Below are 224424 nucleotides of genomic sequence, written 5' to 3'. Positions count from 1 at the left end.
CCGCAACGCATTCTGTCCAGAAAAATCAATCATCCGTCGCCGTGCATGACCCAAGGCCACATGCCCCAGTTCATGTGCGATGACGCTCGCCATCTCTTCGGCGGAAACCTCGCCATTGAGGAACTTGCGATAAAACCCGCGTGTGATGAATATTCGTCCATCCGGCGCCGCAAGCCCGTTCACCGGGTCGATCTCATATATATAGACCGGAACCCTCTCGATCCCCAGCGCCGCCGCCAGCCGGTCAGTCATACGCTTGAGGGCGGGATCGGCCAGTTCGGTCGATTTCAGGTCAAGCTCGCGATGGGTGCGCCAGACCGAGATCCGGTACATCACCACGGCATACAGAACCGCCAGAAGAATCGGAGTAATTCGGAGCATGGTTCTGATATGGGGATAAGCAGACACAAGGGCAAGGCATCAGCGTTTCCGTGGGCCTGAAAGGTCTCCAAGCTGCCATGACGCAGTGGAAACTGGGTTCATTAGGATTCTAACTGTTGAAAAACGCCGCCTGCCGCCTTATCCGCACGGGAACTCGTCGGAGAACACACAATGTCCAACAATGACCACGAAGCCCGTCACCTGGAAACGCTTGACCGCGACCTTAGACGCTTTTCTCGGCTAGAAGTGGCAACCTCCCAAGTGGGTCGCCCATTTGTCGGGTCTGGCATCGCGCTTTCTTTTATCGTTGTCGCAGGTCTTGTGGCAGCCTTCCTGTTCGGACAAGGCAACAACACGCTGATCGTAGTGCTTGCGGCAATGTTTGGGGCTTATATGGCGCTGAATATCGGGGCCAATGATGTTGCCAACAATATGGGACCGGCGGTCGGGGCCAATGCGCTGACCATGGGAGGCGCCATCGCGATTGCTGCCATATTCGAAAGTGCCGGCGCGCTGATCGCTGGAGGCGACGTTGTTTCCACGATCGCGAAGGGCATTATCGCTCCTGAAAGCATGGGAACGCAGACTGTATTCATCTGGGCAATGATGGCGGCTTTGTTGTCTTCGGCGCTTTGGGTCAACCTGGCGACCTGGGTCGGAGCGCCTGTGTCCACGACCCACTCGGTTGTCGGAGGCGTCATGGGGGCGGGGATCGCCGCAGCCGGTTTTGGCGCAGTAAGCTGGGGGACGATGAGCAAGATCGCGGCCAGCTGGGTTATCTCGCCGATGCTTGGCGGTCTGGTCGCCGCAGGATTTCTCTGGTTCATCAAGTCGCGGATTATCTATCAGGACGACAAGATCGCCGCGGCCCGGAAATGGGTGCCGATGCTGGTTGGTATCATGGCAGCGGCTTTTGCCAGCTATCTGGCGCTGAAGGGGCTCAAGAAGATCGTCAAGATCGACCTCGGCACGGCTTTGTTGATCGGAGCCGCCTGTGGTGGGCTGGTCTGGGCCGTGATGATTCCGGTTATTCGGCGTCAATCCGAAGGTCTGGAGAACCGCAATAAATCCCTCAAAGTATTGTTCGGCATCCCTCTGATCGTATCCGCCGCATTGCTGAGCTTTGCACATGGGGCCAATGATGTGGCCAATGCCGTTGGGCCTTTGGCAGCCATCGTGCAAGCCTCTGCCTCGGGTGATTTCACCCAGGCGATTAGTATTCCCTATTGGGTCATGATCATCGGCGCCTTTGGCATTTCGTTTGGCCTGTTCCTGTTTGGGCCAAAACTGATCCGAATGGTTGGCAGCCAAATAACCAAACTTAACCCGATGCGTGCCTATTGCGTTGCGCTGTCCGCAGCCATCACCGTTATCGTGGCCAGTTGGCTGGGTCTTCCCGTAAGCTCGACCCATATTGCAGTGGGTGCCGTCTTTGGTGTCGGCTTCTTCCGTGAATGGGATGCTGAAAGACGGCTGCGTAAAGCCCGCATTACAGTGCCTGAGCGGACGGTTCTGGCACCGGAAGAACGCCGCCGGCGCAAGCTGGTGCGCCGCTCGCACTTTATGACGATCATAGCAGCCTGGATTATTACCGTGCCCGCGGCGGCTGTGTTGTCGGGTGTTCTGTTTCTGGGCATTCAGGCCATCGCCGGGTAATCCCGGCCTTGGCAGAACCTGATCCGCGGGCTGGCGTTATCGCGTCAGCTCGCGCATTCCTTTTTCCAGCCCGGCCAGAGTCATCGGCACCATCCGATCCTGAAAAATCTCGCGGATCATTCCGATTGAGTGGGTATATTCCCAATACTTCTCAGGCACTGGGTTAATCCACAGGTTCGATGCCCATTGGTCGCGTGCCCGCTGCAGCCAGATCTGGCCAGCCTCCTGGTTCCAATGTTCATTGGCACCGCCGGGATAGGCGACCTCATAAGGGCTCATCGAGGCGTCACCGACGAAGATGCATTTGTAATCGGGACCATAGGTGCGCAACACCTCATGGGTCGGCGTCTGCTGGTCCCAGCGGCGGATGTTGTCACGCCAGACACCTTCGTACAGGCAGTTGTGGAAGTAGTAGTATTCCAGATGCTTGAATTCGGTTCTTGCGGCCGAGAACAGCTCTTCCACCACTTTGATATGTGGGTCCATTGAGCCTCCGACGTCCAGAAACAACAGAACCTTGACGGCATTGTGCCGTTCGGGCCGGGTTTTGACGTCTAGATATCCATGCTCGGCTGTTGCGCGGATGGTGCCGTCCAGATCAAGCTCTTCCGCCGCACCCTCGCGGGCCCAGCGGCGCAGGCGTTTCAGCGCGACCTTGATGTTGCGCGTGCCCAGTTCGACCGTGTCGTCGAGGTTCTTGAACTCACGTTTGTCCCAGACCTTGACCGCGCGCTGATGGCGGCTTTCCTTCTGACCGATCCGCACGCCTTCGGGATTGTACCCATAGGCCCCGAAGGGCGACGTTCCAGCCGTACCGATCCACTTGTTGCCACCTTGATGGCGGCCTTGTTGATCTTTGAGCCGCTCTTTCAGCGTCTCCATCAGCTTGTCGAACCCGCCAAGGGCCTCGATCTCGGCTTTTTCCTCTTCGCTGAGGTGCTTTTCCGCCATCTTCGCCAGCCATTCGGCAGGGATGTCGACGGCTTCGAGGACCTGTTCGAACCCGATCTGTTCCAGCCCTTCAAAGCTGGCGGCAAAAGCGCGGTCGAACTTGTCGATATTGCGTTCGTCCTTCACCATCGACACGCGGGCGAGGTAATAAAACGCCTCGACATCATAGGTTGCCAGCCCCTTTTTCATACCCTCCAGAAAGGTCAGATATTCCCGCAGGGATACGGGGATACCGGCTTTGCGAAGGTTTTCGAAAAAGGGAACAAACATGGGCTACACCACAAAGCGAACCAGAACCAAGGACAGGATAAGCCCGACCAGCGCAAAGGCGATTCCATATCCGGCTGCATATTGCGCGATATCAGCGCCGCTGCCGTTGCGTTTGCGCGCGGTCAGCGCCCCAAGGAGCGCACCCAGCACCGCCAGTCCCAGAACCACTATCATGCGTTAATCGCCCCCGTTAATTGACTGGTCCTTCTGCGACGTCCTGCATAAGCGACCGGGCCACTACATCCGAGCCAAAGCCGTATCGTGCCCATCTCAGACTGTCCAGTCTGATGGAACGTGCCTCTGTGGAACGGCCGACTTCATTCAGGACCTCGGCTTTCAGCAACAACAACGTTGCAAGCTGCGAGGCGTTCTCGGCCCGTGTCATCACGTTGATAGCATCGTCGATTTCGGGCAGGAACTCTGGCCCATTGCCCTGCGAAAGCGCAAAGGCGCCCAGTTGGGTCGTGATGTAGGATTGATGCAATTCCGTGCCCGGTGTAGCGCGCAGAAACTGCAGGGCAATATCATATTGGCGCAACGCCTCTTGCGGATCATCGAACTGTTCCATGCGGCCCATCAGGTAATGAGGGTAAGCGCGCCGGTGATCGGTCCAACCTTGTTCCTTGCCAATTCGGGCTGCCTTGCGGGCCTGTCTCATGCGCGATTGCTGGCTGCGATTGGATTGCAAGGATTTCTGAATTGCTGAAATCCAGGCTCGTGGAGTTTCCGACATGGGCTGTACCGGCACCGCATCACCGCGCGGATTCAGACGCGAGAGAATTTCGGGTATGGCCGTTTCGACCTGTTCACGTGTCATACCGCTGTGCAGTTGGGATGAATATGCGGCCTTCAGGATCAACATGTCGAACCCGGTCAGGACCGTGTGGATATTGTCATCGTTGAATACCGAGTCAGGAAGGCGATACAGGTCATTCAGCGGGCCAAGCGCCTGTGCGATCTCTTCGTGCAGGCAGTCACGTTTTTCCTGCGGACTTGCATCGGCGGGAATGAAGATGCCCAGTCGCTGACGGCTGCTCAGTTTGGTCCAGCTGCTTTTCTGTTTGAACCGATCCCGGCGGTACTCCGCAAGGCTTGAGGCATTGGGTACCACGAAACATGCAGCCTGAGGCAGGATGGCCTGAATCTCTTTTTGACTGACCGCCGCGATCGTGATGTTGGCCTGACCGTCCTTGATCTGTTTGATGTCTATCCCGGCCTCGGTGCGCAGACGGGTCAGCAGGCGGCCCAGATCCTTTTGAAGCGAGGGCGTCGCAGCCCCGGTCAACCGCACCGTGATCGGGGTTTCGAACCGCGTAAAAACAGGCAGTTCCGTACCCCCTTCCAGTGCGAAATGCAGAGAGATGAAATCCGCTGCCATGTTTTCATTCGACCGCGCCGGAGGCGAGGGATATGCACGCGTAAAGGACTTGGCAGGGGGCAGGGGTGGTTCGATGTCCACAATCTCGGGTGGGCTTTCGGCAGGCTCAATCGTGGCACATGCGGTCAGGACAAAGCTGATCAAGATTGCGACCCATCGCGTCATGGGCGCTGATACTTGATGAAAGGTGTCTGTTTGCCAATCCTGTCATAGAGCTTTCGCGCGGTATGGTTGAAATCCTGCGTCAGCCAATAGACAGACGGTGCACCTTGCCGGTCCGCTTCTTCGTAAACGGCCTGAATCAAAGCGCGACCGACCCCCATGCCGCGCGCCTCGGGGCGGGCGAAAAGGTCCTGCAAGTAGCACACACTTTCTTCCTTCCAGGCATGGCGGTGGAACAGAAAGTGGGTCAAACCCACAAGCCCCCCGTCGGCCTGCGCGACGAAACAAGAAAAATCGTTCGGATCATCCCCCAGCAGTCGCGAGAATGTGCTGTCATAGACGGAATCCGGAACCGTCGTTTCATAATACGCCAGATAATCCCGCCACATATCCGCCCAGTCCTCGCGATCAGTCGGATGCAAGGCTCGAATTGTTACTGTTTCTGGCATTGCTGAGTCCCGTTGGGTCTGATGGTAAATTGCCCGGACAAGCCGGGCAACCTGAGACCAATGCTTGCATCCGAGACTTGCTAAGGCAAGCGGCGATCACCGAGGGTTTACCGGCTCAGCGTTTGTTGCGGGCCATGAATGCCAGGCGTTCGAACAGGTGCACGTCTTGTTCATTCTTAAGCAGCGCACCGTGCAGTTTGGGCAGGGCATTGGCGCCATCGCGCTTGAGGTCTTCGGCGGTCAGGTCCTCGGCCAGCAGCAGCTTGAGCCAGTCCAGCACCTCTGAGGTTGATGGCTTTTTCTTCAGGCCCTGAGTTTCGCGAATCTCATAGAACTGGGTCAGAGCCGTTGTCAAAAGTGCATCTTTGATGCCCGGATGATGGACCTCGACGATGCGGCGCATCGTGGCCTCATCAGGGAACCTGATATAGTGAAAGAAACACCGGCGCAGGAAGGCGTCGGGCAGTTCCTTTTCATTGTTCGATGTGATGATGACGATCGGACGGTTCTTGGCGCGGATCGTTTCGCTGGTCTCGTAGACGTGGAACTCCATCTTATCGAGCTCTTGCAGCAGATCGTTCGGAAACTCGATATCGGCCTTGTCGATCTCGTCGATCAACAACACAACCTTTTCATTGGTTTCAAAGGCCTGCCACAATTTACCCTTGCGGATATAGTTCGACACGTCGTGCACGCGCTCTTCACCCAACTGGCTGTCGCGCAGACGACTGACGGCATCGTATTCATACAGTCCCTGCTGCGCGCGGGTGGTGGATTTCACGTTCCACTCTATCATCCGCAGCCCCAACGCTCCGGCCACCTGCTTGGCCAACTCGGTCTTGCCAGTTCCCGGCTCACCTTTGACCAGCAAGGGACGTTCCAGCGTCACCGCGGCATTTACCGCAATGGTCAGATCGTCTGTGGCGACGTATTCGGCTGTTCCTTGGAAACGTGCGGTCATTGGCCCCTCATCAAGTGTCGCGCGAAATGCGCCCTTGGGGTTACCGCGCAGCAGAAATTTTGACAAGCCAGGTCGCTGCGTCGCATGAAGGGAAATTGCCGAGTAACTACAATGCTTTTGGTTGATTCGTGCGCTAACATCCGGTGCCGTCTTTTTGGCGTTGCCCTGAAATGGCCAGTTAATTTTCACAGAAAAACAAGGTTTTGTTGTTTGGTTGGACGTATTTAGATCACGCGCAATGGCGCGGCGCCGGGGCGACGTTTGCATAGTGACAATTACTGCGCTGTCAGATAAACGCTCCGCAGAAGGGGATTGCCGCATGTCAGGTAATGAGAGAGTGACCGGCGTTGCAGGCCACACCGAGGGAGCAAAAATGAAGCAGGAAGTTTTTCTGCCTGAAGATTACCGTCCAGCTGAAGACGAACCATTTATGAATGACAGGCAGCTAGAGTATTTTCGTCGCAAGCTGCTGGATTGGAAAAACGAACTAATGGCTGGCAGCCGCGATACGATCGAAGGGCTGCAGGACAATACCCGTAACATTCCGGATGTCGCTGACCGCGCAAGCGAAGAAACCGATCGCGCGCTGGAACTGCGCACCCGCGATCGTCAGCGCAAGCTGGTTGCCAAGATCGATTCTGCCATGCGCCGGATTGATGAAGGCGAGTACGGCTATTGCGAGATGACCGGTGATCCGATTTCGCTGAAACGTTTGGATGCGCGCCCAATCGCGACCATGACGCTTGAGGCGCAGGAACGGCATGAGCGTCGCGAAAAGGTCCACCGCGACGATTGATCGCTGGGAAAATCTGATAACATAGACGCCGGGGCCTTTTGCTCCGGCGTTTTTGCGTTAAGCCGGTGACATGAACATCAGCGGATCGAAATTCGGCATAGTCGGAGGTGGCATTGGCGGCCTCGCGGCTGCTTTGACCCTGCGACAGCGCGGCGCCGTGGTGACCGTGTTTGAGCAGGCACCAGAATTGACCGAGGTTGGCGCGGGCCTTCAGATCAGCGCCAACGGGATGGCTGTGCTGCGTGCGCTGAAGGTTGTTGCGGACACGCCCGAGGCTGGGCTTTTGTCCCATGGAACGGTCCTTCGTGATTACCGGGCAGGGCGGCTGGTCTGCAAAATCGTGCCACCCTCTGCCGGGCCTACCTATTATTACCATCGCGCTGACCTGCTTGATCTTCTCTACAAAGCGGCGGTTCAAAAAGGGGTAGAGTTTCACCTTGGTGCGCGTGTGGAACGGGTGCGAAAGCACCCGTCCGAGGCCGAAATTATCCTCGATACGGGGGCGAGATTTCGGGTTGATTGTGCAGTCGCCGCGGACGGCGGCCAAAGTGCAATTCGTGCTGACCTGACTAGCAGGGAAACACCGAAATTCACACATCAGGTTGCCTGGCGCGCGACGATTCCATGGGACCGACGCAACAAGAACCCTTGCGCTGTGCTAACCATGGGGCCGGGACGGCATGTAGTGACGTATCCTTTGCGCGATCAGACCCTGATGAACATCGTGGCAATCGAAGAGAGGTCTGACTGGCAGGAAGAAGGCTGGCGTCTGCGCGGTGACCCCGAAGAGCTGAAGGCGCGATTTGCAGGTTTTGGCGGCTTGGTCAAAGAGATTTTGCAAGAGGTTCAGGACCCGAATATCTGGGCATTGTTCCTGCGCCCTGTTGCTGAATGCTGGCAGAATGGGCGTGTGGCGCTTTTGGGCGACGCAGCTCATCCGACGCTGCCTTTCATGGCCCAAGGTGCTTGCCTTGCACTAGAAGATGCCTGGGCTCTGGGGCGGTCTTTCGAAGAACAATCCGGCGTTTCGCAAGCACTGGCCTCCTATGAAGCGACCCGTCGCCAGCGGGCAACTCGGGTGGTCGCTGCCGCTGGAGCCAACGCGCGCAACTTCCATCTACGTGGCCCTATGCGTGTCGGGGCGCAACTGGCGTTGATGGCAGTTGGATCGCGGTTGGGCCGAAAATATGATTGGATCTATGAGTTCGATGCCACGGCTTAGCCGATTACAGATCTAGATCTATCCAAACCGGAACATGATCTGACGGTTTTTCGTGCCCCCGAATTTCGGAATCGATTTTGCAATCGCGCAACAGGTCAGCGGCCTGAGGGGTCAGAAGGAAATGATCAATACGAATCCCGTCATTTCGGTTCCACGCACCCGCTTGATAATCCCAGAATGAATAATGTTCCGGACCTTGCGTGCCAGCGCGAAAGGCCTCGGTGAAGCCGAGATTCAAAATTTTCCGAAATGCGGCCCGGCTTTCAGGGCGAAACAATGCATCCTCGCGCCAGGCATCGGGACGCGCTGCGTCTTCGGCCTGGGGAATGATGTTGTAATCACCTGCCATCAGCGCGGGCTCTTCACCGTTCATCAGATCGCGGGCGCGATGATAGAGCCGTTCCATCCAGGCGAGTTTATACTCATATTTCGGCCCTGGGGCGGGGTTGCCGTTCGGCAGATAAAGCCCGCAGATACGCAGCGCCTGTTTGCCGACGACCGTGGCCTCGATCCAGCGGGCCTGTTCATCCTCATCATCACCGGGCAAACCCCGCGAGACGTCCTCGAGCGGTAGCTTCGACAGAATGGCAACGCCGTTAAAGCTTTTCTGACCGTGCGTTTCCACGTTGTACCCGCGCGCCTCAAAGATCTCTCTGGGGAAGTTATCGTCGACAGACTTGATCTCTTGCAGCAGCACAACATCGGGCTGGGCATCATCCAGCCAACGCGGCAATGCTTCGGCCCGCGCCTTGATTCCGTTGATGTTGAATGTGGCGATTTTCATGCGCGACCCTCCGACAGTCCTTGGCAACCTATCGCCCAGAACGGGCCCAACGGCAAGGCGGAGAACAGGTTTGCGAGGCGCTGCCTCGCGCTCCGAGGTATTTTTGGCCAGATGAAGAAACGGACCGTTAACCAGAATCTCCGAAAATCAGCTGGCGGTACAGGCGGAGGCGCCGATGACCGCGCCAGGTGAAGCTCTCCGGTCTAGAAATCGGAGAGCGGATCCCTGCTTCATCCGGCTAGAAATACCTTGGGGGTGTGGGGGTGAAGCCCCCACGGGGGGGTGTGGGGGTGAAGCCCCCACGGGTGATCACATTGAAAACGAAGTGCCGCAGCCGCAGGAGGAGGTGGCGTTTGGGTTTTCGATCACAAAGCGTGCGCCGATCAGTTCTTGCGTGAAATCAATCACCGCATTTTCAAGAAACGGCAGTGAGATTGCGTCGACAATGACCTTCTGCCCCTTACCCTCAAGAACCAAATCGTCCTCTTTGGGTTTGTCCAATGCAATTTCGTACTGAAAGCCCGAACACCCGCCACCTTCGACAGCGACACGCAGGGCTTGACCCTGATCGGCCGCGCCGATCTCGGCAAGGCGGTCAAAGGCGCGTTCTGTAACTATCGGGGGCAGATTCATGCCAAACTCCAAAGGTTTATTTCTTAACCACTCTACCATATAGAAAGCCCAAGGACAGGCGACAAGGACAGGCCGTTGGACAGAGCAGGTTTTGCCTCGAATCCCGACCGCGCAAGAGGGCGGTTGGTGCCAGAGGAAGAAAGCAGTTTCCGGTCATGCTTTCAGCGCGACCGGGACCGGATCATTCATGCCAGCGCCTTTCGGCGGCTCAAGCACAAGACCCAAGTTTTTGTTGAGCACGAAGGGGATAGCTATCGGACCCGGTTGACCCATTCGATTGAGGTCGCGCAGGTGGCGCGGACGATTGCCGGGGCCTTGGGTTTGAATCCAGAACTGACTGAAGCGGTTGCCCTGGCCCATGATCTTGGCCACACGCCGTTCGGACATACTGGCGAGGATGCTTTGCATGAGATCATGCAGCCGTATGGTGGGTTCGATCATAACGCGCAGGCCATTCGGATCGTGACCCGGCTTGAGCGTCATTATGCCGAGTTCGATGGGTGCAACCTTACGTGGGAAACCCTTGAAGGTATTGCGAAACACAACGGCCCGGTGGAAGGGGCACTGCCCTGGGCGTTGGCGGAGTGCAATGCGGCCTTTGATCTGGAGCTGCACACGCACGCAAGCGCTGAGGCGCAGGTGGCGGCATTGTCAGACGACATCGCTTATAACAATCATGACCTGCTGGACGGGCTGAGGGCGGAGTTGTTCAGCGACGAGGACATTCAGCGACTGCCGATCGTGGGCGACTGTTATGCGGAGGTGGATCGCAAGTACCCGGGCCTCGACCCCTATCGCCGTCGGCATGAGGCGTTGCGGCGGGTGTTTGGGGTTATGGTGTCGGACGTGATCGACACGTCTCGGGCTCTGATCGCAGGGTCCGGTGCCCAGAGCGTCGAAGAGATCCGGCATCTTGGCTATCCGGTCATTCAGTTCTCAACAGGCCTTTGGGCGCAACTGAAGGAAATTCGCGCTTTCCTGTTTTCGCGGATGTACAGGGCGCCGTCGGTGATGACGGTGCGCGCCGAGGTCAGCAAAGTGGTCGAGGATTTGTTTCCAATCTACCTTGGCGATCCGAAGCAGATGCCCGCGCGCTGGCACGCGGACATTGAAGAGGCTGTGGATGAGACTGCCTTAGCCCGGATCGTATCGGACTATATCGCCGGGATGACCGACAGGTTTGCGCTACAGGATCATGAAAGATTGACAGGGCGCCCGATATCAGCAGATCATTCGACTCCGATATAGGCCAAGGCCCATACCTGTTGACCTGCCTGATCCTGTGCTGCCTCAGCTTCGTCGGTTGGCGGGAAAACGATCATCGTTGGGCCATATCCTCCGATCCCCATGGGGGCGCCGTCGGCGTGGGTCGCAAGGATGGGCTGATAGGTCGAAATGCTTTGCCAGGGAATTTCTGCCTGGTACCCGTCCATTGCCATTGGTTTGGCCGTTTTACCTTCGGCACCGGCCATGACCATCACATCAGACAGAAGCGGGCCGCTAAAGGTAATGTCGCGTTGGTTGGCCTCTGTGCCGTAGGGAATTGTGATCTCGACCTGATCCAAACTATCCAGCAATGCCGCGTCAAAGCCAGCTGCCCCGTCATGGGTGACCTCCAGATATCCCAGCAAGCCGCCGTCATTCTCGCCGCGCGCGGGCAGGTTGGTTTCCCCAACCGCGCCGCCAAGGGTGACCAGCACATGGCCTTGCGGGGCAGGCATTTCAGCAAAAGCCGGAAGGGCGGTCGACAAAATCAGACCAACGGGCAGGGCAAAACGCATGGGATTCTCCGTTTAGGTGTATCTGACAGACCTTAGCGGGGAGAGGTCTTTATCCAAGCGCAAATTGAATGCCTCCATTGACCTTGCGGTGTTGCGTGGTAAACCGCCGGGCAAGCAAAAGGACATTCGAAATGAACCTGTTTTCCGAGATCCGCAGCCTTGTGCTGGACGCGTTGGCACAGATGCAGTCCGAAGGCGTGCTGCCCGAAGGGTTGAGCTTTGACAACGTGGCGGTCGAGCCTCCACGTGATGCGGCGCATGGCGATATGGCAACGAATGCGGCGATGGTGCTGGCAAAGCCCGCCAAGATGAAGCCGCGCGACATTGCCGATGCGCTGGCTGGAAAGCTGGCAGAGGATGATCGGATCACAAGTGCAGAGGTTGCCGGGCCGGGGTTCTTGAACCTGCGGTTGGCGCCATCAGTCTGGCAGGGTGTTCTGGCTGCGGTGCTGCAACAGGGCACGGATTATGGCCGCTCGACCATGGGGCATGGGCAGAAGGTGAACGTGGAATACGTCTCGGCCAACCCGACCGGCCCCTTGCATGTGGGTCATACGCGGGGCGCGGTGTTTGGCGATGCGCTGGCAAGCTTGCTGGCCTATTCCGGCCATATCGTGACCCGTGAATACTATATCAACGATGGCGGTGCGCAGGTCGATGTGCTGGCGCGCTCGGCCTATGAACGATACCGCGAGGCCAACGGGCTGAGCCCCGAGATTGCCGAGGGCCTGTATCCTGGCGACTATCTGATCCCGATTGGCGAGGCGTTGAAAGAGAAATACGGTGACAGCCTGATCGACAAGCCGGAAAGCGACTGGCTGGAGGATCTGCGCGAGTTTTCGACAGAAGCGATGATGGACCTGATCCGTGCCGACCTGAAGGCGCTGGGCGTTGAGATGGATGTGTTCTTCTCGGAAAAGTCGCTCTATGGCACGGGTCGGATTGAAGCTGCGTTGCAATCCCTGACCGACAAGGGCCTGATCTATGAGGGCGTGCTGGAACCGCCCAAAGGCAAAAAGCCCGAAGATTGGGAACCACGTGAGCAGACCCTGTTCAAATCGACCGAGCATGGCGACGACGTGGATCGCCCGGTCAAGAAATCGGACGGGAGCTGGACCTATTTTGCCCCGGATATCGCCTATCACTATGACAAAGTGACCCGTGGGTTTGACGCGTTGATCGATGTGTTCGGCGCTGACCACGGTGGCTATGTCAAACGGATGAAGGCGGCCGTGTCGGCTCTGTCCGATGGCAAGGTACCGCTGGATATAAAGCTGACCCAGCTGGTGAAACTGTGGAAGAACGGCGAGCCGTTCAAGATGTCCAAGCGGGCAGGGAACTTCGTCACATTGCGTGATGTGGTCGATCAGGTTGGCCCGGATGTGACCCGTTTCGTGATGCTGACCCGCAAGAATGACGCTGCCCTGGATTTTGACTTTGACAAGGTGTTGGAACAAAGCCGCGAGAACCCCGTTTTCTACGTCCAATATGCCCATGCCCGCGTGATGAGTGTTCTGCGCCGTGCAGCTGAGGCCGGGATCGACGCGCAGGACCCAGCGCTTAAAAGCGCCGATCTGGGTAAGATCGACCATGCCTCTGAGCTGACTGTTGCCAAGAAGCTGGCCGAATGGCCGCGTCTGGTTGAGATCGCCGCGCGTACCAATGAACCCCACCGCGTTGCCTTCTATCTGTATGAACTTGCAGGGGATTTCCACGCGCTTTGGAACAAGGGCAACGATGAAACCCAGCTGCGGTTTATTCAGGATGGCGATGTTGCCACAAGCCAGTCAAAAATCGCACTGGCCCGGTCCGTTTCTGTTGTGATTTCAGCAGGCTTGGGTATTCTTGGCGTTACTCCGGCGCAGGAGATGCGGTGAACAACACCGTCCGAACCGCCGGTACGAGGTAGGCAAGAAATGACCCGCGCGCCTTATTTTCGGCGCTAAACGGGCGGTGAGGCGGACATGGCAAGTTACGATTACCCGGGGCAAATGCGCCCCGAGCAGATGCATTATACGAATCAAGCTCATCCTCAGGATGGGTATGACCTCCCTAATGACTTGCACGGATATGACGAAACGCCCCATCCTGCAGGTTTGGGTCGTATTGTTAGTGCTCTGGGTGCCGTTGCATCATTGGCGCTGGTCGCTGGCATCGGTGTTTGGGGTTACAATTTGGTAATGCGCGATGTGAGTGGCGTGCCGGTTGTTCGGGCCTTAGATGGACCAATGCGTATTCAGCCGGATAGCCCGGGTGGCACCCCTGCGGATCATCAGGGTTTGGCTGTGAACACGGTTGCGGCAGTGGGCACAGCAGCGCCGCCTGCTGATCGGCTGATCCTTGCACCGCGCCCGGTTTCCCTGACAGATGAAGATACTCCGGTGGCACCGTTGCAACCGACACCTGCCGTACATGTGGTCGATGAAAACGTCTCTGACCGGACGGCCACACAGATGCGCCAGGGCGCGGTTGATACACTGGTTGCTGAACTGGCGGGAGAGGCGGAAAATTCCGATCAGGTTGGCGAGCAAAGTTTTCAGTTGGCCTCTTTGACCATCCCCGAGGAAGAGCCTGCTATTGATCCGGCTGATCTGGCTGCATCGCAACCGGACCCAGAACTGGCGGCTTTGCCTGGTGTGCGCCGGTCGCTGCGCCCGGTCCTGCGCCCCGCTGGCGGTGTGCGCAGCGCAATTACGTCAAACAGCACTACCGAAGACGCGATCAACGCGGCGGTCAAAGCTGCGGTCGGCTTGGATGTGGATCCTGAAACTCTGACCAAGGGCACCCGTATGGCCCAGCTTGGCGCCTATGAAAATTCGGACGTCGCGCGCTCGGAATGGGATCGCATGAATGGACGATTCGGGGATTATATGATTGGAAAACAGCGTGTTATACAGAAAACCTCAAGCGGTGGGCGAACCTTCTATCGTCTTCGGGTTCTGGGGTTTGACGATCTGAGCGACTCGCGCCAATTCTGTGCCGCTTTGCAGGCCGAAGGCGCTGATTGCATTCCGGTTGCCGCGCGGTGAGTTTCGGCGCAGTCATTACCGACGCTGAAGGTCTGCGCCTGACGTCTGACGAGAAAAAACTGTTCCGAGAGATGAACCCATTCGGGTTCATTCTGTTCGCCCGTAATATCGAGTCTGCGGATCAGGTGCGCGCCCTATGCGACGATTTCCGCGAGGCTGTGGGGCGTAACTGCCCGATCACTGTTGATCAAGAGGGTGGACGTGTGCAACGTCTGCGCACACCGCTGGCACGGGAATGGATGCCGCCGTTGGATCACGTGGCCCAGAGCGGAGAGCAGGCCGAACGTGCTATGTATCTGCGCTATCGCCTGATTGCGAATGAACTGTTCGAGCTTGGGATCGACAGCAACTGCGCCCCCATGGTGGATCTGGCCCGGAACGAGACGCATCCGTTCCTTAAAAACCGCTGCTATGGATCTGATCCCAAAATGGTTTCTCGGATCGGTCGTGCGGCTGCCGAGGGGCATTTGGATGGCGGTGTATTGCCGGTGCTCAAACACATGCCGGGTCATGGTTTGTCCACGCTGGACAGCCATCATGACCTGCCCCATGTCGATCTGACGCAAGAGGAGCTGACCGAAGCAGATTTCGGCCCGTTTCGGGATTTGAACGATCTGCCCATGGGGATGACGGCGCATCTGGTCTATGACCGGATTGACCCTCAACCTGCTACGATTTCTCGGACCATGATCAGCCTGATCCGCAAAACGATCGGGTTTGGCGGGCTGATCATGACGGACGATATCTCGATGAAGGCCCTGAGCGGAAATCCAGAAGAGATTGCCAATCAGGCGCTAACTGCAGGGTGCGATGTGGTTTTGTACTGCAATGGCTCTTTTGATGCCCGTGCTAAGGTGCTGAGCACCGCCGGAAAGATGTCCGAACAGGCACAGAAACGCGCTGAACGGGCGTTGGCGATGCGCAAAGCCCCGCAGGAACTTGACATCCAAGCCGCCGAAGCCGAACTTTCTCGCCTAATGGGCGGGCAGGTGTATGTCGGATAATCTTTTTAGCGAAGACCCCGTCTCGGTCGCGGATCGCCTTGCGGCAGAGGCATTGATCGTAGACGTCGACGGGTTCGAAGGCCCGCTCGATGTGCTGCTGATGCTGTCCCGCACACAAAAGGTTGATCTGCGCAAAATATCGGTTCTGGCGCTGGCGCAGCAATACTTGTCCTTTGTTGAAAAGGCACGGGCGCTGCGGATCGAACTGGCCGCCGACTATCTGGTGATGGCGGCATGGCTGGCCTTTCTGAAATCGCGCTTGCTGCTGCCTCCGGATCCGAATGACGAAGGCCCCTCGGGCGAAGAACTGGCTGCGCATCTGGCATTTCAGCTCGAGCGGCTTCAGGCCATGCGCGATGCTGCCGCCCGATTGATGGGGCGCGATCAGCTGGGGCGCGATTTCTTCAAACGCGGGCAGGGCGAGGATGTCACGCGCATCCGCACCGTGACCTATTCCGCCACGCTGCTGGACCTGATGCAGGGCTATGCCCGCATTCGCACCCGTGATGAATTCCGCCCCTTTGTCATGGACCGTGACGCCGTATTCACGATGGAACAGGCGCTGGAACGTATGCGCCCGCTGATCGGCTTTGCCGGGGCCTGGACGGATATGGAGACCTATCTACCCGAGGGCTGGGATGCCGACCCGGTGCGCAGGCGGTCCGCGACGGCGGCTACTTTTGCGGCCTCACTTGAGTTGGTGAAAGAAGGACATATGGAAATACAGCAGAGCGAAACTTTTGCTCCAATACAACTACGCAAGAGGACCCAATCCCGTGACTGACGCGCCTCAGGAAGAAGGTACCGGCACCCTGTTCGAAGCTCCGCCTATGGCCGAGCAAGAACGCATGGTCGAGGCCGTGTTATTCGCCAGCGCCGAGCCGGTGACGATCGCCGATCTTGAAGTGCGGATGCCCCATGGCAGCGACGCGTCACAGGCGGTGGAAATGCTTAAGAAACGTTATGAAGGGCGTGGTGTTCGTGTGGTTCAGCTTGGTGAATCCTGGGCCATTCGCACTGCCCCAGACTTAGGTTTTCTGATGCAAAAAGAAACGGTTGAAACCCGCAAGCTCAGCCGGGCCGCGATCGAAACGCTGGCGATCGTGGCATATCACCAACCCTGTACACGTGCCGAGATCGAAGAAATTCGCGGCGTATCGGTCTCGCGCGGGACCATCGACCAACTGTTGGAGATGGAGTGGATCAGACTGGGTCGTCGTCGCATGACGCCGGGCCGTCCGGTGACTTTCGTGGTGACTCCGCAGTTTCTGGATCACTTTGGGCTGGAGAACGCCCGGGATTTGCCGGGGTTGAAAGAATTGCGCGCTGCCGGTTTGCTGGAGAACAGACCGCCTCCGGGAACGATCCCACTGGGAGAGGGGCAGGAAGACGAAGATCAAACCGAACTGTTCGAGGAAGAGTGATCACGTGGCCCTTTTGTTGCCGCACAAATCGACTATTTAGAAGCCTGGAAATCGGAGTTGAGCAATGAATGCCAATCGGATCATTGACATGATTGTGCGACAGGTCATGCGGCGGCTTGTCACCAAAGGGGTGGACAAGGGGTTCGACATGGCCAGCCGCGTGGGCCAGAAGTCGGGGCAAGGGCAGCCGCCGCACGAGAGCTCAGGTGCCTCTGATCAGTTGCAGGCGGACGGAAACCGCCAACGTCAGAACATGCGTCAAGTCCAACGCGTGGCCAATCAGATGCGCCGGTTCATCCGGTTCTGATCAGGTTACAGCCTTGAAATGCTTGGACAGTTTCAGCCCCTGTCCCTGGTAATTCGAGGCGATGCCCGCCCCGTAAAGCTGCGTGGGCATCTCTGACATCCGCTCATACACCAACCGTCCCACGACTTGTCCGTGTTCCAGCACAAATGGGGCCTCGTGACAGCGGACTTCCAACACGCCGCGTGATCCTTCGCCACCTGCGGCCGCATGGCCAAAGCCGGGGTCGAAGAATCCGGCATAATGCACCCGGAATTCCCCGACCATCGCCAGATAGGGGGCCATTTCAGCCGCATACATCGGCGGGATATGCACTGCCTCGCGGCTGACCAGAATGTAGAACGCACCTGGGTCGAGGATGATGCGCCCATCAGTGGTACGCACTTCTTCCCAATATTCTTGCGGGTCGTATTCGCCGATCCGGTCCAGATCAATGACACCGGTATGAGGTTTGGCGCGGTAGCCGACCAAATCAGTGTCGGGCAGCCGCAGGTCCACCGAGAACCCAAGCCCGTCCTGAATGACAGCGGGGCCATCGACCAGCGGGGATTCGGCGTGCAGGGCGCTTAGATCGGTATCGCTCAGCACGGCCTGTCCCTCCCGGAACCTGATCTGGTTCAGCCGCATTCCCGGACGCACCAGAACCGAGAATGAGCGGGGGCAGATCTCGGCATACAAAGGGCCGGTATAGCCTGCAGGCACCCGGTCAAACTCGGTCCCGCCATCGGTGATCGTGCGCGTCAGAAGATCCAGCCGCCCGGTCGAGCTTTTTGCATTGGCGGCCGCGCTCAGCCCCTGGGGCAGGGCCAGCGATTCCATCAACGGCACTAGATAGACACAGCCCTTTTCCAGCACAGCACCTTCAGAGATATCGATGCGGTGCATCTCAAATTCCGACAAACGTTCGGCTACGGTGCGACCTTCGCCTGCCAGAAACGAGGCACGTACCCGGTAAGCAACTGTACCTAAACGCAAATCAAGGCTGGCGGGTTGAATCTGGGCGGGGATGACCTCTGGGCTTGCGGTAATCTCACCGCGAGCGATCATCGCCTCTATCTGCTGGTTCGGGCATACGCCGGTCATTCCGATCCCCCCTGATGCCAGAGCGGGATCTGGCCTGTGTGCCATAAACGTCGGTGTGATTTGGTCGGGCTAGCAGGACTCGAACCTGCGACCTTCCGTCCCCCAGACGGACGCGCTACCAGGCTGCGCCATAGCCCGACGTTGAGGTGTTCATAAAGACTTTCCCGGCGGGGGCAAGAGGAAATCATCGCCTTTTTTCTTATCCCGCCGATCGGTTTTCTATTCGGTTCAACACGCTGCGCAGCTCTTGCGCGATGGGCGCTATCTGGCTGAGCAACTGGTCATCGAATGCGTCTCGGGTCCAGGCCAATGTCGCGATTCCGCCCAACAATGGCGAGGCGTCGGGATAAGACGGCTGGGCTTGGGCCGCAGGCTCAGCTTTTGGCGGAGCGGGGGCAGGGGTCGGTTCGGGTTTTTGCGCGTCGCCAAGATCCAGATGTATCTGCTCTTGCGGGGGGGCTGGCTTGGCCGTGAATGGCACAACGACATTTGCATCGGGTGTGGGTTCAAGATTCGCAATTTCATCCAGGCCCTGGGACACCGAAGAAACATGCGCCACGCCCTGTTCACGCAAGATGCGCTGTACGCCTTTGATGGTGATCCCATCCTCATGCAAAAGCTTCTTGATGCCGCCCAGCAGGCGCATGTCGTTGGGGCGATAATATCGGCGCCCACCGGCCCGTTTTACTGGTTTCACCTGATTGAAGCGGCTTTCCCAGAATCGCAGAACATGCGGCTGCACACCCAACCAGTCCGCAACTTCACTGATGGTGCGAAAGGCGTCTGGGGACTTGCTCATATTCGTGCCGTCCTGATCTTATTTGCGGTTCCCTGCGGCGACGCGATCTTTCATCAGATGCGACGGGCGGAAGGTGAGAACACGGCGAGGCTGAATTGGAACCTCTTCGCCTGTCTTGGGATTGCGGCCGATACGAGCTGTCTTGTCCCGAACACTGAACGTTCCAAAAGACGAGATCTTTACCTGTTCACCGCGCACCAATGCGTCGGACATATGGTTCAGAACGCTCTCGACCAGTTGCGCGCTTTCATTGCGTGAAAGGCCAACTTCACGAAATACGGCCTCGCTCAGATCCATTCGGGTCAGTGTTTTGTCGCTCATGCCAATTCCCCTGTTGCTATCAGAGCATAGGGTCAGGGCAAATTCGCTGTCAATATCAATGAATTGCGGGCGAGTGTGTAAGCTGAATTGCGCTTGTTACCACCGCAAGAGGACTGAGCCCCAGGCCAATCCACCTCCGATTGCCTCTGTGACCAGCAGATCACCCTGTTTGAACTGCCCACGCTGTTTCGCAACAGACATTGCCAGGGGAATCGATGCGGCCGAGGTATTTCCGTGGTCCTGCAGGGTAACGACAACGTGTTCCATAGGAACGCCCAATTTCTTGGCTGTGCCCTGGATGATTCTAATGTTTGCCTGATGCGGTACGATCCAATCCACATCTTTATGACTTAGCCCAGCCTTCTCTAGGCAGGTTTCTGCGGTAGAGGTCAGTCGTTCAACTGCCTGCCGAAACAGCTGGTTTCCTTTCATCCGCAGATAGCCTGTGGACTGGGTCGAGACGCCTCCATCCACATAGAGCAGGTCCTTATAGCGCCCGTCCGAGTTCAGGTCGGTTGCCAGAATGCCCCGATCGTCCGAGGTTCCTGCGCCCTCATGCTGTTCAAGGATTATTGCCCCGGCGCCGTCGCCGAAAAGCACGCAGGTCGACCGGTCGGTCCAGTCCATGATACGAGAGAACGTCTCGGCGCCGATGACCAGTACGCGTTTGGCCTGGCCTGATACGATCAGCGCATTGGCATTGGTCATGGCATAGACAAATCCGGCGCAAACCGCCTGTACGTCAAAGGCGAAGCCTTTGGTCATGCCAAGCTGCGATTGAACCATTGTTGCGGCAGAGGGAAACGTCAGGTCAGCGGTCGATGTTGCAAGAATAATCGCATCAATATCATCTGCCTCCAGACCCGCATCGGCCAATGCGGCACTGGCAGCCTTTGTGGCCATAATCGAAGTGGTTTCGTCTTCCGCTGCAAAATGCCGGCGTTCGATTCCGGAACGGGTCCGTATCCACTCATCAGACGTATCGAGCGTTTCTTCGAACTCGGAATTCGGGACGATGCGCTCTGGCAAATAGTGCCCGACACCAACTATAATTGAACGGCCTGCCATGCTGGGGTACTGCCTTTTTTGTTATTCACCGGCCTTCGACGGCGTGTCTGCGGCATCTTGTGCAAGCTCGACTGTCGATGCAACCCGTGCTGCCAATTTTTCGGCGAAGCCGGACTCGGCCAGGGTAAAGGCCAGCTTTACAGCGGCTGACACGCCGGTCGAGTCTGCACCACCATGTGATTTGACGACGGTTCCGTTCAGGCCAAGGAAAACCCCACCATTCACGCGCCGAGGATCAATTCGTTTCTTCAACCGCTGCAAAGATGTGATTGCAAGGATCGAGGCCAGTCGTGAGAGCGGAGAATATTTGAACGCCTCGCGCAGAAGATCTCCGATCAGGCTGGCTGTGCCTTCTCCGGTCTTGATGGCGACGTTGCCTGTAAACCCGTCTGTTATAATGACATCGGCTTTGTCTCCCGGGATGTCGCTGCCTTCGACAAAACCCACAAAGTCAAAGCTGGCCTGATCCGCAAAATCCGAGATCATGCCATGCGCTTCTTTTAGCTCGGCGCGCCCTTTATGTTCCTCGGTGCCCACATTCAAAAGGCCGATCCGGGGACGTTCCAACGCCATGCCGTTTCGGGCATAAGAGGCACCCATCAAAGCATATTGCAGCAGGTCCTTGGCGTCCGCGCGCACATCGGCGCCCACGTCCAACATTACATTGAAACCCTGCGGATTGCGCGAGGGCCACAAAATAGCGATTGCCGGGCGGTTTACCCCCGGCAGCTTACGTAGACGCATCATCGACAGGGCCATCAATGCGCCGGTATTGCCACAAGAGACCGCGCCATGGGCTTCACCCTGACGTACCGACTCCAGTGTGGACCACATCGAGGTTTGCTTGCCGTGTCGGACGACCTGGCTGGGCTTGTCCTCCATCGTGACCACATCGGGACAATCACGAAAAACGACGCGCCCGTTCAGGACACGCCGTTTTGCGACAAGTTTGCGCAACATAGCCTCAGGCCCGTGCAAGATGAACGCGATATCGGGGTTCTTATCCGCCGATTTGGCGATCCCCGCCACAACAGCAGCGGGCCCCGAATCTCCGCCCATTGCGTCAACCGAGATGGTAATCCGTCCGGCGTGCGTGGGCTGTTCTGTCATGCTTGGCCTGCGCTTTTAGGGCTTAGGCCGCGTCTTCGTCCAGGTCGATTTCGTCGGCCTGAGCGACGACTTCGCGGTCATCATAGTGGCCGCAGGACGCGCAGACGTGGTGCGGGCGCTTCAGCTCACCACAGTTGGCGCATTCGTTCGGGTTTGCAGCAACCAGAGCGTCGTGCGCGCGGCGGTTGTTGCGACGCGACTTGGAAACTTTGTTCTGTTGGACAGCCATGGTCTCAACCTTTGTCTACTAAGGGCCGGCAGATTCGCTGCGGGCCAGGTTTCATTCTTCGTTTTTCTCGTGGTTTGACGCGCGTTTAGGGGACGGGCCCCGCGATGTCCAACCCAAATTCCGATGAGCGCGCGAAAATACTGCGATTCTCAGCATGTTCAAGCGATTTTTCTGAGCGCCTGCTATGACAGGATTTCAGGCCCGTGTCACTCGTCTTTTTTCAGTGCATCGCGCAGCCCGGCCAAGCCCGCAAAGGGTTTGACATCTTCATCCGTTATTGCCTGTTTGCCGGGTTCGGTAAAGCCCGCCTGTTCCAATTCGGCACCTTCTTTCCGGGGATACTGGGGCAGGGCAAGCGCCAGCGCTTCGGACATGACCTCGGTCAGAGCGATTTCGGTCCCTAGCGGTTCAGATTCGTCACCCTCCGGGATTTCGAACTCTTCCTCGTCAGGGTTTGTCCAATCTGACAGAAACATCCGGGTCACCGGAATGTCGATCCGCGTGGTAACCGGTGTCAGCGTCACGACACAGGGTTGAATCACGGTTGCCCCCAGTTTTCCTGAAAGCGCCCAATCACGCTTTCCATGCGCACTCACCTCGCCGACAAAACTCAGCTTACGCAGCCCAAGCAGGCTCAACTCGTTCTTTAAGAGATCCAACTCCTGCGCGTCAGGGCGAATTTCAAAGGGCGTCGGTGCGTTCTGAGGCAGGTCGGCGACCCGTAAAGATGTCTGGTTGCTCATACGTGGCCCTTTCGTGTGTTGAACCGGGGTGGCGGTTTGATGTAATCGGATAGGGGCCGCACGGTCCCAAGGCAAGAGGGTGTGAATGTTGAAAGTTATGAGCAGGTTGAAACCAGCGTCCAGAACGCTCGTATTTGCGGCCTGTCTGACCGCTGCTGGTGCGTGTGCTCCGGTCTTCAAGAAACACGGATATGTCCCCACAGCCGAGGACCTGGCCGAAATTCAGGTGGGTGTCGATACACGTGAAAGCGTACTCGAATCCGTTGGCGCGCCCAGTACTTCAGGCGTTGTTCGCGATTCCGGCTTTTATTATGTGACATCACGCGTTCGTCATTATGGTCCGAAACGACCGAAAATCGTCTCGCGCGAGCTTGTGGCGATCAGCTTCGATGACCGGGGTGTTGTGCGCAATATTGAACGCTTTGGCCTTGAGGATGGAAACGTTGTGACGCTGGATCGTCGTATTACCGAATCCTCAGTTCAGAACCGTGGGTTCTTGCGGCAGCTGCTTGGCAATATCGGCAACTTCAACCCGGCAAACATTCCTGGCGCGACCAACTAATTCATAGTCACGTCTTGTCAACTTCACAGGGCGGTCACAAATCCTGTGTTATTGACCCTGCAAGACGAAACAGGTCAGCAACCCAGGAGGATGCGACCATGGCACTATTGCTCGGCAAGGGCCGGTACCGTGCGCGTCAGGCGCAAACACCGCAGGATGTTGCGGCGGCACAGTGTCTTCGAACACTGGCTTTCAGGACTGATCAGCCTGATCAGGATGAGTTCGATAGCCGTTGTACACATATTCTGGTCGAGGATATGCGTGCCAACGGTAAACTCGTGTGCTGCTTTCGCATGTTGATGATGGAGCGCGGGGCCGAGATTGGCCAAAGCTATTCCGCCCAGTTCTATGACCTCTCGGCACTTGAAGGGTTTAAGGGGCGCATGGTCGAGATGGGGCGCTTTTGCGTGCATCCTGGTCGAAACGACCCAGACATTCTGCGTGTTGCCTGGGGGTCGATGACTGCATTTGTCGATCAGAATAATGTTGAGATGCTGTTTGGCTGCTCATCGTTTGCGGGTACAGAAACGGCGGAATATCTTGATGCTTTTGCGATGTTGAAACATCGCCATCTGGCCCCGAAACGCTGGTTGCCACGGGTCAAGGCCCCAGATGTTTTCCGGTTCGCCGCGAGATTGCGTCGGCGCCCGGATGCCAAAAAAGCCATGATGCGCATGCCCCCTTTGCTGCGTACTTACCTGATGATGGGCGGCTGGGTCAGTGACCACGCAGTCGTTGACCGTCACATGAACACTTTGCATGTCTTTACCGGCCTCGAAATCTGCGCGATTCCGCCCGCACGTAAACGTTTGCTGCGGGCCGTTGCCGGGTAATCGCCGTTGACGGCTCGACGCTGCGGGGGTAGCTGGCGGGCATGGCAAGAATTCCTTTATTGCAGATGTCCGGCATTTCCCTGACTTTCGGGGGCGATCCGGTTTTTTCAGACCTTGATCTGGTGGTTCAACCAGGCGACCGCGTCGCTCTGGTTGGGCGGAACGGATCCGGCAAGTCAACCTTGATGAAGGTGATGGCCGGTTTGGTAGAACCGGACAAGGGCGAGATTGTAATCCCCCCGGGTAAGTCAGTCGGTTACATGGAGCAAGACCCCGGAATGGAAGGGTTTGCTACGCTGGGCGACTATGCCTCCAGCGGGTTAGAGCCGGGTGAGCTTTACAAAGTCGAACGCGCAGGCGAAGGGCTGAAATTCGACCCGGCGCGCGCTGTTGAGACGGCCTCGGGCGGTGAACGCCGCCGTGCCGCGCTGGCCAAGCTGATGGCCGAAGCCCCGGATTTGATGCTGCTGGACGAGCCGACCAACCATCTTGATATCGAAGCCATCGCCTGGCTCGAGCGTGAGCTAGGATCGACACGGACGGCCTATGTGCTGATCTCACACGACCGTGCCTTTCTGCGCGCCTTGACCTGCGCGACGCTATGGATCGATCGTGGGGCGGTCCGACGGCAGGAGCAGGGGTTTACGGCATTCGAGGCTTGGCGCGACAAGATCTGGGAGGAAGAGGACCAGCAACGTCATAAGCTGAACCGTCTGATCAAGTCCGAGGCGCGATGGGCCGTCGAGGGCATCAGCGCCCGTCGCAAGCGCAACCAGGGTCGGGTCCGCGCCTTGCAGGACCTTCGATCTGAAAAAGCCGCACAGATAAAACGTCAGGGTTCGGCCGCGATGACCCTTGAGGCTGGACCAAAATCAGGGCGAAAAGTGTTTGAAGCCAAAGGCCTATCCAAGTCTTTTGGTGATCATCAGATCGTGCGCAACTTTGACCTGTTGGTACAGCGGGGCGACCGCGTGGCCTTTGTTGGCCCAAACGGCGTCGGCAAGACAACATTGCTGAAAATGCTGTTGGGACAAGAGAACCCGGATGAGGGTTCGGTCACGCTGGGCACCAATCTTGAGATTGCAGTATTCGACCAGGCCCGCGCACAGCTGGACCCCGAAATGAGCCTTTGGGACAGCCTGACCGGCGACCCCGAGATGCGTGTTTCCGGCAAGGCGGATCAGGTGATGGTGGGTGGCCAACCCAAGCATGTGGTCGGCTACCTCAAGGAGTTTCTTTTTGACGAGGGGCAGGCCAGAGCAGCCGTTAAATCACTGTCCGGTGGGGAAAAGGCCCGTTTGCTGCTGGCAAAGCTGATGGCCAAACAGTCGAACCTGCTGGTATTGGACGAACCAACCAACGATCTGGATGTGGAAACACTGGATCTGTTGCAGGAACTGCTGGACGATTATGACGGTACCGTTTTGCTGGTCAGCCACGACCGCGATTTCTTGGACCGTGTGGCCGCAACGACCATCGCGATGGAGGGTAACGGCCGTGCAACCGTCTATGCCGGGGGCTGGTCGGACTACCTCGCTCAGCGCGGCGAGGTGTCTGATAAGAAAGAAGTAAAAACAAAAGCTTCCAAGTCAAAGGTAAAGCAAGAGGCGCAGCCGAAACTGGGGCTATCATTTTCAGAGAAACACCGTCTTGAGAAATTGCCTGCCGAGATTGAGCGGCTTGAGGCGGAAATCGGAAAGCTTGAAGAGCTGATGTCCGATCCTGAGCTTTTCAGCCGTGAACCTGTTAAATTTCAGAAAGCGACCGAGGCTTTGGTCGAGCGGCAGGAAAAGCTGGCCGCAGCCGAGGAAGAGTGGCTGATCCTCGAGGAAAAGGCCGAGGGCGCCTAGATCAGCTTTCGCGCTGTGGCCGGCTATCCGACCACAGTTCATTTGAGTGAGCCGTATTCTTCGGTAGGTGATCAGCCACGCTCAGCGCATTCGCAGCGCGCCGTCGATACGGATGACCTCGCCGTTCAGATAACCCATTTCGACGATGAACCCGGCCAGTCTTCCGTATTCGCGGGGGGCGCCAAGGCGCACAGGGTTGGGAACGTCAGAGGCCAGTTGTTGCTGCACCTCTTCGGGCAGACCGGCCAGCATCGGAGTCATAAAGATTCCGGGTGCGATGGTCATCACGCGGATTCCGGACGAGGCCAGATCCCGTGCCATGGGCAGGGTCATACCTACCACACCACCTTTCGAAGCCGCATAGGCAGCCTGACCCTTTTGCCCATCAAAGGCCGCGATTGAGGCTGTATTGATGATGACACCGCGCGCGCCATCCGGTTCTGGGTCGTTCTTTGCCATTTCCGCGGCTGCAAGGCGTGAAACGTTGAATGTACCCACAAGGTTGATGTCGATCGTGCGCTGAAATGCATCAAGCGGGTGCGGGCCATCCCTGCCTACGGTTTTCATGCCAACCGCGATCCCGGCGCAATTCACTGCCGCGTTGATTGCTCCCATCTTCTTGCGGGCATGGGCGATGGCCGCGGCCACGGATGTTTCATCGGTTACATCCGTCTGGGCGAAATGCCCGCCAATTTCTGTTGCGACCTGGCTGCCTCGGTCTGCATCCCGGTCCAGAATGGTTACCTGTGCATTGTTTTCTGCAAAAAAGCGGGCCGTTGCCTCACCCAGCCCCGAGGCGCCTCCGGTGACAATGGCTGCGGTGGTCGACAGGTGCATCTGGATTTCCTTCCAAAAGATATGAACATACGTTCATTTAATATCAGCAAAGGGACAGTGTCCATAGGGGGGCGTCGGGCAGGCGGCCCTTCCTCAAGGCTTTCTCAGGTCAGCTTCAGGCGTTCTTAATGTTGAAATCTCAAATCGACACTGAACGCAATTGAGCGTCTGGGTGGCGCATTTGAGGAGGACAAACTATGCGAATTGGAACCAAATCAGGGCTTTCCGCTTTGGTTGCCGCTCCGTTTCTGGGGATTATGGCGGCTGGAAGTGCGGCCGCTGCACCAGAGGTCTGCAACTGGAAAACGGCGCGGGATGCTGCAAACAGCGGCGATTATGCGACCATGTGTGAGTGCACGCAGGTAACCCCCAGCTTTCTGGAGCGCTTGCAGAAACGAGCGGATTTCGAAACCACATTGCGAAACACATCCGCGCAATGCCCGGGGTTGGCCGCCTTGTTGACCGACTTTCCGACAGCATCAATCGTAAGCGCGGCAAATGCGGGCGAAGACCGCAGTTCGGACCCAAGCAGTCCGGTCACGCCGGTTGGCGGCGATGGAACAGGGTCCGGCGGGTCGGGCGGTAACGGTCCCGGCAACGGCGGCGGCGATGATCCGGGTGGCGATAACCCGGGCGATGATCCGGGTAACGGTGGTGGGGATGATCCCGGTGACGACAACCCAGGTGATGATCCCGGCAATGGTGGTGGCGATGGCCCCGGCAAACCCGGAAATGGCAATGGTCCCGGCAAAGGGGGTAATGGTCCGGGTAAAGGCGGTAACGGCCCCGGAAATGGCAATGGAAACGCTGGGAACCCCGGCAATGGCGGGGGCAATAATGGCGGCTCTGGCCCCGGCACCGGAAACGGTGGAGGTAACAACGGCCACGGCGGAGGCCACGGCAATGGCGGCGGCGGCCATGGAAACGGCGGAGGCAAAGGGGGCAAGCGATAAGCCTGCAAGTGACGGATTTGCTCATGCCGAAACAGAAACGGCCACCCAATTAGGTGGCCGTTTTTCTTTGAGAGGTCTTAGTTATCCCAACTGAACCAGCGCGTGCCTCTTCTTGCCCGCACTCAGTTTGATGGGCGAGGACAAGGCGCCTGCGTCGATCATCAGACCCGCGTCTGTTAATGAAGCGTCGTCCAGTTTGGCGCCGTTTTCTGCAATCAGGCGCTTGGCCTCTTTGCCAGATTTCGCCAGGCCAGACTGTACGATCAGTTGCACGATGGATATCGGCAAGTCTGCTTCGCCGACCGTTAGGGTCGGCAGATCGTCCCCGACGCCACCTTTTTCGAACACTTCGCGAGCGGTGGCCTCGGCATTTGCCGCAGCCTCGGTCCCGTGCAGCAAGGAGGTGACCTCGTTTGCCAGGCGGATCTTGGCCTCGTTGATCTCGGACCCCTGCAATGCGCCAAGGCGGTCACACTCATCCACAGGCAGTTCGGTGTACAGCTTAAGGAACCGCCCAACATCCGCGTCGGTGGTGTTGCGCCAGAACTGCCAGAACTCATAGGGTGAGCGCATCTCGGCATTCAGCCAGACTGCACCGTCTTGCGATTTGCCCATCTTCTTGCCATCGCTGGTGGTCAGCAAGGGTGAGGTCAGGCCATAAATCTCGTTATCCAACACGCGACGGGTCAGGTCGATACCGTTGACGATATTGCCCCACTGATCGCTACCGCCAAGCTGTAGGACACAGCCATAGCGACGGTTCAGTTCAAGGAAGTCATAGGCCTGCAGGATCATGTAATTGAATTCGAGGAAGGACAGCGATTGCTCGCGGTCCAGCCGGGATTTCACCGATTCAAAGGCCAACATCCGGTTGACCGAGAAATGCCGGCCGATGTCGCGCAGGAAGTCGAGGTAATTTAGGTCGTCCAGCCACTCTTCGTTGTTCAGCATCAGTGCTGCGTTTTCTGCGCCGCTATCATAGTCGATATAGGCGGCAAACACCTTTCTGATGCCTGCGATATTGGCGTTGATCTGGTCCGGGCCCAGCAGGGGGCGCTCATCTGACCGGAAGGACGGATCGCCCACCTTCGTGGTGCCGCCGCCCATCAGGGTGATCGGCTTATGACCTGTTTTCTGGAACCAGCGAAGCATCATGATCTGGATCAGGCTGCCCACATGTAGGGACTTTGCCGTTGCATCAAACCCGATATACGCCGACTGACACCCGCTGATCAGCGCCTCGTCAAGGCCCTGATAATCGGTGCAGTCAGCCAGAAAGCCGCGCTCGATCATCGTGGCGATGAAATCCGATTTGGGGTGGTAGGTCATATCGTGCCCTTTGGGTTAATGTTGCGGGGCAGTGTATAGGCGGTGGGGATGACAAGGAAAAGGCACCTTGTCCAAGAAAAACACGCGGCTTATGTGATCTGGCTTGCCTTGGGTTTGCGTTAACGTGCAGGTTGTGGGCAACGCGACGACATAACGGGCGCGAACAGGCGAAAGAGGGCTGGCGTGGGTCGGGCAATTAGCAAATCAGGCGTATTGACTGCATTGGGTGCAATGTCGGGGACCTCGCTGGATGGCGTGGACGCGGCGGTGATCAAAACGGACGGTTACAGAATTCTTGGCTTTGGGCCCACCGGATACCGCGCCTATTCAGATGCAGAGCGGAAAACGCTTCGTGCTGCATTGGGGCAGTGGCATGGCCATGATGTGGATACCGCGGCGGAATTGGTCACGCTTGCCCATGCCGAAATACTGGCCGACTTCGATGAGATTGACCTGATCGGATTTCACGGTCAGACCCTAGCGCATGAACCAAGCGGGCGCGGTACGTTGCAGGTGGGTGACGGCGATGGCCTGACGCAGGCCTTGGGTGTCCCCGTCGTTTGGGATTTCCGCAGCGATGATGTGGCGATGGGGGGCGAGGGCGCTCCGCTTGCGCCCTTTTACCACTTTGCCTGTGCCAAGTGGATTGAGGCCAACCAACCGCTTTGTTTTCTGAACCTGGGCGGGGTCGGGAACCTGACCTATGTAGATCCCAGGTTTGATGGCCCTGAAATACCAGGTGCGCTCTTGGCTTTTGACACCGGTCCGGCCAACGCACCGGTTGATGATCTGATGCAGGAACGTCTGGGTCTGCCCATGGATCGCGACGGCGCGGTCGCACGTGGTGGCAGGGTCGAGACCGGGGCGCTTGAGTTATTTCTGGCAGAGCCCTTCTTTAACAGGATGCCGCCAAAATCACTGGACCGGAACGACTTTGCCGAGATGATCCGCCTGGTGCAGGAACTCTCTGACGCTGATGCGGTTGCCACGCTTACCGGCATGTGCGCCGCCGGAGTTGCGCAAGGGATCGAGCATTGCCCGGAACCGCCGTCGCGTGTGTTGGTGACAGGAGGGGGACGGCATAACCCGGTCCTGATGGAGATGCTGCGCGTTTCGCTGGATTGTCCGGTGGAGCCGGTCGAAGCGGTTGGTCTGGATGGGGATATGCTGGAAGCACAAGCCTTTGCCTATCTTGCTGTCCGTGTCGCGCGCGGGCTGCCGACCTCTTGCCCCGGCACCACAGGGGTCAAGGCGCTGGTCGGGGGCGGGATGGTCAGCGTTCCATCGAGCGAACGTAGTCTGACGTAAATTCTGAATACCCCTCAGAAGTCGATTTCAGATGTGCTTTGGTCCAGTCATGCAGCGTTGGCAGCTGGTGAAACGGCACGTTTGGAAAGGCGTGGTGTTCTGCGTGATAGGGCATGTTCCAGGCCAGAAATCGGACCAATCGGTTGGTGAACGTAGTGCGCGAGTTTTCAAGCATATTCGCCACCGGCGGGCAGAGGCCGTGTTCCGCAAGCAGGTACAGCCGAAGAACGGGCTGTGCCACCAAGACCGGCAACAGCCATAAGCTGACCACCAAAGGAGACACCAGCAGGCTTGCCCCTGCAAGCGCGTAAATGGCCAGCAGGACACGGGCCTCAATCCGCATGGCCTTATGTTGGCGATGCGGCAAATAGGGCGCCTCGATCCGGCCCATTGCGTTACTGATCAGAACGCGCGCCATTCCAGACCAATAGGGCCAACCGCTCAGATAGATCATCAGGCTCGGCCAGCTGTCGGGCCGCGGTTTGCCACCCAGCTCGGGGTCTTTGTCCGGGTGGTTGGTCCATTTGTGATGCGCAAGGTGGAAGTACCGAAACCATGTAAAGGGCAGGACGATCGGGAGCGAGACCAGATGCCCGACCGCATCATTCATCCAGCCGGTCCGAAACGGCGTTTTATGCGTGCATTCGTGGCTGAGGGTGAACAGAAACACCAGTAGAACGCCCTGTGGCAGGATCAGCAGAGGCCACAGCGGGATTTGCAAGGCGATGCCTGTGCTGGTGGCGCTCAGCACCAATAGATACAACACCAGATGCCTCACACCCGCCACGTCTGACCGCATCTGCAGCCGGTCTTTGGCCTCGGCCGATATTGACGCAATAAGGGCGCGGTGATCCATCGGTTAGCCTCGGGGGATGTCGAACCCTGGGGGGGCGAGTTCGAACCCGTCGAATTCAAACCCCGGGGACACGGTGCAAGAGACCAGCGTGTAGGCCCCGCTGCTGCGCGCGGCCTGCCAGTGATCCTTGGGCACGATCAGTTGCGGCGCACCCTGTGACAGATCCGGGGTCAGCAAGTGATCAACCGCCGGACCAGTGTCGGTTGCGCTGAGCGACAGCACCAAGGGTGCCCCTGCGTGATACAGCCAGATCTCGGTCGCATCGACGCGGTGCCAATGGCTGGCCTCGCCCTCGGGCAGCAGGAAATAGATGCAGGTTCCGGTCGCACGGCTCTGGTTCTTGGCGCGCCAGGTTTCGCGGAACCAGCCCCCCTCGGGGTGGCGTTGCAGGTTCAGGTGTTGGATGATCTCTTGTGCGGTCATGGGGCCTCGGTCGTTTCAGAGAGATTATGCACGGGATTGGACGATCCGCTATGGTATTCGTCCCGATCAGGAATATGTTTGGAACATGACTCTGATGATCCCCTTCGACAACAGTTACGCCCGTTTGCCAAACAGCTTTTATGCGCGGCAAGCGCCGGTGCCGGTTCGTGCGCCTCGCTTGATTGCTTTCAACTCCGATCTTGCGCAGATTCTGAGAATCACGCCCGGCGAGGTGCATGAAATGGCCGAGGCCTTTTCCGGCAACGCCCTGCCAGAGGGAGCAGAACCGATTGCACAGCTCTATTCAGGGCATCAGTTCGGAAATTATAACCCCCAGCTTGGGGACGGGCGCGCGGTTTTGCTGGGCGAGACAGTTGGGACGGATGGCGTTCGACGAGATATCCAGTTGAAGGGATCAGGCCCGACGCCGTTTTCCCGACAGGGTGACGGACGTGCATGGCTGGGTCCGGTGCTGCGCGAGTATGTGGTGTCCGAGGCGATGCACGCGCTGGGCATCCCGACTACAAGGGCGCTGGCCGCCGTTGAGACTGGCGAGGCCATTTTTCGAGAAGGTCCAATGCCTGGTGCGATCCTGACCCGTGTAGCACAAAGCCACCTGCGCGTAGGTAGCTTTCAGATCTTCGCCGCGCGTGGACAGTTGGACAGTCTGCGTCGACTGACAGATTATGCCATCCAGCGCCATTACCCGCAGGCCGACGGCCCGATGGGTCTTTTGCGCGCTGTTGTCGACGCACAATCGCAGTTGATTGCCGCATGGATGAGTGTGGGATTCATCCATGGGGTGATGAACACTGACAACTGCTCGATCTCAGGCGAAACCATTGATTACGGCCCTTGCGCCTTCATGGATAACTATCATCCCAATACCGTCTACAGCTCGATCGACCGCATGGGTCGCTATGCCTATTCCAACCAGCCCGAAATCGCCGTTTGGAATGCAGCGCAGCTGGCGACCGCGCTGATCCAGCAGTTCGAGGATAAAGAGGCCGCCGTTGCTGAGGCTACCGAGATCGTCCATGCGATGCCCGACCTGATACAGCAGCACTGGCTTACAAAGTTCCGGGCCAAGATCGGTCTTGTGGCGCAGGAAGACGGCGATCTTGAGATGATCTCGGACTTGCTGAATTGCATGGCGCAGAACCAGGCGGATTTCACCAATACCTTCCGGGCGCTGGGCGGCGATCAGGCGCGGGATCAATTCACCGATCCGCAGGCCTTTGATCAATGGGCAGACGGTTGGCGGTCGCGGCTGTCTCGTGAAAAAAAACCTGCTGAGGTGATTTACAAGGCCAATCCGGCCTTTATCCCGCGCAACCACCGGGTCGAACAGATGATCCAGGCGGCGGTGCAGGGGGATTTTGACCCATTCCACCGGCTGAACAATGTGATGTCCCGGCCCTATGAGGATCAACCCGGCGCTTTGGATCTGACACGGCCACCGGCACAGGATGAGGTTGTTCAGGCGACCTTCTGCGGGACATGAGTTCCTCACACCTGTTTTCGCAGTCAGCTACGTCGGTGTTTCGCCATGCGCTTGCTTTGGTGAAGCCGGCTTGCAATCAACGATGAGCAGCGCAATCCTGCGATCTCAAACGAACTTTCAGGAACCCATGTCTCAGACCGCAATCCTGCGCATCGCCAGCTATAATATTCAGAAATGTGTCGGACTGGATCTACGCCGACAGCCCCAGAGGATTCTTCAGGTCATCGAAAGCCTGCAGGCCGATATTGTCGTCTTGCAAGAGGCCGACAAACGATTGCCTCCGCGCCCTGCGGCCCTGCCGCATTTCATGCTGGACGAAGCGGGATGGCAGATCGTTGATTTGGGTGGGGCTGGCAGCTTGGGGTGGCATGGGAATGCGGTAATCTGGCGGGGTGATGCGATCCGTGTCCGGCAGACCGGGCATCACGAATTACCGGGGCTGGAACCGCGTGGAGCTGTCAGGGTCGAGTTTGACACACCAATCGGTCCGCTTCGGGTGATGGGCATGCATCTGGGGCTCTTGCCCGCCTCACGCCGTCAGCAAATCACCCACCTCAGACGGTGCGATGCGAATCTTGAGGATTTGCCAACTGTCTGGGCTGGGGATTTCAATGAATGGTCCCGACAGCCGGTTCTGGATCACCTGGCCCCGGATATGCACTTTCTTCCACCATTCCCCAGCTTTCCAGCGGCACAGCCGCTGGGCGCGCTGGATCGGATCGCGCTCGGCGCGGGGCTTGAGGCTGTTTTGCATGGCGTGCATTCGGTGCGACCCGCGCACATCGCCTCGGATCACTTGCCAATCTGGGCCGATCTACGGCTTGTAGCTTAGCCGGTAAATCCCCTGTAGCGCCGATCACGCATACGGTTTAATACAGAGAACCGAATATATGCCGAGGGTTCCTATGTCCGACACGATCATCGCCCGTTGCGAAGCCAAAGGCCTGCGTATGACAGGACAGCGCCGCACGATTGCACAGGTGCTGCAACAAAGCGATGATCATCCCGATGTCGAAGAGCTCTATTCGCGCGCCTCGCAAGTTGATTCTGGTATTTCCATCGCCACCGTCTATCGGACCGTCAAACTGTTCGAAGAGGCCGGGATTTTGGAGCGTCTGGAATTCGGTGATGGTCGCGCGCGGTACGAGGATGCCGAGCGGGACCATCATGATCACTTGATCGACATGCAGTCAGGTGAAGTTATCGAATTTGTAGACCCTGAGATCGAAGCGCTACAAGAAAAGATTGCAGCTAAGCTGGGCTACAAGCTGAAAGGGCACCGGCTGGAACTGTACGGCGTTCCGCTGGACCACGACTGATCCATCACAAAAAACGAACGGCCTGCGCACGGGAATTCATGATTCCCAGGCGGATATTGCTTGCCTGACCGCCCGGCATCGGCTTTTGCTTGGATATGACCGGCTGAACGCGCCGCAATATTCTACGGACAAAACTATGAACAACGTGAACGGCATTTTGCTGGTCGTCGGCGCAATGGCGGCCTTTGCACTTGAAGATATGTTCATCAAACACCTGTCGGTCACAGTGCCAACAGGACAGATCATGGTCATTCTGGGCCTTGCCTGTGGTTTGGTTTTCGCAGCGATGGCCCTGTTCACCCGCAAGCACATCTTTGATGTCGCCGCGTGGCAGACCTTGCCCCTGATCCGCGCGCTCTGCGAAGGGCTGGGAGCCGTGGCGTTTGTGACCGCGCTGTCTCTGGTCGATTTGTCGACGGTTGCGGCGGTGTTTCAGGCCATGCCCTTGGTCGTGACCATGGGGGCCGCGCTGTTTCTAGGTGAGCAGGTAGGTTGGCGACGGTGGAGCGCGATTGGCGTCGGGTTCATCGGTGTCCTTATGATCATCCGTCCCGGTCTGGACGGTTTCCAGCCGGAAACCTTGTTTGTGGTGGCCAGCGTTGTGGCCATTGCCGCCCGCGATCTGATCACGCGCAGACTGGACGCACGTGTGGCCTCAGCCGTGGTGGCGATGCAGGCTTACGGCGCGGTGACGCTTGCCGGTCTGGTGCTGATCTCAATGGCTGGCCAGCCGGTCGTAGCCATGAGCCAGTCGGAAATCGGGCCGTTTCTGGGCGCGATTGGATTTGGAGTGCTGGGGTATTACGGCATCGTAAGCGCGATGCGGATTGGCGATGCCTCGGCCCTGACCCCGTTCCGTTACACCCGACTGGTGTTCTCCATCGCAGCCGGAATGCTGATGTTCGGGGAGCGCCCGGATATGATGACGGTTGCCGGTGCCTCGCTGATCCTGGGGTCGGGGCTCTATACCTTCCTGCGCGAACGGCGTCTGGCGCGGTCACTGGCTGTCGCGGCCTGACGGATCGTCGCAGGTTTGCGCAAACAGGCTCTCAGACCTGTGTTAGCGATAACATGAGTGGTTTACTTTTTGCCCTGTACTGATATGAGGCTGGCAACTGATTGCAGCCACAGGGACGGGCCTCATGAGCACCATCATCGACATCCATGCACGCGAAATTCTGGACAGCCGGGGCAACCCAACAGTCGAAGTGGACGTGATCCTGGAAGACGGCACCATGGGCCGGGCAGCTGTCCCATCGGGCGCCTCGACCGGTGCCTATGAGGCGGTCGAAAAGCGCGATGGCGACACATCGCGATATATGGGCAAGGGCGTGCTTGAAGCGGTGGCGGCCGTGAATGGCGAAATCGCCGAAGAACTGGTTGGGTTCGACGCGACCGAGCAGGTGGCCATCGACCAGACCATGATCGAACTGGATGGCACCGAGAACAAAGGCCGTCTGGGCGCAAATGCTATCCTGGGCGTCTCGCTGGCAACGGCCAAAGCCGCAGCCGATTTCACCACACAGCCGCTGTTCCGCTATGTCGGCGGCACCTCAGCCCGTATCCTGCCGGTGCCAATGATGAACATCATCAACGGCGGCGAACATGCCGACAACCCGATCGACATTCAGGAATTCATGATCATGCCAACCTCGGCCGCGAATATCCGCGACGCGGTGCGCATGGGGTCCGAGGTGTTCCATACTCTGAAGAAAGAGCTGTCGTCGGCAGGTCTTGCCACAGGTGTCGGCGACGAGGGCGGCTTTGCCCCCAACATCGCCAGCACGCGCGAGGCACTGGATTTCATTCTGAAATCCATCGAAAAGGCGGGCTACAAGCCGGGTGAGGAAATCCATCTGGCTTTGGATTGCGCCGCGACCGAGTATTACAAAGACGGCAAATACATCCTGTCCGGTGAGGGCAAGAGCCTGACCTCGGAAGAAAATGCCGACTATCTGGCGGCGCTGGTCAACGACTATCCGATCATCTCAATCGAAGACGGTATGTCCGAGGATGATTGGAATGGCTGGAAGGCCCTGACCGACGCCATCGGCGACAAGGTGCAACTGGTGGGCGACGATCTGTTCGTCACCAACCCCACGCGACTGGCGGAAGGGATTGAACGCGGTTGTGCCAACTCGATGCTGGTCAAGGTGAACCAGATCGGAACGCTGACCGAGACGCTGCGCGCCGTCGATATGGCCCATCGCGCACGCTATACGAATGTGATGTCGCACCGCTCGGGCGAGACCGAAGATGCCACGATTGCCGATCTGGCAGTGGCCACGAATTGCGGTCAGATCAAAACCGGATCACTGGCACGGTCAGATCGGTTAGCCAAGTATAATCAACTGATCCGTATCGAAGAATCTCTGGGTGAGATTGCCGAATACGCAGGGGCCTCAATCCTCAAGCGCTGAAACCTGTAAGCCTGAATTTTGATTGCCTGGCCTGTGGAAATGGGCCGGGTTTTTTTGTGTTGGATTGTAGGTTTTGCCCATCTCTAAATCTCAAATCGGCACTTTGGTATGATTGGATCAGAAGAAACTTGGGGGGTTATGAATAGTATTATCTATATATATTAATGGCTTATAGAAGACTCCTGCGCTGGCGGCCCTGATGTGTGAACTTTTTCCTTTTTGTTCTGTAGTGCGCATTCGTATCATATTGAAATAACAGATAAGGGGAACACTATGAATGGTTCGAAACTTCTTCTGGTAGCGTCTGCACTCAGCACTGTATTTCTGGTTGCTTGCTCAGAGCCTGGAACATATCCGATCACCGGTACGGCAGTGTCCCCTGACGATCCGGTGGCAAACCTTGAAGCTCCGGTTTACATCCGTCGCGGTGAGGCCCGGTAGGGTCTGTCAATCTTTCGTGGGTGGCCTTGTTGTTCAGCCACACAGAAATGGATCAAAGGGTTTTGCTCATCAGCATATAGCGGTCACGAGGCTTGAAACCTGTACGTAGATACAGTTTCTGCGCAGTCTCGTTTGTACGATCGACTTCAAGATGCAAAGCTGTGAGCCCCGCGTTTGCCAACGCCTTGGGCAAATCCAGCAAGACTTCAGAGGCAATTCCGCGCCCTCGCACGGCGGGACGAATATAGATCTCATCCACGAATCCATCCATGCCGCCGAATTCAACCGACCACCCAAAGGTCAGGATGACATAGCCCAAGGGTGCGCGACCGGGGCCAATCAGGTAGATGCACCCAAAAGGTATTCCCTCGAGAAGAGGCGCAAGCGCATTGCGCGTCTGATCAGCATCCTGGGTAATGCCTTCTTCGGCGTGAAAGGCGGCGACCAGACCAACCAGACGTTCCAGATCCTCGGGGCGAGCAAGGCGAAGTGCGGCGCTCATAGTCGGGCCAGCCGATCCGTGAGCAGATCAAAAAACCCGCCAGCGTCAATTTCTCCGATGAACAGGGCGTTGGGTTTTCTGTCGGTAACACCCCACCAATCGGCAACTGTCATGCCCAAGGTCAGCTTTGATTGGGTCTCGACCTCGACATTCACCAGCCGCCCGGTAAACAGTTCGGGCTTGATAAGATAGGCTGTCACGCAAGGGTCGTGTAGCGGAGCACCTTCCGAGCCGTATTTGTTCTTGTCGAACCTTTCAAAGAAATCGGTCATCTCGGCCACCGCGACACCGGCCTTGTTTCCAATTCTACGGAAGGCATCGTTGCGCGTCTTGGTCACCAGAGCTTTATGCGTGACATCAAGCGACATCACCACAATGGGACGTCCAGATTTGAACACAATATCAGCGGCTTCTGGATCGACGTAAATGTTAAATTCGGCGGTTGGGGTGATGTTTCCAACTTCGAAATATGCCCCTCCCATCAAAACGATCTCTTGAACTCGGTCCACGATGTCAGGCGCTTTGCGGAACGCTGTGGCGATGTTGGTCAATGGCCCAAGGGGGCAGAGCGTAACGGAGCCTGGTTCATGCGCGCGCAACGTGTCGATGATGAAATCGACGGCATGTCCTTCGGACAGCGGCATCTGCGGATCCGGCAGAACCGGCCCATCCAAGCCAGTTTTGCCATGCACATGCTCTGCTGTGATCAGGGGGCGCTCTAACGGGCGGTCGCATCCGGCATAGACGGGGGTCTGGGTATGGCCAGCCAGTTCACAGACAATACGCGCGTTTTTTGCGGTTAGCTCTAAGGGTACGTTGCCAGCGACTGCGGTAATGCCCAAAACCTCAATTTCGTCGGGGCTGGCAAGCGCCAGCAGAATGGCGACGGCATCGTCCTGTCCCGGATCGGTGTCTATAATGATTTTGCGAGCGGGCATGATCGTCTCCGGAGGTCGTGAAGGTGGGACACTCGCAAGTGTCCGAGAGCTTGTCTAGCGGTTTTACGTTCCGGCCTCGGCCTTTGCCGGCGGGAGTTTGCCATTGGCCCGATGTTCTTCGATCTTCACCTCGTCCCAAAGCGCGTCCATCTCTTCCAGCGTGCTTTCCGTTGGGGTTTTCCCCCGTGCAGCCAGGCGCGACTCGACCTGTTCGAACCGGCGGGTGAACTTGGCGTTGGTCCGACGCAGGGCGGTCTCGGGTTCGACCCCAAGATGGCGGCCCAGATTGACCATAACGAATAGCAGATCGCCGAACTCATCCTCTAACGCATCCGCATCCATGCGGTCGCGTGCCTCTTCCAGCTCGGCAGCCTCTTCGGTTATCTTGGCCAGCACATGGCTGGCATCGGGCCAGTCGAATCCAACACGGGCGGCACGTTTCTGCAATTTGAGAGCACGCAGCAGGGCGGGCAGGTTGGCGGCGACACCGTCCAACGCGCCTTGTTGTTCTTTACCAGCACGCTCGGCTGCTTTGATGGCTTCCCAGTCCAGTGTTTGCTGCTCTGCCGATTTGTCGCGGGATTCGTCGCCAAAGACATGCGGGTGCCGGGCGACCATCTTGTCCGACATGGTGCGCACCACGTCCTGAAAGGTGAAATGCCCGGCTTCTTCGGCCATTTGTGCATGAAAGACAGACTGGAACAGCAGATCCCCAAGTTCGCCCTTCAGCTCATCATAAGCCTCACGTTCGATGGCATCAGCGACCTCATAAGCCTCTTCGATTGTGTAAGGAGCGACCGTGCCGAAATCCTGCTCGATATCCCATGGGCAGCCGGTTTGAGGGTCGCGCAGTCGGCGCATGATCTCTAACAAGCGTTCGATGCCAGCATCGCTGTCATGGATCAGAGGATTTTCGGCCATTGCGAACCCTTTCGTTCCGGTGTCAGATGCATCCATTCCGCAGTCACGATCAGGAGTCCACCCCAGATGCCCGTCGTCAACCGAATTGCCGATTTCTCTGCCGATATGGCCGCATGGCGCCAGCATCTGCATACGATCCCCGAGCTTGCCTTCGAATGCCACGAAACCGCGGCCTTTGTCGCTGATCGACTCCGTGAGTTCGATGTGGATGAGGTGCACCAAGGGATCGCCACCACTGGGATCGTTGCGATCATCAACGGGCAGGGCGAAGGACCGACGATCGGTCTGCGCGCTGATATGGACGCTCTGCCTATCCCCGAGGAAACAGGGGTCGCGTACCAATCAACCAAGCCCGGAAACATGCATGCCTGCGGTCATGACGGGCACACCACGATGTTGTTGGGCGCAGCGCGCTATCTGGCGGAAACCCGAAATTTCCGTGGACGCGTGGCGCTGATCTTTCAACCGGCCGAAGAAGAGGGTGGTGGCGCGGGCGTCATGGTCGAAGAGGGGATTATGGACCGGTTCGACATTTCCCAAATCTATGCATTGCACAATGCGCCTGGAATTCCCGAAGGATCCTTTCAGACAACCCCCGGGCCGATCATGGCAGCTGTTGATACGTTCGAAGTTCACATTCAGGGCCTTGGTGGCCATGGTGCCATGCCGCATGAAACCCGGGATCCGGTGATGGCGGTCTGCGGTATCGCCCAGGCGATTCAGACCATCGTCAGTCGTAACAACTATGCTTTGGACAGTCTGGTGATCTCGGTCACGCAAATCCATACCGGCACCGTGAACAACGTGATCCCCGATACCGCCTTTATCAACGGCACTGTGCGCACTTTTGATCCGACTGTGCAGAAAATGGTGATGGAGCGGATGGAACAGATCGTACAAGGACAAGCCCAATCCTATGGTGTCGAAGCGCGGCTGGACTATGAGGTCAACTATCCTGCAACAATCAATGACGCCGACAAGACTGGTTTTGCCGCAGAAATCGCGCGTGATGTTGCCGGTGCAGATCGCGTGATGACCAATGTCGACGCGATGATGGGGGCCGAGGATTTTTCATACATGCTGCAGTCGCGCCCCGGCGCTTACCTGTTTCTGGGGCAAGGCGAGGGGGCCGGACTGCATCATCCGAAATACAACTTCAACGACGACATCGCGCCGGTTGGGGCGTCTTTCTTTGCGCGGATCGTCGAAAAGGCCCAGCCTTTGGGCTGACAGGAGAAAGACATGGCACTGGAAGATTCAAAGAATTTCGTCGACGAGGCTTTTACCAATCCTGAACTGAAAGGCGTCTCGTACGAGAATACTTTCGGGGGGGCGATGTCATTTTTGCGCCGCTTGTATACCAAGGATCTGACCGGGATTGATATCGCCGTAACCGGCGTGCCATTTGATCAGGCGGTGACGAACCGCCCCGGTACGCGTCTTGGGCCACGCGCCATCCGCGAGGCCAGCACGTTGCAATCCCCGGATGAGCCTTATGGCTGGCCGTTTGATGCGCTAAGCGAATTGGCAATCGTGGATTACGGGGACATGGCTTATGACTACGCCAATATACCTGCCTTTCCGGACACATTGACGGACCACATTCGCACAATTCTCAACGCTGACGTGGCCTCGGTGACGCTTGGTGGGGACCACTATATCAGCTTTCCGATCCTGAAGGCCTATGCCGAGAAATACGGGCCGATGTCCTTGCTGCAATTTGATGCGCATACGGATACATGGGCTGACGACGACATGTCCCGCGTGGATCATGGGACCATGTTCTACAAGGCGGTCAAATCAGGGATAGTGGACCCCAAGCGCTCGGTTCAGGTGGGTATTCGTACGACGAACGAAGATACTTTGGGGGTCAACATCATTGACGCTCGGGAGGTGTACGAGTCCGGTCCCGCCGCCGTGGCGCAAAAGATCAAAGGCATTCTTGGTGACAACCCGGTTTACCTGAGCTTCGATATCGACGGTCTGGACCCGGCCTTTGCGCCTGGCACGGGAACGCCGGTCTGGGGTGGACTGAGTTCGATTCAGGCCCAGATCATCCTGCGCGACATTGCTGGGATCAACATCAAAGGCGGGGACGTGGTCGAGGTTTCGCCTCCCTATGACACCTCAGGTGCGACAGCGATTGCAGGCGCACATGTGGCGACGCAAATCATTTGCCTGCTGGGATGGAACAAGCTGAAGCCTTAACCTTTGGTTAGCCATCTTTCCGGTATCAGGTTAGCAGCAGGGCAGGACGGAAGACATAACGGCATGACACAATTCAACCAACCAATCAGCGGTAACGATCTGGCGCGTTTTTCCGGCCCAAACACGTTTATGCGCCTGCCGCAGGCGGATACGTTGGCCGGATTGGATGTGGCCGTAATAGGCATACCGATGGACATTGGCACCTCTTGGCGGTCGGGGACACGGTTCGGACCGAAACAGATCCGCAGCGAAAGTGCGATGCTGCGGCCTTACAATATGGCCACCTTTGCGGCCCCCTTCGACAGCCTGCAAATCGCCGACATCGGCGATCTGGCAATCAACACCTTTTCGCTGTCCGACAGTCTGAGGATCATCAAGGAAAGCTATGACGCGATTCTGGCGCAGGGTGTGACACCTGCGGCGATGGGGGGCGATCACTCGATCACCTTGCCGATCCTTCGGGCGATAGCCGCGAAACACGGGCCTGTGGCGCTGGTCCATGTGGATGCCCATGCGGATGTAAATGATGAGATGTTTGGCGAAAAGGAAACCCATGGCACCGTTTTCCGGCGTGCCTATGAAGAAGGGCTGATCGTGCCGGAAAAAACCTTTCAGATCGGCATCCGAGGCTCTGGCTATGCGGCATCGGACTTTACCGAGGCCAAAGGGTGGGGCTTTCGCCAATACCCCGCATGGGAGCTTTGGCAGCAGAACCTGACGGTCATGGGCGCGCAGATACGCAATGAGATCGGGGATCATCCGGTCTATATCACCTATGACATTGACAGTCTGGACCCGTCTTTCGCCCCCGGAACCGGCACGCCCGAGATCGCCGGGTTAACCACACCGCAGGCGCTGCAACTGATCCATGCCCTGGGCGGGACAAATGTGGTTGGGTGTGATCTGGTCGAGGTTTCTCCGCCGTATGATCCCTCTGGCAATACGGCGCTGACCGCTGCCAATCTGCTGTTTGAACTGCTGTGCATATTGCCAGGCGTGACGTCACGGTAGGGATCACGGCAGTCTCTTGTTTGCTATGCGGAACTGCATATGGTTCCGCAATCTAACAGAGTGGAAAAGATGAAAATGACGCTGTGGCTGATTGCGGGTCTGATTGTCCTTGTGGGGGCGTATATACGGCTTGCGCCGTCTGATCCCGCCATCTGGCACAATGCCCCCGTCGGCGACGCGAAAAGGGACCTCCGTGGTGGCGTCGTGCGAGTACTTGAAACGGGGCCGGACGGGTTGGCGCAGTTGAACGAAATCGCAATGGCCTCACCACGTACAAAGGTTCTGGTCGGGTCAGTTGATGACGGGATGGTCACCTATATCACCCGTACCAAAGTGATAGGTTTTCCAGATTACACAACCGCCCAGCAGAACGGCGATACACTGCGCATCTATGGCAGGTTGCGCTTTGGACGCTCAGATTTTGGGGTAAACCGAAACCGCGTTGATGGCTGGCTCGCGCGTATGCAGCCCTGAGGACAGGCATCCTTCCTGTACCTCGCGCCACATCGGAACGTTCAGTGACATCTGACATTGTGCAGTGAAAATGCGACCGTCGACCTGCAGGCAGATCATCTCGCCCAATTCAACGCGTGACCCGGATTTGTCAGTGCAATAGCAGTCCTGTACCTTGCCGCCGGGACCGACGACATCGGCCATCACGGGCGTCGCAAAAAGCGAAAGAACCAGAACCAACCGTCTCATGCGGGGCAGCTTAGCATACGGACAGCCCTTGACCATAGCCCCGGATTAAGAGACACCGCCCGGATGATCCCCGAAGAACGCCTTGAACAGATAACTCAGCGATTCCAATACCTCGAAGCGGCCATGGCGGATGGTGCTTTGGGCGGCGATATTGCTGTGCTGGCCAAGGAATATTCGGACCTCAAGCCGGTGGTCGATCAGATCATGGCATGGCGCCAGCTGGTCACTGACCTTGCCGAGGCCGAGGCGATGCTGGCCGATCCCGATATGAGGGAGCTGGCCGAAGAGGAAATCCCCAACCTGCAGGCCCAAATCCCCGGTGCCGAAAACGCCCTGCAACTGGCCTTGTTGCCTAGGGATGCCGCTGATGCGCGTCCGGCCATGTTGGAAATCCGCCCTGGAACCGGCGGTGATGAGGCCGCGCTTTTTGCGGGCGATCTGCTGCGCATGTATCAGCGGTATTCCGAAGCGCGCGGTTGGAAATTCGAGATTATCGAGGAGCAGGCGTCGGATCTAGGCGGCATCAAAGAGGTGGTTGCCCATATTAAGGGCGACAACGTCTTTGCCCGTTTGAAATACGAATCTGGCGTTCACCGGGTGCAGCGGGTGCCGGAGACCGAAAGTGGCGGGCGCATTCATACCTCGGCGGCGACCGTGGCGGTTCTGCCCGAGGCCGAAGATGTCGATATTCAGATCGACGCCAATGATATCCGTATCGACACGATGCGCAGCTCGGGTGCGGGTGGGCAGCACGTGAACACCACCGATTCGGCCGTGCGGATTACACACTTGCCCACCGGGCTTGTGGTGACCAGCTCCGAGAAATCTCAACACCGCAATCGCGAGATCGCGATGCAGGTTCTGAAGACTCGACTCTATGATCAGGAGCGTCAGCGGATTGACAGCGAACGCTCGGCAGATCGGGCGAACCAGGTCGGGTCTGGCGACCGGTCGGAACGGATTAGGACCTATAATTTTCCGCAAGGCCGCATGACGGACCACAGGATCAATCTGACGCTGTACAAGTTGGATCAGGTGATGCAGGGCGATCTGGATGAGGTAATCGACGCATTGACCGCGGATGATCAGGCGCGTCTCCTGGCCGAGATGGCGCAATGACCGGCGGCCAGACAGCGGCTCAGGCCATGGTGGCCGCTACGGCAAGATTGCGTGCGGCTGGTGTGGCTGATCCGGCGCGGGATGCGCGGGTTCTACTCGCCCACGCCGCCCGGATCGAAGCAAGTCGCGTGACACTGATTACACCCGAAGAGCTTTTACCGGATATTGCTGAACGATACGAGCAACTGATCTCGCTTCGGGCCATTCGTGTGCCCGTTTCTCACCTGTTGGGGGAACGTGAGTTTTACGGCCGTCGGTTCAAAGTTAGCCGGGACGTGCTGGATCCACGCCCGGAAACAGAGGTTCTGATCGAGGCCGCGCTGAGCGAACCCTTTGACTATGTCCTCGATCTGGGGGTTGGATCGGGGTGCATCCTGATCACATTGCTGGCCGAACGCACCAGTGCATCGGGTATTGGTGTGGATCTGAGCGAGGCGGCCTGCCTACAGGCCAGTGCAAATGCCGTGCAACACGATGTTCAGAACCGGATCGAAATTAAGCAATCCGATTGGTTTGGAGACATTGAAGCTAAATTTGACCTGATTGTTTCAAACCCGCCCTATATTTCCCTTCCGGAAATGGACACCCTGGCACCTGAAGTGCGGGACCATGAGCCGCGGATGGCATTGACAGACGAAGGTGACGGCTTGGGGGCCTACCGCAGGATTGCTGCCGCCGCCCCGGATTTTCTATTGCCCCATGGTCGGTTACTTGTCGAAATCGGACCCGAGCAAGGGCAAAGCGTCGCATCTTTGTTCGACGCAGCAGGATTGACAGACGTACGGATCATTCCCGATCTGGATGGTCGCGACCGCGTCGTTTTCGCCAGAATGCCTTCATGACGGAACGTTCTGAGGCCGAAATGCGCCGATTGATATAAAAAAGGTACAAAAATTGGGACAAACCTCTTGTCTGCACGCTCTGGACGTGTTTACTCAGGTGTAGTCAGAGAGGTTGACGCTGTTACAGCGGGCCCCTGACGCCAAGCCCAAAAAAGCCGACATCGTGTCATAGCTAAGCCCTTGAGCAGTGCAAGACGCGAACTGATCGGCAGCGAACGACAAGGCTGACTAAAGTAGATGAGATCTTCCAAATCCCGCTCTCGGGCAAAGAATAACCGCAATCGTCCTTCTGGCGGCAACGTCGTAAACCGAGTTTTCGACAGTTCGGGCCCAGAGGGCAAAGTGCGTGGCACGCCGCAACAGATTATTGATAAATATAATCAGCTTGCACGCGATGCTCAGTTGTCTAACGACCGTGTAGCTGCCGAAAACTTTCAGCAGCACGCCGAACATTACCTGCGTTTGCTTAGCGAAGCTCAGCGTGAAATGGATGCACGCCGTGAGGAGCAAGAGCGTCAGAATCGCGAACGCCAGGCTGAACGAGATCGTGAGCGTGCCGAGCGTCAGGAACGCGAAACCGTCCGCCAGTCGGATCCCGCTGAGGCACCTCAACCTGATGTGATGGGGTTTGCCGCTGACGCAGCTGCTCCGGAATCCGGGCTTGTAGAAACGCCTGAAAGCAAAAGCCCTGAAGAGGCCGAGAAAAAAGAAAAACCGGCCCGTCGGCCTCGGGCGCGCAAGCCCAAAGCCGCACCTGCTGCGACTGAGGACGCGCCCTCTGGCAACGGTGATACGCCTGAAGCGGCAGAGTAAATCAGCCAGTATAGAAAAGAAAAACCCTGCGGTCTGTTAGGCCGCAGGGTTTTTTTGTTTCAGGATCTTTTGACTTCGCGGGCCAATGCGCAGAACGCTTCTAAAGGCACTTGTTCCGCACGTTCAGTGGGTTTGATCCCGGCGGTTATCAGGCGGTCTTCGATATCGGGTGCGACGCCTTTCAGTGAAGCCCGCAGCATCTTGCGGCGCTGATTAAATGCGGCGGCAACCACGCGGGACAGGGTGGCAGGGTCAGCCGGATATCGTGGTTGCGGCAGGGCGGTTAGGTGGACCACAGCGCTTGATACCTTGGGGGGCGGGGTGAACGCGCCGGGTGGCAGTGACATGGCGATGCGCGCGTCGGCCCGCCATTGGGCAAGGATGGCCAAGCGGCCATAGGCTTTTCCGCCGGGCTGGGCGACGATCCGTTCCGCCACTTCGCGCTGAAACATCAGGGTCAGGCTTTGCCAGAACGGAGGCCATTGCGGCGGGGTCAGCCAGCGGACCAGCAACTCGGTGCCGACATTGTAGGGCAGGTTCGCCGCCACACGGATCGGAGGGGTCAGATGCGTAAGCGGATCAATCTCAAGCGCGTCACCGTTGATGACCTCAAGCCTACCGGGATAGGCGGCGGCGATGTCATTCAGGGCAGCGATACAGCGTGTGTCTTTTTCAACCGCGACAACCTTGCGCGCACCTTCTGAAAGTAGCCCACGGGTCAGCCCGCCGGGGCCGGGGCCGATTTCCAGAACATCGCATTCCGCAAGATCTCCGGCCTGCCGCGCGATCTTGGCGGTCAGGTTCAGGTCCAGCAAAAAGTTCTGGCCCAGCGACTTGCGAGCCGAGAGTTGATGCGAAGCGATAACCTCGCGCAGAGGGGGAAGGTTGTCGATAGTGCTCATGATCCGATCACCGTGGCGCGGTTTGATAGGAGAGCGCCAGAGAATTTTTACCTCTGGTCGGGATATTTTCAGCCTGCTGAAGGATCAAGAGCTTTGTGCCATCTTCTGGGCAAGTTTCAACGCTTCGATCAGGCTGGTGGGGTTTGCAAGGCCTTGCCCCGCAATGTCCAGTGCAGTCCCGTGATCGGGTGAGGTTCGGATAAATGGTAGGCCTAGGGTAACGTTCACACCGCGATCGAAATCCAGCGTCTTGATCGGAATCAGAGCCTGATCGTGATACATGGCGATGGCGGCGTCATAGCGCGCGCGCGCTGCGGCGTGGAACAATGTATCCGCGGGGTGCGGGCCGGTTACGGTATACTCTTTGCGGGGCAGCTCCGCGATCAGCGGTGCAATCCAGTCCAGTTCTTCTTGTCCCATCTTGCCGCCTTCACCGGCATGCGGGTTGAGGCCCGCGACGGCTATCCGCGGGGTGGCAATACCGAACTGTGATTGTAATCCCTGAGCTGTGATTTCGATGGTTTCCCGCAAAAGCTCGGGCGTAAGCTCGCAAGGAACGCGTGAGAGCGGGATGTGGATGGTTGCTGGTACAACGCGCAGTTGGTCACTGGCCAGCATCATCACAACACGTTGGGACCCAGCCAAGGCGCCCAGAAATTCCGTATGGCCGGGGAATGAGAAACCTGCTCCGTCGATAAGTGCTTTCTTGTGGATCGGCGCGGTACATAGCGCCGATGCAGAACCGGACTGAACCAGCGCTACGCCGGTTTCAATGGCAGTGACAACTGATCTGGCGTTGGCTGGATTAGGGTGCCCAGGCCGGTTGGGGGCTGGAAAGTCCATTTGCAGTACGGGCAGGGCAGAGCCACAGATCTCGACCGCCTGAGAGGCGTCGCTGATCTGTACCGACGGTGTCTCGGGCGGCAAATGCGCGGCATCGCCAATATAGAAGAAAGGGCAGGTGGTTCTAAGGCTGGTCCAGGCTTTTGCGGCGATCTCGGGCCCAATTCCGGCCGGATCGCCGCAGCTGAGCGCGATTGGCTTCATTGTTCAACAATAGTTGCGTCGGCACGCATTTGCCCCAACAGGCTTTCTGCAAGTGTTTGCAGCCTTTGCTGGGTCAGAGCATTGGCGACATCTGCACGCGTTGTCTCTTCGCCAAGGTTGCGGGTACGTGTGCACAACATCACAAAAGCCAGTGTTTGGCCGTTGTTGCGGGTCAGCGTGGTTGAAACTTCGTTCAGGTCCAGTTTGGCCAGTTCCAACGCGATATCGCGCGGGATTTCCGACGGTTTGCTGACATTCCGCTCTAAGACTTCGGCTGGCTTGTTTTGCACGATACCGTACAGATCATCGCAAGTGTCTATTTCTTCTTTCAGCTTTTCGGCTGCGGCCAGTGTTTCCGCACTACGACCACCGGGCATGTAATAGACAGCATAGTCGATCTCGGAATAGGTGGGCGTACTCGCAGCGGTCTCACGCAAACCGCGCATCTGAAACAGTGCCACGGCATTGGGCAGCGGAATGGGCTGGGTGACGTCACCATTTTTGAGCCCGATGATGACCGGCTGCAGCGCCGGGGGCAGATCGGTCAAGTTCAACCAGTCAAGGCGCCCCCCATTGGTGCGAGTTCCGGCCGCCGAGTACTGTGTTGCGGCGGTTGAAAAGGAATCATAGCCCTCGATCAAGGCGATCTCTTCGGCCAGCAGTTGAACCTGTGGCAGGTTTTGTTGGTTCACAGGAATAATGATTTCCGAAAGAAGGACTTGCAGGCCGCCACTTCCAGATTGTCCAAGTGCGCGATTGATCTCGTCTTCCGATGGTCTCGCCTGCGACAGAAAACGCGCGCTGACGAATTCACGCCAGGAAATCTGATCCTTGATGAAATCCCGAACCGTCTCACGGTCAACACCGGCATCCGCCAGAAGCTGCAGGAATTCGTCGCTCGAAAGCTGACCGCGGGCTGCAAATTGGTCTATTCCAACCTGAACGTCTTCGGGGGCGACCACGATTCCAGCGTCGCGCATCGCCTGTTTGCGCAGGCGGTCGTCTATCAGAGCTTTGCGCACGTCTTCCTCGGTTGCGCCGGGAACACCCAGAATCGAGAGGAATTGCAGGCGCTGTTCCAGCTCATACCAGGTCACGATGTCTTGATTGACCTTTATGGCAGGCGAGAACAGGTTCTGTGCCACTGCCTTTACAGGTGCTATGGCAATCGAAACTGCAACCAGTGCCGGAGCAACCAGCCCGATATGGCTGGAACGAAAGAAACGTGAAAAACCTGTTATCAACTGCATCTTCTCTTGTACTGTTTGCCGCCACCTTCGACAGAATATCCTGTCAGAGCTACGGTAAAGCCGAATTCGGTCGAAGGCTCAATACTTGATGACGAGGTATAGCGCCTGCTGACCGACATGTTAACCTGAACACACTCGTTCCGGTACGTGATACCCAACCCATATCTGATCGGTTCAGATTCGCTCAGGTCATACCGCGCCTGAGCACGGGTTTGCCAGTTCTGATCGATGTCGTACCGCCCGCGCAACCAGATCTCGGAAATCTCATCGTCGACATTTTCTGCGGGATCGGGTTCTTGCCAGACATAGCTTCCGCTGAGGGCCGTTGTTTCCTTTTGCCATGCAGCACGCAGCTCGGCCTTGGCAAAGCTGAAATCTCCGTTCACCAAACCTCGCCCGGCCAGAGACCACCCGTTGGGCGTTTCAAGTTGTCCGGCGATCAACACATCGGACGAAGTGCCCTGAAGGCCCGATGTAAGGTTAAAGTCGGGATCAGCATCCGCACGAAAGACCTGACCGATCGTGGCACGCGCTTGCCAGCCCCTGGAGCCATAACGCGCCCAATTCACCCCAACGACGCCGCTGACCCCATCTTCGCGCCTGTCCTCGGCAGGGAATCGGGACAGCGATAACAGGTTACCCTGGTCAAACTCCTGAAACGTACTTTCGTCGATAGGAACATCATTGTCGGAGACATGCGTCCACCCGATCTGCGCGATGGGTTCCAGCAACTGGGTTGCGCCCGACGCCTCGCGGCGAGTCATTGGAAGGCGCAGCGTCAGTGCGGCGCGCGGGGTCGTGCGGGTCACCTGATCGGGATAGGCGCTGTCGTGGCGGATATTGAACGTATCGATTGACGCGCCTACTTGGGCATCTGCACGCAGCCCCCAGCCCAGTATCCAGCTGCGCAGCCATTCGGTATCGAAGGTCGCTCGGGCAACATCGCGCCCGATAACGTCCTCATTGCTCGTTCTTTCATGGGCATGGCCGATGAAAGCCATCCGCACCTCTCCTCCGACAGCTGCCGGGAAGAAGCGTTTGCGATAGTTCAGGTCGAAGATGCGAGAAGGAATCTGATCCTGATCCTCGCTATCTCGCAAGGTTTTATAGTGGTTTAGGCTGGTCCGGAAAGCGGTATCGCGCTTGATCCTTTCCAGGGCAATTTCGCTGCGCAGACGGTCAAAGTCGGGCAGGCCGTAATCAGCCAGATAGGAATCGTCGGACGTGGTTCGGATGTTGAAGGTCAGGCGATAGTCGTCCGGCAGATCAAACCAGCCGTTGGTAAAGAAATATCCGCGCGCCTCGTCCCGTTGAAGGTCATCGCGAGTATGCGCGCCTTCGATTTTGATCCGTCCGTTCTTAAAGGCCTGACGATAGCGATAGCCCAGAGTTCTGGTCTTACCGGAAAGGTAAGGTGTCAACGTGAGGTCCTTGTGATCTCCAAGCTTGAAGAAATAGGGAACCTTTATGCCTGTGCCCAACTGCGAGGTGGTGCGGACCGATGGGACCAGAAAACCAGTCGCCCGGTCCAGCGTTGGATCGGGGAGACGCAGGTAAGGGAAATAGAAGACCGGCACATCCAGCACCCGGAATTGCGCACCTTCGAAATAGAGCTGTCGTTCCAACTGATCATGGGTCACCTTGCGGGCACGGATTTGCCAGAGCGGTGGCCGCCCATCCGTGCAGACATGGCAAGACGTCGCCGAGACTTTGCTGAACTGGGTGTATCTGCCGCCAGCACGTGTCGCCTGCACCGAGGCAATTTGCACCTGTTGGTCGAACACCATTCGGGCGCCGATCAAAAGGCCGTTGAGCAAACCCCGGTCGAGTTCTGCGGAATCCGCCAAAACTGTAGTTCGATTGCCCTGATCAATCCGGATCGGTCCTTCCAGTGTAAGCTCACCGCTTTCGCGGTCGTACAAAATCCGGCTGGCCGTCATTTTGACGTCACCCTGAAACGCTTCGACATTGCCCTCTGCGATCAGCACACGCTCTGGGGTAATGAAAATCTTGTCGGCGACAAGTAAGGCTGGTGGCTCTTGCTGGGACGCGTTCGTCGTTTGATCCTGTTCCGGCAAAGTCTGGGCCAGGACATCCAAAGGCAAAGACAATGCAACCGCACCCGAGAGCAATAGCAGAGCGAATTTGCGCATTAGCCATCCTCCGCATGCAACAGCAGGCCAAGAGAAAGAAGGATGGCCGCAAATGGCGGGGCCCAGGCTGCAACGAAGATAGGCAACTGACCGTTTTCTCCCAATATTTGCGCGAAATTACGGACGAAATAGATGGCGAAGCCCAGCAACACGGCCGTCAGCACCGCTATTCCGGTGCCGCCGAACCGGACATGCCGCATGGTAAAGGCCGCGCCAATCAAGACCATTGCGACCAGAAACAGAGGTCTTGCCAGTTGGACCTGAAACCAGACCTCGTATTGCTTGGTCGAAAAGCCCGCCTCGCGCAGGTCTCGGATCAACTGGGGCAAATCGTAGACAGACATCGAATCCTGGTTGGCCAGCCTGTCCAGAATGCGCTGACGTGTCAGGGTGGTCGGAATCTCCAGACGATCATGCTCTTTCGAGCCAGCTTCGGGATTGATGCCGTTCATAAGTGGCCAGATCTTGGCATCCTGTAAAACCCAAAAACCGTCTTCCAACTTGGCCTGTTTGGCAGAGATTTGGCGTGTCGGCTGACCAATCGCGTCGAATGTTATTATGGTGACGTCCTTCAACAGCAGGGTGTTACCGTTTGACGTTCGGCGCGCGTGGACAACCGATTGGCCCTCTTCTGTAGCTTGCCGTAACCACAAACCCTCACTGCTGATCGAAAGAGCTGAGCTGGTGCGGTTACGGTAGGAATCGGAAAGCCGTTGGAATTCTTCGGAAGTTGCGGCAGCAAACGGGTTAAGCACCGCAACTGCCAAGGCTCCGATCAACAGGGCCAAAGTTACAGGTGCAAGCAGGACGCGAATTCCAGATCGCCCGATCGAGCGCGTCACCACCAATTCCGAGCTGCGCGCCAATCCGATGAACAACGCAATCGTGGACAGGATGATCAGCAGGGGCAGCATCTCACCGATGGCGGCGGGCGTATTCAATAGGGTCAGATACAAAAGCCGGCCAAATGACAGATCGACCTCATCAAAGCGCCGTACCTGTTCAATCAGATCGATCAGAATCATCAGCGTCAAAAAGATACAGCCAATGACCAGAAAGCTCTGGGTGAACCGGCGGGCAAAATATCGATCCAGGATCACAAACGCGCCCCCGGCATCACTGCGTTGCCTGCAGCGGGGGGCTTGAAGTTAAGAGAATCAGCGGTACATGCGCCAGCGCGCAACGGCCTATGCCTGCCCCGATTTGCCAATTCGCCCTCCCGCTCTCCGACCCTGCCGGAACTTTTTCCGCGACTGTAATGCAAATGCCCGGCGGGGAAAACTGCTATCTGGTCAATGCGGTCGCCGCGGGCTAGGTCTTGGGAAACAGATTTTCAGGAGTTCCCAATGAGCAGTCTTGTTCCAATTCAGTTTAAGGCTTTTGACGTGGACGTGATGGCGCAGACCAAAGGGCGCGTCGTGATTATTGTCTCGGATGAAGGCAAGATGAACCCAGCCGCACGCCGCGCCAACCGTCTGACCCGGGGCGCAGTCGCGCGACTTGTCGAAAGCGACCGGTTCGAAAAGGTGAAATCCGGCGATGTAGTCTCTCTTGCCTGGCCAGGCGGAATGGCCGCTGAAGCGCTTGATATTCTCGTGCTGTCGCGCCGTGCCGATGCTGCAGAGGCACGCAAGGCCGGGGCGAAGCTGGCCAAATTGTCTGATCACCAGCCCTTGTTGGTCATGGCCGGAAATCAGGCCCGGACCGAAGAGCTGGCATTGGGGATCGTTTTGCGCAGCTATGATTTCGATGCCCATAAAACCCGAGATTCGGATGAAGCCGGATCAGTAACAATCAGTCATCAGAAACATGATGAGGTCGAAGCCGCATTCGCACCGCTGTATGCGATTGCCGATGGCGTTCGGATGACACGGGACCTGACCAATGAACCCGCCAATGTGCTGACAACGACCGAATTCGCGGATCGTTTGTCCGAAATGAAGGCGCTTGGCCTGGACGTCGAAGTGCTCGACGAAGACAAACTGGCCGAATTGGGTATGCGCACCTTGTTAAGCGTCGGGCAGGGCTCGGTCAGCCCGTCGAAGGTTGTGGTGATGCAGTGGAATGGGGGCGACAAGGATGATGCGCCGCTGGCACTGGTGGGTAAGGGCGTCGTGTTTGACACTGGCGGCATTTCCTTGAAACCCGCCGCAGGTATGGAAGACATGACCATGGACATGGGCGGTGCAGGTGTGGTCGCAGGCACCATGCGGGCGCTTGCCAAGCGCAAGGCCAAAGCCAATGTCGTGGGTCTTGTCGGGCTGGTAGAGAATATGCCATCGGGCAATGCCACGCGCCCCGGCGATGTCGTCAAGTCGATGAAGGGCGACACGGTCGAGGTCATCAATACCGACGCCGAGGGCCGTTTGGTCCTGTGTGATGTGATGTGGTACGCGCAAGAGCGGTTTGCCCCCGTGGGCATGATCGACCTGGCAACATTGACCGGCGCGATCATCATTGGGCTTGGGCATGAGAATGCCGGTGTCTTTTCGAACAATGACACGTTCTGCAACGCCTTCCTAAAGGCTGCCGGGGCCGAGGATGAGGGCGCATGGCGGATGCCGCTGGGCAAAGCCTATGACGAGCAGCTGAAATCGCGCATCGCCGATATGAAGAATGTCGGTGGACGACCTGCCGGGTCCATCACTGCCGCGCAGTTCCTGCAGCGGTTTGTGAAGGACGAAACCCCCTGGATCCATCTGGACATTGCTGGGGTGGCTTCGATTGCAACCGAGACATCCTATGCGCCCAAAGGGGCCACCGGTTGGGGTGTCCGCGCACTGAGCCGGTTCGTGCAGGACAATTTCGAATAATCCAATGGGCGCCGTTTATTTCTATCACCTGACCCGCCAACCGCTGGAAAACACCTTGCCCGTGTTGCTGGACAAGGCGCGGCAGGCCGGGTGGAAGATAGCCGTGCGGGGAACTGATCCCGCACGGATGGATTGGTTGGACGAAAAGCTGTGGCAGGGCCCCGAGGAAGGGTTCCTGCCACATGGCCGCACCGGGGGGCCGCATGACAGGGACCAGCCCATATTGCTGACGACAGGGGCCGAGGCCGCAAATGATCCGGCTTGCGTGATGGCCGTCGATGGCGCGACGGTTGAACCCGAGGAAGTGAACGCGCTGGAACGCGTGTGCATCCTGTTCGATGGGAATGATGATCAGGCTCTCCAACATGCCCGCGGGCAATGGAAAACACTGACCGGGGCGGGCTGTTCGGCGCAATATTGGTCCGAGGAATCGGGCCGGTGGGAAAAAAAGGCCGAGGCATAGGGCCTCCGCAGATTTCAGGAGAATGAGCGATGGAAATGAAGCCCCTGGGCCGTACTGGAATCATGGTGACAGACCTGTGTCTGGGTACGATGACATTTGGTACGCAAACATCCGAGGCCGACGCGCATACTCAGATGGACATGGCACTTGATGGGGGCATTAATTTCGTCGATGCCGCCGAGATGTATCCGGTGAATCCCATCTCGAAAGAGACGGTGGGCCGGACCGAAGAAATCCTGGGCCTCTGGAACGCCACAAATCCGTCACGGCGTGGTGACTATGTTCTGGCAACCAAGCATTCTGGGGCAGGGTTCGCACATGCGCGCGATGGCGCACCGATTTCACCGCAGACAATCCCCGAGGCGGTCGAAGGTTCCTTACGCCGACTGCAAACGGATTGCATCGACCTTTATCAGTTTCACTGGCCGAACCGCGGAAGCTATATGTTCCGGCAAAACTGGACCTATGCGCCTTCGGGGCACAATACCGATGAGGTTCTGGACAATATGCACGAGTGCCTTGTTGCCCTGAAAGAACAGGTCAACAAAGGAAATATCCGAGCGTTTGGCCTTTCGAACGAAAGCGCCTGGGGCACCGCTCAGTGGTTGCGGATCGCCGAAGCCACCGGCACGCCCCGCGTGGCATCGGTTCAGAATGAGTATTCTTTGATGTGCCGGCATTTCGACACCGATATGGCCGAGCTGAGCGCGCATGAGGATGTGGGGCTGATGGCCTTTTCACCGCTTGCCGCCGGATTTTTGACCGGGAAATACCAAAACGGCATGGTGCCCGAGGGTTCGCGGATGTCATTGGTGCCTGAGGTGGGAGGACGCCATCGCAGCCGGGCATTTGAGGCGGTTGCGGCCTATCTAGAGATCGCTGACCGCCACGATCTGGACCCGGTCCATATGGCGCTGGCCTGGTGCCGGACGCGGCCCTTCATGATGTCGGCCATTTTCGGCGCGACAACGGTGGCGCAGCTTGGGCATATTCTCGACGGTAAGGAACTTCGCCTTTCCGGGGAAATTCTGACTGAAATCACCGACGCGCATCGCGCGCATCCGATGCCGTTCTAGGGGGCGCTGCCCTCGTCTCCGCAGGCGGAGCCTCCCCCGCGGTATTTTCAATCAGATAAAGCGGATCCGCTTAGTGATGTGTGGGTTGTGTCCTGTCTTGCCTCAGGTCCCGGGCCGAAAGGCCGTGCGCTGTGCGAAAGGCGCGGGCAAAGCTGGATTGCGAGGCGAAACCCGTCGCCAGGGCCACATCCATCAGTGACATATCGGTGTCCGTCACCAATCTGCGTGCCTCGGCCAGTCGGAGCTGCAGGTAATGGTCCTGTGGCGTGGTGTTCAGGCGCAGTCGGAACTGCTGTTGCAGGGTGCGTGAACTGGTGCCCAGGGTTTCGGCGATATCTGCCAATGGCATAGGGTCGTCCAGTGCGGATTGCATCAGCGTATTGGCTTTGGAGGTCAAAGCTGTGTGGCGGTGCGGCGCCCCGGTGCGGCTTTGTGGTTTTGTGGGGTCGGGCGCGCCCTCATACAGGAACAGGCCCGAGACGCGGGCGGCGAATCCGGCGCCGTGGCGGGCGGCGATGATATGCAGCATCATCTCGACCGCTGGGATTGCCCCGCCCGAGGTCAGGCGGCCTTCAGAAACGGTAAACCGGTCAGGGCGCACGTCCACTTCGGGGAAGCGGGCAGAGAAGTTCTCCAAATCTTCCCAATGGGTGGTGGCGGCGTGGCCATTCAGCAGGCCTGCCTCGGCCAGCAGCCAGGGACCGCCATCAATACCTGCCATTGTGGCGCCGGTCTTGGCGATGCGGCGTAGGCCGGCCAGCAAGCTGGGTGTGGCATGGCGGGCCAGTTGGAACCCGGCAACGACAATCATCAGATCGCAGGATTGCAGCCGGGCCAAAGGTACACCCGGAACCGAAAGCGCACTGGTCAGCATGGCCGGTTCAGCGGTGGCTGTCACATAATCCCAGTCAAAGGCCGGACGATCCGCCAACCGATTGGCGGCACGCATTGGATCAACGGCCGACGCAAAGCTGAGCGTGTTGCATTCGTCCAGCACCAGCACAGCCGTTTTCAGAGCACGATGTTCGGGCTGCAATATGTTTTTTGCGGATTTCATCAAGTTCGATTCGCATTCTGACAAGTGTTTGACCAAAGCTGCGCCAAACTCGGGGGCGAAAGCAAATCGGAATCCGTGGAGAAGCCTGGGGAAAACTCAGGGTTAACCGGGTATAAGCTGGGGAGAACGCCATGCCTTTGGAAATGAACCGCGAAGTCTTCATTACGTGCGCCGTCACAGGCTCGGGTGGGACGCAGGATCGCAGCCCGCATGTGCCGCGTTCGCCAAAGCAGATCGCCGACAGCGCGATAGCTGCAGCCAAGGCAGGGGCGGCGGTGGTGCATTGCCATGTGCGCGACCCTGAGACCGGAGCGCCTTCGCGTGATCTGGCACTGTATCGTGAGGTCACAGATCGCATTCGCGATGCCGAGGTCGACGCCGTGCTGAACCTGACTGCTGGCATGGGCGGCGACATGGTGTTTGGCGGTATCGAAAACCCGCTGCCGCTGGCCGAGGCGGGAACTGATTTGGTTGGCGCGACCGAGCGTGTGGCCCATGTGGCCGAATGTCTGCCGGAAATCTGCACCCTCGACTGCGGCACCATGAATTTTGCCGAGGCCGATTATGTGATGACCAACACGCCGGGTGCGTTGCGCGCGATGGGCCAGATGATGACCGATCTGGGGGTAAAGCCCGAGATTGAGGCCTTTGATACCGGTCATCTGTGGTTCGCCAAGCAGTTGGTGAAAGAGGGCGTTCTGGAACCGAACGCTCTGGTTCAGCTGTGCATGGGCGTTCCATGGGGTGCGCCGGATGATCTGAACACCTTCATGGCGATGGTGAACAACGTGCCGGATGACTGGACCTTCAGCGCGTTCTCATTGGGCCGGAATGAGATGGCCTATGTGGCCGCTGCGGTTCTGGCGGGCGGCAACGTGCGCGTCGGGCTGGAGGACAACCTGTGGCTGGACAAAGGCGTGCTGGCCGAGAATTGGCAACTGGTAGAACGCGCGGGTAGCATCATCGAGAATATGGGTGCACGGGTGATCGGGCCGCAGGAGGTCCGCGAGAAGCTTGGGTTGGTGAAGCGGGCGCCGAAAAGCTAGGCGGGCCATGTTCCGCCGAGTTATTTCATGGGTAGTCGGATGTTTGCTCGTTGGATTGGTTCCAGCGTGTGGCTTGGTCGGAAATGAAGGCTTTCGAGCGCGTCAATTTGCTATTCAACCTGTCGAAGCGGTGAATTGGTCGATCTTTGACGAGCCGTATTTCGAAGTGGCTGCGTTCAGACGCAAAAGCAAGAACACGCAACGGCTTTTTGTGAGGCTTGAGGGACAGCCATACCCTAGCTATCAATTGCGTGACCCGGACCGGACTGAATGTTTTGGGTACATCGCAGGAGCAAGTGATTGCTTTGAAAACCACCTGAGCGTGCCTACCCGGCGATCCGTGTCTGCACTTGAATATGACATCACTGCCGCAAGCCCCACAAAGTTTCACATCATCTACGTGGGTGACGGGGAGCAGATGGTTGTATTGGCCCGCCCAGATAGGTCGTTTGCAGTTGTACTGAGCAGAGATTTAACGATCACACAAAATCAACTGACGATTGCGCGTGACGTACTGAGCGAAAATGGGTTTGACCCTCAAGAGTTGAAAGTAGTGAAGTGATGACAAAAACAGCAGCAATCATTGGCGGTGGGGTAATCGGTGGTGGATGGGCCGCGCGATTCCTGCTGAACGGTTGGAACGTTCGGGTATTCGACCCGGATCCGGAAGCCGAGCGTAAAATCGGAGAAGTTCTGGACAATGCGCGCCGCTCGCTACCGGGGCTGAGCGACGTCCCGTTGCCGCCTGAAGGTGCGTTGTCATTCCATGATGATATAGTCGATGTGGTACAGGGTGCCGAGTGGATTCAGGAAAGTGTGCCGGAACGGCTGGACCTGAAGCTGAAAGTTTACAAGGGCTTGCAAGAGGCTTGTGATCCGGGTGCGATCATCGGCTCCTCGACTAGTGGGTTCAAGCCGTCTGAATTGCAGGACGGCGCGCTGCACCCCGAACAGATCGTGGTGACGCATCCGTTCAACCCGGTATACCTTCTGCCGCTGATCGAATTGGTGCCAACTGGCGCGAACCCGCCCGAGATGATCGAACGGGCGCAAGAGGTCCTGAAATCGGTCGGGTTCTTCCCGCTGCACGTCAAGAAAGAGATCGACGCACATATCGCTGATCGGTTCCTTGAGGCCGTCTGGCGCGAGGCGCTGTGGCTGGTCAAGGACGGCGTCGCCACGACCGAGGAAATCGACGAGGCGATCCGTATGGGGTTTGGCATCCGCTGGGGGCAGATGGGTCTGTTCGAAACCTATCGTGTCGCCGGCGGCGAGGCCGGGATGCGGCACTTCATGGCGCAGTTCGGCCCGGCACTGAAATGGCCCTGGACCAAGCTGATGGATGTGCCCGAATTCACTGACGAGCTTGTCGATCTGATTGCGGATCAGTCAGATGCGCAATCCGGCATGCATTCGATCCGCGAGCTGGAGCGTATCCGCGACAACAACCTTGTGGGCATGATGCGGGCGCTCAAGGCACAGAACTGGGGCGCGGGGGCGGTGCTGAACCAGCATGATGCTCTGCTGAAACCGGGTGCGCTGCCATCATTGGAGCAAGCGGATCTGAGCCAACCGATCCTGACTCTGTCCCGTGCCGTGCCTTTGGATTGGACCGATTACAACGGTCATATGAACGAAGCCAAATACCTTGAGGCCTTCGCCGCCGCCACCGACCGGTTCATGGAAATCATAGGCTGCGATATGGAATATATCTCGTCCGGGGGCAGCTATTTCACTGCGGAAAACCACATTCGATACATGAATGAGGTCCATGCGGGCGCAAAGATTGAGGTGCGCACCCAGATGCTGTTGGGGCAGGGCAAGAAACTGCACGTGTTCCACAGCATGTATAGCGGTGAGACGCTGCTGGCGACCGGGGAGAGCTTTTTGCTGCATGTCAGCCTGGAAACACGCCGCCCCAGCCCACCATCGCCCAGCATTGAGGCCGCTATGGCCCGCATCGCCGAAGCGCAGGCCGGATTGCCTTATCCCGAAGGGGCCGGGGTTGCGATCCGGAAACCCTCATGACCTGCCGGGTGTTGGTGACGGCTGGCGCTTCGGGTGTTGGTCGGGCTATGGCAGAGGCGTTTGATGCGGCCGGGTATGATGTCTGGATCACAGATATTGATCGGGCGGCGCTTGATGGCGTGCCGGATCATTGGACCGCCCACCATGCTGACGTGTCGGATGAGGGTGATATGCATGCCGTGTTCGCCGCGATTTCTGATGCGGGTGGTCTGGATTCGCTCTGCGCCAATGCGGGAATTGCCGGGCCGACCAGCGCAATCGAGGATATCGACCTGAAGGATTGGCGTAGCTGCGTAGCGGTCAATCTGGAGGGGGCGTTTCTGGCGGCCAAATACGCCGCGCCGCTGATGAAATCCGCCCGGGCGGGCAGCATCATCCTGACCTCATCCACTGCGGGGCAATATGGCTATCCCTTTCGTGCGCCCTATGCCGCGGCCAAATGGGCGGTGATCGGATTGATGAAAACACTGGCGATGGAGCTTGGCCCTCACGGCGTCCGCGCCAATGCGATTTGTCCCGGCGCGGTGGAGGGCCCAAGGATGGAAGGCGTTCTGGCACGCGAGGCGGCGACCAAGGGCATGAGCCGGGACGAGGTCTATCAGGGCTATGCCTCGGGCACGTCCATGGGTCGTTTCGTCGAAGCGCAGGACATCGCCAATATGGCTGTTTTTCTGGCCTCTGGCGCGGCGCGGTTGGTGTCGGGTCAGGTGATCGCGGTGGATGGTCACACGGTCAATCCCGACCCGAAACTGTAACCTAGCCCTGGTTGGGGCCTCGGATCTGGCGGATGGTCTGACGAACGGCTTGCCAATCGCGGGCTTGCTGAGCGTTTCCGGCAGCCTCGCATTCGCGCATTTTCATTGCGGCTTCTGCCTCGGCCTGGTCACCGTGCGCCGTGTATAAAGCCCGTGCATATTGGGCTGTTTTCAGTGCGTCCATTCCTGTGGTCCTCCGTCTGTGGTCGGAATGCCCGAAAGTTCGCGCCCGGCGACGATACCACAGGTTGTACGGGGATGCATCATATGTCGCGGGAAATCGCTGCTCTGAGCTGTTGCAGGTGCTCTGGAAAGTCCCGCGCGGTCACGACCGCCTCGCGAACCAGAGTGTCGAAATGGCGGCTGAAAATTTCAATCCGGTCGCGATCGCGAAAGGCCATGTAATGGCTTCCTGCGTAAAACACGCAAAGAAGGGGACCGAAAATCGTTACGGGAGCCGAATACAGCCGTTTGGCATCGAACAGGTAGATACGCAGCCGTGGGTAGAGCTGTTCACACAACTCCAAAAGGTGGTCAATCTGATCCAGCCGCTTGCGAAGGCTAAGGCCTTGATAATAGCCGGTTGCATGCGCAAAGCTGTCGATTTCGTACATCGGCATTGCGATCTCGTAATCGGACTGGGCGCTGCGCATCCAGGTCAGTCGATCTTCGGACGCACCTATGGCCTGATCTGCCGTGCGCCCCAGATGCGGTGCGTATTCCCATTCCAGAACGGTGCGGGTCTTGAGCATGTCGGGCAAGGTCGCAGGAACATATCTGATTTTGTAACCCGCTGCCTCTTGGTGCCACTCGAATATGCGCTCATCTACCAAGGCGCGGGGGGCCTCAGTCATGCTCAGCGACAAAGCCAGCAACTCGGCCGCGCTTTCCGGCCGGTCAGACAGGCTCAGCAACCAGTCCGCCGAAACACCCAATGCCGTCGCGCAGCTTCCGACAACATGGGCATTCGGCAACCGTGCCCCGTGATCAGTCAACAGTTGCGATACGGTTGAGCGGTCAACACCGATCTGGCGCGCGAGGGCGCTTCGGCTGATTTGGCGTTCTTCCATTGCGCGGGCAAGGCGCAAACGGAATTGAGCCGCACGGTCGCGTTTGTCGATTTTATCCTGCATGTGGTGATAAATATCACGTTTGATGAGTTTTGTTAATCATATTCGGAATTTTCAACCTAAGCGGCAAGCCGTAATTCTAAAGCCATAACAATATTATGGGTGACGGAATGGAAACACGACGCAGATCGGTCGTGAAGGCGGTTTTGTGGAACGTGATGGGTCTGATCATCATGTCGGTGGTTGGGCTGGTTGCGACGGGGTCCGCCGCGATCGGCGGAACTCTGGCCGTAGTAAATACGGCGATTGGGCTGACGCTCTATGTGGTTTATGAGAGGGTCTGGGCGGGCATTTCGTGGGGGCGCAATGTCTGAGCGCCCGGGTCCGGAATGGGGCACTTTTACGCTGATGCTCGCCTGTTATGCTGCCTGGTTGGCCGTGATCTTCTTCCTGCCCATCTGGTTGGCGGTTCCAGTGATGGGCGCGGTGGCCGCGTTACATTCATCATTGACGCATGAAGCACTGCACGGGCATCCTTTTCGCGCCAGATGGCTGAACGAGGCGCTGATGGCGCTGCCCTTGACCTTATTCATCCCATATCAGCGGTTTCGGGACCTGCATTTGGCGCATCATCGGGATGCAACGCTGACCGATCCCTATGATGATCCTGAATCAAACTATCTGGACCCAAAAGTTTGGTCGGGGCTAGGTCACTGGCACAGGCGGTTGTTATCGGTGAACAATACTCTGTTGGGGCGGATCGTTTTGGGCCCTGCAATCGGACAGGTTGCCTTTGTCAGGGACGAGTTGCGAGGGGCCGCGCGTGGCGAATGGGACATATTGCGCGCATGGGCTTTGCATATGGCAGGCGTGGTTGCGGTTATCTGGATCGTGACCTTGTCGCCCATGCCGGTCTGGGCCTATGTCCTGTCCGCGTATTTGGGGCTTGGCCTTGTCAAAATACGCACTTTTCTGGAACACCGTGCGCATGAAGATGTGGGGGCAAGAACCGTTATCATCGAAGATCGCGGGATACTGTCTTTTCTGTTTTTGAACAACAATTTACATGTAGTTCATCATCTGAACCCGCGTACCCCCTGGTATCAACTTCCGAAGATCTACCAGCAGGGTAAAGAGGGCTATCTGGCCACGAACAAGGCCTATGTATACCCTTCCTATGCCGATGTTTTCCGGGCCTATTTCTGGAAGGTAAAAGACCCGGTGGCGCATCCGCTCTGGCCAAAGGGTTGATTTGCGGCCACAAAAGGCGGCATGAGCCTCTGGATACCTGTCACTATCGCAGCTGCAACGTTTCAGACGGTGCGGTTCATGCTGCAAAAATCGCTGAGCAGTGTAAAGCTGACGGCCGCCGGGGCGACATTTGCCCGGTTTGCCTATTCAATCCCGCTGGTTCTAATCGCTCTGATCGCGGCGCTGCAGTTGACGGGGTATTCCTTGCCGCCGCTGACCGCCCGGTTCTGGGTGTTTGCCACCATTGGAGGAACGGCTCAGATCCTTGCCACGATCTGTGTCGTCGCCTTGTTCAAACAGCGCAATTTTGCTGTCGGCATAACTTTTAAGAAAACCGAAGTAATCCAGACCGCCATCGTTGGTTTTCTGGTCCTGGGCGATCAGGTCTCGTTCTGGGCGCTTGGTGCGATCTTTCTGGGGCTGACGGCTGTGTTGCTGCTGTCGAAAAGTCCCGGAGGAGACGGGGCGTGGTGGCGACATCTGACGAACCGGGCCTCGCGGCTTGGCCTGGGATCAGGTGTGCTGTTTGCGTTTTCCTCGGTCAGTTATCGGGGTGCCTCGCTTGAACTGGGCGAGATTGATGCGTGGTTTCGGGCACTTGTGACGCTGGCAGTCGTTGTCTCGCTCCAGTTCGTCAGCATGGGCCTGTGGCTGTTGTGGCGAGACAGGGCCGAGCTGCGCGCCGTGTGGCAGACACGCCGAACAGGCGTATTTGTCGGACTGACCAGCCTGTGCGGATCGTTCTGCTGGTTCTTGGCATTCACCTTGCAAAACGCCGCCTACGTCAAGGCTCTGGGGCAGGTCGAGCTGATCCTCAGCCTGTTCGCGTCGATCTTGTTTTTCCGCGAAACCATCACCCGGCGCGAGATCGCCGGGATGACGTTATTGGGCGCATCAATTCTGGCGCTGGTTTTGTCTATTTAACCCGTGCGGCGTTCGTCGAAGCTGAGCGCGATAAAGCTGGGCAGGTGATCGCCCAATCCCACGACCGAAGGACCGTTGTCAGCGCGCCGTCCACGGCCTCTGACTTCTTTATCCTTCTTGCGGTCTTCTCTTTTATCGTCGCGTTTGGGGGCCTCTGTTGGTCGGACCTCAGTTGGCCGGGCCTTTTTCTCGGGCTTTGGCCTCTCGGGTTTCGGCTCTTCCTTTACCGGATTGTCCAAGCGAGGAATTTCTTTTTGAATCAGCTTCTCGATCGCGGCCAGTGCTTTTTCATCGCGACCCGAACAGATAGTGATCGCTTTGCCTTCGCGTCCGGCGCGACCTGTACGACCGATCCGGTGCACATAATCCTCGGGGTGGCCGGGGACGTCGAAATTGATCACATGACTGACCGAGGGCACATCCAATCCGCGCGCGGCAACGTCCGAGGCGACAAGCAGACGTAGTGTTCCGTCACGGAAACCGTCCAGTGTTTTCGTCCGTTGTGACTGATCGAGATCGCCATGGATCGCGGCAGCATCATAGCCGTATTTCTTCAGCGATTTCGCACAGATATCCACATCGGTCTTACGATTGCAGAAGATGATCGCGTTGGTGCATTTTTCGCCCTCGGAGTCGATCAGCGAACGCAGGACCTGGCGCTTGGCGCTGGCCTCGCGGTCACGGCGACCACCTTTGAACATGACCACACTTTGCTCGATGGTTTCCGAGGCCGTTGCCTGACGGGCAACTTCGATCCGGGTTGGGGCCGACAGGAATGTATCGGTGATCCGCTCAATCTCGGGCGCCATGGTGGCTGAGAAGAACAGCGTTTGGCGTGTGAACGGCGTCAGCGAAAAAATGCGTTCGATATCGGGGATAAAGCCCATATCCAACATTCGGTCGGCCTCATCCACCACCATGATCTGGACGCCGGTCAACAGCAGTTTGCCGCGTTCGAAATGGTCCAGCAGACGACCCGGTGTAGCGATCAGAACGTCGACGCCACGGTCGATCAGCGCATCTTGCTCCTTAAAGCTGACGCCGCCGATCAACAGCGCTTTGGTCAGTTTCAAGTGCTTTGAGTAGGTATCGAAATTCTCGGCCACCTGCGCGGCCAGTTCCCGCGTCGGGCACAGCACCAGCGACCGCGGCATGCGCGCACGTGCGCGGCCACGGGCCAGCAATGTGATCATCGGTAGCGTGAAGCTGGCGGTTTTGCCTGTACCGGTCTGGGCGATACCCAGAACGTCCTTGCCCTCAAGCGCGGGTGGGATTGCGCCTTCCTGGATCGGTGTTGGCGTTTCGTATCCGGCTTCCTCAATGGCTTTGAGGACCTTCGGGTTCAGGTTCAGTTCGTTAAACTTTGTCATGTATGTCCGGTTGTTGCGGACACTAAAACCTGGCCCGCGCGTAAAGAATGTGCCGGGCCCGGATGGCCATGCGATATTTTGTGCATTTCGGCTTGGCGGGACATAACAAAATCACGGGGCAGGGTCAAATGAAGTCACTTTTATGCTGCGACACCGGCTGACCATGCGGATTTATCGCAACAATTCAGGTACTTCCGGGGAAATGTTTCGCGACTTTTCCATCCAAATCCAGCGGACGGTACTTAATCAGCCCAAACTTTTCGAGGCGGGTGCGAACTTCTTGGTCGGCGCCACTGATTTCATCATAGAAAACCCGCAGGCCGTGAGCCCCATCTTCTTTTTCGATCCAGCTCAGTAATTCATTCATGTTCATCCCGCCTTGTTCGCGCGGAACATTGGGTGACATGCCTGGCTGATACGAGCCCTTTTCGAACCGGAACCGATAATGGGCTAGCCAATGATCCCAGTCAGGTGCATGACGGTGGCATAGATCAACCTGGGGCAGCTCGACCTTGGTCGGGAGGATTTCGCCATCCTGAAACAGATTGTGAATCCGGAAATTGATCCGAGGTAAGCCTTTGCGAACAAAAAGTTTACCCTGAACATGGCTGAGGAATCCAGCCAGAACAAATCCGCCAAAATTCGGAAATAATGCCTGAACGATCCCATCACGGCCCTGACCAGCGGGGATATAGGCTTTGTACAGGTCTTCGGTTCCGCCCACGGGCTCGATCGGACGAACGCGCACCGCTGGGATACGTTGCGGAATCTCCGCTAATATCGCGCCAAGGTCGGATTGCGGCCAGAGGAACTCGTCCAGATCAATATGGGCAAGCCAGTCGACCTCAGCCTTTCTGTAAGTAAAGCTGGCATTTGCGGTTTGCCGGACCTGATGTTTGTCGGGCCTCTCGCGCTTTCGGTTCGACCAGTACCCTTCGTCGCAGTTGCGTATTTCGATCCGTGGGTGGCGGTTCAGGGCGTTGAACGCAGCCGGGCAGGGCTCGTCCAGATACAGATACATCCGGTCGGCCCCGAGATCGAGGTGATAGGCCGCAAACCGAAGTATGTCCGGGGCCGAGCCCCGGATCGTTGATACAATGCCCCAGCTTGGGACATTATCCGGCATATGAAGCTCGTGACCCTGTCACGCCATCATCTCTTTGGTGGCGGTCAGGTTCAGGTCGGGATAGTCCCGCACGACCCGGTCGATGTCCCACTGCAGGCGAGTCAAATAGACGATGTCGCCGTCATGATCATGAGCGATGTGCTGCTTGTTGGCATTGACGAATTTCTCGACCTCAACCTTTTCACCACTGACCCAGCGGGCGGAGGTGAACTGAGACGCCTCGAACCGTACCGGCAGGCCGTATTCCATCTCAATCCGGCTGGCCAGAACCTCGAATTGCAGCGCGCCAACGACGCCGACGATAAAGCCCGATCCGATCGACGGTTTGAACACCTTGGCCGCGCCTTCCTCGGCGAATTGCATCAGGGCTTTTTCCAGATGCTTGGCTTTCATCGGATCGCCTGGTCGCACGGTTTGCAGCAGTTCCGGCGCAAAGGAAGGGATGCCGGTTACCCGGATCGCTTCGCCCTCGGTCAGCGTGTCGCCGATGCGCAGCTGGCCGTGGTTTGGGATGCCGATGATGTCTCCGGCCCAGGCCTCTTCGGCCAGTTCCCGGTCGGATGCCAGAAATAGCACAGGGTTCGAGATTGCCATCGGCTTTTTTGATCGAACATGGGTCAGCTTCATGCCGCGTTTGAAATGGCCCGAGGCCATGCGCACAAATGCCACCCGGTCGCGGTGCTTGGGGTCCATGTTTGCCTGAACCTTGAAGACAAATCCGGACACTTTCTTTTCTTCCGGTGCGATCTGGCGGGGTTCCGCGGACTGTACCTGCGGCTGTGGACCATAGGCGCCGATGCCTTCCATCAGTTCCTTGACGCCGAACGAGTTGATCGCCGAGCCGAACCAGATCGGGGTCATGTGGCCTTCCAATACCGCTTGGGGGTCAAGCGCGGGCAGCAATTCGCGTGCCATCTCAACCTCTTCCAGCAGCTTTTCAAGCAGGTGCTCGGGCACATGTTCAGCCAGCTTGGGGTCGTCCAACCCGTTGATCTGGATGCTTTCGGCCACTTTGTTACGGTCAGCGCGGTCCATCAGCTCCAGCCGGTCGCGCAGCATGTCGTAACAGCCGATAAAGTCGCGGCCTACTCCAATCGGCCAGGCAGCGGGCGTGACGTCGATGGCCAGCATTTCCTGAATTTCGTCGATGATCTCGAACGTATCGCGGCTTTCGCGGTCCATCTTGTTACAGAAGGTCAGGATCGGCAGGTCGCGCAGGCGGCAGACCTCAAACAGTTTCTGGGTCTGGCTTTCCACACCTTTCGCGCCGTCGATCACCATCACGGCCGCGTCCACTGCGGTCAGAGTGCGATAAGTATCTTCCGAGAAATCGCTGTGGCCGGGCGTGTCCACCAGATTGAACCGGAAGTTTCCATAGTCGAAGGACATGGCCGAGGCCGAGACCGAGATCCCGCGATCCTTCTCCATCTGCATGAAATCCGAACGTGTCCGCCGTGCCTCACCCTTGGCGCGTACCTGACCGGCCATCTGGATGGCGCCGCCATACAGCAGGAACTTTTCCGTCAGGGTCGTCTTGCCCGCATCCGGGTGCGAGATGATGGCAAATGTCCGGCGCCGGGCGATCTCGGGCGGCAAGGTGGGTTGGTTCGTGGCGGTATCAAGCATAGTCGCGCGTATAGGCGGGGAATTCTGCCGAAGCAAGACAAAGAGGCTGGTTCGAATCGTCTGCTTGTGGCAATAAGAACATATAGTGAACAAATAATGGAGAGGATCAATGAATTTGAAAGAAATCGCCGATGAGCTGGTGGCGGGATGCCGGGAAAACCGGGCCAAGGCCAATCTGGATAAGCTGTATGCGGCAGATGCCGTTTCGGTTGAGGCCGTCGATGCATCCGGTATGGGACGCGAGGCGCATGGGCGCGACGCGATCCGTGGCAAGCACGATTGGTGGGAGAGTTCGACCGAAGTGACGGGCGGAAACGTCAGTGACCCGATGGTGCATGGCGAAGACCGTTTTGCCGTGATCTTTGAGGTGCAGGGCAAGTTCAAGGAAAGCGGTGAGAGCTTCGATATGCGCGAAGTTGCGCTGTATCACGTCGCGGATGGCAAGATCGTCCGGGAAGAGTTCTTCTACTAACCCCTTGTCATCAATCTGTCTTCCCTGTCTGCTGGGTGAAAGACGTGCGGATAATCACAGATGGGGAGGAACAGATGGATCTGGGAATAGGTGGAAAGCGCGCGCTGGTCTGTGCCAGCAGTAAAGGTTTGGGTCTGGGCTGCGCCGAGGCTCTGGCGGCGGCTGGTGTGAATCTGGTGATGAACGCGCGAGGGGCCGACGCGTTAGAGGCTGAAGCCGCGCGTTTGCGCTCGGAATTTGGTGTCGATGTGCAGAGTGTTGCGTGTGATGTGACCTCGGAGGAGGGGCAGGCGCAAGTGATTGCTGCCGCGCAGGGCGTTGATATTCTTGTGACAAATGCTGGCGGTCCGCCTCCGGGCCTGTGGTCAGATTGGCAGCGCGAGGACTTCATCAAGGCGTTGGATGCCAACATGCTGACCCCGATTTCCTTCATGAAGGCCCTGTTGCCCGGCATGATGGATAAGGGCTGGGGCCGGGTGGTTAACATCACCTCGCAATCCGTACGGGCGCCGATTGCCGTTCTTGGCCTGTCTAATGCGGCACGGACCGGGCTAACCGGATATGTGGCCGGAACGTCCAGGCAGGTCGCGCCGCATGGTGTGACAATCAATAACCTGTTGCCGGGGATACATGCGACGGATCGAGCGGATTCTCTGGACGGTGGTGTGGCTGCGCAGCAAGGCATTTCCGTTGACGAGGCACGCGCGCAGCGTGAGGCAACCATCCCCACGCGCCGCTATGGCTCGCGGCAGGAGTTCGGGGCAACCTGCGCGTTTCTGTGTTCGCAGCATGCGGGCTTTATCGTCGGCCAGAACATCCTGTTGGATGGTGGCGCGACCAATCTGACGATGTGACCATGGCTCAAGGGTTTTCACTTAAGGATCAGTTGTTTAATGCGGAAAAGACCGGCTTTCTGGCTGGGCTTTTTGCCGAGGCTGATCCGGGGTTCGATGCGCAGGCGTTTCAAACGCAGGTGATGTCGCGCCTTTTGGAGCTTGAGTTGAAAGAGCGGATGGCCTGGATCGCCGAATGCCTGCAACATCAGGTTCCGGGAGAGCTGCCGACTATCGCTCCGACCCTGCTGCGGGCCTTGCCGCCCCCGCTGGACCGGAACAAAACTGATGATGATTTCGGTGATTTCATCTTTGCGCCTCTGGGGGACTGGGTCGTCAATGTCGGCCTTGATCACCCCGACCTCGCGCTGGATGTTCTGGCTGAACTGACGCAGAGGTTTTCGATGGAATGGGCCATTCGCCCGTTTCTCAATTGCCACGCTGATCTTGTGATGGCGCGGCTGGAGGATTGGTGCGGGCATGACAGCTATCATGTGCGGCGTCTGGTGTCCGAAGGAACCCGCCCGCGTTTGCCTTGGGGGCAGGCGGTGGGGTTGGAATTAACCGACCCGCTGCCTTTGCTGGATCGGCTGCATGAGGATCAAACGCGCTATGTGACGCGGTCGGTGGCCAACCATCTGAACGACATCTCCAAAAAAGACCCGGATATGGTGCTGGACCGCCTGCAGGGCTGGTCTCGTTCACAGCGTCAAGACGCTGACGAGATGCGGTGGATGACCTCTCATACCCTGCGCGGTCTGGTTAAGGCCGGGCACCCACGCGCGATGAAGATGCTGGGATATGACCCTGATGCCGATATACAGGTCTCGGTCACGGTAAATGGGCCCGCAAAGATTGGCGGCGCGCTTGAGTTTGATGTTTCATTGGCTGGTGAGGTGAACCAACCCGTTTTGATTGATTATATCATCCATTTTCAAAGACCTGGCGGCAAAAAATCGGCCAAAGTTCACAAGCTGAAACAGGCCGCGCTAAGGAATGGAAACCTGACCTTGAGCAAAAAGCACAAGCTCAAAGGCGATGCGACCACGTTCAGGCTTGTTCCCGGCGCACATCTTCTGGAGATTCAGGTGAATGGCCGGGTGCGCGCGGATCTGGATTTTGAGCTGCTGGGCTAGCTCAACCTTTCGTCAGATTGCTCGGCTTTTTATTGCACGGTGCGCGGTGCTGGGTTAGCTCAACATCAGTCAGATCAGGGGATGACAGCGATGAAGCATGAATCGGTGCAGAACTACTATGGCGAGGTCCTGCAAAGTAGCGCGGACCTGCAGACCAATGCGTGCTGTACGCCCGACGATATGCCGGATCATCTGAAAAAGATCCTCGCCAAGGTCCATGATGACGTGCTGACCCGCTATTACGGCTGCGGGCTGATCGCGCCGCTGGATCTGGAAGGGATGAGCATCCTTGATCTGGGCTGTGGTGCCGGTCGGGATGTATACGCCCTGTCTGCCATGGTGGGCGAGAAAGGGCGCGTGGTCGGCGTGGATATGACGCCCGAGCAGCTGGATGTCGCTCGTGCGCATCAGGAATATCACGCCGAAACCTTTGGATATGCCCAAAGCAACGTGGAATTTCATCACGGCTACATCGAAAAGCTGGATGAACTGGACTTAAAGGCGGGGTCTTTCGATATCATCGTTTCGAACTGCGTGATCAACCTGGCCACCGATAAGGAGGCCGTTCTGCGCGGCGCGCATCGCCTGCTTAAGGACGGCGGAGAGATGTATTTCTCGGACGTTTATGCGGATCGTCGCGTACCGCAGGCAATGGCCGAGGATGAGGTTCTGTATGGCGAGTGTCTGTCCGGTGCGCTGTACTGGAATGACTTTCTGTCGATGTCTCGCAAAGCCGGTTTCGGCGACCCGCGTCGAGTCACGCACCGCTCCTTGACCATCGAAAATCCGGTTCTTGAGGACCGCGTGGCACCGCTCAAATTTCTGTCAGCCACCTATCGTCTGTTCAAGTTACCTGCGTTGGAACCCGCCTGTGAAGATTATGGTCAGGCCGTGATCTATAAGGGCACTGTCCCCAATGCGGCGCACATGTTTGAGCTGGATGACCACCACGCAATCGCGACGGGTAAGGTGTTTCCGGTGTGCGGCAACACATGGATGATGCTCAAAGACACGCGGTTTGCGCGGCATTTCGAGTTCATCGGTGATTTCTCAACCCATTACGGCATCTTCGAAGGCTGCGGTGGTGAAAGCCCATTTGAGGCGACCGGGCAGGCCGAAACGGGCGGCTGCTGCTGATCCCTTGCACCCAAAGGGAGGTGTTGCTATCCCCGCCCAAGCCCGATTGATTTGATCGGGTAAGGCTACGGGGTCCATCGGTGACAGTAAACGCAACTCCTCCGCGTCTGGAAATTCGCAATCTGGTCGCCCGGTACGAAGGTCGGGTGGTGGTTGATGACGTCTCGCTGACCGTGCAAGCGGGGCAGGTGACATGCCTGTTGGGGCCGTCAGGGTGCGGCAAGTCAACGACGCTGCGGATGATTGCCGGTGTCGAGATGCAAGAGACAGGCCAGATCTATGTCGATGGCAAGCTGATCTGCGATACGGTGTTCCGTGTCCCGCCTGAGCGGCGCGAGATTGGCCTGATGTTTCAGGACTTTGCCCTGTTCCCGCATCTTAGCGTAGCTGACAATGTTGCCTTTGGCCTGAAGGGTAGCAAAGATGAAAAACGCGCACGCGTGGATGAGTTGCTGGCCAAAGTCGACCTGATGCGGTTCGCAGACAGCTTTCCACATCACTTGTCGGGCGGTGAGCAACAGCGGGTGGCTCTGGCGCGCGCCTTGGCCCCACGCCCCCGGATCATGTTGATGGATGAGCCGTTTTCGGGGCTCGATAACCGGTTACGCGATGGAATTCGGGACGAAACTCTGGCGATCCTCAAGGAAGAGGACGCCGCTGTGCTGTTGGTTACCCATGAACCCGAAGAAGCAATGCGTATGGCCGATGAGATCGCCCTGATGCGCCGTGGCAGAATCGTTCAACAGGGTGCGCCTTACAACGTCTACACCCGTCCTGCGGACAAGGCTGCAGTTGCATTCTTTAGCGATATAAATGTGTTAGGTGCGCAAGTTAATGGAGCTTTGGCCGATACGCCATTTGGTCAGTTTCTTGCTCCGGGTGTGCCGGATGGAACGAATGTTGAGATTGTATTTCGGCCTCAGCACGTCCGTTTGGATTTTGATCGCAATGGCAAAGGTCCACTGCCGACACCGACGGACGGGGTAGCCGCGCGTGGTGTGGTCGAACGGGCGCGTTTTCTGGGCAACGAAAGCTTGATTGAATTCCGTATGGACTATGATGATTCAATCTTGAAAGCGACCGTTCCCAACGTGTTTGTCCCGCAAGCGGGGCGGGTCATGTGGCTGACCATTCGCCGCGATCGGTGCTTTGTATTCCCCAAATAGGGTCTAAAACTGCAGTTTAGGCGCAAGTGGTGCGTGAAAGCCTCAGATTGCGCCTGCGGGTTGCTTGCCGCAGTGCGGGGCTGGGTCTATCAAGGAAAAAACGCTGCGGTGGATGGGGCATATGCGTATTCTTCTAACCAATGATGACGGTATCAATGCGCCGGGACTTATCGCACTCGAGGCGATTGCTGCCGATCTGGCCGGACCGGATGGTGAAGTCTGGGTCGTTGCGCCCGCATTCGAGCAATCCGGCGTGGGGCATTGCATCAGCTACACGCACCCGATGATGGTTGCCAAGCTGGGAGAACGCCGTTTTGCTGCGGAAGGATCACCAGCTGATTGTGTCTTGGCCGGTTTGCACGATGTGATGAAGGACGCACCACCCGACCTGGTATTATCTGGTGTGAATCGTGGGAACAACTCGGCCGAGAATACGCTGTATTCTGGCACAGTCGGGGGCGCGATGGAGGCGGCCCTGCAGGGGGTTCCGGCTATTGCCCTGTCTCAATATTTCGGTCCGCGCAATTTGGGGCTGGATGACCCGTTCGAATCCGCGACCCGATTTGGTGCCGAGCTGGTTCGTAAGATACTGGGGGCGACGCCGGCAGAACAAGGCGATTACCGTTTGTTTTACAACGTCAATTTCCCCCCAGTGCCTGCGGATGAAGTACTGGGCACCCGGATCGCCCCTCAGGGTTATCGGCGTGACACACATTTCTCGGTCGAGCCGCACAGCTCACCTTCGGGGCGGCGGTTTCTGTGGATCAAGGGTGGGTATCAACACAACCCGACTGCACCTGGGACGGATGCTGCCGTCAATCTGGCAGGCTATATCTCGGTCACACCAATGCGTGCGGATCTGACCGCGCATGACGCGCTGGAAGCGTTAAAGTCGATCGAATGAGCGGACTGGACCCTGAAACAACCATGCAGTTCCTGTTTGCCCTGCGCTCGCGCGGAGTGACGGATGCGCGTGTGCTGGCAGCAATGGAGCAGATAGATCGCGGCAGATTTGTCAAAGGCCTGTTTGCAGAACGCGCCTATGAGGATACGCCGCTGCCGATTGCGTGCGGCCAGACGATCAGCCAACCGTCTGTCGTTGGGCTGATGACGCAGGCGCTGGAAGTACGTCCGCGTGATACCGTGCTCGAGATCGGGACCGGATCGGGCTATCAGGCCGCGATCCTGTCGAAACTGGCACGCCGGGTATACACGGTCGAGCGTCATAAGCGACTTGTGCGCGAAACCGGCCAGTTGTTCCGTGATTTGGGGCTGACAAATGTGACGGCAATGTTGTCGGATGGTTCGTTTGGTTTGCCCGAGCAAGCCCCGTTTGATCGTATCATCGTGACTGCAGCTGCCGAGGACCCGCCCGGGCCGCTCTTGGCGCAGCTCAAAATCGGCGGTATCATGGTCTTGCCGGTGGGGCAGTCGGATACGGTCCAGACGTTGATCAGGGTCCGGCGCACCGAATCCGGTTTGGACTATGACGAATTGTTGCCTGTCCGTTTTGTGCCCTTGTTAGAAGGGCTTGGGAAGGATGGAGCTTAAAGGAATATTCTGCAAAATGCGCCGGAACCCCGATGAACAGGGGCAGGTGTCGAGGACAATAAAATGAGAGCAGTTTCCAAATCAGCAATGCGCCGCTGTGCGTTAGGAGTGGCTAGCCTTGCAATCCTGGCTGGGTGCGAAGGGCCGCTGGACTATGATCTTCGCGGACAGGTAGGCGGTTTTTCCACCGCCGAAGCAGCACAGTCGGCGACGACCAACCGGCCCGCACCGGATGCCAGGGGTGTCATCACATATCCGACCTATCAAGTGGCGATTGCTCGCCGCGGTGACACTGTCAGAGACTTGGCCGCAAGGGTTGGTTTGCCTGAAGGAGAGCTGGCGCGTTTCAATGGTCTAATGCCTACCGATTCCTTGCGCGAGGGCGAAGTTGTGGCACTGCCCCAGACGGTCGGTTCCGCAAGCTCTGTCGATATTGCGACGATAGCTGGTACGGCAATCGACGAAGTCCCCGCAAATGGCTCGGTCCGTACATCAACGCTTGAACCCGCAAAACCTGCGGCGGCACCGGCACCAACCGGTCCCGAACCGATCCGCCACAAGGTGAAACGTGGTGAAACGGCATTTACAATTTCACGCCTCTATGACGTTCCCGTTGAGGCGCTGTCAGACTGGAATGGATTGGATTCCGATTTTACCGTCCGCGAAGGCCAGTTCCTTCTGATCCCGGTGAAAAGCCAATCCGCACCGCGCAAAGCTGCAGTGCCTGCAACGAATGTGACTCAGCCCGGTCAGGGGTCTCCGACACCGACGCCGCCCAGTGCTACGCAGCCCTTGCCCGACGAAACCATTTCCCCGGCCACTCCGGCACCTGATGTGACCGCCGAGGCACCAACAAATCAAAGCAATTCGGCGCTTGGGCTTCCTGTGAACGGTACGATTATCCGCACCTATCAAAAGGGAAAGAACGAGGGGATCGACATCGCAGCGGCCGCAGGATCGCCTGTAATGGCGGCAGAGGCGGGAACTGTTGCGGCGATCACTGCTGATGCAGATCAGGTTCCGATCATCGTTGTTAAACACAACAGTGATCTGCTGACCGTCTATGCCAATGTGGCAGATATCACGGTCAAGAAAGGGGATCGCGTGCGACGAGGGCAGAAGATTGCCTCGCTGCGGAGCGGGGACAACGCCTATGTCCATTTCGAAGTGCGCAAAGGCTTCGAATCTGTAGATCCAGAGCCCTATCTGAAATGATAAGAATGGCCCCGTCGGGGCCATGCCGCTGGCAGGGATAATCCCAACCCGATGACGGCAGGGTTAAGCGTATGGGTCGTAATCGCTCAGACGCTTTCCCGGCTCGTCTGCAAAAATCTCGGGCAGGGGAAGGACGGTTTCGATAAGGTCAATTCGGAAGACCCGGAAACCATCGCGGAGTTCACACCAGGAAGTCAGCGTCCAGACTCGTCCCCAATACTCCATATGCAATGGCCGAATGGTGCGCTCGGTCAGCACGCCGTCGATCCTGCGGTAACTCAGACGTAATTTTTGTCGTGATTTGATGGCGGCGCGGATCGGGGCCATATGCGCCAGCCCGCGTGCGGCATCGGCAAAGGGGTAGACCGCAAATTTCCAGCTGTCAGCCTCGGAAATCACCTGTGTCGGCAGCACGGCGTCGATCTTTTCAGCCAATGACTCGGCGGCGGTTTTCAAGTCGGGGTCGGCGGCCTCGGCCACGATTGCCATGCCAAGGTTCAGCGCTTCCAGTTCGGCCGGGGTCAGATTCAGCGGGGGCAGGGTGATCTGCTCACGCACCATATAGCCCACGCCGCGCTCCCCCTCGACCGGAACGCCCGAAGCGGCCAGCGTATCCATGTCGCGATAGATCGTGCGGACCGACACCTCGAGTCGATCCGCAATGTCCTGCGCACGGTGCAAGCCACCATCGCGCAGGATCTGGATAATGTCGAACAGACGATCAGTACGGCGCATGACACGCCGCTCTGACCGGGGTTATGCGGTCATGTTCCATAGCACGTACTCGTGGCGCATCTGCATGCCTTCGGGGTTGATCGCTGCGATCAGTGCGGGCGCAAAACCCTGCTGCGGGAACTGCGCAGCTGCGTCCTGTGCGGCCTTCATATCGGTCCAGATCACGTAGTCAGTCCAGCGCCCGTCTTCGCCTTGACTGAGTTGACGATGGGCAAACCCCGGAGCAGCGCGTACAAAGGCTTCGGACGCTTGGCTGAGTTTAACGAACTCTTCCGGGGTTGTCCCGTTGGCGAGGGTGAAGGTGACGATTTCTGCAACATGGGTCATGTGAATCTCCGTTGACCAGGTTTCGATACCGCCTACCTAGCCCCTACCAACTGACACAAACCTGTCAGTTGATCAATCCGAGGCCGTAAAAAACATCGGATCGGATCAAATTTGAACGCAGATTTGAACCAACTCACTTTTGCAGGCGGACCAGCGGGCGTAGACACGGACCCAGATCACATTTCCGGCGTACGGCGCCGACGTTATAGGAGAAGAGAGATGCTCAACAATATTGGCCTTCCCGGCATTCTGCTGATCGCAGTTGTGGTTCTGGTGCTATTCGGCCGTGGCAAAATCAGCTCGTTGATGGGCGAAGTAGGCAAAGGCATTACGTCATTCAAGAAGGGCGTCAAAGAAGGCGCAGAGGAACTGGATCAGGACGCATCCGAGCTGGCCAAAGACGTCACGCCCGAGACCGACAAAGACAAGGTCTGATCCGGTATGTTTGATCTGGGCTGGACCGAGCTTCTGGTCATCGGCGTCGTCGCCCTGATCGTTGTGGGGCCAAAGGATCTGCCGGTTTTGTTCCGTAATGTCGGTCGTTTTGTCGGCAAGGCCCGTGGCATGGCGCGCGAATTCAGCAGTGCCATGAACGAGGCGGCGGATCAGGCCGGTGTAAATGACATCAAAAAAGGTCTCAACGCGGCCACTAACCCTGTAGGCAGCGCCATGGATGGTGTGAAAGAAGCCGCGCAGGACCTGGCCAAAAGTATCGACCCCACCAAGTTTGACCCCGATAGCGAGACCGGTAAGCTGGCCGCCGAACGGGCCGAACAGGCCAAGAAAATCCAGGCCTCGACCGCACGCGCTGCGGCCGAGCGGAAGGCGAAAGAAGCCGCCGACGCGCTGGCCAAGGCTGAAGAGGCCGAAGCCGCGCTGAAAACCGAAGGCAAATCATGACCGACACAGACGAGATCGAAGACAGCTCGGCCCCATTGATCGAGCATCTGGCGGAACTGCGCACGCGGTTGATCCGCGCGGTCATTGCCTTTGTAATTGGCATTGTCCTGGCCTTTACGGTCGCGGAACCTATCCTGCAATTCCTGGTCCAACCAATCGAGGCAACGCTGCGCGATCTGGGCGATCCGTCTCCGACTTTGCAATATACCTCGCCACAGGAATATCTGTTTACGCTGTTCCGAATTTCGATGGTCTTTGGCTTCGCGCTGGCCTTCCCGGTGATTTCCTATCAGCTGTGGCGCTTTGTGGCACCTGGTCTGTACCGGTCTGAGAAGGGCGCTTTCCTGCCATTCCTGGTCGCCTCACCGTTCATGTTCCTGCTGGGGGCATCTTTTGCACAATTCGTGGTAACGCCGCTGGCCATGCAGTTCTTTTTGGGCTTTGCGGATGTCAGTTCGATTTTTGCCAATCTGTTGTCGGCGACTACCGGAGATGTTCCGGAAGAGATCGTGGTTGTGCCCGAAACCACCGAGGGCGTGAAGATCACGTTCTTCGGCAAGGTGAATGAATCGCTGGATATCACGCTGAAATTCATCCTTGCCTTTGGTCTGTGTTTCCAACTGCCTGTGCTGCTGACCTTGATGGGTAAGGCCGGACTTGTCAGCGCCGAGGGTTTGGGCAGTGTCCGAAAATACGCCATGGTAGGTATTCTGGTGCTTGCTGCCCTTGTGACACCGCCAGACGTGATCACTCAGATCATCCTGTTTGTCGTGGTCTATGGCCTCTATGAGGTGTCGATCTTCCTTGTCGCCCGAGTTGAGAGAAAGCGCGAGGCCGAGTTGCGCGCAGAAGGATACTATGACGGCGAAGAAGAGGCGGATGCCGATATCATCCACGAAGAAGACGGCAAATAAAGCTGCGATCAAGCAATGAACAGGCGCGCCCAGCCCGGCGCGCCTTTTTCATGCGCCGCTCTTGTCGCGCCGGGCGGAACATGGTTTGAGACCCTGCAGACACGACCGGAGGCCCCAATGGATGACCAAGCTCTGAACCGTATTGCCGACGCGCTGGATCGCATGGCCCCGGCGCCTCTGGCCGCGCCCGATTTTGCCGCAGCTCCGGCTTTTGTCTGGCATGTCGAACCCGACCGCCTGGAACCGGTTAAGCAGGTCAATCGGGTCGATTTGGATCTCTTGGTGGGTATCAACCGGTCTCGCGATACACTATTGGACAATACACGCCGCTTTGCCGCTGGATTTAAGGCCAACAATGCGCTGCTCTGGGGCGCGCGTGGTATGGGCAAATCCAGCCTTGTCAAAGCGGTCCACGGCACCTTGCAGAACGAACATCCTGATCTGAAACTGGTTGAGCTGCAGCGCGAGGATATGGGCTCGGTCGCGCGGCTGCTGAACCATCTACGTGCAGCGCCGCATCGGTTCATCCTGTACTGTGATGACCTGTCCTTCAGCCACGATGATCAGCACTACAAATCGCTCAAGGCAGTGCTGGACGGTGGCATCGAAGGTCGCCCGGAAAATGTGGTGTTCTACGCCACCTCAAACCGCCGCCACCTGATGCCGCGGGATATGATCGAAAATGAACGTTCCAGCGCCATCAACCCGTCTGAGGCCGTAGAAGAGAAGGTCTCACTGTCGGACCGGTTCGGGCTATGGCTGGGTTTCCATCCTTGCGATCAGGACGAATACCTTGCCATGATCGACCGCTATTGTGCTTCTTACGGCGTATCGGTCGACGCAAACACCCTGCGCGCCGAAGCGATCGAATGGCAGGCCACACGTGGCGCGCGCTCGGGACGTGTGGCATGGCAATTCTTCGTCGATCTGGCCGGAAGAAACGGTGTTCACATCGCGTAATCCGCCGGCTTCATCTGGCTAAAAATACCTCCGCCGGAGGCATAGCCCTATGGGCCATTCCTATAACAGAGCCAGAATACGCGCCGCTTCATCTGCGGTGCTGGTCAATGCCTCCCGATCCTCACCGGGATGAAACCGGGCACGCACGGCAGTTGGCATGGCAGCCGGTTCCACGATGCTCACACGCGGCCCGGTGCGCTCAGTTTCCAGCGCCCAGCTACGGGCCAGAGCCATCTGCGCCGCCTTGGTGGCACCGTAGATGCCATAGAATTTCTCACCCGCCTTCGGATCATCGAAAAACACCGCATGGCCGGCCTCACCCAGCAAAGGCGCAACATAGGGGATCAGGACCGACGTGGCGGTTGCGTTGGTGTTAATGGCTTTGGTCCATTCCTTGGGGTCAATGAAATGGGTCGGCGTCAGGGCCGAAGTGTGAACCGCAGTATGCAGCCACAGGTCCACCTTGCCCCAGCGATCATGGATGCCACGACACAGAGTGGCCATCGCATTCGGGTCGGCAATGTCCATAGGGGCCAGGGTGGCTGAACCGCCCTTTGCTTTGATGCGGTCGTCCAGTTCTTCCAACCCGCCGGTGGTGCGGGCGACAGCGACGATGTGGTACTCTGGTGCCAGCGCCTCGGCCAGGGCAGCGCCCAGCCCGCGAGAGGCCCCGGTGATGAGGGCGATTTTAGTCTGATCGGTCATGACTGCGGTTTGAACCCAAGCGCGCAGCGCGTCAAGACAGGATTAGCTGCCCGGGATCGCTATGCGCGTCGTCTGACCGCTTTGTCGCAGCATGATGCCCTCGGCATCAATGGCCACAATAGTACCCGAAGACACACGGCTGCCCAGCTTGACCTCTTTGACCCGGCCAGAAGACATCCGCATCAGCGCGCGCATATCGGCTTTTGGCCCAAACACCCCAAGCAGGGTGACAGAGTTCTTGCTAAGCGCGCCCTGTTGCGTGGCCGCGATTGTAACGGTTTTGTTTGACATAGAGTGCGGTTGCGGCACGCGGCCCCAACCCCTTTTGATGAGTGGTTGGAGCCGGACTATCAAACGCAACAAGGGAACAAAAGGTCCGGTGAATTGTCCGTTCCGTCACTTTCAAAAGGTAGTCGGTGAACCCATTGCGATTGCATTTCCTTCGCCAAAAAGTTGTGCGCGGAAACTAAGCGAATTTACACCGATGCAGGTCGGAAACCGCCCGGCTTGAACCGGGCAGAGAGCTACCGATTCGCCGGGAACTTATCCCGAAGCCAGCTTGGCCGCGTTCCAGGATCCGCCGGGCACCTGCATGTCTTCACGTTTCTTACTAACGCGTGAACTGCTCTCGAGCGTATCCAGATAGTCTTTGCTGACGCTTCCGGTGATGTATTTTCCGTCAAAACACGAACAGTCGAACGCTTCGATTTCTGGATTTCCTTCCTTGGCGGCCCAGATCAGATCGTCCAGATGCTGATAGATCAGGGCGTCTGCACCCAGCTCCTGCCGGATTTCCTCGACCTCTTTGCCATGGGCAATCAGCTCATGTTTGGTGGGCATGTCGATGCCATAGACATTCGGGTATTTCACCGGCGGTGAGGCGCTGGCAATGTAGACCTTCGTGGCTCCAGCCTCGCGGCACATTTGCACAATCTTCTTGATCGTGTTCCCGCGGACGATGGAATCGTCGATCAACAGAACATTGTGGCCGTCAAACTCTAGCGGAACCGCATTCAGTTTGCGGCGCACGGATTTCTGACGTTCGGCCTGACCGGGCATGATGAACGTTCGTCCGACATAGCGGTTCTTTACCAGTCCTTCGCGATAGGGGATGCCGGTGATCTTGGCCGCCTCAAGCGCGACGGGGCGGGCGCTGTCTGGGACCGGGATGATCCGATCAATCTCAAGCCCTGATTCCTGGATCTGTTTGGCCAGCGTCTGCCCCATACGCATCTGCGTTTTATAGACAGAGACGCCGTCCAAGAGAGAATCCGGACGCGCGAGATAGACATATTCAAAGATACAGGGTGTCAGCTTGCCTTCGACCGCCTGGAATTCGTGCATGTTGCCGTCCAGGTCGATCAGGATCGCTTCACCAGGGCGCAGGTCGCGCATCTTGTTGAAGCCGTTGATGCCAAAGGCCACATCTTCCGAGGCAAACGCAAAGTCGTCGCCACCGCTTTCGGTTTCGCGGATGGCCACCGAGAGCGGGCGAATTCCGTGCGGGTCGCGGAAGGCCAGCATTCCGACACCTGCAATCAGGCAGATCACCGAATAGGCGCCCTGTACCCGTTCCATCGTCATCTTCACACCGGCAAAGATATTGCGAATGGGCTCGGCGTTGCCATTGACCTTGATTGCGTCAGCGACCTTGTCCGCCAGAACGTTCAACAGAATTTCCGAATCTGACGTTGTGCGCAGGTGGCGGCTGTATTTTCCAGTGACCTTCTCACGCTGTGCGGCAGTGTTGGTGATATTGCCGTTATGAACCAGGTAGATGCCATACGGGGCATTCACGAAGAACGGCTGCGCCTCGGCCGCGCTGAGCGACCCGGCGGTCGGATAGCGCACATGGCCAATGCCGACCTTTCCAAGCAGGGTATCGGCGTCCTGAGCGTTAAACACGTCCTTGACCAGCCCGTTGGCCTTCTTTTCGCGGAAGAACTCTCCGGTATACGTGACGATACCCGATGCATCCTGACCCCTGTGCTGTAGCATCAGAAGCCCGTCATAGATTTCCGCAAACACATCATGTGTTCTGCTTGCGATCCCCAAAATCCCACACATGTACGGGCTCCAAATTACTATGACGATTTAAGTTGTGGCGGTGTTCGGAACATCAGCATGGCGGTGTCTTTGCCTGATACTTCCCATAGATCTTGGGATGCAGACGCGCCCTGGTCGCAAGCGGCAGGCGCGAAAGAAAACAGATACAGCAAGATCGGCAGCTCCGATTCCATGTCAGTTCGGACTTCACATAAAGCCTTACGGAGGCTGTGTCATCAAAGGATCACATTTGCGATTTGACGCAGGTGGAATTTGCCACAATGGCCGAACAAAAGGTGACAGGTTTCGCAGCTTGTGCTGTCATAGAGGAAACAATCCGAAACAATAGTTTCTTCAAGCCAAGCGGATTTCAGACATGTGGCAAAACAATCAAGGTCAGAAAAAGCAAGAACCGGTAAAACGCCGGTGCCACCGATGCCGTGGAATGGGGCGCGCACCCTGTCAGATTTGCGGAGGCGCAGGTGAAGTGATCAAAAGTCGGGACATTTTTGGCAAGCCCGTCATGTCCCGTTGCGAAGGGTGCTTTGGGCTGAAAAACATCAGATGCACCGTTTGCGCCGGAGAAGGGTTTGTCTAAGCCGAATTGAAAAAGCCCGGCTTTGACCAGGCTTTTGCTTTATTCCGCTGCAGGTGCTTCAGGGGCGGCAGGTGCGTCGGATGGATCGGCGCTTTCACCACAGCTGGCTACCAGTTCTTCATATTGGGATGTTACCCACCCCAGCGCGGCTTCGGGGTTTTGCTCTTCGATTTTGTCGCTGAATTGTTCGAACACTTTGGCTGACCGGCTTTCATCGACGATGGTGTAGGATTGGCCCGTCATGACTGTGTCATAGACGAAGAAGGCAATCGCCACCAAAAGGATGCCGCGCGCGATTCCAAAGAAAAACCCAAGTGCCTGATCCAAGCCGCCCAGTGCAGACCGTTGCACAAGAGATGAGAACAGTGGGGTGAATATACTAACCACGATCAGGGCAATGGCAAACACGCCAGCGAACCCGGTGATAACCGACAATTCACAACTGTCGCGCAGGAAATCTCCGACAACGGGGATTTCTTTGACCAGTGGAACGGCCTGTGGTGCGAAAATGAATGCCAAAACTGCCGCCGCAACCCATCCCGCGATCGCGAGAATTTCCCGCAACAGGCCACGGGAATAGGCCAGCAGACCCGATATAACGATGATCAGGGCAACTACCCCGTCAATTATTGTAAAACCTTCCATGGCCCTCGCCCGTAATTTTTTCTGCCCCTCAAGGCGTTACCTTAACCTGCTCCGAAGGTTTCGCCAACAAACCCTACCAAATCAGAGGGCCGGGTGAGTGTCAGACCTGCCACAGTACCGGTTTTCCCGCCTGCCGGAGCTATGGCGGATGTGAAACCAAGTTTTTGGGCTTCTTTCAACCTGTTTTCTGTCTGAGGGGCCGGTCTAAGTGCCCCGGACAACGAGATTTCTCCGAAAACGACGGTGTCCGTTGGCAGGGCTGTGTCCTCGCGCGCGCTGAGTAGCGCGGCAGCAACGGCAAGGTCCGCGGCTGGCTCGGTGATTTTAAGCCCGCCTGCGACGTTGAGATAGACATCGAGCCCGGCAAAGGGGATGCCGCAGCGGGCTTCGAGCACGGCAAGGATCATTGCCAGCCGTCCGCTATCCCATCCGACGACGGTTCGGCGAGGCTGAGAGTGGGGGGATGGGGCAACCAGCGCCTGAAGCTCAACCAGAACCGGCCGTGTCCCTTCGATACCAGCAAATACGGCCGATCCGGGGCTGGGCTTGCCGCGTTCAGATAGAAACAGGGCCGACGGGTTTGTGACTTGTGCCAGACCCTTGCCTGTCATCTCGAACACGCCAATCTCATCGGCTGGACCAAACCGGTTCTTGACCGCACGCAGAATGCGGAACTGATGCCCGCGTTCGCCTTCGAAATAAAGAACGGTATCAACCATGTGTTCAACCACGCGGGGGCCAGCGATCTGACCATCTTTAGTGACATGGCCAACCATGATGATTGAAACTCCGTGTCGTTTCGCAAACGTGGTCAATTCATGTGCTGCGGCGCGGACTTGTGACACTGAACCCGGTGCGCTGTCGACGTTGTCGGCCCACATGGTTTGAATTGAGTCGATGATTGCGAGACCGGGTTTCTCGGCTTCCAGCGTGGTGAGGATGTTACGCAGGTTGGTTTCGGCGGCCAGTTGCACGGGCGCATCTTCAAGCCCTAATCGGCGCGCGCGCATCCTAACCTGCGCGCTGGCTTCCTCGCCCGAGACGTAAATGGTTTTCACACCTGCACGCGAGAACCGGGCCGCGGCCTGCAGCAAAAGGGTGGATTTGCCGATGCCCGGATCCCCACCTACCAGCAAGGCCGAGGCGGGGACGAGTCCGCCTCCCAGCACGCGATCCAGCTCCTCGACCCCGCAGAGTGTGCGGGGTGGGGGCGTTTCCTCGGTCGACAGGTCCGTGAGTGTGATAGACTGGCCGCGCTTACCACCGAGGGATTTTTTGGCCGGGCCAGCCGAAAGGGGTACGTCTTGCGTGATGGAATTCCATTCACCGCAACCGTCACAGCGCCCGGACCACCGTGAATGAGTGGCACCGCAGGCCGAGCATGAAAAAGTTGTCTTTGCCATGGCGCCCTTGGTGCCCGAGGAATGGCGGTTCTTCAAGCCCTCGTGGGCCTTCATCTCCACCGGTACCGCGCCATATCCTCAGGCCCGTTTGGGCCATCGTCCATGGCGGGCGCTGTCGCGCCTATTCGGCGGCGCGAGGTGGCGACATAGCTATGACGCTCGACGGCTTCGATGCACCGTCCTTGGGCTGCTGCAGTTGCGCTGACAATTCCGGCAACAGTTCGAAAAGTTCGTCGCGCAGGCGGGTTAGCTGAGAACGAGCGATGGATTCTTCGATTTCAACATCATGGGTCCACTGGCGCAGCTCGTGCTGAATGGTTTGCGCCTCTTCCAGCCGTTGCTGAAACAGTTCGATCTCTTCCTGGCGTTGCTGCAGGAATGTGCGGGCACGGGCGATGCGGGTATCCCCGTAAGTTTCGGCCAGTTCTTGGCTGATCTGGCTCATCTGCGCGGCCAGCTCCAGAATCTCTGGTTCGAGCGATTGTAGGTTGGGATGTTGGCGCAGGAAGGCCATCCGCTCTTTGACCGCATCAAATTCGGACGACAGGATAAATGCCCCGCTGCGGTCCTGCGCATGGGCCAGCTGATAGGCATGGGCGATGTCGTGCATGTTCAGCGCAAATTTACGGTGCGCGTTTTCCAGGGCCATCATCCGGGCATTCGCAGGAAGGTAGAAGGCCAGCATCAGGATCAGAGCGGTCAGGCCAATCTGAACATAGATCCCGGCGTCTATGATGGTGCCGCCCGCCAGTCCGGCTTGCATAGAGAGCCAGGGCAGTACGCCCAGGGCGGATAGCATAGTGGTTGCGACGGCCAGAAAAGCCGCGGAACAAATCAGAAAAAATGTCAGTCGTAAAAATGCGTTTTGAAACTGTAATGTTAACGTGTGGAGTGCGGTCATGTTCGACGATCTCCTTCTCAAACCGATACATATCGGGCCGAAGCGGACAAAGGTTGAACATAATTTTTGATCCGCTACGGACCGATCACTACAAGAAACTGGCTGCTCGAAATATTAAGATGATACTCAGATAAGTGTTTTCAATCAATTAGGTCTGATGATTTCGTGATCTGGATGTCATCTCGGTAATAATACCTAGGGCGATTGAGGCCAGAATACAGGCCGTAAACAGGTAAAGCCCCCATGCGGTTTCGATGGTCGCGTAAGAGATGCCTTTGGCCAGAGTGATATAGAGCGCGATCAGGAAAATGTCGGCCATCGCCAGCTTGCCGAGGATGTTCAGCGCCGGCTGAACGCGCGCATCCAGCAGGTCCCATTGGATCAGGGCGGTGCCGATGGTTTTCAGATAGGGGGCAAAAAGGGCAAAGACGGTGACGATCAGCGCGAGGAAGATATCGGACTTCCAAAGGGACTGGAGCCCGGTGATGACGCTGATTTCGCTGAGGCCGAAGATGGGCAGAAATCCCGCGCGCATCAGCGGAGCGAACCACGCGATGGGGTAGAGGATCAGCAGAGAGAGGGTGACGAGGCGGAGGGTCATTATAGATACTCTTCGGAACTTTTCGATGAGGTGAATATTTAACCTCAGTCTGTATTGTGCCTATACCGATATCCGAAACGCTATTGATACACATCACTTTGTTTACGAAAAAATTTATATGGCTGAACCTGTTATAAAAATTGTCGAAGGCCCGTCCCCAACCCAGAAGGGGGTTAGCGAGGCTATAACTGTTGGCCTCGCGGGGGTTCTTTCAGCGGGAAGTGTCGCTGCAGACATTATGCCATTTGATCGCGAACAGTTGTTTGGCGTAATGCATTTTCGCCTCCAGGAAGCGCTGCAGGCGCAACGCAGGGCGCGTTGGTTCGGTGGAAAAATTTACAATCGATTTTCAGGGCAAGATCCCAATTACGTTCTGTTTTCGGGAACTCATCTGGGTCAAACATTGGCGCTTGCCCGGATTCAGACGCCAGATTTTGTGGTCCCGCGTGGGAAATATTTGCTGCGGCTAGATTATGTAAAAGAAGCCTACGAGAACTTGAAACAAGAAAGGAAAGGTGCGCCTGTCTAACGCACCGCCTCTATCGGCCCCTCAGCACTCCCGCTGATGAACTGTTCCACATAGGGGTCGCCCGAGGCGTCCATCTGCCCGACGGGGCCGGTCCATTGGATCACGCCTCCGTGCAGCATGGCGACGTTATCGGCAATCGCGCGGACCGAGCTCATGTCGTGGGTGATGGTCATCGCGGTGGCGCCCATTTCGGTAACGATCTCGCGGATCAGGTCGTTGATGACACCGGACATGATGGGATCAAGGCCGGTGGTGGGCTCATCGAAGAAAATGATCTCGGGCTCGGCGGCGATGGCGCGGGCCAGGCCTACGCGTTTTTGCATACCGCCCGACAGTTCGGCCGGGAAACGATCGGCCACATCCGCTTTCAGACCCACGCGGCGCAGTTTCTCGATGGCGATCTCGCGCGCCTCGTCCACGGGACGTTTGAGCGAGCCGCGCAGCAGGCGGAAGGCGACGTTTTGCCAGACGGGCAGCGAGTCGAACAGCGCACCGCCCTGAAACAGCATTCCGAACCGGGCCAGAAAGGCATCGCGGTCGCCTTTGGTGGCGTCTTTACCGTCTACATAGACCGTGCCGCTATCGGGTTTGATCAGGCCAAGAACGCATTTCAGTGCCACCGATTTGCCGGTGCCCGATCCGCCGATGATGACCATCGAGGTGCCCTTGGGGATCTCGATATTGACGCCTTTGAGGACCTGATTGGACCCAAAGGCTTTATGTACATTCTCCATCCGGATCATATCGAGAAGAACACCCCTGTCAGAACGAAGTTTGCAGCCAGAATCATGATTGCGGCAGCCTCGACCGAAGATTTGGTCGCAGCGCCAACGCCCTGCGCGCCCCGGCCCGAATTCATGCCGTAGTAGCAGCCCATGGTCGCAGTGATCAGGCCAAAGGCCGCGCCCTTGGTAAGCGAGGAGACGATGTCATGAAATTCGAGGAAATTCATGGTGTTTTGCAGGTAGGCCGCGGCGTTGAAGCCCAGGCTTTGGGTCGCCACGATATATCCGCCCGCAATGCCGATCACATCGCCAACCGCAACTAGAATCGGCACTGTGATGACGGCGGCCAGCACCCGCGGCGCGGTGAGGTATTTCATCGGATGGGTGGACAAAGTTACCAGCGCGTCGATCTGCTCGGTCACTTTCATGGTCGCGATTTCGGCGGCGATGGAGGATGTGACCCGCGCCGCAATCATAAGACCGCCCAGAACAGGCCCAAGCTCGCGCACCATGCCAATCGCTACGATTTGTGGCACCACAGCTTCGGCATTGAAACGCGCACCACCTGCATAGATCTGAAGCGCCAATGCACCGCCGGTAAATATCGCCGTCAGGCCAACCACCGGCAGGGACATCCAACCGATATTCATCAGAGCGACCGCAAATTCGCGCGGATAATAGGGGGGGCGGAAAATATGTGAAATCGCGTCTGCAAAGAACAGAGCGACCTTGCCGAAATTTGCAAGCAAAGACAGGGCTGTACGTCCCAACCCGCCCAGCATTGAAAGAGGGTTCATTCGATATAGCCCCGAGAGTAGCGTGCGCCTAGCGATGTCAAAATTTCATACCCGATGGTGCCTGCGGCCTCGGCCAGATCATCCACTGTCTGATGCCCGTTCAGAATGCGCAGGCGTTCCGGATCCTCGGGCAGATCCGTTACGTCGATGGTGATCAGATCCATCGAGATCCGGCCAACAACGGGGCAGGGCTGGCCTCCTACAAAGGCGTCGATGCCACCGCCGATTGCACGATGCAGCCCGTCCGCATACCCGGCCGCAACCGTGGCAATACGGGATTTGCGCCGCGCGACCCAGCTGTTGCCGTACCCCACACTTTCGCCGGGATCGACCTCGCGCACCTGAATGACCGGAAGGTCGACGGTGACGACGGGTTTCGCATCGGCAAAGGGTTGTCCGCCATACATCCCGATGCCGGGACGGCAAAGGTCGAAGTGATAGTCGCTGCCCAGAAGGATACCGCCGGTGGCCGCAAGCGATCTGGGGGCCGCACTTCCATCGGTCAATTCGTGGAACACGCGCAGTTGGTGGCGATTCATCGGGTTGTCAGGCTCATCCGCACAGGCGAGATGCGACATCACCAGCGACGGATTAAGCGGCTCAATCTCGGTGCGCAACGCGGCCCAGTCCGCAGGCTCAATCCCCAAGCGATTCATGCCGGTATCCAACTGGATTCCAAAGGCGTGTTCAGGTAAGGCCTGACGATGGCGGCGGAACTGTTCGGACGAATTCAGCAATGGCGTCAAATTGTGTTGGAGCAGTAGGTCGCTGTCGCCTTCCATATGCCCGGAAAAAACACTTATCGTTGCGTCGGGCCCGACAGCCTCGCGCACGGCAGCGCCTTCTTCGGCAGCCGCGACAAAGAAATTTCTGACACCTTCTTCAGCAAGTGCGGCAGAGACAGGACCAGCGCCCAGGCCATAGGCGTCGGCCTTGACCACGGCACCCGTTTCACAGGACGTCTTTGCATCAAGCGCCTGCCAGTTGCTGGCCAGCGTATAAAGATTGATCGTTAAGCGTGCAGTACTCATGCGTCTGTTCATGACATTGGATCGCGTCAGGTCAAGGGGGGTCGCAGCGATAATTGACCTGTACGTTGCGCATAACGGCACCTTGAGGCCGGGAAGCGGGTTGAAACAGCGTAAATCTGCGTATTGAACATCTGAGGGCGCCAAATCACTATTGTGCGCACATCGTGGTCAACCATGATCGGGTCAAGGTGATCGTTCACTAATGCCCAAAGGGGCCTGTTGGGATGAAAACATGATTGAACTCTCGTTTGGGTACAAAAACCAGAGCAGTAGGTTGCCTGATTTCTTTTATGATGTGTTCTCTGCCTCTGAGGGGGGCGAGGAAGGACAGGCCATTCAATCTTTGATCAGGGAATTGCTGAAAACCGAGCCCGATCAGGATCTGCAGGGATGTGTTGCGACTGATGGGGGCGATCTTCTGGGATGTATCATATTCTCGCGCCTGACCTTTGATCAGGATCCGCGACGGGTGTTTCTGATGTCGCCCGTGGCCGTGCGGACGGATCGGCAACGGGGTGGGGTCGGGCAGAAGCTGATCACCTTTGGTCTGGACCAACTGCGGGCCCAAGGCGTCGATTTTGCAATAACCTACGGAGACCCGTCGTATTACGGCAAAACCGGTTTCCTGCCCATTTCTGAGGCATTCGCGCAGCCGCCAATGCCGCTTAGCCAGCCGATCGGATGGCTAGGGCAATCTCTGTCTGGTTCACATGCTGATCCGATAGTGGGGCCGTCACGCTGTGTCAGCGCGTTTGACCGACCTGACCTTTGGTGACGGTCAGTAGCCTTCGATCTGACCGTCCTGCTGCCAGGGTTTGACGAGGTTCCCAAAGCGGGTGAACTGTGCTTCGAAGGACAGCTCGACCGTACCGATGGGGCCGTGGCGCTGTTTGCCAACGATTACTTCGGCCTTGGCGTGCAGGCGTTCCATGGCCTGCTTCCACTCTTCCATCTTCTCCAACTCATGATCGCCGGGCTTTTCACGTTCTTTGTAGTATTCCTCGCGGAACACGAACATCACCACGTCGGCATCCTGTTCGATCGAGCCTGATTCCCGCAGGTCGGACAGTTGAGGGCGCTTGTCGTCTCGGTTTTCAACCTGTCGGGATAGCTGAGACAATGCGATGACCGGGATGTTCAGTTCCTTGGCAATGGCTTTCATGCCCATCGAAATCTCAGCGATTTCGTTGACGCGGTTTTCGGCCATGCCGCGACACAGCTGCAGATAGTCGATCACCAGCAGGTCCAGACCGTGGGTCCGTTTCAACCGCCGCGCACGGGCGGCAAGCTGCGAGATCGGCAGGGCCGGGGTGTCGTCAATGAACAGCGGGCAGGCTTCCAACTCCTTGGCTGCATCAACAAAGCGGCGAAACTCACCCTCGGTCATGTCACCCTGGCGGATCTTGTGGCTCGAGATTTCCGAGGCTTCGGCCAGAACCCGGCCCGCCAACTGCTCGGCGCTCATTTCCAATGAGAAGAACCCGACAACGCCGCCGTCAATCGCGCCTTCGGTGCCGTCGGGTTTCAGCCCGCGCTTGTACGCTTTGGCCACGTTGAACGCCACGTTTGTCGCCAATGAGGTTTTCCCCATCGACGGACGCCCGGCCAGAATGATCAGGTCTGACGGGTGCAAGCCACCCAACTGCTTGTCCAAATCGGTCAGACCGGTGGAAATCCCGGCCATTCCACCACCGCGCTGATAGGCCTCGTTGGTGACGTTGACAGCCTCGGTGACCGCCTTGAGGAAGGATTGAAACCCCTGTTCAGTCTGGCCTTGTTCAGACAGCTGATACAACTGCTGTTCAGCCTCGACGATCTGTTCCTTGGGCTCGCTCGCCACATCGACCCGCGCCGCCTTGTCCGAGATATCGCGGCCAAGCCGGATCAACTCGCGCCGGATGGCAAGATCATAGATCATCTGGGCATAGTCATGCACCGCAAACGCGCTGATCGAGGCCCCGGCCAGCTTGACCAGATAGGCCGGACCGCCCAGTTCCTTCAGGCCTTCATCCTCGGCCATGAAAGATTTCAGCGTGACGGGCGAGGCCAGCGCGTTCTTGGCGATACGGGTCGCGGCGACCTCGTAAATACGCGCATGGACCGGATCATAGAAATGCTCGGCCCCGATGATCGAGGCGACCCGGTCATACAGATCATTATTGGTTAGGATCGCACCCAGAAGCTGTTGTTCAGCCTCAATAGAATGCGGCATGGTATCGGCGTTTTGGATCTGTGCCGCTGCCTGCTCGATGCTGCTTATCTCGTTCATTTTGTCCCCGCTGCCCGTCCCGAGGTTCTATACGCGAAACGCCATTGCAAGCTATCTGGAAATACCTGTGGCTAACTGGGGGTAAGGCCTAGGGATAACTTTCCAGACAGTTTGGACGCTGTGGTGTGCTTGGCCTATTATGTAGGAAAGCGGGAAAAAGTCACCAGATATCGTATATGCTCAGCCGATTCTTTGGCGCTTATCCCCAATCCATCCACAACAGGTTTAGGAAGGTTTATTGGCCTCTTGCCAGCCGCGCGGGTCGTTCAGGAAGGCTTCGACACCGTCAAGTGTTTCCGTATCAAAGGCTTTCTGTGCTTTGGCCTCGGCCAGAACATCCCACCAGGTGCACAGCGAATGCAGTTTCACCCCATGATCGCCCAGAGTTTTCTCGGTTTCCGGAAAGATGCCATAATAGAAGATCACCGCCGTATGCCCGCAGGTCGCGCCGGTTTCGCGGATCGCATCAACGAAGGACAGTTTGGATCCGCCATCGGTGGTCAGATCCTCAACCAGCAACACACGCTCGCCCTCGTTCATCGCGCCTTCGATCCGGGCGTTGCGGCCATAGCCTTTGGGCTTTTTACGCACATATGTCATCGGCAGGGCCATGCGTTCAGCGACCATCGCGGCAAAGGGAATGCCCGCAGTTTCGCCGCCAGCGATATTATCGAACGCTTCAAAGCCCGCATCCCGCATCACTGTAACGGTCAGGAAATCCATCAGAGTAGACCGGATGCGCGGGTACGAGATCAGCTTTCGGCAGTCGATATAGGTCGGGCTGGGCAGTCCGCTGGCCAATGTGAATGGCTCGCGCGAATTGAAGTGAACGGCCTTGATTTCCAGTAGCATCCGCGCGGTCAGACGGGCGATTTCGGTGCTGTCGGGAAAGGAACTGGGGATCATGGCGGGACCTCTGAGCTGAAAAACCTTCGGGGCTGATAGCCTGCTGCTGCCGTCAGAGTCGAGAGGGCAGGCAAAAGAAAAGCGGGCCCGAATGGGGCCCGCTGTAAGCTTTCATAATGACTTGGTGATTAGCTTGACATGTCGTAGGCACGTTCGCCATGCACCGACAAGTCAAGGCCATTGGTCTCAGTCTCGGCATCCACACGCAGCGGCGTGACGGCTGAGACCAGCTTGATCAGCACAAAGGTCACCACAGCGGTAAAGACGCCCACGATTGCCAGCCCGCCAAGCTGCGCGGTCCAGGTACCCAGGCCGAACAAGGCGATCATGATCGTGCCAAAGATGCCGCCAACGCCATGCACCGCAAACACGTCCAGCGTGTCGTCGATTTTCAAAATGTTGCGCATGACATAGACCGCTTCCTGACACAGGATACCTGCGACTCCGCCGATGATCAGCGCCTGAACCGGGCCGACGAAACCCGATGCTGGGGTAATCGAGGCGAGACCGGCGATGGTTCCGGTCACAAGACCCACCATCGAGGCTTTGCCAAAGCGAATTTTCTCCCACAAGGCCCAGGTCAGGGATGCAGTGGCCGCCGAAAGATGCGTCACGGTCATCGCCATCGCCGCACCACCATCTGCCGCCAGTTGCGAGCCGCCGTTGAACCCAAACCAGCCGACCCACAGCATTGCGGCGCCGATCATGACATAGCCCGGATTATGCGGAGGTGTTGTGCGATTGCGGCGCGGGCCGAGTGCAACGGCAATGATCAAAGCGGCCAGACCTGCCGTTTCATGCACCACAATGCCACCGGCGAAATCTCGCACACCAATCTCGCCAAAAATGCCGCCATCGCTCAGCATTCCGCCGCCCCAGATCCAATGCACCACCGGCGCATAACACAGCAGCATCCACAGGGCAGAGAAGGTCAGAACAAAGCCAAAGCCGACCCGTTCGACATAAGCACCGACGATCAGGGCGGGGGTGATAATGGCAAAGGTCATCTGGAAGGCAAAGAACAGAATTTCGGGCAGGGTGCCGGCCAGGCTGTCGGCATCAACACCATTCAGAAAGGCCTTGCCCAACCCACCCCAAATCCCGCTTACACCGGGGCCGAAGGCGATGGAATATCCTGCGACCAGCCAGAGAATGCTCATCAAGCAGGCGATGCTAAAGCAGTGCATGAACACGCTCAGCACGTTGCGGGCGCGTACAAGGCCGCCATAGAAGAGGGCCAGGCCCGGAAGTGTCATGAACAGGACCAGTGCAGTTGCTACTATGATCCAGGCGGTATCGGCTCCATTCATCAGCCACTCTCCTTTACAGAATGCGTGGCGGGGCTTGAAGCGGATTGCGACTGGGGAAAAAAGAGGCAGAGCCCAAAAAAGCAGCCTATTTCAGGGGCCTTTTTTGAAGAGTTGATTAATTGGGCGTCAAATTGTCGAACATGCCCGATTATTGGGCAGTGCTGAAAAGTGCCTTTGACAGCAATGCCAGCGCGTGATCCCGCGCGGCTCGACGCACCCGATCGCGGCCCAATGCGCCGAATTCGACGGTTTCTGTCATGGGTGGTATGCCGTCACCGGCCACACCAAAACATACCCGGCCTTCGGGTTTAAACTCGGATCCGCCCGGGCCTGCAATGCCGGTAACCGACACTGCCAGTTGCGCCTGTGAATTCCGCAAGGCACCCTCGGCCATTTCGCGCGCGACCTGTTCAGAAACCGCGCCATAGGCATCCAATGATTCCTTGCGGACACCCAGCATTTGCTGTTTGGCAGTATTTGTGTAGGTCACAAAACCGCGCTCAACGACCGCAGAGCTGCCGGGGATGTCGGTCAGAGCCGCAGCGACCATCCCGCCAGTGCAGCTTTCGGCGGTGGTGATCATCACCCCTTTCGCTTTGGCGCTTTCTAGCAGGTCGGAAACGGTCACAACCCCAGAACTCCGTGGCTGAACCCGGCGGCCAACATGATGCCTATGGCCGCGAATACCCCGGCAATCACATCGTCCAGCATAACGCCCATCGGATCGCCGCGCCGGTCAGCCCAACCCACGGGGCCGGGTTTCAGGATGTCGAACAGGCGGAACAGTACAAACCCAGTTACCCAACCTGGCCACAGCGCTGTAATGTCGATCCCGTGCGCCCAACTGGGATAGGATATCGCCCAAAGTGCGAGGAACTGACCTGCGACCTCGTCAATCACAATCTCGGAAGGGTCGTGGTCTTCTTGCCCGGCGGTCATCACCCGCGTGGCCCACAGACCGCCGAAAAACACCGCGACTGTCGCGACCGCCAGTAAGGGGAAGCCGCCCAGAGTATGCAGAACCCATACCAAGAGCAGGGCAACCAAAGACCCCCAGGTGCCGGGGGCGGGTCGCAGATATCCGACGCCACAAACAGTGCCAATCAGTTGTGCAACGGTCATGATTTCACCAAACAAGCTGTTGCAATAGAAGCAATTCCTTCACCACGCCCGGTAAAACCCAAACGCTCGGAGGTTGTGGCCTTGACCGAAATCTGATCCTGGCGCAATTCCATGATCTTCGCCATCTCTGCCCGCATGGCCGCGGCGTGAGGCCCGACCTTGGGGTATTCGCAGACCAGCGTGCAGTCGACATTCGAGATACGATATCCCATCTGCCCGGCCAACTCGACCGCGTGGCGCAGGAAAATTTCGCTTGCCGCGCCTTTCCATTGGGGATCTGAGGGCGGAAAGTGCTGTCCGATATCCCCTTGTGCCAATGCTCCGTAAATCGCATCGGTGACTGCGTGCATACCGACATCCGCATCAGAATGGCCTTGAAGCGATCGGTTATGCGGAACTTTGATACCGCACAGGATTACGTGATCCCCGTCACCAAAACGATGCACGTCGTAGCCGTTCCCCAGCCTTACATCCATATCCGTTCCCAATATGCGTTCCGCCCTGGCAAAATCCTCGGGTCGGGTGATTTTCAGGTTGTCCGTATCGCCCGGCACGATGCAGACGTCCAGCCCGGCGGCGCGCGCGACTTCCACGTCATCCGCGGAACCTCCGGGATGCGCGGTGTGAGCAGCGACGATTGCGTCATAGTGAAAGCCCTGCGGGGTTTGCGCTGCATGCAACCCGGATCGATCCTGAGTGCCTGTGACCATAGTGTCGCTTGCTGTCCACAAGGCGTCCGTCACCGCAAGGCCAGGTGCGGCACCAGAGAAATTGTCCAGAGCGGCCAGAACGGCATCGATGATCTCGTTGCTGACACAAGGACGTGCGACATCGTGGATCAAGACGCGGGTCACATTCATCCCGTTCAACGCCGACAACCCGCTGCGCACCGATCCTGCTCTGTCTGACCCGCCTTCCGCGAGGATCAGTTCGGTGCTTTCAAATTCTTCCCAGGCGGGGGCATCCTCTTTCGACAGCACAAGGACGATGTGATCGACTTGCCCGCGGAATCGGTCGATGGTCCAGTCGGCCACCCGACGACCTGCCAGATGGCGCCACTGTTTTGGTGTGCCGCCTCCGGCGCGTTGACCGCGTCCTGCGGCGACAATGATAGCTGCGGTCGTCATGTGTCGTGCTCTCCGACGAGTTAAGGGCAATGTTTAGGGTGCGGTGAAAGCAGAGGCAATCACTCGGTTTCATCTGCTTAAAAAATAGGCAAACGATGATTTTGCATGCTTGTTCATGGCGGTTTTGTTGTTCATATGCACTCAATTCGATATCAAAGCTGCAACTGCTCAAGGATTAAGCACGTTGACTCTGCGACTTGCCGACAAAGATTTGAACCCGCCCGTACTACTGGCGCCCATGGCCGGAATCACTGATCGTCCGTTTCGCGATCTGGTGACGCGCTTTGGTGCCGGTATGGTGGTCAGCGAAATGGTGGCTAGCCAGGAAATGGTGCAGGCCAAACCCGGTGTGCGCGAACGGGCCGAGCTGTCTGCGGATGTGGAAAACACTGCTGTCCAGCTTGCCGGACGCGAGGCGTATTGGATGGCCGAGGCGGCCCGCCAGGTCGCTGATCGGGGTGCGCGCGTGATTGATATCAATATGGGCTGCCCGGCTAAGAAGGTGACAAATGGATATTCGGGCTCGGCCCTACTGAAGACGCCTGACCACGCGCTGACATTGATCGACGCCGTTGTCAGCGCCGTGGACGTGCCCGTGACGCTGAAAACCCGGCTGGGATGGGATGACAAATTGCTGAACGCGCCCGATGTGGCAAGGCGGGCGCAGGATGCGGGAATACAAATGGTAACGATCCACGGTCGCACACGTTGCCAGTTCTACAAAGGGCATGCCGATTGGAGCGCAATCCGGGCGGTCAAAGAAGCGGTCTCGATTCCGGTGATTGCGAATGGTGACATTGTTGATTCTGGCGCTGCACGCATAGCGCTGGATCAGTCCGCCGCCGATGGGGTCATGGTTGGGCGTGGGGCGCAGGGTAAACCGTGGCTCCTGGCGCAGATGGGGCATGAGTTATACGGGGCAGAGGCGCCAGTCATTCCCGCTGGTAGTGATCTGATCGACATGGTTCGTGCCCATTATCAGGCCATGCTGGGGTTTTATGGTTTGGATCTGGGCCTGCGCGTCGCTCGCAAGCATCTCGGCTGGTATATGGATGAGGCTGGAACACCGGCCCCGTTGCGCCGGGCGGTGCTGACATCGCGCAACACGGATGAGGTGATGCACCTGCTGAGTGTTGCACTTGGCAGTGATGCAGAGGAGGCGGCATGACCTCGGATCACAGCATCTGGACCTCGCTGCCCGTTCCTGCCTTTGTCATAGATGCAGATGACCGGATCGCAGACATAAACTCCGCCGGTGAAGGGTTCCTGAATGCCTCGCGCAAATCCGTGATCGGGCATCCCGTCTGGGATCAGATTGCCGTGGACGCTCCATTAGAAGAAGCGTTTCTGAGAGCGCGTCATCAAGGTACGCCACTATTTGTGAACGATGTGGATGTAGGGTCAGGCAACCGCGCGCCGTTGCAATGTGCGCTTCAGATCGCGCCGCTTGTCGGGCATCCGGGGTCAATGATCATGATCATCACACCGCGTGAACTTGCTGGGCGTATGACCCGTGGAAACACGGTGAAATCTGCTGCGCAATCGGCGATCGGCATGGCCGAGATGCTTGCGCATGAAATTAAGAACCCTTTGGCAGGAATTACCGGCGCGGCGCAGCTTCTCAGCATGAATATCTCGCAGCAAGACCTTGAATTAACTGATCTTATTGTCGAAGAGAGTCGCCGTATCGTAAAACTGTTGGAGCAGGTTGAACAATTCGGAAATCTCTCTGAGCCCGATTTCAAACCGGTCAACATACATGACGTGCTGGATCGGGCACGGCGGTCGGCCCTGTTGGGTTTCGGTGCCCATATGACGATCATCGAGGATTACGACCCGTCGTTGCCACTTGCTTATGGCGACCCGGATCAGTTTCTGCAGGTCATCTTGAATTTGTTAAAGAATGCCTCGGAAGCCGCTGACCCTAAAGGGGGAACCATACGTTTAAGGACGTATTTTGAACATTCTTTCCGCCTGCGACGCAGCGACGGGTCAGGTCATTCTCTGCCACTGCAAATCGAAGTGACCGATGACGGCCCCGGTCTGCCGGAGAAGATTCGGGGCGAGATATTCGACCCGTTTGTGTCGGGCAAGGAAAACGGCACCGGCCTGGGGCTGGCGCTGGTCAGCAAGATCATTTCGGACCACGACGGCTGGATTTCGGCCGAGTCGGTTCCGGGACGAACGGAATTTCGCATCTCTCTGAGACGCGCGCCGCGTGACGCGAAATAGTCAATAAACCGCCGGAAAGAGCAAGAATAAGGAAAGCACCTGATGGATGGAACAGTACTGGTTGCAGATGACGACCGCACAATTCGGACCGTTCTGACACAGGCCCTGACACGCGCTGGGTGTAAGGTGCATGCAACCTCGTCGTTGACCACTTTGATGCGTTGGGTGGCCGAGGGCAAAGGCGACGTGGTCATATCCGATGTAGTTATGCCGGATGGCAATGGGCTCGAGATGTTGCCAAAAATCGCACAGGACCGACCGGGATTACCGGTCATCGTGATTTCGGCGCAAAACACGATCATGACGGCCATCCAGGCAGCCGAGGCGGAAGCTTATGACTATCTGCCGAAACCCTTCGACCTGCCGGATTTGATGAAGCGTACCGCGCGCGCGCTGGAACAGAAACAGCGCACGCCGTCAGATGCCGGTAACACGTCCCAAGAGCGTCCGGAAGAGCTGCCTCTGGTGGGGCGGACACCAGTGATGCAGGCGCTGTATCGCTTGGTGGCGCGGGTGATGAACACCGATCTGTCGGTCATGATTTCGGGCGAGAGTGGAACGGGCAAGTCGTTGATCGCCAAAGCGATACATGATTTTTCCGATCGCAGGACGCTGCCATTTGTAACGGCCACTGCCGCCGACCTGCGGGATCTTGAAGGCCCGGCGCGCGTCATGGCACGGGTGCGGGGCGGTACGCTGCTTATCGACGAGATCGCGGATATTGATGACGAATTACAGGCGCGTCTCGTTCGGATGATGGACACTCCAGGCGATCATGTTCCTCGGTTCATGGCTACGAGCCAATCGGACCTGACCGAAGCCATGGAGAACGGGCGCGTCCGGCAAGACCTGTATTATCGCCTCTGCGGTGCGACAGTGCATGTTCCGGCCCTTCGCGAAAGGGTCGATGATATCACCTTGCTTGCCGATCATTTTCTGGCGCGTGAAGAACGCGAACATGGCGCGATACGCTGGTTCAGTCCGGATGCGGTCGAGCTGGTACGGCGCTATTCCTGGCCCGGAAATGTACGGCAGCTTGAAAATGCGGTCCGTCGTTTGAGCCTGACCAGCCGCGCCGATGAAATCTCCAAAACCGAGGTCGAGTCGGTGCTGGGCAGCCAACCCGAAGCCGAGCCGGTGCTGGGCAATGGAGAACGCGAAAAGCTCTCGGCTTCGGTCGAACGCCACCTGCGCCGCTATTTCGATCTACATGGAAATATGTTGCCACCTCCGGGTCTGTATCAGCGTATTTTGCGTGAGGTTGAGGCGCCTTTGATTGAACTGGCCTTGGATGCGACCGGGGGAAATCAGGCAAAATGTGCTGATCTTCTAGGGATTAACCGGAATACGCTGCGCAAAAAGATAACAGAGCTCGATATTCAGGTGACACGGCGGCGCAAACTGATGTAATATCGCCACACAAAGCGTGGCATCCGGGTTTCGACCGGGCAACGACCACGACATATGGCGGTAAGTCGCGCAAGCGGCACATCAGGATGAGGGCAGACGGTGGCAACCCGAGCACAGAGCGGGCTGATTTTATCAGTCAATCGGTGGCGAAAATCCCGAAGGCTGCGCAATTTTGGAACTTTGGGTCTGGTTTTGCTGGGCCCGGTGCTGGCTTTGACCACTTATCTGGTCATTGGTCCATTCGATCTGGGGGCAACCGCGCCCTCATTGCGCCTGATCCTGCTTGCGGATCTGGTCTATGTTCTCGTGGTTGCGGCGCTGGTTCTGGGTCAGGTAGGCAACCTGATCGCAGCACGCCGGGCCAAATCCGCGGGGTCCCGTTTGCACCTGCGACTGATCGGAGCCTTCACACTGTTGGCTCTGGTGCCGACTGTCACGGTTGCAATCTTTGCCGGTCTGACGGTGAATATTGGTCTTGAGGGCTGGTTTTCCGACCGCGTAAGGCAGGTTGTCGGATCCTCGCTTACTGCTGCGGAAGCTTATGAACAGGAACACCGAGAGGGCCTGACGCAGGACGCCGTCGTATTAGCGCTTTTTCTGGACAATGCCCGGACGCGTGATTTCTATATTTCCGATGCTGAACTGCGAGAGGTTCTGGCGCAAGGGCAGGCGCAAATCCAGCGCGGTCTGCGTGAGGCCTATGTCATTGATGGAAATGGTGAAATCCGATCCCGGGGGGATCGCTCTTATCTGTTCAACTTCGAAAAGCCGACCTCTGAACAGATGGCCCAAGCGACTGAGAATGAATTGCTGATCATTGCCGATTGGCAAAACAGTGAATTTCGGGCGCTTGTGCCTTTGAAGGCTTATCTTGATCGGTATCTCTATGTCAGCCGGGAAGTGGACGGGCAGTTGCTGACGCTGCTGGACGATACCAAGGAAACAGTTCAGTTCTATCAACAGCTTGAAAGTGAACGCGGACGGGTATTGTTTGAATTCGGCCTGCTTTATCTGGGCTTTGCCGTGATCCTGATCCTGGCTGCAGTGTCGCTGGGAATGTGGTTCGCCGAGCGTCTCTCGCGCCCGGTTGGACGCCTGACCACCGCTGCGCAGCGTGTCGGGGCAGGCGATCTGGGCGTTCAGGTTATCGAAGAAGCCACCGATGACGAAATTGCGATGCTGGGCCGTTATTTCAATCAGATGACCCGACAGTTGAAAGGGCAGCGCGATACTCTTTTGGAGAACACACGGCAGATCGAACGCCGGCGTCGGCTGTTCGACTCGGTTCTGACCTCGGTCACATCCGGTGTTGTTGGTGTCGACCCCGATGGTTGCGTGACGTTTGTGAATCGATCCGCCGAACGCCTGTTGGATTGGTCCCGTGGAGAGGAACATCTTGCCATTGGCATTGCGGTGCCCGAATTCATGCCTTTGTTCGAAAGCCTCAAGGACAGCGGGCAAGAGGCTGTGCAGGGTGAAATCAAGGTCACGCGAAAAGGCCATTTGGAAAACCTGTTGGTTCGCATGGCGATCCGCCGCGGCGAAGATGGCGGGCTTGAAGGATATGTGGTTGCCTTTGACGACGTGACCGATCTGGTCAGTGCACAGCGAATGGCAGCCTGGGGTGATGTGGCGCGCCGCATCGCACATGAGATCAAGAACCCCTTGACCCCGATCCAGCTGAGCGCCGAGCGGATCAAACGAAAGTTTTCGTCCAAACTGGATGAGGATGATTGCGATATCCTTGTATCCATGACTGATGTGATCGTTCGCCAGACGAATGATCTGCGGCGGATCGTGGATGAATTTTCAAAGTTTGCGCGCATGCCGGAACCGGATCGGCACGAAGAAAATCTGGTGGGGTTGGTGCGCGAGGCTGTTCTGTTGCAGCAAGCCGGTCAGCCGGATGTCGAAATCGAAGCGATGCTTCCAGATCAGCCGATTTCAGGTGATGTAGACGCAACAATGCTGAATCAGGCGCTGACCAACTTGATCAAGAATGCAGGCGAAGCGATTGAAACGCTGAAACAAAAAGGGGCACCTGAGAACCTCAAGCCTCAGATCAAGGTTACTGTGATTGGCGACGATGCGGGCACGGTAATTACCATTGCCGACAACGGTATCGGCTTGCCGGAAGATCGTGCTCGGCTGTTTGAGCCTTACGTGACCACACGCGACGAGGGCACCGGGTTGGGGCTGCCGATCGTCAAAAAGATTATCGAAGAACATGGCGGGGTGCTGACACTTGAGGACGCCCCCGTATTTGACGGACAGGACCATTTTGGCGCAATGGCCGTGATCCGTTTGCCCGGGAGCAATATTTCCTCAAATTCAGCGCCGAAAAAGCAGGCAATTGATACAAACAAACTGAAAGCAGGCCAAAGATGAGCGACATTCTGATTGTAGATGACGAGCGTGATATTCGCGAGCTTGTGTCCGATATTCTCGAGGACGAAGGCTATTCTACCCGGCTGGCTGGCAACTCGGACGAGTGTATGGCAGCCATCAATTCCGAACCCCCGGGGCTTTTGATCCTGGATATCTGGCTGAAAGACAGCCGGATGGACGGGATTGATATTCTGAAGACTGTAAAGCGCGACAACCCAGACATTCCGGTGGTGATCATTTCGGGCCACGGGAATATCGAAATCGCTGTCGCTGCGATCAAGCAGGGGGCGTATGACTTTATCGAAAAGCCCTTTAACATCGACCAGCTGATGGTTGTGATCCGCCGCGCGATGGAAACCTCGCGCCTGCGCCGCGAAAACGCCTCGCTAAAGCGGAAAGAGGTCACAAGCTCGGATATGATCGGCAAATCGGCCTCGTTCCGGGCAATGCAGAGCCAACTGGACAAGGTTACCAAGTCCAACGGGCGTGTGATGCTGACAGGCCCTGCCGGTTCAGGCAAGGAAATCGCCGCGCGCTATATCCATGCAGAATCGAACCGGGCAAATGCGCCCTTCGTGACCGTGAACTGTGCCGGGATCGAGCCGGAGCGCGTTGAAGAGGTTCTGTTCGGCCGTGAAACCACCGAACGCGGGGTTGAGGCAGGCCTGTTGGAAGAGGCCCATGGTGGCGTCGTCTACTTTGATGAAGTGGCAGATATGCCCATGGGAACCCAGTCAAAAATCCTGCGGGTTCTGGTTGATCAACAGTTTCAACGGGTTGGAGGTACCGACAAGGTCCGGGTCGACCTGCGGGTGATCTCTTCGACCAATCGTGACCTTGATGCAGAAATCGCAGCTGATCGTTTTCGAGAAGAACTTTACCATCGTCTGAATGTTGTGCCTATTTCGGTGCCTTCGCTAGAAGATCGGCGCGAGGATATTCCCGTTCTTGCCGAGTTTTTTATTGAAATGTGCAATGAATCCCAGGGCCTGCCGGTGCGCGAGATTTCAGACGAAGCTGTCGCGTTGCTGCAGACCATGACCTGGCCGGGCAATGTGCGTCAGCTTAAGAACCTGATCGAACGGGTGCTCATTCTGGGTGACGGTACGGGCCCGATCGAAGCGCGTGAGCTGCCAAACGAAGAAGAAAAAGCCGATGAATCAGGTCGCGTCGTGCTGTCCGGGGCATTGGCGACCTTGCCGTTGCGCGAAGCTCGCGAGGCGTTCGAGCGTGAATATCTGCTGACCCAGATCAACCGGTTCGGGGGCAATATCAGCCGTACCGCCAGCTTTGTCGGCATGGAACGCAGCGCGCTTCATCGTAAGTTGAAATCTCTGGGCGTAGTGACCTCGAACAAATCGGGCGCGCGGGTCGCGCAACTGGACGAGGCTGAACCGGCGGAGTGATCCGCCGGCCTTTACCCTGCCTGACCTGGGGTAATGATCTGAAACGTTCCGTTGTCGAATTTGACGAAACATGAATCGGTGCTGAGCGGTGGCAGCTGTGTTGTTGGGAGCGCAGCAACACGCGACTTTACGCCCTGCTTGCAAGGCGGAAGGCTGACCGGGCGATAGCCTTTCTGCGCCATGCATTGTGCTTCCAGCTTGTTGCGCAGCCCTTTGTTCACATCGACCGTATAGATCTGACCGGGCTGCCACCAGCCTCCGGTGCGATGACACCTTCCCCGACCATCGCAGTAGGTGCGACCTGGCCAATAGGTTGGTGCCCCTTGTCGCACCTGATTGGCAACGGGGGCGTCTTTGAGGGACTGAACCTGACATCCAGTCGTTTCAGACTGCATTTGCGAAACTGTCTCGCCCTCTTGATAATACAGGGAAAGCGGCCCACACGCAGTTAGCAACAGAGTCAAAGAAATCGTGAGAGCTATTGTTTTCATACGCTTACCTTGCCTCAGCTTTGCTTGTGTTACAAACTAATTGACCGTCTGGGGGGCATCTGTCATTCAAAGATTTCAGGCAGAAGGGCCAATAGCATGAAGGTCATCATTTGCGGTGCGGGTCAGGTTGGCTGGCAGATTGCACGGCATCTTTCGGGCGAGTTGAACGACGTTACTGTGGTTGACAACAATCCTGATCTGGTGCGACGGGCGACCGAAACCTTGGATGTTCAGGGGATTGCGGGATTTGCAAGCTATCCGGATGTTCTGAACCGAGCGGGCGCGCGCGATGCGGATATGATTATTGCTGCCACCCATTCGGACGAGGTGAACATGGTCACCTGTCAGATGGCACATTCGGTTTTCTCCATTCAGCGCAAAATCGCCCGGCTTCGGTCGAAATCCTATCTCGAGGCGATTCATTCGGATCTGTATCGCCGCGATCACCTGCCGATTGATGTGGTGATCAGCCCCGAGCGCGAGGTTGCCGCAGCGGCGATGCGCCGGTTGTCTGCCCCATCCGCATTTGACACCGAGATGTTCATGGACGGCAAAGCGCAGTTGCTTGGCATACGCATCGCCGAGGATTGCCCGATCGTGAACACGCCATTGCGGCAACTGACCGATCTGTTTTCGACGCTCAGCTCTATCGTGGTGGGTGTCCGGCGCGAGGGTACGCTGTTTGCCCCGGAATCCGAGGACCAGCTGTTTGTCGGTGACGAATGCTATGTCTTTAGCAATGTCAAAGACGTGGACCGGACGATGGAGGTTTTCGGCAAGGCGCAAAAACGGCAGGACCGGGTGGTGATTGTCGGCGGCGGTAATGTCGGTCTTGAAGTTGCTCGGACTTTGGAAGAACGTGAAAGCCGCGTGCGTGCCAAGATAATTGAACGAGACCGCCACTGTGCGGAAGTGGCAGCCGAAGCGCTTGAGCGAACGATTGTCCTTCACGGTGATGGTCTGGACGCGGCGCTGCTGCGCGAAGCTGGCATCGAACGCGCAGATGCAATGTTGGCCGTCACGGATGATGACCGTGTAAATATGTTGGTTGCCGTGCGTGCCAAGGCCGAAGGTTGTGCTCTGGCGATTGCACTGATCAATGATCCCAGCATGGTTGCCCTGATGGGGCCGCTGGGTATCGACGCCTATATCAACCCCCGCGCCACCACCGTCAGTTCGATTCTGCGCCATATTCGGCACGGACGCGTGCGGCAGGTCTATTCCATCGGCGATGCCGAGGCCGAAGTGATCGAGGCCGAAGTACTTTCAACCTCGCCCATGGCCGGGCAGAGGCTGCGCGACATTGATTTCCCCGAAGGTGTGCTGGTTGGCGCAGTGCGTAAGGGCGATGAGATGTTGCGCCCCACCGGTAGTCTCAGGATTGAAGAAAAGGATGTGGTGGCGATTTTTGCCTTAGCCAAAGACGTGCCCGAGGTGGAACGGCTGATGCAGGTCTCGATCGATTTCTTCTGATGGCGCATGCACGGAAAAAACAGGTTAGCCTCATTCGGCGATTGCCGCTGTTTCTTCTGCTCTGGGGTATTTTTGCTGCCGCTATGTGGATGCCTGCCATATTTGCGCTGGTGCTGGATGATCACGAAACGTCCCGGTCGTTCTTCTATTCCGGGTTGCTGGGGTTGTTCGTGGTCGGGATCATCTCGCTGGCAACATCCAACAGAATGCCGCGCCGAGGGACATTGGGCCAGTTGGCGGTCTTGTTAGGCTGTTTCACCGTATTGCCCTTGTTTCTTGCGATCCCTCTGCATGATGCGTTGGGTAATACGAGCTTTCTCAACGCCTATTTCGACATGGTCAGCGCATTGACCACTACCGGGGCTGATTTGTTTCCAGATCCAGACCGGTTGTCGGCGCCGTTACACCTTTGGCGGGCTCAGGTCGGATGGATGGGCGGGCTTTTGATGTGGATTTCAGCGGCCGCGATCCTCGCGCCGTTGTCGCTGGGCGGGTTCGAGGTGACAGCCCGCGGTCAACCCGGTCGCCCGGTTTCAGGCGTGGCGCAAAGCGAGATGGTAGACCCGCGCGGGCGTCTAATCCGTGTCACGCTGACTTTGACGCCGGTTTATGTCGGGCTGACCGCTGTCATTTGGCTGTTGCTCGTGATCGCAGGAGAGCAGGGCCTGACCGCCATCTGTCATGCGATGTCGACCATGGCCACATCGGGTATCTCACCGGTTGGTGGGCTTGAGGGAGCGCAGGCCGGCGTAACCGGTGAGGCCATCCTGTTTCTGTTCCTGTTCTTCGCTTTGTCGCGGCTTACCTTTTCCTCGGACACAGCTACCTCCGGATATTCGCGGCTGGATAAGGACCCCGAGTTCCGGATCGGGCTCATGATCGTTGCAGGCGTAGCGGCGCTGCTTTTCTTCAGGGTTCTTGCCGGCGTCAGCGAAATTGGCGGCCAGATGGAGCCTCTTCAGGCGTTGAGCGTAATTTGGGGCATGATTTTTACGGTCTTGTCATTTCTGACAACCGCGGGGTTCGAAAGTGCGAACTGGGATGATGCCCAGCAAATTTCCGGTCTGGGCACCCCGGGATTGATCCTGATGGGGCTTGCGCTGATCGGCGGTGGAGTTGCAACAACGGCGGGCGGGGTAAAGCTGTTGCGGGTTTTTGCTCTGTACCTTAACGGCGCGCGCGAAATTGACCGTTTGATTTATCCGTCTTCGGTCAGCGGAGTAGGTGGTGGAAACCGCCGCATCCAAAGCGATGGGGCCTTTATCGCTTGGATATTTTTCATGATGTTTGCCCTGACAGCTGCTGTGTTCAATGTGTTGCTTGCTGCCATGGGTACGGGGTTCGAACACGCTATGGTGCTTAGCGTTGCAGCGCTGAGCACGACAGGGCCGTTGATCGAATTGGCAACCGATGTTCCTATCCGATTGATCGACCTTTCGGGCGGTGCCAAGCTGACCATGTGTGCCGCTATGGTGATCGGCAGATTGGAAACGCTGGCGATTATTGCCTTGATCACACCCGCTCTATTGAGGGGTTAAGAAACAATAACCATGCTAGTGACTGATTTTTCATCTGGAATATCGGTTAACGACACTCCATACTCCGCCGGAGGGAGCGCGTTGGTCCGCAGCGCGTAGCAAGAACAATGGCGAGATTATAAGAATATGGCTTCGGACAGACAGAATCTGCAGGACGCGTTCCTGAATAATGTACGGAAAGCAAAAGTCCCGGTCACAATTTTCCTGATCAACGGTGTGAAATTGCAGGGTGTGATCACCTGGTTCGACAACTTCTGCGTATTGTTGCGCCGCGACGGACAGTCGCAGCTGGTCTACAAACACGCGATTTCGACCATCATGCCATCGCAGCCGATCAGCCTGTATGAGGGCGAAGACGCCTCTTGATGGAACATGAAAGGGTGCGCACCCGTGCGTGGGTGCTGCATCCGGAAATCAAATCAGATGAACAGCGCCGCGTTCCAGGACCGGCGCTGGCAGAAGCGGTGGCGCTGGCCGCTGCATTGCCCGACCTTGATGTGATCGGATCCGAAGTTGTGCGCTTACCTCGAGCGCAGGCCGGTTTTCTGTTCGGTAGCGGCAAGATCGAGGAACTGGCCGAACGGTTGCACGAGAACGAAGTCGAGCTGGTTTTGATCGACGGATCGGTTACGCCTGTTCAGCAACGCAATCTTGAAAAGGCGTGGAAGGTCAAGATCCTCGACCGGACCGGGCTGATCCTCGAAATCTTCAGCGACCGTGCGCGCACCCGTGAGGGCGTTTTGCAGGTGGAAATGGCCGCGCTGAGTTACCAGCGGACCCGGCTGGTGCGTGCCTGGACCCACCTGGAACGGCAGCGGGGCGGATTGGGCTTTGTGGGTGGCCCGGGTGAGACCCAGATCGAAGCTGACCGTCGGGCCATTGATGAACAACTGGTGCGCTTGCGTCGTCAGTTGCAGAAGGTGGTCAAGACCCGCACGCTGCATCGCGCGGCGCGGGCCAAGGTGCCATATCCGATTGTGGCGTTGGTAGGCTATACCAACGCGGGCAAATCAACCCTGTTCAACCGCCTGACCGGGGCTGATGTCATGGCCAAGGATATGTTGTTCGCCACGCTTGACCCTACCATGCGTCGGGTCGAACTGCCCGATGGTCCCGAAGTGATCCTGTCGGACACGGTGGGGTTCATTTCGAACTTGCCCACCGAGTTGGTCGCCTCCTTCCGTGCGACGCTGGAAGAAGTTCTGGGTGCGGATATCGTGGTTCATGTGCGCGATATCAGCCACGATGAATCTGAGGCGCAGGCGAAGGATGTCGAAACTATCCTGACTTCACTGGGTATTGACGATGCGCGGCCCCGGATTGAGGTCTGGAACAAGATCGACCTGCTGTCCCCGGATGAGCGCGAAGCCGCGATGGCGCGGGCAGAGCGGGATCAGGGGATTTTCGCGATTTCAGCCGTCACCGGCGAAGGGATCGCCCCGCTTTTGGCGGAAATTGCCGTCACGCTACAGGGCGTACGTTCTGAGGCAACGCTGGAACTGGGATTTGCCGAAGGCAACAAGCGCGCGTGGTTGTTCCGCCAGGAGGTCGTGCAGTCCGAAAAGCAGACCGAAGATGGCTTTGTGATCGACGTGCTGTGGACAGAGAAACAAGCTTCGCAATACGCAGCGCTTTGAACCCTGACTGGGGAAGAACTTTCCTATACCCATCGAACAAAGTGGTCCGTGATCAGCCGTCAATCTGGCGCTGAAAATCCTCGGCATCGAACCAACCCAAAGAGTTCTGGACCTGGTTGGTGTCGGTCATTTCCCATTCTTCCCAGCCCCGCGTCACGACGTGATTGCCGGTTTTGGAATGGTGCCCTTCAAGGGTCCAGACAAATATTGCGTGGCTTCCCGCCCAGCGAAACATGTCGCAGCGGACCTCAAGATCGGGGAAATCAGTGTAAAACCCGCGCGCCATTTCCGCCACCGCAGCGCGGCCAATGATCGGTTCTCCACGGTTGATCGTGATCTGTCCGTCGGGCGCATAGAAACTGGCAACGGCCTCGGGGTCGCCCGAGCTCCAGGCGATCGCATAATCCCGCGCGAGATTGTTCAGCTTATCCCGGATACTGGCCATTTGGTCCCCCGCACACAAATCCTAGGCCTATGGATCGTATGCCAAACGCCATTCAGCGTCCACGCGATGGAAAATAAACGGGCGAGGTCTTGCCGAAGCACGGAACTTAGCGGGGGATAAGGGTGGTCACTCCGACGGCGGCTGCATGTGCCAGGTCAAGGTCCAGGGACATCGGGATGTATTCACCCCGACGCCAAAGCTGGGCCTGATCGTCATAGTAGCGTGACAGGAAGTGACCCGACTGGCCCGTAGCCGTGATAAATACCGAGCTGTCGGGATCCGCAAAATCATAGACGCCACGATAGCCCGCACCGTGCACGTTCTGGAACGGATCAGGGCCTTCACCCGACGTTCTGCCGCGCAGCAGGGTATTGTCGCCACCGCTGGTGGACTGCCGGATGTTCACAAAGAATCGCAGCACCGGAACCGATCCCAGAACCGGGTGGTCATGTGTCGCTTGGTGCGCGTCACCCCAGCGCAGGGATTCCAGTGATCCTCCGTATTTTTCGGAAATCCAGATCAGCGCATCGTCCAATGCCATGCGTGCCATATCGGTGCAGGTCTCTGTCGGCGCGCTCTGACGCACATTACACCAGGCCGAAGCTCCGTCGATGTCGCGATAGACACGTTCGATGAACAGTGGTTCGACATGTTTGTATTCAGCCGCCAGGGGGCCAAGCTCATCTGCGATCAACCGGATTTGCAGCGCCCGAACCCAAGCAGCATAGATCAGGGGCTCTGGCAGGTGTTCATTCATCTCGCCATTCCACTCGGCCAAAAGGTTCAGCGCGATCTGGCGCTGGCGTTCCTGGGTGCCTTCGGGGGCAGAGGCGCCGGTGTACCACAGATCAGCCCCGATCAGCGGCAGCAGAGAGCGGGCGGTAAAGCTGACAGTGTCCAGCTGTGCCTCGATAAAGCTGTCGCGCGTGTGTACCTCGCGCGATTGCATCAGCCGTTCCCAGCGATGGATGCGCTGCGTATCCCCCCATTCATATGAGACATGTTCGGGAAATGGCCGGTCGATGATCTTGTTGTTTGTGTTGCCCAGAATGCCGCCCGCAGGTGCGACGAATTCGGGGTTGTCAGCATAGGGCAGGCGGCCTTGCCACCGGTTTTCGGCCAGCCAGCCAGGCGTCGGAATACGCCCCCGGCTTTGGTTCTTTGCGGCACGGTGCGGCATTGCGCCGATCAGCTTCATGCCGATGGTGTCCTTGTCGACCAGTGACAGGTTCTGAGATGGCGCCATGAACAGCTCGGCTGCGGTGATGGCTTGTCGGACAGTGTCCGCATTCATCAGCGCCATTGAGGCTGACATGGATGTGTCCTGTGCGCTCAGGGCTGTCCAGGACAGCGAGGCGACATGACCCGGCGGCGTGATCGTCCCAAGATCGTAATGGGTACCCGGCAGAACCGGTCCGTTCTCGGTCCAACGCAGGGTCAGAGTGATTGGGGCTTCGTCTTTGATCTCGATGATCGAAGGGCGGCTGCGAAAGGTCTTGTATCCTTCGGGGGTCAGGTATTCCTCGGGGTTTTCTGGGTTCAACTGCTCGATATGGATGTCCTGATCATCCAGATAGGATGAGGTCAAACCCCAGCCCAGTCGATCACTGCGTCCAGTCATCACCGCCGGGATGCCGGGGATCGTGGCACCGATCACGCCGCCTTTGGCCAGTTCCAGACGGGCCAGATACCAGATGCCCGGCGCTGTGAAACCCAAATGCGGGTCATTGGCCAGAAGCGTCCCTCCGCTGGCAGATCTTGTGGGCGCGGCAGACCATGCGTTCGATGCTCCGGCCAATCCGCGCTTTGGAAAGGGCGAGATGGGCATGTCCGGCATCGACGATCCGGCCGCATATCTGGGCAGGTTGGGAAACAGGGCGGCGTATTCGGGCAGAGCGGCGATTCCCGGCCCGGGGACATCAGGCAGAATATCCGCCAGTCGGGTCTGGTCATCCAGCATAAGCGATGTGCGCGCGCGCAGCACTTCATCCTCAAGATGGCCAGAAAGTTGCAGGCTCATGAGTTTGATGACGGCCAGGCTGTCGCCCGGTTGCCAGGGCGATACAGGCGCATTGAACAAAAACATCTCTGGCGCACCACGGCCCAATGCGTTTTCGTTAATCTCGGCCAGTCGTGCATTCACCCCGGCAGCATAAGCGCGCAGGGCCTCTTTGGTATAGTCGTCCTGGGCTTGTACCGACCGGTGTGCAAGCCCGTACAGATCAAACCGCCGCAACAGCTTGTCGATATGAACAGTGCGAGCGCCAAAGACTTCGGACAATCGTCCCTGCGCTGTCCGGCGCAGAACGGTCATCTGCCAGAGGCGATCCTGTGCATGGGCATAGCCAAGCCCAAAGAAGACATCCGGGTCTGATGCGCCCAGAATATGGGGAACATTCGCTGTATCCCTGACAACCTCAACCGGCGCAGTCAGGCCATCAACTTTAACGGTCTGATCGTAATCCGGCAGGGATTGACTGGCCAGAAAATACACCAGCATCACAGCCGCCAATGTCAGCAGAACAAGACCCGAGGCGATACGCACTAGCCAGCGAAAGACAATTCCCATCAGCGGTCACATTTCCGTTCACTCTATGATTGTGCAGACACTAGAGGATGGCTGGACGGATCGAAAGAGGAACCGCATGAGAACATGCGTGTTTACCGCAGTTTGAATGAAAAACCCCGCCTCGGGCCAAAGGCCGAAAGCGGGGTTTCTTGAAGGGGGAGGGTAGTCCGGTATCAGGGAATGATGCGGGTGTATTTCGTGCCTTCGACCGTCGCGCCGAACTTTAGCCCTGCCTGTCCGAAGACCGCCGCCAGAACCGGCGAACGCAGGGTGGTGGTGTCGGTCGACAGAGAGTCGCCCGTCGCATCGACCACGTAGCCGACTTCGGCCCCGGCGGTCCATCCGTTGGAACGGCGGAAATCGTTCAACGCATCCTGTGTCATGAAGAACAGGACATGCGCATATTGCTGGGCACCGATTTGCAGGCCAGCGGTTCCCGAAATTGCGGAATAGTAATCAACTGTCGCGCCCTGAATGCGTAGCGCGCCTGTGCCGTAGGCACCGCCAAAGACGATTAGTCCGGCATCGGTTATCAGAGGCATGACCAGCATGCCGTTGGCCTTGTTCGCGATTTCGAGCGTGTTGGGGTAGGTGGCGTACATCTGGTTCAATGTCGCATCCACACGGGCGTCAATCGTCGCTGCGTTGGAACTGCCGACGCCATTGCCGCAGGCGGCGGTCACTGACAGACCGGCCATGCCAAAAGCAAAGCCACGACGGCTTAATCGAGTAGGTTTGGAACTGCTCATGTTTTTTATCTCTGTATAAATGCCTGATTGTCGGGTGCTCCCGATCTTGTCCGCAAGAATACGCCGATTGTCGCCTCGTGTCACGGGAAAGCTGCCGGGTGACCAAAAATCGTCGGCGAAAAATCGCGGAAACGCGGGGGATTAGCCCTACAGGATCCGGGCGGCCTGAGGCGCGAAATAGGTCAGGATCCCGTCGCAGCCCGCCCGTTTGAACGCAAGCAGACTTTCGAGCATGACCTTCTCTCCGTCGATCCAGCCGTTCTGAGCCGCGGCTTGTATCATCGCGTATTCGCCTGAGACTTGATAGGCATAGGTCGGCGCGCCAAACGTGTCCTTGACCCGGCGGCAGATGTCCAAATAGGGCATGCCGGGTTTGATCATGACCATGTCTGCGCCTTCGGTCAGGTCACGCTCGATCATGCGCAGCGCCTCGTCCGAGTTTCCGGGGTCCATCTGATAGGTCTTTTTGTCCCCCGTCAGCGCGCCCGAGGCGCCCACTGCATCTCGGAACGGTCCGTAGAACGCACTCGCATATTTGGCCGCATAGCTGAGGATCATCACGTTGTGATGGTCTGCGCCTTCCAGGGCGCGCCGCATTTCACCGATCCGGCCATCCATCATATCTGACGGTCCGATGATGTCGGCGCCCGCATCTGCTTGCGCCAGCGTCATCTTTACCAGCGCCTCGATCGTTTGATCGTTTATGATCTCACCATCGACCACATAACCGTCGTGGCCGTTGATATTGTATGGGTCCAACGCCACGTCCGTCATCACCGCGATATTGGGTGCGGCTTTCTTGATGGCGCGAATGGCTCGGTTGGACAGGTTATCGGGGTTCCACGCTTCGGCGCAATCTTCGGTCTTTAGGGATACGTCGGTGTAGGGAAAGATGCAGATTGCCGGAATTCCCAGGGCCTGCGCTTCGACCGCAGCCTGTGCGATTAGATCGACCGAGCGGCGCATGACACCAGGCATCGAGGGGACAGGCTCTTCAATACCTTCGCCGTCTCGGACGAAAACCGGCCAGATCAGATCATCGGTGGTCAGTGTATTCTCGCGGACCAGCGCCCGCACCGCCTGTGATTGGCGTGTTCGACGAAAACGGGCCAGAGGATAGGGGGCAATGGTCGGTTTCATGACGCGCTCTCCTTGTAAATTCCAGCATTGGGTGGCATGAATTCCGTGTAGTCTCAAGGGTAACGATGGACGCGTCTTTGCGAAGAAGGTCCCTGAAGACGGAAATTAAGGGCTGACGCGTGGACTTATACTCTTCGATTTTTGAACTCATCGACATGCGCAGCTTTTCGAATCTCTGGTATTGGATCGGGCTTGCGGTGTTGTGGTCATCGGCCAGCCACTGGGCCATGGGCGTGCCGTATGACCTTGTTGTGCGCGCACGGCGGGTAGGCGGGCAATCGGAACAGGATTTGATGGATATCGTCCGCATTAACGGAAACCGATTGCTCTATATATTGGATGTATCCGGCCTCGCGATATTAGCGTTTAGTTGTTTTCTGTTCACGGGTCTCGCCACTTTGGGGTTCTATTACGGTGTCGAATTCGCGCAGGCCGTGTTTTTGTTGCTGTTTCCGATTTGTCTTGTCGTGCTGATCAATGTATCAGCCGCGCGGAAACTGCGCCGGGAAACACCCAGTCTGGAGTATATTTCCAAGATTCTTACGCGCTGCCGGATCTATACCCAGATAGTTGGTATGATTTCGATCTTGATCACTTCGCTTTGGGGCATGTACCAGAATTTTTCCATCGGCGTCCCGGGTTGGTAAAATCAGAAAGGCTTGGCGATGTCGGGTCCGAACCAAGTAATCGTTGGCGGCGCCCCCGAAGGGTTTGACGCGCAGCTTGTCCTGAATGAGCTGGCGCGCTCGGGCGGGCCGGTGTGCCATGTTGCGCGTGATGACAAACGGCTTGAGGCGATGCGCGCGGCGCTTGCCTTTTTTGCGCCTGACATGCCGGTATTTGTGTTCCCGGGTTGGGATTGTCTGCCATATGATCGGGTATCGCCCAATGCCGATATCTCGGCTGCGCGTGTGGCGACCCTGGCCGCGCTGGTACACCAGATGCCGCAGCAATACGTGCTGCTGACAACTCTGAACGCGGCAACCCAACGCGTGCCCGCCCGTGCAGTGCTGCGAGAGGCGGCGTTTACCGCCCGCGTCGATCACCGCATTGATGAAACCGCGCTGCGGAATTTCCTTGTGCGCATGGGCTTCACGCAAAGCCCCACGGTGATGGAGCCCGGCGACTATGCCGTTCGAGGGGGCATCATCGACATTTTCCCGCCCGGCGAATCCGGGCCGGTGCGGCTGGACCTGTTCGGGGATGTTCTGGATGGAGCACGTCGGTTTGATCCGGTGTCGCAACGTACGACCGAAAAGCTGGCTGTTGTGGAGCTGGCGCCAGTGTCCGAGGTCATTCTAGATGACGCCGCCATCACCCGGTTTCGGCAGAATTATCGCATCGAGTTTGGTGCGGCGGGCACCGATGATCCCCTGTACGAGGCCGTCAGCGCAGGCCGCAAGCATCAAGGCATCGAGCATTGGTTGCCGTTCTTTCACGAAAAGCTTGAAACGCTGTTTGATTATCTGCCTGGTGCCACAATCTCGCTGGATGATCAGGTCACGCCTGCGCGTTTGGCACGTTGGGAAACCATTGCGGATCAGTACGAAACGCGGCGGCTCGCACTGGAGAACCGGTCGCGCATGGACACGGTGTATAAACCGACACCACCGGGCCTACTGTATCTGGATGACACTGCTTGGGAACAAGCTGTCGGCGATAGGCGCGTTCTGCAATTCAATGCATTGCCTCAGGCCCTTGGGCCCGGGGTGATCGATGCTGGTGGTCGGATCGGGCGCAACTTTGCCCCGGAACGCCAGCAGGAAAACATCAGCTTGTTCGGAGCACTGGCCAGCCATATCACCGACAAAATGGCCAAGGGGCCGGTTCTGATTGCCTCTTATTCCGAAGGGGCCCGCGAACGTCTGACTGGGCTGATCGAGGATGAAGGCCTTGCCGAGGCGATCCCCGTGCCCGACGGTACGCGCATCGGCAAACGCGGGCTGCATCTGGCCGTCTGGGCGCTGGAGCACGGGTTCGAAACGCCCGACCTGACCGTGATCGCCGAACAGGATGTGCTGGGCGATCGGCTGATCCGGCAACCCAAAAAGCGCCGCAAGGCCGAGAATTTCCTGACCCAAACTCAATCCCTTAGCCCGGGTGATTTGGTTGTCCATGTGGATCATGGCATCGGGCGTTATCTGGGGATGGAAGTCGTGACGGCGGCCGGTGCCGCCCATGAATGTCTGCTGCTGGAATACGCAGAACAATCCAAACTGTACCTGCCAGTCGAAAATATCGAACTGCTGTCGCGATACGGTCATGATGAGGGTCTGCTGGACCGATTGGGTGGCGGCGCGTGGCAGGCCAAGAAGGCCAAGCTGAAAGAACGTATCCGCGAGATGGCGGATAAGCTGATCCGCATCGCTGCCGAACGGGCCTTGCGCAAGGCCCCGATCATGGACCCGCCTCCGCACGCGTGGGAGGAGTTCAGTGCGCGCTTTCCCTATCAGGAAACTGACGATCAGCTGCGCGCAATCGGTGAGGTCATGGAAGACATGCATTCCGGCGCGCCGATGGATCGTTTGATTTGTGGCGACGTGGGCTTTGGCAAGACCGAGGTCGCAATGCGTGCCGCTTTCGTTGCCGCAATGTCGGGCGTGCAAGTGGCGGTGATCGCACCGACAACGCTGTTGGCGCGTCAGCACGCGGCCAGCTTCAAGGATCGCTTCCGGGGCTTCCCGCTTGAGGTGCGGCAGCTGTCCCGCTTCATCTCGGCCAAAGAGGCGCAACAGATCCGTGATGGGTTGGCGCGCGGCACAGTGGATATTGTAATCGGCACCCATGCCTTGCTGGCAAAAGCGATACGGTTCAACAATCTGGGTCTGCTGATCATCGACGAAGAACAGCATTTCGGTGTTGGCCACAAGGAGCGTCTGAAACAGCTGCGTAGCGATATCCATGTCCTGACCCTGACCGCGACGCCGATTCCACGAACGCTGCAACTGTCCCTGACCGGCGTGCGTGACCTGTCGATCATCGGCACACCTCCCATCGACCGGCTGGCGATCCGCACCTATGTCAGTGAGTTCGACGGGGTCACGATCCGCGAAGCCCTGCTGCGTGAACATTACCGTGGCGGGCAGAGTTTCTATGTCGTCCCGCGCATCTCAGACCTACCCGAGATAGAGGAATTCCTGAAAGAGCAACTGCCCGAGCTGACTTATATGGTGGCGCATGGGCAGATGGCGGCTGGGGAACTCGACGATCGGATGAATGCGTTCTACGACGGGAAATACGATGTCTTGCTGGCCACCACGATTGTGGAAAGCGGGCTGGATATCCCGACTGCAAATACGATGGTTGTGCACCGGGCGGATATGTTCGGGCTGGCGCAGCTCTATCAGATCCGCGGCAGGGTCGGGCGGTCGAAAACCCGCGCCTATGCCTATCTGACAACAAAACCGCGCGCCCGTCTGACTGCCACGGCCGAAAAACGCCTGCGCGTTCTGGGCTCGCTCGACACGCTGGGGGCGGGGTTCACGTTGGCGTCTCAGGACCTTGATATTCGAGGGGCGGGTAACCTGTTGGGCGAGGAACAGTCGGGCCAAATGCGCGATGTGGGTTATGAACTCTACCAGTCGATGCTGGAAGAGGCGATTGCCAAGATCAAAGCCGGTGAGATGGAAGGCCTGTCGGATGCAGATGACCAATGGGCGCCGCAGATCAATCTTGGCGTCCCTGTCCTGATCCCAGAGGATTATGTGCCCGATCTGGATGTCCGCCTGGGCCTGTATCGCCGTTTGTCGTCGCTGTCGACCAAGGTGGAATTGGAAGGCTTCGCCGCTGAATTGATCGACCGCTTTGGCACGCTGCCGAAAGAGGTCAACACCCTGATGCTGGTCGTGCGCATCAAGGCGATGTGCAAACGGGCGGGGATTGCAAAGCTAGATGGCGGGCCCAAAGGCGCGACGATCCAGTTTTACAACGACAAATTCGCCTCGCCTCAGGGGCTGGTCGAGTTCATCCAGAACCAGCGCGGGTTGGCCAAGGTCAAGGATAACAAGATCGTCGTGCGCCGCGATTGGAAGAAGGACAGCGACAAGATCAAGGGGGCCTTTGCCATCGCCCGTGATCTGGCGGAAAAGCTGGTGGCCGAAAAGAAACGAGCCAAAGCCTAGTCACCGCTGACAAAGGTGCACAACTGCCATTCGCCAGTTTCGGATTTTGCCAATGCTGCCCGGTAACCAGTCATAGGCCACAGGAAATCGCTGTGCATATAGCCCTGGCCGCCGTCTGTCAGCAGAACCCTCTGGTACTGCGCGATGGGGGAGAAGTCGCGGATGATGACGACCTCATAGCTGATGAGGTCCAGTATCGCCGCGCCTCGATTTGGTGCGTTGCGCAGAGTTACATCCTGAGCGGTCACAAAATAGGCCAACGCCGGATCCAGCGAAGCGGGTAGGGTGAGCTGCCATTGGTGGGGCATCCAGAACTCGCCATCTTCGTTGAAATAGCCAGGCTGTGTCAGGGTATTTTCCAGATCGGACCAAAAGGTTTCAACGACCTTTTCCCTGTCATCATCATCTTGCTCTGACGTTGCCGGTCCGGGAGTAAGATACTCGCGCAGCTCGTCCGGGCCGCCATTGCCGCCGTGGCTAAGGTAAATATCCGGGCAGGCAACAGACAGCACGCCTTCGATGTCGCGCTCGGCTACCATGTTCAGCAGGTTTGCCCGGAACGAGACGAGGGTGACATCCCGCTCGGCCTCGTTGACCGGCGGAAAGGATTGTCGATCCGCCAGCGCCGGGCTGCAGAGCAAAGCGAGCAGAAAGGCGTATCTCATTCGGCGGCCCTCATGGCGGCTTGAGCACAGAAACAGGACGCGCCAACAGCCCGGTCCGCACGAGCCAGAGCCAAATCCAGCCGTTGCCTGATCTGCACGATCTCAACCGTCTCACCGCGCGCCTTCAGGCAGTCATGCAGGCCCTTGAGGCTCCAGACATTGTCAGGATGGACAGAGGCACGGCTGAGCGTACCGCCCAACCCCAAATCCTCGCGGTATATGGCCTCGGCTTCGGCGGTATGCCCTTGTTCGAACAGCAATGCACCCAACGCGTGTCGAGTGGGCTGCATCCATCCCCATGGCTCGTCATAGGGCAAGGTGTCGTCCAGTTCGACCGAGCGGCGCAGATGGGCGTAGGCCGCATCGTAGTTTTCCATGCGATACTCGATTTCGCCACGCAGCATTTCGCGGGCAATGTCCAGCAGGTCGATCACGCGGTTATTGTGCAGCAATCGCGTTTCTGGCACGCGGGCCTTGGCAGCGAGGAACAACTGCTCTTCGGCTTCGGCTTCGCTGACCTGCCCAGTGGCGGCAAAAGCAATGGCCCGGGCATAATGCGTGGTTGCCGTGAGAGTGCAGTACAGTTCGGGGTCCGAGGGCAGCTCAAGCGCCATTGCCTCTTCCCAACGGCCAAACCGGATCAGGATATGCGGGCCCATTGACATGTAACTTTCGAAGAAATCCGCCATAGGCGGGCTTTCTATGCGCAGCATGTCTTCGGGTGTGGTGTCCCACAATCCCTGATTGGCCCGCAGAGCCGGTTCCATCTGTCCCAGAAATAGGGCGCCATATATGACAAAATGATAATTGTGCTGGCGGTAGCCGGTGTAGATGTTGAACGCGCCTTCGCGTTCGTAATATTTCAGGTCGGCCTCAACGGCTTTTTGGTTCCAGTGGACGACGTTCTGGTAATGGCCGCACAGCACATCGATATGGGTGGGCATATGCACCAAATGGCCCGCATCGGGAACCAGCGTCCGCAGAACATCCCCCGCTTTCAGCGCTTTTTCCGGGGTCGGAGACATCTCCATCAGGTGGACATAAAGATGCAGTAACCCGGGATGAGACATCGCTGCTGGATCATCAGCCATCGCCTCCTCCAGCGCATTTTGCGCCTCGACCGTGGCGGCCCCTTCGGCGGGCTGGCCGGTCGTCAAATCCCACATTTGCCAGGGAGTGAGGTTCAAAAGCGCTTCGACATAGATCGTGCGCAGGTCCAGATGAGCGGGCTGCGATGCAAACGCTGCGCGCATAGCATCGGCAAAATCGTTATCCCAGTTGTGCATGTCGTCAATGGCTTCGCGCTGGGGATAGCGGGCGGGAAGCGCGCGGATCAACGCTCGTTCAACCGGCGTACATTCGCCCACAAGAGACATGGCCAGCTGCGTCGCATCATAGGCCAGCGTCAGCGCCTTTTGCCTGCCTGCGTCATCGTGCAGGTCCCAGGGCATGTTGTAATTCGGCCCCGCCGCATAGGCGACGCCCCAATGGGCCATGGCGCAGTTCGGGTCATGCTCTAGCGCGCGCTGAAAACAGACGACGGCCTCTTCGTGGTTATAGCCATAGGTCCAGACCAGCCCCCGGTCGAACCACAGTTGCGCATCGGGCGAAGAGGTGCTTACCGGACAGGAATGCGTGCCCAGATCGTAGTAGTCGCTCATTGAAAATCTCCCCTCGAAACAAGGGGAGGATAACGTGTTTCACGCGCTCTGCACAGATCAGGCGGGCAATCTGTCTTCTATCCGGCCCATATACAGCATCAGGCCGAACCCCATCGTGCACATAGTCAGGACACCTATTGCCAAGGGCAGGATCGATCCGTCAAACAACTGTCCCAAGGGGGCTGCTACTGCAGCGGCCAGAACGGTTGATACCGCGCCTATGACTGACGCTGCCATGCCCGCAATATGGCCCATCGGCTCCATCGCTATGGCATTCAGGTTGCCCATCGTCATACCGGCCATGAAGAACACGGCAGTCTGCCAACTGACAAAAAGCGCAAATGAGGCGCCATCAGAAAGGTCCAGACCATTCATTACCATGACAAAACACGTAAAGATGATCTGTGCGCCCAAAGTCCAGGTTACAATCCGGCGCATCCCCAATCGGATGACCAAAGTCGCGTTCAACAAACTGGCCGAGCCAGCCATCAGAGCGACGAAACCAAACCAGAATGGGAAACTGTCTGCTCTGTCGTAGATGATGTCATAAACAGGTTGTACCATCGTCAGCATGGTGAACAGCATCCCAAGGCAAAGCGTTTGCACCATGATCGAAACCCGCACAGTCGGGTGTGCAAACATCTGCCGCGCGGCATCAATCATGAGCGGCAGGCGCAGGGGACGGCGATTTTCGGGTGCCAGAGGTTCGCTCAGACGCAGGCCCATCCACGTGATGGTGATCAAAGAGAACAACATGAACGAAGCGAAGATGCCACGCCACCCGGCCAGAGCGATCACCCCGGCACCCATCATGGGCGCGATGGCGGGAACCAGCGTAAAGATCATCATGGCAATCGAGACGATGCGGGCCATCTCACGGCCGGAATAGAGGTCACGGATAATGGCCATGGCCACCACGCGTGGGGCCGCGCTGCCGATGCCTTGAAAGATGCGCGCAATCAACAGCATCTCAAGCGAGGAGGTGGCCCAGGCAACTGCGGCAGACAGGATATACAGCGCAGAGCCGACGTAAATTACCGGCTTGCGCCCGAATGCATCCGACAGAGGGCCGGTGAAAAAGGTGCCGATCCCCATGCCCAGCACAAATGAGGTCAGGATCAACTGCGCCTTGTTTGCATCACCGGGGCTGAGTTGCGCGCTGATCTGCGGCAGGGCGGGCAGCATCGAGTCGATAGAAAACGCGATTGTCGCAAACATCATTGCGATCAAAGCGACAAATTCTCCGCGCGGCATGCGATTACTCATGGGGCTCTCCTGACCCGTTCGCGCTATCACAGCGGATTGGGCACGGCCAGTGGTCAGAATGCACAGGAGGCTGTGCTATTTTGCAGGGGAAGTCTCGATTTGAGACATGATTTCACCGATCACGCGTTCCCACATTTCCGGTGGTTGCGCGCCGGGGACAGCATGTTGGTTGGCAACGATAAAAGTCGGTACCGACGTCACACCCATCTGCCGGGAATGCGCGTCACGGTTGCTGATGTCTGTGCGGTCGGCGTCGGATTTCAGCAGCTTCATGACGACGGCGGCGTCCATCCCCTGACTGTCGGCAATATCCGCCAGAACCTCGTGGTCGCCGATATCGCGACCCTGTACAAAATAGGCCTGAAACAGGGCATCAACTATAGCGTTCTGCTTGTTTTCGATCCCGGCCCAGTGGATCAGCCGATGAGCATCCAGCGTGTTCGGGGTGCGCTTCATCCCCTCAAAGTCGATGCCCAACCCTGCATTTTCGGCATGCTCGACCACCGGGGCATACGCACGGATGGCTCCGTCTTTGCCGCCGAATTTGCGCTCCAAGTATTCGCGCCGATCCATGCCTTCGACCGGCATATCGGGGTTCAGCTGAAAGGGGTGCCATTCAATGATGAATGGATGGTCCGGAGTTGCGGCCAACGCCTTGTCCAGATGAGTCTTGCCAATATAGCACCAGGGGCAGATCGGGTCAGACATGATGTCGAGCTTGACGGTCTGGGTCATGTATTGGTCGCCTTGAAATAGGCCGGCAGCGCCCGGCGCAAAAGTTTACCATTGCCGCCTGTTGGCAGCTGAGGCAGATGGATAAAGGCGCGCGGTTGCTTATAGCGCGCCAGATTTGTCTCGACATAGGCGCGCAGGGCGTCCTCGTCCAGCTTTTCCGGCCCGGTATAGAAGGCCACTATGACAAAACTGTCCTGCTTGACCTCAACGGCGGCCGCGCCGACCTGCGAGATGCCGGGATATCGGGACAATGTGGCCTCGACCTCGATCGGTGAGACCCGGTAGCCGCCTGCATTCATCATATCATCGTCTCGGCCAAGATAGGTGATCTGTCCATCAACTGCCATTGCACCCTGATCGCCGGTCAGAAACCACTCGCCCTGCATCCTGGCCTGTGCTTCGTCCGGCGCGTTGAGATAGGTCAGCATTAGGCCGGGGTCTGATCGGTGGATGGCGATGGTCCCTTCTTTCCCCTGTGGAACCGGCCCGTCTGGACCCAGAATTGCCACACGCCGCCCCGGTTGTGGTTGCCCCAGTGCATCGCCACGTGCCGGATAGGCTGGGCTTGAAGAGATGAAGGTCGAGCATTCGGACATTCCAAAAGCTTCATACAACTCGCGCCCGGTGATCCGTGTCCATTTCTGGTGCAGATGCCGTGAGAGTTTTTCACCAGCGCAAAGACCGTGCCTCAGATCGGGAAGGTGCAGATCGTTTGCTTCGTTCAAAATTTTCCGAAACACGCCCGGAGCTGCAGCAAAAATCGTGGCACGGTGATTGCGCAGCATATCGGGTAGGGTCGACAGATCGGTGCCGGGCTCCGGTATCAGCGCTGTCGCGCCAATGGTCCAGGGATCCATCAGTCCTGTCCCCAACGTATAGGTCCAGTTGAACGCACCTGCATGGCACAATCGATCCGTTTCCTGCAGGCCGTACCACCCATCCACCATCATCTGCCGCGCCCAAATTGCACGATGGGCATGTGCAACGGCCCTTGGCTTACCCGAGGTGCCAGAAGTATAGACCACATAAGCCATGTCTTCGGGGTCGCCCATCCGAAACTCGGCCAGAGGTAGATCGCGCATCTCGCGCAGTTGGCTCAAAGATATTTGGTTCGGGTGATCCGCGCTGGCGATATCGGGATCGCGGAGTATGGCGGCGGGCTTCAGATCTTGGATGATCTTTGCCGTTTCCGGCTGTGTCAGCTGTGACGATGTCGGCACGGGTACAATGCCGACCGCGATTGCACCCAGATAGGTTATTGGGAAATCAACCGTGTTCCCCAAACGCATCAAGACCAGATCGCCCGGTTTCAAACCGGCCCGCAGCAGACCTGTACCGGTTGCAAGGATCGCGCGTTTCAACGCAGCAAAGCTCCAGTTCTGTGCCGACGTTGCGCCAAGTACCGACAAGGCAATCTTGTCGCCATTGCGATCTGCTTGACGCAACACATGCGCGGCCAGATTGAAAGGGGTGGGGCAGGCCTTGGGCGGGCCTTGATCGAACAGGGAAAGCATGGCGTCTGGCTAACGCGGCAACTGCTGCGTTGCAAGCGGGACAGGCTGGCCCTATAGAGTGGCGCATGAGAACCAAAGAGCAGACATCTCTGATCCGAATTGCCCGAAACTCGGGCGAGCATACAGAGGTTGAACCGCTGGACCTTGGCGTCCGTGTGCGTGAATTGCGCAAGGCGCGTAACTGGACTTTGGAACAAGCGGCCAATCAGGCGGGATTGGCGCGTTCAACGCTCAGCAAAATCGAAAACGGGCAGATGTCGCCTACATATGATGCGCTGAAGAAGCTGGCGATCGGGCTGGAAATCTCTGTTCCGCAGCTGTTCACGCCGCCGCAGCGCGAGCAGGTGATCGGGCGTATGGCTGTGACCCGGATGGGGCAAGGCACCAGCCACGCAACCACAACATACGAGCACGAACTGTTGGCTGAAACGCTTACGAAAAAGCAGATGCTGCCCTATCGCGCCCGTGTACGTGCCCGGTCGATGGATGAGTTCGACGGGTGGGTCCGCCACGATGGCGAAGAATTCCTGTACGTGCTGACGGGTGTTGTTCGCCTGTATACCGAGTTCTACGAACCCGTTGAAATGCGCCGCGGTGACAGCGCCTATTACGACGGCAGCATGGGGCATAATGTCGTTTCGGTCAGTGAAGAAGACGCGATGATCCTGTGGGTGACGTCACTTACCTAGATGTTTGGTGACTTCACGGGTTAGCGCTTCGGTGAACAGGAAATCCTCAAGCTCTTCATGTGCTTCGTTTACCGTCAGATGATGACGTTCGGCCAGATAAGCCTCGAATTGCGCACGGTCGCGCCCGACCGCATCCATGTCTCGGTCGCGCAAATTGGGAAACCGCCGTTTTGCACGGGCGTACATTTCATTCCAATCTTGCGTCAGATCGTTCCACTTAAACATCTATTGGGCTTTCTGTTTGTCTGGCTACAGATCTGCTCGGCCCTGAATTCAGGGTACGAATGGTGTTTGCAGGTAGGGCTATGGCAAAATGTCGCACCTTGAGCGTGCGAAGTTTAAATCAGTTAGGCCCGCCACAGGAAATCTGAGACGGGCCTACGGACCAAATAGTTTTGAGTGAGTGGAGGCTGGTCCGAAAATACTGTTCCTGATATTGTAACACAGCTATGTGTCGGTAATGTTTGGCGTAATTCAAATTGGATACATTTGTACTAGTCGCAGGCTATATCTTTCGAACCCGTTACGTAAAGCCCCTTGTTGAAATTTTTCAAATTTGTCTGAAACTAGGGATCGCATCAATTTATAGCGGAATGCCCACAGCATTTACCTGCATGTCGTGGTACTGCGGGTCTGTGCCAGAATCCGCCGAAGGGTATGAGACCCACACAGCAAACGCCGAACGGGTCTTATTGCATCACATCTGCAGCGGTTGCGATCCTCTGGAACGAGATTGGCACGGACAGTTAGCAATTAGGAAAGGACGGGGCCGCCTCTTTTGAGGCGCTATTCCTCGTACCACCAGACCTGCGGCATGTATTCCGGCCCGTCACCGTATATGGGCAGGGTTTCCGGCTGTTTCAGCTCACGCGCATGTGCAATCCGGCCGACGTCAAAGCTCCAGATCGGGATGACATACCGGCCAGCGGTTAGAACGCGATCCAGCGCGCGGGTCGCAGACACGAAATCTTCGTGGCTTTCAGAGGCCAGCATCGTATCGATTAAACCGTCCACTGCTAGTGACTGAACCCCCATCAGGTTACGTGTTCCTGCCGTGTCGGCATTTTCACTGCCCCAATACAGGCGTTGTTCGTTGCCCGGCGACAGGGAAAGAGCCCGGCGAAATGGGGTCATGTCAAAATCATGGGCATCCATCCGAGAGGTGTATTGTGCGTCGTCGATTTTTTCGACTGTAAGCTCGATGCCAAGCCGTTCAAGCGTACGCGCATAGATTTCTGCGATGGTTCCGACATTCTGGACAACGTTGAGGCTGCCCTGGCTGATGACCATGTCAACGATGAACGCTTCGCCATCTGCGTTTCGCAACACGCCATCCTGAACCGTCCAGCCAGCCTCTTGCAGAAGCTTGGTTGCCTTGCGCAGATTGGCCCTGTTGCGTTCCGAACCGTCACCTTTCGGAAGCTCGTAACCTTCCAGTGTACCGGGCAACAGTGTATCGGCGTATGGCTGCAGCAGCTCAGCCACCTGACCGGCGGCAGTACCGGGCTGCATCGCCAGATCCGAGCCCGAGAAATACGAGGTTATCCGCGGTTGCGCGCTTCCGGTGACGGTGTCGTTGATGAATTCGAAATTGAAAGCCAGAGTCAGAGCCTCGCGCACGCGCCAATCATCGAAGGGTGGCTTGCGCGTATTCATGACAAATCCGGTCATGCCCGAAGGCTTGCGATGCGGGATTTCGGTTTTCACCACATCGCCGCGCTGTACCGCGGGGAAGTCATACTGGTTGTTCCACTTATCGGCGTTAAACTCGCGCACGGCTGAGAGCTCGCCTGCTTTGAAGGCCTCGAATGCGACTGTGCCATCCCCGTAGAACTCGATCCGCATCTCATCCAGATTCATGGTGCCGCGCCGAAACGGAATGTCAGCGCCCCAGTAATCCGGATTGCGACGCAGGTTCACATACCGTCCAGCTTCGTACCCGTCGATGACATACGGTCCAGACCCCAGGGGGATGTCTTGCAGCGGCGCGTCGGCAAAGTCTTTACCCTCCCACTGTGCCTTCTGAAGGATCGGACGCATCCCGGCGATCAGCGCAAGCTCGCGGTCGGGGTCGTTAAACGTGATGCGGACGGAACGCGGTCCGGTTTGTTCGATACTGTCGATCTTTCCCCAAAGACCGCGATATCTCAGATGCCCTTCGGTTCCCAAAGTCTCATATGACCAGATGACATCCTCGACAGAGACCGGTGATCCATCCGAGAATCGGGCATTCTCTCGCAGGGTAAATTCGACCCAGGATCGGTCTAGAGCCGTCTCAACTGATTCGGCTAACAACCCGTAAAGAGTGAAAGGTTCGTCCCAGGAACGCCCCATCAGGCTTTCATGGGTCCAAAATCGCAACTGCCAGGGTGACGTGCCTTTTTGCACAAACGGGTTAAGACTGTTATAGCCGCCGGTATTTCCAAATACGACTTTGCCGCCTTTGGGTGCATCAGCATTGACATAGGGTAGCGACACAAAATCCGGTGGAAGGGCAGGGTCACCATACATAGCTATGCCATGGGTCGATTCTGCATGGGCTGCTGCAACGGCAAAAACACTAACGATTCCCGCGATCATAGGGCGAACGGGGCGAAGAAAATCGGGGCTCATTTTGGAAACAATCCTGCTCTGGCCTTATTTTGTTGGGATTCACCGTACCGATGATTTTTCATATTATCAAACTTTTAGCTTGGACGAAGGCGTGGAATTGCTTATAAAGGGCGTACTGCTCGATAGGTTTCTTGCCTGTATGAAACCTGCCTCAATAACTTAACGCCCGCTTCGTGCGGGCGTTTTTTTTGTGCGATTTTCGCTGATACAGCGCGCCCAATCTTTCCCCGTTTTCTTTGCAGGTGCAGCATGGCACTGTGCCGTCAACACGGAATCTGACGGAGAGCACCCATGAGTCTTTCGGGCAAAACAGCAATCATCACAGGATCGAATTCGGGCATCGGGCTAGGCATCGCCCGCGAGCTGGCCAAGGCCGGGGCAGATGTGGTGCTGAATTCGTTTACTGACCGCGACGAAGATCATGCTCTGGCCGCAGAGATCGGGCAGGAAACCGGAACCAACGCGCGCTATATCAAAGCGGACATGTCCAAGGGTGACGAGTGTCGGGCGCTGATCGAAAAGGCTGGAGCCTGCGATATCCTGGTCAACAATGCCGGCATTCAGCATGTGGCGCCGATTGATCAGTTTCCAACCGACAAATGGGACGCGATCATTGCGATCAACATGAACTCGGCCTTTCACACAACTGCTGCTGCATTGCCGATGATGCGCAAGGCGGGCTGGGGACGGGTGGTGAATATTGCATCGGCCCATGGGTTGACGGCATCGCCTTTCAAAGCCGCCTATATCGCGGCCAAGCACGGTGTTGTCGGGATGACCAAAACCGTAGCCCTCGAGACCGCACAGGAGCCGATTACCTGTAATGCGATTTGCCCGGGATATGTGCTGACGCCGCTGGTCGAAGAGCAGATACCCAATACGATGAAAGAATACGATATGAGCCGTGAGGATGTCGTGAAGAATGTCCTGCTAAAGCGGCAACCTTCGAAAGAATTCGCTACGGTCGAACAACTGGGCGGTACGACGATCTTTCTGTGCTCGGATGCGGCGGCGCAGATCACCGGCACGACGATTTCAGTTGATGGCGGGTGGACCGCGCTCTGAGCCTTGGGGAGTAGGGCAGTGATACGTATCAATCTGGCTTTGCAGGGCGGCGGCGCGCACGGAGCGTTCACTTGGGGTGTGCTGGATCGTCTGCTGGACGAAGATGATATCGAAGTCGCGGCGATCACCGGAACATCGGCAGGCGCACTGAACGGTGCGGCCTATAAGTCTGGCATGGTACGGGGCGGCCGGGAGGGCGCGCGCGCCAATCTGGATGCGCTCTGGGCCCGTATGGGGGCCGTCGACGATACGATCCTGACCAACTGGATGCGTGCGTTTGAGCCCTCACATATCGCACAGTCCATCGAAAATTCGCTGCCGTTTGCTGTAGGCGACGCCTGGTCGCGGTTGGTATCTCCTTATGCCTATGGGCCGTTCTACCGCAACCCCCTGGAACCCGTGGTTGAGCGCTTTGATTTCGATGAAATATGCGCTGCCGAAGGTCCGCGTCTGTATGTCTGCGCGACTTGCGTGCGCAGCGGAAAGATACGGGTGTTCACAGGGGATGAGCTGTCGACTGAGGCCATCCTTGCGTCCGCCTGTTTGCCAACCCTGTTTCAGGCGGTCGAGATATTCGATCCAAAATCGGGCCGGACCGAGGCTTACTGGGATGGCGGATATACCGGTAATCCAGCTCTGTATCCCTTGTTCAATTCCGATCTGCCCGAGGACGTGGTGATCGTGAACATCAACCCCCTGGAACGGGAAGAAATCCCCAAGACGCCGCAGCAAATCCAGAACCGGATCAATGAGATCGGCTTTAACTCATCGCTGTTTCGGGAACTGAGGGCCATAAGCTTCGTTCAGCGCTTGCTGGAGGATGGCAAGCTGAAAGCGGGCGAAATGAGCCGTGTTCTGGTTCACATGATTGCCGATGACGCGTTGATGAATGACCTCTCGGTCGCGACCAAGACAGTGCCCAACCCTGTGGTCCTGCATAAGCTCAAAGAAGCTGGCCGCAATGCAGCTGATCAGTTTTTGACAGATCACAAGGCCGATTTGGGTGCACGCAGCACGGTCAATCTGCCGGAAATGTTTGGATAGTCATTCTGGTGGCTGGGTCGGGTCTTTGTCGTTCGGGTAAACAAGACCGGCCGAAATCACCAGTTTGGCGGCATCTTCGATCGACATGTCCAAAAGGATGACGTCCTCTATCGGAAAGAACAGCAGGAACCCCGATGTCGGGTTGGGTGTCGTCGGAATGAACACGCTGTACAGATCGCCACCCGCTTCTGCGCGTTCGTTGACTTCTCCCTTGGCGGTGGTCGAGACGAACCCGATGGCCCAGATGCCACGGCGCGGATATTGAACCAGACAGGCTTTTTCAAATGACCGTTCAGTCTGGGCAAAGACGGTCTCGGAAATCTGCTTGATGCCTGAATAGATGGACCGGATGACTGGCATCCTATTCACCAGGCTTTCGGTGAACGAGATAAAGGATCGGCCCAGGATGCCCTTGGCAACCCAGCCAACCACGACGGTGAACACCAGAAAAAAGATGACACCTACACCGCGCAGGTTGATGCCAACATATTGTTCAGGCTGGAATTGGTGGGGAACCAGCGGCAGAACCGCACTGTCGATCCAGCCGACAACAGACCAGATCAGCCAGATCGTCAACCACACCGGCGCAATAACGACGATGCCCGTCAGAAAGGACGCGCGCAGCCGTGAGAACAGGCCGGGCTGTCGGTTGGGTTCTTCGTCAAAAGGAGTGTTCATTACGGTCCTGAGTGGCTTGCGAATTTAGTTAAGCAGTCCTTGGCCTTGGTACAATAGCTATATGTTAATCCGCCTTGGCGGACAGGGCGCGGGCGATCCCGGCTGCCAGACGGGCATTGTTGCGGACCAATGCGATATTGGCGGTCAGAGAACGACCTTCGGTCTGCTCATAAATCCGTTGCAACAGGTAGGGTGTGACCCCTTTACCGCTGATCCGATGCACATCTGCATCCGCCTGTGCCGAGGCGATGATCGGGGCCAGTTCCTCGGATGGGATCTGATCGGCCTCCGGGATCGGATTGGCGACAAGTTGGCCGCCGGGCAGGCCAAGCGCGCGTCTGGTCGCATGTGCCTGCGCGATGTCTTCCGCACTGTCCATGCGCAAAGGGGCTGCCAGCGGGGATTTTGCCGACCAGAAGGCCGGAAATTCGTTCTGGCCATAGGCAATGACCGGAACGCCCAGTGTTTCCAGAACCTCAAGCGTCTTGGCCAGATCGAGGATGGCTTTGGCGCCTGCGGCAACAACCGTGACCGGGGTATGGGCCAATTCGTGCAGGTCAGCAGAGATATCGAACGAGGTCTCAGCCCCTTGGTGGACGCCTCCAATACCGCCGGTGGCGAAAACGTCGATCCCGGCGTGATGGGCGGCGATCATGGTTGCGGCGACCGTTGTTGCACCGGTCCCACCGGTTGCCATGCAGGCGGCCATATCGGCACGGGACAGTTTGGCGACCCCATGCGCTTGGCCCAGCGCTTTCAACTCTTCGGCTTCCAGACCGACGTGAAGCGTACCATTGATCACCGCCATGGTGGCTGGCACAGCGCCCGCCTCTCGGATGTCTTGTTCAACCTGTGCCGCAACCTCGATGTTCTGCGGGTAGGGCATACCGTGGGTGATGATCGTGCTTTCCAGCGCAACGATAGGTTGGCCTGCGTCTTTGGCGGCGCGGACCTCGGCAGAATATTGAATGTTGATCACAGTGGGGTTTCTCCGGAAACGTAAGTTGCGGCGGCATGCAGGGCACGTGACAGGGCCTCATCGCTTGGGGCACCGGTGGCCTCGGATGCGATATGCGCCGCCATGAAGGTATCACCCGCGCCGGTCACACGGGTGACCAGAACGGATGGGGGTTTTTGGGTCAAGATTTCCTCGGCGCTGGCAACGGTTGCTGAACTGCCGCCATCGGTCACCAGCACGCGCAGCGCGCCGCGATCCAGCAGCCCCTTGGCGGCGCTTGCCGAATCCGCGAATTCGCGCTGGCACAGGATGCCAGCCTCTTCGAGGTTCACATAAAGCGTCGCGCGGGCATGTTTGAGGAAAGGCAGCAGGCGATCGGCTTTGCCTGGAGAGGCCGGTGCCACGCGCAGGTCGGCCCCGGCGAAGGCTGGGCTTTGCGCGATTTCTTCCAAAAGCGACAGCGTCAGGTTGCCATCCAAAGCAACAGGACCATCAAATGGCATTGTCTCTGTGCCTAATGGGCCTTGCATCAGGGGTTTCAGAATTTTTGCCCCTGCAGCCTCAAGTGAATGGGCGTCCGCAATCGCGGCAATTAACCCATTGGCGCCCTCGACAGCCATATATCGGTCGGTCGGCAGGTCCTGCGAGCGATAGATGTGATCCGTTACCATCCCTAGCCGGGCGCAGGCATTGACCAGCTCATCCCCTTCGGGATCGCGGCCAATGGCGGTCAACAGGGTGGGCGTCATGCCAAACCGCACCAGTGTCATGGCAATGTTCATTGCCACGCCTCCGGGCAGGCGGGTGATCCTGCCGGGAACATCCGACCCCTGCCGCATGGCGCTGGCAGAACGTCCGATCACGTCCCACAGGACAGAACCGATACAAAGAATTTCGCTGTTCTGAGTCATGTCGACGTCATGCCGCAGCCCCGGCGTGGGTGCAAGGGTTAACGCTCACATCCTGCTCAGCCCATGGCGGTGATCAGGTCGTTCAGTCCAGCGGCCGGGTCATCCTGTGACCAGATCTCATCCCCGATGCCAAAGAAATCGGTGAAGGGGCTGAGGTCGCGGATCAATTCGGGGGTCAGGCCACCTTCTGCCACAACCGGCACTTCGATCATCTCGGACCACCACTGGAACAGATCGTGCTCGGCCACGGTTCCGTCACCCAAGGAGGACGTGCCAACCGGGCCAAAGGCCACATAATCGGCGCCGGCCTCACCAGCCGACATGCCGTCATGGCTGGAGGTGCCGCAGAAGCAGCCGACAATGGCATCGGCACCCAATTCCTTACGCACATACCGGACCGAGCGCGCGCCATCATCCAGATGCACCCCATCCAGACCCAGACGCTGCGCCAACAGGACGTGGTTGGAAATCACCAGCGCCACGTCCCGCGTATGTGCCACCTCGCGGCAGGCATCAGCGGCACGGGCAATAGTATCCTCGTCATTTCCCGCAAGGGCCAGACGGATGCAGGCGATTTCGGTGCTGTCCAGAACGCGGGCCAGTTGGTCGGGGAACGTGCTCAACGTGATGGTCGGCGGGGTGATCAGGTAAATCTGCGGCTGCTCGGCGGTGTCCATCGGCGCGTCCTTAGCTTTAAGTCTTTTGCGCGGTTTAGCGGATTGCGGGCCGGAAGCAAACTTTTATGCCTGTTTCAGGCAGAATTGGCGCCGCCAATGGCTTGCCCTGCGTTGGCGCGGCGATTACAGCAGGCGCAGTTTTCGGAGACAACCATGCCCAGCGACAAATCCCAGCCCTCATTTGTGCTCGTGCGCCCGCAGATGGGTGAAAACATCGGTGCCGCCGCGCGGGCGATGTGGAATTTCGGGCTGGACCGGATGCGGATCGTGGCCCCACGTGATGGCTGGCCAAACCCCAAGGCGGTGGCCATGTCCAGTGGGGCGGGCCGTCTGCTGGATGAGGCGCAGCTGTTTGACGATCTGGCTGGCGCGCTGTCTGACAGTACCTATGTCTTTGCTACCACGGCCCGCCAGCGCGGGTTGACCAAGCCGGTCTACAGCCCTGAACGCGCCATGCAGATCGCCGCGGAAAAGGTTGCTGCGGGTGAAAATGTCGCCGTGCTGTTCGGCCCGGAACGGGCAGGGCTTGAGAATGAGGATATCGCCAAGGCCAATGCCATCATCTCGGTCCCGGTGAATCCGGAATATGCCTCATTGAACCTTGGGCAATGCGTGTTGCTGACCGCCTATGAGTGGATGCGCCAGACAGGCGACGTCGTGCATGAGGCAACCGATCTGGGCAAAGGCGACTGGGCCACAGGCATCGAGGTCGAAAAACTGGTCGAACATTATGAAGACCGGCTGGAAGAGGCGGGGTTCTTTTACCCCCCCGAAAAGGCCGAAAGCATGAAGACCAATCTGCGCAATCTGTGGTCACGGATGCGGATGACGCGGGCGGATGTGCAGATGTTGCACGGGGTCATGCGTCAGATGGTCCGTTGGAAAGACAAAGGGTAAGGCTGGACCTCGTCCCATGGTGGTCCTAGCTTGCAACGAAATTCAAGACACATGAGGAACGCATGAGCGGCAAGCGCAGCATCTTCGAAGAGGTCTCAGACTCTGAAAAACAACAAGCGGTTCAACCTGGTATGATTGACCGGGGCCGCGGTGGTGCGCGTAAGGCTATCCGGGCCTGGCTGATGATCCTGTTTGCGCTTGTGGTTGTGATGATTGCGGTCGGTGGGCTGACCCGCCTGACCGATAGCGGGCTGTCGATTACCGAATGGCGCCCGCTCACCGGGGCTGTCCCGCCGATGACCGAAACCGACTGGCAGGCCGAGTTCGACAAGTACAAGCAAATCGACCAGTGGCGCATCCAAAACCAGTGGATGGAGCTGGCGGATTTCAAATCCATCTATTGGTGGGAATGGGGCCACCGGCAACTGGGCCGCGTGATCGGGCTGGTCTGGGCTCTTGGGTTCTTCGGGTTCCTTATTGCGCGCAAGATACCCACCGGCTGGACCGGCAAGCTGGTGATCCCCGGAGCTTTGGGTGGGGTACAGGGCGCTGTTGGCTGGTGGATGGTTGCCTCAGGCGTGACACAGGGCGAGGGGATGATCGCCGTTGCCAGCTATCGCCTGGCGATCCATCTGGGTCTGGCCTTTGTGATCTTGGGTTTCCTCGCCTGGTATATGTTCGAACTTGGCCGGGAAGAGCGTGACCTGATGCAGGCCCGCCGCGCGAAAGAGGCCAAACTGTTTTCCCTGTCTACCGGCCTGATGCATTTCGCATTCCTGCAGATCCTCATCGGTGCACTTGTCGCAGGTATCGACGCTGGGCGGTCTTATACCGACTGGCCATTGATCGGCGGGCAGATTTTCCCGCCGGACGCGGCGATACTGGAACCGATGTGGCGAAACTTTTTCGAAAGCCCGGGGCTTGTGCAGTTCATCCATCGTTGCGCGGGTTATCTGCTGTTCATCTTTGCCATCGTTGTCTGGCGTCGTGGCAATTCCAGTGCGCATCCGCAAACGCGCTTTGCTTTCAACACGATGTTCGCAGCCTTGTCGCTGCAGGTGGTTGTTGGGATCATGACCGTGATCTACGCGGCCCCCTGGCAGATCGCCATTTTCCACCAGTTCATGGCCGTGATCGTGTGGACTCTGATCCTGCGTGCGCGCTTCCTGACAGCCTATCCCATCGCAACTTCGATCCGCGGAGCCTGACCCAGATGACTGCCTATGATGAACTGATGGCCTTCCAACGTGAAACCTCGGCACTTGGTCAGATTGCCGGGCGTCTGGGATGGGATCAGGAAACAGTGATGCCCCGCGGCGCAGCACCGCAGCGCGCAGAAGAAATGGCCGCGATCGAATCTGTTTTGCATGCCCGACGGTCTGATCCGCGTGTGGCAGAGTGGCTGGAGCAGGCCGACCCGCAGGACGATGTCGCCCGCGCGCAACTGCGCGAGATACGCCGGTCCTATGAGCGGACCGTGAAAGTGCCCGCCGATTTGGCCAAGACCATCGCACGCGTTACCTCAGCCGCGCAGGGCACATGGGCACAGGCGCGCGCCGATGAGGATGTGGCGGCCTTTTTGCCCGTACTGGAAGAGGTTGTGGCGCTCAAACGTCAGGAAGGTCAGGCCCTGGCACAGGGCGGCGATGTCTATGACGCCATGGTCGAAGATTACGAGCCCTATACGACCGGCACTCAGATCGCTGCGATCTTTGACCAGATGCGTCCGCGTCTGGTGGCATTGCGAGCAGCCGTACTGGATCAGCCCGGACCGGCCGCCCTGACTGGGACGTTTGACTCAGCGACCCAGATGCGCCTGTCACAGAAGCTGGCCACCGGATTCGGTTACGACCTGAACACTGGCCGGGTCGACAAGGCCGTTCACCCGTTCAGCTCGGGCAGCGGATTGGACGTGCGGATCACCACGCGCACCAGCGAGACCGATCCGTTCAACTGTTTCTATTCAACCATTCACGAGGTCGGCCACGCCGCCTATGAACAGGGCATCGACCCAGCCTACCTTTTGACCCCGCTGGGGCAGGGCGTGTCGATGGGCGTGCATGAAAGCCAGAGCCGGATTTACGAAAACCAACTGGGTCGATCACGCGCCTATACTGGCTGGCTGTTTGGCCAGATGGTCGAGGCTTTTGGCAATTTCGGCGTCGCCGATGCCGATGCGTTCTATGCCACGGTCAACCGGGTCCATAATGGATATATCCGCACCGAGGCGGATGAGGTGCAGTACAACCTGCACATCATGCTGCGCTTTGACCTTGAGCGCGAGTTGATGAGCGGTGATCTGCAGGTCAGCGACCTTGAGGGCGCATGGAATGACCGGTTCAAGGCCGATTTCGGCTATGCGGTTGATAAGCCCTCGAACGGGTGTCTGCAGGATGTCCATTGGTCCGTCGGTCTGTTCGGGTATTTCCCTACCTACTCGCTGGGCAATGTCTATGCCGGATGCCTGAACCAGGCTCTGCGATCCGCGCTGCCCGATCTGGATACTCAACTGGCCGAGGGTGACACGTCGGGCGCCACCGGTTGGCTGCGCGAAAACCTCCAACGCCATGGCGGCCTTTACGCCCCCCGCGACATCATCCAACGCGCCAGTGGCATGGAACCTGGGCCGGAGCCTCTGCTGGACTATCTCGAGGCGAAGTTCCGGGCCTTGTACAAATTTTGATCGCAAAGAAACCTGCATTGGTCGTCAGGCTGGTTACGATCTGCATCGCAGCACTCGCTGGTTATTTGGCGTTGCGTGGCAATAGGCCAAACGCGTCCTTTTCCGAGTTGTATCAGGTGACCAATTGCGGCGGTGCCGACATGCCTTGTCAGGTTTCAGACCGGCACTATAACGCCCTGATCCCAATCGGGGATGGACCTTTTCCAGCCATCGTGTTCTTGCATGGCTCAAACGGAAGTGGTCAAAAAACGGTAGAAAACATTGATTTGGTTCAACCTTTTCTGAATCGTGGTTATGCGGTGATCGCACCAACAGCATTGGAGATCGAATATCGAAACGGCCCTGGTACTGGGTGGGTGTGGGATTCTACCCGATACAGCCGGGATGATTTCCGGTTTGTCGCGGATGTCGTCGAGGATGCAATTCAAAGGTTTTCCATCCAACCGGATGGCATTCTAGTTGCGGGACATTCTCGTGGCGGTTCATTCGCCTGGTATTTGGCTTGCTCCGAGGTTGATCCGCGCCTTGAGACCTTCGCGCCAATAGGCGGGACGCCGATGCGCCGTCAGCCTAGCCCCTGTGCCACGGCCAGTTTCGACTTTGATTTGCTTTATATGCATGGCTACGCAGACTCTGTCATTCCATTTGCCGGGACAGACTCATCCCTTCGGGCACATGACTATATGGGTGCTGTCGAAGCTGCAGACGGAATGGCCTATAAATTGGGGTGCGATACGGTCGATCTAACCCAAGGAAACGGCTTTGATCAAAGAACTTATCACGGATGCCGTTCGGTTGTAGAAAAGGAAAGGTCCTTGTTAGTGATTGGTTTTCAAGGCGGACACAGTGTTCCAACCGGGTGGGCGGATCTGATCCTGAACTGGTTTGAGAGCCTGGCTGACCACGGCCAATAGCCCCAAACATAAAACGGATCGCGGAAACAGGTTCCACGATCCGCAATTCTAGACGGCCGCGTTACTCTTCGGTTTCCTCGTCACCCTGATCGGCGATCCAGGCGACGCTGACAACCTCTTCGCCTTTGCCGGTGTTGAACACCTTCACGCCACCTGCTGACCGCGAGCGGAACGAGATGCCTTCGATCGGGACCCGGATCGACTGACCCTTGGACGTGGCCAGCATGATCTGATCTTCGATATCGACCGGAAACGACGCCACAAGTGCCCCGCCGCGCATCGCCTTATCCATCGCCGCGACACCCATGCCGCCGCGTCCGCGGACCGGGTAGTCGTGGCTGGAGCTCAGCTTGCCTGCACCGCCAGTGGTAATCGTCAGGATCATGTTTTCGGCCGCAGACATCTCGGCATAGCGTTCTTGCGTGATGGTGCCGGGGGTTGCTTCATCCTCATCCGTCTCACCGTCATCGGCGATGCCTGCCACTGCGCGGCGCATCTTGAGATAGGCGGCGCGTTCATCCGGATCAGCTTCAAAGTGGCGGATCACCGACATCGAGACGACACGGTCGCCACTGCTCAGTCTTATGCCCCGAACACCGGTGGATTCGCGTGAGTTGAACACGCGCACATCAGTGGTGCGGAACCGGATTGCGCGGCCCGAATTGGTGACCAGCATCACATCTTCGTCTTCTGAGCAGATGCGTGCATTCACCAGTTCGATGCCCTCGGGCAATTTCATCGCAATCTTGCCGTTGCGGCGGACATTGGTGAAATCCGACAGTCGGTTCCGGCGCACATCGCCTGCGCTGGTGGCAAAGATGATCTGCAGGTTTTCCCATTCTTCGTCCGGCACATCCACGGGCATGATCGCCGCGATGGACACCCCGGTCGGAATCGGCAGGATGTTGACAATGGCCTTGCCCTTGCCAGTGCGCCCCGACTGCGGCAGACGCCAGGTCTTGAGCTTGTAGACCATCCCGTCAGTGGTGAAGAACAACAACTGTGTATGCGTGTTCGCCACGAAAAGGTTGGTAACGACGTCCTCTTCCTTGGTCTGCATTCCCGACAGGCCCTTGCCACCACGTTTTTGCGCCCGGAAATCGGCCAGCGGAGTACGCTTGATGTAGCCGCCCGACGTGACGGTCACGACCATATCCTCACGCTCGATCAAGTCCTCGTCTTCCATGTCGCCGGACCAATCGACGATCTCGGTGCGACGGGGCACGGCAAACTGTTCACGAACGCTGCGCAGCTCATCCCCGATGATCGACATGATGCGCTCTCGCGAGGACAGAATATCCAGGTATTCCTGGATCTTACCCGCCAGTTCCTCCAGTTCGTCCGTAACCTCTTTGACACCGATCTGGGTCAATCGCTGCAGGCGCAGGTCGAGGATCGCGCGGGCCTGAACTTCGGTCAGGTTATAGGTGCCGTCGTCGTTCATCATGGACAGAGGGTCGTCGATCAGGCGCAGATAGCTTTCGATCTCAGCCGCGGGCCAGCGGCGGGTCATCAGCTTTTCACGCGCTTGCGCGGCGTCAGCGGATGAGCGGATGGTTGCAACCACCTCATCCACATTCGAAACTGCCACGGCCAAACCGCACAAGATGTGACTGCGTTCGCGGGCTTTGCGCAGGTCGTACGCAGTGCGACGGGCGACGACGTCCTCGCGGAAGTCAATGAAGGAGGTCAGGAACCGGCGCAGAGTCAGTTGCTCGGGTCGCCCACCATTCAGCGCCAGCATGTTGCAGCCAAACGAGGTTTGCATCGGCGAAAAACGGAAAAGCTGGTTCAATACAACTTCGGGCGTGGCATCACGTTTCAGTTCGACCACCACGCGTACGCCGTTACGGTCGGATTCGTCCTGAACGTGGCTGACGCCTTCAATCCTCTTCTCACGCACGGCCTCGGCGATCTTTTCGATCATCGAAGCCTTGTTCACCTGATATGGAATCTCATCAACCACGATGGCATAGCGGTCTTTGCGGATTTCCTCGACGCGGGTCTTCGAGCGAATTATGACGCTGCCGCGCCCTTCCAAATAGGCTTTGCGCGCGCCGGACCGGCCCAGCATTACGCCGCCGGTCGGGAAGTCGGGGCCTGGAACATACTCGATCAGCTGCTCGGACGTCAGATCGGGATCGTCGATCAGGGCGAGGGTGGCGTCGACCACCTCACCAAGATTGTGCGGCGGGATATTGGTCGCCATGCCCACGGCAATGCCGCCAGCGCCGTTGACCAGCATGTTCGGGAACCGTGCGGGCAGGACTGTCGGCTCTCTGTCTTTGCCGTCATAGTTGTCCTGAAAATCGACGGTGTCTTTCTCGATATCCGCCAGCAGAGAGGCGGCGGGCTTGTCCATCCGCACTTCGGTATAGCGCATGGCCGCCGGGTTGTCGCCGTCCATCGAGCCAAAGTTGCCCTGACCGTCCAGCAGCGGCAGCGACATCGAGAAATCCTGAGCCATCCGCACCAACGCGTCGTAGATCGCGCTGTCGCCGTGTGGGTGGTATTTACCCATTACGTCGCCGACCGGACGGGCCGATTTGCGATAGGATTTGTCATGGGTGTTTCCGGTCTCGTGCATCGCGTAAAGGATGCGCCGATGTACCGGTTTCAACCCATCGCGCAGATCAGGAATCGCACGGCTAACAATGACCGACATCGCATAGTCCAGATAGGACGTGCGCATTTCGGATTCGATGGAGACCGTCGGGCCACCGTAAACGGGGCGTTCTGGTGGGTTTTCATCCATATTTTCAGGAACTTCTGGCGTATCGTTCACGTAAACTGCCCGTTCTGTATGCAGACTCTATATCTTGTGGATACACCTTATCAGACCCGGCACATAAGGTGCAAGCAAGCAACCATTTTGCAAGTGAGAAACTCCGGTAACATCACGGTAACATATTGTTAACTAAGGATTAGGGTGTTTTCGTGATACAATAGGGGGACCTTGCAATTAAAATTGAGGTCGAAATGGAGCGCAGCGAAACGGAATTGATGCTTAAAGGTTATGGGCTGACAACGGCGGAATTATTCTACCACATGCCCGACTATATCCATGTTCTGAACACCTTCATCTGGCAGGAATACGATCTGGCGCCGGATCATCCGAAACTGTTCGAGTTCATTGATTTCTGGCAGCGAGAGATCGAAGGCCCCTTACATTCCGTAAAATTCACCCACCGTAAGATGATCGCGCCCGGAGAGTGGCGCAATCAAGTTGGCGAGTTTCGGGTGAATTAGCCGCACTGACAGATTATTGGCTGTGTAACGAAAGGGCGTGTTCCATTTGATTTTCTTAGGCTAGGGTCGTGTCCAAACCATTGATCAGCTAAGGAAATGTCCCATGCCCAGAATGTTGCTGTTTGTCGCCGCCGTTTTGCTTGGTGGGTCAGTCGCCGCTGAGGGAGTTTTGGACAAGATCAAAAAAGGCGCGGCAAACGCGGCTGACGTTGTCGGGCAAGGGGCCGAAACCGTTGGCGAGACAATCGATAAAGGCGCGAAAGCTGTTGAGGGTACGGTCGACTCGACCACCGAATTGCTAAGCAATGAGGCCACTCCGGAAGAGACGCGCGCCAAGCTGGACACATTGGCCACGCAGATTCTGGATCAGTTGCTGGCCGAAAATCCCGAAGCGCAATCACTGTACGAGGTCTGTGCCGGCTATGCCGTGTTCGACTCGCGCAAGGTTACGGTGTTTCCAGTCTCGGCTGGGTATGGGCGGGGTGTGGCGGTTTCAAAGGATACCGGCCAGCACACATATATGAACATGGGAACAGGCGGCGTGGGTGGCGCGATCGGCATCGGCGGCTTTGAATCCAAGTTTGTGATCATGTTCGAAACAGCTGCTGATCTGGATAAGTTCATCACTCAAGGCTATGACGCGACCGCCGAAACCGGTGCCATGTACGGCGACGAAAACACGACGGAAACCGTGCGATTCACCGACGGTCGGTCCTTTTTTGAACTGTCCAAGACAGGGTGGCGCGTGGCAGCGGGCGCGTCGGGTACAAAATTCTGGAAATCGCCGGAACTGAACTGATCAACCCGAGCAGCTGGCCCCACCCAGGACGCAGAATTTGGCACAATGTGGATGGTTAAGGTGCACGTCCGCTTCCGCCTCGGCCAGCGTATGCCCCATCTCGAACTCCGGCTCATAAGGCAGCAACGTGCAGGCCAGAACGGCCGGTTTTTCAGCGCCCTTGCGTTTGACCACCATCCTGGCACTGGCGCACATCACAGTCGCGGGTGATTTGTTCAGGATTCCCCAGCAGGCGGTCGTAATTTCCGGCACTTCGACGGTTTCGTCCATTTCAGGGAAAAGGACCGTTCGCGCAGGGTCATGCGCGTCGATGCCAAACCCGTGGCGGTTGAATAACGTAGCATATCCCTGACGGCTTTTTTCATCGTCCTCGCCCCATACGGTTCTGCCGGCAACAGCCATCCGGAATCCGCCATCGCGTAGCCACTTCATACCTTCCACGGTTTTGTCAAAACTGCCTTTGCCACGTTCCTTATCGTGCAGGTCGGCACGATAATGGTCGAGCGATACCCGCAGCGTCAGTTTCCCAGCGTAGTCGCGCTGAAGTTCAGTCAATCCCTCGCGCATCTTCTGGCGCATCATTGGCCGCATCGCGTTGGTCAATATCAACACCTCATAGCCGCGTTCCAGCGCAGCGCGTGCCATCTCGATCATGTCGGGGTTCATGAACGGCTCACCACCGGTAAAGCCAATCTCACGCACGGGCCAGTTTCTGTCTTCGATCTGGTCCAGATAGTCCCGCACTTCACCCGCCGAGATATAGACCAACGCATCATTGGTCGGGCTGCTTTCGATATAGCAGTTCACACATTCGATGTTGCACAGAGTCCCGGTATTGAACCAGAGCGTCTCGGGGTTGGTCAACGCCACCGAGGCACGAGTCTGGCCATCCGTTGTCACCAATTTGTTTTGAAACTTGCCGATATTGACGATCTGAGGGGCGTTGTCTTTCATTCCGGTTTCCGGTTCTTTTCTGTTGTCACCTTGAATTAGAGGTTTCAGACCGTTTCGCAAAGTGAGACATGGGTGAACTGACAGAGAATTGATGTCGCGGAAATCCGCAAAAATGGTTGCGCTAACATTGGACATTGAGCATAGGGCAAGGTAAGGAAAACACATGGTTTCTCGCGTCATACCTGTAGACCCCTTTGATCTGGTCATTTTTGGCGGAACCGGCGATCTGGCGCAGGGTAAAATCCTGCCCGCTCTGTTTCGCCGGTTTTGTGCTGGCCAGTGGGCTGAAGGCGCGCAAGTAATCGGGGCGGCTCGAACGGATTATGACCGTGACAAGTTCCGCAATTTGGTCCGCAACTCGCTTGAGGCACATGCCGGACGACACAGTCAGGACACCGCTGCGCTGAACGCGTTTTTGCAGCGGGTTGATTATGTGACATTGGATGCTGTTGCGGATCATGGCTGGGCCGAGCTTGCGCAGAAACTTCAGCCGGATCGGGTTCGGGCGTTCTATTTTTCGGTGGGGCCGCGGTTGTTTGGCCCTCTGGCGGAACGGATCGAGGCGTATGATCTGACAACGCCGCAGACGAGGATCGTGGTTGAAAAACCCTTTGGCCATGATCTGGAAAGTGCGCGGGCTTTGAATGCCACGCTGGCCGCGCATTTCAGGGAAAGTCAAATCTATCGAATCGACCACTATCTGGGCAAGGAAACCGTCCAAAACCTGATGGCTGTACGGTTCGGCAACATGTTGTTCGAACCACTTTGGAACAGCCAGTATGTCGACCATATCCAGATCACCGTAGCCGAATCCGTCGGAATTAACGGCCGTGAAGAGTATTACGAGCGCGCAGGCGCGATGCGCGACATGATGCAGAACCACCTGATGCAGCTTTTGTGCCTGATCGCCATGGAACCTCCGGCCAAGTTCGACCCGGATGCGGTGCGCGATGAAAAGCTCAAGGTCATTCGCGCTCTGGACCCGGTAAAGCCGCATCATATCGTGCGGGGGCAGTTTGAGGGCGAAAGTTCAAGTTACCGCAAAGCCGTTGGAAATCCGCGCTCGACCACGGAAAGCTATGTGGCGCTGCGGGCGCATATCAGCAACTGGCGATGGGCGGGAACACCGTTCTACTTGCGCACGGGCAAGCGCCTTGTGGCCCGGTCTTCGGTGATCAATGTGATGTTCAAAGACGCGCCGCACTCGATCTTTGGAGCGGATGCCGGGCGTCATGCGAATGCGCTGTCGATCCGCCTGCAGCCAAATGAGGGCATCACGCTGAAAGTAACGATCAAAGAGCCCGGGCAAGGCGGCATGCGTTTGGTCGACGTGCCCTTGGACATGAGCTTTGCCGAGGCCCTGGGCGCCGAGAACCAGGACCCGCCAGACGCCTATGAACGTCTGGTGATGGATGTGATCCGAGGCAATCAGACGCTGTTCATGCGCGGTGATGAGGTCGAGGCCGCCTGGGCCTGGACAGACCCGATCATCGCAGGATGGCAGGCGCGTGGCGATGTGCCGAAACCTTATGAGAGCGGCAGCACTGGGCCGGGCGACGCCGAGCTGCTGATGAAACGGGACGGTCGCCGTTGGCAAGGGATAAACCCATGAAAATTCAGGAATACGCCGACCGGGATATGCTAGCCATCGACGTGGCCAATGCTATCGCCGGAGATCTTGAGGCGGCGCTGCTGCATCACGATCTGGTTTCTTTTGCTGTGCCGGGCGGTACCACACCCGGGCCGGTCTTTGACGGATTGTGTGCCGCTGATTTGGATTGGGACCGGGTCCGAATTCTGCCAACGGATGAACGGTGCGTGCCCAGCGACAGCGATCGCGCAAATGCGCGGCTGATCCAAGAGCGTTTGCTGACCAATCGCGCCTCGGTCGCGCAATATGTGCCGCTGTATCTGGATGGCAAAGATCCGGAATCGGTGCTGCCCGAAATTGAAAGCTTGATTGCGCCCGTGCTGCCTCTTTCGGTTCTCATGCTGGGTATGGGCGAAGATATGCACACCGCCTCGCTGTTTCCGGGGATGGACGGGTTGGCCGCCGCATTGGACGGGCATGCGCCGACGTTGGCCGTGGCCCGACCCGAAGTTCAGCCCGAGGCGCGGATTACATTAACGGCTCCGGTCTTGGACGGCGCATTGTCTAAGCATCTGGTGATTTTTGGGGAAACCAAACGTAAGGCGCTGGACCGAGCCATGTCCCTGCATCCCAAAGAGGCACCGATTGCTGCTGTGTTGGGCGGCATGACGGTCCATTGGGCGGAGTAGAGTTATGAACCTGGATACTCTCAAGGCATTTGCGTCAGATGGCGGTCGTTCCATTTTGGACTTGTTCGAACAAGACGTGGATCGGGCACAGGTTTTCTCGACCTCGACGGGCGATATGCTGTTTGACTATTCAAAGACGCAGATTGACACGGATATTCGCGCGGCCCTGATCCGCCTATGCGACGAGGCGGGGCTTGCCGACAGGCGCGACGCGATGTTTGCGGGTGCCAAGATCAATGAAACCGAAGAACGCTCGGTTCTGCATACGGCATTGCGGAATCTGGATGGCGGTCCGGTCGACGTGGATGGTCTGGATGTCATGCCTGGCGTTCTGGATACGCTGCAGCGGATGCGTGTCTTTGCCGAAGAGGTCCGTGGGGGTGCCGTGTCCGGGGCAGGGGGCAGCTTTACCGATGTGGTGAATATCGGAATTGGTGGGTCTGATCTGGGACCGGTTATGGCCACGCATGCGCTGGCTCCGTATCACGATGGGCCACGGATGCACTTTGTCTCGAATGTAGACGGGGCACATATTGCCGATGTTCTACGGCAGCTGGATCCGACGCGGACACTTGTGATTGTCGCGTCCAAGACGTTCACGACCATTGAAACCATGACCAATGCCCGCACCGCGCGCGCCTGGATGGTCGATGGCGGCGGGGAGCCGGCCCGACAGTTTGCTGCGGTTTCCAGTGCTTTGGACAAGACTCAGGCCTTTGGCATTCCCGAACAGCGCGTGTTTGGTTTCGCCGATTGGGTCGGCGGGCGTTATTCGGTTTGGGGGCCTGTGGGCCTGCCGGTGATGATTGCCGTAGGCTCGACGGCCTTTGACGCGTTTTTGCGTGGTGGACAGGCAATGGACGTGCATTTTTGCGCCGCCGATTGGTCCGAGAATATGCCGGTGATGTTGGCTTTGACCGGTGTCTGGCATCGGCAGGTTCTGGGATATGCCAGCCGGGCCGTGCTGCCATACGATCAGCGTCTCCTGCGCTTACCCGCATATTTTCAGCAGCTCGAGATGGAGTCGAATGGCAAATCCGTTGCCATGGACGGCAGTGCGCTGACCATTCCTTCGGGTCCGGTGGTCTGGGGTGAGCCTGGTACCAATGGTCAGCATGCGTTTTATCAGCTGATCCATCAGGGCACAGACGTTATCCCTTGCGAATTCATGGTCGCTGCCGAGGGACATGAACCCGAGCTGACCCACCATCACCGTCTGCTGCTGGCCAACTGTCTGGCCCAGTCCGAGGCGCTGATGCGCGGCCGATCGCTGGACGAGGCGCGGCAGCGCATGGCCGACAAAGGGTTGACGGGTGAAGAATGCGAACGTCAGGCCCGACATCGGGTGTTTGCTGGCAATCGTCCCTCGACCACGCTGATGTACCCCAAGCTAACGCCTTTTGTTCTGGGGCAGATCATCGCCCTGTACGAGCATCGCGTATTCGTCGAAGGGGTCCTGTTGGGGATCAACTCTTTTGACCAGTGGGGCGTTGAACTGGGCAAGGAACTGGCGACTTCACTGGGGCCAATCGTGGACGGTGCAGAAGGTACCGAGACCAAAGACGGGTCAACCGCCGCCCTTGTTGCCTATGCCATGTTGCACCGGGAAACCGAATAAAAGCCAGCTTTGCAGCCCTTGCATGACGCATTCTTCTATTGTCAGACAATTAAATGCTTGGCAGGATTTCTTTTGACCGCGCCAACAGTCAAAGATGCGTGGCAAACAAGAAGGTGCTGCAAAAAGCGGCCCCGACACAGGGAGGATGTCCATGCTGGGACAAATGATGACGCAACCGTTGCTGATCTCGTCACTGATCGAGCATGCCGATCGCTATCATGGCCAAACCGAGATTTATTCTGTCGAAACTGACGGCAGTTTGACTGAAACAAACTGGTCGCAAGTCGCCGAGAACGCGCGAAAATTGGGCTCTGCACTGTTAGGTCTTGGGCTGGAACCGCACGCTCGGCTAGCGACATTGGCATGGAACAACCGCCGCCATCTGGAAATCTACTATGGCACTTCGGGTGCTGGATTCGTCTGCCACACCGTAAACCCCAGGCTGTTTCCAGAGCAGCTGACCTATATCATCAATCATGCGCAGGACCGGGTTCTGTTTTTCGACGCCACATTCATCCCGCTTGTCGCCGCTTTGAAGGACCAACTGACAGAGGTGCAGCATTTCGTGTTAATGGGTCCGCGGAATGATGACGCAATCGCGCAGGTTCCAGGGGTGCAGTTCTATGATGAGCTGATCGAAACCGGTGATTCCGGCTTTCAATGGCCGAGGCTGGACGAAAACACAGCCTCAAGCCTTTGTTACACTTCGGGCACAACCGGCAACCCCAAAGGGGTGCTCTATTCCCATCGCTCGACAGTTTTGCACAGTTTTGGGTCCAACACGCGTGACGTGATCGGATTTTCGGCGATGGATGTGGTACTGCCAGTTGTACCGATGTTCCATGTGAACGCTTGGGGATCGCCGTACGCTTGCGCGATGTCGGGGTCTCGGATGGTATTGCCGGGACCAGATTTGCATGGCGAGGCATTGGTCAATTTGATTGACAGCTATGGCGTGACACTGGCCATGGGTGTGCCGACGATCTGGCAGGGTCTGCTGGCCTCTGCCAAGAAGTCGGGCAGTCAACTGTCCAGTCTTGAGCGCACAGTTATTGGTGGGGCCGCATGTCCGCCGTCGATGATCGAGACGTTCCGCGAAACCTACGGTGTTGATACAGTCCACGCCTGGGGGATGAGCGAGATGAGCCCGCTGGGAACCGCGAACCAGCCCTTGGCGAAACATGGAAAACTGCCCAAAGAAGAGCAGTATGGGCTTCGGGAAAGTCAGGGCCGTCCTTGTTATGGGGTCGAATTGAAAATCGTTGATGATCTGGGCAATGAGCTTCCGCGCGACGGTGAAACACAGGGAGACCTGATGGTGCGCGGATACTGGGTATTGGACAGCTATTTCATGATGCAGGATCAGGGTCTGCTGCAAGACGGTTGGTTTGCCACTGGCGACGTGGCGACACTGGACCCGGACGGGTATATGACGATCCGAGATCGCTCAAAGGACATCATCAAGTCCGGCGGTGAATGGATCAGTTCGGTCGAGCTCGAAAATATCGCGGTGGCACATCCAAAGCTGGCAGGCGCAGCCGTTGTAGGTGTGCCGCATCCGAAATGGGACGAACGGCCCGTTCTTGTGGCGGTGAAAGCCGAGGGGGCAAACCCAAGCGAAGAAGAATTGCTGGCGTTTTTTGGTGGTAAGATAGCCAAGTGGCAGATCCCGGACAGGGTAGTCTTTGTGGACGCGCTGCCACTGAACGCGACTGGCAAGATCCTGAAACGCAACCTGCGGGAAGACTTCAAAGGTCTGCTGAGTACCTAGCGCAAGATCACTGGTCTGGCAGACACAAGCGAGATGGTTTGCCGGGTTTTCTGACTTCGCGGCGAACGTAGATCTATAGCCCCTCAGCCTTCTGAAGTTCCACGCCTGAAATCTGCCAGTTTGGGTTTCCTCGTGCGCCTGAAATACTCGAACGAACTGCCTGGCCAGTTGGTGGTTATCCGCTCGCCATCTTTGTAATAGCTGCGCTTGATCCGCGCCCACTGACTTTTGGCAAGACGCTGTTGCATCTCGTCATCGAAACGCAATGCCGCCTCAGGTTTTACTTCGATCGTGCCGTGATCGGCCGCCTTGATAAGTTGGATGACAAAACCGATTTGCGCTTCGATCATGGCCAGTACCGTCGTGTGGCCAAGGTTTGTGTTTGGTCCGTAAATAATGTGCAGATTGGGGAATTTGGGAACCGAAATACCAAGATAGGCCCGCGCACCACCCTTATCCCAAACATCGCGCAACAAGATACCATCACGTCCCTTGATATCAATAGCTTGCAGGAAGGGGTTGGATTGGAACCCGGTGCCAAGAATGACCACATCATGGTTGCGTTCGGTACCGTCTGTGGTCTTGATCCCATCTTTGGTGAAACAGTCGATTCCGTCCGTCACCAACTCAACCTTGTCCTGGTTCAGGGTCTGATAGTAGCTGTCCGAGACCAAAAGGCGACGCGCGCCGGGCGGGTATTTGGGCCGAAGCGCCTCGCGCAGTTTTGGGTCCGATATCGTCTTTTCCAGATGCCGGTTCAGTATGTTCTGCATCAGCATCTCGTGCAGTTTCGATCCTTTCATGACTGGAAAGATCTTGAATTCATTCTCGGCCCAAAGGCGGAAGCGATAAAGTTTTTGAAGGAAGGGCATCGAACGCATCAGCGACTTGAAGCTCTCGCCATAGGTCTTGTTGCCTTTGGGCATGACCCAATTTGCCGTGCGTTGATAAACTGTCAGAATGTCTGCCTGTTTGGCGATCTCTGGGATGAACTGCAGCGCGCTGGCTGCATTTCCAATCACAGCAACCGATTTGTCCTTCAGGTCGATATCATGGCGCCATTCGGCAGAATGGAATATGGTTCCCCCGAAGAGCTTCATCCCCGGTATCCCAATACGGTTGGGAAAGTGCAACTGACCAACCGAGCAAACCACGTGGCGGCAGAGATAGGTTTCATCTCCATTGCCCTTGGTCGTTACAGTCCACATTTCACTTGTCGGATCGAAGCTTGCTGAAGTGACGGCGCAGCCAAGGCGTAAATGCGCGATCACTCCGAATGTTTCCGCACAATCCCGGATGTAATCCAGAATCTCTTTCTGTCCCGACCATTTTCGGCTCCAGTCCGGCGTTTTGCTGAAAGAGTAAGAATACAAATGCGAGGGCACATCGCATTCCGCACCGGGATAGGTGTTATGCTGCCAAGTGCCCCCAAAATCAGTGGCCTTGTCGAGTATTGCGAAACTGTCGATTCCCGCTTGTCTGAGCTGGTAGCCCATACCAATGCCGCCAAAGCCAGCACCTATGATCAAACAGTTCACCTGCTTCATGATACTTCCTTATGCTCGTATGTCCGTTTCGCGACTTGCCAGTGGCGTTTCTGATCTGCCTGGTTTGGCTTTGGGACAAGCGTGACCGGCATAAAATCTTCTTTCAATTTATCTCAAGTTCACCTGAGCCTGCTAATAACTTGGGCCCAGACTAAGTCCTTCAATGCAAATGTAATTGGGAACTTATCCCTCAACTTTGGGTTGAAGGGAATGGAAAAATTAGAAGATGAACCTTTGAAACCGTTTATCATCTGCCCTGAGTTATGGCGAACGGCCTGAAGCAGGGTGTTTCTATAGTCGTAAAGATTTTGGAAGATTGGCTCCGGCGGTAGGGATCGAACCTACGACCAATTGATTAACAGTCAACTGCTCTACCGCTGAGCTACGCCGGAACGGTTCGCGCCGTATAGCAACCCGACTCTTCGGCGTCCAGTGGGGGGCGTGAGTTTTTTCGTCGAAAAAACGTGCACACAGCGAAGGCGGGCATCCATGATAATTTGCGGTGTGTTTTGGGGGTATTGGCTCCGGCGGTAGGGATCGAACCTACGACCAATTGATTAACAGTCAACTGCTCTACCGCTGAGCTACGCCGGAACGGTTCGCGCCATATAGCAACCCGAAATTTCGCCGTCCAGAGGGGAAGCGCGGTTTTGGAAAAAAAATTACCTCGGCATCTATGGGGTTCTGGCGAAGATCGCGCCGACGGATAATTTTGACTGCGGTGCAATCAGAAATCGGCATGTAAGATCAACGAGATGGGCGAATACATTCCGTTCGGCAGCGGGCAACAGGGCAGCGGGGGTTTCGGTATAGATTCGCTCGGCCAATTCCCGGGCGGTTCCTGGCCTGGTTTCCAATGCGGACAGAATCTGTTTTTCCCGGGCGCGCCGGTGGGTGATCAACCAATCGAGCCTTTTGGCAGGGTCGTTAATCGGTGCGCCATGCCCTGCGTGGAATACTGACCAGTTATGTTGTCCTAGCTTTTCGCAAGCCGCCATGAAATCGGTCAGATCACCATCAGGTGGTGACACCAATGAACTGGCCCAACCCATCACATGATCGGCGGTAAAGCAGACATCCCCCCAACCCAGCGCAATATGGTTACCAAGATGACCAGGCGTATGGATCACATTCAACTGCCACCCTTCGGCGGCGATTACATCACCATCTTCGACTTCGATATGCGGGCGGAACGCCGTGTCGATCCCTTCACCTCCGCCTGCGAGCCCCTGATTGGCCAATTCGGCCATCACCTCACTGCGGCCTGCTTCGGGGCCTCCAAAAGCAATGATCTTTGCTTGCGTTCGTTCGGCCAGCGGTGCAGCAAGCGGAGAGTGGTCCAGATGAGAATGTGTGACAATGATGTGGCTGATCCGTTGTCCGGGTTTAACCGCGTTCAGGATTGCATCCAGATGGTCCGCATTGGCAGGGCCGGGGTCAATCACCGCAAGATCGGTTTGGCCAAGCAAGTATGTATTGGTGCCGCGATATGTCATCGGAGACGGGTTGGGGGCGAGAATCCGCCTTAGGCCCGGTTGTAACTCGTCATCTCGACCTGGCATTGGATTGAAATCGTCCGGTGCTTGCATTCTGCACTCTTTCTCTCGTCTGAACAGCCCGTTAGGTTTAACCCATGACGACGCAATGGCTCAAACTTTATATGCCGCGCAGCCTGTACGCTCGGGCGGCTTTGATTCTCATTTTGCCGGTGGTGGTGATGCTGCTGGTGATCAGTGTCGCCTTTTTGCAAAAGCACCTGGAAGATGTCACTGCGCAAATGACTCGTGCCGCATCGCGTGAGGTTACGCTGGTTACGGATGTGATAGAACATTCTGAAACGCAGCAACAGGCGGTGGCCGAACTTCGGCCCGATCTGGCCGCGCTTGATATGAAACTGCGGTTTCTCGGGATAAACGAAACGCCAGTCATCGGGAATCGCCGCTGGTATGATTTCATTGCACCTCAAGTCGAATCCGAGTTGCGCGCTTTGCTTCCCGATCTTGTAGCGGTCGCCTTGCCAAGCGGGCAGGAGGCTCGATTGTATCTGCAGACGGATTTGGGTGTATTGCAGCTAACTTTCGACCGTCGGCGATTGTCCCCAACCGCGCCGCATCAGTTGATTGTGACCGTCTTGTTCTTTGCGATCATCATGACAACCATTTCGTTTTTGTACATGCGCAACCAGCTGCGACCGATCACCCGTCTGGCCGAGGCTGCACAGGCATTCGGACGCGGGCGGGTTGTTCCTTATTCGCCAGGCGGCGCGATCGAGGTGCGAGCGGCTGGCAGTGCGTTTCTGGATATGCGCGCCCGGATTGAGCGTCAGATGGAGCAGCGCACCATGATGCTGTCCGGTGTCAGCCACGATTTGCGAACGCCTTTGACGCGTCTCAAGCTTGGGTTGTCTTTGTTGCCCGAAGGTGAGGCAGCGCCATTGCAACAGGACGTGGATGAAATGCAGCTATTGCTGGACGCGTTTTTGGACTTTTCCAAAGGAGCGGCAGAGGTGGCGCCGGAATCCGTAGACCCTGAGAGGTTCCTTCGGCAGATCGTCAAGGATGCGTGCAGGGCAGGGCATAAGGTCGAATTGGTAAAGGTTGATGGCGCAGGAACCGCGATGTTGCGCCCGACGGCTATTCGTCGCGCGGTAGAGAACTTGATCGGGAATGCGGTCAGGTACGGAAATCGCGCTGAGATCAGCCTGTCGGTCTCCTCCAAATCGCTGCGTATCCGCGTCGAAGATGATGGTCCGGGTATTCCGCCCGAGCAGCGCACCGAAGCGGTCAAACCTTTCTCGCGATTGGATCCTGCGCGCAACCAGAATCGGGGCAGCGGTGTTGGTCTGGGGTTGGCCATTGTGGCAGATGTCGCCCGAGCCCATGGCGGCGTGCTTCGATTGGGCAAAAGCGAACATCTGGGCGGTCTGTGTGCCGATATTATCATCGGTCGCTAGAGCATCGTGCACCGGACCTCTGCTCTGCCAAATCTGGTGTGAGTTCATCTTGGATTGTCGGATGTTCAGTGACCGATAGACTGATTCAAGCGCCTGAAAAGTTACCGGGATATCCCGGGCGGGAATCGAAGATATGTCCTGAAATCGTGGGGCACTTGCCTCGCAACCTACTGTTAGGTCGTGGAGCATCTCTCTCTATTTTCGGGCCGATCGAGCGTTGTTTTTAAAGGGAAATTTGCGGATTTTGGTAGGCCCGGAGGGACTCGAACCCCCAACCAAAGCGTTATGAGCGCTCTGCTCTAACCAATTGAGCTACAGGCCCGCCTAGGCGCTTTGCCTATCATGGTGAACGCCCGCGTCAAGCCTGACCGTTGCAACATCTCCAACAATCGACTAACCCGCGCGGGAACCATTCAAAAGAGGTTGGCCATGACAGCAGGCAAAAACGGAATCACTTACGCGGATGCGGGCGTTGATATTGATGCGGGGAATGCTCTGGTCGACCGGATAAAACCTGCTGCCAAGCGGACCAACAGATCCGGTGTGATGAGCGGGCTGGGCGGGTTCGGCGCATTGTTCGACCTGAAGGATGCAGGTTTTCGGGATCCGATTCTTGTCGGCGCCACCGACGGTGTAGGCACCAAGTTGCGGATCGCGATTGATACAGGCCTGGTCGATGGCGTCGGTATCGATCTTGTGGCCATGTGCGTCAACGATCTGATCTGTCAGGGTGCCGAGCCACTTTTCTTCCTCGACTATTTCGCAACAGGCAAACTGGATACCGAGACCGCCGCACGGATTATTGAGGGCATTGCCGAAGGCTGCGTTCAATCGGATTGCGCATTGATCGGTGGCGAAACTGCCGAGATGCCGGGCATGTATCCCGATGGTGATTTCGATTTGGCCGGGTTTTCGGTCGGTGCGATGGAGCGCGGCGCACACCTTCCTGCAGATGTTCAACAGGGTGACGTGTTGCTTGGGCTGGCCTCAAACGGGGTGCATTCCAATGGCTATTCGCTAGTGCGCAAGCTGGTCGAGATCTCGGGCCTGGGTTGGGATGCGGCATCGCCCTTTGGGGATGGATCGCTGGGCGAGGCACTGCTGACCCCGACGCGCCTTTACGTGAAACCTGCGCTACAGGCGATCCGGACAGGCGGGGTGCATGCGCTCGCCCATATCACCGGCGGTGGCCTGACCGAAAACCTGCCACGGGTGCTGCCCGAAGGGCTGGGTGCCCAGATCGACTTGAACTCCTGGGATTTGCCACCCGTATTCCGCTGGATGGCAGAAACCGGCGGTATTGCTGAATCCGAGATGCTCAAGACTTTCAACTGCGGCATCGGCATGATCGTGGTTTGCGGCGCAGAGCAGGCCGACGACCTGTCGGCACTGCTGGCCCAAGCTGGTGAGACGGTTTCGCGGATTGGCACCGTAACCGACACCGCAGGAGTGGCCTATTCGGGCAAATTGCAGTGAGCCATAAGCGCGTCGCCATTCTGCTCTCAGGCGGGGGGTCGAATATGGTCTCTCTGGTCGACAGCATGACCGGTGACCATCCGGCCAGACCTTGTTTGGTCTTGTCGAACGATGCTGAGGCTGGGGGACTGAAAAAGGCAGCTGATCGGGGAATTGCAACGGCAGCCGTAGATCACCGGCCATTCAAGGGCGACCGCGCAGCTTTTGAGGCCGAGCTGCTGAAACCGTTAGAGCGAGCACAACCGGACATTGTGTGTTTGGCTGGGTTCATGCGGGTGCTGACCGGTGATTTCGTCTCGCGCTTTCAGGGTCGGATGCTGAACATCCACCCGTCACTGTTGCCAAAATACAAGGGTCTGAACACCCATGCCCGTGCGATTGCAGCAGGTGATATTGAGCATGGATGCTCGGTTCACGAAGTGACCGCAGCGCTGGACGATGGCCCAATCTTGGGGCAAGCCCGCCTGAATATTGAGGCTGGAGACACTCCTGAGACTTTGGCGGCGCGCGTTCTGACCTACGAACACAGGCTTTATCCGGCCGTATTGCGCCGCTTTGCCGGAAATGACCGCACGCCGGTGCTTTTGCCGTGAATCCCGCGGGGTGATTTACACGCGGTTGCCATTCGGCCTATGGTTCGCCCGACGGCCCGGAAACGTGTAGGACTGACGGGTGATTAAAAACAAAAGCAAGAATAGCACCACGAATGAAAACCCTCACGACGACGCAAGAGCTGGCCGATTTCTGCAAAGCGGCTGCGGCCTTTGATTACGTAACCGTAGATACCGAGTTCCTGCGCGAACGGACCTACTATTCAAAACTTTGCCTGCTTCAACTGGCGGTCCCGTCGCCCGACGAAGACAGCGCCGTTTTGGTCGACCCGTTGGCCGAAGGGATGACTCTGGAGCCTTTGTACGAGCTCTTCGCCGATGAAAGCGTGGTCAAAGTATTTCACGCAGCCCGTCAGGATCTTGAGATTTTCTGGGTTGAGGCGGGTGTGTTCCCCAACCCTCTGTTCGACACGCAGGTCGCCGCCATGGTCTGCGGATTCGGCGAGCAGGTTGGTTATGAAACCCTGGTGCGCAAGATTTGTAAGGAAGGCGTGGACAAGACCTCTCGATTCACCGACTGGTCACGCCGCCCACTGTCCGAGGCGCAAAAGACCTATGCGCTGGCGGATGTAACGCATCTGCGGAAAATCTATGAGTATCTGTCGGCCGAGTTGACGAAAACCAAGCGCAGCCATTGGGTCGCCGAAGAGCTGCGCACGCTGACGCAATCCGGCACCTATGAGATCCAGCCCGAAAATGCGTGGAAGCGTATCAAAACCCGGACGAACTCGGCCAAGTTTTTGGCTGTTGTTCGCGAGTTGGCCGAGTTCCGCGAAGCCTATGCGCAGGAAAACAACGTACCGCGCAGCCGGGTGTTCAAAGACGACGCTCTGATCGAACTGGCATCGACCAAGCCGAAATCTTTCTCAGATTTGGGTGGATCGCGCCTGCTGCTGCGCGAGGCCCGCAAAGGGGTCATTGCGGATGGGATTCTGGCCGCTGTCAAAAAGGGTGTTAATTGCCCACCAGAAAAATTGCCCAAGATTGATACCAGCCGTGACAAGTTGAAGGTAAATCCTGCGCTTGCCGACCTATTGCGGGTGCTGCTGAAATCAAAAACGGAAAGCTCGGGCGTGGCTGCCAAACTGATTGCTACCAGTTCCGAACTGGATCAGATCGCAGCCGGTGAACGGGAATTACCTGCAATGTCCGGTTGGCGGTTCGAGGTATTCGGCGAAGATGCTCTGAAACTGTGCGATGGCAAAATCGCCCTGGCAGCTAAAGGGCAGACCGTCACGGTCGTAGAGCTTTAGCAGGAATTATCTGCGGCGGGATTCCAGGGCATTTTGTTCCCCTTTGACGCGGACCAGCCGAATGTTTTCAAGCTCGTCTCGGCTGATATTGATTGCATTGGATACCCTTCGGGACCGTTCGGTCCCCTGGCTTGTCGCATATGACGGGTAGTCGACACGGAACGTGAATTCGAGAATGCCGTTTTTTGCATTCTCTTCGCTTTCAACACGAACAAGCCGCGCATTATAGGCGCCTTGCCTTGCAGCAATCCCAGTCGTGTAAACGATAGCTCCATTCGGAATTGGATCGATCCGCAGTTCTTCGATTTTGGCGATCGGGAAGCTCATGTCCACGGCTTCCGGCTTTGAAAATATGCCAACACCTTCGGCTTGTTGAGGAACCAGTGCATTGGCATCATTCACAGATACTTCAGAGGGTGCCGGAGTACTGGACCCAAACCAGTTTGTCGGGTTGACCCGAGAATCACGCCAAGCGCTGCAAGCCGACAGGGTCAAGGCAGCAGCCAAAAGAACAGACAGTGATTTCTTCATCGTCACAACACCCAGAGCAGTCTATATGGCAATGAGTTATCGCACTTTTCCGGGTTTGAAAAGCCACGTGGGGGGCTGGACAGATGCTGGTCAGGATCATAGTTCAAAAATGTGAACCCAATGAGAGGACAGCCCCGAGATGGCGACACCTGCTTTTGAAGAAATCGTCGAAGATTTCGAATTCCTGGAGGACTGGGAAGACCGGTACCGCCATGTCATCGAGCAGGGGAAAGCGATGGCGCCATTGGATGATGCGTTGAAGGTGCCTGCAACCAAAGTCCATGGTTGCGCCAGCCAGGTCTGGCTGCATCCCAGTGTCGAGGGAGGGACCTTTCATTTTGAGGGCGACAGTGATGCTCTGATCGTGAGGGGGCTGATTGCGGTTCTGCGATCCCTATATAACGGCCTGCCGGTTCAAGAAGTCCCGCAGGTTGACGCAGGAGGCGAACTGGCGCGGCTGGGGTTAAACGATCATCTTTCCGCGCAACGATCTAACGGTTTGAGGGCGATGATCGACCGTATCCGCGAGGTCGCGATAGAGGCCGCCTAAAGCGGGCGGTTGGCCCAGTCGCTCAGCGTGGATTGCAGATCACCATAACCGGTAAAACGGCGCTCGAAAGCCAGGCCCATTCGGTCTGCGCACTCCTTGGCCCGTTCGGTCAGAGCCGCATCATCAGTCTGTGCCTGATAAACCAGTTTCGTGTAGTTGCCGAAATACATTTCCCTAAGCTCGGGGTGGCGATCCAGCCCCAGCGGCTTCCAGACGAAGGCATCGAATTGACGTGCCAGAAAATCTGTTAGGTAGAACGCTGTAGTTTCATCCTCGCCGCGATTTTCAAAGACCTGGTTCCCCTCGAAGAAAGAATAGCAGTGGGGCCCTTTAATCATCTCCACGCCCATCTCCCCGCAGGCTTTCTGTAACAGGCCACCGGTGCCGCAATCTGCGTAGACGACATAAACTTTATCGTATTGGTCGCGGTGTTTGGCAACGGCCTCTTCCACCGCCTGCGTGATCCGTTCCGGGTGGATGTGCAAGATGGCGGGCAAGCAGGTCAGTTCCATATGATCCCAGCCATTACGACGCTTTAGGTCCAGGATTTCCCGCGCCAGCGCACCGCAGGCCAATAACAGAATTCGCCCTGCGCCGTGATGGTCTGAATAGCCCTGCGTTGTCAGGCTGGCGTCGTCGGGAAGTTGGTCCTGAGTCATTTCGCGCCTCTTTCTCGTTATCTAGAAAATCGGCTTATTCGGTGGCTGGCAAGCCCGTATTCGACACATAATGTCGGCTTCGGATCAGGGTAGGGTGAATAAATGAAAAAGGCCGCCCGAAAACCGGACGGCCCTGAAATGGTTTAGATGTCGATCAACCCGCCAGCTGATTGTGCTTGCGCGAAACAAAATCCTTTGCCGTCTCAACAGCTACGGCCGCGTCACGGCAATAGGCATCAGCACCGATCGCCTTGCCGAACTCTTCGTTCAGGGGCGCGCCGCCAACCAGAACGATATAGTCATCGCGCCTACCCTGTTCGATCAGTGTGTCGATCACGACTTTCATATATGGCATGGTCGTCGTCAGCAGGGCCGACATGCCCAGAATATCGGGCTGTTCGGTATCAAGCGCTTCCAGATAGTTTTCGACGGGGTTGTTGATGCCGATATCAACAACCTCGAATCCGGCTCCTTCCATCATCATTGACACCAGGTTTTTGCCAATGTCGTGAATGTCGCCTTTAACAGTGCCGATCACCATTTTACCAACACGCGGTGCGCCGGTTTCGGCCAGCAGCGGCTTGAGGATAAACATGCCGCCCTTCATTGCGTTTGCGGCCAGCAAGACCTCGGGTACGAACAGAATGCCGTCACGGAAGTCGTGGCCCACAACCGTCATGCCGCCGACCAGTGCCTTGGTCAGGATGTCATAAGGTGTCCATCCGCGCTCCAGCAGGATGTTCACACCTTCTTCGATTTCTTCTTTCAGACCGTCGTAAAGGTCATCGAACATCTGTTCGACCAGTTCGTCGTCGTTCAGTTCGGACAGGACGATGTCTTCTTCATCGGACATGGGGCGTTTCCCTGAGCTGTTCGGGCCTTGCGCCCGTGGTGGCATTTTTTCCGTTTTGGCCATTTCGCCGTAATACTACTGTGACGATTGCGACCTTGGCAGTTCCGAGACCGACCTATAGGCCAAATTTGTCGTTATCTCGACGTCATTTTACACATGAACATCCTGCAATTCGTTCAAATGCACCAAATGTCCAGGGGCTGATTGGGGCTCTGATGCTGTCTCAGCAAGGTAAATGTGCCGCTTGCCGGACCGGTCGATATTCCATATACCAAATGACATGAACAAAAGTAGAACAAACCTTCCTTCGGCCATTGCCAAGGGGCGAGCAGCCACGGAAAATACGGCAGGCAGATTCGAACGGTTTGACACAATCCCCTGCGATGACGGCTGGGGGTATGATGACGATCTTCCTCCGTTGCGGACTGAAGTCAGGCACGAGACGGCACGCAGCATAATCACTTATAACCGCTCCCCCGACTTGCCATTTGATCGTTCGATCAACCCCTATCGGGGGTGCGAGCACGGCTGCATCTATTGCTTTGCACGGCCCAGCCACGCCTATCTGGGTCTGTCGCCGGGGCTGGATTTTGAGACGCGCTTGATTGCCCGACCCAATGCGGCCGAGCTTCTTCGCAAAGAGCTTTCTGCGAAAGGTTACAGTGTTGCGCCGATTGCGATTGGAACCAATACAGACCCTTATCAGCCTGTTGAAAAAAACCTGGGAATCACAAGGTCTTGTTTGTCGGTGCTTACAGAGTTTCGCCATCCGGTTGCGATTGTGACCAAGGGGGCATTGATCGAACGTGATCTCGATCTGCTCGCACAGATGGCGGAACAGGGTTTGGTTCGGGTCGGGATATCTCTGACCACGTTGGATGCGGATTTATCGCGCCGAATGGAGCCACGGGCACCCGCGCCAAATCGGCGCCTGAAAATCATTCGCAGGCTGACCGAAGCGGGGGTTCCGGTGCGGGTCATGACCTCTCCTTCAATTCCCGGTTTGACAGATCATGAGATGGAAAGCCTGTTAGAGGCGGGTAGGGATGCCGGGGCGGATGCAGCAAGTTGGATTATGCTGCGGTTGCCGCGCGAAGTTTCGGAACTTTGGCAAACCTGGCTGCAAGAGCAAGAGCCAACGCGCGCCGAAAAAGTCATGTCCAAGCTTCGGCAAATGCACGGGGGCCGGGACTATGATCCGCGTTGGGGCCACCGAATGCGCGGTGAGGGCGAATATGCCGAGATGGTGGCTAAGCGGTTTTCACTGGCTGTAAAGCGACTGGGCCTTGCAACGCGCACCCCGAAGCTGCGGTGCGATTTGTTCGATATCCCGCCCCAAGCCGGGGACCAGTTGACGCTGTTCTAACAAATCAGCCCCGGATTCTGGTCCGGGGCTGTTTGGTTTGTTGGGGATCGAAATCAGCGTTTTTCGATGTCCACGTAATCGCGACTGGTTTCGCCCAGATAGAGCTGGCGCGGGCGGCCGATTTTGTTCTGTGGATCTGCGATCATCTCTTTCCACTGACTGACCCAGCCAACGGTGCGCGACAGTGCGAAAATCGGGGTGAACATCGACGTCGGGAAACCCATCGCCTCGAGGATGATCCCCGAATAGAAGTCCACGTTCGGGAACAGTTTCTTTTCGGAGAAATACGGATCTTCCAACGCCTGTTTTTCCAACGCCTTGGCGACTTGCAGCTTGGGATTGTCCTCGATCCCCAGCAGATCCAACACTTCGTCGGCGGATTGCTTCATAACCTTGGCGCGCGGGTCAAAGTTCTTATAGACGCGGTGACCAAAGCCCATCAGGCGGAACGGATCGGCCTTATCTTTGGCGCGGGCGATATATTCCGGGATACGGTCAACCGTGCCAATTTCTTCCAGCATTTCAAGGCAGGCCTGGTTTGCGCCGCCATGGGCAGGGCCCCAAAGACACGCGATACCAGCGGCAATACACGCAAACGGGTTCGCCCCCGAGGACGAGGCCAGACGCACCGTCGAAGTCGAGGCATTCTGTTCGTGATCCGCGTGCAGAGTAAAGATGCGGTCCATCGCGCGGCTGAGGATTGGGTTCACCTCATATTCTTCGGCAGGGACGCTGAAGCACATGCGCAGGAAGTTTGACGCATAATCCAGATCGTTGCGCGGGTACACGAAGGGCTGACCGGTGTGATACTTGTAAGCCCAGGCAGCGATGGTCGGCATCTTGGCGATCAGACGATGGGATGCGACCTCACGCTGATGCGGGTCCGAAACATCGGTCGAATCGTGATAGAACGCAGACATCGCGCCCACGACACCAACCATGATCGCCATCGGATGCGCATCACGGCGGAAGCCACGATAGAAATATTGCATCTGTTCGTGCAGCATGGTGTGGCGGGTGATCGTGGTTTCAAACTTTTCCAGTTCCTTGGCCGCCGGCAGCTCTCCGTAAAGCAGCAGGTAGCACACTTCGAGGAAATGCGATTTCTCGGCCAACTGGTCGATCGGATAGCCACGGTGCAACAGTTCACCTTTTTCGCCGTCGATATAGGTGATGGTGCTGTCGCAGCTGGCTGTCGAGGTGAAGCCGGGGTCATAGGTGAACACATCCGCTTCGCTGTACAGCTTGCGGATGTCGATGACATCAGGTCCCACGGTAGGCGAATGAACCGGCAACTCGTATGTTTTACCATGTACGGTCAAAGTGGCTGATTTATTGCTGTCGGTCATAATGTCCCTTCCTCATTCATACGTGAAACGGATCGTCGTCCGTTTCGGCGGGCAACGGTTGCGCACAGGGGCGCAGCCCGGGTGTTAGCGGAGCAGCGTTACCCAAATGTGAAACCTTTGGTTATGTCGCTGCGTCGGAGAGCCGTGCCAGGGTTTCATCCCGCCCAAGCACAAGCATCATATCAAAAACCGAAGGCGTTACAGCCCGACCAGCCAATGCAGCGCGCAATGGCCCTGCCAGCTTGCCAAACTTTAGCCCTTTCGCTTCTGCAAACGAGTTCAGGGCACTCTCCAGTTCGTTCCGGGTCCAGCTAGCATTTTGCACGTGCGGCGTCAATTCACTCAGTATACCGTCGGATACAGAGGACAGCGCCTTTGCAGCCTTCTCATCAGGTTTGATCGGGCGTGACGTCAGCACAAAATGCGCTTTTTCAAGGAGTTCCGGGAATGTGCGTGCCCGATCCTTGAGGCAATACATCGCACGTTCCAGATCACCTGATTGTGCATTGGTGAGAGCGGGCAGTCCCGCCGCCGCCAGGTATCCCTGAATTTCCTGCCGCAACGCGGCATCGCCAGTGATTGGAATATGCTGACCACATAGATTCTCGAGCTTTTTCAGATCGAACCGTGCAGGGCTTTTACCGATTCCAGCCAGATCGAACCACTCTTTCGCCTGCTCATCAGTAAAGAATTCGTCATCCCCATGGCTCCAGCCGAGACGGGCTAGATAGTTGCGCATACCCGCGGCCGGGTACCCCATCGCCTGATATTCTTGGGCACCCAAAGCTCCGTGACGTTTGGATAGTTTCTTGCCGTCCGGGCCATGAATCAGCGGAATATGTGCCCAGACCGGAACATCCCAACCCATGGCTTCATAGATCATCATCTGGCGTGCGGCATTATTCAGGTGATCGTCGCCCCGGATAACATGGGTCACACCCATGTCGTGATCATCCACAACAACCGCCAGCATATAAACCGGTGTTCCGTCCGAGCGCAGCAGGATCATGTCGTCCAACTGATCGTTGCGGATTGTCACGTCGCCCTGAACCTGATCGCGGATCACGGTGACCCCGTCCCGCGGTGCCTTTATGCGGATCGCATATGGGGCGTCAGGTTGGGTCGAAGGGTCAGCGTCGCGCCAGGGGCTCTGGAACAGTGTCGATTTTCCCTCTGCACGCGCCTGTTCGCGAAAGGCTGTGATCTCGTCCTGGGTCGAAAAACATTTGTAGGCTTTGCCGTCCGCCAGCAGCTGATGTGCCACTTCAGCATGACGCGGGGCGCCTTCGAATTGGCTGATCACATCGCCATCATGGTCCAGGCCCAACCAGGACATCCCCTGAAGAATTGCTGCAGTAGCCTCTGGGGTTGAGCGTTCGCGGTCCGTGTCTTCAATCCGCAATAAGAACTTGCCACCACGTCCCCGAGCAAAGAGCCAGTTGAACAATGCAGTGCGCGCGCCGCCGATGTGAAGAAAACCAGTGGGTGAAGGTGCAAAACGGGTGACGACCTGATCGGACATAGTGTGGATTAACCTTTTGGTAACCGTGTCGGGCTTAACTTGGCGCCTGTCTAACGAGCCCGAAGGACGGGGGCAACCATGCGTGTTCTGGCACGGGTCGAGACCGCATTGCTGAGCCAGACAGGCTATTTGTTTCAGTGGTCACCAGTGTGCTTGGCCATTGGCATCGGCCTGTATTTCGCGCTCCGGTTCGAGCCGGGGTGGCAGATTTACATTTGTTTCAGCGCGGTGATTGTTGCGGCTATGGGGATGGCCCGCAAATCGCGGTCTGGCTGGGCTTCGTTGGCAATCGGGGGGACGCTGATCGCTGCCGGGTTTATCCTGGCCGGCGCACGTGCCCATACGGTGGCAGAGCCGGTTCTGTCTTGGCGGTACTATGGCCCGGTCGAGGGACGTGTTGTCGCCATAGACCGCTCTGCGTCGGATGCGCTGCGGGTGACGCTCGATCGGGTGCGATTAGGGGACGTGCCCTTGGATCGACGACCGCGGCGCGTCCGACTTTCCCTGCATGGTGGGGATGTCGCGCTGGTTCCTGGGCAAAGGATCATGACAACAGGTCATCTGTCGCCGCCTCAGGGGCCGGTAGAGCCCGGCGGTTTCGATTTCCGTCGCCACGCATGGTTTCAGCGTTTAGGGGCGGTCGGATACACGCGCGTACCGGTGTTGTCGGTTGCCCCGCCGGACAGGACCAATCTCCGCATCACGGCGTGGAGGATGGCGATTTCTGAACATGTGCGCGCATTGCTGCCTGGAGAGGTCGGAGGTTTCGCCGCGGCTGTCACGACGGGTGATCGCAGCGGAATGGGGCAGGAAACGCTGAACAATCTACGGGCATCTAATCTGGCTCATCTGTTGGCGATATCCGGATTGCATATGGGGTTGCTGACAGGTTTTGTTTATCTGATCTGCAGGGTCACGCTGTCTGCTGTCCCGGTGCTCGCTCTTAGACTTCCGGTCCGCAAGATTGCAGCGGTTTGCGCCTTGGTCGCGGCGGTTGTTTATCTATTGCTGTCTGGCGGGAATGTCGCAACAGAGCGGGCCTTTATCATGGTCAGCGTAATGCTGGGGGCCATTTTGATCGACAGAAGGTCAATTTCGCTACGCGCGGTGGCCGTCGCTGCCCTTATCGTGCTGTCGTTGCGACCAGAATCTCTGTTAAGTCCCGGTTTTCAGATGTCCTTTGCTGCAACAACGGCACTGGTGGCCGTTTTCGGAGCCTTACGCGGTTTCGGTTCTGCTTTCGGGCCAAAATGGCTACGGCCCATTATCGGGGTGTTGATGTCATCTGCCATAGCGGGGCTTGCCACCGCACCGATTGGGGCGGCGCATTTCAATTCACTGTCTCACTATGGGCTGGTTGCGAATATGCTGTCGGTCCCGGTGATGGGAACCGTCGTGGTTCCTGCGGCCGTTATTGCCGCAATCCTGGCGCCATTCGGGCTTGAGTGGATTGGGCTGGCGGTCATGGGGGCAGGGTTGGAATGGATTCTGGCGGTTTCAGACTGGATCTCGAGACTGGAAGGTGCGCAAGGTTATGTGGTCAGTCCACCGTCCTACGTCTTGCCCATATTTGCATTGGGCGCGCTCTGGATCGCCTTGTGGCGCGGTGGGGCAAGGTGGGTCGGCGTCGCACCTTGCATGGTGGCGATTGCGCTTTGGGGGCAGGGTAACCGTCCGGAAGTTTTGGTCGCAGACTCCGGTGGGTTAGTTGGTGTGATGACTGATCAGGGGCGCGCGCTGAGCAAGGAAAAGGGCAGCAAATTTATTGCAACCGTATGGCTTGAAAACGACGGAGACGGCGCGAGCCAGAAAACTGCCGCAAATCGCTGGCCCGATGGGAAAGATTTGTCGCAAAGATATTTCTGGCAGGGCAAAGAGCTGATTCACCTCACTGGCAAACGATCTGCGCGCGAATTCAGCGAATGTGGAGATGACCAAATCGTCATCTCTGCTGTTCCGGTCCAGCTGTCCGGCACCTGTATGGTGATTGATCCCGAGTTGTTGAACAAGACAGGAAGTATTGCACTGTCCGGTGGAAACGTAATGACCAGTGCCCAAGTCATAGGCAAAAGGCTGTGGTCGCCAGACAACTAAAGATCAATAGCTTCGGATCAGCCCAACCAAACGGCCCTGAACCTTGACCTTATCTTCGGGCAGTACACGCGTTTCATAGGCCGGGTTGGCAGCCTCAAGCGCTATCGCCTGACCTCTCCGATAGAACCGTTTGAGCGTTGCTTCCTGATCTTCGACCAGCGCGACAACGATATCGCCATTATCAGCCGCGGAGGTTTCGCGGATGACGACCACATCGCCGTCGTTGATGCCAGCGTCAATCATCGAATCGCCGCGTACTTCAAGTGCGTAGTGCTCGCCTCTGCCGGAAACCATGCTTCCGGGGACGGCAACGCGGTGCGACACATGGCTGATCGCCTCGATCGGAACACCTGCTGCGATGCGTCCCATGACCGGCAATTCCATTGCGTCTACGGTCACTGGTTCGAAATTCGCGGGGCGTCTGCCTTCGGGCTTGTCACCTTCGATAACACGGGGTTTGAAAGCGACTGTTGGCTCTCCTCCCAGGCTTTCAGGAAGTTTGACGATTTCGATGGCACGGGCACGATGGGCCAGACGACGGATAAAGCCGCGTTCTTCAAGCGCTGTGATCAACCGATGGATGCCGGATTTGGACCGCAGGTCCAGCGCAGCTTTCATTTCATCGAAACTTGGGGGGACGCCATCCGCCTGAACGCGTTTATGGATGAACTCCAACAAATCCAACTGCTTCTTGGTCAGCATTGCTCACACCTCGTCGCTCATGCGTTTTCTTTTGTTCTACGCATGTTCACGTTTTGTGTCAATGATCTTGTAGGGACTCAGATCGGGAGGAACATCACTTTGTCACCGGCCTGGTGCGCCGGATCATTCGGTTGCCGAACCAAAAGCGCGTTTGCTTCGGCAAGCACGCTGAGCAGCGAACTGTCCTGGTTTTGGCAGGCTTTAATTCCATCACCAGTCACGATAGCGCGCATGTAATGCTCGCGCGGCCCATTCGCTGGGATAGCCTTAGTTAAATTGGCGCTTTGAAGCGGGGTCAGAACCTGTTCCAGGCCCAGCATCTTACGGATCATCGGGGCAAGAAACAGATAGCTGCAAACCATTGCGCTGACCGGATTACCCGGAAGTCCAACCATCACGCTATCGCCCAAGCGACCGGCCATCAGCGGTTTGCCGGGGCGCATGCGGATTTTGTAAAAACTCCGCTCCAACCCCAGTGCGGTGGTGACCTGAGAGACAAGATCATAATCCCCAACCGAGGCACCGCCGATCGTAACCACCAAATCAACGTCGGCTGCTAGGGCAAAGGCGGTCTCGAGGGACGAAACCGTGTCAGAGGCGATGGGCAGAACCCGCACATGCGCTCCAACATCCTCTAGCAAGGCTTTGATACCAAAGGTGTTTGAGGCGATTATCTGATCCGGTCCCGGTGTTTCGCCGGGCATGATCAATTCATCCCCGGTTGCGATCAGCGCGACCACGGGTTTACGTGCAACCGGCACCATGGGGATATTCATCGCCGCCAAAAGCGCCAGATCCTCGGGGCGCAAACGGCGTGGGGCCGACATCTTGGCGCCAATTTCGAAATCGACGCCTTTTGGACGAATGTTGGATTTAGGGCCCGGCAGATCAGAAATGGTGATTAGGTCACCTCGGCGATCAACATCCTCTTGAATGACAACAAAATCTGCACCTTCAGGAATAGGGGCGCCAGTGAAGATCCGAACCGCCTGTCCGGGTCCAACCTGACCGTCAAATCGCCGACCGGCCGCAGCCTCGCCAATGACTTTGAACATGGCGTGCAGCTCGACCTCGGTCGACTTTACCGCGTAGCCATCCATAGAAGACGAAGCGAATGGCGGCTGATCGCGTGTGGCTGCTACATTCTCGGCCAGTACTCTACCCGCCGCATCCATCAAGGGAGCCGTCTCCGAGGGGAGGGTGTTTACAAGATCGAATAGCTGCGCCCGGGCGCTTTCAACGGTTATCATTTCGCCTCGTAACGGCCTGACTTACCACCATCTTTTAGCAAGACGCGAATGCCGCTAATTTCCATTGCCTTATCGACGGCTTTGGCCATGTCGTATATGGTCAGTGCGGCAGTTGAGGCCGCAGTCAGCGCCTCCATTTCCACGCCGGTTTGACCAGATGTCTTGACGGTTGCTTGTACCTGTATGCCGGGTAATTCTGGGTCCAGTGTCAGGTCTACGGTAACTTTGGTCACTGGCAGTGGGTGACATAGCGGGATCAGATCGGGTGTCTTCTTTGCCCCCATGATTCCGGCCAGACGTGCCACCCCCAAGACGTCACCTTTTTTAGCGCGACCTTCTGCGATCAAGTCGAACGTATCTTGTGCCATCGTGATACGAGCCGCTGCGACGGCGACACGATCCGTGATGGGCTTGTTCGACACATCGACCATATGAGCCTGTCCCTGGGCATCGAAGTGAGTCAGCGGCATCACATCACACCCGGGCTGAGCGGACGCGACAGCAGATCGTGTGTCGCTGCTGCGACGTCTTCCTGACGCATCAGGCTCTCGCCAATTAGAAAACAACGCGCACCGTAACGGGCGATATCGGCCAAGTCTGCTGGTGTGCTCAACCCGCTTTCGCAAACGATGGTCCGGTCAGCGGGAACTAGTTTTGACAGGCGGCGTGTCGTATCAAGAGTGGTCTCGAAGGTCTTGAGATTACGGTTGTTTATCCCAATCAACGGGCTTTTGAGCTGCGTTGCTCGTTCCAGCTCGGCTTCATCATGAACTTCAATCAGAACGTCCATGCCCCAGTCAAAGGCGGTCTGTTCCAACTCAGCCGCCTGGCTGTCATCAACCGATGCCATGATGATCAAAATACAATCCGCCCCAAGAGCGCGGGCTTCGGCCACCTGATAGGGATCGTACATGAAATCTTTGCGTAGAACCGGCAAAGAACAGGCTGCGCGTGCCTGAACCAGAAACTCTTTGGCACCCTGAAAGCTGGGCGTGTCGGTCAACACGGAAAGGCAGGCAGCGCCGCCTTCTTCGTAAGCTTGTGCAAGTGCTGGTGGATCAAAGTCAGCGCGGATCAGACCTTTGGAGGGGCTGGCTTTTTTGACTTCTGCAATCAGCCCGTACCCGCTACGTACAGCCATTTGCAACGCCGATGCGAATCCGCGCGGTTCAGAGGCTGATCTTGCTTCGTTTTCAACAGCTTCCAGAGACTTATTGGCCTTGTCCGAAGCGACCTCTTCGAGCTTGTAAGCTTTGATTTTGTCCAGAACCGTTTCGGTCATGCGGCCTCCTGAGTAATGCGGGCCAGGGCCGCGATCTTGTCTTTGGCTTTTCCGCTGTCGATACTTTCAGCGGCTTTTGCGACACCTTCGCGCAGATCAGCAGCGGCCTCTGCGACGACCAGGGCTGCTGCGGCATTCAACAATACTGCATCGCGATAGGCGGAGGCCTCACCGTCTAGAAGAGCTCGGAAGGCTACTGCGTTTTCCTCGGGGGTTCCGCCGAGAATGTCCTCGAAGGGATGTACCGGCAGCCCTGCATCTTCTGGGTGAAGCTCGACCTCTTTAATTGTGCCGTCTTCGAGGGCCGCAATCCAACTGATACCCGTGATGGTCAATTCGTCTGTGCCGTCCGATCCGTGCACCAGCCATGCGCGTTCGGACCCAAGCAGGCCCAACGTTTCGGCCATCGGGCGGATCAACTCTCGGCTAAAGGCTCCGGTCAACTGCCGCTTGACGCCTGCCGGATTGGTCAGCGGACCGAGAATGTTAAAGATCGTCCGTGTCCCGAGCTCTTGCCGGGTGGGCATGACATGCGCAATCGCCGGGTGATGCATGGGGGCCATCATGAATCCGATGCCGACATCTTGCAGTGCATTTTCAACGGTTTGCGGGCCGACCATAACGTTGATACCCAGCTGACCTAGCGCATCTGCGGCTCCGGATTTAGAACTCAGGTTCCGGTTGCCGTGTTTGGCCACGGTGACACCGGCACCCGCAACCACAAAGGCGGTCGCTGTCGAGATATTCAGCGTTCCCTTGCCGTCACCGCCGGTGCCTACGATATCCATCGCGCCAGCTGGTGCCTGAACTGCATTGCATTTTGCACGCATCACGGCAGCGGCGGCGGCATATTCATCGACGGTCTCACCGCGTGTGCGCATAGCCATCAAAAGCCCGCCGATCTGGCTGGGTGTTGCGGCGCCGTCAAACAGGATCCCAAAGGCTTCTTCCGCTTCGGCGCGTGTCAGGGGGCGGTCGGCGGCAACTCCGATCAGCGGTTTCAGGGCGTCACTCATGCGGGAACTTTCATCTCGGACAGGAAATTCTTGAGCAACGCGTGGCCGTGCTCGGAAGCGATGGATTCCGGGTGGAACTGTACGCCATGAATGGGCAGTTCGCGGTGCTGGAGGCCCATTATGGTGCCATCTTCCAATTCCGCCGTAATCTCCAGGCAATCGGGCAGGGTATCGCGATCCACAATCAGCGAATGATAGCGCGTCGCCTCAAACGGCGTGGGCAGGCCCGCGAACACACCTTTACCGGTGTGGTGCATTGTTCCCATTTTTCCATGCACAATCTCATGGCAACGCGTGACTTTCCCACCGAAAACCTGACCTATGGTCTGATGGCCAAGGCAGACACCCAACAAAGGCGTCCGTGTTTCGGCGGCTGCCTCGGTCAGGGCAAGGCAAATGCCTGCCCGGTCAGGGTCGCAAGGGCCAGGGCTGAGCAGGATGCCAGCGGGGTTCATGGCCATCGCTTCTTGCACGTCCAGCGCGTCATTCCTTCGAATGACCATTTCCGAGCCAAGTTCGCCTAAATAATGTACCAGGTTGTAGGTAAATGAGTCGTAGTTGTCGATCAGCAGCAGCATTTGGCTCTTGTCTCGTGTTGGGCATTTCGGGCTGGCGATGCAACCCAAGGCCACGGTATAGTGTTGGCACATACATGCTCAGGCTTGTGGGGCAGCGTCAAGGGTGCATCCCGAACTTGGCGGTCCAGCAGGCAGGTGCCACAACAGATGGTGCAAGGGCAAGGCAGCAGGACTAAGGCGAGAGGCAAATATTATGGGCGGATTTGTCGGCGGAATGATCGCAGGCGCAGTTGTCGTTGTGGTGCTGGGGGCAGTCTTATCGCTCAACGCGCCGCTGTCGAAAAAGCCGTCCATAGCGACAGTCGCACCAGAACCTGCACCAGTGCAGACGTCGGAGAGCTCCGAGGTTGTCGCTGAGGCGGGTGCAGATGCCAATCTGCTCAAACTCCCTGCGCAGACGCCCGAGAATGAAGTCGAAGAAGAGGATTCTCTGGCCGGTTTATCCGAAGCTGAGAACGCCCCGGACAGCCAGCCGGTAGTGAATGACGTAAGCGTTCCGGTCGAAGCGCCAACACCGAGCGAGGCGGATTCCGTAAGCATCTCGAGTGAGGCCCCTGTCGTTCCGCGAATGCCTGTCCCCGTTCAGCCTGCGCCGCTTGCCGACCTCAGCCCAGATGCCGCAGAAGATGCCCCTGAGCCACCGGCTGATCAGGTTGCTCTTGCCGAGCCCTTGCCCGAAGTCTCGCCTTCGGAATCAATCGAGCTGGAGGTGAATCCGGAGGATAACCCAATCGCAGTGGAAGGGGACGAGGACACGCTGCCCAGTCAGCCGCTACCGCGTATCGCCTCAGTTCCGCAGATCGGCGCAGAGGACAACTCGTCGGGAAATACCACTATCGGGCGTCGTGTAGTGCCTTTGACTGAACGAGATGATGAAGCAGCCCAAGATCCGCAGGAAGAGGTTCCTGTAGGTAAACCGATCGAGGCCTTCGCAGAGAAGTTTGACAATCCGGATTCCAAACCCCTCATGTCGATCATTCTGATTGACGATGAGGGTGCATATGGCGCCGAGGCGCTTCAGGATTTCCCATATCCGCTTACGTTTGCGGTGCGCCCATCAGACCCCGATGCAGCTGAGAAAATGGCTCGACATCGGGCGGCCGGGTTCGAAGTGATGGTCACTGCTGACCTGCCCAAGGCGGCCAGCGCACAGGATGCTGAGGTATCGCTTTCGGTGTGGCTTGAAGCGTTGCCCGAAACGGTAGGAATTCTTGAAGGTGATGGATCCGGCATCCAGGGTAACCGGAAACTGGCGGATCAGGTCGCCGCCATCGCCGGTGGAACGGGTCGAGGACTGATCACTCAGGATAACGGGCTCAACACGGTTCAGAAGTTGGCCTCCCGTAATGGAATTCCGTCTGCGGTAATTTTCAGGGATATCGACGGCGCGCGGCAGGATGCAAAAATCATGCGACGTTTCCTGGATCAGGCTGCGTTCCGGGCCGGGCAGGAAGGCACTGTTGTCATGTTGGGCCGGTTGCGCCCGGATACCATATCCGCCTTGCTGCTTTGGGGTCTGGAAGATCGCGGAGGCCGCGTAGCAATGGCGCCTATTTCGGCGGTGATGATGCAAGGGGCACAATAAGCCCGATCACATCCTTCCCCGAAACAGGCAGCCCAGACGGGCTGCCTTTATCAATTCTTGCCGGACAGCGTAAATCGGGCCGCGTCAGCCGCAGCGCGTCTGATGGCGTTGGACTTGTGGACGGTTTCCATGAATTCAGCCTCTGGATCGCTATCATACACAACGCCACCACCGGCCTGAATATATAGCTTTTGATCCTGAACGATGGCCGTTCGCAGGGCGATACACATGTCCATGTCTCCGCCGGCACTGAAATAGCCGACGCCGCCGCCGTAGACACCGCGTTTTTCCGGCTCAAGCTCATCAATGATTTCCATGGCTCGTACCTTGGGGGCGCCCGAGACAGTCCCCGCGGGCATTCCCGCAAAAAAGGCGTCCAGCGCATCTTTACCCTCGGCCAACTCACCCACAACGTTTGAAACGATGTGCATAACATGGCTGTACCGTTCAATGATGAACTCTTCGGTCGGGCGCACCGTTCCGATCTTTGAAACCCGCCCGGTGTCATTGCGGCCTAGATCCAACAGCATCAGATGTTCGGCCAGTTCTTTCTTGTCGGCCAGCAATTCTATTTCGTAAGCCTTGTCCTCTTCCGGGGTCGCTCCACGTGGACGCGTCCCGGCGATGGGTCGTATGGTGACTTCATTGCCAAACACGCGCACCAGGATTTCCGGGCTGGCGCCGATCACCTGAAACCCGCCAAAGTTAAAATAGAACATGAAGGGCGACGGGTTTGTTCGCCGCAGCGACCGGTACAGCGCAAATGGAGGCAGCGGGAAATCCTGCGTCCAGCGCTGCGCTGGCACTACCTGAAAGATATCACCAGCGCGGATGTATTCCTTGGCCTTCTCGACCGCTTCCAGATAGCCGGATTTGGTAAAATTCGAGACGGGCGGGGCGACTTCGTACGCATCGCCAAGGTCGCGTGTTTCAGCAGGCATCGCCCGCTCCAGATCGCGCACTGCGTCCATAACGCGCTCGGCTGCCTGGGCATATGCAGCCTTGGCCGACTGGCCATCGCTGACCCAGGCGGGGGAAACGACCGTGACTTCGCCCTTCACACCATCCAGAACCGCGACGACAGAAGGGCGCAGCATGACGGCATCCGGCAGGCCTAGAGGGTCGGGGTTGATGTTCGGCAGATGCTCGACCAAGCGCACCATGTCATAACCGAGATAGCCAAATAGTCCCGCCGCAGCTTGTGGAAGGTCGTCAGGCAGCTCGATCCGGCTTTCGGCCAGAAGCGTCCGAAGGTTGTCCATCGGATCGCCATCCTGCGCCGTGAAAGCGTCCGGGTCGAACCGGGCCGAGCGGTTCAGTTCCGAGGTCTCAGCGCGACAGCGCCAGATCAGGTCGGGTTTCATACCAATGATCGAATACCGTCCGCGGACCTCGCCGCCAGTTACCGACTCGAGCATAAAGGCGTCTTTTTGCGCGCCGGTCAGTTTCAGCATCAAGGAGACAGGCGTATCAAGATCGGCTGCCAGACGGGTGTAAACGACCTGGTTCTCGCCGGCCTCATAAGCACGGGCGAAGCTGTCAAACTCTGGGGTCAGGGCCATATTCGGTCTCTTAATTAATAGCTCGCCTGAACGGCGTTCAGTGCTTGCTGATCCACCACAGGACGGGCGCGGGCCTGGGCGTCGCGAACATAGGCATCGAAAATGTTCTGTGCCAGAGCCTGATTCAGCTGAGCGGCAAGCGCTTGTTGAACCTGACGGCGTTCATCGGTCTCGGCAGGGGGCAACAATTCGTCAAGTCGAACGATCAACGCGACCCCGGCACCGGGAACGACACGATAGCTTCCTAGTTCCATGTCGAACACTTCCGGCATGAAACCTGCGGGTACATCTTCTAGAAATGCAGTTCGTGTCAGAGCGTTTTCCACGCGGTGAGGTAGGCCGGTCGTGGTGAAATCCCCGTTCTCCTGCAACTGCTCCAACACGGCATTCGCGTGGTCTTCCAACGCTTTGTCAGTTTGAACCTGTGTCCAGGCCGCCGCAACGCGATCACGCGCTGATTCCAGCGGTTCAGGCCGACGAGGCAGCGTTTCGTTCAGGCGCAGCGCAAAGATCGAACCGTCCTCAAGGAATGCAATCTCGGGAAAATCCCCGTCTTGCACGGCTTCGGCTGCACTGCGGAAACCGTCATATGCGGCCGCGCCATCCTGACTGGCGCGAGTCCAGTCGATCTGTCCCAGCTCCATCCCGGTCTCGGCTGCCAACTCCTCAAGTGTTGCCCCGCCTGCAAGCAGGTCATTGATGTCTTCGGACTGAGCCTCGATCTGGCGGCGCGCACGGTCTGCGGCCAACTCTTCGCGCAGAGCTGGGGCGGCGTCTTCGAAGGGAGTGTTGTTCTCAGCCAGCGAGCCGTTAATGCGGAAAAGGGCAGGGCCGAATACCGAGGGCAGAGGTCCAACAACAGTGTCCAGTTCAGCCGCGAAAATGGCCTCGGCCGCATCGCCTAGGTCGTCGCGGGTAACGTCGCCCAGATCCACGTCGCTCAGTTCAAGCTCACGGTCACGGACAAGTTGTTCGAAGGTTGTCCCGCCAACTTCAATCTGTGCCATGGCATCTTGCGCAGCGGCGTCATCAGAAAAAGAAAGGCGTTCAACAAGGCGGCGTTCGGGTTGCTGAAACTCGTCTGCGCGCTGTTCGAAAAGCCGGAGAACTGAATCTTCGTCCACCTCGACACTATCCAGCAGCATATTGGGCGACAGAATCGTATAGGTCAGCTTTTTGGTGCGGGGCAGGGAAAACTGGTCCTGGTTCTCGTCGTAATAGGCCTGGATTTGTTCATCGGTTGGGGTTGCAATCGGCTCTGCCAAAGCTTCAGGTGAAACGGTTGCAACAGTAAAGCTGCGGCGCGCACCGACAAAGTCTGTCAGAACTTCAGTTAGGATCGAGGGCATTTCTACTCCGCTGACCACGGCATCCTGCACGATGGTCCGTGCGGATTCTTTCCTCAGATCGGTTTCAAACTCGGTGTCGGTCATGCCAACCTGTTCAAGCTGAAAGCGATATGCCTCACGGTCGAAAGAACCATCCGGCCCCTGAAACGCAGGGATCGAGACGATTTCTTCCTGCAAATTTTCATCGCCGATCGAAATACCCAGCAGACCAACTTCGTTATCCAGAGCCGCCAGCGCGGTGAGGCGCGACAGAGCCAGCTGGTCCAAGCCAAAATCGCGGGCCTGTGACATTTGCAGGGGCTGGCCGGTCTGGCTTTCGACCGCGCGGATTTCTCGCTGAAGTTCGCGGACGTAATCGTCAATCGAGATATCTTCGTTGCCCACCTGCGCCACAGTGTGCACAGTTCCAGTCAGGCTGGTCGCGCCAAATCCTGCAAGGCCCAGCATCAAAAGACCCATGAGGATCCAGACAAAGGTCTTTGATAGATTTTTCATGCCTGCGGCCATGGTGCCCTCTTGTTTTATTCGGCGAGTATTTGCCCTGTCGGTTGCGGCCCTGAATACGACGCGCACCGCCGGGGGGCAAGCTTAGAAGGAGAGAGCGTGCAGGCGGTCAAACAATTCCGTAATTCCGTTGCGATCAAGATTGGCAAATGCGATGCGGACTTGTCGTTTCCCGGCCGGGTCGTGATCGGGCATGAACATCGTGCCTGGCAGCAACAGAATGCTGGCATCCGTGACCATCCGACGGGCCAAATCATCCGAAGAGATGTCAAACGGGTGTTCGAAATAGGCAAAATAGGCGCCCAACCCAAGCAACCGCCATCCTTTACTGGTCAGTTTGGGAAGTTGTCTTGTAATGACAGCGCGACGGTCGAGGATTTCCCTTCGTTCATCGGCCAGCCATTGCGACAGGTTTTGCATCCCCCAAAGCGCACCAAACTGACCGATTTGGTTTGGACAGATCGCGACGGTATCCAGAAATTTCTCAATCTCAGACAGCAGCGACGGACTGGTCGCAACAGCACCTACTCGGTGACCAGTCAGACGGTAGGCCTTTGAAAACGAATATAGATGAATCAGAGTGTCATCCCAGCCCGGCTGAGCGAACAGATCGTGGGGCGGGCCGCTGCGGCTGTCGAAATCGCGGTAGGTCTCATCAACCAAAAGCTTAATTCCGGTTTCGCGCGACAGTTCGAAAAACGCGCGCAGCAGCTCAGCCGGGTATTCGACACCGCCGGGATTGTTCGGGGTGACCAGAGCAATGGCGCGGGTCTTATCCGTTATCAAATCCCGCGCCGCGTTCACCTCTGGCAACAGTCCATCATCAGTTCTCAGATCAATGGCGTTAACACCTGTCATATCCAGCCACATTTTATGGTTGAAATACCACGGCGTGGGCAGAATGACTTCATCCCCTTGGTCTGTGATGGAGGAAATCGCAGCGGCGAAGGCCTGATTGCAGCCAGAGGTAATGGCAACCTGTTCCTGTACGACAGGTGCGCCATAATGACCCGAAATCTGGCTGGCAAGCTCAGACCTGAGGGCGCTGTTGCCCAGAACCGGGCCATAGAGATGAGCGGAATCCTCGGTCGACGCATAAGCCGCCATCACCTGACGCATCTCAAGTGGAGGCGGATCGACGGGGGCCGCCTGACTTACGTTTATCAAGGGCCGCTCTTCAGGGAAGGTCACGCCTTCGATCCACCGGCGCGCCTCCATGACTGGGGGCGGAAAGGTGGCGGCAGTGCGTGTCCGGGTCATCTCAGCGCCCCAGTCAGTTGCTGCGCTTGGGCCGGATCAATCCGTGCCCCGGTAGGGTTCGACATATTGCAAAGCCATATCCCACGGGAAGAAAATCCAGGTGTCCTGGCTGACTTCGGTGATGAAAGTGTCAACCATCGGGCGGCCTTTCGGCTTGGCATAAACCGTCGCGAAATGCGCCTTGGGATACATCGCCCGTACCAGTTCCAGAGTTTTGCCACTGTCGACCAGATCGTCGACGATCAGGATTCCGGTGCCGTCGCCCATGAGGTCAGCGTCGGGCGCTTTGAGCACTTCGGCTTCGCCTTGATCCTGATGATGGTAGGAGCGCACGCTGATCGTGTCGACTGTGCGAATGTCCAGCTCGCGGCTGACAATCATCGCCGGTGCCATGCCGCCACGGGTAATGGCAACGACGCCACGCCAGGCTCCATCATCCGGACCTTGCCCATCCAGCCGCCAAGCGAGCGCTCGGGAATCGCGGTGAATCTGATCCCAGCTGATGTGAAAGCCTTTTTCGTGGGGCAGGCGGTCCTTGGCACTCATGATTCAACCCTTCTCAACGTCTGGAGCATCAACGGCTTTCATACCGACGATGTGGTATCCCGAATCCACATGCAGGTTCTCACCAGTGACACCGCCGCTTAGATCGGAAAGCAGATACAGCGCCGAGTTGCCCACATCGTCGATGGTCACATTGCGGCGCAGGGGTGAGTTATATTCGTTCCACTTCATGATATAGCGAAAGTCGCCGATGCCGCTGGCGGCCAGCGTCTTGATCGGCCCGGCCGAGATCGCATTTACACGAATGCCGTCCTTGCCTAAATCCTCGGCCAGATATTTGACCGATGCTTCCAGCGCGGCTTTGGCAACGCCCATGACATTATAATGCGGCATCACCTGTTCGGCACCGTAATAGGTCAGGGTGATGGCGCTGCCGCCTTCGGTCATCATCTTTTCGGCACGCTGCATTACGGCGGTAAAGGAATAAACCGACACGTCCATCGTTAGGTTGAAATTCGCCCGCGACGTATCAACGTAGCGCCCGCGTAGCTCATTCTTGTCTGAAAAACCGATTGCGTGGACAACAAAGTCCAGCTTTCCCCATTTCTCGGACAGCGCATCGAACAATCCGTCGATCGAGGCTTCATCGCTGACATCGCAGGGCAGGACGATTTCACTGCCCAGCTGTGCCGCCAGAGGGTCAACGCGCTTTTTCAAGGCATCCCCTTGATATGAGAATGCTAACTCGGCCCCGGCCTCGGACAAGGCGCGGGCGATTCCCCATGCGATTGATTTGTCATTGGCCAGTCCCATGATGAGGCCGCGCTTTCCGGCCATCAACTGATTTGACATGTTCGGTTCTCCGCCTGTCTTCGCGTTATGTTGCGTTGGTTTATGCCATTGGCTGGTCTGCTTCAAGGCCGTGCACTCTTGCCCGTGGCGGGAACTCGCCCTAGGGTATCCCTCAATAGTTTCCAGGGGATGGAAATGAGCGAACGTGATGGCATCTTCGCAGGAACCGACCCATTTGCAATAGCAGGGCGGTGGCTGGGCGAAGCTGTGAAAAGTGAACCCAACGATCCTAACGCGATTGCACTGGCAACCGTGGGCGAAGATGGTATGCCCAATGTACGAATGGTGCTGTTGAAAGAGATCGAAGCCGACGCCTTCGTTTTCTACACAAATTACGAAAGTGCCAAGGCAGGCGAGTTGGACAATGCTGGCAAGGCGGCCTTCGTGATGCATTGGAAATCTTTGCGGCGTCAAGTCCGCGTTCGTGGTACAATCACGCGCGAGGATGGACCAAAGGCTGATGAATATTATGCCTCCAGGTCATTGAAAAGTCGGCTTGGTGCATGGGCGTCCAAGCAATCTCAGCCGCTTAGCAGCCGTTCCGCGCTGATGGCGGATGTGGCGAAAGTGACCGCAAGGCTTGGCCCTAACCCTCCGCGCCCTAAATTTTGGGGTGGTTACCGGCTTGTGCCGACGGAAATCGAATTCTGGGCAGACGGCGCATTTCGTCTGCATGACAGGTTCAGGTGGTGCCGGGATGACGCTGCTTCCGAATGGCAGATTCAGAGGTTGAATCCATGACGTTCACGTGTCGCGAATTGCAATGCGCAGATAACAAAGGGATTTTTCACCTTGAATTTGCGCGTCAATCCCATACACATCGGACCCTTAATAAAGTGAAAAAAAACGCAGTGGGACCACAGTGCCAGAAGATCTGAACAACATGTACCGCGTCCGAGGACACGTTAAATGGTTCGACCCTGCCAAAGGATACGGCTTTGTCGTATCGGATGAAGGTGGGCCGGATATTCTGCTGCACGTAAACGTTTTGCGTAATTTCGGTCAAAGCTCGGTTGCAGACGGGGCGGGCATCGAAATTATGACGCATCGCACTGATCGCGGTGTGCAGGCTGTCGAAGTCATCAGCGTCGATCCGCCAGCGCGCGCCGATACGATGATGCTCGCGGATTTTGCTGAACTTGATCCAGTTGAGATTGCAGCGGCCCCTTTGGTGGCTGCGCGGGTTAAGTGGTTCGACAAGGGCAAAGGGTTTGGCTTCGCTAATGTATTCGGGCGTGGCGAGGATGTGTTCCTGCATATTGAGGTTCTACGCCGTTCGGGGCTTGCGGATCTGCAACCCGGTGAAGCATTGGCCATGCGGGTCATAGACGGACAGCGTGGTCGGATGGCGGCCCAGGTTATGGCCTGGGAAGCAGCTATGGATGACTGATCTGTCATGGCAGGGCTTTTCAAGGTTCTGACTGTTGTCCTGTTACTTTGGGCCGGTGGCGCAGACGCCGCCTGTCGTACAGATCGTGTTAGCCTGAAAAATGATAAGTCCCAAATCGGCTTTGATATTGAACTCGCCGTGTCGCCACAGGAGCGATCGCGCGGACTCATGTTTCGAGAATCGCTTCCGGTACGTTCAGGAATGCTGTTTGTATTCGACCCGCCGCAACCTGTTGCGTTCTGGATGAAGAACACGCTGATTCCTCTGGACCTGATCTTCATAGATAAGACGGGTATGGTAACGAAAGTTCATCACAACGCGATTCCCGGTGATTTGACCCCCATCGGAGGGGGCGATTCGGTATTCGCGGTGTTGGAAATCAACGCTGGTCTCGCAGATCGTTATCTGATCACGCCCGGAACACAGATCCAGCACAAAGTTTTTTCACATGGTCCGGCAATTTGGCCCTGTTAGGGCTTTTCAAATCAGAACGGCACGGTTAGGAAGGCGCACGGTTCGGGGCGTGGCGCAGTCTGGTAGCGCACCTGTTTTGGGTACAGGGGGTCGTAGGTTCGAATCCTGCCGCCCCGACCACTTCTTCAAAAACTAAAATGGCGACCCACCCATCGTTCGATAGATGGCGCTAAGGGTTTTATCCAATTCTTTGCTTTCTACAGGGACTTTTGCAGCAGGCCCTGTTTCGCGCGGCACATTAAAAAAAAGATCCGCTTCAACCAGATAGCCACCTGCATTTTTTTCGGCGGTCAGCCGAGTCACACTTTTGGGTAGGTTCTGTGGATAGCCGTCATAATTGAGAATCAGGTAGGCTGTGGTCTTCGGAGGCAGAAGTTCCTGACACTCGAACTGACGATTTCCGATTTTCCTAAATTCCTCACCCGGGCCGTTGCATGATGTCTCGAACGTAGCAAATAACTTGTCGGGAAAGGCCGAGAACTGCGCGCTGCGCGATGTGGCGGGCGTTTCTTGTGGTGTGCAGGCCACGATTAGGGCAAACAGGGAAATTATTCGAAACGCGGTCATTGATCGGTCTGCCCTTTGTTGGATGTGCTTTTACGCGCACCTCTGAATAATGTCGAAATCGGCCGGATGCTGATTCTATTTCAACCTAGACATCTTAAGGCTGGTTTATCAAATCCCGATAAGTAAGCCGGAAAGAACGGTTAATCGTATTGCGGACTTGGCTAGGTGATGGCGAACCATAGCGGATAACTCTGTGGAGGAATCGGAAACTGTCCTTCACCATTTTGTCTGTGCGGATCGGTCAACATAAAAGATTCCAAAAATGGCGGAAAAAGGCCGTTGACGATCTATGTGTGAATACGCCAGATTGTATAGGCCGAAAGTGCTGCCACTAAATCTGGTAGAAAATCCAGAACGTGGCACAGGGCGAGGGCTGGAGAGCACATCATACTTACGTGCGTCCGTCGGAACGGGGTCACGCTGCTTCGGGCAGCGGCCGGTTTCCTGCGCCCAAGATTTTCGGTTAGGGCAGATGGTCCGTTTATTGGGATCAAAAGCCAAGGGACAAGTTGATTGAATCTAGGGCGGCGGACATGAAGATTGACAGAAAATTTACCAAATCGGGACAGGATGCTTATGCAGAGCTTAAGTTCGCTTCTGCGACGTCAGAAATCCGAAACCCGGATGGGACCATCGTTTTCCGCCTGGACGATATCGAGGTTCCTACCAGCTGGAGCCAGGTCGCAAGCGACGTCATCGCGCAGAAGTATTTCCGCAAGGCAGGCGTTCCGACCAAGCTGAAGAAGGTCAAGGAAAAGGATGTCCCTGAATTCCTGTGGCGTTCTGTTCCGGCTGAGGACGCTGAATTTGGGGGCGAAATCTCGTCCAAGCAGGTGTTTGACCGTCTTGCCGGCGCCTGGGCCTATTGGGGCTGGAAAGGTGGCTATTTCTCGACCGAGGATGACGCGAGCGCCTATTTCGACGAGATGCGTTATATGCTGGCGACTCAGCGCGCTGCGCCGAACAGCCCGCAATGGTTCAATACCGGCCTTCACTGGGCTTACGGAATCGATGGCCCGGCACAGGGGCACCACTATGTCGATTATAAGACAGGCAAGCTGACCAAATCGAAATCCGCCTATGAGCATCCGCAGCCGCATGCGTGTTTCATCCAGTCCGTAGATGATGATCTGGTGAACGAGGGTGGCATTATGGACCTGTGGGTCCGCGAGGCGCGCCTGTTCAAATACGGAAGCGGAACCGGGACCAACTTTAGCCACCTGCGTGGCGAGGGCGAGGCACTGTCGGGTGGCGGTAAATCTTCGGGTTTGATGGGCTTTCTCAAGATCGGCGACCGCGCCGCTGGCGCGATTAAATCAGGCGGCACGACCCGTCGAGCAGCAAAGATGGTCATCGTCGATGCAGATCACCCAGACATCGAGAAATTCATCGAATGGAAGGTGATCGAAGAGCAGAAGGTGGCCTCGATCGTTGCCGGATCGAAGATGCACGAGAAGATGCTGAACGGCATTTTCGAGGCCATCCGCAGCTGGGACGGCGCGCAGGAAGACGCGTATGATCCCAAGACGAATGACAGCCTGAAAAAGGCGGTTCGCCAGGCGAAAAATGTTGCGATCCCCGAGACTTACATCAAACGCGTTCTGGATTACGCCAAGCAGGGTCACGATAGCATCGAATTCCCGACCTACGATACGGATTGGGATTCGGAAGCCTACAGCTCGGTTTCGGGCCAGAACTCGAACAACTCGATTCGCGTAACCAACGCCTTCCTGACCGCTGTCGAGAAGGACGCGGACTGGGAGCTGGTCAACCGCACAAACGGGAAAGTCGCCAAGACCGTCAAGGCGCGCGACCTGTGGGAAAAGGTTGGCCACGCGGCCTGGGCCTGCGCCGATCCCGGCATCCAGTTTCACGACACAGTCAACGAGTGGCATACATGCCCCAAAGATGGGGAGATTCGCGGATCGAACCCGTGTTCGGAATATATGTTCCTCGATGATACGGCCTGTAACCTTGCGTCGATGAACTTGCTGACTTTCCTCAAAGATGATGAGTTCCAGGCAGTGGACTATATGCATGCCTCGCGCTTGTGGACTCTAACGCTGGAGATCTCGGTGACCATGGCGCAGTTCCCGTCCAAGGAAATCGCGCAGCTGTCCTATGACTTCCGCACTTTGGGTTTGGGCTATGCCAATATCGGCGGTCTGCTGATGAACATGGGCTATAGCTATGACTCGGATGAAGGCCGCGCGATCTGTGGCGCGCTGACCGCGATCATGACCGGTGTTGCCTATGCAACCTCGGCCGAGATCGCCGGCGAACTGGGGCCGTTCAATGGCTATGAGCGCAACGCCGATAACATGCTTCGGGTCATCCGCAACCACCGACGCGCATCTCAGGGTGTGACTGAAGGGTATGAGAAATTGGCAGTGAAGCCTGTACCTCTGGACCATGGCAACTGCCCGGATAAACGTTTGGTTGATCTGGCGATGTCAGCTTGGGACGAAGCGCTGAGCCTGGGTGAACAGAACGGTTATCGCAATGCGCAGGCCACTGTGATTGCGCCAACCGGAACCATCGGTCTGGTAATGGATTGCGACACCACTGGGATCGAGCCGGATTTTGCTTTGGTGAAGTTCAAGAAACTGGCCGGTGGCGGGTATTTCAAAATCATCAACCGCTCGGTGCCTGCAGCGCTGGAAAAGCAGGGGTATTCCTCGGCTCAGATTGAAGAGATCGTCAGCTACGCGGTTGGTCATGGCACCATCGGCAACGCTCCGGGGATCAACCACACCTCGCTGTCGGGTCACGGCTTTGGCCCCAATGAACTGGCCAAAGTGGATGCCGCGCTGGAAAGCGCCTTCGACATCCGGTTCGTGTTCAACCAGTGGACTCTGGGCGAGGATTTCTGCACCGGCGTTCTCGGCATTCCTGCGACCAAGCTGAATGACCCGACCTTCGATCTGCTGCGCCATCTGGGCTTTACCAAAGCGGATATCGACGCGGCCAACGACCACGTTTGCGGAACCATGACGCTGGAAGGTGCACCGCATCTGAAGGAAGAGCATTATTCGATCTTCGACTGTGCCAACCCGTGCGGCAAGAAAGGCAAGCGTTTCCTGGGTGTTGACAGCCACATCACCATGATGGCTGCAGCGCAGAGCTTCATTTCGGGTGCGATCAGCAAGACGATCAACATGCCGAATGACGCCACCATCGAGGATTGCCAGAAAGCTTATGAGCTGTCCTGGTCGCTGGGTGTGAAGGCCAACGCGCTGTATCGCGACGGCTCTAAACTGTCGCAGCCATTGGCAGCCGCGCTGGTCGAGGATGACGAAGAGGCAGCAGAAGTTCTGGAAACCGGGACGCCGCAGGAAAAAGCCGTCGTTCTGGCCGAGAAGGTGATCGAGAAGGTTGTGGTCAAGGAAATGATCCGCAGCCATCGCGAAAAACTGCCCCATCGCCGCAAGGGCTATACCCAAAAGGCGATTGTTGGTGGTCACAAGGTTTATCTGCGCACCGGTGAGTTCGAAGACGGCCAACTGGGTGAGATCTTCATCGACATGCACAAGGAAGGCGCGGGCTTCCGGGCGATGATGAACAACTTTGCCATCGCCGTGTCGGTTGGCCTGCAATATGGCGTGCCGCTGGAAGAGTTTGTGGATGCCTTTACCTTCACCAAGTTCGAGCCCGCCGGGATGGTACAGGGCAACGACTCGATCAAGAACGCGACGTCGATCCTGGATTACATCTTCCGCGAATTGGCCGTGTCCTATCTGGACCGCACCGATCTGGCCCATGTGAAACCAGAAGGCGCAAGCTTTGATGATCTGGGCCGGGGCGAGGAAGAAGGTGTCTCGAACGTGTCCGAGATCAGCGAAAGCGCTGCATCCAAGTCTTTGGAAGTTCTGAAACAAATCAGCTCGACCGGGTATCTGCGCAAACGGATGCCGCAGGAACTGATGGTTCTCAATGGCGGACAAACCGTGGTTAACGGTATGGCCGAAACCGCAGCCACATTCGAAGCGCCGGTGGCCGAAACCGCAGTAGCAACCGGAATGGATGCCCGCACCAAAGCCAAGATGCAGGGCTATGAGGGCGATCCTTGCGGTGAATGCGGAAACTACACGTTGGTGCGCAACGGCACCTGCATGAAATGCAACACCTGCGGCTCAACAAGCGGGTGTAGCTGAGTTAAGCGCCCCGGCAACCCGGGGCGCAGGGGTCGGAAGCTGTCACAGTTACCGGCCCCGACGAATACGGAGCAAGGCGCAGAGACTTACCTTCGATGCCTTGGTCCACTCGGCCGACATGCCCGTGTTGGCCGGGAACAGGGTGGGGCGGAATATTTGCTCTTTCCCACTCTTTCACGGAACGGGTGCGCTCGTTCCATGCGACGTCCAGGCCGCAGGCAAACAAAACACCGGGCGGTCAACGAATGGAGCCTGGATGGCGAAACTGACAGGGGGCTTCGGCCCCCTTTCTTTTTGCCTAAAAACGGCGAATTCGGCAGAGCCTCGCCGGATTACCCGTTTCCCGTCGGGCAAGAACCGCCGAGCGGGTTTGAGGGAATTTTGCCGAGCGACTGACCGCGGATGCGACTCTGGCAAACACGCGGAGTTTGGCGCGAAATCAAAGCGATTGAAATGAGCGGCTGACAACCGGTGGTGATTGCGTGTTCTTGATGCTTGTCCGGACACAAAACACACAAACTCTATCAGGAGGCATCACAATGAAACTGAATACTCTGGTCACATTTTCCGCACTTGCTTTTGCTCTGCCGACTTTGGCTGTCGCGCAGTCTGCGGCTGATACCAATGGGGACGGCGTTCTGACAATCGAAGAAGTTCAGGCCGTCGTGCCGGACGTTGACGCAAACGGATTTGCAGCAATGGATGCAAATGGCGACGGCGCGCTGGATCAGGATGAAATTGCAATCGCGCAGGAAGCCGGGTTGCTGCCGTCCACAAACGGCTGATCAACAAATTATCAAGGCGGCCGGACGAGAATTCTGGCCGCCTTTCTACGTGTTTATCGGGGTAGGTGAATGTTGAATTTACTGCGAATCTGCGCATCCAATGCCGGATCGAACTGTGCCGGCGAAGAGGTCGACAGGATTTCCAGTTTTCGCGCGGTCGCTTTTTCGATCAAGTCAGGTTTGCCAAGCTCGACCCATTCTTTCGGAGACGTTCGATCTCCATGTGCGGGGTACACATAATCGGCCTGCATGCGCCCAAGTGTGGCATCGGTTCCCAAATAGTGACCGGGCCCACCAAGGCAAACCTCGGCCATCTGATCCAATGCCAGTGTTTCGTCAGATACTTCGATCCCGCGGACGCAGCGCATCGCCTGTCCGATAAGATCATCCCCTAAGATCAGGCTTTCAAAGCAAAAACCCAACAGAGACGAGTGCATTCCAGCGGATTCATAAACCATGTTCAGGCCCGACAGGCCGGCCATGACGTTCGAGCACATCTGCTCCCATCCCGCTTGCATATCAGGCAATTTGGAATCCGATGCGCCTGCGGCGGCTCCGCCTGGCAGATCATAAAACTTGTGCATTTGGGCACAGCCTGCGCTGAGCAGAGCCTGTTCACCTGATCCTACGGACATTGCGCCTGTCCGAAGGTCCAACCCAAAGGGCCAGGTTCCAAAAATCGCCGGTGCACCTGGCTTTACGGCATTTACATAAACCAAACCGGCAAGACATTCTGCTGTCGCCTGGGCAATGGCGCCTGCGATTGTGGACGGAGCAGTTGCACCTGCCATTCCGGCCGAAAGAAGAAGAACAGGCATTCCTGCCTTGATGCATTCCTCCATCACCTGACAGCTTTCAGTGGCAAACTTCATGGGCGGTACGACAAAGCAGTTCGAGTTCGAGATGAATGGCCGCTCGCGCCACTTGTCTTCACCGCCTGCGATCATGTGGATTAACTCCATCGCTGGCGCGACATAACTAGGATCGGTGAATGATGTGCCGATATGCTTGTAAGTACCAGAACTACAAGCGTAAATCGTGTTCAGGTCCATCTCGAGATTGTCGGAAATATCGCGACAAACCATCGGGCGTTGGACAAAATGGATGTTGTCCAGCTGTTGGCAAATCCGCGCGGCATCGTGCAGATCCTGCACAGTCGAATCGCGGTATTCGCGGCCGTTGACTTCAACCATACTGACAGCGGCACCGGCGGTCCCGTAGTGAACCTTTGCCCCCGACAATTCCAGGTCAGTTTGACCATCCCGGCTGAACAAAGTGACCGAGCGGTTGGCTTTGGCAATAGTGTCTTCAACCAGCGCGCGCGGAAACCGGATGCGTCCGTCGTCGCCAAGTGTGCAGCCCGCGCCAACCAGATAGTCGATCCCGCTTTGCGGAGCATCCGCCAGACCTATGGTTTCAAGCGCCTGCAGCGCGGCCTCGTGAATGCGTTCGACTTGTGGCTGAGTCAGTGGCTTGTAGCGTCCGCCCTCCATTCCCGGGCGGATAGGGCGCAGATGATCAGGCAGAGCAGATGCGCGGGCAGCACGACGCGCAGCACGTCCGCCACTGCGGGAAGAGTTACGGGGTTGGTCGTTCATGTTTAGGATCCAATAGTGAGAAACGTATTTTGAGAGGCCTTACAAAAAGCCTGACGGCCGCCCCCTGGCAGCACGTCCCCGATCCGCGCCGATTGTGCGGCTGATCAGGTGGATTTTCCAAAATTCGTTCTGCATTTGGTTCCTCATCCAGTGGCCGCAGTGTTCCAATTCAGAACGGCATTATCTGTTCTATTTGCGACCTTGATGCCGAAAAGCGAAGCAAATTCTCAAGTGATTGTTGCCTAAAGATATTTTTACCCGAGGCGGTCGAAATCTGCTATAATTCCTGTGCTTACTTGAATTGGGCCTCTAGGCTAAACACTTTTTTAACGAATGCGGCCCAGTTTGTAGCAAATTGATCTGAATACTCGAAAGCATTGCTGAAAGGTTTTTGGTGAATCGTAGGAAGGTGCATATCGCATTAATTGTTGCTCTGGCGACATCCGGCTTCTCACCGGCTTTGGCCGAGGATTGGAGCGGTGCCTATGCGGGATTCAGCTTTGGCTATGCTGATGCAGACGGGCCGAATGGTTCAAGCGGCAGCGACACCACCTTTGGTCCTCATCTCGGGTATGACTTTGATTTCGGCAAGTTCGTGTTGGGTGGTGAGCTTGAGTATAACCGGCTGTCGCTGAATCTTGGTCAGGGCGAAGGCAGTCTGGATAGCATGACCCGGCTGAAACTGCGCGGCGGATACGATTTCGGTAATGCGTTGGGATATGTAGTTATCGGTGCGGCGCGCGTGGATTCCACGGTCGAAAACGATACCGCAGCGGTTTATGGCATTGGTGTCGCTTATCCGATTGGCAATAATTTCGTCATCAGCGGTGAGGCGCTGCGCCAGAATTTCAATGACGTTACCCGATCGAATGGGGGGCTGGATTCGAATGTGTTCAACCTGCGTACGACATTCCGGTTTTAGCAAGATTTCCAGATTGAATATGATCTGAGCTGCCGAATTCACGACCAAGAAGGTCAGGTGTTTGCGGAACATGGCGTCAATTTCCTATTCCAATTCAAGGCGTTCGCCAATCACTCCCTGGTCATGATAGAACGTAAGGCTTGGCGCGGCGGGATAGCCGTGCTAGAGGATGATCCATGAACCGGATGACCTGCATCATTATCTGCTGCATTACCTGCTGATTTATCAAGCGGGCCGGTTTCTTTCGTTTTCTTCCCTGAGACAAGTTGCTAAGCCCGCGCCAACGCGAGACGCTATGCCGTTCTTAGGAGCCGACAGATGAAGACGATCAAACTGCACAACACACGGACACGGACAAAAGAGGATTTCGTTCCGATCAGCGCCGACAATGTGCGGATGTATGTCTGTGGGCCTACCGTCTATGACCGTGCCCATCTGGGTAACGCGCGGCCCGTGGTCGTGTTTGATGTGCTCTATCGTTTGCTGCGGCATGTTTATGGCGCAGATCATGTGACCTATGTGCGCAATTTCACCGATGTGGACGACAAGATCAACGCGACCGCGTTGTCTCGACAGAAGGCAGGGGCCAAAGGGTCGCTGGAGGATTTGGTGCAGGAACGATCGGATGAGACCATTGGCTGGTATCTGCACGACATGGGCGCGCTGGGGGCGTTGGAGCCGACCGAGATGCCGCGCGCGACGCAATATATTACTCAGATGGTCGCGATGATCGAGGATCTGATTGCCAAGGGTCACGCCTATGCGGCCGAAGGGCATGTTCTGTTCGCGGTGGACAGTTGGAAAGAGCAATACGGAGCCCTGTCCGGTCGGTCCGTGGATGACATGATCGCGGGTGCCCGGGTCGAAGTTGCGCCGTATAAGAAGAACCCGATGGATTTCGTTCTGTGGAAGCCGTCTACCGACGAGTTGCCCGGGTGGGAGTCTCCTTGGGGCCGAGGGCGTCCGGGTTGGCATATCGAATGCTCGGCCATGAGCTATGAGCTGTTGGGTGAGAGCTTTGACATTCACGGCGGTGGCAACGATTTGATGTTCCCGCACCATGAAAACGAGATCGCCCAGAGCAAATGCGCCCACCCGCATGGCGAGTTTGCGCGCGTTTGGCTGCACAATGAGATGCTGCAAGTCGAAGGCAAGAAGATGTCCAAATCGCTGGGCAATTTCTTCACCGTGCGTGATCTGTTGGAACAGGGCGTGCCGGGTGAGGTGATCCGCTTTGTGTTCTTGCAGACCCATTATCGCAAGCCGATGGACTGGACTGAGAAAAAGGCACGCGAAGCCGAAGCAACGCTGCGCAAGTGGCGGGCGCTGACAGCGGGCATCGAGCCCGCCGCCAGCGCGGCACCCGCAGTCATCGCTGCGCTCAGTGATGACCTGAACACGGCGGGTGCCCTCGCTGAACTCCACCGTCTTGCGGCGGATGGGGACGTTGCCGGTTTGTTGGCTAGCGGGCGGTTGCTGGGTCTGTTGACCCCTGAGATGGGGGCGTGGGCAGACACGGCATCGGTGGACCTGTCCGCACATGCGGACCGGTTGGCGGACGCACGGGCAGGGGCGATGCAGAGCAAGGACTTCTCGGAAGTGGATCGCTTGAAGGCCGCATATGTGGCCGCTGGTCTGGAAGTGCGGATGAGCAAAGATGGCGTTGAACTGGTGCCCGGCGCTGGTTTCGATGCTGCGAAGCTGGAGGAGGTGTGATGCCCAAGGAACGCCTTTACCTCTACGACACCACGCTGCGCGATGGGCAGCAGACGCAGGGCGTGCAGTTCTCGACCGCTGAGAAGGTGCAGATCGCGCAGGCTCTGGACGAGTTGGGTGTGGATTACATCGAAGGCGGTTGGCCTGGGGCGAACCCAACTGACAGTGCGTTTTTTGATGCCGCGCCGAAGACTGAAGCGCGGTTGACCGCTTTTGGGATGACCAAACGCGCGGGCCGGTCGGCTGAGAATGACGATGTTCTTGCGGCGGTGATGAACGCAGGCACAAAGGCAGTGTGTCTTGTGGGCAAGTCGCATGATTACCACGTGACCCAGGCGCTGGGGATCACTCTGGAGGAGAATGTCGAGAACGTGCGCGCCTCGGTTGCGCATATCGTGGCGCAGGGGCGTGAGGCGCTTTTTGACGCCGAGCATTTCTTTGACGGCTACAGGGACAATCCCGGATATGCGGTCCAGGTTTGCAAGGCCGCTTTAGAGGCCGGAGCTCGCTGGGTTGTTCTGTGTGACACCAATGGGGGTGCATTGCCCGGTGAAGTGTCGCGGGTTGTATCCGAGGTGATTGCCGCAGGCTTGTCAGGTGATCGTTTGGGCATTCATACCCATAATGACACGGAAAACGCAGTTGCGTGCTCGCTCGCTGCTGTGGATGCGGGCGTGCGTCAGGTTCAGGGAACCCTGAACGGGTTGGGCGAACGCTGCGGGAATGCAAACCTGACTGCTTTGATCCCCACTTTGCTGCTGAAAGAACCTTATGTGTCGCAGTTTGATATTGGGGTCAGCGTCGAGGCCTTGGCGGGTCTGACACGGGTCAGCCGTATGTTGGACGAAATCCTGAACCGGGTTCCCAGCAAGCAGGCGGCCTATGTGGGGGCGTCTGCTTTTGCGCATAAGGCAGGGCTGCATGCCAGCGCGATCCTGAAGGATCCGTCGACGTACGAACATGTCGATCCGGCGACTGTCGGCAATGCACGGATCATCCCGATGTCGAACCAGGCGGGGCAGTCGAATCTGCGTAAACGCCTGACTGAGGCCAGCCTGAGCGTGGAAAGTGGTGATCCGGCGCTGGGGCGCATTCTTGACCGGATCAAGCAGCGCGAGGCCGAAGGCTATTCTTATGACACCGCCCAGGCCAGTTTTGAGCTGTTGGCGCGCGATGAGCTGGGTCAGTTGCCCGCCTTTTTCGAGGTCAAACGCTATAAGGTCACGGTTGAGCGGCGGAAGAACAAGTATGACAAGATGGTCAGCCTGTCCGAGGCGGTTGTCGTGGTGAAGGTCGACGGGGAAAAGAAGCTGTCGGTCAGTGAATCTCTGGACGAAGATGGCAGCGACCGAGGACCAGTGAACGCTTTGGCCAAGGCTCTGGCCAAGGATCTGGGGCAATATTCGCGGATATTGGACGACATGCATCTGGTCGATTTCAAGGTGCGGATCACCCAAGGTGGAACCGAGGCCGTGACGCGGGTCATCATCGACAGCGAAGACGGGCAGGGGCGGCGCTGGTCAACTGTCGGGGTCAGCGCGAACATAGTGGATGCGTCGTTTGAGGCCCTATTGGATGCGATCCAGTGGAAGCTTGTACGGGATTGCCGTCCTCGGGCGGTGGTGGCCGAGTGACAGTGCAGTTCAATGACGATCTGAAGGCCTGTGCTGCATTGGTGCATCGCGCCGATCCGGACCGGTTCATGGCGGCGATGGCCGCGCCGGTTTCCGCACGTTCGGTTCTGTTTCCGATCTATGCGCTGAATGTCGAGGTCGCCCGAGCGCCCTGGGTCACGCAAGAGGCGATGATTGCCGAAATGCGCCTGCAATGGTGGCGCGATGCATTGCAGGAAATTGCTGAAGGTCCGACTGTGCGTCGACATGAGGTCGTGACGCCTTTATCGCAGGTTCTTTCTCCACATCTGGCGGTGATGCTGGATGAATACGTGGCCGTAAGGCGCTGGGATATTTATCGCGATCCTTTTGAGGACGAGGCCCATTTCGAGACCTACCTAAATCACAGCTCGGCCAGTTTGATGGTGGCGTCGGCGCAATCTTTGGGTGAGGCCGACGAGCCTGTGTTACGAGATTTCGGCTATGCCGTTGGCGTGGCGAACTGGTTGCGCGCAATCCCGGATCTTGAGGCGCGCGGGCGTATTCCTTTGTTGGATGGAACACCCGATGCAGTGCGCGATCTGGCGCAAAAGGCACTGAACCGGTTACGGCGCGCACAGGGACAGCGTCTGGCGATTTCACCAGAGGCGCGCCCGGCGCTTTTGGCGGGTTGGCAATCTGAATGGGTGTTGCGCAAGGCGATTGCTCAGCCAGATCGCGTGGCCGCAGGGAATTTGATGCAGGGTGAGGTTCGGCGCCGGGTTTCCCTGATGTGGAAGGTGGTCCGGGGTCGCTGGTAGACCTCAGACCGTTTCGGGATCGGACGGGCGCAGAACCAACCAAAGCAATGCGCCCCCGGCCAGAGTCAACAATGGAACCATGGCAAGGTTTACCGCGGTCCAGCCTTCAACCGGTGAGCCGCCAGAGCAGTTCATCAATCCACCCGAAGCAAGCGAAGCCAGTGTTACACCACCGAATACCAGCAGGTCGTTCAGACCCTGCATACGGCCACGCTCGTTGATGTCATGCGATGCCGCCAACATGGTGGTCGCGCCAATAAAGCCAAAATTCCAACCGACGCCCAGCAAGATCAGAGCGATGAAGAAGTTCTCAAGCTCAACCCCTTGCAAGGCGACAACGCCAGCACCGGCAAGGATTGCGAGACCAAGAGCTACGATCTTTTCGACGCCGAAACGGGCAATCAACTGGCCGGTGAAGAAACTGGGGATGTACATGGCGAGAACGTGAAAAGAGACCACATCTGCCGCGTCATTGGCTGTGTAGCCACAACCAACCACTGCCAGCGGAGTGGATGTCATGACCAGATTCATCAACGCATAAGAAACCATTGCGCAGATGATGGCCACGGCGATGCGCGGCGTCTTTAGCATCTCAAGCCGGGTGCGTCCGGTCGGGGCCCCCTCAGCGGCTTTTGCAGGCGTGGGGATGTCCAGAAAGAAAAACAAGACCGAGCCCAGAATGTTGAGCACAATCACCGCCAGATAGGTGCCCAGGAATGGGATCACATAGGCGGTAGAGGTCAGCTTAACGATTTGGGGGCCAATGAGCGCGGCGGCCAGACCGCCGGCCATGACGTATGAGATTGCCTTAGGGCGAAAGGCGTCCGAGGCTGTGTCCGCGGCGGCAAAGCGATAGAATCCGTGCGCGCTCATATAGATGCCGGTCAGCAGACTGCCCGCCAGGAAGACCGGGAACGAGGCCAGATACAAACCGTAGGCACCAACCAGACCCCCGCAAGCACCTGCCGTTGCCCCAACCAGAAACCCTGCGCGCCGTCCCCAGCGTTGCATTATGGCGGAAATCGGCGTTGCCGCCAGCATTGACCCCAGCACGATCAGCGAGATGGGTAGGGTTGCGAGACAGGCATTGGTGGCCAGCGACTGCCCGGCCAGACCGCCAACAATAAAGATCATCGGCATCTGCGATCCCAGAACGGCCTGAGCTGCGACCAGAACAGCGACATTGCGCTTGGCCTGACTGTTATCCGGGATCGTGGGAGTCATTGTCATGCGCCAATGCGTAGCGATGAAAGCCGGGTCATACAAGACGGTTGCATCTGCGACAAAGCACCCTAACGTGCTGCTGACCAAATTGCCGGAGCGCGCATGTCCGTCGGACGTATCATTGAAACCCCCGATTGCGTGGCCGAGGGGGCCAAGTGGCTGGCCGAGACCTGTCCGCGCATGGCCTATGCGATGGACCAGACCGGGCCTCTGCCGCTGCGCCGTAGGCCTGACGGGTTTGCCCAGCTGCTCAGCGCGATTATCAGCCAACAGGTCAGCGTGGCCTCGGCCAATGCCATCTGGAAACGTCTGCAGGATGCAAAACTGACCGGCCCGCGTAAAATCATGTGGGCCACGGATGAGGATTTGCGCGCGGTTGGCCTAAGCCGTCAAAAGATCAGATATGCCCGTGCTCTTGCGGATGCTCGCATTGATTACAAAGCGTTACGCGACGCATCTGATGAGGATGTTGTGGCGATCCTGACCGAAGTTTCAGGCATAGGCGTCTGGACGGCCGAGATTTACGCGATGTTTTCTCTGGGCCGTGCCGATGTGATTGCGCCGGGTGACCTTGCGCTGCAAGAGGCCGCGCGCATCCTCTATGATTTACCCAAGCGCCCTACGGATAAAGAACTGCGCCGGATGGCCGAAGCGTGGTCACCCTGGCGGTCGGTTGCAGCGCGGGTGTTGTGGGCCTATTACCGGGTCGCAAAAGAACGAGAAGGGATCAGATGACACGGGTTTTGAATGCGCTCCGAAAAGAGCCGGTTTCGGGCGATACGCGCTCGGTCGTGGTGTTCGTGCATGGCTATGGCGCCAACGGGGCCGACTTGCTGGGGCTGGCCGATGTGTTAGGTGAGCATCTACCGGACACTCTGTTCGTTGCCCCTGACGCGCCCGAGCAGATCCCGGGTATGCCCAATGGCTTTCAGTGGTTCCCGATCCCGTGGATTGATGGCTCTTCCGAAGAAGAATCGCGCCGCGGGATGGAAATGGCGGCGGATGACTTCGACGCTTTCCTCGATGCGTTGATGGTGGACGAAGATGTTCTGCCCGAGCAGGTGGTTCTGTTCGGTTTCTCGCAGGGCACGATGATGAGCCTGCATGTCGCCCCGCGCCGCGAGGACCCAGTGGCCGGGATAGTAGCCTTTTCAGGACGCCTTCTGGAACCCGATCTGCTGCCGGATGAAACAGTCAGCCGCATGCCGGTCCTACTGGTACATGGCGACGCCGATGACGTCGTGCCGCCACAATCCTTGCCCGAAGCCGCCGAGGCCCTGCAAGCGGCTGAGTTCAAAGAGGTCTATGCCCATGTCATGAAGGGCACCGGCCACGGTATTGCCCCGGATGGTCTTAGCGTCGCACTGGCTTTCATGCGTGACAAGCTGAGCCTTTAAGCGATGATTGCGGTCCGCCCCATGATGCCCGAGGATGTCGCAGCAGCTTGCGATTTGCTCAACCAGATCATCGCCATTGGTGGTACGACTGCGTTCGAAACCCCTTTCTCCGAGGCGCAGTTTGCGCAGAGTTATCTATTGGGTCTCGATAAGATTTGCAGCCATGTGGCGATGGACGCGCAAGGTGAGGTTGCCGGGTTTCAATGGCTTGGGGTGAATGACGCACTGCCCGACGATTGTGCTGACATTGCGACCTTCACCCGCCGCGAACCGGTTTTGAAGGGGGCAGGGCGTGCCTTGTTTGAAGAAACCGCCAAATTTGCCGTAGGGGTTGGGCTCGGTTCCATCAGCGCGACAATAAGGGCTGATAACCGGATGGGCCTGAACTATTACGAGAAGATGGGATTCCAAGATTACTCGGTTGAATTTGGTGTGCCCCTTCGTGACGGCACGCCGGTCGACAGGATTACCAAACGGATTGATCTGAGATTGGAGATACCATGCTGATCGTAACCGGAACTATCGAAATTACGCCGGAAGGCGTCGAGGCTGCCAGAAAAGCTGCGCAGGAAATGGTTGCCGAGACGGTGAAGGAAGCAGGCTGCACGGTCTATGAATTCAGCCAGATTCTGGGTCATGCCAATCGGTTTCGGATCTACGAAGAATGGGAAAGTCAGGCCGCGCTCGAGGCGCATTTTGCCACACCGCACATGGCAACATTTCAGGCGGTGCTGGGCAAGGTCGGAGTGACTGAAAGTCTAATCTATCGCATCACCGGCGGCGACAAGAAGCCGCTGCGGTGATCCTAACCCCATAAGGTGGGCTCGGCGAATTCGATGGAGTTTCCGGACGGGTCGCGAACGTAAAGTGACAATGCTCCGTTCGGCCATTCGAATTCAGCGTCTACGGGCACGTTCCAATCAATCAGATGTTTTCGCATCACCGCGATTTGCGCGCGCGCCATGCCAAAGCAGGCATGACCCGGACCTTGGGCGCCATGGGCGGGAACAGGCAGGCGCGGGTTGTCCGGAGGTTTTTCGGTCTCTGCAGCATTGAATAGCAGCAACACTGAACCACCCACCTTGTAGAACACATGTCGGTTGGCGACACGCTGGATTTGCTCAAGCGCCAGAACGTCCCCATAGAAATGCTCTGCAGCATCCAGGTCGTCGACATAAAGTGACGCTTCTAAAAGGCCGGTTGGCTGCGGAATGTCAGGTGATACCTTCATTCCTCGATCCTATCACAAATAGGCGTTTCGGTCACCGACGTGGGCGCCGGTCCCGTTTGCGCGAAGAAGATGGCGCAAGGGCAGGCATAGATAGGCTATCCCATTGCCCCGGCTCAAGCCCGTCCAATGTCCAGTCGCCAATCCGGGCGCGGATCAGTCGAAGGGTCGGGTGCCCAACGGCCGCCGTCATCCGGCGCACCTGCCTGTTTCGACCTTCTCGAAGGACCAGTTCGACCCAACAATCCGACACCGTCTGCCGCACTCTGATCGGTGGGTCGCGCGGCCATAATGCCTCGGGCTGATCCATCAATCGCGCCTTGGCGGGGCGGGTCATGCCCTCCTTCAGCTCAACACCCTCGCGCAGAGATTTTAGGGCGGAGGCGTCTGGCTCCCCTTCGACCTGCACCCAATAGGTCTTAGCCATTTTATGCTTGGGATCGGCTATCTGCGCCTGAAGGCGGCCATTGTCGGTCAACAGCATCAAACCTTCGCTATCGCGGTCCAATCGCCCGGCGGGATACACGTCCGGCAGATCAATGAAATCCGACAGCGTACTGCGCGGAGACTCCGCATTCGCGCGATCCGTGAACTGCGGCAATACATTGAATGGTTTATTGAAGCGGATGAACCAGGACATTACCCGCCATAGCCCGGCGATCGAATTGGTGCAACCTGTGGATAACTGTCATCGGCCTGTTACGGATTCGGAATACTCAATCCCCGAGATATTGTGGAAACTCAGGGCTTGTCAGAGCTTTAACACGATATATAGTAAAGCTAAGGCCGGGGCGGGGGTTCTCCGCTCTGATGTCAAAAGAGGCAGAGCAGAGCGTGGAGCGATTCTGATATGGACGGAGACTTCAGGACCGAATTTGTCAGGGAACCCGGTGCGCTCAAGCATCATCCGGCATTGGTTTTGAACGCCGATTACCGCCCCTTGTCCTACTATCCACTATCGCTCTGGCCGTGGCAGGAGGCCATAAAAGCTGCCTGGCTGGACAGGGTGGATATCGTCGCCGAATATGACGAAGTTGTCCGAAGCCCGAGCACCGAGATACGAATACCCTCGGTCGTTGTGCTGAAAGATTATGTAAAACCCAGAAAGCGCGTGGCCTTCACGCGCTTTAATTTATTTCTGAGGGATGAATTCCGCTGCCAATACTGTGGCAGCCGTGGGGATCTGACCTTTGATCATGTGATCCCGCGCGCGGCGGGCGGGGTGACAAGCTGGCAGAACGTTGTTGCGGCCTGTAGCCCATGTAACTTGCGCAAAGGGTCTAAATCACTGCGGCAAGCAGGAATGACATTGCGCAAGCCTCCGCGGCAGCCGGCTGCCGAGGCTTTGCGCAACGTTGGACGAAAATTCCCACCGAACCACCTGCATGACAGTTGGATCGACTTTCTCTATTGGGATGCGGAACTGGACGAGCTCTAACGGCCTTCACGCCACGCGGCGAACCAGAGCAGAACCAGAACGAAAGACAAAGCGGCATTCCATCCGGCCATGGAAACACCAAATAACTCCCATGGAATATCATCACAGCGTACCAGTGGTGCCGACATGATCTGATCCAGCAGTTCTTCTGCCGACAGACCGCCGATGCTGCTTGATGTGCAGCTTGACGGACCTTCCCACAAACCGCGTTCTACACCAGCGTGATAGACACCAATGACCGCAGTGGTCAGCGTCGCCAGTGCACCCAATAGGGGCAAGACAGACTGTCGTGGCAATGCCAGCGCAACAGCGCCGATCAGGATGGCGACGCCATGTGGATAGCGTTGCCAAATGCACATTTTGCAGGGTGGAAGCCCGCCGAGATACTGAAACGCAAAGGCCCCAAGCAGCAATGCCACAGATCCAAACGTGGCAACCAGGACCAGTAAATTTCGTCTTGTCATAAGAATTTCACCGCTAGGAACCCGCCGAACAGAAGGATGATGAACAGGGTAAACATAAGGCCCAGCCGCTTTTCTATAAAGCTGCGGATCGGCTCTCCGAAGCCCCAAAGCAAACCTGCGACGATGAAGAACCGGATCGCTCGGGCCAGAATCGAGGTGGCAATGAAGGTGCCCAGGGGCATCCCTGTCCAGCCGGACATGATGGTGATGACCTTATAGGGAAAAGGCGTAACCCCAGCGGCCAGAACAGCCCAGAAACCAAAGTCATTGAACCGTGTGTTGAACTCTTCCATGGCGTGGGCTTTGCCCATGGATTCAAGGATGGGCTGGCCGAGGCTTTCATAAAAGAACGCGCCGATTGCATATCCTAACATTCCGCCCAAAACCGAAGCTACCAGTGCCACAGAAGCAATCAGCCAGGCCCGGGAGGGTCGGGCAAGGATCATGGGAATCATCAGAACGTCCGGCGGTATCGGAAAGAAAGAGCTTTCGATGAAGGAAACAATAGCCAGCGCCCACAAGGCATTCGGGTGTTCTGCCAGACGAATGGTCCAGTCATAAAGAGGTCGCAGCATCAGGTGCAATTTCCCTGTACATGTGTTGGGTAAGCCAAATCATGCGCCCCGCAGGCCGTCAACCTTGCAGGCTGGAACATTCCTCAATCAGGGTGTTTTTTGCCTCTGGACCTTCTCGATTTTGAACGCTAATTCAGTGTCCGTGGCCCAAGTGGCGGAATGGTAGACGCAGGGGATTCAAAATCCCCCGGTAGTGATACCGTGCCGGTTCGAGTCCGGCCTTGGGTACCAAAGTAAAAACAGAGGGTTAGGGGAACCTGCCTTCTGTTTTTTCTTTCCGGCAGTTCTAATTGCTCGCATTCCCAACTCACACTTTCGCGTTCTGGTCAGAATTCCCGATGTCAAAAGCGCATAATTGGATGTGTTTGCGGTCACTGCGGGGCAGATGCGCAAGAAAAGCTTCAAAGGCGGGGAAAATTCAGGGGGGCTTGTCAAATCTGAGGATACGCCTGCTTTGGTGACCTGCTGGCCTTGACAAGCTAATGCTCAGAATGAAACCTCTTACGGGTTGGGAGATTCTGAAAAATCAAAGATATGCCTGCTGCATAGCGGGCGTTGTTGCATATCGCAGGGCCATTTATCCGGCGCTTTGATGTGTCTCCCACCAGAAAAATAATGGGAGTTCACTTATGAAAAACAGCAGCAAGCTTAGCCTCGGCGCGGTTGTCACGGCGGCTCTGATGGCGCCTGCGGCCTATGCCGAAGAGTTTATCACGATCGGCACAGGTGGCGTGACCGGGGTGTATTACCCAACTGGCGGTGCAATCTGTCGTCTGGTCAACAAAGGGCGCAAGGAACATGGCGTGCGCTGCTCGGTCGAATCGACCGGCGGTTCCGTGTACAACATCAACACCATTCGCGAAGGCGAGCTGGAGTTTGGTGTCGCGCAGTCCGACTGGCAGTACCACGCTTATAACGGCAGCTCGAAATTCGAAGAGGCCGGCCCGTTTGAAAACCTGCGCGCCGTCTTCTCGGTTCACCCCGAACCGTTTACCGTTGTGGCCCGTGCCGATTCCGGTGTGACCAATTTCGAAGACCTGAAAGGCAAGCGCGTAAATATCGGTAACCCCGGTTCCGGTCAGCGTGGCACCATGGAGGTTCTGCTGGGCGAAATGGGCTGGTCCACTGACGATTTCGAACTGGCGACCGAACTGAAAGCGGCGGAACAGTCTGCGGCGCTTTGCGACAACCAGATTGACGCAATGGTCTATACCGTGGGTCACCCCTCGGGCTCGATTCAAGAAGCCACCACGGCTTGCGACTCGGTTCTGGTCAATGTCAGCGGCGAGGCCGTGGACAAGCTGGTCAACGACAACTCGTTCTACCGTACTGCTACCATTCCCGGCGGCATGTACCGCGGGTCGGATGGTGATACCGCGACATTCGGCGTTGGCGCGACCTTCGTGACTTCGGCGGACGTGTCGGATGATGCGGTTTATGCGGTTGTCAGCTCGGTTTTCGAGAACTTCGATGACTTCAAAAAGCTTCACCCGGCATTTGCCAACCTCAAGCCCGAAGAGATGATCGCGGACGGCTTGTCAGCCCCGCTGCATCCGGGTGCCGAGAAGTACTATAAAGAAAAAGGCTGGATTCAATAAGCCAGACCTGACGCGGGGTGCCCGTCGGGCGCCCCGCACAAAACCCGTATCAAGCGGGTGATGCAGAAGGCCGCAAATGGCCACGACGGGGAGACATTTTCATGAGTTCCGAGACACAATCGAACCGCCCGCTATCCGAAGAAGAACTACAGGATCTGGTCGCATCTTCAGATGCCGGAGGGCGTAATCCGGTTGGGAATGTAGGCGTTTTCCTTGCGATCGTGGCGGCGATCTGGTCGATCTTTCAGGTCGTACTTGCTTCGCCCTTGGCGAACTATGTGTTGCCCGGCAGCGTGGTTAACAATTCGCGTCAGTTTCACCTGGCCTTTGCGATGTTTCTGGCCTTTGCAGCCTATCCGGCGCTGAAATCCAGCCCAAGGGATTATATCCCTGTGCAGGATTGGATCATGGGCCTTCTGGGCGCGTTTGTGGCGCTGTACGGATATTTCTTCTATACCAAGATCGTCGATGCCGGAGGGCTGGCAGACAACACTGACAAGTGGATCGCGCTGGGTGGGCTATTGCTGTTGTTCGAGGCCGCGCGCCGTGCGCTTGGCCCGGCGATGGCGATCATTGCGACGATCTTTTTGGCCTATGTCTTCTTTGGATCATCCGAATGGGTGCCCGAAGTCATCCGCTGGAAAGGCGCCAGCCTGAAAAAGGCGATGAGCCATATGTGGATCACCTCCGAGGGCGTGTTCGGTATCGCCTTGGGTGTTTCGACCAAGTTTGTATTCCTGTTTGTTCTGTTTGGCGCCTTGTTGGATAAGGCCGGGGCAGGGAACTATTTCATCAAGATGGCCTTTGGCGCGCTGGGTCACCTGCGCGGCGGCCCCGCCAAGGCGGCGGTTGTGGGCTCAGCTGCGACCGGTCTGATCTCGGGCTCGTCCATCGCAAACGTTGTGACCACCGGCACCTTCACCATTCCGCTTATGAAACGCGTTGGGTTTAGCAGCGAACAGGCGGGTTCGGTCGAGGTCGCCAGTTCGGTGAACGGGCAGATCATGCCACCCGTTATGGGCGCTGCAGCCTTCTTGATGGTAGAATATGTGGGTATTTCCTATGTCGAGGTGATCACCCACGCCTTCCTGCCAGCGGCGATCTCATACATTGCTCTGGTCTATATCGTGCATCTCGAAGCCGTAAAGCGGAACATGCCCACGTTGGGCGACCGCGAAGTGAAGCTGGCACGTACCGTGGTTGGTATGTTCTCGTTCTTCATTGTTTTTGCTGGGCTCTGCTATGGCTCTCAATTCCCTGTGGACGCAGTGACAAATTGGATGCCGAACTCGGCCGGTCTGGTCCTCAGCCTGATCATCTGCGCAATTTACGTGGCGCTGCTGTATCTGGCCGCACAGGTGCCCGATCTGGAACCCGATGACCCGAATGCCAAAGAGGTGACGCTGCCGGTCATTAGCGAGATCTACAAGGCGGGCCTGCACTACCTTCTGCCGATCATCGTGCTGGTCTATTTCCTGATGATTGAACAGAAATCGCCCGGTCTTTCGGCCTTTTGGGCCACGTCATTGCTGTTCGTGATCCTGCTGACGCAGAAACCGCTGAAGGCGATGTTCCGGGGGCAAAGCAACCTCTACAACGCGTTCATCGACGGTGTCGCGGATCTGTGGCAGGGCATGATCGACGGCGCGCGCAACATGATCGGTATCGCGCTGGCGACGGCCACGGCGGGTGTGATCGTTGGTACCGTGACTCTGACCGGTGTGGGCCAGGTGATGGCCGATCTGGTCGAGTTCCTGTCGGGTGGCAATCTGATCCTGATGCTGATCATGGTCGGTATCCTCAGCCTGATCCTGGGCATGGGCCTGCCGACCACTGCGAACTATATCGTCGTCAGTTCTTTGATGGCCGGTGTGGTCGTGGAGCTGGGCGCGCAGAGCGGGCTGATTGTGCCGCTGATCGCGGTGCATCTGTTCGTCTTCTACTTTGGCATCATGGCGGATGTGACACCGCCCGTGGGGCTGGCCAGTTTTGCGGCTGCGGCTGTATCGGGGGGCGATGCGATCAAGACCGGATTCATCGCCTTCTTCTATAGCCTGCGCACGGTCGCGTTGCCGTTTGTCTTCATCTTCAACACAGACCTTCTGTTGATTGATGTGACCTGGGTCGAAGGGATAATCGTTGCGATATTTGCGACGATAGCGATCCTTGTCTTTACGGCGGGCACGATGGGCTACTTCCTGACCCGCAGCCGGATCTATGAAAGCGTTGCCTTGGTCGCGGTTGCTTTCGCACTATTCCGTCCGGATTACTTTATGGACAGGATTTCACCCCCATATCAGACCGTTGAACCGGCAGCTTTCACCGAAACGATCGGGGAAACACCGCCCGGAACCGAGGTACGTCTGGTCATCAGCGGCCCGGATTTCGACACGCTTGAGATGGTGGATACCACGGTTGTCGTCTCGGTCGGCGACGAAGACGGCGGTCCTGCACGGGTTGATGCGATGGGTCTACTGCTGATCGAAGAGGACGGTCTGATCAAGCTGGAAGAGCCGTTGTTCGGCGCGCCTGTTGCCGATGATTTGGGCAACTTCGACTATTACGGGGATGAGGCCGTGCGCCTGACCTCGGTCAGCCTGCCGTCAAGCCAGCCACCCAAGCAGCTGGTCTATATCCCGGCGATGATCCTGTTGGGTCTGATCGCCTTCCTGCAACGCGGCCGTGCCGCCAGACAAGGGGTGCCCGCATGACACGTTCTGTTCTGTGTGCTGTTGATATCAGCAATGGCAAAATTGATGGCCCGGTCCTTCAAAAGGCCGCTGCATTGGCCGATTTGGAGGGGGCGCAGCTGGATGTGGTCAGTGTTCTGCCGGATTTTGGAGAAAGCTGGGTGTCCGGCTTTTTCCAGGCGGATTTCCATGAAAAGGCTTTGGCTGAGGCGCAGAAACAACTGACCGAGCTGTGCGCATCAACATTGGGCAGTGAGCGCAATGAAAAGATCCGCCATGTGGTGGCCACGGGCACGGCCTATCAGGAGATCCTGAAAACCGCAGAAAGCGCCGGATCTGACCTGATCGTCATTGGGGCGCATAAGCCGGACTTCAAGGACTACCTGCTGGGTCCGAATGCTGCGCGCGTCGTGCGGCATTCGACAGTCTCGGTCTACGTGGTGCGATGATCTAATACCCGGTCATTTCAAGATAGCCACGGCCTGAATGGGTGCCTGAGGCCGTAACGGGCCCCTCCCAATAGGCAAAGCGCGTTGCCATCCAGGCTTTGGGTGTCAGGGCGCTGACGACAACATCCACCCCGCGGGCGGGGAGTGTGACACGCCATTCAATCGGGATATCCCGGTCGGCAACTTGGGCGGTCTGGAGCGGTTCAAAAAAGACGGAACCATCGTCAAGCGCGGTGGTTTCGCCATCCTTGCCAATCCAGGTGGCAGAGGTGAAATCGTCGGCCTCTCCGCGCAGGCGAAAGGCCATCAGCTTGTCGCCGCCCTCAAAGCTGAGCGAGAACCAATCCCATCCGCTTTGATCCTCGGCCAAAGGTTGCGAGGACCATTCCCGGTCCAGCCATCCCTGTCCGGTTACCGCAACATCCCCATCCGGCAGATGCAGGGTGCCTGTCAGGTCGAAAAACGGCTGTGAGTAGTAATGGCTTGCCTGCCCCTGCGCAGATTTGACCGAATACCCGGCATTGCCGTGAAAGACCAAAGGCCCCGTTGCGCGCAGTGACAGATTGTAGCCGAAATCGGAACCGTTGGCCCTAATCTTCAGCGCATTAAAGTCGGGTCCGCGCATGTACCATTCGTCGATCCAGGCTTCGAATGGGGTGGCGGTTACCCCGGCCTGACCGATACCGCCCCGCGACAGGCGTTCAGCAAAGTAATGGGCATCAGGGGTGGTCAAGGCGGCATGGCCCAACCACAACTGCGGACTTTGCCAGGATTGCTCTTCATAGGGTTTCAGCGCCGAGCGGAACAAAGTCCATTGTACTCCGTAATCGCGCCCGTCTTCTCCTTTCAGGTTCGCGGTCAGATACCACCATTCGATCTTGAAAGTGGGATGGGGACCGTGATCCTGCGGAAAGCTCAACTGATACCCAAGCTGGGGGACGTCGAACCCGTCGGCCTCACCTCCAAGACCGGCAAAGCCCTGCGCCCGAAGTTGGGCGGGCAATAGCAGGGCCAGAATTAGGAACCAGACTTTAGCGTTCATTGGCAAACACTCTTAACAACTCGGCAGGCGGGATGCTCAGCAACCGAAGGGCTGGAACCGCAGCGGCGATAACAGCGGCCAGTAAGGTCAGAAGAAATAGATAGAACCAGTCGCTTGGGAATAGGTACATTGGTAACCGCCAGCCAAACGCCTCGACATTGATGACCGTCAGCAACGTCCAGGCCAGAACTAACCCAAGCGGCAAGGCCAGCGCGGCGGTCAGAGAGGCGAGAAGCACGCTCTGCGTCAGTTCAAACCGCGCCAGTTGCGCCCGCGTCAGGCCAAGCGCCCAGACCGGTGCGATCTGAGGCAGCCGTTGTGTCCAAAGCGTCAGCAGGCTGGTCAGAATTGCAAATCCAGCAACCCCGAGCGTCAGGATATTCAGCGCAGAGGTCACCACAAATGTGTCTTCGAAGATTTCCGTGGATCGGGCCTTCATGTCTGCTTGATGAACGACTGCCTGCGGAGGAAGGTCAAATTCCGCCCGAAGCCTTTCGGCAACATCGCTGGCCTGATCAGGGGGCATGCGAACGCCATATCGCCGTTCCTCGGTATTGGGTGCGATATCTTCCAAAAGCTCCATCGACACGATGGCCTGTCCGGTTGGATTGCCATAATCAGAATAGACCCCTGCAATGACCAGCTTGTGACCCGGGCGGAGCGTGATTTGATCTCCGGGCCACAGACTGGATCTGCGCGCAAGCTGTTCGTTGATCAGAACGGCGGTTCCGGACATCACCTGATCCCATACTCCGGGCACTGAGGCGATCAGCGGCCAGTTTTCTTGATAAACCGGATTGTTCACCACCCCGTAAAGAAACAAGGGGCCGCTTCCGTGCGCCAGCTCGACGCTGCGGATCGGCAAAACGGCGTCGACCTGAGGCAGCAGCCATTTCTTGATGTCCTGCGCCTGTTGTTCGTCGGCTGCGGTTATGTACAGTTCTGATGTCAGTCGTTGGTCAAGCCACCCAGTAAATGTCAGCCGGAAACTCGACACCATGGTTCCAACGCCGATATTTGCGGCCAATGCCAACATCAATGCCATCAGGGCCAAAGAGAGACCGGGCAGTTGCGCCTGCATGTCGGCGAATACCCATTGTCTGACCGGACCGTTCTGTAGCTTCTGAAGTCCGGTTACTGCGATCAGCAAGAGAAACGGTAAAATCAACGCAGAACCCGTCAGGATTCCGGCAACCAGCACGAACCCTGCGACCAAACCGTCGGCCACAAAGATTGAAACGATCCCCAACCCAATCAGGAATACTCCGATCAGAGCCAATCTTTTGGTTGCAGTGTCATCCCCCCGCCAGGCCTGCGGACCCGGGCTGGATAACAGCGGCAGCCGAGCCAATCGGAACAAAGCCTGAGAGCTGGCCAACAGCGTTCCAAACAGGGCCATGGCCAAGCCCGCGAGAACCCAGTGCAGTTGAAGCGAAAGCTGACCTTCAACTGGTGCACCATACAACCCGCGTAGGGTCGATGCCACGTCGGGCAGCAAGGCCCCGGCCAGCAGGAAACCCAGTACCAGACCGGCGCCCCCTCCAATCAGGGCCAGCAGCGAAAGTTCGCCCAGAATGATCCATACGATCTGACGCATCGGAACGCCCAGCGCACGTATTGTTCTGATAATTGCTCGGCGCTGTGCAAAGGCCAGCCCGACGGTGCCATGGACGATGAACAGCCCGACGGCAAAGGACAAAAGAGCAAAGGCAGACAGGTTGAGGTGGAAGCTCTCTGTCAGTTGCGCCGTGTCCAATCTGGTCGAGGCTGCAACGCGTGTCAGATCGGGGGCGATCTGCTCAAGCGGCGGGATCGCCCGGGGCTGACCGGGCAAAATGACCAGACGTGAAATCTGGCCCTTTTTGTCAAGCAGCTGTTCGGCGACGCCAATATCGGTAAAGACCAGATCAGGCGGCAAAGCGTCGCTGGACAGGATCGGAGGCAGGTCGCTGGCCTGCTGCAGAATCTGGGCCAGTTTCGGCGCGACCAGTATCCTGCCGGGCGCGGTCAGCATGTCTGCGGGATCGGGCGGCGTATCGCTTTGTTCCAAACGGCTGAGGGCCGGTAGGGGTGGAAAGGCGACCATGTCGACCCCCATGACCTGCAGATTGCGCCCGCTATGGCGCCAACGACCCTCAAGCACCGCAGCGACCTGCCAGCCAGCCCGACGCAAGCTGACATAATGGTCGATCGTCAAATTCCCCGAGGTGGCGTGCAATTCATCGTATTGACCAAATGAGAGTTGATCATTGGCCCGTTGATAGCTTGCCCGGGCCTCGGAATTTATGGCTTGAACTGCCGACCATAGCCCGGTCGCAAGCGCAATGCCGCTCAACAAGGTTAACAGCTGAAGCCAATGGGCACGCCAGTGCGACACCAACGCCTGTATGACGGCCAAAGTCACGAGATATGACCGCCGGACAGGCGGACCTGTTGGTCCAGACGGGCTGCTATGTCCTGCGAATGTGTCACCAAAAGCAGGGCTGCGCTGGTTTCGGCGACCAGCGCAAGCATCAAATCCAATACATTGGTACTTGCGACCTCATCCAGATTTCCTGTTGGTTCATCCGCGAGCAAAAGACTGGGGCGCGGCGCAAGGGCGCGTCCGATGGCAACGCGTTGCTGCTGGCCGCCTGACAGGTTCTCGGGAAAGCGGTCCAGCAGGTCCCGCAATCCCAGTTTGTCAGCAAGATGATCGCACCAGTCCGGATCATGTTTACTGGCAAGCCGGGCATGGAAGGACAGGTTTTGGCCGACCGTCAACGACGGGATCAGATTGAACTGTTGGAATACCAGCGCCACACGCTCGCGCCGAAGGGCTGCGCGCCCGGTATCGTCTAGTTTGGACAGGTTGGTTCCGCCCAGTGAGATTTCGCCCGCATCGAATATGTCCAGCGCACCTGCGAGATTTAGAAGCGTGCTTTTGCCACTGCCACTTTCCCCGGTTAGGGCAAGCGTTTGGCCATGGTCCAACGACAGAGATACTCCGTTCAAAATCGGTCGACCGTTTGCATATGATTTATGGACATCAGTTATTGTAAGCAGCATTCATAGGCGCCCTGTATTCTGCCACTCACAATTTGCAGCCGACAGAAGCGGTGTCCAGTTCAATGGCGCTATCGTTTCCATTCGTCGCAGACGCAGGGTTGCCCAATCCTGCATTTGAAGCGATTGTGACGAGACTTAAAAACAGAGGGGATGGGCGCCGGTGACCTTATCCGAGCAGATTATCTGGGGAAGCGTTTATTTGGGTATCTGCTTTTTGATCGAAATTGCCCTGCTGACTTGGTGCATGCAGATCATCCGCGTGATGTCGATCAAACTGGAAAAAAGCAAAAGGTTCGTCACCATTGCAAGCCCGCTGACTATCGCGCTGATTTTTATCGTGATGATCCATACCTTTCAGGTCTGGCTTTGGGCGATTGTCTGGGTCTTTGGGGATGTTCTGGCGGACTGGAACTCGGCGCTGTATTTCTCTCTGGTTACGTTCACAACGCTGGGCTACGGCGACATTGTTCTGGACGACGGGCTGCGCATTTTTGGTGCCTTTGCCTCGGTCACCGGGCTTTTGGCATTTGGGCTGTCCACAGCCTTTTTGGTCGCGGTCATGTCGCGGGTGCTGCAGGAAGAGTCGATCCTTTAAAGGATTGGTGCGAACAACCGCGCCAGAGGCGAGCCGAACCGAATAAAGGCCGGTTGTTCGGGCAAGGTTTTGTCTAGCTCATAGCTGGATTCAAAGTCCATCAGCAGCATGTTGTGAACCGCATGGGCCGCGTCCTTGTCAAAGAACAGGGCCATCGCCTCAAAATTCAGGCGGAAAGAACGATTGTCCAGATTGGTGGTGCCAACAGCGGTCAGAGTGTCGTCCACCAGAAATACTTTTTGATGCATGAACCCATTGGTGTACCGGTAGACCCGCGCGCCGCATTCCCTGATCTCGTCGAAATAGGCAAAGGCCGCCAGCCAAGGTAAGCGGTGATCAATCACGTCGGGAACCAGAATGCGAACATCTACCCCGCGCATTGCAGCGTGGCGTAGTGCGGTCATGATGTCGATATCAGGAACGAAATAGGGGGATGCGATCCACAATCGTTCCTTTGCTTCCGTGATTGCAGAAAAGAACATCATGGCGCCGGTTTCGGTTTCGTCCCCCGGACCTGTGGCGACGAGAAGGGCGTTCATGTCCTGATCAGATTCCTGACCCGCCCAGGCCAGTTGATCTATCAGGTCTTCTTGATGCGCCCAGTACCAGTCCTCTGTAAAGATCAGTTGTAGTTGGCGCACGATATGTCCAGTCAGCCTTATGTGTGTGTCCCGCCAATGTCCGAACTTTGCGGACTGACCGAGATATTCGTCGCCGACATTGTGGCCGCCGATAAAGCCGATTTCACCGTCAATGATCACCGTTTTCCTGTGATTGCGATAGTTTAGCTGAAATCGCTGTCCTGGATGGCGCTTTTCATGCTGACCGGCAACGTGAATTCCCGCCGCGCGCAGCGACGTGATGTAGCTTGTCGGTAGGCCATAACTGCCCACGGCGTCGGTCATAAAGCGAACTTGCACGCCGCGCTCTGCGGCGGCGATCAGTTTGCTTTGCAGTTGCCGCCCCAATCCGTCATCACGCACGATGTAGAACTGGACAAGCACATAGTCCTGAGCCGCGTCGATAGCCTGAAAGATAGCGTCAAAGGTTGCCTGCCCATCGACAAGCAATTCTGCACCGTTGCCGCGTGATATGGGTAGATGCGCAAGCTCTTCGAAAGGGAGTGGGTTGATCGTAATCATGTCCGGATCTGGGCGCGAAAAATCCGCAAAGCTCTTTATCCCTTCGACAACAGTCTCAGCGTGCTTTCGGGCCATGCGATACCCGCGAAAACGATGATGTCCCAGAAACAAGTACAGCGGTACGCCAGCTATCGGCGCCGAGATCAAAAAGACCACCCATCCCACGGCACCCTGCGGTGTGCGCGCTGTTTGAGCCGCGCGTATCGAAAAGACCGCGGCGGTCAGGTACAAACATAGGACAAAGAGGGAAACAAAGAGTGTCAGCATGGAGGATTCGATCCTGGCATTTTCCTTAGTGTTTCAAGTTGCATTGGGGATTGACCCGTTCAGACTGTATTCCCCGATGGCGGCCCTTCGTCGCCGAGTTCACCATTCAGGGACATTAAAATTGCGATCGGGCGCAATGCGGGAATATGGCTGAAGATGATCAGGATGCAGACGGTCAGCGGAACGCTCAGGAAGGCTCCGATCAGACCCCAGACCGTGGTCCAGAACATAAGTGCCAGAATGACCAGAAATGTCGACATGTTCAGCGATCGGCCCAGCATGGCCGGGTCCAGAAAATTACCGATCATGAACTGAAGTGTGCCACAGCCGAAAACTATGATCAGAAACGGCCCGATACTTTCAAATTGAACCAGTGCAATCGCCGCTGGAAACAGAACCGCAATAATTGACCCAATCGAGGGTATGAAATTCAAGGCAAAGGTCAGCACGGCCCATGTCTCGGAATACTCAAGACCAAGGGTTTTGAAGACCACATAGCTGATTCCAGCCGTTATCAGGCTGATAAAGGTCTTCACTCCGACATAACGCTGCAGACTAAAGGAAATCGCGTCCAGAACCAAAGCGAACTCGGCACCGGTTTTAGGGTCACCGGCGGCCATACGGATCTTTTTGCGGAACGCCAGACGTTCGGCCATCAGGAAGGCAACGTAAAGGCTGATGAGGAAAAACTGGTTCAGCAAGGACGTCGCGCTGCCCAGCAACATCCGGGCGACGAAAGACATATCAATGTTGACTAGATTGTCCCTGATGAAGGCCGTGATATCGTTGCCCACAAGGTCGTTTATGCGGTTAACGGCCTCGTCGAACTGGCTTTCGTATGTATTGATCGAGCGTGCAAACTGCGTCGCCTGATTGCCCAGAATATACATGATCATGAACAACCCGACCAAAACCACGGTCACTCCAGCCAGGTTAGCCAACCAGACCGGAGCCTTGGTCAGCGCAATAACCCGGTCACTCAGCGCGATGATCAGGACGTTGATCAGCAAGGCCATGGTCAGCGGGATCAGAAAAGCCGAGCCTGCATAAAGCCCCAATACGATCAGTGACACTACAATCGCGGTGTCGCGGACAACCGAAAGGCGCAACCTGTTCGGTATGCTTGGGTTCTGGTCGCTGGTTGGCATATTTCGCCCGGCTTTGTGTAGGTTCCGTTTCGATCCTGCACGGGACAAAGGGATTATGCAATGCAACCAAACATTTGGAGTTGGTTAATTGCGTCCAGTCGGGTTTTGCCGGTTCTGGTTCGAATACAGTCAGGGTAGAGTTTTCGGATGACGACAAGTTTGATTCCCCTGACTGGAAGAGTAATTCGAGCCCTTTGGCTGGCCTTGGGGCGATTTGGGGCCAAAAACGGCATGGTCATGAGCAGCCACGTTGCCATGTCCCTGATGCTGGCCCTGTTTCCGTTTGTTCTGTTCACTGTGGCACTGGCTGGTACGCTGTCTCAGGATTATGTCACGGACGAACTGATCGAACTGATCTTTGGCGCCTGGCCAAAAGATGTCGCCGGCCCGATTGTGGGAGAGTTGCGCTCGGTCCTGGCGGAATCAGGTTCGGGGGTAATCACCCTGGGCGGTTTGCTGGCCATTTTCTTTGCCTCAAACGGCGTAGTTGCGGTGCGGGCGGCCATGAACCAGGCCTATCATGATCATGACGCCTGGCCATTCTGGAAGACACGCTTGCTGTGCCTGGGATTGGTGATTGTTGGCGGGGCGGCCATTCTGGCCATCGCCGCCGTCGAAGTCGTCTTGCCGGTCTACACGCGCCTCGTGTCCGAAAAGACGGATGTTAACGTGTCAGACTGGTTGTCTGTGGATCGATTGCGCTGGACCTTTACTGTCGCGGTTCCTGCGGGCACGGTTATCGTTGCACATCTTGTGCTGCCGACGCGCCGCCATCGGCTGTGGCAAATCCTTCCGGGCGTTGTTCTGACACTCGCTCTGTGGGCGATGGGCGGTTGGGGCTTTTCGATCTATATCGGACAGTTCGCCTCGTACAGCGCTACTTATGCTGGCCTTGCTGGGGCGATGGCTGCGTTGATTTTCCTGTATCTATGCGCGGCCATCCTGATTCTGGGCGCTGAATTCAACGGCGCGCTGATGGATTTGCAGGATCAAAGTAACGGACAAACCTGAAGGGCAGGGTGGCTGGGGCTGTAAAATAGCAACTCAAAGCCCGGTTTACGTCATGAAATCGGCACGTTTCTTACCCAAACTGCATGGACTGTGACCCCATACGCATCAAGGTGAGGCCTCATGACCAAACTGCCCGAAAGCGCCAAATCGCAAGATCCATCGTCGCTGACCCGGCGGATTGAAGAATTACGGGCCAAACCGGCGACGGATATCAGTCACGGTGAAGCATTGTTGTTGCAAGGAAACGCAATATCTTCGCTGCGTGAACAGCGCCTTGCGCGTTCTCTGGCTGACTTCGCAGATTAACTTCAGCCGCGAAATCCTGTTGCCACAACGAATTTTTCCGAACTGTCGGCGCGGGATGCCGGTGGTTTAACATGCGCCACCTTGTCAAACTTCTGTTTCAGAATCTTCTGCAGATCCCCTTCGGCTCCTCCGGCCAAAACCTTGGCGACAAATGTGCCGCCCTGTTCCAGCACATCAAAGGCAAAATAGGCGGCGGTTTCGCACAGGGCCATGATCCGCAAATGGTCGGTCTGTTTATGCCCCGAGGACGCAGCGGCCATATCTGACATCACCACATCCGCTTTGCCACCCAACCAGTCTTTGACCTTCTGGTCGGCATCGTCCTCCATAAAGTCCAACTGGTGAACCTCGGACCCGGCCACCGGTTCGACCTCTTGTATGTCGACACCCAGAACGGTGCCGATTTTCTTACCGCTTTTCTCACCCAATGCATTAACGCGCTGGACCGCAACCTGCAGCCAGCCGCCTGGGGCGCAACCCAGATCGACGATGCGCGCACCTGGAACCAGGAAGCGGAATTTATCGTCCAGTTCCAATATCTTGAACGCCGCACGCCCACGATAGCCTTCGACCTGCGCGCGCTTGACATAGGGGTCATTCAGCTGACGTTCCAACCACCGGGTCGAGCTGATTTTGCGCCCGCGGGCGGTTTTGACCTTAACCTTCAGGTCGCGCTGCCCGCGGCCCGAATTGTTTTTGCCAGTAGGTGTCTTCGCCATCAGAACGGTCCGTCTTCCAATACACCGTCCGCGCTCATCTGCGCATAAAGCAGGCCTTCGCGCAGCCCCCGGTCCGCCACTGAAAGACGGTCGGTTGGCCAACATCGTAACAAAGCCTGCAATATGGCCGAGCCGGACATGATCAGGGCCTGGCGGTCATCGCCGATACGCGGATCTCTCCGCCGCCCCAGTGGGCCGAGTTCTAGATACCCGCGTATCACTTTGTCAATCTGATCGCTTGTCATGCGCAAACCGTCTACCTTGGTCCGGTCATACCGCTTCAATCCCAGATGTGAGGCTGCGACTGTCGTAACCGTGCCACTGGTGCCGACGATCTGAAAACCTTCGCGGGCTTGTTCATCCTTATAAGGCGCAAAATCGGCCAAGTTTTCTTCGAAAAACCAGCTCATCAAAGCAAACCGCGCCGCATCGTCTTCGACATCATGGAACTGATCGCGCAGCGTCGCAACGCCGAGGGGAACACTGATCCAATCCACAACCTTGGCTGCAGGAAACGGGCTATCTGTTGTATGAAATCCATTATGCAGACGCATAATCGCCGCCGGGCGATCCCGACGCGGAAGCGAGGATATGTCGATCCAGACAAGCTCTGTCGAACCGCCGCCAATATCCACAACCAACAACTGTTCTGTCTTAGTGGACACCAGCGGGGCACAGGATATTACGGCCAGACGCGCTTCTTCCTCGGGCTGGATGATCTCAAGAGTCAACCCAGTTTCACCCTTTACCTGGCGAATGAATTCACGTGAATTTTTTGCACGGCGACAAGCCTCGGTTGCGACTAGACGCATCCGCTTGACCTTGTTGCGTTTCAGCTTTTGCTGGCAAATGCGCAACGCTTGAATGGTGCGCGCCATCGACGACCGAGACAAACGCCCCGTCCGCTCTAAGCCCGCGCCCAACTGCACGGATTTAGAGAAACTGTCCACCACATGAAACCCGCTGCCCTTGGGCTGGGCAATTAACATGCGACAGCTATTTGTTCCCAAATCCAGCGCGGCATAAAGCGCATCAGGATCGGGTCTTGCCGGCGCGGGGCTTTCGACCGCCTTCGGGAACGCGCCCGCACCTTTGGGACGCTTGGGCGCCATCTTCAACGCCCTCCGATTTACGAGTTACCCCGACCATAGGTCGGCCTTTTGGTTCGTGCAAGATACTCATTAAAGTGATGAGAATTTTGAGGTGCGGTTTACAGGAACAATTCGTTACAAACCGTGTATCCCGTTGTAGGTGAAAACGTCGTTTGAAATGCGCCTTGTGTCGAAAATCGACCGACCTGCGACCACATTGAAGTTTAGAACCGGTCCATCTGGTTAGGAGGAATCAAAGCAGATGCCTGACGTCACCATCGTATACTGGCGCGACATTCCCGCCCAAGTCATCGTCGGCAAGGGCCGCCGGGGCGCAAAACGGCAGTTGGAAGAACGGTTCGAGCAAGCCATTGACCGCGCCGCCATGAAGGTGAACGCCAAGGATAGCGATGCCTATCTGGCCGAATGGCGCAAGGCAGCGCCTTTCGCGGTTGAGGGCGATCCGTCCGAAATTGCCGAACAGCAGGCTGTGCGTTTGGAAACGGAATATGATCAGGACCGTATCAAGGCTCTGATCGCCAATGACGGTTGGGCATGAGCTCGAAATCTATATGGGAGGCCGCTATGGCTTTGCTGAACTTCAAGAAACGTGATGCCGCTGAAAACGGTCCGGTAAATCCAACCGTCGAAGCCTTCCTGCAGGGTTATTCGATTGAGGTGATGCCGCGCACCGCCGAGAAGGTCGAGGATTTTCGCGCTTTGTTGCCTGAAGGCACACGCGTCTATATTGCCCATATCGAAGGCACTCCGATCGAAGACATGGTCAAGACCGCCAAGCGCATCGCGGCGGACGGCTATCCTGTTATGCCGCATTTCCCGGCGCGGATCATTAAAGACACGGCGACGCTGGAAAACTGGATTTCCATGTACCAGGGTGAAGCAGGTGTGGATCAGGCGCTGTTGCTGGCCGGTGGTGTCGCGAATCCTCATGGTGATTTCGACAGCTCGATGCAGCTGCTGGAATCCGGCCTGTTCGACAAAGCGGGCTTCAAGCGTCTGCACGTCGCTGGCCACCCTGAAGGCAACAAGGACATCGACCCTGACGGATCGACCAAGAATGTCGATGACGCGCTGCGTTGGAAACAGAAGTTCTCTGAGACCACAGATGCCGAAATGGCGCTGGCCACTCAGTTCGCCTTTGACGCTAAACCGATCATCGCCTGGGCCGACAGCCTGAAAGAGGCGGGGATCGACATTCCGGTTCATATCGGCATCGCCGGTCCGGCAAAACTGCAAACACTGATCAAATTCGCCATCGCCTGCGGCGTTGGTCCATCGCTGAAGGTTCTGCAAAAGCGCGCCTTGGACGTGTCCAAGCTGCTGCTGCCTTATGAGCCCACGGATGTGATCACCGAGCTGGCCAACCACAAAGCGGCCAACCCGGATTTCAACATCACAAACGTACATTTCTTCCCGCTTGGTGGCATCAAGACAAACGCCAACTGGGCCATCAACAACGGCGGCGCTTCGGCAAAGCCTGTAAACTCCTAAGGATCGGACATGACCCGTACAGTCGTAGAATCAAAAACAAAAACCGCCGTCCTGGGCTTTGACGAACCGTTCTGCGTGATCGGTGAGCGGATCAACCCGACAGGCCGCAAGAAACTGGCGGCGGAACTGGAAGCAGGCGATTTTTCGACCGTTGAAAAGGACGCCCTCGCGCAGGTTGCCGCTGGCGCGACCGTTCTGGATATCAACGCGGGCGTTGTCTACAACTCGAACCCCAACCCGAACGAGACCGAACCGCCGCTGATGCGCAAGATCGTCGAAATGGTGCAGGGGCTGGTCGAAGTGCCGCTGTGTATCGATTCATCGGTTCCGGGAGCTCTGGAAGCGGGTCTTGAGGCGGCAGAGGGCCGTCCGCTGCTGAACTCGGTCACCGGCGAAGAAGATCGTCTGGAACTGGTTCTGCCGCTGGTCAAGAAATACAACGTGCCGGTTGTGGCGATTTCCAACGACGATACCGGGATTTCGGAGGACCCCGATGTGCGGTTTGAAGTTGCCAAGAAGATCGTCCAGCGCGCCGCTGATTTCGGCATCCCGGCCCATGACATCGTGGTCGACCCGCTGGTGATGCCCATCGGCGCAATGGCAACTGCGGGTCAGCAGGTGTTCGCTCTGGTTCGTCGTTTGCGCGAAGAGCTGGGTGTGAACACCACGTGCGGGGCGTCCAACGTCTCGTTCGGTCTGCCGAACCGTCATGGCATCAACAACGCCTTCCTGCCGATGGCGATGGGCGCTGGCATGACCTCAGCGATCATGAACCCGGTGGCTCTGCCGGTTGGTCCCAAGAAACTGGCCGAGAAGAAGGCTGAAGTTGAAGCAAAGGGCATCATCCTGCCTGCGGACATGGATGATGAGACCTTCTGCCAACTGTTTGGCCTGGGTTCGACCCTGCCGCGCGCGGGCAAAGAGATGGAGGCCATCCGCGCCGCCAACCTGCTGACCAACAACGATCCGCATGGCGGGGCTTGGATCAAGTTCAACAAAGCCCCCAGCGAAGCCGGTGCCGAAGGGACTGGAGGTGGTCGTCGCGGTGGTGGCCGTCGTCGCCGCGCATAAACGTTATAAAACAACATTCTGGCCGGATCTTTTGATCCGGCCTTTTTTGTCTTCGCCGTCGCAAATAGCCTGACGGTTTGGATCAAAACCGCTTGAACCTGATCTTGTACCGGTGATATTCAGCTAGCAGCGGCGGGTATGATGTAATGGTAGCCTGTCAGCTTCCCAAGCTGAACGCGCGGGTTCGATTCCCGCTACCCGCTCCATTCAGTTCGATCGACGCGCTTGATACAGGTTTATCACCGCCGGGATGTGCAGGCCGGTTTCGGATGTGAACTGGGCGAATTCCTGACAGACCTCGTGCTGGATTGCTGCTGCGTCCTGTTCGGTGCCTTCGAAATGCGCGATGGTTCGCGCGGCGGGGCCGACGCGGGTGCACAAGGCGGCTATTTCCTCTGACCCGCCAGCGCCGGGCAGATTTACGGAGTTGGCTTGGGCCTGAATGTCCGACAGCCCCGCCTGTTGCATCATGCCGGTGACGTGATCCAGATCGTGAAACGCCAGCGGACCCGGCGCGTAACGATCTACCCGAGGCGGCTGCCCAAGGCGTTTTACCGCAGCAATATGGGGTATTTTGAACCACGGGTTGCCATCCAATGGCCCCCAAGCTGCAAAGGTCATCTGCCCGCCGGGTTTAAGTGCGCGGGCGATATTGGCGAATGCAGCAACCGAATCGTCAAAGAACATCACGCCGAACCGTGAAATCGCTGCGTCCAACTGATTGGCAGGAAACCCGAATATCTGCGCGTCAGCATGTTGGAAGCTGATGTTGCTCAGCCCGTTTTCCGAGGCTCGGGCGCTGGCACGATCAAGAAACGCTTGCGATATATCGGCGGCCAGAACATCGCCATCCGGCCCGACCAATCGCGCGGCTGCAAGAGAGCTTTCGCCAGTGCCACAGCCGATGTCGAGCACATGCATTCCTAGTTTAAGCTGGGCATTCTCCAGCACAAGGTCCAGAACCGAAGCCATCAGTTGATCCAACTGATCCTGATATGTCAGCCATTTGGCTCCGGATTCGGATTTTCCCCAGTATTCTGCCTGTTCCTCATTCACCGACTGCATCGAACCCCTCCGTGGTTGCCGCGACTATGACCTCCGGCGACGGCGGCGGCCAGAGTTTTCCTGATCTCCACCACCGGTGTTGAACGAGGGCGCGGGCAGGGTGACCACCTGTGCCAATTCCGGGAATGGGTCGGTTTTGTGGGGTATCGCGTTTGCTGCCACGAAATGATCCTGAAACTTGGGCTCGATGGCGGTTTCAACCTTGGTTATTTCGCGCACTACGCGTTCAATTTCACTCCGCGACCCGATGTTGCAAAGGGCGATCCGGGCGCCCGTACCGGCGGCGTTGCCCGCGCTTGAGACCTTGTTCAAGGGCGCATCGGGGATCATTCCCAGAACCATGGCATGTTTGGTCGAAATATGCGCGCCGAAGGCACCAGCAAGAACAATGCGGTCGACAGTATCCACGTTCATTTCGTCCATCAAAAGCCGCGCGCCTGCATAAAGCGCGGATTTCGCCAGTTGAATCGCGCGAATATCGCCCTGAGTGACTGTGATACGCGGGCCGCCTTCGGCGCTTGCGTCGTGGATCAGATAGGAATGGGTGCGCCCCTCGGGGACGTTGCGTGATGTGCCCGTTTGTTCTGCGGATCCGATCAAGCCGCTTTCATCCAGCAAACCTGCCATACGCATTTCCGCCACGGCTTCAATAATGCCTGATCCACAGATGCCACTGATGCCAGTGGTTGCGATGTCTTGATCAAAACCCTCTTCATCCGACCATTTCTCGGACCCGATGACGCGAAAACGGGGTTCTTTAGTGACAGGATCAATCTCGATCCGTTCAATCGCACCAGGGGCGGCACGCTGACCAGAGCTAATCTGCGCGCCTTCAAAGGCCGGACCAGTCGGTGAGGAGCACGCCAGAACCCGGCTGGTATTGCCCAGCAAAATCTCGGCATTGGTGCCTACATCTACGATCAGAACCAGATCTTCGGATTTGCCGGGCTCTTCCGACAAGGCAACCGCCGCACAATCCGCACCCACATGACCCGCAATGCAGGGCAGGATGTAGACCTGCGCACGTGGGTTCATGTTGGTCAGATCCATCTCGCGCGCGGGCAAAGACATGCTTTCGGACGTAGCCAAGGCAAAGGGCGCTTGGCCCAGCTCGACCGGATCCAGCCCAAGCAGCAGATGGTGCATGACCGGGTTACAGACGAACACCGTTTCGACAATCAGGTTAGCGTCAATCCCGGCCTCATCCGCGATGGATGTTGTCAGATCGTTTATCGCTTCGCGAACGGCTCGGGTCATCTCTATGTCGCCGCCGGGGTTCATCATCGAATAGGACACGCGGCTCATCAGGTCTTCGCCAAAGCGGATTTGGGGGTTCATAAGGCCCGAAGATGCCTTGACCTCGCCTGTGTCCAGATCGGTCAGGTGAGCTGCAATCGTGGTAGAGCCGAGGTCGATGGCCAGACCGAAAAGTCCGTTCTCGTGCAATCCAGGCCAGATTTCCACGATCCGTGCGACATCGTCCTTGTGGCCTTTATGCACCGCAACGGTGACCTCCCACTTACCCTTGCGCAATATGGGCTGCAGTTTGGACAACAAGGAAAGATCAGCCGTAACGGCCTCGACGTTCCATTGCTCGCGCAGCGCGCGTTCCAGACGTTCCAGATCGCCGGTTGGTGAATGCATGTCGGGTTCTTCTACCGCAACAAAATACAGCCGGGTGGCCGGATCCATTGTGATGGCGCGTGCTGTGGCGGCCTTGCGTACGACCTGACGGTGCACCTGGCTTTCTGGTGGCACGTCGATCACCACATCCCCCTGAACCGTGGCCTGACATCCAAGACGGCGGCCGGGTTTCAATCCGCGCTTGTCGTCATAGCGCTGTTCAACCGCGTTCCATTCGCTTAGTGCACCGTCGGCTACGGTCACGCCGTGCTTGGGAAACTCGCCATAGCTTGGTGTGATCTGGCATTTCGAACAAATCCCGCGTCCACCGCAAACGGAATCCAGATCCACACCCAGTTGCCGTGCCGCAGTCAGAACCGGAGTGCCTACGGGAAAGTGCCCGCGTTTGCCCGATGGGGTAAAGACAACAAGAGGGTCGGTGGTCATGATTGGCCTGCCTTTTATATTCGCGCCTATGTCGGGCAAGATATGGTTTTGTACGCAAAGAGAAAGGCCATTCAGCGGCACGTTTTGTGTGCGTTGCGTCGTTTTTTGCCGCAGCACCGACCAGCAGGTAAAAACTAGTTTATGTCGGGGGCTTTTCCTTAGGTTAAATCCATGTAATAGGGTCACCGTCAAACGGGCTTTTGCATGGGGTTAACAGATGCAGATTCGTGAGGCACTCACCTTTGACGACGTTCTTCTGGTTCCGGGCGCATCTTCTGTGCTGCCGGCCACGGCGGATACGACCACGCGCGTGACGCGGGAAATCACCATGAACATCCCGCTGCTCAGCTCGGCGATGGACACGGTGACCGAGGCGCGCATGGCCATCGCCATGGCGCAGGCGGGCGGCATCGGCGTGGTGCACAAGAACCTGTCGATCGAAGAACAGGCCCGAGAGGTTCGGCGGGTCAAGAGATTTGAATCCGGTATTGTTTACAACCCGGTGACACTGCGGGTGGATCAGACGCTGGCGGACGCCAACGCGTTGGTGCAGCGTTATAACTTCACCGGCTTTCCCGTGGTGGACGAAGAAGGCCGCGTGGTCGGTATTCTGACCAACCGTGATATGCGTTTTGCGACTTCGGATGATACGCCGGTTCACGCGATGATGACCTCGGACAATCTGGCGATGCTTCAGGAACCCGCCGATCTGGAAGAGGCCAAAAGCCTGATGCGCGCGCGACGGATCGAAAAGCTTCTGGTTGTGGACGGGGCGGGCAAGCTGACGGGTCTTCTGACTTTGAAAGATACCGAACAGGCGGTGCTGAACCCAACGGCCTGCAAGGACCGGCTGGGGCGTCTGAGAGTCGCGGCAGCGACGTCGGTTGGTGACTCTGGTTTCGAACGATCCGAACAACTGGTGGATTCCGGTGTCGACATTATCGTTGTAGACACCGCTCATGGGCATTCTCAAGGGGTGCTGGACGCGGTGAAGCGGGTCAAGACCCTGTCGAACGAGGTGCAGATCATTGCCGGTAACGTCGCCACTGGGGACGCAACCAAGGCGCTGATCGACGCAGGCGCGGATGCCATCAAGGTGGGGATCGGGCCGGGTTCGATCTGTACTACGCGGATGGTGGCCGGTGTGGGCGTGCCGCAGCTGACTGCGATCATGGATTGCGCCGCGGCCGCCGGCGATGTGCCGGTTATCGCAGATGGTGGTATCAAATTCTCGGGCGATTTTGCCAAGGCGATTGCGGCGGGTGCGTCCTGTGCCATGGTTGGCTCGATGATCGCAGGAACAGATGAAAGCCCGGGCGAAGTGATCCTGTATCAGGGCCGGTCGTTCAAATCTTATCGCGGCATGGGCAGTCTAGGCGCGATGGCACGTGGCTCTGCGGATCGCTATTTCCAGAAGGATGCCGCCAGCGACAAGCTGGTGCCCGAAGGGATCGAAGGGCAGGTGCCTTACAAGGGCTCGGCCAGCGCGGTTGTGCATCAACTGGTCGGCGGCCTGCGCGCAGCCATGGGTTATACCGGCTGCGCCACGGTCGAAGAGATGCGAAAGAACTGCAACTTCGTCAGAATCACAGGGGCTGGCCTGAAGGAGAGCCATGTGCATGACGTGCAAATCACACGCGAAAGCCCGAATTATCGAGTGATGTAAATTGCCGGAACCTGAACTGCGGCGCCCCGGTGAGGGCGCCGCTTTGCGTTTTTGCCCTGCACTATAACGGAGAATGAAATGACCCCCGCCGCACGTGTTCAGGCCTCCATCGAAATTCTTGATCAGATTCTTTCGGGTGCCCCGGTCGAAAAAGCCCTGACAGGTTGGGCACGGCGAAGCCGTTTCGCCGGTTCCAAAGACAGGTCTGCTATTCGCGACCACGTGTTTGGTGCTTTGCGGTGCAAAAGGTCATTTGCAGCGGCAGGTGGGGCGGAAACCGGTCGGGGGTTGATGATCGGCGCGATGCGCATGCAAGAAGTCGATCTGGATCAGGTATTCAATGGCGAAGGGTACGCTCCGGCCAGTTTGGAAGAACACGAACAGGCTAAACCATGCGAACCCGACGCCCAGAAATACGACATACCGGAATGGCTTTGGCCAACCTTTCAAGAGTCTTTGGGTGATTTGACTCTTCCAGTGGCCGAGGCATTGCGCGCTCGGGCCCCGGTTCATTTGCGGGTCAATCTGATTAAGTCGAGTGTCGATCAGGCGGTCACGGTCTTGCTGGCGGACGGCATCCAAGCGAGGCCACATCCCGCTTGTTCGACCGCACTCGAAGTTGTCGAGGGCGAGCGGAAAATCTCGGGAAGCCGCGCCTATACTGATGGGTTGGTCGAACTGCAGGATGCGGCGAGCCAGGCCGTAGTTGAATCATTGGACCTAAACCCTGGAATGCGGGTTCTGGACTATTGTTCCGGCGGCGGCGGCAAAGCCTTGGCCTTGGCCGCGCATCACGGTGTAGATGTGTTCGCGCATGACGTTAATGCGGCGCGAATGCGTGATTTGCCCGCCCGGGCCGAGAGAGCGGGTGCACAGATAACACTTCTGACCACTGACGAGATCTCTGCGCAGGCCCCATTCGACATTGTGCTGACGGATGCTCCCTGTTCTGGCAGCGGATCCTGGCGTCGCGCCCCGGCGGGAAAATGGTCTCTTACACAAGATGGACTGAACCGGCTTACGGAAACACAGCGGACGATCCTTGATGATGTCGCGCCTTTGGTGGGGCCAGCGGGTGTTCTTGCCTATGCAACCTGTTCCATGCTCGAGGTCGAAAACGGTGCAGTGGTCGATGCGTTCGTGGCCGCGCACTCCGAATGGACCGAGACGTTTCGCAAAACGTGGTATGTATCACACGGTACTGACGGGTTTTTCACGTCACACTTGACGCGGTAGTTGGCGGACAAATAGCAACCTAAAGGAGAATTGCTCGCTTTGTTGGTTAAGTGGGCGTTAACCCTTTTGCGTTGGGTTACACCTAGCCCGGCAAGTTGAGTATTTAATGTCCGATACTGCAGATTTCTATTCTGACCCAAAGTTACGAAATACACCAAGTGGTTTGCGTCTAGCACCATTGGTTGCGCTAGGGGTGTTGCTCTCACTGCTGCCGCTGGCAGGAATCATCCCCCAAGCTTGGAATCTCGGCCTTGTGGTGGCAGGTGTGTCTTTGCTTGCTGCATCACTGTTGGTCGTGGTGAGGGCGCTGATTTCCGACGACTCGGTACGTCGAGAGCTTAGGGTTATGGAGGTTTTTGCCGAAGAAGAGCTGTACCCTTGCGCGATTGCCAATGCACAGGGTGATGTTCTGATTTGCAATTCTCATGCCCGGGCTCAGCTTCATGTTTTTCCCGGCAACCGGCTGGATGAAGGTCTAAAGTCTATTTTTGCCAACCCGTCGGCAATTCTGCTGCGCCTGCAGTCTTTGGCCGAGATCCATGGCCGTGCAAGAGAAGACGTTGTCACTTTGGAGACAACCGTACCGATTTCTGTTCTCGGTGTTGGGAATAATTTTTTCTTTTGGCGGTTTCATCTGGATGGAACAGGTCAGTGGGATGCTGTGCCTGTGCCCATTTTGACTGAAGGCAGAAACGGAGCATTGCTGCGGATCAACGGGGCGGCGGAACAAATCCTGGGGCAACGACCCGACAACCTTGCACAGGTTCTGACTGGCGCGCAGCCCGAATTGGGTGAGGTTGTGCAGGTACAGACGGCACAGGGGCCAATTCCGGCTACGATGGCCGAACTGTCTCGGTCGGGAACCACGCGCGATTTGCTTGTTCTACCGCTTGATCGTGCACAGGAAAGTGGAATTGGCGCGTCATTTGTGGATCTTCCGGTCCCGGTAATGACCCTGTCTCCCGACGGGAGCATCCTTGAGGCCAACAGGCTGGCAACGCGTCTTGTCGGAAACATAGAGCCCGGAGAATCCAATGTTGTGCATATCATGCATGGTCTGGGGTATCCGGTTCTGGATTGGCTGACGCAGGCTTCAAATGAGGGCGCCGTTCCACGATCTGAATTCCTGAGGCTGACACGGGAAGACCGCGAGATATTCGTACAGGTCACATTGAAACGTGTGCTGAGCGAGGGAGAAGTCAGACTGATTGCGGTTCTGAATGATGCTACCGAACTCAAGACTTTAGAGGCGCAATTTGTGCAGGGACAAAAAATGCAGGCCGTTGGCCAACTGGCTGGGGGTGTAGCGCATGATTTCAACAATTTACTAACGGCGATTTCCGGACATTGCGATCTTCTGCTTTTGCGGCACGATCAGAATGACCCTGACTACGGGGATCTTGTACAAATCAATCAGAACGCAAACCGTGCTGCAGCTTTGGTGAGCCAACTGCTGGCCTTTTCGCGCAAACAGACTTTGCAGCCGGAAATTCTGGATCTCAGAGATACGATCTCAGACCTTATTCATCTGCTAAATCGTCTGGTCGGAGAAAAGGTTAAGCTGACACTCAGCCACGATCCCGTTCTGAAAGCGGTTCGTGCGGATAAACGCCAGCTAGAGCAGGTGTTGATGAACCTTGTCGTAAATGCCCGCGATGCAATGCCTGAAGGTGGTGAGGTCAGGATCGAAACCGAAGTGGTCGTGCTGACAGAACGCTTCACAAGGGATCGCGCTACGGTACAACCTGGTGAATACGTCACCGTCAAAGTCATTGATAGCGGTACGGGGATTGCCCCCGATAAGCTACAGAAAGTGTTCGAGCCTTTCTTTACAACCAAACGCACGGGTGAGGGGACAGGTTTGGGCCTGTCGACTGTCTACGGAATTGTAAAGCAAACCGGCGGTTTTATTTTTGTCGACAGCATTCAGGGGAGAGGGACCGAGTTTATTGTGTACCTGCCGGTTTCAACCGCCCCCAAAAAAACCGAGGCAGCGCCTGCTCAATCCCCTGAGAATCCAACGGTTCGCCAGGGTGAGGGTGTCGTGCTGCTGGTCGAAGACGAAGCCCCGGTTCGGGCCTTTGCTACCCGCGCACTGAGGTTGAAAGGCTACACTGTGCTCGAGGCCGATTCGGGAGAAGAGGCTCTGAGGCTTCTCGAAGATGGCACATTGAATGTTGACGCATTCGTCACCGATGTGGTCATGCCCGGATTGGATGGTCCGACCTGGGTTCGTATGGCTAAGCAGAACAGGCCAGATGTCCGGGTCATATTCATGTCTGGATACACAGAGGGTGCGTTTGGCGATTCGGGGCCAGAGATTTCCGATTCAACTTTCCTGCCCAAACCATTTTCACTAAACCAACTGACCGAAGCTGTTTTTCAGCAGATCAATTAGGGTTTCAAAGTGCCGAGGCGTGGCAATCGAATTCCGCGGAGTGTGTGTTGCGGAACTTGGTCAATGTCTCTGCGCCCAGTGTTAGGTCTCGTGTGGGTGACACGTTTTCGCGTTGCAGCCGGATATCCATATTCAAGCGGTTTTGCAGGAAATCGAGAATTTTGTCCTGGTTTTCATATTTGAAGACATGGGTGGCGCCACGCCCGTTGTTGCGGGTGCGAAAAAATTGGCTCTGACTGCCGACATCGGCAAATTCAGGTCGGGGTGTGCGCATATAGGCCTGGATGAAATCATCAAAGCTCAGGTCATGTGTTGAATGCGGGTGGTCAAAACGCTCTTGGCGGCCGCGAAACCTGTACCAACTGCCCAGCCAATCGACCGGTTCACGAACAACCGCCATGATTTCCATCTCAGTATCGTACATTTTACGGAAAATGTTCTGGAAAAACCGATCATACCGGCGGACAGGTGCGTGTTTCAGATCTGGCGGATCGGTGACAACCAGATCGGCACGGTCCCGCAAAGCCGTATGATAAGCGGTGCTGCCGGTTTTTGGGACAGCCAGAAACGCAAGGCGTTCTTCATAAAAAACAAGCATTTATTCGTCCATCGGCAGTAATTATCTCCAGCTCAGATTGGCGTAAACGACTCTTTAATACAATTACAGAACAGTAAGTAATGTAAGTTTTAGTTGAAATGTTCTCTTTTTGGTCCCATAAGGAACAAGAGGCGAACAAAGCAGCGATTGCCGCCCGTTCAAGGGTGTGACAAAAGGGAAGGCGACAGGACAATGGCGGATCTTCTGACGATGAGCGACAAGAAAAACGCAGATAAGCAAAAGGCGCTCGACAGCGCGCTGGCACAGATCGAACGGCAGTTCGGCAAAGGCTCGATCATGAAGCTGGGCGAGGATTCCAAGCAGGACATCGACGCCAGTTCGACCGGATCTCTGGGTCTGGATATCGCTCTGGGAATCGGCGGCCTGCCGATGGGCCGGATCGTTGAAATTTATGGCCCGGAAAGTTCAGGCAAAACAACGCTGACACTGCACTGCATCGCAGAACAGCAGAAACATGGCGGTGTATGCGCATTTGTCGATGCGGAACATGCGTTGGACCCGCAATATGCGCGCAAACTGGGCGTCGATCTGGACGAGTTGCTGATTTCGCAACCTGACACTGGCGAACAGGCGCTTGAGATTACCGATACGCTGGTCCGTTCGGGCGCGGTTAACATGGTCGTGGTTGACTCGGTCGCTGC

At 57.2% G+C, this 224424-nt stretch carries 217 protein-coding genes and 7 tRNA genes (2 of these 224 cut by a window edge); 114 read left to right on the top strand and 110 right to left on the bottom strand.

What is annotated here, in order from left to right; translation table 11 throughout:
- Positions 1–381: the 5' portion of a M48 family metallopeptidase gene (locus AC2FLB_RS02300; RefSeq protein ID WP_142633315.1), read on the bottom strand. Its footprint begins 306 nt before the window's first position; 381 of the gene's 687 nt are visible here — the first part of the coding sequence; it begins with the start codon at positions 379–381; its stop codon lies beyond the left edge, outside the window.
- 171 nt (positions 382–552) lie between these two features.
- Here AC2FLB_RS02300 and AC2FLB_RS02295 point away from each other — a divergent pair, with 171 nt between their 5' ends.
- On the top strand, positions 553–2037 hold the full coding sequence (locus tag AC2FLB_RS02295; RefSeq protein WP_496691098.1) for an inorganic phosphate transporter: 1485 nt from the start codon (positions 553–555) through the stop codon (positions 2035–2037).
- A 36-nt stretch (positions 2038–2073) separates the two neighbouring features.
- On the opposite strand, the gene AC2FLB_RS02290 is transcribed toward AC2FLB_RS02295, so the two are convergent.
- From AC2FLB_RS02290 to AC2FLB_RS02270, 5 genes are all read right to left on the bottom strand, one after another.
- Positions 2074–3258, bottom strand: coding sequence for a vWA domain-containing protein (locus AC2FLB_RS02290; RefSeq protein WP_281971955.1), 1185 nt, complete (start codon positions 3256–3258; stop codon positions 2074–2076).
- 3 nt (positions 3259–3261) lie between these two features.
- Positions 3262–3432: a hypothetical protein gene (locus tag AC2FLB_RS02285; RefSeq protein ID WP_185956603.1), complete on the bottom strand. Its 171-nt coding sequence runs from the start codon at positions 3430–3432 to the stop codon at positions 3262–3264.
- A 16-nt stretch (positions 3433–3448) separates the two neighbouring features.
- The gene (locus tag AC2FLB_RS02280) at positions 3449–4801 is read right to left on the bottom strand and encodes a DUF2927 domain-containing protein (RefSeq protein WP_496708543.1); all 1353 of its coding nucleotides are present in this window, start codon (positions 4799–4801) and stop codon (positions 3449–3451) included.
- A complete protein-coding gene (locus tag AC2FLB_RS02275) occupies positions 4798–5247 on the bottom strand; it encodes a GNAT family N-acetyltransferase (RefSeq protein WP_496708542.1) in 450 nt (149 codons plus the stop codon). Before AC2FLB_RS02275 ends, AC2FLB_RS02280 begins: the two co-directional genes overlap by 4 nt.
- Positions 5248–5362: 115 nt before the next feature.
- Entirely contained in the window at positions 5363–6208 is an 846-nt protein-coding gene (locus AC2FLB_RS02270; protein ID WP_142633324.1) for an AAA family ATPase, read from the bottom strand.
- A gap of 373 nt (positions 6209–6581) precedes the next feature.
- Between AC2FLB_RS02270 and dksA the strand changes: the two genes are divergently transcribed.
- Together dksA and AC2FLB_RS02260 are read left to right on the top strand one after the other, a co-directional pair.
- Complete coding sequence (gene dksA / locus AC2FLB_RS02265; RefSeq protein WP_142633326.1) at positions 6582–7004, top strand: RNA polymerase-binding protein DksA; 423 nt, start codon at positions 6582–6584, stop codon at positions 7002–7004.
- Between the two features lie 70 nt (positions 7005–7074).
- Complete coding sequence (locus AC2FLB_RS02260) at positions 7075–8226, top strand: FAD-dependent monooxygenase (protein WP_496708541.1); 1152 nt, start codon at positions 7075–7077, stop codon at positions 8224–8226.
- Between the two features lie 4 nt (positions 8227–8230).
- Here the strand turns inward: AC2FLB_RS02260 and xth are convergent, their stop codons facing one another.
- Both xth and AC2FLB_RS02250 read right to left on the bottom strand, forming a co-directional pair.
- The gene (gene xth, locus AC2FLB_RS02255) at positions 8231–9010 is read right to left on the bottom strand and encodes an exodeoxyribonuclease III (protein WP_496691102.1); all 780 of its coding nucleotides are present in this window, start codon (positions 9008–9010) and stop codon (positions 8231–8233) included.
- A gap of 309 nt (positions 9011–9319) precedes the next feature.
- Complete coding sequence (locus AC2FLB_RS02250) at positions 9320–9643, bottom strand: HesB/IscA family protein (protein WP_496691103.1); 324 nt, start codon at positions 9641–9643, stop codon at positions 9320–9322.
- Positions 9644–9718: 75 nt separating this feature from the next.
- Here AC2FLB_RS02250 and AC2FLB_RS02245 point away from each other — a divergent pair, with 75 nt between their 5' ends.
- Positions 9719–10891, top strand: a complete 1173-nt coding sequence (locus AC2FLB_RS02245; RefSeq protein ID WP_496708540.1) for a deoxyguanosinetriphosphate triphosphohydrolase — start codon at positions 9719–9721, stop codon at positions 10889–10891.
- Here AC2FLB_RS02245 and AC2FLB_RS02240 read toward each other — a convergent pair.
- A complete protein-coding gene (locus AC2FLB_RS02240) occupies positions 10873–11424 on the bottom strand; it encodes a putative pterin-binding protein (RefSeq protein ID WP_496700501.1) in 552 nt (183 codons plus the stop codon). The two genes, AC2FLB_RS02245 and AC2FLB_RS02240, sit on opposite strands and share 19 nt — an antisense overlap.
- A gap of 131 nt (positions 11425–11555) precedes the next feature.
- Between AC2FLB_RS02240 and argS the strand changes: the two genes are divergently transcribed.
- The 6 genes from argS (at position 11556) to AC2FLB_RS02210 (ending at position 17188) form a co-directional block, all read left to right on the top strand.
- Positions 11556–13301, top strand: coding sequence for an arginine--tRNA ligase (argS, locus tag AC2FLB_RS02235; RefSeq protein ID WP_496700500.1), 1746 nt, complete (start codon positions 11556–11558; stop codon positions 13299–13301).
- An 87-nt stretch (positions 13302–13388) separates the two neighbouring features.
- On the top strand, positions 13389–14453 hold the full coding sequence (locus tag AC2FLB_RS02230) for an SPOR domain-containing protein (protein WP_496691107.1): 1065 nt from the start codon (positions 13389–13391) through the stop codon (positions 14451–14453).
- Entirely contained in the window at positions 14450–15457 is a 1008-nt protein-coding gene (nagZ, locus tag AC2FLB_RS02225; protein ID WP_496701228.1) for a beta-N-acetylhexosaminidase, read from the top strand. The genes AC2FLB_RS02230 and nagZ overlap by 4 nt, the downstream gene beginning before the upstream one ends.
- Positions 15447–16241 (top strand): segregation and condensation protein A, encoded by a 795-nt coding sequence (locus AC2FLB_RS02220; RefSeq protein ID WP_142633343.1) that lies wholly within the window; start codon positions 15447–15449, stop codon positions 16239–16241. Before nagZ ends, AC2FLB_RS02220 begins: the two co-directional genes overlap by 11 nt.
- The gene (gene scpB, locus AC2FLB_RS02215) at positions 16234–16881 is read left to right on the top strand and encodes an SMC-Scp complex subunit ScpB (protein ID WP_281971962.1); all 648 of its coding nucleotides are present in this window, start codon (positions 16234–16236) and stop codon (positions 16879–16881) included. Before AC2FLB_RS02220 ends, scpB begins: the two co-directional genes overlap by 8 nt.
- Positions 16882–16945: 64 nt before the next feature.
- Positions 16946–17188 (top strand): hypothetical protein, encoded by a 243-nt coding sequence (locus AC2FLB_RS02210; RefSeq protein ID WP_281971963.1) that lies wholly within the window; start codon positions 16946–16948, stop codon positions 17186–17188.
- On the opposite strand, the gene AC2FLB_RS02205 is transcribed toward AC2FLB_RS02210, so the two are convergent.
- From AC2FLB_RS02205 to AC2FLB_RS02170, 8 genes are all read right to left on the bottom strand, one after another.
- Positions 17189–18268 carry a 2'-deoxycytidine 5'-triphosphate deaminase gene (locus AC2FLB_RS02205; protein ID WP_281971964.1) on the bottom strand — a complete coding sequence of 360 codons (1080 nt, stop codon included), beginning with the start codon at positions 18266–18268 and terminating at the stop codon, positions 17189–17191.
- A gap of 61 nt (positions 18269–18329) precedes the next feature.
- A tRNA-Pro gene (locus tag AC2FLB_RS02200) sits at positions 18330–18406 on the bottom strand.
- A gap of 61 nt (positions 18407–18467) precedes the next feature.
- Positions 18468–19067: a MerR family transcriptional regulator gene (locus AC2FLB_RS02195; RefSeq protein ID WP_496708539.1), complete on the bottom strand. Its 600-nt coding sequence runs from the start codon at positions 19065–19067 to the stop codon at positions 18468–18470.
- A gap of 18 nt (positions 19068–19085) precedes the next feature.
- The gene (ihfA, locus tag AC2FLB_RS02190) at positions 19086–19388 is read right to left on the bottom strand and encodes an integration host factor subunit alpha (protein ID WP_037316145.1); all 303 of its coding nucleotides are present in this window, start codon (positions 19386–19388) and stop codon (positions 19086–19088) included.
- 96 nt (positions 19389–19484) lie between these two features.
- The gene (locus AC2FLB_RS02185; protein ID WP_271947477.1) at positions 19485–20456 is read right to left on the bottom strand and encodes a beta-ketoacyl-ACP synthase III; all 972 of its coding nucleotides are present in this window, start codon (positions 20454–20456) and stop codon (positions 19485–19487) included.
- Positions 20457–20477: 21 nt separating this feature from the next.
- Positions 20478–21566 (bottom strand): phosphate acyltransferase PlsX, encoded by a 1089-nt coding sequence (gene plsX / locus AC2FLB_RS02180; RefSeq protein ID WP_496708538.1) that lies wholly within the window; start codon positions 21564–21566, stop codon positions 20478–20480.
- A gap of 22 nt (positions 21567–21588) precedes the next feature.
- Positions 21589–21795 (bottom strand): 50S ribosomal protein L32, encoded by a 207-nt coding sequence (rpmF, locus tag AC2FLB_RS02175; protein WP_037316137.1) that lies wholly within the window; start codon positions 21793–21795, stop codon positions 21589–21591.
- A 206-nt stretch (positions 21796–22001) separates the two neighbouring features.
- Positions 22002–22538: a YceD family protein gene (locus tag AC2FLB_RS02170; protein ID WP_496691109.1), complete on the bottom strand. Its 537-nt coding sequence runs from the start codon at positions 22536–22538 to the stop codon at positions 22002–22004.
- 85 nt (positions 22539–22623) lie between these two features.
- Between AC2FLB_RS02170 and AC2FLB_RS02165 the strand changes: the two genes are divergently transcribed.
- From AC2FLB_RS02165 to AC2FLB_RS02155, 3 genes are all read left to right on the top strand, one after another.
- Positions 22624–23100 (top strand): outer membrane protein assembly factor BamE, encoded by a 477-nt coding sequence (locus tag AC2FLB_RS02165; RefSeq protein ID WP_142633360.1) that lies wholly within the window; start codon positions 22624–22626, stop codon positions 23098–23100.
- 98 nt (positions 23101–23198) lie between these two features.
- The gene (locus tag AC2FLB_RS02160) at positions 23199–23933 is read left to right on the top strand and encodes a GNAT family N-acetyltransferase (RefSeq protein ID WP_496708537.1); all 735 of its coding nucleotides are present in this window, start codon (positions 23199–23201) and stop codon (positions 23931–23933) included.
- Between the two features lie 41 nt (positions 23934–23974).
- Positions 23975–25783: an ABC-F family ATP-binding cassette domain-containing protein gene (locus AC2FLB_RS02155; RefSeq protein WP_496708536.1), complete on the top strand. Its 1809-nt coding sequence runs from the start codon at positions 23975–23977 to the stop codon at positions 25781–25783.
- 81 nt (positions 25784–25864) lie between these two features.
- Here the strand turns inward: AC2FLB_RS02155 and AC2FLB_RS02150 are convergent, their stop codons facing one another.
- Positions 25865–26620 (bottom strand): 3-hydroxyacyl-CoA dehydrogenase, encoded by a 756-nt coding sequence (locus tag AC2FLB_RS02150; RefSeq protein WP_496706000.1) that lies wholly within the window; start codon positions 26618–26620, stop codon positions 25865–25867.
- 197 nt (positions 26621–26817) lie between these two features.
- Here AC2FLB_RS02150 and AC2FLB_RS02145 point away from each other — a divergent pair, with 197 nt between their 5' ends.
- A complete protein-coding gene (locus AC2FLB_RS02145; protein WP_496700492.1) occupies positions 26818–27573 on the top strand; it encodes a hypothetical protein in 756 nt (251 codons plus the stop codon).
- 81 nt (positions 27574–27654) lie between these two features.
- Here the strand turns inward: AC2FLB_RS02145 and tyrS are convergent, their stop codons facing one another.
- Positions 27655–28902 carry a tyrosine--tRNA ligase gene (gene tyrS, locus AC2FLB_RS02140; RefSeq protein ID WP_281971972.1) on the bottom strand — a complete coding sequence of 416 codons (1248 nt, stop codon included), beginning with the start codon at positions 28900–28902 and terminating at the stop codon, positions 27655–27657.
- A gap of 183 nt (positions 28903–29085) precedes the next feature.
- Here tyrS and AC2FLB_RS02135 point away from each other — a divergent pair, with 183 nt between their 5' ends.
- A complete protein-coding gene (locus tag AC2FLB_RS02135) occupies positions 29086–30210 on the top strand; it encodes an anhydro-N-acetylmuramic acid kinase (RefSeq protein WP_496708535.1) in 1125 nt (374 codons plus the stop codon).
- Here AC2FLB_RS02135 and AC2FLB_RS02130 read toward each other — a convergent pair.
- Together AC2FLB_RS02130 and AC2FLB_RS02125 are read right to left on the bottom strand one after the other, a co-directional pair.
- Positions 30176–31066, bottom strand: coding sequence for a fatty acid desaturase (locus AC2FLB_RS02130; RefSeq protein WP_496708534.1), 891 nt, complete (start codon positions 31064–31066; stop codon positions 30176–30178). The genes AC2FLB_RS02135 and AC2FLB_RS02130 overlap by 35 nt on opposite strands.
- A 3-nt stretch (positions 31067–31069) precedes the next feature.
- The gene (locus tag AC2FLB_RS02125; RefSeq protein WP_496708533.1) at positions 31070–31489 is read right to left on the bottom strand and encodes a cupin domain-containing protein; all 420 of its coding nucleotides are present in this window, start codon (positions 31487–31489) and stop codon (positions 31070–31072) included.
- 85 nt (positions 31490–31574) lie between these two features.
- Between AC2FLB_RS02125 and AC2FLB_RS02120 the strand changes: the two genes are divergently transcribed.
- The 6 genes from AC2FLB_RS02120 to AC2FLB_RS02095 all read left to right on the top strand — a co-directional run bounded on the left by AC2FLB_RS02120 (position 31575) and on the right by AC2FLB_RS02095 (position 37173).
- Positions 31575–32993, top strand: a complete 1419-nt coding sequence (locus AC2FLB_RS02120) for a protein adenylyltransferase SelO (protein WP_496708673.1) — start codon at positions 31575–31577, stop codon at positions 32991–32993.
- A gap of 127 nt (positions 32994–33120) precedes the next feature.
- Positions 33121–33825 carry an endonuclease/exonuclease/phosphatase family protein gene (locus AC2FLB_RS02115; protein WP_142635102.1) on the top strand — a complete coding sequence of 235 codons (705 nt, stop codon included), beginning with the start codon at positions 33121–33123 and terminating at the stop codon, positions 33823–33825.
- 73 nt (positions 33826–33898) lie between these two features.
- Positions 33899–34312 carry a Fur family transcriptional regulator gene (locus AC2FLB_RS02110; protein ID WP_142633379.1) on the top strand — a complete coding sequence of 138 codons (414 nt, stop codon included), beginning with the start codon at positions 33899–33901 and terminating at the stop codon, positions 34310–34312.
- Positions 34313–34448: 136 nt separating this feature from the next.
- A complete protein-coding gene (locus AC2FLB_RS02105; RefSeq protein ID WP_496708532.1) occupies positions 34449–35330 on the top strand; it encodes a DMT family transporter in 882 nt (293 codons plus the stop codon).
- Between the two features lie 124 nt (positions 35331–35454).
- Positions 35455–36732, top strand: a complete 1278-nt coding sequence (gene eno, locus AC2FLB_RS02100; protein WP_496708531.1) for a phosphopyruvate hydratase — start codon at positions 35455–35457, stop codon at positions 36730–36732.
- Between the two features lie 273 nt (positions 36733–37005).
- Positions 37006–37173, top strand: a complete 168-nt coding sequence (locus AC2FLB_RS02095; RefSeq protein ID WP_185956604.1) for a hypothetical protein — start codon at positions 37006–37008, stop codon at positions 37171–37173.
- Positions 37174–37225: 52 nt separating this feature from the next.
- Here the strand turns inward: AC2FLB_RS02095 and AC2FLB_RS02090 are convergent, their stop codons facing one another.
- From AC2FLB_RS02090 to mazG, 3 genes are all read right to left on the bottom strand, one after another.
- Entirely contained in the window at positions 37226–37675 is a 450-nt protein-coding gene (locus AC2FLB_RS02090; protein WP_496691118.1) for a GNAT family N-acetyltransferase, read from the bottom strand.
- The gene (locus AC2FLB_RS02085) at positions 37672–38613 is read right to left on the bottom strand and encodes a nucleoside hydrolase (protein ID WP_281971977.1); all 942 of its coding nucleotides are present in this window, start codon (positions 38611–38613) and stop codon (positions 37672–37674) included. The genes AC2FLB_RS02090 and AC2FLB_RS02085 overlap by 4 nt, the downstream gene beginning before the upstream one ends.
- 63 nt (positions 38614–38676) lie before the next feature.
- Positions 38677–39534 (bottom strand): nucleoside triphosphate pyrophosphohydrolase, encoded by an 858-nt coding sequence (gene mazG, locus AC2FLB_RS02080; RefSeq protein ID WP_142635104.1) that lies wholly within the window; start codon positions 39532–39534, stop codon positions 38677–38679.
- A gap of 66 nt (positions 39535–39600) precedes the next feature.
- Here mazG and AC2FLB_RS02075 point away from each other — a divergent pair, with 66 nt between their 5' ends.
- From AC2FLB_RS02075 to AC2FLB_RS02060, 4 genes are all read left to right on the top strand, one after another.
- Positions 39601–40764, top strand: coding sequence for a M20 aminoacylase family protein (locus AC2FLB_RS02075; RefSeq protein WP_496708530.1), 1164 nt, complete (start codon positions 39601–39603; stop codon positions 40762–40764).
- Between the two features lie 12 nt (positions 40765–40776).
- The gene (gene speB / locus AC2FLB_RS02070; RefSeq protein WP_142633391.1) at positions 40777–41742 is read left to right on the top strand and encodes an agmatinase; all 966 of its coding nucleotides are present in this window, start codon (positions 40777–40779) and stop codon (positions 41740–41742) included.
- Positions 41743–41805: 63 nt separating this feature from the next.
- Positions 41806–42753 carry an agmatinase gene (speB, locus tag AC2FLB_RS02065; RefSeq protein WP_496708529.1) on the top strand — a complete coding sequence of 316 codons (948 nt, stop codon included), beginning with the start codon at positions 41806–41808 and terminating at the stop codon, positions 42751–42753.
- Between the two features lie 69 nt (positions 42754–42822).
- Positions 42823–43227 (top strand): DUF1499 domain-containing protein, encoded by a 405-nt coding sequence (locus AC2FLB_RS02060; protein ID WP_496708672.1) that lies wholly within the window; start codon positions 42823–42825, stop codon positions 43225–43227.
- On the opposite strand, the gene AC2FLB_RS02055 is transcribed toward AC2FLB_RS02060, so the two are convergent.
- Positions 43168–43455: a hypothetical protein gene (locus tag AC2FLB_RS02055; protein WP_496695684.1), complete on the bottom strand. Its 288-nt coding sequence runs from the start codon at positions 43453–43455 to the stop codon at positions 43168–43170. The genes AC2FLB_RS02060 and AC2FLB_RS02055 overlap by 60 nt on opposite strands.
- A 63-nt stretch (positions 43456–43518) precedes the next feature.
- Between AC2FLB_RS02055 and prfA the strand changes: the two genes are divergently transcribed.
- The 3 genes from prfA (at position 43519) to AC2FLB_RS02040 (ending at position 46229) form a co-directional block, all read left to right on the top strand.
- Positions 43519–44574, top strand: coding sequence for a peptide chain release factor 1 (gene prfA, locus AC2FLB_RS02050; protein ID WP_271947444.1), 1056 nt, complete (start codon positions 43519–43521; stop codon positions 44572–44574).
- On the top strand, positions 44571–45416 hold the full coding sequence (prmC, locus tag AC2FLB_RS02045) for a peptide chain release factor N(5)-glutamine methyltransferase (RefSeq protein WP_496701203.1): 846 nt from the start codon (positions 44571–44573) through the stop codon (positions 45414–45416). Before prfA ends, prmC begins: the two co-directional genes overlap by 4 nt.
- Positions 45417–45653: 237 nt before the next feature.
- Positions 45654–46229, top strand: coding sequence for a DUF4167 domain-containing protein (locus AC2FLB_RS02040; RefSeq protein ID WP_496691122.1), 576 nt, complete (start codon positions 45654–45656; stop codon positions 46227–46229).
- Between the two features lie 59 nt (positions 46230–46288).
- Here AC2FLB_RS02040 and rsmA read toward each other — a convergent pair whose 3' ends face one another.
- From rsmA to lptG, 5 genes are all read right to left on the bottom strand, one after another.
- Positions 46289–47131, bottom strand: a complete 843-nt coding sequence (gene rsmA / locus AC2FLB_RS02035) for a 16S rRNA (adenine(1518)-N(6)/adenine(1519)-N(6))-dimethyltransferase RsmA (RefSeq protein WP_271947438.1) — start codon at positions 47129–47131, stop codon at positions 46289–46291.
- An 84-nt stretch (positions 47132–47215) separates the two neighbouring features.
- Positions 47216–48178: a 4-hydroxythreonine-4-phosphate dehydrogenase PdxA gene (gene pdxA, locus AC2FLB_RS02030; protein ID WP_496708528.1), complete on the bottom strand. Its 963-nt coding sequence runs from the start codon at positions 48176–48178 to the stop codon at positions 47216–47218.
- Positions 48175–49428, bottom strand: a complete 1254-nt coding sequence (locus tag AC2FLB_RS02025) for a peptidylprolyl isomerase (protein WP_281971985.1) — start codon at positions 49426–49428, stop codon at positions 48175–48177. Before AC2FLB_RS02025 ends, pdxA begins: the two co-directional genes overlap by 4 nt.
- On the bottom strand, positions 49419–51581 hold the full coding sequence (locus tag AC2FLB_RS02020) for an LPS-assembly protein LptD (RefSeq protein WP_496695674.1): 2163 nt from the start codon (positions 51579–51581) through the stop codon (positions 49419–49421). The genes AC2FLB_RS02025 and AC2FLB_RS02020 overlap by 10 nt, the downstream gene beginning before the upstream one ends.
- Positions 51581–52681 (bottom strand): LPS export ABC transporter permease LptG, encoded by a 1101-nt coding sequence (lptG, locus tag AC2FLB_RS02015; protein ID WP_142633419.1) that lies wholly within the window; start codon positions 52679–52681, stop codon positions 51581–51583. The genes AC2FLB_RS02020 and lptG overlap by 1 nt, the downstream gene beginning before the upstream one ends.
- A gap of 246 nt (positions 52682–52927) precedes the next feature.
- Between lptG and AC2FLB_RS02010 the strand changes: the two genes are divergently transcribed.
- Genes AC2FLB_RS02010 through AC2FLB_RS02000 form a run of 3 tightly spaced genes read left to right on the top strand, consistent with a single transcriptional unit; the run spans position 52928 to position 55933 of the window.
- Positions 52928–54394, top strand: coding sequence for a leucyl aminopeptidase (locus AC2FLB_RS02010; RefSeq protein ID WP_271947431.1), 1467 nt, complete (start codon positions 52928–52930; stop codon positions 54392–54394).
- Positions 54395–54398: 4 nt separating this feature from the next.
- The gene (locus tag AC2FLB_RS02005) at positions 54399–54857 is read left to right on the top strand and encodes a DNA polymerase III subunit chi (RefSeq protein ID WP_142633423.1); all 459 of its coding nucleotides are present in this window, start codon (positions 54399–54401) and stop codon (positions 54855–54857) included.
- A gap of 29 nt (positions 54858–54886) precedes the next feature.
- Positions 54887–55933, top strand: coding sequence for an aldo/keto reductase (locus AC2FLB_RS02000; RefSeq protein ID WP_496708527.1), 1047 nt, complete (start codon positions 54887–54889; stop codon positions 55931–55933).
- Positions 55934–56003: 70 nt separating this feature from the next.
- Here the strand turns inward: AC2FLB_RS02000 and AC2FLB_RS01995 are convergent, their stop codons facing one another.
- On the bottom strand, positions 56004–56990 hold the full coding sequence (locus tag AC2FLB_RS01995; RefSeq protein ID WP_496708526.1) for a GlxA family transcriptional regulator: 987 nt from the start codon (positions 56988–56990) through the stop codon (positions 56004–56006).
- Positions 56991–57121: 131 nt separating this feature from the next.
- Here AC2FLB_RS01995 and bcoG point away from each other — a divergent pair, with 131 nt between their 5' ends.
- From bcoG to AC2FLB_RS01975, 4 genes are read left to right on the top strand one after another with little or no spacing between them, the layout of a single operon-like run.
- Entirely contained in the window at positions 57122–58036 is a 915-nt protein-coding gene (gene bcoG, locus AC2FLB_RS01990; RefSeq protein WP_281994518.1) for a 3-dehydrocarnitine:acetyl-CoA trimethylamine transferase BcoG, read from the top strand.
- Positions 58037–58043: 7 nt separating this feature from the next.
- Positions 58044–58598, top strand: coding sequence for a lipocalin/fatty acid-binding family protein (locus AC2FLB_RS01985; protein WP_496708525.1), 555 nt, complete (start codon positions 58044–58046; stop codon positions 58596–58598).
- On the top strand, positions 58598–60064 hold the full coding sequence (locus AC2FLB_RS01980; protein ID WP_496708524.1) for a carnitine 3-dehydrogenase: 1467 nt from the start codon (positions 58598–58600) through the stop codon (positions 60062–60064). The genes AC2FLB_RS01985 and AC2FLB_RS01980 overlap by 1 nt, the downstream gene beginning before the upstream one ends.
- Positions 60061–60819 (top strand): SDR family oxidoreductase, encoded by a 759-nt coding sequence (locus AC2FLB_RS01975; protein ID WP_496700478.1) that lies wholly within the window; start codon positions 60061–60063, stop codon positions 60817–60819. The genes AC2FLB_RS01980 and AC2FLB_RS01975 overlap by 4 nt, the downstream gene beginning before the upstream one ends.
- Before the next feature lies 1 nt (position 60820).
- Here AC2FLB_RS01975 and AC2FLB_RS01970 read toward each other — a convergent pair whose 3' ends face one another.
- Both AC2FLB_RS01970 and AC2FLB_RS01965 read right to left on the bottom strand, forming a co-directional pair.
- Positions 60821–61003: a hypothetical protein gene (locus tag AC2FLB_RS01970; RefSeq protein ID WP_142633436.1), complete on the bottom strand. Its 183-nt coding sequence runs from the start codon at positions 61001–61003 to the stop codon at positions 60821–60823.
- A 79-nt stretch (positions 61004–61082) separates the two neighbouring features.
- Positions 61083–61952, bottom strand: a complete 870-nt coding sequence (locus tag AC2FLB_RS01965; protein ID WP_496675919.1) for a helix-turn-helix domain-containing protein — start codon at positions 61950–61952, stop codon at positions 61083–61085.
- A gap of 107 nt (positions 61953–62059) precedes the next feature.
- Between AC2FLB_RS01965 and AC2FLB_RS01960 the strand changes: the two genes are divergently transcribed.
- The 3 genes from AC2FLB_RS01960 to AC2FLB_RS01950 are packed head-to-tail and all read left to right on the top strand — an operon-like array spanning position 62060 to position 64064.
- Positions 62060–62263 carry a DUF2061 domain-containing protein gene (locus AC2FLB_RS01960; RefSeq protein ID WP_142635106.1) on the top strand — a complete coding sequence of 68 codons (204 nt, stop codon included), beginning with the start codon at positions 62060–62062 and terminating at the stop codon, positions 62261–62263.
- Positions 62256–63140, top strand: coding sequence for a fatty acid desaturase (locus tag AC2FLB_RS01955; protein ID WP_496708523.1), 885 nt, complete (start codon positions 62256–62258; stop codon positions 63138–63140). Before AC2FLB_RS01960 ends, AC2FLB_RS01955 begins: the two co-directional genes overlap by 8 nt.
- Positions 63141–63161: 21 nt before the next feature.
- Positions 63162–64064 (top strand): EamA family transporter, encoded by a 903-nt coding sequence (locus AC2FLB_RS01950; protein WP_142633442.1) that lies wholly within the window; start codon positions 63162–63164, stop codon positions 64062–64064.
- Here the strand turns inward: AC2FLB_RS01950 and AC2FLB_RS01945 are convergent.
- The 3 genes from AC2FLB_RS01945 to AC2FLB_RS01935 all read right to left on the bottom strand — a co-directional run bounded on the left by AC2FLB_RS01945 (position 64061) and on the right by AC2FLB_RS01935 (position 68186).
- A complete protein-coding gene (locus AC2FLB_RS01945) occupies positions 64061–65434 on the bottom strand; it encodes a DEAD/DEAH box helicase (RefSeq protein WP_496708522.1) in 1374 nt (457 codons plus the stop codon). The genes AC2FLB_RS01950 and AC2FLB_RS01945 overlap by 4 nt on opposite strands.
- A gap of 184 nt (positions 65435–65618) precedes the next feature.
- On the bottom strand, positions 65619–66560 hold the full coding sequence (locus AC2FLB_RS01940) for a glycosyltransferase family 2 protein (protein ID WP_496708521.1): 942 nt from the start codon (positions 66558–66560) through the stop codon (positions 65619–65621).
- Positions 66561–66578: 18 nt separating this feature from the next.
- On the bottom strand, positions 66579–68186 hold the full coding sequence (locus tag AC2FLB_RS01935) for a peptide chain release factor 3 (protein ID WP_281994525.1): 1608 nt from the start codon (positions 68184–68186) through the stop codon (positions 66579–66581).
- Positions 68187–68295: 109 nt separating this feature from the next.
- Here AC2FLB_RS01935 and AC2FLB_RS01930 point away from each other — a divergent pair, with 109 nt between their 5' ends.
- The 8 genes from AC2FLB_RS01930 to AC2FLB_RS01895 all read left to right on the top strand — a co-directional run bounded on the left by AC2FLB_RS01930 (position 68296) and on the right by AC2FLB_RS01895 (position 75696).
- Positions 68296–68658, top strand: a complete 363-nt coding sequence (locus AC2FLB_RS01930; RefSeq protein WP_142633450.1) for a nuclear transport factor 2 family protein — start codon at positions 68296–68298, stop codon at positions 68656–68658.
- Between the two features lie 74 nt (positions 68659–68732).
- A complete protein-coding gene (locus AC2FLB_RS01925; RefSeq protein WP_496691343.1) occupies positions 68733–69512 on the top strand; it encodes an SDR family oxidoreductase in 780 nt (259 codons plus the stop codon).
- Positions 69513–69514: 2 nt separating this feature from the next.
- The gene (locus AC2FLB_RS01920; RefSeq protein WP_496708671.1) at positions 69515–70627 is read left to right on the top strand and encodes a YhaZ family DNA alkylation repair protein; all 1113 of its coding nucleotides are present in this window, start codon (positions 69515–69517) and stop codon (positions 70625–70627) included.
- Between the two features lie 90 nt (positions 70628–70717).
- Positions 70718–71764 carry a methyltransferase domain-containing protein gene (locus AC2FLB_RS01915; protein WP_496708520.1) on the top strand — a complete coding sequence of 349 codons (1047 nt, stop codon included), beginning with the start codon at positions 70718–70720 and terminating at the stop codon, positions 71762–71764.
- An 80-nt stretch (positions 71765–71844) separates the two neighbouring features.
- On the top strand, positions 71845–72930 hold the full coding sequence (locus AC2FLB_RS01910) for an ABC transporter ATP-binding protein (RefSeq protein WP_185956606.1): 1086 nt from the start codon (positions 71845–71847) through the stop codon (positions 72928–72930).
- A gap of 121 nt (positions 72931–73051) precedes the next feature.
- A complete protein-coding gene (surE, locus tag AC2FLB_RS01905; protein WP_271947395.1) occupies positions 73052–73834 on the top strand; it encodes a 5'/3'-nucleotidase SurE in 783 nt (260 codons plus the stop codon).
- Positions 73831–74481 carry a protein-L-isoaspartate(D-aspartate) O-methyltransferase gene (locus tag AC2FLB_RS01900; RefSeq protein ID WP_142633458.1) on the top strand — a complete coding sequence of 217 codons (651 nt, stop codon included), beginning with the start codon at positions 73831–73833 and terminating at the stop codon, positions 74479–74481. Before surE ends, AC2FLB_RS01900 begins: the two co-directional genes overlap by 4 nt.
- A 63-nt stretch (positions 74482–74544) precedes the next feature.
- Positions 74545–75696 carry a peptidoglycan DD-metalloendopeptidase family protein gene (locus AC2FLB_RS01895; protein ID WP_496706028.1) on the top strand — a complete coding sequence of 384 codons (1152 nt, stop codon included), beginning with the start codon at positions 74545–74547 and terminating at the stop codon, positions 75694–75696.
- A 63-nt stretch (positions 75697–75759) separates the two neighbouring features.
- Here the strand turns inward: AC2FLB_RS01895 and AC2FLB_RS01890 are convergent, their stop codons facing one another.
- Positions 75760–76431, bottom strand: coding sequence for a helix-turn-helix transcriptional regulator (locus AC2FLB_RS01890; RefSeq protein ID WP_496708519.1), 672 nt, complete (start codon positions 76429–76431; stop codon positions 75760–75762).
- Positions 76432–76452: 21 nt separating this feature from the next.
- Positions 76453–76758, bottom strand: a complete 306-nt coding sequence (locus AC2FLB_RS01885) for a hypothetical protein (RefSeq protein ID WP_496708518.1) — start codon at positions 76756–76758, stop codon at positions 76453–76455.
- A gap of 219 nt (positions 76759–76977) precedes the next feature.
- Here AC2FLB_RS01885 and AC2FLB_RS01880 point away from each other — a divergent pair, with 219 nt between their 5' ends.
- The 4 genes from AC2FLB_RS01880 (at position 76978) to AC2FLB_RS01865 (ending at position 79532) form a co-directional block, all read left to right on the top strand.
- Entirely contained in the window at positions 76978–77193 is a 216-nt protein-coding gene (locus tag AC2FLB_RS01880; RefSeq protein ID WP_142633467.1) for a twin-arginine translocase TatA/TatE family subunit, read from the top strand.
- A 6-nt stretch (positions 77194–77199) separates the two neighbouring features.
- A complete protein-coding gene (gene tatB, locus AC2FLB_RS01875; protein WP_496695649.1) occupies positions 77200–77658 on the top strand; it encodes a Sec-independent protein translocase protein TatB in 459 nt (152 codons plus the stop codon).
- A complete protein-coding gene (tatC, locus tag AC2FLB_RS01870) occupies positions 77655–78572 on the top strand; it encodes a twin-arginine translocase subunit TatC (RefSeq protein ID WP_281971999.1) in 918 nt (305 codons plus the stop codon). Before tatB ends, tatC begins: the two co-directional genes overlap by 4 nt.
- Before the next feature lie 117 nt (positions 78573–78689).
- A complete protein-coding gene (locus AC2FLB_RS01865) occupies positions 78690–79532 on the top strand; it encodes an ATP-binding protein (protein ID WP_281972000.1) in 843 nt (280 codons plus the stop codon).
- Between the two features lie 60 nt (positions 79533–79592).
- Here the strand turns inward: AC2FLB_RS01865 and AC2FLB_RS01860 are convergent, their stop codons facing one another.
- The 7 genes from AC2FLB_RS01860 to AC2FLB_RS01830 all read right to left on the bottom strand — a co-directional run bounded on the left by AC2FLB_RS01860 (position 79593) and on the right by AC2FLB_RS01830 (position 86431).
- Positions 79593–80237, bottom strand: coding sequence for an SDR family NAD(P)-dependent oxidoreductase (locus AC2FLB_RS01860; protein ID WP_496688285.1), 645 nt, complete (start codon positions 80235–80237; stop codon positions 79593–79595).
- Positions 80238–80279: 42 nt separating this feature from the next.
- Positions 80280–80528: a hypothetical protein gene (locus AC2FLB_RS01855; protein WP_496691143.1), complete on the bottom strand. Its 249-nt coding sequence runs from the start codon at positions 80526–80528 to the stop codon at positions 80280–80282.
- A gap of 252 nt (positions 80529–80780) precedes the next feature.
- The gene (purF, locus tag AC2FLB_RS01850; RefSeq protein WP_496691144.1) at positions 80781–82304 is read right to left on the bottom strand and encodes an amidophosphoribosyltransferase; all 1524 of its coding nucleotides are present in this window, start codon (positions 82302–82304) and stop codon (positions 80781–80783) included.
- Between the two features lie 616 nt (positions 82305–82920).
- Positions 82921–83526, bottom strand: coding sequence for a CvpA family protein (locus tag AC2FLB_RS01845; RefSeq protein WP_142633482.1), 606 nt, complete (start codon positions 83524–83526; stop codon positions 82921–82923).
- A 41-nt stretch (positions 83527–83567) separates the two neighbouring features.
- Complete coding sequence (radA, locus tag AC2FLB_RS01840) at positions 83568–84929, bottom strand: DNA repair protein RadA (protein ID WP_142633484.1); 1362 nt, start codon at positions 84927–84929, stop codon at positions 83568–83570.
- A 121-nt stretch (positions 84930–85050) separates the two neighbouring features.
- On the bottom strand, positions 85051–85830 hold the full coding sequence (locus AC2FLB_RS01835; protein ID WP_142633486.1) for a DNA repair protein: 780 nt from the start codon (positions 85828–85830) through the stop codon (positions 85051–85053).
- A gap of 148 nt (positions 85831–85978) precedes the next feature.
- Entirely contained in the window at positions 85979–86431 is a 453-nt protein-coding gene (locus AC2FLB_RS01830; RefSeq protein ID WP_271947376.1) for a paraquat-inducible protein A, read from the bottom strand.
- A 118-nt stretch (positions 86432–86549) separates the two neighbouring features.
- Here AC2FLB_RS01830 and AC2FLB_RS01825 point away from each other — a divergent pair, with 118 nt between their 5' ends.
- Positions 86550–86960, top strand: a complete 411-nt coding sequence (locus AC2FLB_RS01825) for a hypothetical protein (protein WP_281994537.1) — start codon at positions 86550–86552, stop codon at positions 86958–86960.
- On the opposite strand, the gene AC2FLB_RS01820 is transcribed toward AC2FLB_RS01825, so the two are convergent.
- The 3 genes from AC2FLB_RS01820 to alr are packed head-to-tail and all read right to left on the bottom strand — an operon-like array spanning position 86957 to position 89513.
- Positions 86957–87703 carry an ABC transporter ATP-binding protein gene (locus AC2FLB_RS01820; RefSeq protein WP_282021912.1) on the bottom strand — a complete coding sequence of 249 codons (747 nt, stop codon included), beginning with the start codon at positions 87701–87703 and terminating at the stop codon, positions 86957–86959. The genes AC2FLB_RS01825 and AC2FLB_RS01820 overlap by 4 nt on opposite strands.
- Positions 87700–88482, bottom strand: coding sequence for an MlaE family ABC transporter permease (locus AC2FLB_RS01815; RefSeq protein ID WP_496691147.1), 783 nt, complete (start codon positions 88480–88482; stop codon positions 87700–87702). The genes AC2FLB_RS01820 and AC2FLB_RS01815 overlap by 4 nt, the downstream gene beginning before the upstream one ends.
- Positions 88479–89513: an alanine racemase gene (alr, locus tag AC2FLB_RS01810; RefSeq protein ID WP_496691148.1), complete on the bottom strand. Its 1035-nt coding sequence runs from the start codon at positions 89511–89513 to the stop codon at positions 88479–88481. The genes AC2FLB_RS01815 and alr overlap by 4 nt, the downstream gene beginning before the upstream one ends.
- Before the next feature lie 232 nt (positions 89514–89745).
- On the opposite strand from alr, the gene AC2FLB_RS01805 reads away from it, so the two are divergent.
- Entirely contained in the window at positions 89746–90288 is a 543-nt protein-coding gene (locus AC2FLB_RS01805) for a GNAT family N-acetyltransferase (RefSeq protein WP_496691149.1), read from the top strand.
- Between the two features lie 3 nt (positions 90289–90291).
- On the opposite strand, the gene AC2FLB_RS01800 is transcribed toward AC2FLB_RS01805, so the two are convergent.
- The 6 genes from AC2FLB_RS01800 to AC2FLB_RS01775 form a co-directional block, all read right to left on the bottom strand.
- Positions 90292–91782 (bottom strand): replicative DNA helicase, encoded by a 1491-nt coding sequence (locus AC2FLB_RS01800; RefSeq protein ID WP_142633499.1) that lies wholly within the window; start codon positions 91780–91782, stop codon positions 90292–90294.
- Positions 91783–92007: 225 nt separating this feature from the next.
- Positions 92008–92688 (bottom strand): orotate phosphoribosyltransferase, encoded by a 681-nt coding sequence (locus AC2FLB_RS01795; protein ID WP_142633501.1) that lies wholly within the window; start codon positions 92686–92688, stop codon positions 92008–92010.
- Positions 92689–92816: 128 nt separating this feature from the next.
- Positions 92817–93998 carry an ammonium transporter gene (locus AC2FLB_RS01790; RefSeq protein WP_496708517.1) on the bottom strand — a complete coding sequence of 394 codons (1182 nt, stop codon included), beginning with the start codon at positions 93996–93998 and terminating at the stop codon, positions 92817–92819.
- A 148-nt stretch (positions 93999–94146) separates the two neighbouring features.
- A complete protein-coding gene (locus AC2FLB_RS01785; protein WP_496688274.1) occupies positions 94147–94626 on the bottom strand; it encodes a CinA family protein in 480 nt (159 codons plus the stop codon).
- A complete protein-coding gene (locus AC2FLB_RS01780) occupies positions 94623–95120 on the bottom strand; it encodes a phosphatidylglycerophosphatase A family protein (protein WP_496708516.1) in 498 nt (165 codons plus the stop codon). Before AC2FLB_RS01780 ends, AC2FLB_RS01785 begins: the two co-directional genes overlap by 4 nt.
- Entirely contained in the window at positions 95117–96247 is a 1131-nt protein-coding gene (locus AC2FLB_RS01775; RefSeq protein ID WP_496708515.1) for a bifunctional 2-C-methyl-D-erythritol 4-phosphate cytidylyltransferase/2-C-methyl-D-erythritol 2,4-cyclodiphosphate synthase, read from the bottom strand. The genes AC2FLB_RS01780 and AC2FLB_RS01775 overlap by 4 nt, the downstream gene beginning before the upstream one ends.
- 184 nt (positions 96248–96431) lie before the next feature.
- On the opposite strand from AC2FLB_RS01775, the gene dusB reads away from it, so the two are divergent.
- The 5 genes from dusB (at position 96432) to ntrX (ending at position 103683) form a co-directional block, all read left to right on the top strand.
- The gene (gene dusB / locus AC2FLB_RS01770; protein ID WP_282021917.1) at positions 96432–97415 is read left to right on the top strand and encodes a tRNA dihydrouridine synthase DusB; all 984 of its coding nucleotides are present in this window, start codon (positions 96432–96434) and stop codon (positions 97413–97415) included.
- The gene (locus AC2FLB_RS01765; protein WP_282021918.1) at positions 97412–98479 is read left to right on the top strand and encodes a two-component system sensor histidine kinase NtrB; all 1068 of its coding nucleotides are present in this window, start codon (positions 97412–97414) and stop codon (positions 98477–98479) included. Before dusB ends, AC2FLB_RS01765 begins: the two co-directional genes overlap by 4 nt.
- A 42-nt stretch (positions 98480–98521) precedes the next feature.
- The gene (locus AC2FLB_RS01760) at positions 98522–99889 is read left to right on the top strand and encodes a response regulator (RefSeq protein WP_496691154.1); all 1368 of its coding nucleotides are present in this window, start codon (positions 98522–98524) and stop codon (positions 99887–99889) included.
- 99 nt (positions 99890–99988) lie between these two features.
- Positions 99989–102277, top strand: a complete 2289-nt coding sequence (locus AC2FLB_RS01755; RefSeq protein WP_281972011.1) for a sensor histidine kinase NtrY-like — start codon at positions 99989–99991, stop codon at positions 102275–102277.
- A complete protein-coding gene (ntrX, locus tag AC2FLB_RS01750) occupies positions 102274–103683 on the top strand; it encodes a nitrogen assimilation response regulator NtrX (RefSeq protein WP_142633520.1) in 1410 nt (469 codons plus the stop codon). The genes AC2FLB_RS01755 and ntrX overlap by 4 nt, the downstream gene beginning before the upstream one ends.
- Before the next feature lie 11 nt (positions 103684–103694).
- Here ntrX and AC2FLB_RS01745 read toward each other — a convergent pair whose 3' ends face one another.
- A complete protein-coding gene (locus AC2FLB_RS01745; RefSeq protein WP_496707855.1) occupies positions 103695–104078 on the bottom strand; it encodes a hypothetical protein in 384 nt (127 codons plus the stop codon).
- Between the two features lie 192 nt (positions 104079–104270).
- On the opposite strand from AC2FLB_RS01745, the gene trkA reads away from it, so the two are divergent.
- From trkA to hflX, 4 genes are all read left to right on the top strand, one after another.
- Positions 104271–105647 carry a Trk system potassium transporter TrkA gene (trkA, locus tag AC2FLB_RS01740; RefSeq protein ID WP_142633524.1) on the top strand — a complete coding sequence of 459 codons (1377 nt, stop codon included), beginning with the start codon at positions 104271–104273 and terminating at the stop codon, positions 105645–105647.
- A complete protein-coding gene (locus AC2FLB_RS01735) occupies positions 105647–107185 on the top strand; it encodes a TrkH family potassium uptake protein (RefSeq protein ID WP_142633526.1) in 1539 nt (512 codons plus the stop codon). The genes trkA and AC2FLB_RS01735 overlap by 1 nt, the downstream gene beginning before the upstream one ends.
- A 126-nt stretch (positions 107186–107311) precedes the next feature.
- Positions 107312–107551 carry an RNA chaperone Hfq gene (gene hfq / locus AC2FLB_RS01730; RefSeq protein ID WP_010440340.1) on the top strand — a complete coding sequence of 80 codons (240 nt, stop codon included), beginning with the start codon at positions 107312–107314 and terminating at the stop codon, positions 107549–107551.
- Positions 107551–108822, top strand: a complete 1272-nt coding sequence (gene hflX / locus AC2FLB_RS01725; RefSeq protein ID WP_496708514.1) for a GTPase HflX — start codon at positions 107551–107553, stop codon at positions 108820–108822. The genes hfq and hflX overlap by 1 nt, the downstream gene beginning before the upstream one ends.
- A gap of 52 nt (positions 108823–108874) precedes the next feature.
- On the opposite strand, the gene AC2FLB_RS01720 is transcribed toward hflX, so the two are convergent.
- From AC2FLB_RS01720 to hemB, 4 genes are all read right to left on the bottom strand, one after another.
- Positions 108875–109267: an SgcJ/EcaC family oxidoreductase gene (locus tag AC2FLB_RS01720; RefSeq protein ID WP_496691158.1), complete on the bottom strand. Its 393-nt coding sequence runs from the start codon at positions 109265–109267 to the stop codon at positions 108875–108877.
- Positions 109268–109373: 106 nt separating this feature from the next.
- On the bottom strand, positions 109374–111836 hold the full coding sequence (locus AC2FLB_RS01715) for a penicillin acylase family protein (protein WP_496691159.1): 2463 nt from the start codon (positions 111834–111836) through the stop codon (positions 109374–109376).
- Between the two features lie 173 nt (positions 111837–112009).
- Positions 112010–112585 (bottom strand): lipid-binding SYLF domain-containing protein, encoded by a 576-nt coding sequence (locus tag AC2FLB_RS01710; RefSeq protein ID WP_496691160.1) that lies wholly within the window; start codon positions 112583–112585, stop codon positions 112010–112012.
- 147 nt (positions 112586–112732) lie between these two features.
- Positions 112733–113725, bottom strand: coding sequence for a porphobilinogen synthase (gene hemB / locus AC2FLB_RS01705; protein ID WP_496691161.1), 993 nt, complete (start codon positions 113723–113725; stop codon positions 112733–112735).
- Between the two features lie 119 nt (positions 113726–113844).
- Between hemB and AC2FLB_RS01700 the strand changes: the two genes are divergently transcribed.
- Together AC2FLB_RS01700 and mfd are read left to right on the top strand one after the other, a co-directional pair.
- Complete coding sequence (locus AC2FLB_RS01700) at positions 113845–114372, top strand: component of SufBCD complex (protein WP_142633539.1); 528 nt, start codon at positions 113845–113847, stop codon at positions 114370–114372.
- Positions 114373–114390: 18 nt separating this feature from the next.
- Positions 114391–117846 (top strand): transcription-repair coupling factor, encoded by a 3456-nt coding sequence (gene mfd / locus AC2FLB_RS01695; protein WP_496708513.1) that lies wholly within the window; start codon positions 114391–114393, stop codon positions 117844–117846.
- On the opposite strand, the gene AC2FLB_RS01690 is transcribed toward mfd, so the two are convergent.
- The 5 genes from AC2FLB_RS01690 to AC2FLB_RS01670 form a co-directional block, all read right to left on the bottom strand.
- On the bottom strand, positions 117843–118511 hold the full coding sequence (locus AC2FLB_RS01690; protein ID WP_496708512.1) for an SH3 domain-containing protein: 669 nt from the start codon (positions 118509–118511) through the stop codon (positions 117843–117845). The genes mfd and AC2FLB_RS01690 overlap by 4 nt on opposite strands.
- A complete protein-coding gene (locus tag AC2FLB_RS01685; protein WP_496708511.1) occupies positions 118508–120172 on the bottom strand; it encodes a hypothetical protein in 1665 nt (554 codons plus the stop codon). Before AC2FLB_RS01685 ends, AC2FLB_RS01690 begins: the two co-directional genes overlap by 4 nt.
- A 57-nt stretch (positions 120173–120229) precedes the next feature.
- Positions 120230–121438: a multidrug effflux MFS transporter gene (locus AC2FLB_RS01680; protein ID WP_142633545.1), complete on the bottom strand. Its 1209-nt coding sequence runs from the start codon at positions 121436–121438 to the stop codon at positions 120230–120232.
- Between the two features lie 75 nt (positions 121439–121513).
- Positions 121514–122173, bottom strand: coding sequence for a DsbA family oxidoreductase (locus AC2FLB_RS01675; protein ID WP_496708510.1), 660 nt, complete (start codon positions 122171–122173; stop codon positions 121514–121516).
- Positions 122170–123687, bottom strand: a complete 1518-nt coding sequence (locus tag AC2FLB_RS01670) for a class I adenylate-forming enzyme family protein (protein ID WP_496708509.1) — start codon at positions 123685–123687, stop codon at positions 122170–122172. The genes AC2FLB_RS01675 and AC2FLB_RS01670 overlap by 4 nt, the downstream gene beginning before the upstream one ends.
- 65 nt (positions 123688–123752) lie before the next feature.
- On the opposite strand from AC2FLB_RS01670, the gene AC2FLB_RS01665 reads away from it, so the two are divergent.
- Positions 123753–124376, top strand: coding sequence for a helix-turn-helix domain-containing protein (locus tag AC2FLB_RS01665; RefSeq protein WP_142633550.1), 624 nt, complete (start codon positions 123753–123755; stop codon positions 124374–124376).
- Here the strand turns inward: AC2FLB_RS01665 and AC2FLB_RS01660 are convergent.
- On the bottom strand, positions 124365–124601 hold the full coding sequence (locus AC2FLB_RS01660) for a hypothetical protein (protein WP_142633552.1): 237 nt from the start codon (positions 124599–124601) through the stop codon (positions 124365–124367). The two genes, AC2FLB_RS01665 and AC2FLB_RS01660, sit on opposite strands and share 12 nt — an antisense overlap.
- Positions 124602–125162: 561 nt before the next feature.
- Positions 125163–126989, bottom strand: coding sequence for an extracellular solute-binding protein (locus tag AC2FLB_RS01655; RefSeq protein WP_496708508.1), 1827 nt, complete (start codon positions 126987–126989; stop codon positions 125163–125165).
- Positions 126990–127280: 291 nt separating this feature from the next.
- Between AC2FLB_RS01655 and AC2FLB_RS01650 the strand changes: the two genes are divergently transcribed.
- Both AC2FLB_RS01650 and AC2FLB_RS01645 read left to right on the top strand, forming a co-directional pair.
- Positions 127281–128054: a 3-hydroxybutyrate dehydrogenase gene (locus tag AC2FLB_RS01650; protein WP_142633555.1), complete on the top strand. Its 774-nt coding sequence runs from the start codon at positions 127281–127283 to the stop codon at positions 128052–128054.
- Between the two features lie 18 nt (positions 128055–128072).
- Positions 128073–129098 (top strand): patatin-like phospholipase family protein, encoded by a 1026-nt coding sequence (locus tag AC2FLB_RS01645; protein ID WP_496708507.1) that lies wholly within the window; start codon positions 128073–128075, stop codon positions 129096–129098.
- Here the strand turns inward: AC2FLB_RS01645 and AC2FLB_RS01640 are convergent, their stop codons facing one another.
- The 4 genes from AC2FLB_RS01640 to AC2FLB_RS01625 form a co-directional block, all read right to left on the bottom strand.
- A complete protein-coding gene (locus AC2FLB_RS01640; protein ID WP_142633557.1) occupies positions 129099–129776 on the bottom strand; it encodes a DUF502 domain-containing protein in 678 nt (225 codons plus the stop codon).
- A gap of 64 nt (positions 129777–129840) precedes the next feature.
- On the bottom strand, positions 129841–130755 hold the full coding sequence (locus AC2FLB_RS01635) for a pseudouridine-5'-phosphate glycosidase (RefSeq protein ID WP_496708506.1): 915 nt from the start codon (positions 130753–130755) through the stop codon (positions 129841–129843).
- Entirely contained in the window at positions 130752–131645 is an 894-nt protein-coding gene (locus tag AC2FLB_RS01630; RefSeq protein ID WP_281972023.1) for a PfkB family carbohydrate kinase, read from the bottom strand. Before AC2FLB_RS01630 ends, AC2FLB_RS01635 begins: the two co-directional genes overlap by 4 nt.
- 56 nt (positions 131646–131701) lie before the next feature.
- Entirely contained in the window at positions 131702–132322 is a 621-nt protein-coding gene (locus AC2FLB_RS01625) for a thiamine phosphate synthase (protein ID WP_496708505.1), read from the bottom strand.
- Positions 132323–132475: 153 nt separating this feature from the next.
- On the opposite strand from AC2FLB_RS01625, the gene AC2FLB_RS01620 reads away from it, so the two are divergent.
- The 4 genes from AC2FLB_RS01620 (at position 132476) to AC2FLB_RS01605 (ending at position 136816) form a co-directional block, all read left to right on the top strand.
- Positions 132476–133219, top strand: a complete 744-nt coding sequence (locus tag AC2FLB_RS01620; RefSeq protein ID WP_496675813.1) for an RNA methyltransferase — start codon at positions 132476–132478, stop codon at positions 133217–133219.
- A gap of 62 nt (positions 133220–133281) precedes the next feature.
- The gene (gene ctaA, locus AC2FLB_RS01615; protein ID WP_496708504.1) at positions 133282–134427 is read left to right on the top strand and encodes a heme A synthase; all 1146 of its coding nucleotides are present in this window, start codon (positions 133282–133284) and stop codon (positions 134425–134427) included.
- A 5-nt stretch (positions 134428–134432) separates the two neighbouring features.
- On the top strand, positions 134433–135902 hold the full coding sequence (locus tag AC2FLB_RS01610) for a carboxypeptidase M32 (RefSeq protein ID WP_496708503.1): 1470 nt from the start codon (positions 134433–134435) through the stop codon (positions 135900–135902).
- Positions 135899–136816, top strand: a complete 918-nt coding sequence (locus AC2FLB_RS01605) for a CE1 family esterase (protein WP_496708502.1) — start codon at positions 135899–135901, stop codon at positions 136814–136816. The genes AC2FLB_RS01610 and AC2FLB_RS01605 overlap by 4 nt, the downstream gene beginning before the upstream one ends.
- A 61-nt stretch (positions 136817–136877) precedes the next feature.
- Here the strand turns inward: AC2FLB_RS01605 and gyrA are convergent, their stop codons facing one another.
- The gene (gene gyrA / locus AC2FLB_RS01600; RefSeq protein WP_496701510.1) at positions 136878–139571 is read right to left on the bottom strand and encodes a DNA gyrase subunit A; all 2694 of its coding nucleotides are present in this window, start codon (positions 139569–139571) and stop codon (positions 136878–136880) included.
- A 224-nt stretch (positions 139572–139795) separates the two neighbouring features.
- Between gyrA and AC2FLB_RS01595 the strand changes: the two genes are divergently transcribed.
- Both AC2FLB_RS01595 and AC2FLB_RS01590 read left to right on the top strand, forming a co-directional pair.
- Complete coding sequence (locus AC2FLB_RS01595; protein ID WP_142633572.1) at positions 139796–140065, top strand: usg protein; 270 nt, start codon at positions 139796–139798, stop codon at positions 140063–140065.
- A 103-nt stretch (positions 140066–140168) separates the two neighbouring features.
- Entirely contained in the window at positions 140169–140864 is a 696-nt protein-coding gene (locus AC2FLB_RS01590; protein ID WP_496708501.1) for a lipid-binding SYLF domain-containing protein, read from the top strand.
- On the opposite strand, the gene AC2FLB_RS01585 is transcribed toward AC2FLB_RS01590, so the two are convergent.
- On the bottom strand, positions 140865–141818 hold the full coding sequence (locus tag AC2FLB_RS01585) for a radical SAM protein (protein WP_496708500.1): 954 nt from the start codon (positions 141816–141818) through the stop codon (positions 140865–140867). It abuts the gene before it with no gap.
- A gap of 163 nt (positions 141819–141981) precedes the next feature.
- Between AC2FLB_RS01585 and zwf the strand changes: the two genes are divergently transcribed.
- The 4 genes from zwf to AC2FLB_RS01565 all read left to right on the top strand — a co-directional run bounded on the left by zwf (position 141982) and on the right by AC2FLB_RS01565 (position 147487).
- On the top strand, positions 141982–143430 hold the full coding sequence (zwf, locus tag AC2FLB_RS01580) for a glucose-6-phosphate dehydrogenase (RefSeq protein WP_496691175.1): 1449 nt from the start codon (positions 141982–141984) through the stop codon (positions 143428–143430).
- Positions 143427–144098 (top strand): 6-phosphogluconolactonase, encoded by a 672-nt coding sequence (pgl, locus tag AC2FLB_RS01575; RefSeq protein ID WP_496708499.1) that lies wholly within the window; start codon positions 143427–143429, stop codon positions 144096–144098. The genes zwf and pgl overlap by 4 nt, the downstream gene beginning before the upstream one ends.
- Before the next feature lie 4 nt (positions 144099–144102).
- Positions 144103–145716, top strand: coding sequence for a glucose-6-phosphate isomerase (pgi, locus tag AC2FLB_RS01570; RefSeq protein WP_496708498.1), 1614 nt, complete (start codon positions 144103–144105; stop codon positions 145714–145716).
- A 151-nt stretch (positions 145717–145867) separates the two neighbouring features.
- Positions 145868–147487: a long-chain-fatty-acid--CoA ligase gene (locus tag AC2FLB_RS01565; protein WP_496708497.1), complete on the top strand. Its 1620-nt coding sequence runs from the start codon at positions 145868–145870 to the stop codon at positions 147485–147487.
- Between the two features lie 83 nt (positions 147488–147570).
- On the opposite strand, the gene AC2FLB_RS01560 is transcribed toward AC2FLB_RS01565, so the two are convergent.
- The 4 genes from AC2FLB_RS01560 to AC2FLB_RS01545 all read right to left on the bottom strand — a co-directional run bounded on the left by AC2FLB_RS01560 (position 147571) and on the right by AC2FLB_RS01545 (position 150623).
- Entirely contained in the window at positions 147571–149034 is a 1464-nt protein-coding gene (locus AC2FLB_RS01560) for a flavin-containing monooxygenase (protein ID WP_496708496.1), read from the bottom strand.
- A 317-nt stretch (positions 149035–149351) separates the two neighbouring features.
- Positions 149352–149426, bottom strand: a tRNA-Asn gene (locus AC2FLB_RS01555).
- Positions 149427–149553: 127 nt separating this feature from the next.
- Positions 149554–149628 (bottom strand) — tRNA-Asn (locus tag AC2FLB_RS01550).
- Positions 149629–149708: 80 nt separating this feature from the next.
- Entirely contained in the window at positions 149709–150623 is a 915-nt protein-coding gene (locus AC2FLB_RS01545) for an MBL fold metallo-hydrolase (protein WP_496708495.1), read from the bottom strand.
- Between the two features lie 44 nt (positions 150624–150667).
- Here AC2FLB_RS01545 and AC2FLB_RS01540 point away from each other — a divergent pair, with 44 nt between their 5' ends.
- Positions 150668–151987 carry an ATP-binding protein gene (locus tag AC2FLB_RS01540; protein ID WP_496708494.1) on the top strand — a complete coding sequence of 440 codons (1320 nt, stop codon included), beginning with the start codon at positions 150668–150670 and terminating at the stop codon, positions 151985–151987.
- 245 nt (positions 151988–152232) lie between these two features.
- Here the strand turns inward: AC2FLB_RS01540 and AC2FLB_RS01535 are convergent.
- A tRNA-Ile gene (locus tag AC2FLB_RS01535) sits at positions 152233–152309 on the bottom strand.
- 107 nt (positions 152310–152416) lie between these two features.
- Between AC2FLB_RS01535 and purM the strand changes: the two genes are divergently transcribed.
- The 3 genes from purM to rnd all read left to right on the top strand — a co-directional run bounded on the left by purM (position 152417) and on the right by rnd (position 155327).
- Entirely contained in the window at positions 152417–153463 is a 1047-nt protein-coding gene (gene purM, locus AC2FLB_RS01530; protein ID WP_496708493.1) for a phosphoribosylformylglycinamidine cyclo-ligase, read from the top strand.
- Complete coding sequence (gene purN / locus AC2FLB_RS01525; protein ID WP_496708492.1) at positions 153460–154056, top strand: phosphoribosylglycinamide formyltransferase; 597 nt, start codon at positions 153460–153462, stop codon at positions 154054–154056. The genes purM and purN overlap by 4 nt, the downstream gene beginning before the upstream one ends.
- Before the next feature lie 113 nt (positions 154057–154169).
- On the top strand, positions 154170–155327 hold the full coding sequence (gene rnd / locus AC2FLB_RS01520) for a ribonuclease D (RefSeq protein WP_496691182.1): 1158 nt from the start codon (positions 154170–154172) through the stop codon (positions 155325–155327).
- A gap of 6 nt (positions 155328–155333) precedes the next feature.
- On the opposite strand, the gene AC2FLB_RS01515 is transcribed toward rnd, so the two are convergent.
- The gene (locus AC2FLB_RS01515; protein WP_496691183.1) at positions 155334–155858 is read right to left on the bottom strand and encodes a hypothetical protein; all 525 of its coding nucleotides are present in this window, start codon (positions 155856–155858) and stop codon (positions 155334–155336) included.
- Positions 155859–155997: 139 nt separating this feature from the next.
- Between AC2FLB_RS01515 and AC2FLB_RS01510 the strand changes: the two genes are divergently transcribed.
- Positions 155998–156408: a SufE family protein gene (locus AC2FLB_RS01510; RefSeq protein WP_496691184.1), complete on the top strand. Its 411-nt coding sequence runs from the start codon at positions 155998–156000 to the stop codon at positions 156406–156408.
- Here AC2FLB_RS01510 and AC2FLB_RS01505 read toward each other — a convergent pair.
- Both AC2FLB_RS01505 and AC2FLB_RS01500 read right to left on the bottom strand, forming a co-directional pair.
- Positions 156405–157067: a DUF1638 domain-containing protein gene (locus tag AC2FLB_RS01505; protein WP_496700427.1), complete on the bottom strand. Its 663-nt coding sequence runs from the start codon at positions 157065–157067 to the stop codon at positions 156405–156407. The two genes, AC2FLB_RS01510 and AC2FLB_RS01505, sit on opposite strands and share 4 nt — an antisense overlap.
- A gap of 154 nt (positions 157068–157221) precedes the next feature.
- Complete coding sequence (locus AC2FLB_RS01500) at positions 157222–157920, bottom strand: corrinoid protein (RefSeq protein WP_271947279.1); 699 nt, start codon at positions 157918–157920, stop codon at positions 157222–157224.
- Between the two features lie 280 nt (positions 157921–158200).
- Between AC2FLB_RS01500 and AC2FLB_RS01495 the strand changes: the two genes are divergently transcribed.
- Positions 158201–159286 carry a PA0069 family radical SAM protein gene (locus AC2FLB_RS01495; RefSeq protein ID WP_496691186.1) on the top strand — a complete coding sequence of 362 codons (1086 nt, stop codon included), beginning with the start codon at positions 158201–158203 and terminating at the stop codon, positions 159284–159286.
- A 53-nt stretch (positions 159287–159339) separates the two neighbouring features.
- Here AC2FLB_RS01495 and gltA read toward each other — a convergent pair whose 3' ends face one another.
- Positions 159340–160635, bottom strand: a complete 1296-nt coding sequence (gene gltA / locus AC2FLB_RS01490) for a citrate synthase (protein WP_281972039.1) — start codon at positions 160633–160635, stop codon at positions 159340–159342.
- A gap of 121 nt (positions 160636–160756) precedes the next feature.
- Positions 160757–162157: a glutamate--tRNA ligase gene (gene gltX / locus AC2FLB_RS01485; RefSeq protein ID WP_496688195.1), complete on the bottom strand. Its 1401-nt coding sequence runs from the start codon at positions 162155–162157 to the stop codon at positions 160757–160759.
- A gap of 78 nt (positions 162158–162235) precedes the next feature.
- Between gltX and AC2FLB_RS01480 the strand changes: the two genes are divergently transcribed.
- Entirely contained in the window at positions 162236–164251 is a 2016-nt protein-coding gene (locus tag AC2FLB_RS01480; RefSeq protein WP_496708491.1) for a ComEC/Rec2 family competence protein, read from the top strand.
- A 3-nt stretch (positions 164252–164254) separates the two neighbouring features.
- Here AC2FLB_RS01480 and lexA read toward each other — a convergent pair whose 3' ends face one another.
- The 6 genes from lexA to AC2FLB_RS01450 form a co-directional block, all read right to left on the bottom strand.
- Positions 164255–164953 (bottom strand): transcriptional repressor LexA, encoded by a 699-nt coding sequence (lexA, locus tag AC2FLB_RS01475; RefSeq protein WP_281972042.1) that lies wholly within the window; start codon positions 164951–164953, stop codon positions 164255–164257.
- 77 nt (positions 164954–165030) lie between these two features.
- Positions 165031–166203, bottom strand: a complete 1173-nt coding sequence (locus AC2FLB_RS01470; protein ID WP_496708490.1) for a molybdopterin molybdotransferase MoeA — start codon at positions 166201–166203, stop codon at positions 165031–165033.
- Positions 166200–166673: a cyclic pyranopterin monophosphate synthase MoaC gene (moaC, locus tag AC2FLB_RS01465; RefSeq protein WP_496708489.1), complete on the bottom strand. Its 474-nt coding sequence runs from the start codon at positions 166671–166673 to the stop codon at positions 166200–166202. Before moaC ends, AC2FLB_RS01470 begins: the two co-directional genes overlap by 4 nt.
- A complete protein-coding gene (gene trpC, locus AC2FLB_RS01460) occupies positions 166673–167485 on the bottom strand; it encodes an indole-3-glycerol phosphate synthase TrpC (RefSeq protein ID WP_282021215.1) in 813 nt (270 codons plus the stop codon). Before trpC ends, moaC begins: the two co-directional genes overlap by 1 nt.
- Entirely contained in the window at positions 167482–168501 is a 1020-nt protein-coding gene (trpD, locus tag AC2FLB_RS01455) for an anthranilate phosphoribosyltransferase (protein ID WP_496708488.1), read from the bottom strand. The genes trpC and trpD overlap by 4 nt, the downstream gene beginning before the upstream one ends.
- Positions 168498–169079, bottom strand: coding sequence for an anthranilate synthase component II (locus AC2FLB_RS01450; RefSeq protein ID WP_142633613.1), 582 nt, complete (start codon positions 169077–169079; stop codon positions 168498–168500). Before AC2FLB_RS01450 ends, trpD begins: the two co-directional genes overlap by 4 nt.
- Before the next feature lie 193 nt (positions 169080–169272).
- On the opposite strand from AC2FLB_RS01450, the gene AC2FLB_RS01445 reads away from it, so the two are divergent.
- Positions 169273–170664 carry a divergent polysaccharide deacetylase family protein gene (locus AC2FLB_RS01445; protein ID WP_496708487.1) on the top strand — a complete coding sequence of 464 codons (1392 nt, stop codon included), beginning with the start codon at positions 169273–169275 and terminating at the stop codon, positions 170662–170664.
- A gap of 50 nt (positions 170665–170714) precedes the next feature.
- On the opposite strand, the gene trpE is transcribed toward AC2FLB_RS01445, so the two are convergent.
- The 5 genes from trpE to fabI all read right to left on the bottom strand — a co-directional run bounded on the left by trpE (position 170715) and on the right by fabI (position 176695).
- Entirely contained in the window at positions 170715–172226 is a 1512-nt protein-coding gene (gene trpE, locus AC2FLB_RS01440) for an anthranilate synthase component I (protein WP_142633617.1), read from the bottom strand.
- 14 nt (positions 172227–172240) lie between these two features.
- Positions 172241–174082 carry a peptidylprolyl isomerase gene (locus AC2FLB_RS01435; RefSeq protein WP_496708486.1) on the bottom strand — a complete coding sequence of 614 codons (1842 nt, stop codon included), beginning with the start codon at positions 174080–174082 and terminating at the stop codon, positions 172241–172243.
- Positions 174083–174163: 81 nt separating this feature from the next.
- Positions 174164–175339 (bottom strand): aminotransferase, encoded by a 1176-nt coding sequence (locus tag AC2FLB_RS01430; protein WP_496708485.1) that lies wholly within the window; start codon positions 175337–175339, stop codon positions 174164–174166.
- 36 nt (positions 175340–175375) lie between these two features.
- On the bottom strand, positions 175376–175885 hold the full coding sequence (gene gpt / locus AC2FLB_RS01425; protein WP_496688181.1) for a xanthine phosphoribosyltransferase: 510 nt from the start codon (positions 175883–175885) through the stop codon (positions 175376–175378).
- A gap of 3 nt (positions 175886–175888) precedes the next feature.
- Positions 175889–176695: an enoyl-ACP reductase FabI gene (fabI, locus tag AC2FLB_RS01420; protein ID WP_142633624.1), complete on the bottom strand. Its 807-nt coding sequence runs from the start codon at positions 176693–176695 to the stop codon at positions 175889–175891.
- Positions 176696–176830: 135 nt separating this feature from the next.
- Between fabI and pdxH the strand changes: the two genes are divergently transcribed.
- The 4 genes from pdxH (at position 176831) to AC2FLB_RS01400 (ending at position 178679) form a co-directional block, all read left to right on the top strand.
- A complete protein-coding gene (pdxH, locus tag AC2FLB_RS01415; protein ID WP_496691194.1) occupies positions 176831–177436 on the top strand; it encodes a pyridoxamine 5'-phosphate oxidase in 606 nt (201 codons plus the stop codon).
- Positions 177437–177578: 142 nt separating this feature from the next.
- Positions 177579–178085 carry a cold-shock protein gene (locus AC2FLB_RS01410; RefSeq protein ID WP_282021219.1) on the top strand — a complete coding sequence of 169 codons (507 nt, stop codon included), beginning with the start codon at positions 177579–177581 and terminating at the stop codon, positions 178083–178085.
- Positions 178086–178091: 6 nt separating this feature from the next.
- Positions 178092–178559 (top strand): DUF192 domain-containing protein, encoded by a 468-nt coding sequence (locus AC2FLB_RS01405; RefSeq protein ID WP_281972048.1) that lies wholly within the window; start codon positions 178092–178094, stop codon positions 178557–178559.
- 43 nt (positions 178560–178602) lie between these two features.
- Positions 178603–178679, top strand: a tRNA-Pro gene (locus AC2FLB_RS01400).
- 12 nt (positions 178680–178691) lie between these two features.
- Here AC2FLB_RS01400 and AC2FLB_RS01395 read toward each other — a convergent pair.
- Positions 178692–179126 carry a hypothetical protein gene (locus AC2FLB_RS01395; protein WP_496675753.1) on the bottom strand — a complete coding sequence of 145 codons (435 nt, stop codon included), beginning with the start codon at positions 179124–179126 and terminating at the stop codon, positions 178692–178694.
- A 533-nt stretch (positions 179127–179659) separates the two neighbouring features.
- Here AC2FLB_RS01395 and AC2FLB_RS01390 point away from each other — a divergent pair.
- Together AC2FLB_RS01390 and AC2FLB_RS01385 are read left to right on the top strand one after the other, a co-directional pair.
- Complete coding sequence (locus tag AC2FLB_RS01390) at positions 179660–183280, top strand: vitamin B12-dependent ribonucleotide reductase (protein ID WP_496708484.1); 3621 nt, start codon at positions 179660–179662, stop codon at positions 183278–183280.
- A 539-nt stretch (positions 183281–183819) separates the two neighbouring features.
- Positions 183820–184065, top strand: a complete 246-nt coding sequence (locus AC2FLB_RS01385) for an EF-hand domain-containing protein (protein ID WP_271947247.1) — start codon at positions 183820–183822, stop codon at positions 184063–184065.
- 53 nt (positions 184066–184118) lie between these two features.
- On the opposite strand, the gene AC2FLB_RS01380 is transcribed toward AC2FLB_RS01385, so the two are convergent.
- Positions 184119–185663 carry a trimethylamine methyltransferase family protein gene (locus AC2FLB_RS01380; protein WP_142633641.1) on the bottom strand — a complete coding sequence of 515 codons (1545 nt, stop codon included), beginning with the start codon at positions 185661–185663 and terminating at the stop codon, positions 184119–184121.
- A 394-nt stretch (positions 185664–186057) separates the two neighbouring features.
- Between AC2FLB_RS01380 and AC2FLB_RS01375 the strand changes: the two genes are divergently transcribed.
- The 4 genes from AC2FLB_RS01375 to AC2FLB_RS01360 all read left to right on the top strand — a co-directional run bounded on the left by AC2FLB_RS01375 (position 186058) and on the right by AC2FLB_RS01360 (position 190714).
- On the top strand, positions 186058–186585 hold the full coding sequence (locus tag AC2FLB_RS01375) for an outer membrane protein (RefSeq protein WP_282021221.1): 528 nt from the start codon (positions 186058–186060) through the stop codon (positions 186583–186585).
- 318 nt (positions 186586–186903) lie between these two features.
- Positions 186904–188301 (top strand): cysteine--tRNA ligase, encoded by a 1398-nt coding sequence (cysS, locus tag AC2FLB_RS01370; RefSeq protein WP_496691197.1) that lies wholly within the window; start codon positions 186904–186906, stop codon positions 188299–188301.
- Positions 188301–189935 carry a citramalate synthase gene (gene cimA, locus AC2FLB_RS01365; protein WP_496700412.1) on the top strand — a complete coding sequence of 545 codons (1635 nt, stop codon included), beginning with the start codon at positions 188301–188303 and terminating at the stop codon, positions 189933–189935. The genes cysS and cimA overlap by 1 nt, the downstream gene beginning before the upstream one ends.
- A 2-nt stretch (positions 189936–189937) precedes the next feature.
- Entirely contained in the window at positions 189938–190714 is a 777-nt protein-coding gene (locus tag AC2FLB_RS01360; RefSeq protein WP_496708670.1) for a squalene/phytoene synthase family protein, read from the top strand.
- A gap of 3 nt (positions 190715–190717) precedes the next feature.
- Here the strand turns inward: AC2FLB_RS01360 and AC2FLB_RS01355 are convergent, their stop codons facing one another.
- A complete protein-coding gene (locus tag AC2FLB_RS01355; RefSeq protein WP_496708483.1) occupies positions 190718–191944 on the bottom strand; it encodes an MFS transporter in 1227 nt (408 codons plus the stop codon).
- A 96-nt stretch (positions 191945–192040) separates the two neighbouring features.
- Here AC2FLB_RS01355 and AC2FLB_RS01350 point away from each other — a divergent pair, with 96 nt between their 5' ends.
- The 4 genes from AC2FLB_RS01350 to AC2FLB_RS01335 are packed head-to-tail and all read left to right on the top strand — an operon-like array spanning position 192041 to position 194138.
- Positions 192041–192673 (top strand): DNA-3-methyladenine glycosylase family protein, encoded by a 633-nt coding sequence (locus AC2FLB_RS01350; protein ID WP_496708482.1) that lies wholly within the window; start codon positions 192041–192043, stop codon positions 192671–192673.
- Entirely contained in the window at positions 192670–193335 is a 666-nt protein-coding gene (locus AC2FLB_RS01345) for an alpha/beta hydrolase (RefSeq protein ID WP_496700409.1), read from the top strand. Before AC2FLB_RS01350 ends, AC2FLB_RS01345 begins: the two co-directional genes overlap by 4 nt.
- 3 nt (positions 193336–193338) lie before the next feature.
- Positions 193339–193842: a GNAT family N-acetyltransferase gene (locus AC2FLB_RS01340; protein ID WP_496708481.1), complete on the top strand. Its 504-nt coding sequence runs from the start codon at positions 193339–193341 to the stop codon at positions 193840–193842.
- The gene (locus AC2FLB_RS01335) at positions 193836–194138 is read left to right on the top strand and encodes a putative quinol monooxygenase (RefSeq protein WP_496691199.1); all 303 of its coding nucleotides are present in this window, start codon (positions 193836–193838) and stop codon (positions 194136–194138) included. The genes AC2FLB_RS01340 and AC2FLB_RS01335 overlap by 7 nt, the downstream gene beginning before the upstream one ends.
- Before the next feature lie 2 nt (positions 194139–194140).
- Here AC2FLB_RS01335 and AC2FLB_RS01330 read toward each other — a convergent pair whose 3' ends face one another.
- Both AC2FLB_RS01330 and AC2FLB_RS01325 read right to left on the bottom strand, forming a co-directional pair.
- Positions 194141–194566, bottom strand: coding sequence for a VOC family protein (locus AC2FLB_RS01330; protein WP_496701087.1), 426 nt, complete (start codon positions 194564–194566; stop codon positions 194141–194143).
- Between the two features lie 31 nt (positions 194567–194597).
- Positions 194598–195203, bottom strand: a complete 606-nt coding sequence (locus tag AC2FLB_RS01325; RefSeq protein WP_496708480.1) for a pseudouridine synthase — start codon at positions 195201–195203, stop codon at positions 194598–194600.
- 210 nt (positions 195204–195413) lie between these two features.
- On the opposite strand from AC2FLB_RS01325, the gene AC2FLB_RS01320 reads away from it, so the two are divergent.
- Entirely contained in the window at positions 195414–196001 is a 588-nt protein-coding gene (locus AC2FLB_RS01320; protein WP_496708479.1) for an HNH endonuclease, read from the top strand.
- On the opposite strand, the gene AC2FLB_RS01315 is transcribed toward AC2FLB_RS01320, so the two are convergent.
- Entirely contained in the window at positions 195998–196465 is a 468-nt protein-coding gene (locus AC2FLB_RS01315; RefSeq protein WP_496708478.1) for a disulfide bond formation protein B, read from the bottom strand. The two genes, AC2FLB_RS01320 and AC2FLB_RS01315, sit on opposite strands and share 4 nt — an antisense overlap.
- Positions 196462–197040 carry a YqaA family protein gene (locus AC2FLB_RS01310; RefSeq protein ID WP_496691201.1) on the bottom strand — a complete coding sequence of 193 codons (579 nt, stop codon included), beginning with the start codon at positions 197038–197040 and terminating at the stop codon, positions 196462–196464. The genes AC2FLB_RS01315 and AC2FLB_RS01310 overlap by 4 nt, the downstream gene beginning before the upstream one ends.
- Before the next feature lie 145 nt (positions 197041–197185).
- Between AC2FLB_RS01310 and AC2FLB_RS01305 the strand changes: the two genes are divergently transcribed.
- The 4 genes from AC2FLB_RS01305 (at position 197186) to AC2FLB_RS01290 (ending at position 201777) form a co-directional block, all read left to right on the top strand.
- Positions 197186–197271 (top strand) — tRNA-Leu (locus tag AC2FLB_RS01305).
- A 398-nt stretch (positions 197272–197669) separates the two neighbouring features.
- Complete coding sequence (locus tag AC2FLB_RS01300; protein ID WP_142633669.1) at positions 197670–198638, top strand: TAXI family TRAP transporter solute-binding subunit; 969 nt, start codon at positions 197670–197672, stop codon at positions 198636–198638.
- A gap of 101 nt (positions 198639–198739) precedes the next feature.
- A complete protein-coding gene (locus AC2FLB_RS01295; RefSeq protein ID WP_496708477.1) occupies positions 198740–201349 on the top strand; it encodes a TRAP transporter permease in 2610 nt (869 codons plus the stop codon).
- Entirely contained in the window at positions 201346–201777 is a 432-nt protein-coding gene (locus AC2FLB_RS01290) for a universal stress protein (RefSeq protein WP_271947228.1), read from the top strand. Before AC2FLB_RS01295 ends, AC2FLB_RS01290 begins: the two co-directional genes overlap by 4 nt.
- A 1-nt stretch (position 201778) precedes the next feature.
- Here AC2FLB_RS01290 and AC2FLB_RS01285 read toward each other — a convergent pair whose 3' ends face one another.
- Genes AC2FLB_RS01285 through AC2FLB_RS01275 form a run of 3 tightly spaced genes read right to left on the bottom strand, consistent with a single transcriptional unit; the run spans position 201779 to position 205867 of the window.
- Positions 201779–202819 carry a lipocalin-like domain-containing protein gene (locus tag AC2FLB_RS01285; protein WP_496708476.1) on the bottom strand — a complete coding sequence of 347 codons (1041 nt, stop codon included), beginning with the start codon at positions 202817–202819 and terminating at the stop codon, positions 201779–201781.
- A complete protein-coding gene (locus AC2FLB_RS01280; RefSeq protein ID WP_496708475.1) occupies positions 202809–205223 on the bottom strand; it encodes an ABC transporter permease in 2415 nt (804 codons plus the stop codon). The genes AC2FLB_RS01285 and AC2FLB_RS01280 overlap by 11 nt, the downstream gene beginning before the upstream one ends.
- A complete protein-coding gene (locus tag AC2FLB_RS01275; RefSeq protein WP_496708474.1) occupies positions 205220–205867 on the bottom strand; it encodes an ABC transporter ATP-binding protein in 648 nt (215 codons plus the stop codon). The genes AC2FLB_RS01280 and AC2FLB_RS01275 overlap by 4 nt, the downstream gene beginning before the upstream one ends.
- Before the next feature lie 160 nt (positions 205868–206027).
- On the opposite strand from AC2FLB_RS01275, the gene AC2FLB_RS01270 reads away from it, so the two are divergent.
- The gene (locus AC2FLB_RS01270) at positions 206028–206462 is read left to right on the top strand and encodes an ion channel (RefSeq protein ID WP_271947221.1); all 435 of its coding nucleotides are present in this window, start codon (positions 206028–206030) and stop codon (positions 206460–206462) included.
- On the opposite strand, the gene cls is transcribed toward AC2FLB_RS01270, so the two are convergent.
- Both cls and AC2FLB_RS01260 read right to left on the bottom strand, forming a co-directional pair.
- Positions 206459–207871, bottom strand: coding sequence for a cardiolipin synthase (gene cls / locus AC2FLB_RS01265; RefSeq protein ID WP_496708473.1), 1413 nt, complete (start codon positions 207869–207871; stop codon positions 206459–206461). The genes AC2FLB_RS01270 and cls overlap by 4 nt on opposite strands.
- A gap of 59 nt (positions 207872–207930) precedes the next feature.
- Positions 207931–209019: an AI-2E family transporter gene (locus AC2FLB_RS01260; protein WP_496691208.1), complete on the bottom strand. Its 1089-nt coding sequence runs from the start codon at positions 209017–209019 to the stop codon at positions 207931–207933.
- A 147-nt stretch (positions 209020–209166) separates the two neighbouring features.
- On the opposite strand from AC2FLB_RS01260, the gene AC2FLB_RS01255 reads away from it, so the two are divergent.
- Positions 209167–210030, top strand: coding sequence for a YihY/virulence factor BrkB family protein (locus tag AC2FLB_RS01255; RefSeq protein ID WP_142633688.1), 864 nt, complete (start codon positions 209167–209169; stop codon positions 210028–210030).
- A gap of 120 nt (positions 210031–210150) precedes the next feature.
- Positions 210151–210336, top strand: coding sequence for a hypothetical protein (locus AC2FLB_RS01250; RefSeq protein ID WP_496708472.1), 186 nt, complete (start codon positions 210151–210153; stop codon positions 210334–210336).
- A 2-nt stretch (positions 210337–210338) separates the two neighbouring features.
- Here AC2FLB_RS01250 and AC2FLB_RS01245 read toward each other — a convergent pair whose 3' ends face one another.
- Both AC2FLB_RS01245 and AC2FLB_RS01240 read right to left on the bottom strand, forming a co-directional pair.
- Positions 210339–211055 carry an RlmE family RNA methyltransferase gene (locus AC2FLB_RS01245; RefSeq protein ID WP_142633692.1) on the bottom strand — a complete coding sequence of 239 codons (717 nt, stop codon included), beginning with the start codon at positions 211053–211055 and terminating at the stop codon, positions 210339–210341.
- Positions 211055–212167 carry a Ppx/GppA phosphatase family protein gene (locus AC2FLB_RS01240; RefSeq protein ID WP_142633694.1) on the bottom strand — a complete coding sequence of 371 codons (1113 nt, stop codon included), beginning with the start codon at positions 212165–212167 and terminating at the stop codon, positions 211055–211057. Before AC2FLB_RS01240 ends, AC2FLB_RS01245 begins: the two co-directional genes overlap by 1 nt.
- A 241-nt stretch (positions 212168–212408) precedes the next feature.
- Here AC2FLB_RS01240 and AC2FLB_RS01235 point away from each other — a divergent pair, with 241 nt between their 5' ends.
- From AC2FLB_RS01235 to AC2FLB_RS01220, 4 genes are all read left to right on the top strand, one after another.
- The gene (locus AC2FLB_RS01235; protein WP_142633696.1) at positions 212409–212705 is read left to right on the top strand and encodes a virulence factor; all 297 of its coding nucleotides are present in this window, start codon (positions 212409–212411) and stop codon (positions 212703–212705) included.
- A 26-nt stretch (positions 212706–212731) separates the two neighbouring features.
- Positions 212732–213658 (top strand): methylenetetrahydrofolate reductase, encoded by a 927-nt coding sequence (locus tag AC2FLB_RS01230; RefSeq protein WP_496708669.1) that lies wholly within the window; start codon positions 212732–212734, stop codon positions 213656–213658.
- A 9-nt stretch (positions 213659–213667) separates the two neighbouring features.
- A complete protein-coding gene (locus AC2FLB_RS01225) occupies positions 213668–214729 on the top strand; it encodes a methyltetrahydrofolate cobalamin methyltransferase (RefSeq protein WP_496695521.1) in 1062 nt (353 codons plus the stop codon).
- A 132-nt stretch (positions 214730–214861) separates the two neighbouring features.
- Positions 214862–214935, top strand: a tRNA-Gly gene (locus AC2FLB_RS01220).
- Between the two features lies 1 nt (position 214936).
- On the opposite strand, the gene AC2FLB_RS01215 is transcribed toward AC2FLB_RS01220, so the two are convergent.
- Positions 214937–215794 carry a class I SAM-dependent methyltransferase gene (locus AC2FLB_RS01215; RefSeq protein ID WP_496708471.1) on the bottom strand — a complete coding sequence of 286 codons (858 nt, stop codon included), beginning with the start codon at positions 215792–215794 and terminating at the stop codon, positions 214937–214939.
- A gap of 24 nt (positions 215795–215818) precedes the next feature.
- The gene (locus AC2FLB_RS01210) at positions 215819–217864 is read right to left on the bottom strand and encodes an ASKHA domain-containing protein (protein WP_496708470.1); all 2046 of its coding nucleotides are present in this window, start codon (positions 217862–217864) and stop codon (positions 215819–215821) included.
- Between the two features lie 217 nt (positions 217865–218081).
- On the opposite strand from AC2FLB_RS01210, the gene guaB reads away from it, so the two are divergent.
- The 3 genes from guaB to AC2FLB_RS01195 all read left to right on the top strand — a co-directional run bounded on the left by guaB (position 218082) and on the right by AC2FLB_RS01195 (position 223164).
- Positions 218082–219530: an IMP dehydrogenase gene (gene guaB, locus AC2FLB_RS01205; protein WP_281972072.1), complete on the top strand. Its 1449-nt coding sequence runs from the start codon at positions 218082–218084 to the stop codon at positions 219528–219530.
- A gap of 78 nt (positions 219531–219608) precedes the next feature.
- On the top strand, positions 219609–220766 hold the full coding sequence (locus AC2FLB_RS01200; RefSeq protein WP_496708469.1) for an RsmB/NOP family class I SAM-dependent RNA methyltransferase: 1158 nt from the start codon (positions 219609–219611) through the stop codon (positions 220764–220766).
- 106 nt (positions 220767–220872) lie between these two features.
- Positions 220873–223164, top strand: coding sequence for a hybrid sensor histidine kinase/response regulator (locus AC2FLB_RS01195; protein ID WP_496708468.1), 2292 nt, complete (start codon positions 220873–220875; stop codon positions 223162–223164).
- Positions 223165–223168: 4 nt separating this feature from the next.
- Here AC2FLB_RS01195 and AC2FLB_RS01190 read toward each other — a convergent pair whose 3' ends face one another.
- A complete protein-coding gene (locus tag AC2FLB_RS01190) occupies positions 223169–223762 on the bottom strand; it encodes a sulfotransferase family 2 domain-containing protein (RefSeq protein WP_496708467.1) in 594 nt (197 codons plus the stop codon).
- 192 nt (positions 223763–223954) lie between these two features.
- Here AC2FLB_RS01190 and recA point away from each other — a divergent pair, with 192 nt between their 5' ends.
- Positions 223955–224424, top strand: partial view of a recombinase RecA gene (recA, locus tag AC2FLB_RS01185; protein ID WP_142633714.1) — the 5' end (the start) only. The gene runs 595 nt beyond the window's last position; the window shows 470 of its 1065 coding nt (coding positions 1–470); it begins with the start codon at positions 223955–223957; its stop codon lies off the right edge, out of view.

This window comes from Ruegeria sp. CDSA236 (genome assembly GCF_059611285.1).
Note: the sequence above shows the minus strand (reverse complement) of the source record. Positions and strands in the feature narration are given on the sequence as shown.

What these genes read in the sequence shown, in the direction of transcription:
- AC2FLB_RS02150 (WP_496706000.1), bottom strand. Translation starts at nt 26,620, where the DNA reads ATGCACCTGTCGACCACCGCAGCCATTGTCACCGGAGGCGCCTCGGGG.
- tatC (WP_281971999.1), top strand. Translation starts at nt 77,655, where the DNA reads ATGACCGACACAGACGAGATCGAAGACAGCTCGGCCCCATTGATCGAG.
- AC2FLB_RS01590 (WP_496708501.1), top strand. Translation starts at nt 140,169, where the DNA reads ATGCCCAGAATGTTGCTGTTTGTCGCCGCCGTTTTGCTTGGTGGGTCA.
- AC2FLB_RS02195 (WP_496708539.1), bottom strand. Translation starts at nt 19,067, where the DNA reads ATGAGCAAGTCCCCAGACGCCTTTCGCACCATCAGTGAAGTTGCGGAC.
- alr (WP_496691148.1), bottom strand. Translation starts at nt 89,513, where the DNA reads ATGAGTACTGCACGCTTAACGATCAATCTTTATACGCTGGCCAGCAAC.
- AC2FLB_RS01315 (WP_496708478.1), bottom strand. Translation starts at nt 196,465, where the DNA reads ATGACAAGACGAAATTTACTGGTCCTGGTTGCCACGTTTGGATCTGTG.
- AC2FLB_RS02120 (WP_496708673.1), top strand. Translation starts at nt 31,575, where the DNA reads ATGACTCTGATGATCCCCTTCGACAACAGTTACGCCCGTTTGCCAAAC.
- AC2FLB_RS01240 (WP_142633694.1), bottom strand. Translation starts at nt 212,167, where the DNA reads ATGGCGCCCAAGCGTCCCAAAGGTGCGGGCGCGTTCCCGAAGGCGGTC.
- AC2FLB_RS02240 (WP_496700501.1), bottom strand. Translation starts at nt 11,424, where the DNA reads ATGCGTTTTGCCCTGCCCGTTGGTCTGATTTTGTCGACCGCCCTTCCG.
- tyrS (WP_281971972.1), bottom strand. Translation starts at nt 28,902, where the DNA reads ATGACCTACCACCCCAAATCGGATTTCATCGCCACGATGATCGAGCGC.
- trkA (WP_142633524.1), top strand. Translation starts at nt 104,271, where the DNA reads ATGAAGGTCATCATTTGCGGTGCGGGTCAGGTTGGCTGGCAGATTGCA.
- trpD (WP_496708488.1), bottom strand. Translation starts at nt 168,501, where the DNA reads ATGAGTGACGCCCTGAAACCGCTGATCGGAGTTGCCGCCGACCGCCCC.
- pdxA (WP_496708528.1), bottom strand. Translation starts at nt 48,178, where the DNA reads ATGAAGCCAATCGCGCTCAGCTGCGGCGATCCGGCCGGAATTGGGCCC.
- AC2FLB_RS01855 (WP_496691143.1), bottom strand. Translation starts at nt 80,528, where the DNA reads ATGTCAAACAAAACCGTTACAATCGCGGCCACGCAACAGGGCGCGCTT.
- AC2FLB_RS02280 (WP_496708543.1), bottom strand. Translation starts at nt 4,801, where the DNA reads ATGACGCGATGGGTCGCAATCTTGATCAGCTTTGTCCTGACCGCATGT.
- AC2FLB_RS01500 (WP_271947279.1), bottom strand. Translation starts at nt 157,920, where the DNA reads ATGTCCGATGAAGAAGACATCGTCCTGTCCGAACTGAACGACGACGAA.
- AC2FLB_RS01640 (WP_142633557.1), bottom strand. Translation starts at nt 129,776, where the DNA reads ATGAACACTCCTTTTGACGAAGAACCCAACCGACAGCCCGGCCTGTTC.
- pgi (WP_496708498.1), top strand. Translation starts at nt 144,103, where the DNA reads ATGAACCTGGATACTCTCAAGGCATTTGCGTCAGATGGCGGTCGTTCC.
- AC2FLB_RS01405 (WP_281972048.1), top strand. Translation starts at nt 178,092, where the DNA reads ATGGCAGGGCTTTTCAAGGTTCTGACTGTTGTCCTGTTACTTTGGGCC.
- AC2FLB_RS01345 (WP_496700409.1), top strand. Translation starts at nt 192,670, where the DNA reads ATGACACGGGTTTTGAATGCGCTCCGAAAAGAGCCGGTTTCGGGCGAT.
- rpmF (WP_037316137.1), bottom strand. Translation starts at nt 21,795, where the DNA reads ATGGCTGTCCAACAGAACAAAGTTTCCAAGTCGCGTCGCAACAACCGC.
- AC2FLB_RS01830 (WP_271947376.1), bottom strand. Translation starts at nt 86,431, where the DNA reads ATGACCCTCCGCCTCGTCACCCTCTCTCTGCTGATCCTCTACCCCATC.
- cls (WP_496708473.1), bottom strand. Translation starts at nt 207,871, where the DNA reads ATGCTGACACTCTTTGTTTCCCTCTTTGTCCTATGTTTGTACCTGACC.
- AC2FLB_RS02160 (WP_496708537.1), top strand. Translation starts at nt 23,199, where the DNA reads ATGGCACTATTGCTCGGCAAGGGCCGGTACCGTGCGCGTCAGGCGCAA.
- AC2FLB_RS01210 (WP_496708470.1), bottom strand. Translation starts at nt 217,864, where the DNA reads ATGACCACCGACCCTCTTGTTGTCTTTACCCCATCGGGCAAACGCGGG.
- ihfA (WP_037316145.1), bottom strand. Translation starts at nt 19,388, where the DNA reads ATGAGCGACAAAACACTGACCCGAATGGATCTGAGCGAGGCCGTATTT.
- AC2FLB_RS01395 (WP_496675753.1), bottom strand. Translation starts at nt 179,126, where the DNA reads ATGACCGCGTTTCGAATAATTTCCCTGTTTGCCCTAATCGTGGCCTGC.
- AC2FLB_RS01710 (WP_496691160.1), bottom strand. Translation starts at nt 112,585, where the DNA reads ATGAGCAGTTCCAAACCTACTCGATTAAGCCGTCGTGGCTTTGCTTTT.
- fabI (WP_142633624.1), bottom strand. Translation starts at nt 176,695, where the DNA reads ATGTCAAATCAGTTGATGGCCGGAAAGCGCGGCCTCATCATGGGACTG.
- AC2FLB_RS01920 (WP_496708671.1), top strand. Translation starts at nt 69,515, where the DNA reads ATGGCTCAAGGGTTTTCACTTAAGGATCAGTTGTTTAATGCGGAAAAG.
- AC2FLB_RS02025 (WP_281971985.1), bottom strand. Translation starts at nt 49,428, where the DNA reads ATGCAGTTGATAACAGGTTTTTCACGTTTCTTTCGTTCCAGCCATATC.
- AC2FLB_RS01975 (WP_496700478.1), top strand. Translation starts at nt 60,061, where the DNA reads ATGACCTGCCGGGTGTTGGTGACGGCTGGCGCTTCGGGTGTTGGTCGG.
- AC2FLB_RS02040 (WP_496691122.1), top strand. Translation starts at nt 45,654, where the DNA reads ATGAGATCTTCCAAATCCCGCTCTCGGGCAAAGAATAACCGCAATCGT.
- AC2FLB_RS01915 (WP_496708520.1), top strand. Translation starts at nt 70,718, where the DNA reads ATGAAGCATGAATCGGTGCAGAACTACTATGGCGAGGTCCTGCAAAGT.
- AC2FLB_RS01540 (WP_496708494.1), top strand. Translation starts at nt 150,668, where the DNA reads ATGACGACGCAATGGCTCAAACTTTATATGCCGCGCAGCCTGTACGCT.
- AC2FLB_RS02205 (WP_281971964.1), bottom strand. Translation starts at nt 18,268, where the DNA reads ATGACCGGCGTATGCCCGAACCAGCAGATAGAGGCGATGATCGCTCGC.
- AC2FLB_RS02170 (WP_496691109.1), bottom strand. Translation starts at nt 22,538, where the DNA reads ATGAGCAACCAGACATCTTTACGGGTCGCCGACCTGCCTCAGAACGCA.
- AC2FLB_RS01865 (WP_281972000.1), top strand. Translation starts at nt 78,690, where the DNA reads ATGGATGACCAAGCTCTGAACCGTATTGCCGACGCGCTGGATCGCATG.
- AC2FLB_RS01860 (WP_496688285.1), bottom strand. Translation starts at nt 80,237, where the DNA reads ATGACCGATCAGACTAAAATCGCCCTCATCACCGGGGCCTCTCGCGGG.
- cimA (WP_496700412.1), top strand. Translation starts at nt 188,301, where the DNA reads ATGCCCAAGGAACGCCTTTACCTCTACGACACCACGCTGCGCGATGGG.
- AC2FLB_RS02275 (WP_496708542.1), bottom strand. Translation starts at nt 5,247, where the DNA reads ATGCCAGAAACAGTAACAATTCGAGCCTTGCATCCGACTGATCGCGAG.
- AC2FLB_RS01980 (WP_496708524.1), top strand. Translation starts at nt 58,598, where the DNA reads ATGACAAAAACAGCAGCAATCATTGGCGGTGGGGTAATCGGTGGTGGA.
- AC2FLB_RS02130 (WP_496708534.1), bottom strand. Translation starts at nt 31,066, where the DNA reads ATGGATCACCGCGCCCTTATTGCGTCAATATCGGCCGAGGCCAAAGAC.
- AC2FLB_RS02125 (WP_496708533.1), bottom strand. Translation starts at nt 31,489, where the DNA reads ATGACCGCACAAGAGATCATCCAACACCTGAACCTGCAACGCCACCCC.
- AC2FLB_RS02295 (WP_496691098.1), top strand. Translation starts at nt 553, where the DNA reads ATGTCCAACAATGACCACGAAGCCCGTCACCTGGAAACGCTTGACCGC.
- radA (WP_142633484.1), bottom strand. Translation starts at nt 84,929, where the DNA reads ATGGCAAAGACAACTTTTTCATGCTCGGCCTGCGGTGCCACTCATTCA.
- gltA (WP_281972039.1), bottom strand. Translation starts at nt 160,635, where the DNA reads ATGACCGACAGCAATAAATCAGCCACTTTGACCGTACATGGTAAAACA.
- AC2FLB_RS01815 (WP_496691147.1), bottom strand. Translation starts at nt 88,482, where the DNA reads ATGAACCCTCTTTCAATGCTGGGCGGGTTGGGACGTACAGCCCTGTCT.
- AC2FLB_RS01970 (WP_142633436.1), bottom strand. Translation starts at nt 61,003, where the DNA reads ATGGACGCACTGAAAACAGCCCAATATGCACGGGCTTTATACACGGCG.
- AC2FLB_RS01325 (WP_496708480.1), bottom strand. Translation starts at nt 195,203, where the DNA reads ATGTCCTGGTTCATCCGCTTCAATAAACCATTCAATGTATTGCCGCAG.
- AC2FLB_RS01505 (WP_496700427.1), bottom strand. Translation starts at nt 157,067, where the DNA reads ATGACTCAGGACCAACTTCCCGACGACGCCAGCCTGACAACGCAGGGC.
- AC2FLB_RS01450 (WP_142633613.1), bottom strand. Translation starts at nt 169,079, where the DNA reads ATGCTGCTGCTGATCGACAACTACGACTCATTTACCTACAACCTGGTA.
- AC2FLB_RS01685 (WP_496708511.1), bottom strand. Translation starts at nt 120,172, where the DNA reads ATGAGCGACTACTACGATCTGGGCACGCATTCCTGTCCGGTAAGCACC.
- AC2FLB_RS02060 (WP_496708672.1), top strand. Translation starts at nt 42,823, where the DNA reads ATGAAAATGACGCTGTGGCTGATTGCGGGTCTGATTGTCCTTGTGGGG.
- purF (WP_496691144.1), bottom strand. Translation starts at nt 82,304, where the DNA reads ATGTGTGGGATTTTGGGGATCGCAAGCAGAACACATGATGTGTTTGCG.
- AC2FLB_RS01445 (WP_496708487.1), top strand. Translation starts at nt 169,273, where the DNA reads ATGGGCGGATTTGTCGGCGGAATGATCGCAGGCGCAGTTGTCGTTGTG.
- AC2FLB_RS01825 (WP_281994537.1), top strand. Translation starts at nt 86,550, where the DNA reads ATGGCTGAACCTGTTATAAAAATTGTCGAAGGCCCGTCCCCAACCCAG.
- AC2FLB_RS01245 (WP_142633692.1), bottom strand. Translation starts at nt 211,055, where the DNA reads ATGGCGAAGACACCTACTGGCAAAAACAATTCGGGCCGCGGGCAGCGC.
- AC2FLB_RS01495 (WP_496691186.1), top strand. Translation starts at nt 158,201, where the DNA reads ATGAACAAAAGTAGAACAAACCTTCCTTCGGCCATTGCCAAGGGGCGA.
- prfA (WP_271947444.1), top strand. Translation starts at nt 43,519, where the DNA reads ATGATCCCCGAAGAACGCCTTGAACAGATAACTCAGCGATTCCAATAC.
- pdxH (WP_496691194.1), top strand. Translation starts at nt 176,831, where the DNA reads ATGAGCGAACGTGATGGCATCTTCGCAGGAACCGACCCATTTGCAATA.
- AC2FLB_RS01340 (WP_496708481.1), top strand. Translation starts at nt 193,339, where the DNA reads ATGATTGCGGTCCGCCCCATGATGCCCGAGGATGTCGCAGCAGCTTGC.
- AC2FLB_RS01435 (WP_496708486.1), bottom strand. Translation starts at nt 174,082, where the DNA reads ATGGCCGCAGGCATGAAAAATCTATCAAAGACCTTTGTCTGGATCCTC.
- argS (WP_496700500.1), top strand. Translation starts at nt 11,556, where the DNA reads ATGAACCTGTTTTCCGAGATCCGCAGCCTTGTGCTGGACGCGTTGGCA.
- AC2FLB_RS01800 (WP_142633499.1), bottom strand. Translation starts at nt 91,782, where the DNA reads ATGAACGAGATAAGCAGCATCGAGCAGGCAGCGGCACAGATCCAAAAC.
- lexA (WP_281972042.1), bottom strand. Translation starts at nt 164,953, where the DNA reads ATGCTGACCAAGAAGCAGTTGGATTTGTTGGAGTTCATCCATAAACGC.
- AC2FLB_RS01655 (WP_496708508.1), bottom strand. Translation starts at nt 126,989, where the DNA reads ATGAGCCCCGATTTTCTTCGCCCCGTTCGCCCTATGATCGCGGGAATC.
- AC2FLB_RS01880 (WP_142633467.1), top strand. Translation starts at nt 76,978, where the DNA reads ATGCTCAACAATATTGGCCTTCCCGGCATTCTGCTGATCGCAGTTGTG.
- AC2FLB_RS02115 (WP_142635102.1), top strand. Translation starts at nt 33,121, where the DNA reads ATGTCTCAGACCGCAATCCTGCGCATCGCCAGCTATAATATTCAGAAA.
- AC2FLB_RS01945 (WP_496708522.1), bottom strand. Translation starts at nt 65,434, where the DNA reads ATGACAAAGTTTAACGAACTGAACCTGAACCCGAAGGTCCTCAAAGCC.
- AC2FLB_RS02010 (WP_271947431.1), top strand. Translation starts at nt 52,928, where the DNA reads ATGAGCAGTCTTGTTCCAATTCAGTTTAAGGCTTTTGACGTGGACGTG.
- hemB (WP_496691161.1), bottom strand. Translation starts at nt 113,725, where the DNA reads ATGAAACCGACCATTGCCCCCTATCCTCTGGCCCGTTTTCGTCGAACA.
- AC2FLB_RS01610 (WP_496708503.1), top strand. Translation starts at nt 134,433, where the DNA reads ATGACTGCCTATGATGAACTGATGGCCTTCCAACGTGAAACCTCGGCA.
- AC2FLB_RS01760 (WP_496691154.1), top strand. Translation starts at nt 98,522, where the DNA reads ATGGATGGAACAGTACTGGTTGCAGATGACGACCGCACAATTCGGACC.
- AC2FLB_RS02145 (WP_496700492.1), top strand. Translation starts at nt 26,818, where the DNA reads ATGCGAATTGGAACCAAATCAGGGCTTTCCGCTTTGGTTGCCGCTCCG.
- AC2FLB_RS01925 (WP_496691343.1), top strand. Translation starts at nt 68,733, where the DNA reads ATGGATCTGGGAATAGGTGGAAAGCGCGCGCTGGTCTGTGCCAGCAGT.
- AC2FLB_RS01510 (WP_496691184.1), top strand. Translation starts at nt 155,998, where the DNA reads ATGGCGACACCTGCTTTTGAAGAAATCGTCGAAGATTTCGAATTCCTG.
- AC2FLB_RS02085 (WP_281971977.1), bottom strand. Translation starts at nt 38,613, where the DNA reads ATGCCCGCTCGCAAAATCATTATAGACACCGATCCGGGACAGGACGAT.
- AC2FLB_RS01310 (WP_496691201.1), bottom strand. Translation starts at nt 197,040, where the DNA reads ATGCTGCGACCTCTTTATGACTGGACCATTCGTCTGGCAGAACACCCG.
- AC2FLB_RS01430 (WP_496708485.1), bottom strand. Translation starts at nt 175,339, where the DNA reads ATGACCCGGACACGCACTGCCGCCACCTTTCCGCCCCCAGTCATGGAG.
- AC2FLB_RS01845 (WP_142633482.1), bottom strand. Translation starts at nt 83,526, where the DNA reads ATGGAAGGTTTTACAATAATTGACGGGGTAGTTGCCCTGATCATCGTT.
- AC2FLB_RS01930 (WP_142633450.1), top strand. Translation starts at nt 68,296, where the DNA reads ATGAATTTGAAAGAAATCGCCGATGAGCTGGTGGCGGGATGCCGGGAA.
- AC2FLB_RS01295 (WP_496708477.1), top strand. Translation starts at nt 198,740, where the DNA reads ATGAGTTCCGAGACACAATCGAACCGCCCGCTATCCGAAGAAGAACTA.
- AC2FLB_RS01380 (WP_142633641.1), bottom strand. Translation starts at nt 185,663, where the DNA reads ATGAACGACCAACCCCGTAACTCTTCCCGCAGTGGCGGACGTGCTGCG.
- AC2FLB_RS01200 (WP_496708469.1), top strand. Translation starts at nt 219,609, where the DNA reads ATGACCCCCGCCGCACGTGTTCAGGCCTCCATCGAAATTCTTGATCAG.
- AC2FLB_RS02005 (WP_142633423.1), top strand. Translation starts at nt 54,399, where the DNA reads ATGGGCGCCGTTTATTTCTATCACCTGACCCGCCAACCGCTGGAAAAC.
- surE (WP_271947395.1), top strand. Translation starts at nt 73,052, where the DNA reads ATGCGTATTCTTCTAACCAATGATGACGGTATCAATGCGCCGGGACTT.
- AC2FLB_RS02155 (WP_496708536.1), top strand. Translation starts at nt 23,975, where the DNA reads ATGGCAAGAATTCCTTTATTGCAGATGTCCGGCATTTCCCTGACTTTC.
- AC2FLB_RS01900 (WP_142633458.1), top strand. Translation starts at nt 73,831, where the DNA reads ATGAGCGGACTGGACCCTGAAACAACCATGCAGTTCCTGTTTGCCCTG.
- AC2FLB_RS01480 (WP_496708491.1), top strand. Translation starts at nt 162,236, where the DNA reads ATGCGTGTTCTGGCACGGGTCGAGACCGCATTGCTGAGCCAGACAGGC.
- AC2FLB_RS01230 (WP_496708669.1), top strand. Translation starts at nt 212,732, where the DNA reads ATGGCTTTGCTGAACTTCAAGAAACGTGATGCCGCTGAAAACGGTCCG.
- ctaA (WP_496708504.1), top strand. Translation starts at nt 133,282, where the DNA reads ATGAGCGGCAAGCGCAGCATCTTCGAAGAGGTCTCAGACTCTGAAAAA.
- hfq (WP_010440340.1), top strand. Translation starts at nt 107,312, where the DNA reads ATGGCTTCGGACAGACAGAATCTGCAGGACGCGTTCCTGAATAATGTA.
- AC2FLB_RS01995 (WP_496708526.1), bottom strand. Translation starts at nt 56,990, where the DNA reads ATGAAATCCGCAAAAAACATATTGCAGCCCGAACATCGTGCTCTGAAA.
- AC2FLB_RS01595 (WP_142633572.1), top strand. Translation starts at nt 139,796, where the DNA reads ATGGAGCGCAGCGAAACGGAATTGATGCTTAAAGGTTATGGGCTGACA.
- AC2FLB_RS01225 (WP_496695521.1), top strand. Translation starts at nt 213,668, where the DNA reads ATGACCCGTACAGTCGTAGAATCAAAAACAAAAACCGCCGTCCTGGGC.
- AC2FLB_RS01300 (WP_142633669.1), top strand. Translation starts at nt 197,670, where the DNA reads ATGAAAAACAGCAGCAAGCTTAGCCTCGGCGCGGTTGTCACGGCGGCT.
- AC2FLB_RS02220 (WP_142633343.1), top strand. Translation starts at nt 15,447, where the DNA reads ATGTCGGATAATCTTTTTAGCGAAGACCCCGTCTCGGTCGCGGATCGC.
- AC2FLB_RS01960 (WP_142635106.1), top strand. Translation starts at nt 62,060, where the DNA reads ATGGAAACACGACGCAGATCGGTCGTGAAGGCGGTTTTGTGGAACGTG.
- AC2FLB_RS02000 (WP_496708527.1), top strand. Translation starts at nt 54,887, where the DNA reads ATGGAAATGAAGCCCCTGGGCCGTACTGGAATCATGGTGACAGACCTG.
- AC2FLB_RS01670 (WP_496708509.1), bottom strand. Translation starts at nt 123,687, where the DNA reads ATGCTTTCCCTGTTCGATCAAGGCCCGCCCAAGGCCTGCCCCACCCCT.
- AC2FLB_RS01190 (WP_496708467.1), bottom strand. Translation starts at nt 223,762, where the DNA reads ATGCTTGTTTTTTATGAAGAACGCCTTGCGTTTCTGGCTGTCCCAAAA.
- AC2FLB_RS01675 (WP_496708510.1), bottom strand. Translation starts at nt 122,173, where the DNA reads ATGACCCAGACCGTCAAGCTCGACATCATGTCTGACCCGATCTGCCCC.
- AC2FLB_RS01390 (WP_496708484.1), top strand. Translation starts at nt 179,660, where the DNA reads ATGAAGATTGACAGAAAATTTACCAAATCGGGACAGGATGCTTATGCA.
- AC2FLB_RS01620 (WP_496675813.1), top strand. Translation starts at nt 132,476, where the DNA reads ATGCCCAGCGACAAATCCCAGCCCTCATTTGTGCTCGTGCGCCCGCAG.
- AC2FLB_RS01885 (WP_496708518.1), bottom strand. Translation starts at nt 76,758, where the DNA reads ATGACCCATGTTGCAGAAATCGTCACCTTCACCCTCGCCAACGGGACA.
- AC2FLB_RS01890 (WP_496708519.1), bottom strand. Translation starts at nt 76,431, where the DNA reads ATGCGCCGTACTGATCGTCTGTTCGACATTATCCAGATCCTGCGCGAT.
- AC2FLB_RS01275 (WP_496708474.1), bottom strand. Translation starts at nt 205,867, where the DNA reads ATGCTGCTTACAATAACTGATGTCCATAAATCATATGCAAACGGTCGA.
- AC2FLB_RS01720 (WP_496691158.1), bottom strand. Translation starts at nt 109,267, where the DNA reads ATGGCCAGTATCCGGGATAAGCTGAACAATCTCGCGCGGGATTATGCG.
- plsX (WP_496708538.1), bottom strand. Translation starts at nt 21,566, where the DNA reads ATGACAGAACAGCCCACGCACGCCGGACGGATTACCATCTCGGTTGAC.
- cysS (WP_496691197.1), top strand. Translation starts at nt 186,904, where the DNA reads ATGAAGACGATCAAACTGCACAACACACGGACACGGACAAAAGAGGAT.
- rnd (WP_496691182.1), top strand. Translation starts at nt 154,170, where the DNA reads ATGAAAACCCTCACGACGACGCAAGAGCTGGCCGATTTCTGCAAAGCG.
- AC2FLB_RS01820 (WP_282021912.1), bottom strand. Translation starts at nt 87,703, where the DNA reads ATGATCCGGATGGAGAATGTACATAAAGCCTTTGGGTCCAATCAGGTC.
- AC2FLB_RS01355 (WP_496708483.1), bottom strand. Translation starts at nt 191,944, where the DNA reads ATGACAATGACTCCCACGATCCCGGATAACAGTCAGGCCAAGCGCAAT.
- dksA (WP_142633326.1), top strand. Translation starts at nt 6,582, where the DNA reads ATGAAGCAGGAAGTTTTTCTGCCTGAAGATTACCGTCCAGCTGAAGAC.
- bcoG (WP_281994518.1), top strand. Translation starts at nt 57,122, where the DNA reads ATGCCTTTGGAAATGAACCGCGAAGTCTTCATTACGTGCGCCGTCACA.
- zwf (WP_496691175.1), top strand. Translation starts at nt 141,982, where the DNA reads ATGGTTTCTCGCGTCATACCTGTAGACCCCTTTGATCTGGTCATTTTT.
- AC2FLB_RS01560 (WP_496708496.1), bottom strand. Translation starts at nt 149,034, where the DNA reads ATGAAGCAGGTGAACTGTTTGATCATAGGTGCTGGCTTTGGCGGCATT.
- AC2FLB_RS01775 (WP_496708515.1), bottom strand. Translation starts at nt 96,247, where the DNA reads ATGACGACCGCAGCTATCATTGTCGCCGCAGGACGCGGTCAACGCGCC.
- AC2FLB_RS01895 (WP_496706028.1), top strand. Translation starts at nt 74,545, where the DNA reads ATGAGAGCAGTTTCCAAATCAGCAATGCGCCGCTGTGCGTTAGGAGTG.
- tatB (WP_496695649.1), top strand. Translation starts at nt 77,200, where the DNA reads ATGTTTGATCTGGGCTGGACCGAGCTTCTGGTCATCGGCGTCGTCGCC.
- AC2FLB_RS01680 (WP_142633545.1), bottom strand. Translation starts at nt 121,438, where the DNA reads ATGAGTAATCGCATGCCGCGCGGAGAATTTGTCGCTTTGATCGCAATG.
- AC2FLB_RS01545 (WP_496708495.1), bottom strand. Translation starts at nt 150,623, where the DNA reads ATGCAAGCACCGGACGATTTCAATCCAATGCCAGGTCGAGATGACGAG.
- guaB (WP_281972072.1), top strand. Translation starts at nt 218,082, where the DNA reads ATGCAGATTCGTGAGGCACTCACCTTTGACGACGTTCTTCTGGTTCCG.
- rsmA (WP_271947438.1), bottom strand. Translation starts at nt 47,131, where the DNA reads ATGAGCACTATCGACAACCTTCCCCCTCTGCGCGAGGTTATCGCTTCG.
- AC2FLB_RS02165 (WP_142633360.1), top strand. Translation starts at nt 22,624, where the DNA reads ATGTTGAAAGTTATGAGCAGGTTGAAACCAGCGTCCAGAACGCTCGTA.
- mazG (WP_142635104.1), bottom strand. Translation starts at nt 39,534, where the DNA reads ATGGCCGAAAATCCTCTGATCCATGACAGCGATGCTGGCATCGAACGC.
- AC2FLB_RS01790 (WP_496708517.1), bottom strand. Translation starts at nt 93,998, where the DNA reads ATGAATGGAGCCGATACCGCCTGGATCATAGTAGCAACTGCACTGGTC.
- AC2FLB_RS01985 (WP_496708525.1), top strand. Translation starts at nt 58,044, where the DNA reads ATGTTCCGCCGAGTTATTTCATGGGTAGTCGGATGTTTGCTCGTTGGA.
- prmC (WP_496701203.1), top strand. Translation starts at nt 44,571, where the DNA reads ATGACCGGCGGCCAGACAGCGGCTCAGGCCATGGTGGCCGCTACGGCA.
- AC2FLB_RS01650 (WP_142633555.1), top strand. Translation starts at nt 127,281, where the DNA reads ATGAGTCTTTCGGGCAAAACAGCAATCATCACAGGATCGAATTCGGGC.
- speB (WP_142633391.1), top strand. Translation starts at nt 40,777, where the DNA reads ATGGCACTGGAAGATTCAAAGAATTTCGTCGACGAGGCTTTTACCAAT.
- gltX (WP_496688195.1), bottom strand. Translation starts at nt 162,157, where the DNA reads ATGTCCGATCAGGTCGTCACCCGTTTTGCACCTTCACCCACTGGTTTT.
- AC2FLB_RS01320 (WP_496708479.1), top strand. Translation starts at nt 195,414, where the DNA reads ATGGACGGAGACTTCAGGACCGAATTTGTCAGGGAACCCGGTGCGCTC.
- AC2FLB_RS01350 (WP_496708482.1), top strand. Translation starts at nt 192,041, where the DNA reads ATGTCCGTCGGACGTATCATTGAAACCCCCGATTGCGTGGCCGAGGGG.
- moaC (WP_496708489.1), bottom strand. Translation starts at nt 166,673, where the DNA reads ATGCCGCTGACTCACTTCGATGCCCAGGGACAGGCTCATATGGTCGAT.
- AC2FLB_RS01260 (WP_496691208.1), bottom strand. Translation starts at nt 209,019, where the DNA reads ATGCCAACCAGCGACCAGAACCCAAGCATACCGAACAGGTTGCGCCTT.
- AC2FLB_RS01195 (WP_496708468.1), top strand. Translation starts at nt 220,873, where the DNA reads ATGTCCGATACTGCAGATTTCTATTCTGACCCAAAGTTACGAAATACA.
- AC2FLB_RS01625 (WP_496708505.1), bottom strand. Translation starts at nt 132,322, where the DNA reads ATGGACACCGCCGAGCAGCCGCAGATTTACCTGATCACCCCGCCGACC.
- AC2FLB_RS02260 (WP_496708541.1), top strand. Translation starts at nt 7,075, where the DNA reads ATGAACATCAGCGGATCGAAATTCGGCATAGTCGGAGGTGGCATTGGC.
- gpt (WP_496688181.1), bottom strand. Translation starts at nt 175,885, where the DNA reads ATGAGTGCCAAGGACCGCCTGCCCCACGAAAAAGGCTTTCACATCAGC.
- AC2FLB_RS01410 (WP_282021219.1), top strand. Translation starts at nt 177,579, where the DNA reads ATGTACCGCGTCCGAGGACACGTTAAATGGTTCGACCCTGCCAAAGGA.
- AC2FLB_RS01965 (WP_496675919.1), bottom strand. Translation starts at nt 61,952, where the DNA reads ATGCAGGATAAAATCGACAAACGCGACCGTGCGGCTCAATTCCGTTTG.
- AC2FLB_RS01285 (WP_496708476.1), bottom strand. Translation starts at nt 202,819, where the DNA reads ATGAACGCTAAAGTCTGGTTCCTAATTCTGGCCCTGCTATTGCCCGCC.
- AC2FLB_RS01795 (WP_142633501.1), bottom strand. Translation starts at nt 92,688, where the DNA reads ATGATCCCCAGTTCCTTTCCCGACAGCACCGAAATCGCCCGTCTGACC.
- AC2FLB_RS02105 (WP_496708532.1), top strand. Translation starts at nt 34,449, where the DNA reads ATGAACAACGTGAACGGCATTTTGCTGGTCGTCGGCGCAATGGCGGCC.
- AC2FLB_RS01330 (WP_496701087.1), bottom strand. Translation starts at nt 194,566, where the DNA reads ATGAAGGTATCACCTGACATTCCGCAGCCAACCGGCCTTTTAGAAGCG.
- speB (WP_496708529.1), top strand. Translation starts at nt 41,806, where the DNA reads ATGACACAATTCAACCAACCAATCAGCGGTAACGATCTGGCGCGTTTT.
- AC2FLB_RS02270 (WP_142633324.1), bottom strand. Translation starts at nt 6,208, where the DNA reads ATGACCGCACGTTTCCAAGGAACAGCCGAATACGTCGCCACAGACGAT.
- trpE (WP_142633617.1), bottom strand. Translation starts at nt 172,226, where the DNA reads ATGGCCCTGACCCCAGAGTTTGACAGCTTCGCCCGTGCTTATGAGGCC.
- trpC (WP_282021215.1), bottom strand. Translation starts at nt 167,485, where the DNA reads ATGACCGAAACGGTTCTGGACAAAATCAAAGCTTACAAGCTCGAAGAG.
- AC2FLB_RS01805 (WP_496691149.1), top strand. Translation starts at nt 89,746, where the DNA reads ATGATTGAACTCTCGTTTGGGTACAAAAACCAGAGCAGTAGGTTGCCT.
- AC2FLB_RS01665 (WP_142633550.1), top strand. Translation starts at nt 123,753, where the DNA reads ATGAGAACCAAAGAGCAGACATCTCTGATCCGAATTGCCCGAAACTCG.
- AC2FLB_RS01715 (WP_496691159.1), bottom strand. Translation starts at nt 111,836, where the DNA reads ATGGGAATTGTCTTTCGCTGGCTAGTGCGTATCGCCTCGGGTCTTGTT.
- AC2FLB_RS02185 (WP_271947477.1), bottom strand. Translation starts at nt 20,456, where the DNA reads ATGGCAGGCCGTTCAATTATAGTTGGTGTCGGGCACTATTTGCCAGAG.
- AC2FLB_RS01955 (WP_496708523.1), top strand. Translation starts at nt 62,256, where the DNA reads ATGTCTGAGCGCCCGGGTCCGGAATGGGGCACTTTTACGCTGATGCTC.
- AC2FLB_RS02110 (WP_142633379.1), top strand. Translation starts at nt 33,899, where the DNA reads ATGTCCGACACGATCATCGCCCGTTGCGAAGCCAAAGGCCTGCGTATG.
- mfd (WP_496708513.1), top strand. Translation starts at nt 114,391, where the DNA reads ATGTCGGGTCCGAACCAAGTAATCGTTGGCGGCGCCCCCGAAGGGTTT.
- eno (WP_496708531.1), top strand. Translation starts at nt 35,455, where the DNA reads ATGAGCACCATCATCGACATCCATGCACGCGAAATTCTGGACAGCCGG.
- AC2FLB_RS02090 (WP_496691118.1), bottom strand. Translation starts at nt 37,675, where the DNA reads ATGAGCGCCGCACTTCGCCTTGCTCGCCCCGAGGATCTGGAACGTCTG.
- gyrA (WP_496701510.1), bottom strand. Translation starts at nt 139,571, where the DNA reads ATGGATGAAAACCCACCAGAACGCCCCGTTTACGGTGGCCCGACGGTC.
- AC2FLB_RS01630 (WP_281972023.1), bottom strand. Translation starts at nt 131,645, where the DNA reads ATGACTCAGAACAGCGAAATTCTTTGTATCGGTTCTGTCCTGTGGGAC.
- pgl (WP_496708499.1), top strand. Translation starts at nt 143,427, where the DNA reads ATGAAAATTCAGGAATACGCCGACCGGGATATGCTAGCCATCGACGTG.
- AC2FLB_RS01585 (WP_496708500.1), bottom strand. Translation starts at nt 141,818, where the DNA reads ATGAAAGACAACGCCCCTCAGATCGTCAATATCGGCAAGTTTCAAAAC.
- AC2FLB_RS01745 (WP_496707855.1), bottom strand. Translation starts at nt 104,078, where the DNA reads ATGCAGTCTGAAACGACTGGATGTCAGGTTCAGTCCCTCAAAGACGCC.
- AC2FLB_RS01215 (WP_496708471.1), bottom strand. Translation starts at nt 215,794, where the DNA reads ATGCAGTCGGTGAATGAGGAACAGGCAGAATACTGGGGAAAATCCGAA.
- AC2FLB_RS01735 (WP_142633526.1), top strand. Translation starts at nt 105,647, where the DNA reads ATGGCGCATGCACGGAAAAAACAGGTTAGCCTCATTCGGCGATTGCCG.
- AC2FLB_RS01780 (WP_496708516.1), bottom strand. Translation starts at nt 95,120, where the DNA reads ATGACCGTTGCACAACTGATTGGCACTGTTTGTGGCGTCGGATATCTG.
- AC2FLB_RS01765 (WP_282021918.1), top strand. Translation starts at nt 97,412, where the DNA reads ATGACCTCGGATCACAGCATCTGGACCTCGCTGCCCGTTCCTGCCTTT.
- ntrX (WP_142633520.1), top strand. Translation starts at nt 102,274, where the DNA reads ATGAGCGACATTCTGATTGTAGATGACGAGCGTGATATTCGCGAGCTT.
- AC2FLB_RS01835 (WP_142633486.1), bottom strand. Translation starts at nt 85,830, where the DNA reads ATGACCGCACTCCACACGTTAACATTACAGTTTCAAAACGCATTTTTA.
- AC2FLB_RS02230 (WP_496691107.1), top strand. Translation starts at nt 13,389, where the DNA reads ATGGCAAGTTACGATTACCCGGGGCAAATGCGCCCCGAGCAGATGCAT.
- AC2FLB_RS01255 (WP_142633688.1), top strand. Translation starts at nt 209,167, where the DNA reads ATGACGACAAGTTTGATTCCCCTGACTGGAAGAGTAATTCGAGCCCTT.
- AC2FLB_RS01385 (WP_271947247.1), top strand. Translation starts at nt 183,820, where the DNA reads ATGAAACTGAATACTCTGGTCACATTTTCCGCACTTGCTTTTGCTCTG.
- AC2FLB_RS01470 (WP_496708490.1), bottom strand. Translation starts at nt 166,203, where the DNA reads ATGATAACCGTTGAAAGCGCCCGGGCGCAGCTATTCGATCTTGTAAAC.
- AC2FLB_RS02290 (WP_281971955.1), bottom strand. Translation starts at nt 3,258, where the DNA reads ATGTTTGTTCCCTTTTTCGAAAACCTTCGCAAAGCCGGTATCCCCGTA.
- AC2FLB_RS01565 (WP_496708497.1), top strand. Translation starts at nt 145,868, where the DNA reads ATGCTGGGACAAATGATGACGCAACCGTTGCTGATCTCGTCACTGATC.
- xth (WP_496691102.1), bottom strand. Translation starts at nt 9,010, where the DNA reads ATGAAAATCGCCACATTCAACATCAACGGAATCAAGGCGCGGGCCGAA.
- hflX (WP_496708514.1), top strand. Translation starts at nt 107,551, where the DNA reads ATGGAACATGAAAGGGTGCGCACCCGTGCGTGGGTGCTGCATCCGGAA.
- AC2FLB_RS02250 (WP_496691103.1), bottom strand. Translation starts at nt 9,643, where the DNA reads ATGAATCTGCCCCCGATAGTTACAGAACGCGCCTTTGACCGCCTTGCC.
- AC2FLB_RS01660 (WP_142633552.1), bottom strand. Translation starts at nt 124,601, where the DNA reads ATGTTTAAGTGGAACGATCTGACGCAAGATTGGAATGAAATGTACGCC.
- purM (WP_496708493.1), top strand. Translation starts at nt 152,417, where the DNA reads ATGACAGCAGGCAAAAACGGAATCACTTACGCGGATGCGGGCGTTGAT.
- AC2FLB_RS01940 (WP_496708521.1), bottom strand. Translation starts at nt 66,560, where the DNA reads ATGCCGGATAATGTCCCAAGCTGGGGCATTGTATCAACGATCCGGGGC.
- AC2FLB_RS01935 (WP_281994525.1), bottom strand. Translation starts at nt 68,186, where the DNA reads ATGCTTGATACCGCCACGAACCAACCCACCTTGCCGCCCGAGATCGCC.
- AC2FLB_RS02095 (WP_185956604.1), top strand. Translation starts at nt 37,006, where the DNA reads ATGAATGGTTCGAAACTTCTTCTGGTAGCGTCTGCACTCAGCACTGTA.
- AC2FLB_RS01290 (WP_271947228.1), top strand. Translation starts at nt 201,346, where the DNA reads ATGACACGTTCTGTTCTGTGTGCTGTTGATATCAGCAATGGCAAAATT.
- AC2FLB_RS01335 (WP_496691199.1), top strand. Translation starts at nt 193,836, where the DNA reads ATGCTGATCGTAACCGGAACTATCGAAATTACGCCGGAAGGCGTCGAG.
- AC2FLB_RS02075 (WP_496708530.1), top strand. Translation starts at nt 39,601, where the DNA reads ATGCCCGTCGTCAACCGAATTGCCGATTTCTCTGCCGATATGGCCGCA.
- AC2FLB_RS01690 (WP_496708512.1), bottom strand. Translation starts at nt 118,511, where the DNA reads ATGAGATACGCCTTTCTGCTCGCTTTGCTCTGCAGCCCGGCGCTGGCG.
- AC2FLB_RS01950 (WP_142633442.1), top strand. Translation starts at nt 63,162, where the DNA reads ATGAGCCTCTGGATACCTGTCACTATCGCAGCTGCAACGTTTCAGACG.
- AC2FLB_RS02210 (WP_281971963.1), top strand. Translation starts at nt 16,946, where the DNA reads ATGAATGCCAATCGGATCATTGACATGATTGTGCGACAGGTCATGCGG.
- AC2FLB_RS02020 (WP_496695674.1), bottom strand. Translation starts at nt 51,581, where the DNA reads ATGCGCAAATTCGCTCTGCTATTGCTCTCGGGTGCGGTTGCATTGTCT.
- AC2FLB_RS01250 (WP_496708472.1), top strand. Translation starts at nt 210,151, where the DNA reads ATGACCAAACTGCCCGAAAGCGCCAAATCGCAAGATCCATCGTCGCTG.
- AC2FLB_RS02285 (WP_185956603.1), bottom strand. Translation starts at nt 3,432, where the DNA reads ATGATAGTGGTTCTGGGACTGGCGGTGCTGGGTGCGCTCCTTGGGGCG.
- AC2FLB_RS02055 (WP_496695684.1), bottom strand. Translation starts at nt 43,455, where the DNA reads ATGAGACGGTTGGTTCTGGTTCTTTCGCTTTTTGCGACGCCCGTGATG.
- AC2FLB_RS01515 (WP_496691183.1), bottom strand. Translation starts at nt 155,858, where the DNA reads ATGAAGAAATCACTGTCTGTTCTTTTGGCTGCTGCCTTGACCCTGTCG.
- AC2FLB_RS01235 (WP_142633696.1), top strand. Translation starts at nt 212,409, where the DNA reads ATGCCTGACGTCACCATCGTATACTGGCGCGACATTCCCGCCCAAGTC.